Raw genomic sequence first — 230,686 nt, 5'->3', positions numbered from 1 at the left:
CAGCATGAGAAAATGGCACATCTTTAGAGATGTTTAAGCGGATCAAAATAGGTGTAATTGCCTCGATACAACGAGCGCTGTCAGCTAAACCTGCGTTATAGGTACGCACTCCAAGTACATCAATCAATGCCATCACTTTCTTCTTGGCAGCTAGTTGATTACCACATACCAAAACATCGCAATTAATGGCATGCTCTAAATCATTTAGAGTGACAGCAGAAACATTATGTAAAGCCCCAACAACAGGAATTTCTTCCCCTAAAAGTGCTTGGGCGGCTTCGGTGGCCGAACCTTCGCTTGGCATATCAACAGCCTTTGGATTACCTTGTGCAAGAGGCACTACAATATCGATTAGAATCTTGCCATCTAGATGCGGCTTCAAACTTAATAAGGTCGCCTCATGCGCACTAAAAGGCACGGCAAAAATCACCATTTCCTCAGCAGTTTGAGTGGCTTCGACATTACCCATACCTGAAATACTGGCACTTCCACTTGGCAGTAGTTCACTCATTTGAGAAGCATCTTTAGCCGCTTTATCTCCATCACGGGAACCTAAAACAACATCAATTCCAGCCCTAGCAAATCGTAATGCTAAACCTTTACCTTGAGGCCCTGTGCCTCCAATAATTGCAATACTCATCCTTTACCCTCACATTAGTTAGTTTCAAGATTAATTTGCTTCAATATTTGTTATTCAAAATTACCGCTATTTAAATAGATTCTCATTTGCTGCCCTGATCAAATCAGAAGCATGACTATCCTCGGCTTGCCACTCAAGACCACGAAAAATAATGACTGGACACTTACCACTCTTACTCATTAAAAGACCCGATGCGCCTGCCAATTCATCAGCAAACGCTGGGGCTGTCACCTTTAATTCATGACCAAAGGCATCTTGATCTCCCAGCATGTGGGTAATAGCAGGTACATTAGCGAGGCCAATTGCCACATTAGTCTGCCCCAAACGCCATGGCCTACCGAAGGTGTCACTGATCACCACACCGATACGACAAGCAAAAGCTTCTTCAAGGCGATGACAGATTTCTCTTGCACTTTTATCTGGATTTTCAGGCAAGGTAATCAACTGATTTACCTCGTCCGCATTGGATTCATCAACCGCCGCATTGGCGCAAATAAAGCCCAGTTTATGTTCGGCAATGAGAACGCCTTCTTCCTGATCAGGGCGTTTTATAGCTCTAACAATGCGCTTAGATTGAGATAGGATAACTTCAACTTTTCGGGGGTCTTTATTTACTTCTTTTGCTAGCTGAATCGCATCTTGGCTAGCTTCAACCTCATGCAGATTAACAACAGCCCCTTCACATTTAGAAATCATCTTGTGTGCAATCACCAAAATATCACCTTCTTGCAATGGCGATTTGAGCTGATTTACAGCTTCGATAATGGCTAGCGCAGCATCGTCACCAGGCTTAAAATCTGCAAGGTTTGGCAATCTAAAAACACTCAGTTCTTCATCCATTGAGATTGGCATATTGCCCTCCTATTGCCGTATTGGTAGAGATAAAATTGATTCGATTTAATGTATTCAAAGGTGCTTTCAAATAAGCAAGATCGACTGGTAAATCAACATCTTGCCCAAGAAATGGCAGATCTAACAAATGACAATCAAGAGATTTATTTAAGGCTTCTATCTGATGTGCTTTTGATGATTCAAACCCAAAGCAAAAGGGAATCGCATCAGGTGGAGAACATAACAAGGCGTTGGTTCCTTTATCCTTAGCAACAGCGATTGCTACCCCCTGATAACCCATTTCACAATTAAGAAGAGTCTCAATCTCTTCTACTTTTAAGCAGGCAATATCCGCTGGGAGAATTAATTGGCGAGTAAAGCCTTGCTCTAGGCTCCATTGAGTGGCTTTTTCTAAAGCGAGGTTAAGGCCGTCAGATCTCTCTTCAAGTAAAACACTCGCTCCATATTGTCTGGCAAGATTTGAAATTAGATCTGAACTAGTTACCACTAAAATAGGAAGATGGCTAAAATGTTGATGAAAAAAAGCAAGAGTTTGTTCAAATAAGCTAATTGCTAACTTAGAACGCTGATCTTGTCCTAAAGCCGTTTTTAGCCTTTGCTTAGATTCTTGCGGCGCCTTCATAGGGATAACAAGATTAATAGACTTCATCCTGCCACCTGTAAACGAGTATCTAATTTTGAAGAGGCAAAGTTCACCACGTCAGCCATTAATGTTTGTTTTTGCGCAAGAGATTGCATCAAAATGTTACGACTAAGAACGCCGTATTTCATCTGTGTTAGCGAGTCAATTAGAGCTGAATCCTGGGTATCAATAACAAGGTCATCAACTAGGCCTTGATACAATTGAGCAACCCCTAAAAGTCCATCATCAACACCTGCACTTGCCATCATTTTATCGGCAGGCCCTTTCACTGTTTTACCTGCAATAAAGGGAGAAACAGCCACTTTTCTAGCAGAGCTTTGTTGAATGGCTTCCCTAATTCCAGCAACACTAAGAATCGGAGAGATACTGACAATCGGATTACTCGGTGCAAACACAATCACATCAGCCTCAGCAATTGCAATTAACGCCTCAGGAGTGGGTTTTGCTTGCTCAATGCCTTGAAAGCGAATGGCTTTTACGTCAGGTTGGCAACGCTTTTTGACAAAGTATTCTTGAAATGAAAGCCAGCCTTCACTAGTTTCTACTTGCGTTTGGACCACATCATTAGTCGGCAAAAGTATGGGCGTTTTCACACCAAAACTTTGAGCAATAGATGCGGCTATATCTGAAGCTGATACCCCTTCTTTTCGAGCTTGGGTACGATAAATATGAGTAGCAAAATCTAAATCACCAAGAGACATCCAGGTATCAGCCCCAAGCTTTTTAAGTCTCTCTAATACTCTGTGTGATTCTCCGCTAAGTCCCCATCCTTGGTTTCTATCGATCGCATTTGCTAAGCTATACACTAGCGTATCAATATCTGGTGACACCCATAAACCATGAAATTCTTGATCATCAGCGATATTGCCTAGCACACGGACATTATGGCTCGTTTTAGCTAAACCTTCTGCAGCTTTAGCACCACCCACACCGCCAGCTAATAGCAAAACATTTAGCGCTTTATTTGATGTTTGCTCTAGCATGATTAAAGCACTCCTAGCAGGTCAATCTGCTCTGACGCTCTAGGAATATCTGTTTTAACAGCACGCTCAGGAGAGGGGTATCTTTCTAGCGTTTGATATAAAGTGCTTCGTCTTGTGGCATTGAGACCGGCTTTATGAATATTATCGACCATCATTTCTGGCACAACTTCTTGGCCATGTTTAGCCCCTGCAGCACGAGAAATGCTTTCGTTCATCAAGGTGCCACCTAGGTCATTCGCCCCAGCTTGTAGCATTTGAGTCGCTGTTTCTGGCCCCATTTTCACCCAAGAAGCTTGGATATTATCTATATGGCCCTGCAGCATGAGTCTCGCCACCGCATGCATTTTAAAGTGCTCTAATCGAGTAGGCCCGGGGCGAACTAAGTCAGGGTTATCATTATAAAGTTTGGTCTCATAGTGAATAAAACCCAGTGGTACAAACTCAGTAATACCACCAGTTTCTTTTTGAATGTCTCTTAATAAACCTAAATGCGCTGCCCAATGATGAGGTTGATCCACATGGCCATACATTATGGTAGAGGTTGTTTTCACACCCACTTCATGTGCGGCTTTAATAATGGTGACCCAATCTTCCGTGGTCAGTTTGTTTTTGGTTAATTGCTTACGTACTTCAACATCTAATATTTCTGCAGCTGTGCCTGGCATAGAACCTAAACCAGCGGCTTTTAATTCGGTCAAAAAGGCTTGTGGTGTCATACGCGCTTTTTTAGCGCCATACCAGATTTCAAAGGGCGAAAAAGCATGAATATGTATATCAGGCACACGGGTCTTAACCGCGACGATGAGGTTTTTATAATAATCTTTATCAATATCAGGATGTAATCCACCTTGAATACAGACTTCTGTTGCACCTCGGTTCCAAGCTTCTTCCGCTCGATTAGCAACTTCCTCAAAACTTAAAAACTCAGCACCTTCTTGCTCTTTTGTTTTGGCAAAATTACAAAAGCGGCATCCCATGTAACAAACATTAGTAAAGTTAATGTTGCGGGTTATGACAAAACTCGCATCATCCCCACACCTTTGCTGCCTCACCAAATCTGCCGTTTCCAATAAGGCTTGATATTCACCCTGCTCCGCCTCAAATAAATATGTGCCTTGCTCCACACTGATTTCTTGCCCTTTTAACGCTTGGTACAAAATTTCGGCCGTGCGTAAATCTATCTTTTTAAGCTTGGCAACTAACTGTTTGGACTGTTTGGCATAACTTGCATTTGATGCTAATAAAAATTGATGTCTTGCATCATTACTAATTGGGATAATATTTTCTTTTACGTCTTGAGCCTGACTATCCACCTGCTCATAACGGAATAATGCGGAATGTGTTTGAGTCTCTTGAGCATTGATTAAATTATTATTCTTCATGTCAAATCTCACTATCCTAATCAGTTAAAGGTTTTTCCATTGCTCTGCAGCTAGACCATTTTGGGCAGCTAGATAAGGCATTTTTGAGGCTAAAGCAGGATCGAGATACCCTTGCTTTTCATCTAGGTATTGAGGGTAGACGGTTAGTCTTTCTTTGAGCTCATAACCAAGACCACGGCACGCATCGGCCAAACTATCAATTTGTGGCCATGCCCTTTCTGGGTTAATAAAATCTTGTGTCACAGGAGAAATACCGCCCCAGTCATTAATGCCGGCCGACACATAGCTACCGTACCTTTCTTCTAAGTTAGGCGGTGCTTGTAAACTAATGGATGGATCTAGAATCAGGCGAGCCAAAGCAAGCGTTCGACGCATATCATCCAAATTAGGCTCTGGGTGATTAGCCATTTCTGTGTCCGCTTTTGCTCTAAAGTTTTGCACTATGACTTCTTGAATGTGGCCATATTCTTGATGTATCTGATTAATAGCGAGCAGGCTATCAATTCTGTCTTGCCAGGTTTCTCCTATCCCTATCAAAATGCCTGTCGTGAAAGGAATGTCGAGTTGACCCGCATATTTAAGCGTATTCAGACGTATTTCTGGTTCTTTATCTGGGCAAGCAAAATGAGCCTGACCCTTTTTCATCAAATGCTTACCGGTACTCTCAATCATCATTCCCATGCTGGCTGCCACAGGTTTTAGGGCCCGCATTTCTTCTAAATTCATTGCTCCAGCATTGATATGAGGTAATAGGTTTGTTTTCTCTAACACGGCTTGGGCTTGCTCACGTACATAATCCAACATGGCATCATGACCCAACATCGCAAGTTTATCTTTAGCATAGCGATACCTAGCTTCTGGTTTTTCTCCTAGGCTAAAAAGCGCTTCTTTACAGCCTTGTTTTTGACCTTTTAGTACCGTTTCTAGCACCTCGCTTGGCAACATAATATTACCTTCACCTGATTTAGGCGTTTTAACAAAGGTGCAATAACCACAGGTATCACGGCACATATTAGTGAGAGGAATGAACACCTTTCTAGAATAAGTCAGCACTTTCCCAAAGTGCTTATCCCTGATTAACCCGGCGCTTTGACACAAGGAAAATAAATCAGGTCCAGTAATTCCTTCTAGCTGTAAAGCCTCGTTTCTTTTAAGCATTTACTCACCCTCAATCTATATGATCTCAAGGTATTTCAACCCTGTCTCAATAACGAATATCAACGTCAAAAACATAAACACTATCGTTAAATAAAAAGTTTTACCATTTGGTATAATTTTATAAATACCATAATTATTTTTTGAAGGTAAAGCATTTTCTTAAAACAAAGAGAAGAAAGTTTTTATTTAAATGTCAAAAAACCGTAAATTTAATTTTTAAATTAAATAGTATATAAAACAAAAAACTGACATTTGGATTTTATAAGAAGAATTTGATTTTGAAGACTTTTTTGCTTTTTTTAGCCTTTAGATTTAAATACTAAAAAAAGCAATTTGATAAGGTAAATGTGTGAGCTATCCGAGCGAATCCGTAAAAATAAAAATTATTCGTTTTGAGCACCTAGTGCCTTGAGCACAAAGTTTGATAAAAACTTAGCGGCAACATCAAAATCATCAGCTTCTAGCTTGGTTTTTCCCATCAGTAGCTGAATCTGAATCGAGAAGTCAGCATAAGTCTGAGTCGACGCCCAAATAGTAAAAAACAGATGTTCAGGCTCAACGGGGTCAATTAACCCTTTAGCAATCCAACGCTTAACTAATTGGACATCCCGTTCAAACTGAGGCTTAAGGTGACTGACCATATAATCTTTTAAAACCGGAGCACCATTGATTATTTCATGGGCGAACACTTTCGATGCATCGGGATAATCTCTAGAAAGTGCAAGTTTTTCAACAATATAGGATTCAATAACCTGCTTTGGTGACGCATTTTCATCATCACTAAAAACCATTTTCTCAACCCACAAATCCAGTATCACCTGTAAAACCTTGTGGTAAAGCGCTTCTTTTGATGAAAAGTAATAGATAAGGTTTTGTTTCGATATTCCAGCTGAGTCTGCTACGGATTCCATAGAGGTGCCACTAAACCCCTTAGTTGCAAATGCCTTCTCTGCAGCACGTAAAATTCGATTCTCAAGCAAAACTCGGTTACTTGATGGCTTTCGTGGTGTTTTCATTATCATCAGACAACGTGTCCTAAATATGTATCAATGATGCGAAATTGCCGCAAACATAGCATACTTCAGGCCTTCTAAATAGTCAGACAGCTCAACACCGAAGGGAATCATTAACCTTCATTTTCTACATTTTATTTTCTTTTAATTAAGTAATTCGTTAACTAAAGATTAATATTTTTTAATTTATTAATTATATCTAATCCATAGAGTTGATTAACGCTTAAATAAATTTTAAAGTTTATTAACTCGCATTGAGTAAAAAGCTCATCACTTTAATCAAACTTATTTTTGGCATAGATTTAGCTTTGTGAAATCAGACTCCAATTAAATATAGAAATCGAGTTATATTTTTTTGAATGTTTTTTTGACCATTTGGTAAATTAAAATATTAAAGATAAGTTGCCTTAAAGCCCCTGTTTACCTTGCATTGCATGAAAACAGGAAGACTTTAATTTATTTTGAAAACTAAAATAAAAATATATAAATTGAGACTGAGTTGAGGAAAGAAGATGAATGATTTAAGAGTTAACGGTGATCGTTTATGGAGCACTTTAATGGAAATGGCACAATTTGGTGCCACAGATAAAGGAGGTTGTAACCGCCTAGCTGGAACAGACCTAGATCGCCAAGCAAGGGATTTGTTTGTTAGCTGGTGCAAAAAAGCGGGTTGCGAAATCAGTGTCGACAAAATGGGCAATGTGTTTGCTCGTCGTGAAGGCGTCGACCCTTCTCTACCAGCTGTCGGAACAGGCAGCCATTTGGACACTCAACCCACTGGCGGAAAGTTTGATGGTGTGTTTGGCGTACTCGCCGGTGTCGAAGTACTTAGAACCTTGCATGAAAACAATATCCAAACGCCAACTGCTATGGAATTCTCAGTTTGGACTAACGAAGAAGGCTCCCGCTTTCAACCTGCTATGCAGGGATCAGGTGTTTACGTTGGTCGTTTTGATTTAGAAACTGAACTAAACAAAACAGATGTCAACGGTATTAGGCTTGGCGATGAACTTGAGCGCATAGGTTATAAAGGTCAAGAAGAACCCGGTAGCCGCCATCTAGGCGCATTCTTTGAAACTCACATAGAACAAGGCCCGATTTTAGAAGATGAGAAAAAAAGTATCGGTGTTGTTCGTTTGGGCCAAGGCATACGCTGGTACAACATCAAAATCCAAGGCCGTGAATCTCATTCCGGCACCACCCCTATGCACCTTAGACAAGATGCTCTTATTCCCAGTGCCATGATAGTGAGTGAGATGGAAAAAATAGCCCATCGTCATGAAAATGGACTCGGTACTGTTGGCTATATGGATGTCTATCCTAACTCACGTAATACCATCCCAGGACGCGTCAGCTTTAGCGCTGATTTAAGAAACCCTGATCCAACTGTGCTTGAAAAAATGCATCAGGAACTGCTCTCATTTTGTAAACAAGTATCCCTTGAGCGTAATATTGAAATAGAGGTGGATCCATTTTGGTACTTCGCTCCTGTCGAATTTAATGCTTCTGATGATGTTAAAGCTGCCACTGAAATGTTGGGGTATTCTCATATGGATATTTATGCAGGTGCGGGCCATGACGCCTGTTATATGGCTGACCTAGTACCTACTGGCATGATATTTACCCCTTGTCTTAATGGCATCAGCCATAACGAAGCCGAATCAACAACGCTAGAAGAATGTGAAGCGGGTGCAAATGTACTGCTACATACCATGTTAGAAGCAAGTAAGCGTATTGCAGAGCAATAAAAGTGTCTGCTCAATTACCCCATGGGGCAATAGCATGGGGTATCCCTTTAAAGCAAACAAACCTAGGGTGAACCCTAACTAAAAAGATTTGCTAATAAGGTAGTTTTGTCACATCCAATTAACGATTATGAGGTAAGTGTCATGTCCAGTAAGTCAGTTAAAGTAGATGATTTTTATGAGCTCCAGGTAGACTCGGATCTTGAGAACAGTGATTTTTATAATGCCGACCTTGCACCCACCAAAATTAAAGAAAGAACGTGGAGTAAAGTAAACATTGCAGCCCTTTGGGTAGGCATGGCCATTTGTGTACCAACCTATACTCTTGGCGGTGTATTAACCGCTTATTTTGGTTTATCCGTCACTGAAGCCTTATTAGCTATTTTGCTTGCCAATATCGTTCTGCTCTTACCACTCACATTAAATGCCTTTGCAGGCACCAAGTACGGCATTCCTTTTCCTGTTTTATTACGCTCTTCTTTCGGCATAGTCGGTTCTAATATTCCCTGTTTAATTCGTGGGCTTGTGGCCTGCGGTTGGTTTGGCATTCAAACCATGTTTGGGGGGTTGGCGATACATTTATTACTCTCTTCTTTTTCTGATAGCTGGGCCAGTTTAGGGTCAGTGGGCGAAGTAATCGGGTTCTTTATATTCTGGGCGTTGAATATTTTTATTGTCATAAAAGGCTCTGAATCCATTAAATGGTTAGAAACCTTATCAGCTCCTCTTTTATTAGTCGTGGGTCTTGGATTGATGTTTTGGGCCAGCGATAAAGTATCGATTACAGAAGTATTGGCCATTCCTGCTAACCGTCCTGCTGACGCTGGCTTTTGGGGATACTTCTTTGCAGGCTTAACTGCCATGGTGGGTTTTTGGGCAACACTTTCCCTTAATATTCCTGACTTTAGCCGTTATGCAAAATCTCAAAAAGATCAAATTATCGGCCAAATCATTGGCCTACCGATTACCATGTTCTTTTTTGCGGCCTTGGGTGTCGTGTTAACCGCGGCATCGGTTAACCTAGTTGGCGAAACCGTATCTGATCCGATCACACTAATTGGCAAAATAGATAGCCCTTTTTGGGTCGCTATTGCCATGGTCCTTATTATTATTGCCACTCTCTCAACCAATACTGCAGCTAATGTAGTGTCGCCAACGAATGACTTTCAAAACATTGCACCTAAATACATTAACCATACTCGTGGCGTTTTAATGACAGGGGTTGTCGGTATTTTGCTGATGGGCTGGGAGTTGATGAAAAAAATGGGCTGGATAGTCTCTGATGTCAGTGTTGAAAGCATGTACTCGAATTGGCTATTAGGCTACTCAAGTTTATTAGGCCCGATTGCCGGCATCATGATGGTTGATTACTTCTTGATTAAACGCCAACAATTGGATCTTGTTTCTCTCTATAGCAAAGACAATCAATACCCTTTATTTAATAGTGCTGGTTTTATCGCTTTTTGTTTGCCTGTTGCTGTCACTGTTATCTCATTAAGCTTTGATGTCATTACTTGGTTCTATAGCTATGGCTGGTTCACTGGCGCTATTTCAGGTGCTGTCATTTATTACTTTGTCGCTGAACAGCAGCAAAGCCAAACCATATCTGATGGTGCAACCTCAGCTCAATAATTCACACGTTATCTAATTAGGCATCTATTCATTACTTTCAATAGGTGCCCTATTTTTCAATTGCTCTTAGGGAGAAAAGCCATGTCATTATTAATACAAGGCGGAACCATAGTCACACACGAAATAAGCTACCAAGCAGATATTTATTGTAAAGATGGGAAGATTGCCGCAATTGGTCAGCAGTTAGACATAGATAAAGACACTCAAGTTATCGATGCCAGCGGCAAACTAATCATGCCAGGAGGAATAGACCCCCATACTCATATGCAATTACCTTTTATGGGAACAGTCGCGAAGGATGATTTTGCAGCAGGAACGGCTGCGGCCCTTGCTGGCGGCACCACCTCTATTATAGATTTTGTTATCCCAAGCCCACAGCAATCCTTAATTGAGGCTTATCACCAATGGCAAGACTGGGCCCAATCCTCCCATGCGAACTACAGCTTTCATGTTGCCATCACTTGGTGGGACGAAAGTGTTAAAGAAGAGATGGCTGAACTTACCCAAAATCATGGTGTAAATAGCTTTAAACACTTTATGGCCTATAAAAATGCCATTATGGCAACGGATGATATTCTGGTAGCCAGCTTTAGTCGTTGTCTGGAATTAGGTGCCATGCCCACTGTACATGCTGAAAACGGCGAGCTGGTTTATCACCTTCAACAGCAATTGTTAGAACAAGGTATTACTGGTCCAGAAGCTCACCCACTTTCTCGCCCTTCTTCAGTTGAAGGTGAAGCAGCTAACCGTTCGATTAGTATTGCCAACACACTAGGTGCGCCACTTTACTTAGTCCATGTTTCGACAAAAGAAGCGGTCGACGCCATTCAATATGCTCAAAACTCAGGCCACACTGTGTATGGCGAATGCCTTGCGGGTCATCTTGTCATTGATGACAGCGTGTACCAAGACTCAGACTGGGGCAGAGCTGCGGCTCATGTTATGAGCCCTCCTTTTAGGCCGAAATTCCATCAAGATGCGCTATGGAAAGGAATTCAATCTGGCACCTTACACACCACAGCCACAGACCATTGCGCTTTTTGTGCAGAGCAAAAAGCGATGGGTAAAGATAACTTCACCCAAATTCCAAATGGTACCGCTGGGGTTGAAGAACGTTTAGCCGTACTTTGGGAAACGGGAGTTAATGCAGGAAAGTTAACTCCAAATGAATTTGTTGCCATTACCTCAACCAATACCGCTAAGATATTCAACATATACCCTCAAAAGGGTGCTATTGCTGTCGGTTCTGATGCTGATCTGGTTATTTGGGATACAAATGAAAGCAAAACATTAAGCGTAGATACGCAGATGTCTAAAATTGACTTCAATATCTTTGAAGGTATGACAGTAAATGGCTGTGCAACCTCAACGATATGTAATGGTAAATTGGCCTGGCATGAAGGTGAGTTATTAGCCCAACCAGGTGACGGCAAGCACTTTGAGCGCCCAACCTTCGCGGGTTACTATGATTCTATCATTAAGAAAAACCAACTTAATGAAGCGAAATCCGTAGAACGCTAAGTCATTGCGACTTAGCTTTAAAGTTACGCCACTCAAGTTTAACCGGATTAATTTGAGTGGCTTTTTTATGCTTCATTTTAGCTAATAACGTTTAGAGCAAGAGAGTCGCAATAATGGCTTCGGGTGCATCTTCTTGCATCAGGTGTCCTGAATTAGGCACAACAATCAATTGATTATCGGTCACCATTTGGGCAAAGCGCTTGCCTTGAGAAAGCGGTATCCATTCATCCTTTTCCCCCCAAAGTAGCTGAATATTGTCCATCTGATGATAAAGACTCTCAATTTCATCCGTGTAAACTTGATCCATTTGAGCAATTTGTCGATAGAATGCAGCTTGCCCTTCTTTTCCTTGCCAAGGCTTCATATAAATCTCAAGCGCTTCTTGAGTTAAAACTGAAAAGGCCGATGTTTGTAGATAATCAGCTAATAAAGCGTTGTGAGCAAACTCAGGTAAACCACTAAATGCAGCTTCATATTGACGAACATGCTGCACAAAAGGAGATCCCCAAGGTGCAATCGCAACAGGGTCAATAATGGTTAACTTAGAGAATCGAATACCATTTAAATAATAAGCACGTAAAGCTGTCGCACCACCAAAGTCATGACAAAGCACGTCAGGTTCCGTCAGTTTCCACTCGTTTAACAGAGCCACCAGCAATCTATTTTGCACCTCGAGGGAAACATTCTGATGATCAGACTTTTCAGATAAACCGTAGCCCAGTAGATCAAAAAAATACACTTTAAATTTACTTGCAATTAAAGGTGCTATCTTTCGCCATACCTGTGAAGAAAACGGTGTTCCATGGATTAAAACTAAAGGCTTTCCTTCTCCTATCACTCCCCAAGCCACACTTTGCCCTTCAAAATTAAAGCGATTAGGTAAATTAAGCATCAAACCTCCTAAAACAACCATTAAAATATATTTAGAGGTTATAATGATAAAAACCCAATAACAACCGTTATTTTAATTTAATAGGTTACAAGCAATGTTAGAAGCACAAGATAGTTTTATTGGCGGGCACCCCATCTTAGATTTCATTAATACAGTCGAAGACCAAGATAAAAGCCGATTAGTCAGTCACATTCATGATTGGCAGCGTTTTTTAAATTGGATTGAACACTCAACTCTTTTTAATGTTCATCATAAAGCAGCTCTAACCCAATATGACGAAGCAGAATCAAACCGAGCTCTGGCTGAGCTTCATACGACTAGAGAAGCGCTCTATGCCATGTTTAATCGCTTATTATCTAACTCAGATAACAGCGCGATAATTTCACAAGAAATACATAAGCAGAAAATACCTCAGAAGATTGAAGTGAGTATCCAAACGGCACTTTCTCATGCATCTCTTATCAAGCAAGGTGATCAGTATCAGTGGCAATCAAATACCTTAGCTTCAAACTGGTTTATAGATGTGCTTTACCTCTCCTTAGACGATTTTTTAAGAACACAAGATATTAACAAACTAAGAGAGTGTGGCCGCTGCACTTGGTTATTTTTAAATTCAGGCAGAGGTCGAGGAAGGCGCTGGTGTCGTATGAGCACCTGTGGCAATCGAGAAAAATCAAAATACTTTCGTAAACGTCAAAGCAAAGTCACTTAATCGCGAAAATAAATCCATGCTATATCTCATAAATTATGATCAAAATGTCAGAGATTTTGCATGAAATAGCAGGAAATAAGGGCTTTTGCCCTTTATTTATGACAAAAATGTCACTTTTCCTATTCTATTTAAAACAAGGCCTTAACTTTTTGTATAATGGAATTTGATGCTTTTTTGAAATATAACCATTGCAAACCGACCGATCGGTTTGTAAACTTCACTTTATTCAAGGTATAGGTTTTTTTATGTCAAACTCTCGTGATTCAGAAGCAACCCGTCGTCACCTTTTAGAGGTGTCCGCTGAAGAAATGCGCTTGTATGGTTTTAAAGCAGCCAGCCTATCTAAAATTCTTGAGAAAGCCGAAGTATCAAAAGGTGCTTTATATCACCACTTTGCTAATAAGCAAGCACTCGGCTATGCAGTATTTGAAGAGATTTATGCAGAACAATACTTAGGCCATTGGCGTACTGCCCTAGCCTATGATGACTTGGTTGAAGGTATTCGCCTTATGTTAGCAGGGTTCCAAGCCCACTGCTCAATCGATGACATTATGCAAGGTTGCCCAGTAAACAGTGTTTCACAAGAAATGTGTGCGACTGATGAAGGCTTTCAGCAATGTACCTCAAATATGTACAAAACTCACTGTGACTTATTAATGACAGCCATTGAAAAAGGCATAGAGAAGAATATTTTGAAGCCTGATTTGAAAGTTGAGCAAACCGCTTGGTTCATCATTTCAAGCTTTCAAGGCATCGGTAGCATAGTGAAAAGTTGTCGTTCTAACGAATGCATGCTGAAGCTGCATGAGTCTTTTATCGAATACCTTAAGACATTAAAGCTCTAGTAATAACTAAATAAGATTCCCTTTATAAAAACACCTTTTTGGTGTTTTTATTTAACACAAAACATACCGAACGGTCGGAATGATTATTTATCAACATACCGAGCGGTTGGTATAGATTACTTTAATCCCCTTGTAGGAGCAATAAAAATGCAACCTTCACAGAAAACATCAGACTGGGCTAGTCGCTACGCGGATTGGCTTATTCGTAATCGCTGGCTGGTGCTCATCACTTCCGTGTTGATCACTCTCTTTATCGCCAGTGGTGCCAGGCTTTTAGCCTTTAATAATGATTACCGTGTTTTCTTTAGTGAAGACAACCCTCAACTACAAGAGTTTGAACAGCTACAACGTACCTACACTAAAATAGATAACGTTTTATTCGCAATCGAAACGAAAGATGACAATGCTTTCTCTAATAATGCTTTGGCAGCAGTCGAAGAGTTAACAGAGAAGTCATGGTTATTACCTTTTGCTTTACGCGTTGATTCCATTAGTAACTTTCAGCACACCTATGCCGAAGATGACGACTTGATTGTTGAAGACTTGGTGAGTGGTGCACAAGATATTGATGCCCTTAATTTGCAATTGTTAAAGCAGGTTGCGTTAAGTGAGCCACTGCTTGCTGATCGTATAGTAAACAAAGCAGGAACGGTTTCTGGGGTTAACATTACCTTCCAGATGCCTCAAAAATCTCTTGATGAAGCGCCACAAGCGGTGAATGCTGCCCGTGCTTTAGCTGCTGAAATCGAAGCAAAATACGATGTAAAAGTACGCTTAACTGGCATGGTAATGCTGTCAAACGCTTTCTTTGAAGCGACGATGAAGGACATGTCTACTCTCGTACCTGTGATGTATTTAGTCATCATCGCCATTATGTACCTTTTAGTTCGCTCTATTAGTGCAACTATTAGTGCTGTTGTTGTCATCATGCTATCTATGATGGCGGGAATGGGCTTCGCAGGTCACTTTGGTATTCAGTTAACACCGCCATCGGCTTCTGCCACCACTATTATCATGACACTGGCAGTCGCCGATTCGATTCATATTCTGGTCAGTATGTTTGCGGGTATGCGTAATGGCATGAGCAAACATGACGCCCTAAGAGAGAGTATCAAGGTTAACCTTGGTCCTGTTTTCTTAACCTCGGTAACGACTGCGATTGGTTTCTTATCCATGAACTTCAGTGATGCGCCGCCATTCCATGACCTAGGTAACATTACTGCTGTTGGCGTTATGATGGCCTTCTTCTTATCGGTAACACTACTACCTGCATTGATGGCTATCTTGCCTGCTAAAGCAACGAAAAGCAGCACATCAATTGGTACTAGCATGGATAAGCTTGCGGACTATGTTATCAATAACCAAAGAAAGATCCTGTTGGGTTCTGGCCTGATTACCCTAGTGCTTGTTAGCTCAATTCAAATGAATAAACTTGAAGATAACTTCATTGGCTACTTTGATAAGACCCAAGACTTTCGTGTTGATTCTGACTTCGTAACAGATGAACTGACTGGCATTTATCAACTGCAATACTCTTTGGATAGCGGTGAGAATAACGGTATCAGTAATCCTGCTTTCTTAGCTAAGTTAGATAGTTTTACTAACTGGTTACGTACACAGCCTGAAGTAATCCATGTAAACAGTATCAGTGATACCTTTAAGCGCCTTAACATGAACCTTCATGGGGATGATGAAAGCTACTATCGTTTACCACAAGATCCAGAGTTAGCAGCTCAATATTTACTTCTTTACGAGCTATCTTTGCCATACGGCTTAGACCTTAATAACCAAGTTAACGTGAGCAAGTCTTCAACTCAAATCGTTGTTTCCTTACAAGACCTTGGCTCCACCCAACTTAAAGCAATTGCTGAACGTGGTACTCAATGGTTACAAGACAACGCAGGTATTACTGCTTACGGTGTTGGACCAGCCATTATGTTTTCATACATATCTGACCGAAATATTGAAGGTATGTTAGTAGGTACTGGAGTCGCTATGATCCTAATCTCGCTATTGATTGGTATTGCTTTACGTAGTGTCAAACTAGGTTTCTTAAGCCTTATTCCAAACCTACTTCCTGCCGCACTTGCTTTTGGCCTTTGGGGATTACTCGTTGGTGAAGTGAATGTTGCTGTCTCCATGGTAACCGGTATGGCATTGGGTATTGTGGTGGATGATACGGTTCATTTCTTGAGTAAATACTTACGAGTTCGACGTCTGGGGATGTCAGCAGAAAGCGCTGTACGTTACGCCTTCTCCTCAGTCGGTGTTGCCATTATTGTCACCTCAATCATTTTGGTAGCAGGCTTTGGCGTACTGGCTCAGTCTTCATTTGGTATGAACTCTAATATGGCGGTATTAACAGCAATAGCCATTGTCATGGCTTTGATCGCTGACTTCCTATTATTACCAGTGCTTTTATTGAAACTAGATAAGAAAGCTTACAAGGTTGAAGATGGAACCGCTTCAGCAGACTCAAACACACCATTAACAGCGACAAACTAAGGTGAATAATATGAAAACTTTATTAAATTACAAACTGACTTTAAGCACCTTGGTTAGTGCTGGTGCACTTATTTTAGGTAGTCAAACCGTGTTAGCTGCAGATTTATCTGAAGCAGAACAAAAAGGGTTGGATATCGCGATTGAAGCTGATAAACGTGACCTAGGTTTTGCCGATAACTCAACCAAGATGACCATGGTTCTTAGAAATAAATACGGTGAAGAAAGTGTGCGCCGTATGCGTAGTAAAACGCTAGAGCAAGATAATGATGGCGACAAAGCCCTAATCATCTTTGATAATCCTAGGGATGTAAAAGGCACCGCATTTTTGTCTTTCACTCATAAAGCAAGTTCAGATGATCAGTGGCTTTATTTACCTGCATTAAAGCGTGTGAAGCGTATTTCATCTAGCAACAAATCAGGTCCATTTATGGGCAGTGAGTTTGCATTTGAAGATATCTCTTCACAAGAAGTAGAGAAATACACTTATAAATATTTGCGTAATGAAACACTAGACGGTCGTGATCACTTTGTCATAGAAAGAGACCCTGTTGATCCTAAATCTGGTTACTCAGTGCAAAATGTTTGGATAGACACACAAGAATATCGTGCCTTTAAAATTGATTTCTATGATCGTAAATCAGACCTTTTAAAGACATTAACCTTGTCTAACTACAACCAATACGAGAACAAGTTTTGGCGTGCAGATAACTGGATGATGATCAATCATCAAACAGGCAAATCAACAGAGCTTAATTACCAAGGTTGGAAGTTTTCCAATGGTTTTCGTGAAAAAGACTTCACTAAGAACAGCCTAGCTCGTGCTAAGTAACTTAACCTAGAGATAAAGATGATGAGTTTAAAGCCCTTATTTAAAGCAAACAAATTGCCAGCTGCGGCCTTTACTCTTGCCAGTTTACTGTCTCTAAACTACTCATCAGCTCTTATGGCTGATGAGTATGAGGATACCTATAGTGAATTGACAGGTTATGGTGCATTGGAAGCTCGTTATTTTCCCCAGGATGCCCTTTATTCTGGACAAGATGACAGCAGCCTTTCCTCTGCCTTTAATCTTGAGTATTACCGTGACTGGGATGATGGAAACAAAAGATTTGTTGCAACAACCTTTGGCCGCTATGACAGTCAAGATAGCGAGAGAAGCCATCTGGATATCCGTGAGCTTTACGTTTGGCGTGGTTATGAAGACTATGAAGTTTATGCTGGTGTCAGAAAAGTTTTTTGGGGAGTGACAGAAACTCTTCACCTAGTCGATATTGTGAACCAGGATGATGCAGTAGAAGACATAGATGGTGAAGATAAACTTGGCCAACCTATGCTCAGTGTTTTGATGGAAAGAGACTGGGGGACATTTGAAGCCTTCGCCCTTTTTGGCTTTCGTGAACGCACCTTTACCGGTAGTGAAGGCCGATTAAGAGGCGCACTTACGGTAGATGCGGATGCAGCAAGGTACCAATCTTCCAAAGAAAATGAGCATGTAGACTTTGCTGCTAGATGGTCACAAGTCTATGGCGATTGGGATGTGGGCTTAAGTCAATTTATTGGTACTTCAAGAGACCCGCAATATCAAACCATTACTAACTCTTCGAATCAGGTTACTGGGCTTGCACCTTATTACGCACAAATTCAGCAAACTGGTTTGGATGTACAAGCTATCTATGAAGACTGGCTATTTAAACTAGAGGGTATTTCTATTAAATATAAAGGCGATGATAGAAATACCGCTGCCGTTGGTGGTTTTGAATATACCTATGTTGGTATTAATGACTCCGTCGCGGATCTCGGTGTCTTTGTTGAATATCAATTCGACGACAGACATGGAGACAAAGCGACAGCGAATCAAAACGATCTAGCCCTAGGGACTCGATGGGTACTGAATGACATAGAAGGAACCGAAGTCATTTCTAGTATCAGCTTTGATCTCGATAACCAAAGCCAATTTGTCAGTTTAGAAGGTAGTCGCCGACTTAATGATGATTGGTTCATAGAAGCTCAAGCGAGATTGTTTACCAATACAGATACACAAGATAACGCCTATCAATTACGCAACGACGATTATATCCAGGTTGAAGTTAGACGTTACTTTTAATGTTAAAACTCACTCACTTAATAATTAAGTGAGTGAGTTTTCTATATATCTAACACTCTCTTATTTCTATTTCGGATATCTCTTTTTCAGATCTCTCCGTTATACCTTTTCGCTAGAACAGTTCTTCATCTCACTTTTTCCTCTGTTTTATCATTCGCCCTTTCAAGGGACGTTCTGCTTTTCGGTGAATGCCATATCAATTTAAATAATTTCGTTTAAACTTGAGCGATAAAACCTTGTATAGCACGCTAAAGTTGCATGGTTTTCTCAAAGATCGAATTGAAGCTTAGGCTAAGTTTTTAGTCGTTCGCTCTCTCATAATCACTACCTAATTAAGCGCTTATTTAAAAGACATGATCAACTATCGAAAAAGTAACAAGCTCATATTTCTTTTGAGTTTTATCATTGCCCTACTCATTGTTGTAAATGGCCTCTTTTCATTTTTTAAAATGCAGCAAATAAAACATGAGTTTTATGATGTTGCTAATCGTGACCTGCCTCTCATATCACAGCTTTTGCCACTTATTGATCGTCAATTTGAACAGACCTTATTGATAGAAAAGCTACATCAATTAAGCCAAGATCATAGGCTGATCGTACTTGATACGCTTGAAGGCAGTTTTATCAGAAGTGGTGAAAAGTTCGAAACGACCATTGATGAGCTCATCGAATTTATTCAACCCATGCTAATTGATAGCCGTGATGTGATGCGCAATCAGATGTCTAGAGTTATCACCATTCTCAACAAAATCAGTTTGGAACATACACAATATCATTATCAAGTAATTGATATGATTGAGTCACTTAAAACGAGCCAAGGGGAATACCACCCAGCTTTAATTACCTTACTTAATAGTGAAGAAGTTGAACTAAGACGCGAGCTTATCGACTTAAGGGATGAGCTACAAAGGTTTACCCAAGAAGCTGCAGATGATGTTGAAGCTCATGAAGAGCAAGTCATTAGAAGCACTGTCACCCTTAATATTTCGTCTTTTTTATTAGGCGCATTACTGCTCTATATGATAGTCAAAATAATGGCGAGCCGAGATGCAGCCACTCAGAAGATCAATTACTTTGCTCATTATGACCCTCTAACAAAGCTAATCAACCGTCGCTATTTCTTTGACCTATTTGACCAATCCTTATTGCAGCATAAACAAGATAAAGAAGCGTTTAACCTATGTATTTGTGACCTTGACCACTTTAAAGGAATCAATGACTCACTAGGTCATCAGGCTGGCGATAAAGCCTTAACTGGTTTCGCTCAAATTTTAACAGGCACGTTAGGTGAAAAGGATATTATAGGTCGCTTTGGTGGCGATGAGTTTGTCATTTGTTTTAACAATAAAAACCAGCAGGAATGTGAGTTTTTATTAGAGCAAGTAAGAACTAAATTGGCACAGAGCCGTTTCACTCTAAATGATAAAGCCCATTTTTCGGTCACAGCCACCTTTGGCGTGGCTCACATTGATGGTGACAAGATATCTCAATCTGATTGCAAACAGTTATTCGAAGCTGCCGATAAAGCCTTGTATATGGCCAAACAAGACGGTCGAAATCAAATTTGTGTATTAGATGCGCTCTCTCAATAAAAAGGCAAACGCTAGCATTAGCAAAAGTTAGTACTAGCATGACATAGCGTGACTTTATTAAAGGTCACGCCAAAGCACTTTACCTGCCTTTTTTTCGATTAAATCAAGCCTTTCATTATGCAGCTCTAACTCTGCATCATTTGCTTTAAGCACTTTTAGCATAGGTCTATCTGGACTTAAACGTCTAATTGTTAAGGCTGCGCCGCCGATCGAGCCATCGTCGTCATCACCTAACCCTAAACTGGTTTGCCCACCTGTCATTAACAGATAAACATCGGCCAAAATCTCCGAGTCTAATAAGGCCCCGTGGAGTTCACGGTGAGAGTTATCTATGCCATAACGTCGACATAATGCATCTAGATTATTCTTTTGTCCTGGGTGCTTACTACGGGCAAACGCCAAAGTGTCAAAGACAGAACAGACATCAGCAACTTTTGGAAAGTTACCCAACTTTGCAAATTCATGATCAATAAAGCCAACGTCAAAGGGTGCATTATGAATAACAAGCTCAGCCCCTTGAATATAGTTTAGGAAGTCTTGTGCCACCTGATGGAACCTTGGCTTATCAGCCAAAAATTCATCACTAATTCCGTGAACTTGAAACGCTTCTTCTTCCACCTGACGGTCTGGATTGATATACACATGGAAGTGGTTTTTGGTGAGTTTTCTATCCACCATTTCCACACAACCAATTTCAATAATTCTATGGCCCTGTTTTGGGTCAATACCCGTTGTTTCCGTATCTAGAATTATCTGTCTCATAATTAATCTCTTATTTTCTCTATACCTAGGTTAGCGAGTTCATCAGCAATTTCGTTACCCTTGATACCCGCATGGCCCTTAACCCACTTCCACTCTATATCATGTCTTTGACACTCTTCATCCAGAGCTTGCCATAAATCTTTATTCTTAACCGGTTGCTTGGAAGCGGTTTTCCACCCCTTTTTCTTCCAGCCTGCCAACCATTGTGTAATCCCTTTTTGCACATAAGATGAGTCAGTATATAAAGTTACCTTACAGGCTTCAGTCAGCGCCTTAAGACCTTCTATTGCACCACTTAACTCCATACGGTTATTGGTTGTATCATTTTCACCACCACATAAACGCTTTTCATGCTCACCAAAGGTAATCCAAGCCCCCCAACCACCAGGTCCTGGATTTCCTTTACAAGCGCCATCGGTATAAATTACTACGTGTTTCACTGTTTAATCTCTTTCGCCGTTGGCTTTCTAAGAGGCGTAACTCGAACAGAAGCCCGCCGCCAACGTGGTTTATGTGGAATAAGTCTATGGGTCTGTTTTGTCGCTGTAATAACATAAACACCACCCAATGCCAGTTTTGACATAGACATTAAAGAATCTAAAGGCTGCCAACGAGCCTGCCATGCCGCCGATTTAAAAGGAGGCGAATAACACAAGTAATCTGTGCTTTCCAACGTAAGGCCAGCCACTTTTAACCAATCCTCTAAACGCTTCATGGCAATAAATTTTGCACACCAAGGTGCATAACCTCTGCTTGAAAACAGTTGTTTTGCTCGCCAAAAGCTCCAAGGATTAAAACCAACAATAATGAGTTTTCCACTTGGCAATAAACTCCTTGCTGCTTCACGTAAATCACCATGCGGATCTTCAGAAAGCTCTAACGTATGATGTAATACATGCACATCAATACCATCAGACTCGACCGGTAATTCATGAGAGTTAGCCACAATCAAATTGTCTGGCGCACCTAATTCGAGGCTGGGAGCTATCATAAGTTTGGTGCGTAAAAGTGAATGCGATATATCCAACTGTTTAAGCGGACTTTGCATTAAAAGATAGTAACCTACCGTTTCTTTTAATAGGCGATCTAACAATTCGGTTTCTTGCTTTAATACATTTTGGCCGAGTTCAGACTGGTACCATTGCTGGAAAAATTGCCTAACTTGCTTGTCCGCCATACAATTTACTCTGCTGACTTGTATCATTACTCAGTTTGATAGGATAACGTAAACGAGTAACTTACTCCCCATTTGACACCTGAAAAGTGAGATTTATTTTGATTCATCCCATTCCAGCCTTTAACGACAATTATATCTGGATTTTGACCGACAATGATAGCTCACAAGCTTGGGTAGTCGACCCAGGTGACGCTAAACCTGTCCTTAACTATCTTGAAGAACATAATTTATCCTTAGCTGGCATTTTAATCACTCACCATCACCCAGACCATACTGGCGGCGTCGCAAAATTAAAAAAACACTTTAACTGTCATGTCGCAGGCCCGACTCACCTAGTTAAAATTGTGGATCAAGGTTTGGTCGATGGCGACAGCATCTCTGTAATGGGACGTGACTTTGATGTTATCGCGACGCCTGGACACACGCTGGATCATTTATGCTACTTCAGTCAGAGCCAAGAAAAAGACAATATACTCTTTAGTGGAGACACGTTATTCCGAGGCGGATGTGGTCGTTTGTTTGAAGGTAGCCCAAAGCAAATGCAAGATTCTTTGCAAAAACTCGCGCGTTTACCACAAGATACTCTAATTTATTGCACTCATGAATATACTTTAGCAAATTATTCTTTCGCATTATCGTTAGATACTAATAATGCAAATTTGATTAAATACGAGCAAGAGTGTCAAGACTTAAGAGCTCAAAATTTACCTACTTTACCTTCAAAAATTTCTATAGAACAAGAGGTTAATCCCTTCCTTCGCGCCCACATCGATCAAGTTTCGAACAACGCAGCCAAGCAATTAGATCAAGAATTAGGCAAGACAGCAGAAGCTAGATTTGCACAAATACGTAAAGCAAAAGACAGCTTTTAGTTGACCTGAGTGGTTTGCACTATAAAATGTGTCGAAATTTGCCAACATAAAATGACTAGATGACTAAACAAACTTTTATTGCAGCGACATTTTGCCTCGCGTTAACCGGTTGCCAATCGTTAACTAATGAGCAAGATCAAGCAGGAACTCAAGCGATCGATGCGGAAAATACTGCCACGTCTAATGTAGACGTGAATGTTATTGATTCTGATTTAAGTAATCAAACAGACGACGCATTGGTTTTCCCATTAGATACTCGTGATGTGGCGTTATCGCCAGCAGCAATCGATGATATTCCACTTCCTGAAGAAGTCGTTAATCTTGATGCTGAAAAAGCAGAAGTACAAGCTGAGCCAGTTATTGAAGAAGTCATCCCTGAACCTCTTCCTCCGATTGATCTATGGCAACGTATGCAATCTGGCTTTTCACTTGACCTAGAGCTGAACAAGCCAAGAATCTCTAGCCAGCTAAAATGGTTTGTTTCACACCCAAGTTATCTTGACCGTGTTTCGCGCCGAGGCTCACGCTATCTTTACTTTATTGTTGAAGAGCTAGAAAAAGCTAACCTACCTTTAGAGATTGCATTACTCCCTATTGTTGAAAGTGGCTTTGACCCGTTTGGCTATAGTCATGGCCGTGCGTCTGGCCCTTGGCAGTTTATCCCATCAACAGGTCGTAGTTATGGTTTAGACCAAGACTGGTGGTATGACGGTCGTCGTGACATTGTTGGCTCTACTCGTGCAGCAATTGCCTACCTTACTCGCTTAAACAAGATGTTTAAGGGTGACTGGTTACATGCTCTTGCAGCTTATAACTCAGGTGAAGGCACGGTATCTCGTGCTATTCGTCGTAATAAAAAAGCAGGTAAACCAACTGACTTTTGGTCACTTAAGCTACCAAAAGAAACCCGTGCTTACGTACCTAAATTACTTGCTCTTGGTAAACTTTTCGAAAACCCAGAAAAGTATAATTATAAGCTAAGAGACATGCCAAACGAGCCTTATTTTGAAATCGTCAATATTGGCGGTCAAATAGACTTAGCTCAAGCGGCAAACATGGCAGGTATCAGTATTGATGAAGTTTACCTTCTAAACCCAGGTTTTAATCAGTGGGCAACTTCTCCAACAGGGCCTCATAGATTATTGATCCCGGTTGATAAAGCAAGCACCTTCCGTAGCAAGCTGGTTTCTATCCCTGCTGACGAACGTGTTACTTGGGTTCGTTATACCGTTGAGTCTGGTGATAACTTGGCTTTGATTGCTAAACAGCACAACACCACGGTAAACGTGCTACAAGACGTGAATAAGATGTCTTCTACTCTTATTCGTGTTGGACAGCAGTTAATGATTCCAGTTGCTGGTAGCAAGATTGAAAGCTACACCTTAAGCTCACACCAGAGATTGTTGGCTAAACAAAATCGCTCTCCAAGCCAAAACCGCATAAAGATTAATTATGTTGTTAAATCTGGAGACAGCTTTTGGAAGATCTCGCAAAAATACAAAACGACGTCTAAGCAACTTGCTCGTTGGAATAACATGGGCTTAAAAGATCCGTTATTCGCAGGTCAAAAATTAGTTGTTTGGCTAAAAGGCGAGAAACGCGTTAACAGCACTGGTCGTAGTGTCACCAAGAAAATCGTTTACACCATTAGACCAGGTGACTCACTCGCTAAAGTAGCAGGTAAGTTCAGAGTGAAACTGGCTGATATTAAGAAATGGAATCCAAAAGTTACTGGACAGAAATATGTTCAACCAGGAGATAGATTAACCTTGTTAATCAATGTGGTTGCAGGCTAGTTTTTCGTCTCAATAACGTCATAAAAAAATGCGCCTTAAGGCGCATTTTTTTATTTCTAACCTAAACCAGTTACTCTTTATTCATAACGGCAATGGTAGGCAGTCTGTTCATTCACTTTAACGCCAAAGCTTTGGTTTGCTTCAACAATAAAAGTTTCATTCTGTTTAAACTCAACCCAGCCTTCAGAACCTGGTAACTTCACGGTTAGCATGCCAGATACCACTGTCATGTATTCTCTTTGTGACGTTCCAAACTCATACTCGCCAACCGCCATGACACCTACGGTAGATACACCTTCATTGTTTTCAAGTGCAATGGATTTTACTTGATTGTCAAAATAGCTATTTACTGAAAGTTCAGCCACGTTTTTCTCCCATGAATTAATAATTTTTCTGCCATCAAGAATACGACCTTTAGACTTCAAGGTCATGGTTTTTTAAACCAAATTAATTATCAAAATCAATAAGATATTCTATAGCTTAGGCAATATTCTAGTCTAAAACTCGCTGTCACTTTCATCCGTCATTTGTTCAATTACCCAAGACTTAAAAGCGTCCATAGGTTGAGTCATTTTACGATCTTTCTGATTCACAATATAAAAGGCACTTTGTGTTTTTAGATGCTGATCAAAAAGGACCCTTAAAGTCCCCTCATGAATCTCTGGCGCAACGAGACTTGGATCTGCTAATGCTATCCCTAACCCCTGTGCGGCAGCTGCAGCCGTTAATGAACCATTTGAGAACATAACGCCACGACGGAACAACTTAGGCTGTAAACCGTTCTGCTTAAGCCAGCTATGCCATTCTTCTTTACGCTTAGCCACATGAAGCAATGGATAGAAGCGCATATCATCTGGCGTACGTATGGGTTGATGAGGCTTGATTAAATTAGGGTTACAAACAGGTGCTAAAGCTGAGTTCCTTAAAAATTGTTTTTCAACATCTGGCCAATCACCGTCGCCAAAGTAAATGGCCATATCAATATCACCTGCTGAAAAATCAACTAAGCCAGAAGAGGCATTTAACTCAAGCTGTACATCTGGATATTGATCTTGAAAGCTCTCCATTCTTGGCATGAGCCAACGAGAGAGAAAAGCAGGTGCAACACTTAAACGTAAAACGCCACCTAAAGACTGCTTATTAATCAGGTCTGTCGTGGCTTCATCAAGCTGTTTAAAAATAGATGAAATCGGCTCTAAATAATCTGCCCCAGCTTCGGTCAACAGAACTTTCCGTTTGGTTCTTAAAAATAGCTCTATCCCTAAAAACTCTTCAAGGGCCTTAATTTGATGGCTGACAGCAGAAGGGGTAACAGATAACTCATGGGAGGCTTTGATGAAACTCCCGTGACGAGCAGCAGCTTCAAAGCAACGCAGCGTATTTAAAGGGGGTAAACGATTAATATCTCAAACTCCATAGTTATGAGGAATCTAGGGAACCTGCGAGTAAGTCATCTCTTCTCAGTCTTTACAGAAAAAGTATCACACAAGGCGTTACTTTGACGTAATGTCGATACCTTTCGAGAAGTAACAACACAGAGTGTTACTTTTTCTAAAATACCGATTAGGTATTATTTAAAGACCCGAAGGGCGTGGTCTAAAAGACCTATCTTTATGTTGAGAACCTTATCAATAGCATCACTATTAAGTTGCGCTCTTCGCCATAAATCTAGCGGTTTTTATCCACACACTGAGGCGGGAGGACTTTTTCGCAGGCTCCCTAGTTTAAATGCCGTTTTATACTTTAGTCACAGGTCATTTTTAACACACTTTTTACTAAAAAAAACACCCTATCTGCAAATAGGTGAAATTAACTCATCAATTAAGTGAAAAAGGATACTTTGTTAATTTTGACTAAAATTTTTACTATATGCATGTCAACAAAACATACCACTTGGAGCACACAATGGACAAAGCAACATACGATAGTTTAGCCCCTTTCAGCCTAAACCAAACAACTGAAACTTATGCTAAATTGGATAACAACATAGATTTCATCTACTACGAAAATCGCGCTAGACAAATGCGTGCAATGGCTATTAAAGCAACATTTAAAGCCGCAGCAACAGCAATTAAGAGCCTTTTCAGCAAAGCACTACCAGCACTCTCCCTAAGCAAAACCCAAACTGCTTAGGGGCAGTCGCGACCTAAGCAAGTTTTAACGTCTTACCTTAATACTGTATTTTCCGACCTTAATAACAGACGCTCTGTCTTTACTACTTCTTTTTAATAGACATCCTGTCTGTACTCATCCTTTTTAGCTATCTTTTCTATTATTCCTTATCGTCTAAGGCAATACCTTTACTTTTCTTAGGCACTTTGAAAGGTTCAAAACCATCTTGGCTATTAGTATGAAGTTTCGTCTTACTCGGGCCACGACGTTTTACCGGTGCTTTCGCTTCTGTATTCACTTTCTTCTCTTGAGGCTTTTTAGACTTCTTAAAGACCTTTTTCGGTGCTAAGCCTTTAAAGCTTGCTTCTAGACCTTCTATGGTATCGAAGCTAAAAGTACGAGATAAGAAAGCTTCTAATGCTTTAAAGTTATGCCAATCTTTTGGCCCTACCAATGAATAGGCATCGCCTTGGAAGCCAGCACGACCTGTTCGACCTGTTCTATGAACATACTCTTCGCTGTGTTTTGGTATATCAAAGTTAATCACATGTGACACATTGGCAATATCCAAACCACGCGATGCTAAGTCAGTACTGACCAATATCTGAAAATGGTCTCTAGCAAAGCTGTCCATCACCTTGTTACGTGCCGACTGTGTCAGATCACCATTCAAGGCTTGAGTGGTAAAGCCTTTTTCTTCTAACAACTCAGCTAAACGCACTGTATCAAGTTTTGTTGCTGTAAAGATAATCGCTTGTTTAATGGTTTCTTGCTCTAGGGTATGAGTCAGAATCGCTTCTTTATGATCTAGATGATCACAAAGATAAAATTTCTGTTTGATATCACTATGAACATCGGTTCCTGCACCTATTGCAATACGAGAAGGCTCATTCAGCAACCTTTGTGCAATATCATTTACTTCTGCATTATCAAGCGTGGCAGAAAAGAATAAGGTTTGGCGCAGGCGATGACTCGCTGCATCATCAATTTGTTTTAATTGATCGGCAAAACCTAAATCCAACATGCGATCAGCTTCATCAAGAATAAGTAGCTCAAGTCCATCTAAGAACATGTTTCTTTGATTCAAGTGATCCACTAAACGTCCAGGTGTTGCAACGATAAATTGAGGATCTTTTTGCAAGTCTTTGATCTGATCGTTGAAGTTTTCTCCCCCTAAGATAAGGGCTGTTTTCAACTTACTGCTGGCCACCAACAATCTTAATTGCGAGTAAACTTGTTTAGCCAACTCTCGAGTAGGCACAAGTATCAGTACACGAGCATCTTTGTTAGACAAAGCTCTAACACGATAAACACGGTGTAAAGCGGGTATAAGATAAGCTAAAGTTTTTCCTGACCCTGTTTTTGAGGATGCGAGTAAATCACGCCCAGCCATGGCTTCGGGAATCGCTTGCGCTTGGATTTGTGTGGCTGAGTCAAAGCCCCAATGACCAAGTGATTGAAGAATACGGGCATCAAAACCAAAATCAGAAAATTGCAAAGATAAAACCTCAATAAAAACCTAAATATGAATCTCGGCATTATATCCTAAGCCATGCTCAAAAGCCCTAACCCTCTAGCTTTCCTAAACTAAAATATTGCGCTTTGCTTTTTACACAAAGATGTAACTCACTATCAATTTCCACTTCTTCGCCTAGCTCGACTAGGTCATAAAATATATTTCGATGGATTAGCGCCTTCATACCGTAACGCACTGAAATATAGGGGTGAGCTTCTCCCTGATAATCATCCATCCACAAACTTGTGTCATCTTCTCCCAATACAAGTTGATCCCCTACTGACGTAATAAACTCTAGAGACTCACCTTCATCACGCTTTACCACTTTCATATGTGTAATGAGAAAAGGCGCATCTTCCACCTGAATTCTCACTTTCTCTACTGGTGTCACAAGAAAGTGTTCACCATCTTCTTGCCACAGGATACGACTAAACATTTTCACCATGGCAGGTCGCTTAATCGGACTACCTTCATGCCACCATTGCCCATTTGCTTTGATCAACATATCCATATCACCACATGCTTCAGGCTTCCAAAGGTGCACAGGTGGCAAATTATCATTGCCGTATTCGGCTAATTGCGAAACATCTAACATGCTCTACTCTTTTATAATTGATTAAATTAATCAGGCTAAATCAGAAAGGATTAGTCTCATTCACCTCAACTTCAATATTATTCAAACAGAATGGGATGATCTTGAATTCAATTCACTGATAAAATGGCCTTATTAAATAGTTTATCACCCTGTTTAGAAAAATTAACAACTAGATTGGGCCAAAAGGTGAGTTGAATGAATTCCAAATTACGCAGTAAATTTCAAGACCCTAACCGTGGGGTGTATTTAATAGGTACAACACCGCCAAGGTCCTCTATCGAAGAAGACAAGTTAGCTGAAATTTCTGCCAAGTTATTACAACGTATTAGCGAAGTCGAAGTTGATGGTTTAATTGTTTACGACATTCAAGATGAAAGTAGCAGAACAGACAAGCCACGCCCTTTCCCTTTTATGTCAACACAAGACCCAAGAGCGTGGTCGAAGCGACTACGTGATGGTTCAGACTTACCTGTTATCACTTATAAAAGCGTTTCAGCCCGTTCTGAACAAGAATTTAATCAATGGCTAGATGATTCCTGGAACCAGTATGGCATTAAAGACATAGTACTTGTTGGTTCTCCATCATCTGAAGGCGATATTAAGCTGCCATTAAATCAAGCATACAAGACATTAGAAAAACACAATCACCCTTACCACCTTGGTGGGGTAACCATTGCCGAACGCCATGCAGTTAAAGGCGATGAACACTTACGTATTTTTAATAAGTCTGCTTCTGGTTGTGACTTCTTTATTTCTCAGGCTGTTTATAACGCTCAAGCGACCATAGACTTGATCAGTCGTTATGCCCGCACTTGTAAAGATAGAGGTGTTCAGCCTAAACGCTTAATTTTGACCTTCACACCTTGCGGTAGCGCTAAAACGTTAGACTTTATGGAGTGGCTTGGCATTTCAGTACCAGAAGCAACTAAACATCGTATTTTAGATGCTAAAGACCCGCTAGCTGAATCCGTTAAAGTATGTCGCAATGCATTGGAACAAATTATTGAGACAGCTTTACCTTTAGGTATTCCGCTTGGTTTAAACATTGAAAGTTTAACTAACCGTAAAGATGAAATTGACGCATCTATTCGCCTTTATAAATTACTCAAAGCAACACTAGATTTAAAACTGGCAGAAAGATCATTAGAGGTTTAATCCTTTAAAACATAATAAGGATTAATGACTTAATCACTCTACCTATCTAAGGGCGACTGCAAATTATGCAGTCGCCCTTTTTCTTACTTACTCACCTCTCATCATCTCCTTTTAAACATTAGCAATTTAGGCACTTTTTCTAAGCCAATAAGAGGGGTTATTTCTATATTCTTTAAACTTGCATTTGAAATACATGTTATATATTCTTGCATTATTCAATTCTGCTCAAACTTTACTCAAGCAGATAAGCAAAGACTTAAAGTAGGATATTTTTATGCAATCACTCTTTTTTAGAATGCGTTTTATTCACTGGCTAGGCGCCATTGGCTTATTCATCAATGCTTTCTTTTTTACTCAAGAAACATACTCTCAAGCACTGCAGTACATAGTTGTTATTCTCTTGGTAATACACGATATCGATGAGAAGTATTGGGGCGTAGATGCGCTAAATGGCATAACTCAATACATGAAAGCATTCGAGAAAAAAGATTTGTCCCAAGCCTGTACCGTTAATAGTCAATATAATAGTGAGATGGGAAAGATATTAACGGTGATTGATTCATTTCGACTTAATGTTAGAGACACATTAACTGACATCCAAAAACAAGCTCATACCTGTGATGATGTAGCGGATGAACTAGCAAACCGGAATCAAGACTTAGTTAATCGCATTCAAAGCCAAGATAAGAGTGTTCAAACGCTAGCGGATAAGTGTGAATTACTAGACCAACAATCTCTTTTGCTACAACACAGAGCAGAGCAAACAGAACTTGAAGTACAACACACACAGAAAGGTCTAGAAGATTCAACCAGTTCCATGTCTGAAATGGCCAACATAATTGAAAACTACATAGAAAGCAGTAATCAATTAAGTGACAAGTTCGAGTCTCTGTCTGAACAAGCAAAATCTATTGGTGGCGTTGTTTCTGTGATTGATACCCTTGCGGATCAAACGAACCTACTCGCTTTAAACGCAGCAATCGAAGCGGCTAGAGCAGGTGAACATGGTCGTGGGTTTGCTGTCGTTGCCGATGAAGTTAGGCAGCTTGCACTGTCAACTCAAGACAGCCTTAATCAAATCAATCTGATTGTCCAGGCGATTAGCACAGCAGTAAAAGATGCGGGTGAACAAATACAGAGACAATCAACAAACTTAACTGATTTATCTCAAACCTCTATCAGCAGCCGAGAACAAATCGCTATTGCAAGCAAGCACTTAAATGGTATTTTAGCTATCATTGGCCAGCAAAATCAGCATAACGACGTCGACCTAATGCAAGTTCATAAGATGGTAACTGAGGTTTCTCAACATATTAACTTGCTTCAGAACCTATCTCATTCAAACAGCAAAGACTGTGAGCAGCTCCAATACCAAGGACATAGGCTTAATGAGATCAGTGCAGGGTTAGTCAGTAAGTTGAGTTCATTCACACTTTAACTAAGAGCTAATTCAATTAAATGAGACTAACTGCCTTCACAGATTTTGGTTTGAGAACTCTTATGTATCTCACCAGCATTCCAGCTGAGCAATTAAGTAGTGTGCCTGAGGTAGCCAAAGTTTATGATGCCTCTCAAAACCATTTTGTAAAGGTGATAGGCCAGCTAACCAAGCTAGGTTATGTACAATCCATCAGAGGTAAAAATGGTGGCATTCGATTAGCTAAAAAGGCAGAAGACATTAATATTGGCAAAGTAATTAGAGAGCTAGAGAATCACCTTGATGCGGTTAATTGCTCTAAACCAGCCTGCCAAATAGTCAGCTGTTGTGAGCTAAAGCAAGCTCTCGCTCTGGCTATGGAAGCATTTCTCACCAAGATGGAAGAATATTCTCTAGCGGATATTGTTCAGAATAAGCCTGAACTCATTCCCCTATGGCAGGCTGAACAAGATGAAGGCCTTAATTAGCCTTCTATCCTAGTTAATTAGCGAGTTAGTCTTTAATTTAAACCTTCTAGTTCATTGTTTACTTTTTCAAGTACAGCCTCATAAGAGATATAAGACATGGCTTCTGGATCATGTACCGTAGATGCCCAAGGAATGTCTGATATAGGTTTACCATACTCTTTCTCAGCTAGCATTTGATACACACTCACCACAGATGCTTGCCCATAATAAGGCCCTGTTCTTTCAGGGTTAGACAAAGCATACAAGCCCACCATAGGTGTGTTTACCACAGTCGCTATATGCGCTGGGCCGGTATCTGGACTAATAATAAGTTTGGCATCTCGAATAACAGCCGTGAGCTCTTTAATACTTGTCTTACCAACAATATTATCCAACTCGTAACCCTGAGCAATAGCATTAACAAATTCAATTTCTACTGGCGTAGGACCACCGGTTAAAACAATCTTCTCTCCTTTAGAAATAAGATGTTCAATCAGTTTGCGATACCCTTCTAACGTCCAATTTTTAGTCACTTTAGAACCACATGGGTTAATAATGATGTAATCATCAGGTAACTCAGCTTGGCGCTTTGGCACCTCTAATTGCCAGCTGGGTTTCGCATGAGGTACATCAATTGCTTCAGCCATACTCATCAAGGTATCTAGTACGTGTCGGCCTCTTGGCTCAGGTGCTAAAGTATTAACGAACCAATGCTGCTTTTCACGGGAGTGACTTTTAGCAAAGCCAATTCGGGTTTTAGCTTTTAACATTCGCGTTAATAAGCTGGCGCGAGATGACCATTGCATATGCAGCAAAACATCAAATGACTCATTAATAAACTGCTTCCGAATAGCCAACATACCCTTTAAACCAGACGATTTCTGATAGGTCACTATTTTAATATCGGGCATCATGCTAACTAAATCAGCTTCTAGCTTACCTGTAATCCAAGTAATCTCTGCATTTGGGTAGCGTTTTCTAATTGCAGTAACCACAGACATCGCATGACAAACATCACCTAATGCGGATAAACGCACTACGACTATCTTGGCATTTTCAGATAACTTCATTTTATTTCCGCTTCCCCATCCAAATATTATCTAGCATTTAACTAAAAAACTTATTGTTTAACAAAGTCTTGCTGCGTTAAAAAGTGGCTTATTATAGAATAGCTGTCGACAAAAGTGTCACTTCATCGAAACAGAGTAGAAAAGATGCCAATTGAGCAAACAAAACAGGGGTCTGATCGTTTATTTATCAGTAACCCTGATTTAGCCGTCAATGATGACTGGTTTTCAGTGGATTATTGGCAATCCCAAGATGCGGTTAAAGGCACAGCGGCAGGCAGAGGCACGGTTTGGTTTCTAAATACGGCTGAGGGTAATTTTGTCTTAAGACGCTATCGTCGTGGTGGCTTAATTGCCAAGTTAACCCAATTTAAATTTTTCTTTGAAGGTTTTAAAAAATCTCGACCTTATAGAGAATTAGCACTTTTAGAGTTTATGCTTACCTCAGGTTTGCCCGTTCCAGAACCCATTGCAGGCCGTTGCCTTCGCTCTGGACTACACTATCAGGCAGAAATCATTACTAGATTGATACCGAACGCAGACGAGATTTTCTCTTGTCTGATGAATAAAAAGCAAGCAGAAGCCATCAACTGGCAGCTTATCGGTAAAACGATTAAACGCTTTCATGATAAAGGCGTAGATCATACCGATCTAAATTGTCACAATATTATGTTAGATACTAACGGCAAAGTATGGCTTATCGATTTTGATAAATGCCAACAACGAAGTATCAACTCACAATGGCAAGAAGCAAATTTGCAAAGGCTAAAACGCTCGTTTGAAAAGGAAGCAGGAAAACATGCTAAGTTTCTTTTCGAACCAACACACTGGCAATTATTATTAGAAGGCTATCATGGCTAAAAAGAACACAAAAAAGTCAGTTCCATTTACTCAATTACTCGCACCTAAACACTGGCCCACATGGATTTTCATGGGCTTTGCTTGGTTACTTGGTCACCTACCTTTTGGCGCTCAGAAAAAACTAGGCTACCTACTAGGTAGTTTTTTATTTTTAGTGGCGCAGCGACGCCGACACATCTGCATGACAAATTTAACTATCTGCTACCCTGAAATGTCCAATGAAGAAAAACGGGTCTTAAGCAAAAGACACTTTCAAAGCATGGGTTTTGGCTTTCTAGAAACCTTCAGTAGTTGGTTTCATAAAACAGACCAGTTAAAAGTTGAAGCTGAGTTTGAGGGGCAAGAAGAATTAAATGCAGCCTTAGCTGAAGGTAAAGGTTGTGTTTTTATTAGCGGTCATTTCTCTTCGCTGGATATTTGCGGAAATTTGATGTCTCGCTATGCCGTCGTACACCCTATCTACAAGCAACAAAACAATGCTGTTTTTAATTTTATTATGGAAAGGCAAAGATCGCGTATTTTTGAAAAAACGATAGAACGTAGCAATATGCGTGAAGTGCTTAGATCCCTAAAAGCCAATAAAATCATTTGGTATGCAGTCGATCAGGATTACGGCCGTAAACACTCGGTGTTTGCCCCGTTCTTTAATAGAGAAAGTGCCACCATCGCTCATATTGGCCGCATTTGTAGCATGACAAAAGCGCCGGTTCTTTTATACGATTATGGGAGAACACAAACTGGCTATAAAATGAAAGTAACCAGAGTAGACAGCTTGCCAACAGGCGATGATGTTGACAATGCTCGCATCATGAACCAACAAATGGAAGCCGTTATTGCGCCTAAAAAAGAGCAGTATTATTGGACTCATAGGCGCTTTAAAACCCAAAAAGATCCAGATGCTAAATCACCATACTAAAGTGTTCTAGAAAACCATTTAGTAAACATACTAAAAAAGATAATCTCGAAGAAAAACCTAGACACAAAAAAAGCCCGTAAGGGCTTTTTTTGTGTCTAGGTAAAAGATAGAACTAATTTATAATTCGCTTTCTTCTAGGCTTGTATTCAATTCATATGAATCTTCACCAAGATCATCATTCACCAAAAGCAGTGCTTCTTCGTAAGCACCACCAAATTCGATACGGGTGATATCATATAGATCGTATTCATATGTTTCATCGAACCAGCGCGCATCTGAGCCAATTTCTTCTAACTCAAAACTCACTTCATCTGCTTTAATAACTCGACCAATTTCACAGCTATCACTTTCAAGCTCTTCACGGTGTAAAGTCACTAGACCAAAGTCTTCGCTGATATCAAGTAATACCTGGCTAAGGTCTCCTAGCTCAATTTCAGGGTTTTGTGTTTCTTCTTCACGAAGCTCTAGCACCTTTTTCTGAAAATCATTAAAAGGAGCCGGATGCACAAAATCGCTTATATCTTCTAAAAATAAAATTTGATAGCCATTTAAACGAATACTATCGTCTACTAATTGCAGTAGCACCATATCTTCGTTGGCATCAATTATGAATCCATCACTCCAGTTATCCGGACCATCAAGTTCTTCTCGAAAAATCCGTACTAGGTTATTTCGAGTTTGTGCCTTTTCTAGTTCGATAAGCATGTTGAATCCCTAAAACGTAAAATAGAAAGATGTGGTTAAGATTTTAAGCTTAACCACTTAGCCTAAGTGTAAACTTAGCTAGGATTATGAACAATATTAATTACATACAATTTGTATGACAAAAATGTTTAATAGAGCAAGTTATGCCAGTCTTCTAACAAACCGACCATATCCTCTAACCCACATTCTGATTTAATGCCGTCATCTGAAGCTTGATAAAAATCACTCTGAGTATCAAACATTGCGCTAATTTCTTCGCCAACATCACTCATGTCTACTTGACGATTTACACTCACACCTTCTGCGCCGATGCTGACAATATAAACACCTTGTTGAGTAACCTGTGTTTCAGTATCCGCATCAATCAAATGGATACTTTGCAATATCTTCTGGATATCTTCTCTTTCTTTTAGTTCTTCACTTACCCAATCTGCTATCGCTGAAAACTCATATTCAGTCGCTATACGGTAGGTTTGCTCTGTATCATCGAATGCTATTTCATAGTCCATAACCTAACCTCTTACACCTTGCTTTACGCTTACTCTATTCAATTTTATTACAGTTTTGCCATTCGCTTAGCAGGATTATTTTTTCAAACTATCCTGAGGAATATCTTGCGTTCTTTCTGTGCGGTTCTGGCTTTGTTGCCTCTGAGGAACTGCAGCAGCTAACCTAGCTTGGCGCTTTGCTTCTTTTTCCGCTTTTACTATCTCAACCTGACGCTCTTCTTCAATGATCATCTCAGGTGTTTCCATCACATAAGTGCCAATTGCACCACTTCGAACATCATTCAGGAAAACTTCAGCGGCTTTGTGCATATCAATTACGCCACCCGCTCTTAATGCTCCGCGTTTAGATCCTATGGTACTGAGCACTTCATCTGCTGTGCCCAGTTCAGTTTTAAACTTGTAACGGCTAGTGACATAGTCTGGATAATGTTCAACAAAGAATTCAACACCTACTAATGCGACATCATGATAATCAATAGCCGTATCACGAACAGCCCCTGTGACAGCTAAACGATAGCTTGCCTTTGGGTTTTCAATTTTCGGCCATAAAATACCTGGGGTATCTAATAGAACAAAACCTGGGGTAACTTTTAATTTTTGCTGAGATTTAGTGACTGCAGGCTCGTCACCTACTTTAGCAACACGACGGCCCAATAAGGCATTCATCAAACTGGATTTACCTACATTAGGAATACCAGCAATCATGGCACGAATCGGTTTTTCAGCGGTTCCTCTATGAGGTACAAGCTTAGCTACCCAGTGCTTTACATTTGCAAGATCTTGTTTATCTAAGGTTGAAAAAGGCTTAGCTGTGATGGAATCTTGCTCTTGCCAATGATTTAACCAGCTAGTGATACGATCTTGATCCGCTAGGTCTTTTTTATTCAAAAGACGCAATACAGGCACATCACCTCTGAGTTGGCTTAACATAGGATTCTGGCTTGAATCTGGAATTCTCGCATCGAGCACTTCGATAACAATATCCACCTGCGTCATGACATCTTCAATCTCACGACGGGCTTTATTCATGTGCCCTGGGAACCACTGGACGCTCACTAAACTCACCTTTTATCTACTAAACATATAAGGCGCAGGATTCTAACACACTCACAGTACGAAGTAAGCGGCTAACACTTGCCAATAGGCCCTTTGCCTCATTTCATTTAGTATGTAGCAAGGGAGCATTTTAATTACCCTCCCATCTGAGCGGGTAATTAAAATGTCTGAGCTTTATAGCGAGATTAGCAACTTAACCATTACTCTCTTGATTAAAGTCATAACCTATAGATTAAGTGTTTTGACCACGACCCACGGTGTCTTACAGAAACAGAGCCATTCTTTACTGTCTCTTCTCAAAAGGTACATAAATTACTTTAAAGTGGCGCCTTGCTTGACGTTTCACCCACGAAACTGAAAAAAGCAGATTGAGTAGAAAGAACTTAACCACAGTCTTCCTAGATGATACTCACCAAGAAATACGACCACTAATCAGTCTAAAGCGACATAAAACCAACAGCGCCTATCTCAAAGCCATTAGCCATGATGTAAATCAAAGCAGTAATTTAACCTAAGCTTATACTCGCTTTACTCAGATCAGCAGATGCATCCCTGAACAAGAGGCTTTGTTGGTCTGAGCGTTCTCTCGATCAGACATAATGTCAAAGGTATGTCTTTCTAGCTAATCAGTCAGCGTTACTGATTAGCTTTTTTTATACCTTCAGAATTTAACGCTTCCTTTTCTACTGCAGCTAGCACCGCTGGATAAACCGCATCAAATAAGATCTCACTACTTTCAAGTAAATAAGGCAAAGCCTGATAAAAAGGTAATAAATGTTCACCATAACGCCAAGACCGAATAATTGACATTAAAGCCTTTTCAATGCCTTTCAATGTTCCCAGGTTTTGCAGCCACCGATTTTCATTCAGTGATAAAACTAATCTTTGGTAAGCGGGTTTGACTTGGTGTTGATGCTGCAGAAGATCAGGCAAAAACTCAGCGTAAAATTCAGCCAAAGAAATATCGTTATATTCATCCCATTTTTTGACTAACCAATAATCCATTAATAAGTCTTGAACTATGCCTGCAAAGCGTCTTCTTCCTATCGTTTGCTCAGCTCTAAACTCAACACTTAAAGGGTGGCTATCTAAGGTTTTATCAACAAACTGATGAAGTTTAATGCCTCTCTGAATATCATTAGGAAGTAAATATATTTGGCTCGCATGACAAAAGTCCGCCATTAAACTGCCGGAATAGGAGGTCTTGGATAGCTTTGCTAAATGTAGATGCGCTAGATAATTCATAAATAACCTAATTGTCGCTAACAAATGCAGAATAGTGGGAGATTAATGCGACATATAATAAAGAATAACTACCTGAGTTATTCTCAAAAAAAAGCAATATATAAGAGTTTATGCGCTCTTCTTAGCTTAAAGTCACGGTTTATTACCTTGTTTTACATAGGAAACTGCTCAAAGCTTGGCAAGTCTTTCGAAAAACGATATTGTTATTCATCTAACATATAAGGTGTCGGGGCAGGCAAAACCTTATAATTAGCGACTTGGTTTAAATGGATTTTTACAACCAAATATAAAATTAGAATAATAACCTTGATATAACATTCAGTTACATTATGTATTTCGTGATTTATTCCACACTTTAAAATAATAAAAGCCTTAGCGACTTCTGCTTAGATAGGCTAATCCCCTGCCTTTGGTCATTTAAAATTTAAGGATAAGAAATGAAGGTTGTGGCACGCTTCATCACTCTATTGAGTTTACTAATTTGTTCAGCCAGTTTTGCGGCAACGCTTCACATGGCAACGGACGCTGATCCGTCTTCATTGGACCCTCATGAACAACTTTCACAAGGCACATTGCAATTATCTCACTTAGCTTTTGACCCATTATTACGCTGGCGCCAAGATCATACTTTTGAACCACGCCTTGCCACCAGCTGGAAAAGTATTGATAAACTAACAACTCGTTTCGAACTTAGAAAAGACGTTTACTTCCACTCTGGAAATGAGTTTGATGCAGACGATGTTATCTATACCGTAAAGCGCCTTAAATCTTCGGTAGAATTCCGCGCTTTATTTGACAATATCAAACACATTGAAAAACGTAATGACTATAGCATTGATATCATTACCCATAAGCCAACGCCATTATTGCTTAACTTGATGGCTTACCTTTTCCCTATGGATAAAGACTTTTACCAAGGCCGAGACGATATCGTTAAGTTTGGTAATAGTTTCGCTTCTCGTAACTTATCAGGAACAGGCCCTTTTATAATTACCAGTCGAGAGCCTGGTACACGTATCGAATTTGTTCGTAATGCCAATTACTGGGACACAAACAGTAAAGGTAATGTTGATCGTATTGAGTTTTCTACCATTAAATCTGATGCGACAAGGCTTGCAGCTCTTCTTTCTGGCGATGTCGATTTTATTTTCCCTATCTCGCCTTTGGATATGCCAAGGGTAAAACGTAGTCGTAATATCCAACTTGTGACGCTGCCAAGTACCCGCATTTTATTTTTACAGCTTAATCAGAACCGTCGAGCAGAGCTTAAAAATACCAAAGTTCGCCAAGCAATTAACCTTGCCGTTAACCAAGAAATCATAGTCGATAAAATATTAAAAGGCTTTGGAACAGCAGCGGCTCAACTCAGTGCGGATGATTTTTTAGGCCATCTAGACTCTATCAAACCACGTTTTGAGCTAGATAAAGCCCGTCAATTAATGCGAGAAGCAGGTTACGAAGAAGGTTTTAGAGTCAGTATGATGGCGCCTAATAACCGCTACATTCATGATGAAAAGATAGCTCAAGCGATAACCGCTATGTTGTCAAAAATCAAAATAAAAGTGGATCTAAAAACCTTACCCAAAGCCCAATACTTCCAAGAGTTTGATAAGAGATCTGCTGATATTATGATGTTAGGCTGGCAGTCTGATACGCTTGACTCGAATAACATTTTTGAATTTATCATTGCTTGTCCAAATGCTAAAACAGGCTATGGCGTTTACAATGCTAATGGTTATTGTAACCCTAACTTAGATAATCGTATTAAGTCAGCCAATCGAGAACTTAATCCTGAAAAGCGTATTCGTCTGTTACAGCAAATCGAATCAACCATAGCGCAAGATGCTGTTATTGTTCCGATTGCATGGGAACACCTTGCCTGGGGTGCTAAGCAAAACGTAAATATCAAAGATGTGATTAATTCTCAAGATTGGCCTTATTTAGGTGACCTTGTCATAGACTAAGTCGTTAGCCTCTTCTATTAATAAACCAAAGATTCCAAAAAGAACGATTATTAGATGTTAATATTTTTATTACGAAGATTGTTACAAGCTTGTGTGGTGATGACAGTTATCAGCATCATCAGCTTTGTCATTCAAGACAGTCTTGGCGACCCAGTTCGACAGATGGTAGGACAAAGTGTTTCGCCGGCTGAAATTGAAAAAATACGTCAAGAACAAGGCTTTAATGACACCAAGTTTGAGCAGTATACCCGCTATGCTAAAAATGTTTTAAAAGGCGACTTTGGGACTTCCTACTTTTACAAAGAGCCCGCATTAGATGTCATATTGAAGAAGCTACCGGCGACCTTTGAACTAGCGTTCTCTGCAATTCTCATCATTATTATGGTTTCGATTCCTTGTGGTATTTTTGCTGCAATACGGCCGAAAAACATACTCGCTAGATTTTTAATGTTTTCTAGCACCATCGGCTTATCAGTTCCCATTTTTATTGTCGGAATCTTTTTACTCTATACATTCTCTATTGAACTGCAGTGGACTCCTAGCTTTGGCCGTGGGGATACTGTCTTAGTTTTTGGCATTTGGGAAACAGGTTTCCTCACCTTAGATGGACTTAGTCATTTGATCTTACCTAGCCTATCTTTAGCCATTGCCTTACTTCCTATGTTTGTTCGTCTTATTCGCTCAGAGATGTTAGAAGTCTTGCATTCAGAATATGTAAAATATGCTTGGGCCAAAGGCCTATCACCAGCCAGAATTTACTTTGTTCACGCCTTTAAAAACACCATGCTGCCTATTATCACGATTGGCGGTATTCAAGTAGGTACCTTAGTCGCCTATACCATTTTAACGGAAACCATTTTTCAATGGCCTGGCATGGGAAGCCTATTCCTTGATGCCGTTAACAGGGTCGATAGCCCTCTCATATCAGCTTATCTCATTGTAGTGGGCGCCATTTTCGTTATTTCAAATACCTTAGTTGATTTAATCTACGGCTATATCAACCCTACTGTAAAACTGGCGAGTCATGGCCTATGAAATATTCAGTTAAAGAGCTTTCGCTACTCCCCATTAGTAAACAAAGATGGAAGCACATTTGGAATGGCTTTCTAAGTGATAAGCTTGCAGTTCTATCTTTAGTCATCTTTATTTTTTATTGTGTGGTTGCACTAGCTGCGCCACTCATTGCCCCTTTTGACCCTTATGATCCTCAATTTATGGATCTTGAAAATTCAGAAATTGCACCCTATTGGATAAGTGGTGATGAGCGTTTTTTATTAGGCACAGATGCCCAAGGTAGAGATCTGCTTTCCACCATTCTCTATGGCACTCGTCTCTCTTTAAGCATAGGTTTATTAGCGGTTATTATTCAGGCGAGCATTGGTATTTGTATTGGCCTCACCGCAGGTTATGCCGGTGGAAAATTAGATAACTTCTTTATGCGTTGTGCAGATATTCAATTGTCTTTCTCAACCATGATGATAGCGATTGTTTTTCTGGCCATCTTCCAAACCTTGTTTGGCAGTGACTATTACCAGCAACTTGCCATGATAATGCTCATACTTGTCATTGGTTTAGCTGAGTGGCCCCTGTTTGCAAGAACTATACGTGCCTCAGTACTAGCTGAAAAACAAAAAGAATATGTAGATGCCGCAAGAATTATGGGCATTGGCCCTATGCGCATCATGTTCAAGCATATTTTACCCAATACAATGTCACCTCTTTTAGTGATTTTTACCATTCAAATTGCCAACGCCATTGTTGCAGAAGCGGCCTTATCCTTTTTAGGATTAGGCATGCCTGTGTCTGAACCCTCTTTAGGCTCATTAATTTCGATTGGCTTTAGTTATGTATTTTCTGGCGCTTGGTGGATTTGCATTATTCCAAGCGCTACTTTAATTCTTCTCATTTTGGTCATGAACCTACTGGGTGATTGGCTAAGAGATCACTTAAATCCAAAGATTTATAAAGACTAACTATGACCTTATTAGACGTAAGAAATTTAAATGTCTGCTTTGGTTTAAAGTCAGGCGTTATGCAAGCTCTTTACGATGTAAGTTTTACCTTAGAAAGAGGTGAAAGGGTCGCTCTTGTGGGCGAGTCTGGCGCAGGGAAATCTATTCTAGGTTTTTCGATTGTAAACCTTATAAGTAAACCTGGTTTTATTGAATCTGGCTCAATCAAGCTAGATGGAAAAGAGTTAACGCATTTGTCTCATCGACAACTTCGACATGTGCGTGGCAAACGCATTGCCATGATTTTTCAAGATCCTATGATGACACTTAATCCTGTCATCAGCGTCGGCATTCAAATGATTGAAGCAATTCGCAGCCATACGACAATGAGTAAAAAGGATGCGAAGAAGATAGCCATAGATCGCCTAGCACAAGTTCAAATTCCGTCACCTGAACTTAGGTTCGATCAGTTCCCACACGAACTTTCAGGCGGCATGAGGCAAAGGGTTATTATCGCAATTGCTATGATACTCAACCCTGACATCATCATTGCCGATGAGCCAACTACTGCTTTAGATGTGACGATTCAAGCAGAGATTCTTGAGCTGCTAAAGCACATGTGTGAAGTGTGTAATGTGGCGCTGATATTGATAACCCATGACCTAGGCGTTGTCTCACGTGTGGCTGAACGTACCATGGTTATGTACGCTGGTCGTATCGTTGAGGAAGGCCCGACTTTAGAAATCATCAATGACCCACAACACCCTTATACCCAAGGCTTACTAAGTGCCCTACCGCAAATGGCATTACCAGGACAAAGGCTTAATCAGATCAAAGGTAGCATGCCTTCTCTTATGAACCGACCTAGCGGTTGTGCCTTTCACCCTAGATGTAAATATGCAACTGAGAAGTGCAGCATAGAGCAACCTGGGTATATCTATTCAGGCATTTCAACCGTTGCCTGCTATATGGTGGAAGATATGTTAAGTGAATTTTCGGAGTACGACGACGTATGAAACAATCTCCGTTAATACAGTTAAGTGGTGTTGAGAAACGCTTTGATATTGAGCAAAGTTGGCTCAATGAAATTCGTTTTAGCAAAGGTAAAATTAGCCGTAAGAAAGAACAGGTACATGCACTAAATGGTGTAAACCTAACTATTCAAAAGGGTGAATCCTTATGTGTGGTAGGCGAAACAGGTTGCGGCAAATCGACCTTAGCACGTGTTATTTTGGGGCTTAACTCTTTAAGTGCTGGCCAAATCCACTACCAAGATCAACGTATCGATAACCTTAATGAGCGCCAGCGTATGCTATTTAGACGTAGCATGCAGATGATCTTTCAAAACCCATATGCCTCATTAAACCCAAGAATGACTATCTATCAAACACTGTCTGAGCCAGTGTCTTTTCATAACCCTCAACTGTCTCAAGACGATGTGGATTATAAAGTGGCAAAGCTGATGGAGTCTGTCGATTTAAGTCCTGATTTAAGTGATTACTATCCGCACGAATTTTCTGGTGGCCAAAGACAGCGTATTAGCATTGCGCGTGCCTTATCTGTTGACCCTGATTTCATCGTGGCTGACGAACCGCTAGCGGCACTGGATGTGTCTGTTCAAGCACAGGTACTTAACCTGATGATGGATAAACAAGAAGAGAGAGGCCTTACCTACCTTTTCATTACCCATGACTTAACCGTAGTGGAGCACTTTTCAAATCGTGTCGCCGTGATGTACTTAGGTAAAGTGTGCGAGCTAGCAGATACAAAAACCTTATTTAAGAGCCCGAAACACCCTTATACTCAAGCGCTTTTATCTGCGATACCTCGTCTTGATGACAATTCTATCCAACCTATTCGTCTAGTAGGTGAAGTTCCAACACCTTTTAACAAACCGCAAGGTTGTGTGTTTCAAGCAAGGTGTGCCCATGCAAATGAGCGCTGCAAACACGAAGAGCCCAAAATGGTACTGCATGATGACTTAAGCTCTGTTGCTTGTCATGCCATGGAAGAGGGGCGAATTTAATGACTAAATTTTCTCTCTTTTGTTTAACACTTTTAAATGAAAATAATAATGATAAAGACACACTATCTTTGGAGGCCACATTATGGAAATAAGGTGGCTTGAAGATTTTATTGCATTAGCAAGAACGAGACATTTCTCCCGTGCTGCGGACGAACAACATGTGACTCAACCAACATTTAGCCGACGAATAAAGCTACTTGAAGATGAGATGAAAGTAACCCTCATCGATAGAAACACTCTGCCTCTGTCTTTAACGCCAGCTGGGGATGTATTTCTTCAAAGTGCCGAACTCATCACAAGACAATTGAGAGATGCAAAAGAACGTTGCCAAGAGATCCGTAAGCAAGAAGAATCACAGGTAAGCTTTGTTACGACTCAAACCCTATTTTTAAGCTTTTACAAAGATTGGTTAGAGCCTTTTTGTAAAAACATCAACCTAGATATGGACGTCAATATGAAGTCTAGCTCTTGGGCTGCTGCAGACTTCGTTAATGCATTAGTTGAGAAACAGTGTGATCTGATGCTTTGCTTCTGGCACCCAGCTATCAACTTTGTACGCGGCTTAGATGATGAGAACTATGAGTATCTTGTGATCGCTCAAGAAACGCTTGTACCATACAGCGCAACAGATGAAGATGGTCAGGCAAAATATTCTTTACCGGGATCAAGACGTAAACCACTGCCTGTAATCAGTTATACAGAAACGACCTTTTTACAACCGGTTATCCAGCATCATTTACAACGCCAAAGAGAAGTGGCTCAATTGCAAACATTGAGTGAAAACTTACACTCAGTCAGCGTAAAAGCTATGGTTAAGGAAGGTTTTGGTTTAGGTTGGTTACCAGAGCGTCTTATGTCAGATAACTTAGAGTATGGCAAAGTCGTTCAAGCGGGTGAAAAGCAGTGGCATATCCCACTAGAAATCAGATTATATAAATCACGTTTTAATCAGAACCCGAATCTCACCGCCTTCTGGCAGCAGCTTGTTACTGAGTTAAAAAGTTCTCCTATTCGCTAACAAAAAAGGTGCTAATCAGCACCTTTTTTCATTTCACACTCAATTAAAACTTAACCATCTTCAGCTAACAATGACTGTTTAATTTTCTCATCATTAATCGCTAAATGATCAGCGTGAAAAGCTTCACCAAATAAGAAACCTTGTCCGATATTACAACCAAGTTCACGCAATTTATCTAATTGTTTATGGCTGGTAATACCCTCTGCAACCACTTGTAGGTTCAAAGTTTGGCTCATTTTGATAATAGCGGCAGTGATGGCAGCATGATTCACATCTTCAATCATATCGCGGATAAAGACCTGATCAATCTTGATGCAGTTAAATGGCAAGTCTTTTAAGTAACTCAAGCTTGAGTAACCAGTGCCAAAGTCATCTATGGTAATTTTCACGCCTAAGCGACTAACCTGCTGCAATAGCTTAGAACAGCGCTCTGAATCCTCAATCAACATGGATTCTGTGACTTCAAGCTCAACTTGATCCGGAGAAATGTCATAGCTATTCAAGTTCTGCAATAAAATGGAGAAAAAGTCATCTCGTTTTAACTGAGCTGCAGAACAATTCATAGCAATTGGCGGTACTGTTAGTCCTTGCGCCTGCCAAGCTGCAATTTGTCGACAAGACTGCTCTATTACCCACTCTCCCAAAGGCAGAATAATACCTGATTGCTCAGCTATCGGAATAAACTCCATTGGCGAAACAGGGCCAAGCTCTTCATCATTCCAACGTAACAATGCTTCTAAACCGACACATTCAAGCGTGTCTAAATTCACTTTAGGTTGAAAGTACAATCTTAGCTGACTATTTTGCATCGCTTGACGAAGTCGGGTTTCAATCTTCACATTACGAGCTAAACGAGCACCAATATCACCATCGTAGAAATGATAAGTAGAACGCCCTAATGCTTTTGCCTTGTACATCGCCATATCAGCGTTCTTTACCAGAGTCATGGCATCGTCACCAAAGTTAGGATAAAGAGCAACACCGATACTACAACCAATAGTAAGGGTACGATTATCTATTAAGTAGCTGTGACTAACCTGAGTAATTACTTCATGACAAAGAATCTTCAGATCGTCATGACTCATATTGCCGTTTAGCTCTATGAAGGCTAAAAACTCATCGCCACCTAATCGGCCAAGTACAGCATCAGAAGGCCAAACAGATGTTAACCTTTGTGCGACTTTATTAAGTAACTTATCACCCACCTCATGACCAAAGGCTTCATTGACGGTTTTAAAATGATCTAAATCCATAAAGATCACAGCCAAGTCGCCTTGCTTTTGCTTACTTTTCAAGATGGCTTTATCCAGCTTTTCATGAATAAAATAACGTGAATATAAGTTTGTTAAATCATCGATTTCTAACTGATGATTTACCCGTTTCATCATATCCAGGAAGGACATATTCAAGCTGCGAATATAAATACTCAAAAAGACAGCCAGAATGAGTAAAGAGATAACAGGTAATAGAATCGACCCCCAATCATATAGCGCAAAACTATTGTCTAGGTAACTACTTTCAAGCAGCCAAACTCTCCCGCCGTATATAATTTGAGTTTGATCAAATTCACGTTTTGACCATTGAGGAATATCAGCAGAATGAGAAAGGTAAAAGTAGTCTTTAGACTCTTTTGAATCAGTGATGTCTGATAAACGAAACAACAAGTCATAATCAAATTTAAGGCTGATTGCCTGAAGCATTGATGTCATATCAAATGAGACAGCAACTACGCCCATCCAATTACTTTTGTTATTACTCCTATCAGCTTCATCCTTATAAACGTTTTTACTTAACACATAGAGGCCAGAAGACTGACTGGGTTTAACAATAAAATTAGGGTTACTTGCACTAGGTTTAACTAATTTTGCCTGACGCGTGTTCCAATCTTGAGTCGTGCTATAAAGAAAGAAAACATCTTGCGCTAAGGTATCAACTCCAATAAAACGTTTATCAGGAAAGGCGTAAGTAATGGGTAAAAAAAGTTTGCGCTCACCTTCAGGTAAAATACGAAATGCACCACTTGGCCTTTGGGTTTGGCTGGCGATAAAGTTTTGCTTTTGTCCAGCTGATACCGACTCAGCATAGAAGCTGTTATAGACCGGAATTCTTTTATGATTGATCAAGGTTTGGCTGAAAGTATCAAACTCAATGGCTGAGACAAATTGACTCGAATGAAATAAGGCAGCTAACCCAGCCACTTCTAACTCATAACCATTTAAGGCATTAACGATAGATTCATTGAGTTGCTGGCCTGCTTGCCCTTGGTTTGCTGCAATACGGTTATTGTCTTCACGCAGTAGGCTAAATAAAACGATAAGAGCGCAAAGGGATACAAATAAAAAAACGACAAGATGAGCTTGTTTTAGATATCGCCCTTTCAACAAAATTTAGCACCTTAATTAAAATTAAACTTCTCAAATAACACATTAAGCCAGCTTCAAGAATCAATCCACTATTAAATATTGAATCTTTAGTTAGATATTTAAAATATCACACCACTCATTTAGCAGTATCTGATATCATTTTGCCCAAATATCCCTTCATTTATTAAATTTCAGGTAATTTGTGGCTAACTTCTCCCATAACTTAGATATACAACTTCCAACAAAACTCACATCTCTATTGTCAGATTTAGGTTTTGAAAACTTCACGCCTATCCAAGCTGAGACTTTGCCAAGTATTCTATCAGATAATGACATTCTAGCGCAGGCTCAAACAGGTAGTGGTAAAACTTTAGCTTTCGCAATTGGCATGTTGTTAAAACTAAATCCTCGTTATTTTGGCGTACAAGGCTTAGTCATGTGCCCTACTAGAGAATTAGCAGACCAAGTTTGTAAAGAAATACGCAAAACAGCTCGCTTTTTAGAAAATATTAAAGTGTTGAGCTTGTGTGGTGGTATGCCGTTTGGCCCACAAATAGGTTCTCTAGAACATGGCGCTCACATTGTTGTGGGTACACCGGGCCGTCTATTAGAGCATGTTCGCAAAGGCACTTTAAGATTAGATAGTCTTAACACCTTAGTGCTAGACGAAGCTGACCGCATGTTAGACATGGGGTTTGTCGACAGTATTCGCACTTTAGTCGAAAGCACACCTAAGAAGCGTCAAACTCTCATGTTCTCTGCAACCTACCCAGAGACAATTAGTGAAATCAGTTCAGAATTCCAACGCAACCCAAAAACCATCAAGGTTGAAGCAACTCAAGAATCAAAACCTGATATTAAGCAGTTCTTTGTAAAGAGTAATAAGGATGATAAACCTTATGCGCTTATGAGTGCTGTACGTTACCAAAACCCTGAACAAGCGATCGTTTTTTGTAATACAAAAATTGAGTGTCAAACAATTGCAGACTTTCTAGTCGATCATAAGATCAGTGCTAAAGCGATTCACGGCGACTTAGAGCAAAGAGACAGAGACCAGGTCTTGGTGCAATTTAGTAATGCCAGTTGCCGTATTCTAGTGGCTACCGATGTGGCGGCACGTGGTATTGATGTGAAAGAAGTTGATACTGTCATTAACTATGACACCACTCGAGATATCGATGTTCATACCCACAGAATTGGTCGTACTGGTCGTGCCGGTAATAAAGGTGTCGCTATTAACCTAGTGACAGATAAAGACACTTATAAAGTTAAAGACATTGAAGACAGATTTGAAATTCAAGCTGACTACCTAGAACTTGATCCTAAGTATGATGATGAGTTCCGTTTGATTCCAAGTATGACAACGATTTGCTTTGATGCCGGCCGTAAAGACAAGCTAAGACCTGGCGATATTGTTGGTGCATTAACCGCAGGTGTAGGTCTGGCTAAAGACGAAGTGGGTAAGATCAATGTTTTCGATCGCCGTGCTTATGTCGCTATTGCCAATAAACAAGCAAAATATGTGGTAAGCGAACTACAAACGAAAAAAATCAAAGGACGTACTATTAAGGTACGTATCGTACGTTAGTAGTAAAAACAGGCTCGGTTAATTTCATTAACTGGGCCGCTGTTTTTTAAAGGACGCTTTAATGGCTGCTTATCATTTATTGTTTAACCTATATGCTCGCTGGCAAATCCCTCTTTTTTTGATTGGTTGGATTGGCATTAGTTTAGCGACCTTACTACCGGCAGAGCAGCTCCCTTCTGCACCAGGTTCAGATAAACTTCATCATGTGATCGGATTTGCAGCTTGGGCACTTATGCCTGCGGCAGGTGATTTTAGACGCTTCTCTTTCATTTGCCTCTTTATTGCTTTTTGGGGCGGTGCAATCGAAGTAATCCAACCCTATGTCAATCGTTTTGGGGAGTGGGCTGACTTTGCCGGAGACGTACTTGGTGTAGTGATTGTTTTCCTACTTGTTCTTCTTATCAGAAAATACCCTCTCATTAAGAGACCAAACCAAGCCTAACCCCCCATCTGAGAAAGTTAAATTAGACCTTCTCAGACTAAACCATCCTCTTTTACTGCTACTTTTTTAGGCAAAAACTGAATTGGTATTCTTTTTTAAAGAATATTTATAAAAATTCAATTTTGACTTATCGCAAGCAAAATCAAATAAATTCAAGATGATACCCCTCCCATGTCAGTCACCAAGTGAAAAAACAGTCGTTTTTTTCACATAAGGAAAAAAGAAAGTCTTAAAAATCTTTGACCGATCGGACAATGTTTAGCTAGAATGAAAATACATAATAACTAAAGTACGTCATAATTTATGAAAGATTCAACAGTCATGAATCCTCATAAAAAGGCACAGGAGGATACACCTTGATCCAGTTTTTACTTAATCAGGAATTGCGCAACGAGCAGAATCTTGATCCAAACTTAACCGTATTGAATTATCTGCGTGAGCAGGTTTCCAAAACAGGCACTAAGGAAGGATGCGCATCGGGCGATTGTGGGGCATGCACAGTTGTCGTTGCCGAACTGGATGGTGATGCATTACGTTACCGTACACTTAACGCTTGCTTAACTTTCGTTTCCGCTCTACACGGCAAGCAACTGATCACGGTTGAAGATCTAAAACAAGATGACAAACTTCATAGTACTCAACAAGCAATGGCCGACTGCCATGGTTCTCAGTGTGGTTTTTGTACACCGGGTTTTGTTATGTCTATGTTTGCGATGCAAAAAAACACTGACGGTTATGATAAAGAAACAGCAAGTGAAGCCCTTGCTGGTAACCTATGTCGCTGTACTGGCTATCGCCCTATTTATGAAGCAGCTGAACAAGCTTGTAATACAAAAGAAGTCGACTTCTTTGATGCAACTGAAGTGTCTACCGTTGATCGTCTAAAACAAATTCCTGCTGGCGGAGCTTCCCTTTCTGATGGTGAAAAAGTCAGCTTTGTTCCTACAACAACAGCAGAACTTGCTCAAATGTATCTCGAACATCCTGATGCAAAGCTATTAGCTGGCGGTACTGATCTTGCCCTTGAGGTTACCCAATTCCACCGTTCTATTGGTAAACTCATTTACGTCGGCAATGTGAAAGACATGCAAGAGGTAACCAACACAGAAGATGAAATCATCTTAGGTGCTGCTGCATCATTATCTGATTGCTACACAGCACTTTCTGCAGAATACCCAGATTTTGGCGAGCTACTTCACCGTTTTGCATCGCTACAAATTCGTAACCAAGGCACTTTAGGCGGCAACATAGGTAACGCGTCACCCATTGGTGACACACCTCCATTATTAATTGCTCTAAATGCAGATATTCAATTGCGTCAAGGAGACAAAACTCGTCGCCTCCCCATTGAAGAGTATTTCTTGGATTACAAGAAAACGGTTCAGCAATCTAGTGAGTTTATTGAAAAGGTATTTGTTCCCAAAACTAAGCTTAACCAGTTTAAAGCCTACAAATTATCTAAGCGTCTTGACGATGATATTTCTGCTGTATGTGCAGCGATCAATATTACAGTAGAGAACAAGGTTGTTACCGATGCACGTATTGCTTTTGGCGGTATGGCTGGTATTCCTAAGCGTGCTGACAATGCTGAAAAAGCCTTGATCGGCCAAGCTTATACAGAAGAGAATATTGAAATAGCGTGTAATGCACTAACGACTGACTTCACCCCTCTTACCGATTTCAGAGCAAGTAAAGAGTACCGTACTTTGAGTGCGCAAAACCTACTTCGCAAGTACTTCGTTGAAACCGAGTCAGCTCAATCTACTTACACGCAAACAAGGGTGACCGCTCATGTCTAGTCAATTCATTCAAACAAAAACACAAGCTGAACTAGAAACCATCTTTAAAAAAGATCTAAAAACAGGTGTTGGCCGTTCGATTAAACACGATAGTGCTGATAAGCAAGTCAGTGGTGAAGCACAATATATCGACGATAAGTTAGAGTTTCCAAATCAGTTGCATGTATATGCTCGTATGAGTGACCGTGCCCATGCAAAAATTCTTAGCATAGACACTAGCCCATGTTATGAATTTGATGGCGTAGCCATTGCCATTACGGCTAAAGACGTTCCTGGTAATCTAGATATTGGCCCAGTTGTTTCTGGTGACCCTCTACTGGCTGATGACCTGGTTGAGTATTATGGTCAAGCAGTACTAGCTGTTGCCGCTAATGACCATGAAACTGCTCGTAAAGCGGCTATGGCCGCGGTTATCGAATATGAAGACCTTGAGCCAGTTCTTTGTGTTGAAGAAGCACTTGAGAAAAAACACTTTGTACTTGATAGTCACCAGCACGTTTTAGGTGATTCAAAAACCGCTTTGGCTAATGCAACAAATCGCCTTCAAGGTAAGTTACACATTGGTGGTCAAGAGCACTTCTACCTAGAAACTCAAATTGCCTCTGTTATGCCAACTGAAGACGGCGGCATGATGGTATTCAGCTCGACTCAAAACCCAACTGAAGTACAAAAGCTAGTAGCGAGTGTACTAGGCGTAGATATGCATAAAGTCGTTATCGACATGCGCCGTATGGGTGGTGGCTTTGGTGGTAAAGAAACACAGGCTGCATTACCTGCTTGTATGTCTGCGGTTATTGCTCGTCTGACAAATCGTCCAACTAAAATGCGCGTTCCTCGCATGGAAGATATGATGATGACAGGTAAACGTCACCCATTCTTCGTTAAATATGACGTCGCATTTGACAATGACGGGATGATTGAAGGCATCGAAGTTGATTTAGCGGGTAACTGTGGTTATTCACCAGATCTTTCTGGCTCTATCGTTGACCGCGCTATGTTCCACATTGATAACGCCTACTTCCTGAAGAACGCAACAATCAATGGCCACCGCTGTAAAACGAATACAGCATCTAACACGGCTTACCGAGGATTTGGTGGACCTCAAGGCATGGTTCCGATTGAAGAGATCATGGATACCATTGCTCGTAATCTAAATAAGGATCCATTAGATGTTCGTCGTACCAACTACTATGGTAAAGATGAGCGCAATGAAACCACGTACCACCAAACTGTTGAGCACAACATACTGCCTGAAATCACTGAAGAGCTATTAGCGAGCAGTGATTACTATGAAAGACGTGAAGAGATTAAAGCTTTCAACGCTGAGAATCGCATCCTGAAAAAAGGTCTAGCGATGACTCCGGTTAAGTTCGGTATCTCATTCACAGCGACTTTCTTGAACCAAGCCGGTGCCCTAATTCATGTTTATACAGATGGCAGCATCCGTATCAACCATGGTGGTACAGAAATGGGTCAAGGCTTGAATACTAAAGTAAGACAGATTGTCTCTGAAGTTTTCCAAGTAGAAGCTGAGCGTATCGAAATTACAGCCACCAATACTGATAAGGTACCCAATACGTCACCGACCGCAGCATCATCTGGTACGGATTTGAATGGTAAAGCAGCACAAAATGCAGCCTTTATTATCAAGCAGCGTCTTGTTGAGTTTGCAGCTAAGCACTTTAATGTTGAAGAATCTCAAGTTGAGTTCAACAATAGCCATGTACGTGCTGGTGAAAACTATATGGCCTTTGAAGAAATCATTCAGTTGGCGTATTTCAACCAAGTATCGCTTTCAAGCACAGGTTACTACAAAACACCTAAGATCTACTATGATCGTGATAGCGCAAGTGGCCGTCCTTTCTACTACTATGCATATGGTCTAGCGTGTTGCGAAGTGTTAGTTGATACCTTTACCGGTGAATACAAGTTCCTACGTACTGACCTATTACAAGACGTGGGTGAGTCTTTGAACCCTGCGATCGATATTGGTCAAGTAGAAGGTGCATTTGTTCAAGGTATGGGTTGGTTAACCACTGAAGAGCTCGTTTGGAATGACAAAGGTCGCCTGATGACATCAGGACCTGCAAGCTACAAGGTACCTGCGATTGCCGATATGCCTATCGACTTCCGTACAAACCTAGTTGAAAGCCGCAAAAACCCAGAAGACACGGTTTATCATTCTAAAGCCGTTGGTGAGCCACCATTTATGTTAGGTATTGCTGCTTGGTGTGCCATTAAAGATGCGATTGCATCCGTTGCAGACTACAAGTATCAACCAGAAGTTGACGCACCAGCAACACCTGAGCGTGTGCTGATGGGCATTCAAAAGCTTCGTGAAAAAGCGAAAGGGCTATAAGATTATGACGACTCAATTAAAAGCATGGCGTTCGGCCATTTTACACTCCATAGCTGACCCAGCAGAAGTTGGAATTGAAGCGTCATATGAGTATTTTGAAGATGGTCTTTTGGTTACCGAGGGCGATAAAATTATCGCACTCGGTAATGCAGAAACACTGTTGCCAGACTTTCCAAATGCACAGCTTAGTGAACATAAAGATTCTTTAATTGTTCCTGGCTTCATTGATACTCATATTCATTACCCACAAACAGGTATGATTGCCTCTTATGGTGAACAGCTACTAGATTGGCTAAATAACTATACTTTCCCTGCGGAAAACGAGTTCAAAGAAAAGAGTCATGCCCTTGAAGTAGCGGATGTATTCTTAAAAGAATTACTTCGCAACGGCACAACGACAGCTCTTGTATTTGGCACGGTTCATAAAGAGTCTGTTGATGCTTTCTTTGAGACATCAGAGCAATACAACCTACGCATGATCTGCGGTAAGGTAATGATGGACAGAAATGCACCTGAATACCTAACTGATACACCAGAATCAAGCTATGAAGATTGCAAAGAGCTAATTGAAAAGTGGCATGAAAAAGGACGTAACCATTATGCAGTTACACCTAGATTTGCGCCAACAAGTACATCAGAACAGCTTCATAAAGCAGGTCAGCTGTTAGAGGAATATGACAACCTTTACATGCACACTCACTTGTCTGAAAACAAGAATGAATGTGAATGGGTTCAAGAATTGTTCCCTGACTCTAAGAACTACCTAGATGCCTATGATCAGCACAACCTATTAAGTGAGCGCTCTGTTTTCGCTCACGGTATTCACCTTTGTGATCAAGAATACACACGCTTAGCTGACACAGGTTCTGCCATTGCATTTTGCCCTACCTCTAACCTTTTCTTAGGTAGCGGCTTCTTCAACCTGAGTAAAGCTGAAGAGTTCAAAGTCAATGTTGGTCTAGGAACAGACGTAGGTGCAGGTACAAGTTTCTCTATGCTTGAAACCATGAACGAAGCTTACAAAGTGATTCAAATGCAAGGAGAGAAACTCAGTCCATTTAAGTCTCTTTACTTATCAACCTTAGGCGGCGCTAAAGCCCTAAGGTTAGAAGATAAAGTGGGAACACTTAAAGTCGGTACTGAAGCAGACTTCCTAGTATTAGATTACAAAGCAACACCTTTGCTAGATTACCGTTTGGCACAATCTAAAACGCTAGCAGAAACCTTATTCGTATTAATGACAATTGGTGATGACAGAGCAATCTCTCACACTATTGTTGCAGGCGAATGCGTTCATACTCGTTAAGTTAAAGTTTACGACTTTTACACCAATTTAACGAAAAGAACGAAACATAATAGTTGGCTGAGCTCTACAGCCAACTATTCAAAACGGTCAAACCTTCTCCAGTTTGATCGTTTTTTTATATTTTAAAAAGCAGACTAATTTACTTAGTTTGTGAGATAGCCTTAGTAAGCAAAACACAAAACTCACTGCCTTTCCCAAACTCTGATGTCACCTTAATGCTCGCATTTAAGCTATCTAACATAACTTTTACCATAGCAAGTCCAAGTCCATAGCCCGCCTGTGAGCGGCTATGATCAGCACGATATAAGCGTTCGAATATTGCGTCTTGTTTATCCGTTTCAATACCAATACCTGTGTCACTGACACTAATATAAGCCTCACCTCTTTTGACACCCCAATTCAGTTTAACCTCATCACCTCTTTCACTGTACTTAATACTATTGTCGACAAGGTTAACCAGTATTTGCGTTAATCGTTTTGGGTCTGTCATACAAACCACATCAGGCACTTGGCTAGCACTTAACCCTATGCCTTTTTCTTCAGCTATTTCCTCATACCAAGACATCACATTTGTACTTAACTCTTTTAGGGATACCTTCTCTTTCACTATCTCGTGCCGACCGATGGCTTCATCATTAATTCTCATGAGTGTCGTTAATAAACCCGTTGCTTGGGATGCAGATTCAGCACAATCAGATAAAGCAGCAACAAGCCATAAAGTCTCTTCATTATGCTTAACAGTCTCATCTGAAGACCTTGAATGAGAAACTGCCAAGGCTTTTTCTGTACTTAGTAATATCCTCGAAAGCGGCGTTCTTAAATCGTGTGCAATGGCATCTAAGGTATGGGACATACTTACGTTTGCCCCCTTTAGATTGTACATAACTTGATTCACCCCTTGGCTTAACGCCTCTAATCCTTTGCTCGTATGGTACCGTCGTTTACCCTGTGACTTAACATCATCAGAAAAGGCTGACATAGCTAAAAGCGCTTCTTGCTCTGATACACCTTGCCCTACTTTATGATTATCTAAGCCTTTAGCTAAAGCATGTAGAGGCTGTAAAGTATCGCCAATCAAACGCCACACAATAAAGCTAATAAGAATTGATAGTAACGCTAGTATCAAACCGACAAACACCCACTTTTCAATTAAGGCTGAAAGCTTAGCAGGTACATTTAAAACCAACCAATACTCAACATCGTTTACCTTTTGTTTGCCTTCCTCTAATGGAACTTTCTCGGGGCTTAATTTAATCGACAAGTAAGGTTGAGCGAGCAAAAAGTCTAACCAGCTAGAATCAGATAAAAGAAATGCGTCGAGAGAAATAGGTGTTTGATCAATAGCTACACCAGCAATAAAATCTTGATTAACTTTACCTGTCTGCTTAATAACACTCATGGAATTATCGAGCAGCTTTTCCGGATAACTTAACAGTACATGCTCAAGTTTATCGCTGGACTCAAAAATCAAAAGCCTTTGATACTCACTCTTAAGACTTGTCATCATTTGCTTAGCTTGGAAGTCTTGTTGATAGATTAATAGTGTCGTCACTATTAACTGAATAACAACAAAGCAAAGTATCAAGGTGAGAACAAAACGGGAAAATAACTGGCCTTGGGCAAGACGAGTCGTTGTTTCAATACCACCTTGGCTTACACTCTCACCTCTAGTCTGTTTTAAGGACATAACCCACTCCTCTGATGGTATGAATCAAAGAAGAGTCAAAATCGTTGTCTAACTGAGCTCTGAGCCTACAAACTAACACATCTACCACATTTGTTTGAGGGTCAAACTGATAACCCCATATGCTTTCTAAAATCACAGTTTTAGAAAATACTCGCTCAGGTTGCTGTAAAAATAACTGCATCAAAGCAAACTCTCTTTGCTTGAGTACAATTTCCTTCTCATCTCGATATAATTTACGACTCAAAAGATCTAGCTTAAGCCCTTGGTAAACAAGTTGATTAGTCACTTGTCCTTTTTTTTGTCGTGTAAATAAGATGTGGCAGCGTGCTGCTAATTCGGCAAAAGCAAAAGGTTTGATTAGATAGTCATCCGCACCAGACTCTAAACCTTTTACTCTCTCTTCAACTGTGTGTTTTGCGCTGAGAATGATAATAGGAATGTCATGACCTTCTCCTCTTAAGTGCAACAACACTTTCTCACCACTCCAAGTTGGCAACATTAAATCTAAAATGAGCAAATCATATTCTTCACTATTTGCTAACTGGTAACCTTCATAACCGTCAGCACAAACAGTGACTTGGTAGTTGAGCTCTTCAAAGCCGAGTTGTAGAAAATTACTGATATGTTGATCATCTTCAATTACTAAAATTCGCATAGATTCTCTCTTTCTTAGCAACCTTTAAGACTAGCACGCCTCAAGCCTATCACTGCATTACAAAGCTGTAATCTTAGCGCAAGGTGGTTGCAAGCTGAGCCAGATAGACTGGCTACCAACTTCAAAGCAATACTCACTTTAAGAGGAAATGTGTCATATGAAATCAATCATTAAGCAAATTACAGGCGTGTCTCTAGTTCTAATGTCAGGCTTAGCCACAGCACAAGAGTCAGAACAAACTCATACTTTCACTCAGCTATCGTCTTCGACAGCCATCTCTCTAGCTGTTGCTGGTGTAAGTGAATGCGCCAAAGATAACTACAACGTGACAACCACAGTGGTCGATCTAGCAGGCCGTGTACTGGTACAACTTAGAAACAATAATGCAACTACACATACACTTGAAAGCTCTCGTCAAAAAGCCTTTACCGCAGTTAGCATGAAGCAACCGACAGCGAACCTAATGAAGCTCATTCAAGATAAGCCAGTCCTTAGACCATTACAAAATATGGATGAAAACTTATTGTTCCTAGCTGGCGGTATTCCATTAAAAATTAATGACCAAATTGTAGGTGGTATTGGCATTGGTGGTGCACCAGGTGGTCACCTAGATGTAGCTTGCGCAGAAGCGGCAATAAAAAGAGTGATGAAATAAAAAGAAAGATAATAGAGGCCCCTAAGACGTGGCCTCCTATTTTTAATTAAAAAGCTTTAAGACTTTTAATTAAAAATAGGAGGCCTGCATTAAAAACTGCCTGATTGTATTAGATAAGCGATAAAACCAATCCAACTTAAACCTAATAAACCCCAAGCCAGCTTACTCTGTTGTATTATCACCTCAGTTTCGATGGTTTCTTCAGCAAGTTCAGCACTGACTTGAGCTTGAGATTCCGTTTTTTTCTGTAATTTATTCTTCTCTTTATCTAAAGCGCGGGCCTTTTGTTTGTGGCGCTTTTTATATTCTTCGATGCCCTTTTGAATTCCCTGAGCAATTAACTTGGTTTGCTCTTTTGTTTGACCTGGTTTCTGAGTCGCTTTTGCCATTTTCATAGCGTCTTCAACCACTTCATTTGATACTTTATGCTTCTTTGACACAGATTGACCTTATTACATCTTAAACTTAATTGATTATGCTTTCTTACCTGCCACAGGGGTAGCAATATTCTCAATATCTACCAAATTCCAAGGCAGCCCTTTTTGGCGATAAATACGCTTATTCAATTTTGTATAATCGGCCACATCATGATCAAGACGTTGCCCTACGACAATACACTTAAGCATTTTATCTGACGTATTAAGTAGTTTATGAGATAGCCCGCCAGCTCTATAGCCAATAAAATCATCAACACCAACTTCAAAACACTCTTCGCCGATAACCGCTGTACCTTCCCCTTCTAGAATATAAACACACTCATCTTCATGATAATGACAATGCTGCTCTGTCGATTCACAGCCCGGCTCAATTTCAATAATATGAAATCCAAAGCCTGTTAAGCCAGCCAAGTCGCCAAGGGATTTATTCTTACGTTTAGCTTTTTCATTTAGAAAATGGGTTTTATCCAAGCCTTCCATCGAATCAATCTCAGACTTTTTAACTAGATAGGTATCTTTTTTTGAAGCAAACATGAAAATTCCATTCCTTTAGTGAAAGAGAAGTATTTGCAAAGTAGATTAAGGCTTGAGTACGATGAGTTCAATAGACGCCATGTAACACGCCCCACAAGCTTCCCCAACGTTCTAACTTTTCTGACGAGCTCAATAGCTTAGGTTGAATTTGTATGGGTTTATCTAGTTGATCAGAGCAATGAAGCAGATCAGAATTAACGGCACCTCGTAGTTGGCCATTTAAATGACACCCTACAGCCAACAAGTCATGGCATTGATTACAATAATAAAAGTTAGCCAACTGGTCCCCATTTTGACTAACTGACAGCTCAACACCAACTAATTCAATTCTCATATTTGGATCACTGATAATTCTTGATGGATGGCTTAGACAATAATCGCAATCACAAACCCGCGGATTAAATTTACTAAGAGGTTTATCTACTTCTATTTCAAGCTGCCAGTGGTTGCAGCTGCAAGCACCTTTGTAGTGCATCTTCATAAGCATTCATAATCCCTTAAGAAATCAAGAAAAAGGGGCTAGTACTAGCCCCTCTCGTTACATTTCCAATACGTCTTAACTTTCACAAACCTTCACTTTTTCAAATCTTTGCTTTCACAAAAATGGTTAACTATTTCAGGGAGTGAAAACCGATATTATTGCCATCAGGGTCCTGAGCTATTGCGATAAAGCCATGCTCGCCAATAGACATTTTTGGAGCAATTAATTTACCGCCAGCGGTTTCAATTCTGTTTTGCTCTACCGAGCAATCTTCGCAATTGAAATACACAAGCGTACTATTACCTCCCGCTTCAACCCCTTCCATTTTACAGATTGCGCCACTGGCACCCGCCTCTTCCTCCATAGGAAAAGCCCACATCTCAGGTTGAGGGAAGTCTGATTTTACCTCTGGATTATCCAAACGAGTAAGCGCTTGTCCAAGCACAGTTTCGTAAAACGTCTTCGCTCTAGCCATATCATTAACATAAATCTCAAACCAACAAACCGCATTTGACTTCATTTTAAACGCCTCCATGTTAGATCGCTGAACCCATACTATAGCAGTATTTTTATTGCGTATAAGATTGTATTTAGCGCTAATAGCAACGCTTACTATTTTAAGAAGTCTAAAGTCTTGTTCCCATGCTCTGCGTGGGAATGCATAACTTTGAGCTCTAGCTAAAGCATGTTGGGTCGTATTGAGTTTAGCCTGCGGAGCTGGCGAGTATGCATTCCCACGGAGGACCATGGGAACGAGATATAGGCTGCTTATGATGTGTCTTTCGATAAATTTTAGGCAAAAAAAAGCCTGATCAGTGATCAGACTTTTTAGATTTTAATCTTGATAACGACCTACTCTCACATGGGAACTCCCACACTACCATCGGCGATGCGACTTTTCACTTCTGAGTTCGGGATGGGATCAGGTGGTTCAGACGCTCTGTGATTATCAAGAAATTCTGTTTGTCAGAACAAGCTCTGTTTGTGGCTTATTCATTGACGAATTTGCTTATGCTTTAACAATACTTTTTGAATAGTCTTCTCTTCATTAGAGAAGTTAACGATAACCAAGCCTCAAACCAGCTTGCGATGTTTTACCATCTTTTTAAATCGTAATATAACGCTAAACCATTTTGGCGTTATATGGTCAAGCCTCACGAGCAATTAGTACAGGTTAGCTCAATGCCTCACAGCACTTACACACCCTGCCTATCAACGTCGTAGTCTTCAACGGCTCTTTAGGGAACTTAAAGTTCCAGTGAGATCTCATCTTGAGGGAGGCTTCCCGCTTAGATGCTTTCAGCGGTTATCCCGTCCGAACGTAGCTACCCGGCAATGCCACTGGCGTGACAACCGGAACACCAGAGGTTCGTCCACTCCGGTCCTCTCGTACTAGGAGCAGCTCCTCTCAAATCTCAAACGTCCACGGCAGATAGGGACCGAACTGTCTCACGACGTTCTAAACCCAGCTCGCGTACCACTTTAAATGGCGAACAGCCATACCCTTGGGACCGGCTTCAGCCCCAGGATGTGATGAGCCGACATCGAGGTGCCAAACACCGCCGTCGATGTGAACTCTTGGGCGGTATCAGCCTGTTATCCCCGGAGTACCTTTTATCCGTTGAGCGATGGCCCTTCCATACAGAACCACCGGATCACTAAGACCTACTTTCGTACCTGCTCGACGTGTCTGTCTCGCAGTTAAGCGCGCTTTTGCCTTTACACTCTTCGCATGATTTCCGACCATGCTGAGCACACCTTCGTGCTCCTCCGTTACTCTTTGGGAGGAGACCGCCCCAGTCAAACTACCCACCACACAGTGTCCTCGATCCCGATTAGGGACCTGAGTTAGAACCTCAAACATACCAGGGTGGTATTTCAAGAATGGCTCCACCAAAACTAGCGTCTTGGTTTCAAAGCCTCCCACCTATCCTACACAAGTAGGTTCAAAGTTCACTGTGAAGCTATAGTAAAGGTTCACGGGGTCTTTCCGTCTAGCCGCGGATACACAGCATCTTCACTGCGATTTCAATTTCACTGAGTCTCTGGTGGAGACAGTGTGGCCATCGTTACGCCATTCGTGCAGGTCGGAACTTACCCGACAAGGAATTTCGCTACCTTAGGACCGTTATAGTTACGGCCGCCGTTTACTTGGGCTTCGATCAAGAGCTTCGCCGAAGCTAACCCCATCAATTAACCTTCAAGCACCGGGCAGGCGTCACACCCTATACGTCCACTTTCGTGTTTGCAGAGTGCTGTGTTTTTAATAAACAGTCGCAGCCACCTGGTATCTTCGACCAATCTCAGCTTAAGCAGCAAGTGCCATCACCAAAATCGGCGTACCTTCTCCCGAAGTTACGGTACCATTTTGCCTAGTTCCTTCACCAGAGTTCTCTCAAGCGCCTTGGTATTCTCTACCTGACCACCTGTGTCGGTTTGGGGTACGGTTCCCATATATCTGAAGCTTAGAAGTTTTTCCTGGAAGCATGGCATCAACCACTTCACCCAAAAGAGGGCTCGTCATCAGTTCTCGGCCTTAAGGCAACCCGGATTTACCTAAGTCACCAGCCTACCGCCTTAAACACAGACAACCATCGCTGTGCTGGCCTAGCCTTCTCCGTCTCTCCATCGCAATATATGCAAGTACAGGAATATTAACCTGTTTCCCATCGACTACGCATTTCTGCCTCGCCTTAGGGGCCGACTCACCCTGCCCTGATTAACATGGGACAGGAAACCTTGGTCTTCCGGCGGGGGAGTTTTTCACTCCCCTTATCGTTACTCATGTCAACATTCGCACTTCTGATACCTCCAGCCTGCCTTACAGCTTGACCTTCAACGGCTTACAGAACGCTCCTCTACCATGCCTAGTAAACTAAGCATCCGTAGCTTCGGTGTACAGTTTAGCCCCGTTATATCTTCCGCGCAGGCCGACTCGACTAGTGAGCTATTACGCTTTCTTTAAAGGATGGCTGCTTCTAAGCCAACCTCCTAGCTGTCTAAGCCTTCCCACATCGTTTCCCACTTAACTGTAACTTTGGGACCTTAGCTGACGGTCTGGGTTGTTTCCCTTTCCACGACGGACGTTAGCACCCGCCGTGTGTCTCCCGTAATTGCACTCATTGGTATTCGGAGTTTGCATGGGGTTGGTAAGTCGGGATGACCCCCTAGCCCAAACAGTGCTCTACCCCCAATGGTGAGATACGAGGCGCTACCTAAATAGCTTTCGAGGAGAACCAGCTATCTCCGAGCTTGATTAGCCTTTCACTCCTATCCACAAGTCATCCCCGCATTTTTCAACATACGTGGGTTCGGTCCTCCAGTTAGTGTTACCCAACCTTCAACCTGCCCATGGATAGATCGCCCGGTTTCGGGTCTATTCCCAGCAACTATACGCCCTATTAAGACTCGGTTTCCCTACGGCTCCTCTATATGATTAACCTTGCTACTGAAAATAAGTCGTTGACCCATTATACAAAAGGTACGCAGTCACGGAACAAGTCCGCTCCCACTGCTTGTACGTACACGGTTTCAGGATCTATTTCACTCCCCTCACAGGGGTTCTTTTCGCCTTTCCCTCACGGTACTGGTTCACTATCGGTCAGTCAGGAGTATTTAGCCTTGGAGGATGGTCCCCCCATATTCAGACAGGATACCACGTGTCCCGTCCTACTCGATTTCATTAAAAGGGCATTTTCGTATACGAGGCTTTCACTCTCTACGGCGGCACTTTCCAGAGCCTTCTACTAACACCAATTTAACTTAAGGGCTAATCCCCGTTCGCTCGCCGCTACTTAGGGAATCTCGGTTGATTTCTTTTCCTCCGGGTACTTAGATGTTTCAGTTCCCCGGGTTCGCCTCGTATGGCTATGTATTCACCATACGATACCCGCAAGCGGGTGGGTTTCCCCATTCGGACATCTCGGGATTAACGCTTGTTTATCAACTCCCCCGAGCTTTTCGCAGATTACCACGTCCTTCATCGCCTCTGACTGCCAAGGCATCCACCGTGCACGCTTGGTCACTTGACCATATAACCCAAAAGGGTCTATATACCAACGAGCTTTTGTCTCTCGCTGGATTTACGATTTGAAAATCACTCTAGGTTAAAGAGTGTTTCCACCGGTTTGACGCTTGATTATCGTCTTTGAAACACAACAATAAGATCATATAAATACAATCAGATTCTGTGTTTCGATCTATTCAAAAAGTTAAATTGTTAAAGAGCAATTAGCGCAAAGCGCTAAGTCAGTGATTGTTTGTTTCTTAAAGAAGTAACAACAACTTGCTTAGGGCTTTGAGTAATGAGTCACAGATGAAGTAAGTAATGGTGGAGCTATGCGGGATCGAACCGCAGACCTCCTGCGTGCAAAGCAGGCGCTCTCCCAGCTGAGCTATAGCCCCATATACTACCTAAGTGTTTGGCCAATCAATTTAGGATAATTAATTGGTGGGTCTGGGCCGATTTGAACGGCCGACCTCACCCTTATCAGGGGTGCGCTCTAACCAACTGAGCTACAGACCCAAACACTTCTGTGCGTCTCTATAAATTAGTTACCAGATAATTTGTGTGAACACTCACCAGAGCTTCATATCGTTTAAGGAGGTGATCCAGCCCCAGGTTCCCCTAGGGCTACCTTGTTACGACTTCACCCCAGTCATTGACCACTCCGTGGTAACCGCCCTCCCCGAAGGGTTAAGCTAGCTACTTCTGGAGCAATCAACTCCCATGGTGTGACGGGCGGTGTGTACAAGGCCCGGGAACGTATTCACCGTGACATTCTGATTCACGATTACTAGCGATTCCGACTTCATGGAGTCGAGTTGCAGACTCCAATCCGGACTACGACGCACTTTCTGGGATTCGCTTACTTTCGCAAGTTCGCAGCCCTCTGTATGCGCCATTGTAGCACGTGTGTAGCCCTACTCGTAAGGGCCATGATGACTTGACGTCGTCCCCACCTTCCTCCGGTTTGTCACCGGCAGTCTCCTTAAAGTTCCCGACATTACTCGCTGGCAAATAAGGACAAGGGTTGCGCTCGTTACGGGACTTAACCCAACATTTCACAACACGAGCTGACGACAGCCATGCAGCACCTGTCTCATAGTTCCCGAAGGCACTAAAGCATCTCTGCTAAATTCTATGGATGTCAAGAGTAGGTAAGGTTCTTCGCGTTGCTTCGAATTAAACCACATGCTCCACCGCTTGTGCGGGCCCCCGTCAATTCATTTGAGTTTTAACCTTGCGGCCGTACTCCCCAGGCGGTCTACTTATCGCGTTAGCTTCGCCACTAAGTCATTACAACCCAACGGCTAGTAGACATCGTTTACGGCGTGGACTACCAGGGTATCTAATCCTGTTTGCTCCCCACGCTTTCGCACCTCAGTGTCAGTATCAATCCAGAGTGTCGCCTTCGCCACTGATGTTCCTTCCTATATCTACGCATTTCACCGCTACACAGGAAATTCCACACTCCTCTATCGTACTCTAGCCTGCCAGTATCGGGTGCAATTCCAAGGTTGAGCCCTGGGCTTTCACATCCGACTTAACAAACCACCTACGCGCGCTTTACGCCCAGTAATTCCGATTAACGCTTGCACCCTCTGTATTACCGCGGCTGCTGGCACAGAGTTAGCCGGTGCTTCTTCTGAAGGTAACGTCACAGCTAATGCGTATTAAACATTAACCTTTCCTCCCTTCTGAAAGTGCTTTACAACCCTAAGGCCTTCTTCACACACGCGGTATGGCTGGATCAGGCTTGCGCCCATTGTCCAATATTCCCCACTGCTGCCTCCCGTAGGAGTCTGGGCCGTGTCTCAGTCCCAGTGTGGCTGATCATCCTCTCAGACCAGCTAGAGATCGTCGCCTTGGTGAGCCTTTACCTCACCAACTAGCTAATCTCACGCAGGCTCATCTAATAGCGAAAGGTCCGAAGATCCCCTCCTTTCCCCCTCAGGGATTATGCGGTATTAGCCTGCGTTTCCACAGGTTGTCCCCCACTACTAGGCAGATTCCTACGCGTTACTCACCCGTCCGCCGCTCGACGCCTGTAGCAAGCTACATCGTTTCCGCTCGACTTGCATGTGTTAAGCCTACCGCCAGCGTTCAATCTGAGCCATGATCAAACTCTTCAGTTTAAAATCATTGCTCACTCAAATCTTTACTGCTGACTTTAAAACTCGATCCGAACTAACGAATCAAACATAAAGCGTTTTAGTATCGACTCTCGTAAGACTTCAATTTTTTTGTAGTCATTCGAACATCAATCACCGTAGCAATTAACAACTCGAATAACTTGCTGAAGTCTCTAGCGAGTGCCCACACAAATTATCTGATTAACTATTTTAAAGAGCGGTCTGACTTATCAGTGTTTCGATAGTCACCTACTTAGTAGGTTGTCGTTGCAGTCTTGTTTGCTGCTCCGTGTCAGTGGAGGCGTATAATATACACCTCAATTTTTAAGGCAAGCATTTTTTTGAATATTTTCTAATTAATTTAAAATAAGTTCTAAAGTCCAAAAACACTTACCTTAGTACTTATATAGAGCAAGTAACACCTGTTCCTTTTAAGCCACAGTATCCATTTACATTTTTATGAAGATATTGCTGGTGATACTCTTCAGCAAAATAATAAGTATCTAATACACTGCACTCGGTTGTGATTGTGCCAAAGCCCGATTCTACTAGCCCTTTTTGATATGCTTCTAAAGATTTCTCAACAACTCCTTGCTGCGATTCATCCGTTATATAGATAGCAGAACGATATTGTGTTCCTACGTCATTCCCCTGCTTCATCCCCTGAGCTGGGTTATGGTTTTCCCAAAACACTTTTAAGACTGCATCTAAGCTAGTTTGTTCACGATCAAAAATCACACTAACAACTTCTGAGTGCCCTGTTGCACCAGAGCAAACCTCTTCGTAAGTTGGGTTTAATGTATATCCTCCAGCGTAACCAACAGAGGTAACTGTTACGCCAGGTGTATTCCATAACTTTCTTTCCGCACCCCAGAAGCACCCCATACCTAAAACGATATGCTCTTCATTAGTTTTTAGCGCTCTTTTCATGTCTTGTTTATTAACAGCATGGACTGCTGTAATTTGCATTTCTTCATTACGTCCGGGTAGCGCTTCATTTTGAGGAACTATGGCTGCTTTAATAGCTTGTAATTTACTCTGATTAAACATTAGGTTACCTTTATAATTTTGTTACATTGCCTACCGACAATCGTAATAGTGTCACTAAACTATCAAACTGAGAAAGCTTAATGCAAAGAGTCCTTTTTGTTTGGGACGCTCGTAACGCACCGAAACACCTTAATTTTTTTATTAATCGCTTTAAAGAGATATGTTCTGACTATGAAATTGAATCAAGGTTCCTATCTTTTTGTGATCAAGACTTCAACGGTATAGATAGATGCCAATACGGTATGCGGGCTTTATTAAATGCAGTTCATTATCATAATGTCGATATTATCATAAGCTTTGGTAGCCAATCTAACCTGCTAACTAAGCTAATCAAGCCTACACTCAAAGTTCCTCTTATTTGTAACAACCTTCCTGATGAGCTTGAACAGCCCGCCAGTGTCAAAAAGAAAATAGACAGAGTGACTAAGACATTTACCGCCCACTGCAATTGGTCTTTTAACTTTAATAGCAAAAGTAATTATTATTTACCTCCAAATATTATCAAGGAAACGCTCAACACTTGTATTGGCATTATTAAGTCGGACCCTATTGGGCCAGTTTTAGCAAACTTAGTGCTGCAACAAGGTTTAACCTTTAAATACATAAACAGTACCTCTTCAAGCAAAGCATTAAAGAATCAAATTGCTGATGTTGATTTCATGATTATCTCTACCGATGTAAATGACTATTATCGTCTATCTAACTATGCAGCTAGCTATGGCATACCTAGCTTGCATGTAGGGGAAAAGCAGTACGCAAAGATTTATAAAGACAAGCATGCTTCATATGAGAGAGTTACCTCAACAATCGATATTGAACTTATCAATAAAATTAAAGCGTGGAAGGGATACTCAAAATTTCAAAAACAAGAGAGTGTCGATGAGGCGAGAAATATACAGTCAATCAATAACGGTATTAACAAATTTTTAGATGATCTTGGTTTTCAAAAATCTGCTAAATCAATTTATATTGAGTCATTTTCAAATATCTCTTGACTCTCATTAAGCTCTCCCTATAATACGCACCTCGTTGACGCGGGATGGAGCAGTCTGGTAGCTCGTCGGGCTCATAACCCGAAGGCCGTAGGTTCGAATCCTGCTCCCGCAACCAATTATTTTATCTAATTGGATCAACGTCTTAAATTTGTCGCGGGATGGAGCAGTCTGGTAGCTCGTCGGGCTCATAACCCGAAGGCCGTAGGTTCGAATCCTGCTCCCGCAACCAAATTTAAACAATCTGTATTAGTCGCGGGATGGAGCAGTCTGGTAGCTCGTCGGGCTCATAACCCGAAGGCCGTAGGTTCGAATCCTGCTCCCGCAACCATACTAAAACAGAACACAATATATATTATTTGTCGCGGGATGGAGCAGTCTGGTAGCTCGTCGGGCTCATAACCCGAAGGCCGTAGGTTCGAATCCTGCTCCCGCAACCATTTAATAATTATATAGCCTCATTCGTCGCGGGATGGAGCAGTCTGGTAGCTCGTCGGGCTCATAACCCGAAGGCCGTAGGTTCGAATCCTGCTCCCGCAACCAATTCAAGATTCTTCAAATATCTACCTCTCAATTAAACACATTCGCAGCAATATCTTCTAACGCTAATACATTGTGTACTACTTCTAGCTTTATCGCTTCTCTTGGCATTCCAAACACAACACAAGTTTCTTCATTCTGAGCGATAGTAAAACCACCGTTTTGGTAGATTTTTTTCATACCTTGAGCACCGTCTTTACCCATGCCAGTTAATATAATGGCGATTACATTGTCCATTCCAAATTCAGCTAATGAATTAAACATCAAATCAACCGAAGGTTTATGACCACAAACTTTTTCTGAATCATCAAGCTGAGTCACATAATGGCCACCACTTTTGATTATGGTTAAATGCTTTCCACCTGGAGCCAAATAGGCTGTACCAGGCTGAATAACCTCACCGCCTTTGGCTTCAAAAACATTTAATTGAGTATGTCTGTTTAAACGGTTGGCATAAGATTGAGTAAACCCAGAAGGTAAATGTTGCGTAATCACTATTCCAGGGGAGTCTGCAGGAAACTGCTCTAAGAGCTCACGTATTGCTTCAGTCCCACCAGTAGATGCTCCAATAGCTATAATTTTAGTCGCCTTTTTATTATTAATAATTTTGGGCGCCGCTTTAACTTGCTTTGGCTTACGCCTCACATTTGCTTGATTGGCAGTACGTATTTTTTCAAGTATAAGCCCAGAATATTGATTGATCCCATTCACAACATCCAAACTTGGTTTAGCGATAAAATCAACTGCACCAAGCTCTATGGATTTAAAGGTGGCATCGGCACCCTCTTGAGTCAAAGTCGACATCATAACAACAGGCGTAGGCCTTGCTTTCATGAGTCGGCTCAAAAAGGTAAGACCATCCACTTTTGGCATTTCTATATCTAGCGTAATCACATCTGGAGCGAATTTATTAACTAAATCTCTCGCCACGAAAGCATCTTGTGCTGTTCCGACTAACTCCATATCACTAGCACTTTTAATAATTTCAGTCATCAAACTTCGTATTAATGCTGAATCATCTACTACTAGAACTTTAATCTTCATAAAAATCCTTTTAATAAGAGCGAGTTAAAATAAGTCGATATCTCCAGTTTTAGTATGACTAGAAATGTCCGTTTGATAAACAGACTCTCTATTTACAAGAGGTGCTATATGGGCAGTCTTAAGTTTCTTTATCAGTACTTTGCCAGTATCAGTAAAGAAAAAAACCTTTCTTGGCTGAGCTCCTTGTAAGTCGCTACTGTAAACTTCTATATGTTCTTTAGATAAATATAGTCGAACAAATTCAGAGTTTTTTTCACCTACTTTAGAATTAGGCATGCCGGGTAAAACATTCGCACCACCAAATATTTTTGCCTGTAAATACTCTTTCCTAGCACCTAGCTTCATTAAGTGATTTATCAATATTTCCATAGCATAAACTCCGTAGCGAGCTGACGCCGTTAACATGTCCGAATCTTCTCTTTCATCAGTTGGCAACAAGAAATGGTTCATTCCTCCTACTCCCGTCATTGGGTCTCTTAAACAAACAGACACACATGACCCAAGTACAGTCACAATCAGTTTTCTTTCCTTGGTGGCGTAATACTCACCAGGCAATACCTTGATCGCGTTTTCATTAAAGTTGTTGTCATAAAACTGATGAGTGGCAACATGAACATTATCAAAATCAAAAGTCATCCAGATGCACTCCTTTTATGCGGGCTTATAAGTCGTTTTGCCAACAGCAGAAACGATATGTGAAAAGTATGAAAAGTTTTCAGAGTGACCAGCGACATATAGGCCGTCTTTAGGAAGCAAACGAACCATTCGAGTTAATAAAGCTTCCTGCATTTCACGGTTAAAATAGATCATTACATTACGGCAAAAAATTACATTTACAGGCAAATCGATAGGCCACTTACTGTCTAACAGATTTATCTGCCTAAACTTCACCATACGCCTTAATTCAGGCACAACTCTTACAAAGCCTTTATTTGAGCCAGTCCCTCTATGAAAAAACTGTTTCTTCATAGACAGATTTAAGGATTGAATTCGAGACTCATGATAAACCCCTTGTTTGGCAGTTTCTAAAACATTGCTATCAATATCCGAAGCGATTATCTCAATATTAGTATCGAACCTGCCCAGAGCCTCAACAACACTAATTGCTATAGAATAAGGTTCCTCTCCTGTGCTTGAAGCGGCACACCAAATTCGCTTAACACCAGGGGTATCATTAAGGTAATCCTTTAATACTTTAAAGTGATGTTCTTCACGAAAGAATGAGGTCAAATTAGTAGTTAATGCATTGATAAAGTTCTGCTCTTCATGTGCATTAGCAGCCACATATTTAAGATACTCAGCAATACTGGATAATTTAAGCGCTCTCACTCTTCTCACTAACCGGCTATAGACCATAGCATCCTTGCTATCTGCTAAATTGATGCCAGTAAGTTTATTGAGAATCCCCCTAACTTTTTCAAAGTCCTCATTGGTATATAAGAACTCATGCTTGTCATCATCCTTGATTAAGTTTAGCAATTAGAATTCTTCCCATTCATCTTCTGATTGTTGAGCTTGAATAGCTTGAGGAGTAGGCCTTCTTACTATTTGCTCACTTGATTTAGAGGGTAACTTTTTAACCAGTTTTACCTCCTCATTCACAGACTCTTCAGAATCAATAAGCTGAAAGGTTGCCACTCTAGAAGTCAATTGATCGGCTTGATGCTGCATGCTTTCTGCAGATGCTGCCGCCTGCTCTACTAATGCCGCATTTTGCTGTGTCATTGAGTCCATCTGAGTAACAGCTTTACCGATTTCATCAATTCCTGCTGACTGCTCCGCAGAAGCTGCTGCAATTTCAGACATAATATCGTTCACACTCTTGATCGAGGTGACTATCTCTTTCATTGTGTCACCCGAACGGCCTACCAATGCATTACCATCGGTAATCTTATTAACAGAATCAGAGATCAATGCCTTAATGTCTTTCGCCGCATTGGCAGACCTTTGCGCCAGTGTTCTTACCTCTGATGCAACAACCGCAAACCCTCGACCCTGCTCACCCGCTCTTGCGGCCTCAACTGCTGCATTTAATGCCAAGATATTTGTTTGGAAAGCAATGCCATCAATTACACCTATAATGTCAGAGATTTTCTGTGACGATTCATTAATAGAAGCCATGGTATGAACAACTTGCTGAATAAGATCACCACCATCAACAGCGACTTCAGAAGCCTTAGAGGCTAAAGAATTTGCCTGCTTCGCATTATCCGCATTTAACCTAACCGTACCTGTCAGCTCTTCCATACTAGAAGCGGTTTCCTCAAGACTTGCAGCTTGTTGCTCGGTTCTATTGGAAAGATCGGCATTACCCTGAGCAATTTCAACAGAGGCAGTATTTATCGTATCTGCAGCAGTCCGGATTTCTCCTATGATACGAGCCAAGTTAGCGGTTGTCTGATTTGAATAGTTCTTAAGTTGATCGAATGTTCCTTGATAATCTGCATCAATTTTCTCAGTCAAATCACCTTCAGAAAGTGCTAACAAGACTCTAGAAACATCATTCAAGCCAACATCTGCAGTTTCAAGCAGGCGGTTAAGCCCTTCTGCCATGGATAACATGAAGTCAGATTTGTTTTCTGTACTCGCTCTTTCCGAGAAGTTGCCATCAACAGCAGCAGACACCAACATAGCAATCTCTTCTTCTGCCTCAACTTCTAATGTTCTATCAAGCCACTCGACAACAGAGCCTAAACGAACCCCCTCTTCTGAAAGAATCGGATTAGCAATTAAACGATAATGGCGTCTACCCACCTTAATTTGAGAGGTATAACTTGATTGCAGCTTCTCTAACAAATTCTGTTGATGCGCTGGATTAACATGGAAAATATCAATATTACTGCCAAGTACTGTCGCCGAATTAAAGTGTGGTAGAACAGCTCTCAAATCAGACTCGGAATTTTGAAGCATTGCCATAACACTTTCATTCATATAACAAATATTTCTATCCGCATCCGCAATCATGACATTCGTCGTAGTGCAATTTAACGAGGCCATAATCCGAGCAGTTTCTTCCTCGGTTATCAAAGCTTGAGAAATATCATCCCACTCGATACAAGAGCCGATATTTACTCCCGTTTCATTTAAAACTGGATTTGCATTCAAATTAAATGTACGAGTTCCGATACAAGTTCTTGATTTTATGCTCTCTGTCATCTTGTTAAAACCAGCAACGAATTCTACAGATTTTTCTGGACTAGAAAGTTTTGCTAGCGGCATCCCTATTAATGAGTCAACACTAAAATCGGGGTCCCACCTTCTAATATCATCTTGTGAATCCTTAAATAAATCGATTGTAGTTTGGTTCACATAAAACAACTTATTATCATCATCGGCCATCATAAATGCTGTTGCACTGTTATCAATGGCCTGTTTAATTGCGAAGTTATTTTTTGCCTCAATTTCGGCAACTTTTAACTTCTCCCCCATAGCTGACAAAGAGTTAAACAAAAGCCCAAATTCGTCCTTACGTTTTAGATCTAAAGAATAGCCAAAAATATTATTTGAGATGTTGTTTGCTGTTTCCACCCCCTCTCTAACACCGATAATCACTGAACGCACAATTGCAAACCCTAGAACTAAGCTCACTAATATTAAAACGGCAATAAATAAAACAGCCTCATACAAGAGCCAATAGGCTTCGGCAACCTTTTCTTCTAAACGTTTTTCTAAAACAGCATTAATATGCTCTGCGAAAAGATCAAAGTCGCTCATCATACGATTCGCATCTTCAAAGAATTGATTTGTAGAGTAAGTTAAAACCTGTTTTTGAAAAATCTCTCTTTCAATGAGATCTGCAAACTCTTGAAATTCTCTGTTAAGTTTTTCAACTTCACTTTTTAAAGCAAACACTTCAGGGTCACTAGAAGAGGCAATTGACACTTCAACATTGTGATTCAATAAATAAAACGAACTTGAAACACTGTCGATTGCGACATGAAGTAGACCTGCTTGTTCAGCACTAATAAAACCTTCGGCTAAAGAACCAGCTCCTATCCCTCTTAACCAAGCAATACCTTCTAGCACTTTGGGTAAGTCATCATTCGAAGCAATCACTAAATGATAAGTTTCTGGCGCTGGGTCATACCTCAAATAAAAGTGCTCTGAGACATTTGGAATCATTTTGGAACTAATTTCAGTAACCATTTTAGTATGCTGACTAAATGATTCTTTTTTTGTAATATTATTATTTCTAACCTCAGACTTTAAGGTCGCAAAACTAGAAGCCAAAGAACTTAATCGTTCATTAATTTCAGTGTTTGGCATAACCTCACGAAAATAAGGTTGAATTTCGGATAAGTACTTGACGACACTTTCCGCTCTTTCATCAATGTTTCTTTTACTTGAGCCTTCCACAGTCAAATAAATAGCACTTATTCCTCTATGTTCCTGAAAAAGCGTTTCAAGTTTTGTTAGCTTTCTAATAGGTTCTATCCCAGCAAGTTCTTTTTCCAATGTATCAATAAGTACAACTTCCGTTTTGATGAAAAAGCCCGTTGGTAATGCAATTGCCACAAGAGCAAGTAAGCCAAGTGACAACATTTTCGTTGATAACTTAAAATTGTTAAGCCAGCTCATTATTATTCTCCCTAACATCTAAATCACGATTACTTTCGTATAACCCGAGCTCATCACTTGAAATCAAAGCTTCAATATTTACTAGAATCACCATTTGATCTTCCAATCGAGCCAATCCATGTAAATACTGGCTATCAAAGGCAACACCAAACTCTGGTGCAGGTTTGATGTCATTCATAGACAGGTTGATCACATCAGATACGCCATCAACGACTATCCCCACGACACGATTAGCAATATTGAGCATGATGACTATGGTAAAATCATCATAAGTAACCTTACCTACCTCAAACTTAATCCTGAGATCGATAATTGGCACGATATCGCCACGTAAATTTAGAACACCTTTAATAAATGGAGGCGCATTCGCAATTTTAGTAACCGCCTCATATCCTCTAATTTCTTTCACTGTCATTATGTCTAAGGCGTATTGCTCCTCTCCTAAGATGAAGGTTAAGAACTCTTGCCCATCCATGATTAAGTTTTCTTTTTCATTTGAAGCTTGATTCATATTGCTTCCGCCTGTTGCACATATTCTTGTGAAGTGACTGAATGAGAGAGAGACTCGACATCTAAGATCATCGCGACACTGCCATCACCCATAATAGTTGCTCCAGCAACCCCAGGTACTCTTTTGTAATGTCTTTCTAAACTTTTAATCACAACTTGCTGTTGTCCAACAAGATCATCCACTAATAAACCGAAACGCTTTTTGGCACTTTCAACTAAAACAACAATGCCTTTAGATGGATCTTCAATTGCATTACTCACAGACAAACAACTACCTAAAGGAATAATTGGCCAGTATTCCCCTCGCACCCACAACAAGGGCTCATTTTTAATTAATCTAATTTGAGTTTGATCCGGCTGAATTGATTCAATGATGTTAACAAGAGGCACTACAAAGATTTCTCCTGCAACATCAACCGTCATACCATCAACAATTGCTAAGGTGAGTGGCAAATGAATATGAAAAGCAGTGCCTTCACCTGCGGTAGATTCGATTTCAATACGCCCACCTAAAGATTCAATATTTCGTCTAACGACATCCATACCAACACCGCGTCCTGATACATCTGTAACCTCAGCAGCTGTAGAAAAGCCAGGCGCAAAGATCAAGTTCCAAACATCGCTGTCTTGGAAGTTTTTTTGTAAAGGAATATTGTTTTCTGCCGCTTTGTTTAAAATTCTTTCACGGTTGAGTCCAGCACCATCATCAATAATGCTGATTAAAATAGATCCGCCTTTTTGTTGTGCTTTAAGAGTAATAGTTCCTTTTTCTGCTTTACCTGCTTTAGCTCTCTCTTCTGGCACTTCTATACCATGGTCAATGCTGTTCCTGACTAAGTGAGTTAATGGGTCAGCCAGTTTCTCGATCAAACTTTTATCAATTTCAGTCGTTGCACCTTCAAGGTTTAAGTCAACTGTCTTACTAAGCTTGCTAGATAAATCACGAACTAGACGAGGAAAACGGTTGAACACAAATGAAATTGGAAGCATACGAATAGACATAACCGCTTCTTGAATTTCACGCGTATTTCTTTCAAGTTCAACTAAAGCGATCAGCATCTTTTCACTGACACCTTCATCAACTTCTTCTTCAATCATGGTGAGCATTGATTGAGTAATGACAAGCTCTCCGACAAGATTAACTAAGGTATCAACCTTTGACGTTTCAACTCGAATAGTAGAGGATTCAGTTGAGCTCTCAACTGGCTTAAGAGGTTTTCGAACTGCTTTTGTCGGCGTTTTAGCCGCTTTAATAGGAACTAACTTTTCATTTAGTTTTGGATCTTCAGCGGTTGGTTTAGGTGCTTCATTAGCAACACTAGGAGACTTAGCTGCTTCATTTTCTTGAGGAGCATTACTTATTTTAGGTGTGTCGATACTTTGAGCAGTTTTTTCTGTATCTGCTTTATCTTCTGCTGACGATTCAACTTGATCAAAGAATCCAAAACCCTCCTCATCATCACTTGAATTCGCTTTAGCCTCTTTATTGTCTACATCTACAAAGAACCCAAAGTCATCGTCATCAGAAACGGATGTTTTTAAGGCTTGAGGGTCTTCAAAAAAACCAAACTCTTCAACCTCTTCTTTAATAATAGGGCTTTCAAAAAAACCAAAATCACCCTCTTTGTCAGAAGGATCATTTGTTTCGTCTTCTTCTGTTACTTTAACTGCGTCTTCTAAGCGGCGAGTACTGGTTCCAACAAGTTCCCAATCGATTTCACTATCATTACGATAGCAAGCCAAAATCGATTTCAAGACATCGATCATCTCAAGCAGAAGATCAACAATAGCGACAGAGAGGTTGATGGTTTGTTTACGGGCTCTATCTAGTAAATTCTCCATTACATGAGTCAAGCCAGTCAGCGCTTTAAAGCCAAAGATATCACTCCCACCTTTTATTGAGTGGGCCGCTCTAAAAACGCTATTTAATGCTTCCGGATCTGGATCATTGAGATCTAGATCCATTAGCAAGTGCTCCATTTCATCAAGATGTTCCTGACTTTCTTCAAAGAAAACATCATTGAATTGACTCATATCGATAGTCATAAAACATCCCTGTTTAATTTAGAACTTTTGCAACAACCTGTAGAAGTTTTTTGGGATCAAAAGGTTTAACCATCCAGCCCGTTGCACCTACCGCCTTACCTTGCGCTTTCATTGCATCGCCAGCTTCGGTTGTTAGCATAATCAGTGGAGTGCGTTTATAGGCGTCCAGAGCACGCAATGATTTAATCAAAGTTAAACCATCCATTCTTGGCATATTTTGATCAGTCAGAACAAAATCAAAGCGTTTCGTTTTACAAAGATCTAATGCTTCTTTTCCATCTTTCGCAGAAGTCACCGTATAACTTGCAGATTTTAATGTCGCTTCAATCATTTGCCTGACTGAGGCCGAATCATCAACAATTAATAAATTATTGCTCATATATATCTCACTCCATCGAAATAAAAAACACATATAATCTACAATGAAATTATATAAATAAGGTTAGATTCACATTTTAATTTTCGCCATTAATCATTGATGTTTTTATTAAATTTTCTCAAAATCGATTACACAAATCGAAATATCATCATTTACAGGCATATTTCCTCTAAATGAATTACTTTCTTCCATCACACCATCAACTAATAACTCTACAGCGGTATTATTGATCACATCGAAAACTCTTTGTTCACCAAACTCTTCACCCACCTTATTGCACTGTTCAGTCAAACCATCGCTATACATGAATAAAAAGCCTTTTTTAGGTAATGGCATAGTTAAAAAATTAGTATCAAACTCTTTATCGCCTAAAATACCAAGTGCCATATTTTCCGATTCAGCTTCTTTCTCCTTCATATTATTTTCTGCATAGATAAGTGCCGTTGGCATTCCCCCATTCCATACTTTTAATTGTCGGCTATAGAGATCAACCTCAACTAATACCGCAGAAATAAACCTATCAGGTGGGATATAATCACCTAACTTCGAATTTAACTCTTCAAGTACCATTTCAGCAGAATGTCCTTTACTTATCATGGACTTAAAGATGGAAGCCAAGGGAAAAACACTGATTGCTGCCGCTAGGCCATGACCAGTAGCATCCGCTAATAAAATATAATGGGAGCCAGAAGGTGACTGAGAGTGCAGCTGGATATCACCACTAAAGTTATCAGCTGAAAGGGTATATGAATGTAAGAAGTTAGGCTTATTTTCTTCGCCTATCATATGGTTATATACATAATATGCGATACTTTCTTCTACTTTATGTTGGTGCATAAGCTCACCTAAGAGCTTGGATTCTTCTTTTGATTTTTTCTTTTGAACATCATCATCAAGTATTTTTTTAATCTTGTACCAAAAAAGCTTAAGATTTAAAGGTTTTATAAAGTAATCAGATACTCCTACTTTAAAATATTTATCAATATTTTTCTCTTCATCCTTGTCGGTAATAATAATAATGGGATATTTAGATGAAAATTCCATTACAAAAGAAAATAACGACTCATCACTTAACATGTCATCGTTGATGATGATCATAGAATATTCTTTTGTTTTTTCTTTTAGTTTTGCTTCAAAGAATGTATTAAAGACGTTTAATTCAAAGTTATTACTCGAAAAAACATCATTCATAATAGAATCGACAGCATAATCATTACTAACAAGTAATAATTTAACGATTAAGTCATTCATACTAAAATCTCACTCAAAAGCGTATAGTTTTTGAAAGTTAGCCATTTTTAATATTTCGGCTGTTTTCCCAGATACGTTTTTTACAGTTACTTTTTTATTGCATGCCTGAGCTTTTCTATATAGCAAAACCATCATTCCTAAAGCCGAACTATCAAGGTAACTAACTCGGCTAAAATCGAGAACAATTTCAGATACACTGGCATTTATAATCGAATCATCATATTTTTTCGTAAACTCCTTATGAAAACTAAAGTCGAACTTATCGGGTAATGAGATTACATTTGTATCACTCATAAAATTATCACCTTTTGATTTAGAATAGATCAATTTCCCCACTTTCAATGTCAGTAGAAGAAACAGGATTTCTTGCAGTATCTTGCCTTTGTTTGATTTTTTCAGCATAAGAATGGACATCATTTTTTACAGATTCAAAGTCATTGAAGTTTAACGAACTAAGTTCTTGGGAAAGGAAAGCCAATGTTTCATTAGTAAACGTAATATTTTGGCTATTAATATCATCAAACTGCAACGCTCTGATCGCGTTATGGATTGAGTCTTCTAGCTGGCTCGAAATACCATCTAGGCGCTCTGTCACCTCTTCATCCGACTCAGCTTTTTCGATGATTTTTTTCAGCGCATCTTGCATATAGCGCTTTGAGTCCATGATATAGGTAACATCTTGAGAGGCTAATATCTTGACCCCTTCTGACAGATCTTCAATACGATTACAGATGCTGCTGATTTTTGACTGTATCGACTCACTAAATCCAGATGAGCGATTAGATAAGGCTCTTACTTCATCGGCAACGACAGCAAAACCTCTTCCTGCTTCCCCGGCTCTGGCTGCCTCAATAGCAGCGTTTAATGCCAACAAATTAGTTTGAGAAGAAATCTGATCGATGTCTTTCAAGGCGGATACAACTAATGGAAGCTCCTCGGCAATTGTATTTACTTTTTGCAGAAGCTCCATGGAAGATGCTGACATTTCAACAGTCGTATTAATGAATTTAGAAAGGGTCTTACCTGTATTATCTGCAAAGAGCTTCATTGCAGCACTGTATTGTTCATCCTGATTATCTTCGCTTTTTCCAACCTTAATCAGAGTTTGAATACACTCATTTTCTTCATCCATCAAACGATTAAAATCTGCAAAGGATTCAGTTAGAAGTTCAACAGCTCCTCTTTGAGTTTCAAAAATACCATCTAGATTAGTTTGACACTCTTGCAATACGGGTTGAATTTCTTTTGCCAAGCCAAGCATGCCTGTTTCACTTATTTGCTCATTATTCACATCAGCAACTGTTTTTTCGTCAGGCTCGAGGTCATTTTCATCTGATTCATCAGAAGACACATTTTGGGTGAGAAAGAATTTCATTGAAATAACGGAAATCAAAGTACTGGCAACAACCGCTACATAGGTATAGCCAGTTGAAACCAAAGCAATGCCAGAAAGAAGTGCAATAACGACACCAAAAAGCATCTTCGCCCTATCCATGGAACCTCCTTAAAATTTTAAAACTCAATCCTTAAAATTAAACAAACGATTGATTTAATTGAGTTTTAAAACCAGTCCATAACAAATTAAACAGCCCAATTTTTCTTGAAAATTTACATTACATACAATGAGGCAGTATAGATTGCATTTAAGATATATCCATTATCTCATCCTTAATTTTATTGAATAGATTAACCTCTGTTAGCACACCTCGAAGGGTATTAGATAAACCTTTCACCTAATGAAAGTTCAAAAACAGTCTTAAATTAAGCGTAGCAGCAAAGGCAAAAAGTAAAAGTGGGGAGGCTTAAAAAGTGTTAATTTTTGTCATAAATGACAACGGATTAACATAATAAATATTTGATGACACTTTAAAGGTTGTATTTATCTCGAATGAACAAAATATTTACCAATAAAGAGAGAGCAGACTTTTTGAGATAATAATAAAGGCAGAAAAAATAGACAGGGAAATAATATTTTTTTTACTCGGTGAAATAATAGCAAAAAGCTTATACCTTGATAATAGAAAACCTATCAACACCCCTGGTAGCATTTTTATACTGAGCACAAAAGCTTGCTGACTCAGCTCTCCGGCTAGAGCTAACAACACAATTGAAATAGGTGTTCCTATCAAGAAAAAGCTTATCAGTGCTTTACGGGTATTGCTGGGTGATTCGTTTTGATAAATAAGCGCCATTATCGGCCCACCAATTGAGGTGATGGTCCCCGAAAAGCCAGAGAAGAATCCGGCAAAAAATAAGTTCCTAGCATTTAAAGGAATAGAAACCTTCACAAAAGACAATAAAGACGCCAATAAAAGACTTGCACCAATGGCTAAACCAAGTAGCCATTGAGGTATATAAGTGAGAATAATCACCCCACACCATGAACCAGGAAAACGCGCAGCAATGGCGGGTAAAACCAGTTTAAGGGAAAGGCTTTGTTTTTCACTTAAAAACAATAAGAGGGAGAGTGTAAAGCCCAGAATCAGAATAGGTCCCGGCATGTAGCTTTCATTAATAATAAACAGCAAAGGCGCACTCAAAAGCGCAAAACCTATGCCGACTCTAGCCTGTACCAATATCCCCAACACCACAATGGCAAGGGATAAAAGGTCAATTAAACTATAGGCGTAAACAGAAAAAGGGAGCATCTAACTCCCTTTTTCATCTTGTTCAGGCAGGTTATGTTTAGCTTGCACCAGCACCCTGTCTTGATTGCTCAGAGTTTTCTACCAAAACAGCTGCGCCGATTTGATTAATCTCTTGCCAAAGTTTCTCATCGATTTCGATACCATAATCAATGGTCTTCTCTTTTTCTTTTGCGATTTCTTTAGCACTCATGTGAAATCGAGTTTGATGATCATTAGAGTTTTGCAAAGAAGAGGTTAAATCTACTCGAGAACTGCAGATAATGGTTAATGCTTGTTTGTCCTGTTCGTTGCTCTCAAGATTAGTCACAGCTTGGCTAAAAGAAGGATAACGTGCACCAGCATTAATAGCAGCCGTATATTCAGTTACCACATCAGATCCATTGCGCCAATAAGCAACCACACTGATACCTCGACGACCACAGTCAGTTAAGGCTTTCAGTATAAACTTACGGTTATGGCAATTATGTACACTAATTGTCGCAATACCACACTCAAGCGCTTTTGCATGGGCTAAATCAACCGCAGAAGCAATACAGTTCAGAGCGCTACGACCATGGCTATCAATAGTGGCTGACGTGCTGTCCTCATAAATAACCGTACTCATGTCCTTATATCTATCTTCTTTAATATAAGGCAAAGTTCTTTGTAATTCTTGCAGCCCGTTTAGTCCATGCTTTTCAAGCCATAAGATCATGTTGGCAGCATCTTCATAGTTACCAACAAAATAGTTAGCCGCTTCAAAACAGCGGCGTAAAGCCGCTTTTAACTCATTCATAGAAACATGCATTAGACATTCTCCTCTGCTTTCGGCGCCAACGGCATAAACCAATCATCATTAAAACTTGTACCAATATCTTCCAATAAAGGCGCCCCTTGAAACATGGTATTTCGCACCCAAAGTTTGGATCTAGGGTCAAATTTACTCACCCCAAAGAAGGCAAGTTTGGCTCTTAGCAGATGCATAGGAAGTACATTTTTATCAAGCAAGTTGGCTTGAATATCACCGTAAACACAGCGATTCATACTTTGAATACGTCTAACAATACCTCTCAGTTTTGGCTTAGTTACCATGAAACGAGCAGTAGAATGTTCCGGAAATTCATTAATGTATTCACATAATTGGTCATAACATTTACGTACGGCATAACCCACACCTAATGCCATTTGCTTATCTTTACCTTTTTCAGAGGCAGCTTGACCTAACCGTGGTTCCATCTTTTCTTCTGATCTGTACCAGAAGATATCTCTTGAACCGCTTTCGCTAAAGTCTATTTTCAAAGCCCAAGCATAACGAGTTTCGATTACCTGTTTTAAAGTTTGCACAGGCATAACTGGGTCTAAATCTAGAAACTCCTCCGAACCATGGTAACCTTCAAGGTCATCTACTAGTTCAGGGTGTAACTCTAACAATAAAGAAACTAGCAGTTCTTGTCCTTGTAAAGAGCAAGACTCTTCACTCCAGATAATCAAGCTATTCCAGCTATCTAAACCCGCATCAAGGCGCGATTTTAATAGCTCAAGATCAGCCATGACTGCCACATTGTTTTTACTTTGCCATTCGTCTTCCGTTTCAGTTTCTGCCATATGGCTTTGAACACGGCTAATCAAACGCTCTAGCTTATCTTTTGCATTATCATCATAAAGCCCAAGCAGCCTCACTCTTGCTAAAGCAAGCTCGCGCATTTCAACCCACTGATTAATCAAAAGAGGATGATTCATGAGGTAAGGAGCCATACCCAGACCCGTTGAGTTACCAATACCAAAGTAACGCTTAATTTCTGGTTTCATTGGGTTATAGGTAGATGGCGTACGTTTTTCAGCAATATGTTCAGCTTGGAACAAACTAAAGTTTCTCAACATAAAACAAACGAACATTTCTGCAGAGAAAGGTCGTGCAAAATCAGGCCAGCGAGTCGACACTTTTTCCCAATCAGCCATACCTAATTTACCACTACCATATACAGCCGTTGTTCGGTATAGATAACCCACTTTCGCTATCTTATTAATGTCTGGCTGTCCACCATTTGCTAGTTGATCAACAACATATTCAAAGTTACGCGCACTTCGATTAGCACGTGATAATACGAATACACGTGAATCAACTCGACCGGCTTCTTGTTTAGGGACATTTTGACGTAAGGCTTCAACGTAAACCTCATCAACTTTACCGGCAACCAGTGCCATTGTGAGATCCCACTTTGAGGCAATTACTCTATCATTTCGCTCATCTGGAGAAAGATAGTCAGAAAAGATAACAAAACTAAACAAATCATGAGGTGTTTGAATTTCATAAATAGCCGTACCATAACCTTCATTATTTAAGGCCATAGTCGTCATATTTATCTGCCAACGCTCACGCATCACATGGCGTACCAAGATGCGCATAAAGCTTAAGCGGCTTTGATGCATAGCACCTAATCGTTCCAAATCCATTACCTGGTCGATAGGCCGAAGTGGCAACGCATTATTCCCTCTTAACGAGGAGTCAATCGCGGCGGGCGTGGTCATGGCAAACACTCTCTTATTTTAGTAATTGAAAATTGTCTTCCTAGTGAATAGATATTCATGTTTCACTTGATGGTCTCATCATTGATCATGCGCCCTCTACCATCAAATCAAAAAGCTATATCATTAGATAAGCTTTTCTAATCAAAACACCTCAAACCATTACTTTTACTAGCTTTTAGCCTTTTTCAAAAAAATGAGCTCTTTTCAATTCTTTGACCAGTATCAAACAAACCCAGCCAATTAGCGCTTTGCCTTGCTCAAAATAAAGTCAACAAGGGCACTCGCAGCCGGCGATAAAGACTTGTTATTGAGCTGAACTAAACCAATTTTACGCACTACAAAAGGTGTATCTAGCGGAATAAAGCACAAGGTAGAACTCTCTTTAGGAAAAGCATATCGAGGTAATGTTGTAATCCCTACTCCTGCTTCAAGCATAGCAATTAATGAGATCATATTAGAAATATAGAACTGTGAGCGACCAAGTAAAGGGCTCGCCTCACTATCCTCTAATAGGCGCGAAGTACCATTACTAATAAACCTGTGCTCTAACAGTGTTTTCCAATGAATCCCTTTAAGCTCAGCTAAAGGATGGTCCTTAGGGCAAACAACCCCTATCTGATCTTCCCAAATCGCTTCGAAGGTTTTATCTGGATGCTCTTCTTCGTGAAATAAGCTGGCTATACCAAAATCTACCTGCTGATTTTCAACCATTTTAAGGACAGCATCAGAGTTATCATCAAAAAAGCTAACATTCAATTCTGTCGCATCTGCAACAAATTCAAGTAACAACTCGGGGAGCACCTGGCTCGCAATAGAAGGCACCGAAGCTAATCGAATATGCCCTGCTTTATGATCAGCCATTAGCATCATGTCTTGTGCAATACGATCATGATGAGCAATGAGCTCTTTTGCCTTAGGTAAAAATAATTCTCCAAAAGGTGTCAACTCAGCTTTAGCCGATTTTGTTTTACGCTTTTCAAAGACAGACTCACCTAACTTACTTTCCAAATCTTTTATCGATAAAGAAATCGCAGGCTGAGTTCTATGGGCACGCTCAGCAGCGACATGAAAGCCTTTAAGCTCAGCAACCCAAACAAAATGGCGCAACTGGGTAATTTTAAGTTCTGGCATCATAATAAAAAAACCTTATCACTTAATATTAATTATTAATTTTTATTATTAAACCATGGGTACTAGTATGATGCCAATACCACATAGGAGTAGATCATGTCCGATTCAGTTTTTCGTAATTACATCGCCGGCGAATGGGTTGATGGAAACAAAGATAATATAGATAACATTAGTCCAGCTGACACCAAAGATAACATTGGTACTTATGCTCAAGCAGATAAAGCGCAAACACTTGCAGCGATTGAAGCGGCTAAGCAAGGTCAAGCTGAATGGGAAAAAAGCGGTTTAGAGCAAAGATACTCTGTCTTGATGGCTATTGGTGATGAGCTAATTGCACGTAAAGACGAGCTAGGTGAATTGCTTGCCCGTGAAGAAGGTAAAACACTGGCAGAAGGCGCTGGCGAAACTTACCGTTCAGGTCAATTCTTCCACTACTATGCTGCTGAAGTACTTCGTCAAATGGGCGAAACAGCTGATTCAGTTCGTCCTGGTGTTGAAATCGAAACTCGCCGCGAGCCAGTTGGTGTTGTGGGTATCATCACACCTTGGAACTTCCCGACTGCAACAGGCGCTTGGAAAATTGCACCAGCACTTGCATACGGTAACTCAGTTGTTTGGAAACCCGCTAACCAAGTACCAGCAAGCGCTTGGGCGTTGACAGAAATTATTTCTCGTCAAGGTCTACCAGCAGGCACTGTAAACCTAGTAATGGGTCCTGGTGCTGAAGTAGGCGATACGCTTATCCACTCTAAAGACATCAACGCACTAACTTTCACAGGTTCACTTGAAACAGGACGTAAAGTTGCAGTAGCAACAGCGGTTAACCTGATCAAATGCCAACTAGAAATGGGCAGTAAAAATGCACTGATCGTTCTAGACGATGCTGACATTGATAATGCTGTTGAATGTGCTGTTGGTGGTGCTTACGGTGGTACAGGTCAAAAATGTACAGCCTCTTCACGTCTAATCGTAACTGAAGGCATCCACGACGAGTTTGTTGCCAAAATGATTGAGCGCATGAAGAAACTGGTTGTTGGCCACCCTCTTAAAGAAGGTGTTCACATTGGTGCGGTTGCGGATGCACGTCAAATGGAACAAAACCTATCTTACCTTGAACTTGCTAAGAAAGAAGGCGGCAAATTGGCATACGGTGGTGAAGTATTAACTGAAGAAGCAGATGGTTACTACATGCAACCAGCGCTTTTCACTAACACTACAAACCAAATGACAATCAACCGTGAAGAAGCTTTCGCACCGATCGCTTGCATCATCAAGGTTGCTGACTATGCAGAAGCACTAGACACACTGAATGATACAAACTTTGGTCTAACGGGTGGTATTTGCACAACGTCTCTTAAATACGCTAACGACTTCAAACGCAATGCTAAAACAGGTTGCGCAATGATCAACTTGCCAACAGCAGGTACGGATTACCATGTGCCATTTGGCGGACGTAAAGATTCAAGCTTTGGTCCACGTGAGCAAGGAACTTACGCAAAAGAGTTCTACACCGTGGTTAAAACCACTTATATGCGCGCATAACAAAGGGCTGAATCATGCATCAGGATCTTATCGTCATAGATGGTTTGCAATACTCAAATTGGGACAGAAACATCTTCTTACAGCTTAAAGAAGGTGGTGTCACCATGGTACATGCGACCATTGTTTACCATGAACAAATTCGCGAAACCTTATTGCGTATTGGTGAATGGAATACTCATTTTGAGCGTAACGCTGACCTAATTATGCCGGTTCGCTGTGCTGATGATATTCGGATCGCCAAGCAAACAGGCCGTGTTGGCATTATGTTTGGCGCTCAGAATTGCTCACCGATTGAAGATGACATTGCCATGATCGAGATAATGCGCGAGCTAAATCTCATGATCATGCAACTCACTTATAACAACCAAAGTCTTCTGGCTTGCGGTTGTTATGAGGCTGTTGATAGCGGTGTTACCCGTTTTGGTAAACAAGCAATCAAGGAAATGAATCGTGTTGGCATGATAGTCGACATGAGTCATAGCGGCGAACGCAGCACCCTTGATGCGATAGAAATATCAGAGCGACCTATTGTAATTTCTCATGCTAATCCGTTGAGTTTCCATGAAGCAAAACGCAACAAGTCAGACCTAGTTCTTAAAAACCTTGCTGAGTCAGGTGGTTTACTAGGTTTCAGTTTATATCCATTCCACCTTAAGAATGGATCAAACTGCCGCCTTGATGAGTTCTGCGACATGATAGCTAACACAGCAGATTTAATGGGCATAGACAATATTGGTATAGGTACAGATTTATGCCAGCAGCAGCCACTTTCTATTCTTGAATGGATGCGAAATGGTCGTTGGTCAAAAACAAAGGATTACGGAGAAGGGTCTAAATCCAATGCGGATTGGCCTGAACCACTCACTTGGTTTAGGGATAGCCGAGATTTCCCAAATCTCACCAAAGGCCTAATTGATAGAGGCTTTAATCAAACTGAGGTAGCAAAAATAATGGGTCAAAACTGGTTACGATTCTTCGACGAAGGATTAACACCACAAGACTCATAAAGGTAACCAAAGTTAACGGGCATACAGGCATGCTCGTTAACGCCGGATAATTCCAATAAATATAAAAAATAAATATCCTTCAGGAGACTACCATGAGTAGAGTTTCTCAAGACGGCGTACAGCCAAATCAAACTAGCAACGGCACTGGTTTATTAGCAGGGGTAGATTTACCCGTGTTTTTTATCAGCGGTGGTGGTTTAGCACTTTTCGTAATTGCAGCACTATATGACATAACTATGGTATCGGCGTGGGTAAATTCAGCTTTCGCTGTTTCCACCAAACTGTTTGGTGCTTACTGGCAAGTACTGTTGTTATTGACCTTCATTATCGGCTTGTTCCTAGCCATTGGTCGTTCTGGTGCAGTCGTACTTGGCGGCATCAAAACCCCTGAGATTTCCACCTTTAAGTGGATTTCAATCATCATGTGTACCCTACTTGCTGGTGGCGGTGTATTTTGGGCAGCAGCAGAGCCTATGGCTCACTTCACTTCTGCACCACCATTATTTGGTGAAGCTGAAGGTGCGCAAGCGGCTTACAACGCATTAGCACAAAGCTTTATGCACTGGGGTTTCCTAGCATGGGCAATCTTGGGTAGCTTAACCGGTATCGTTTTCATGTACCTACACTATGAAAAAGGTCTACCACTTAAGCCAAGAACTTTGCTTTACCCTGTGTTTGGTGACAAGGTAATGAAAGGCCCATTCGGCGCAATCGTTGATGCAAGTTGTGTACTTGCTGTTGTAGCCGGTACAGTTGGTCCAATCGGCTTCCTAGGCCTACAGGTTAGCTTTGGTTTAGAAAAACTTTTTGGTATTCCTGATACCTACACCACTCAGCTTGTTATCCTACTTTCCTTGATCGGCATCTATACGCTTTCAGCGGTAAGTGGTGTGACGAAAGGCATTCAGATTCTAAGTCGTGCCAACGTTATTCTTGCTGTAGTTCTAATTGCTTTCATTCTATTGTTTGGCCCAACGGCTTTCATCATTGATAGCTACCTTCACTCTTTTGGTATCTACCTTGATAAGTTCATTCCAATGGCAACTTTCCGTGCTAGCCCAGGTTGGTTAGACTGGTGGACAGTATTCTTCTGGGGCTGGTTCCTAGGTTACGGTCCTCTTATGGCCATGTTTGTTGCACGTATTTCACGTGGTCGTACTATCCGTCAAATGGTGCTATTGATCTCAGTTGTTGCGCCAATCATCACAACATTCTGGTTCACAATCGTTGGTGGTAGTGGTTTAGCGTTTGAAATTGCAAACCCAGGCGTTATCTCTGAACCTTTCACAGGTTTCAACCTACCAGCAGCATTATTGGCTATCACAGAACAATTGCCTATGGGCTTCTTGATCTCTGTATTGTTCCTGATTTTGACTACTATCTTTGTAGCAACAACAGGTGACTCTATGACCTATGCCGTATCTATGGTTATGACAGGTACAGACCAACCACAGAGCTCTATCCGTGTATTCTGGGGCATAATGATGGGTGTTGTCGCAGCACTGCTTATATCAATTGGTTCTGGTGGTATTTCTGCCTTGCAATCTTTCATCGTGATTACAGCCGTACCGGTTTCTTTGGTACTACTACCCTCACTTTGGACTGCACCACAAATTGCGAAGAAGATGGCAAAAGAGCAAGGTTTATAACCTAGCGTCTAGCCATTAACTCTTAGCTTTATCTTCTGGATAAAGCAGTAACAAGAGTAGCAATAAATAGAAGGGAGCCTCGGCTCCCTTTCTAGGTGCAAACTCTGCATTCTTCAGAGTTAACTATTTATAGAAAACACATAGGACACACCAAGACCATGGCTCAGCCAATCAAAACCCCCGTTAAAACAGACCTTTTCGCATCCAAAGCACCACTTGAATGGGCAGTCATTGCTAACGGGCAACTATCGACAGCTCAAATTCCAATTGACCAAGAAGGTAAAGTTGTTGAAGGCGGCATAGAAGCCCAAGCACGTCAAACAATGGATAACTTGAAGCACACGATAGAAGCAGCTGAATTGACGATGGACCATGTCACTCAAGTACTTATCTATGTCACAGACAGATCTCAACTACCTGTATTTAACAAAGTTTATGCAGAGTACTTTGCAGCACCTTACCCTAACCGTGCTGCTATGATTGTTGCAGGTTTAGCGAGAGAAGAGATGTTATGTGAAGTGGTTGCTTATGCTGTCGTTCCAGCATAGAGCCAAACTTTCAGAATTAAGTTCTCAGAATTAAATAGCCGAATACAGTGTTGATCGTGTCGTTAATCCACTATCAACACTCTTAAACGCGTTCTTTTAATGGGCAAGTTCTCCCCCCGCTTTTCTAGCTCGTTACTTTATGTGACTTAGAACTAGGTTGAACTTGCTTTTTTTTTGCCTCAAATGCCAATATAGTTCTCATCGCATTTTTCTCTATTAATGCACATTAACTAAAAATGTTATCTGATCACTTCATCTAAAGTGATACACATAAGCATTTCAAAACGACGACAAAGCAAACTTCCCCGACAAAAACCTTGTCTTCAATAAAAGACATTGGCATGCTGCACTATTTTATACTCGAACCTTTTTACATCATTTTATTTCGTCATTCATAGGGACTAAACTTGCAGGCAGCTCACTCAAACTCTCAGTTTAAATCTCACTCCTTACTTATTATTAGTCTGATACTAACTGCTTGTAGTGCTGTAACCCATGGTTTCAGCATGTTTTTGTATTCTGCCCTTTTACCCGAAGTAAGAGACTTATTTCAACTTAGCTATAGCACGGCGTCTTTCATCTCAGCCCTACTTTTTATTGCCTATATGCTGACGTCATTAATCAGTGGCGTACTCCTAACGAAACTAGGTGGCTATAAACTATTTTTATTCACCATAGGCATTAGCCCTGTCTTACTGGCATTAGCCGTACTGTCTCCTTGGGCATTAGGCTTTGCCATTTGCCTTGCCTTTGTATCTGGTTGTGCTGTTGCTAACTGGAACGCCATTGTTGCCCTATCAAGCGATATTATCCCGCTTAAGTTTCGAAATCGTATCCTTGGTTTAGCCTCTGCAGGTGCCGCCTTTGCTATCACCTTAAACGGCATTCTGATTGCCTTATTTTTACCAGACTTGAGCCTGCAAGCTTTTTGGTTTGTATGTGCAGCTATCACAGCCGCCATTGCCCTATTATCTTTTTTCTATCTCCCGAAACCAAAAGAAGATGCTCAAGAGCAAAGCTATCAAAAGCCAAGTATCAACCCTAAAACCATTCTTAAATCTCACCCTGTCGCTTTACAAGCCGTGCTTTTAAGCGCTTTTATTGGCTTTATTTCAGGGCCCTTTTTAACCTTTTTATCACCTTTTATTGTTGATGTACTCGAAGGTGATTCAAATCAGACTGGGTCGATTTGGACCATGATAGGCGTGGCAGGCATAGTCGGTGGAATTATCATAGGTGCACTTGCGGATAAGTTCGGCATCATTCAAGTCATTAAATTAACCCTATTAAGCTTTGCTGCCTGCATACTTCTATTATTGTGGGATGCCAAACTCTGGATACTCTGGGCTTGCGCCAGTATTTTTGCTTTCTTGTACTTCCCTGTCTGGGGGCTAATCGCCAGCCACATTAGCGACTTTGTGGACAGTAAACAGAGCGCCCTTATCGTCAGCTTAGGCATGGTTGGATATGGCTGCGGCAATGCTTTCGCCAGCAGCCTTTGTGGCATATTGCTCGATGTAAGTGCTCAATATAGCCAAGTCGATGGCTTCACACTCGTTTACTCTTGGGTACTCGCATCGGCCTGTCTTGCAGCACTTTGGTGCCAGAAAATGCAGAAGAGCAAAATTCAGCCCCTCAATTAACCTGCAGCGACTTCACTCAATTTTACTGAGCTCCTTGCTCCAATTCATTTAGTTCTAAGGCACTCTCCCAACTGCGGATAAAACGGCTTTGTTTGGCATGGTCTCGACCAACCAATAGTTGCTGGTCTAGCTCTATGATGCGAGTGGGATGTGATCGCTTTTTACTGAGGTTTATCGCTTGGCTTGCATCGCCGATGGGGAAGAGTAGGTTTTCCGACAACATCAAGCTTTGTACTTTTTCAGATAATAAAAAGTCGATGAACTTACCGGCATCCTCTGCATTTGGGGCAAGTTTAGGGATCAGAACAGAGCGCATCATGAGCAAGGTGTAATCTGTTGGCATTATCATGGTTAACCTAGGATCACCCAAAGCACGTTTATGCGCATAAGAACCTACTAGGTTATAACCAAGCAATAAGTCCCCTGCGGCAACATCATCTATCATAGCGCTAGTACAACAATATGTTTTCACTTGATGGCTACCAAAAGCCTCAATCATTCGCCCCCAAGTGGCATCCGCTTGGCGGGCATCTTGGCTCGCTAATAAATAACCAACGCCACTTTTACGAATATCATAAGTACCAATTTCCCCCTGAAAAGCTTGACTGTGATGACGCATAATTTGCAATAAATCCAACCTATTTTTTGGCAATTCACCACCAGGAAATAGATTCTGATTTACCAGCATAACAACTGGCTCTAAGGAGAAGGCAAATATTTGGTTTCGCCATTTCGCCATTTCAGGTAAGGCTTGAGTCATGCTAGATTGATAGGTTTTAGCATAAGCATCATTAACCAACTTTAATTGTAAATCCATGGCACTGCTGACAATCAAGCTGGCTTTAGGCCTGTCTTTTTCAGCCATCACTTTATGATAAAGTTCGAGAGAGTTCACATCGTAATAAGCCACCTTGGTAGCAGGGTATGTTTCTACGAAGGCTTTTAATATGGGCTCAAATGCATCTAAATCGACGGTAGAATAAATATTTAAAGTGCGCTGCTCTTGAAAGAAGTTACCACCTTGGTCCAGCGCTGAGTCATATTCGTAAACAACAGGATTTGCGATGAGACCCGCAGCATAACCAAAGATGAGTACGATTAAGCCTTTTTTAAAAATCATCATAGTTCACCTTCTCGTTCAATATACAAAGGGAAATCTACACTGATAGTCGCCCCTTTAGGATGAGTATCTGTGACTTTAATTTTTCCCTGATGCCTATCGCTAATTTCTTTCACCATAGCCAGTCCAACACCTGTGCCTGAAATTTCATAGTTTGCCCGATAGAAGCGTTCAAACACCCGCTTCTTCTCATCATCTGCTATTCCATCACCATAATCGATAACACTAAGCCTTACGGACTGAGCATCTTGTTTAATATGGATTTCAACCAGTTGCTCTTCTTGATCGTTAAGGCCATTGCCAGCGCTGTATCTCACTGCATTATCAAGAAGGTTATTTAGCATTTGTTGTAGAGAAAACGCCTCACCAAGTATCATGATTTTTGCAGCATCTGATTCAAAAGATAAATGAATCCCCTGCCTTAAAGCGGTGACGGCTTGCTGCATACAAGACTGTTTTATAAGCGCGACTAGATCTAATGGAATCAACCGCTGGGTTTGAAGCCGATGGGAAACAACCGCCTGATTAAGCAAAATAGTCACAGTTTCACTTAAGGTTTCACTTTGTTGCACTATCTGTTCCAGTGCTTCTTCTTGCCTCTCAGGAGTAGTCTGGTCTCTGGCATTTTCAGCGAGCGCTTTAAGGCTAGCTAATGGTGTACGTAATTGATGAGCAGATTCAGCTGTATAATTTTCCAGTTGCTCTAAGTTTTTATTAAGCCGTGCCATAAAATGATTAAGGGCTATTTTAAGCTGGTAAGTTTCTTTTGGCGTATCCAGTTTAATGGGCGTTAAATCACCAGGTTGCCTTTCTTCTAGTAATTCTTCAATGCGATGTAACGGATTTAACACCAGATGACTACCCAGCATAATAAGCACAATGGCAACAATTGCGATCAAAAGAATCACTTGTACCGCACGGGTAGTAATAGAGGACGCCATGGTTTCACGAGATAAACGGGTTTGCCCTAATAAAATTCTCACACTGCCTTGGATATTGGCTTCTGTGACATCCCTTTCTAACCAAACTAATCTAATCATTTCGCCCGAAAAGGTCTGATTATAAAACTGAGGTTTACCCAATTCAGATGGCGATGGCGGCGAGCTTTCGAGGTTTTGATTACCTGTGATATAGCCATCAACCGAGCTTTCAACGCGATAAAATATTCTATCTTCATTGGCTTGAGCTAAGGTAGAAAAGGCAGACCAAGGAATATCAATAGATAAACGACCATCTTCTGCCAATATGTTTTCATCCATTTGCAAAAGCGCACTCAGCAATAACCTATCGTAGGACAAGTCCGCTAACCTTTGGCTGTAGTTAAACACCAAATTAATCGCAATTAAGGCGATAAAACCTATCACCCCAGCACCAGACAAAATAAAGCGCTTTCTTAAGGAAGGCGCTTTTTCTAGTTCTAATGCTTCATTTTCAGCCAAACTAGCTGATTTCTGCCACATAACCCAGCCCTCTTAAGGTGCTTATGCTAAGTGAACTTTTTACCAGTTTTTTTCGCAATCGCCCAACATAAAGCTCAATTGCATTTGGCCCAGGTGTTTCATCGTAATTAAATAAGTGCTCTGTAATTTCGTCCTTGCTCAATACTCTGCCAAGGTGGCCGACAAACACTTCCAACAGGCAAAACTCACGATTGGTCACTGCCTGTATTTCGCCATTAACCGTTACTTGACGAGCGTCTCTGTCGATAGTCAGATTTCCATGCTCTGTAATATTGGCCGCATAACCATGGTGTCGTCTTAACAAAGCACGACATCGCGCTTCTAACTCACGAAAATTAAAGGGCTTAGTTAAATAATCATCCGCTCCAGCATCCAATAAAATCACCCTATCATCCATTTGATCTCGTGCTGTAAGAATCAAGACAGGGGTCTCATTCGCTCTTGCCCTTAACTGTTTTAGGATTTGTAAACCTGACATACCTGGTAAATTTAAATCCAAAATAATCAGATCCAAAGTTTGATACTTTAGAATTTCATTTGCTTGTTCGCCATTCGTTACCAGATCTGCCCCATGGCCCAAGCTTGTCAGGCGATCACAAATCGCTTGTCCCAAGACTTCTGTGTCCTCTACAACCAATACACGCATAAACATCTCTCTTGCTGATCTTATTTTTATAATTAGCTTTTTAATTTAGTCTCTAACGCTTTTTATTGAACCCTTGATATCAATAAATTATAGCCTTTCAAACGTAAAAAATTCGGAGCAGTTTTACTGCTCCGAATTCCATTTCCTAGACACGCTCGTCTGGTTAGAAAAATCTAACTCGATGTGGCTGTTTTAGACTTTGACATTTTTGCTCTCACAATTGGCCCTACAATAATAGGCAGAACCAAACCAAGAATAGCAACAGTCCAAAGACCAATACTCAAACCACTGTTTAAAAGTACACTCCAATCGCCATCAGATAATACTAAGGCATGACGTAAACTTTTTTCCATTTCAGGCCCAAGCAACATACCTAAAATAACAGGTACTAAAGGCACATCAACTTTACGTAATATGTAACCAATCACACCAAAGCCAACCATAAAGTAAAGATCTAAAGCACTGTGACTGACAGAGTAGATACCAACAGACGCAACCAGAGTTACGATCGGCATCAAGAACTTAGGCGGTATGCTAAGCAACTTAACAAAGATTCCTATCATAGGAATATTCAATAAAAGTAGCACTAGGTTACCAACAAACAAGGCAGCAATAACCCCCCAAACTAGGTCTGCATTTTGGGTAAACAGCATAGGGCCTGGCGTCACATTTAACGAGATTAGCATGGCAAGCAATACTGCGGTTGTACCACTACCTGGTACACCTAGTGTCAGCATAGGAACAAGTGCACCCGATGCCGCTCCGTTATTACCCGCTTCAGGCGCCGCGACACCACGAGTATCACCTTTACCAAACTCCCCTTTGTCGCCAATTATTTTCTTTTCTAAGGTATAACTAATAAAGCTACCTAGAGAAGCACCAGCACCAGGCAAAACACCTGACACAAAACCTAGCAAGGCACCACGAAGTGAGGTCGGTAAAACCTTGATAATATCGCCCATTGTCAGCTTAAGCTTATTAATAGCGACTTTCTTAAGGCCATCACCCGCATGTTTTTCAATGAAAAAGAGTAATTCACTGATGGCAAATAAGCCCACAATCGCGATGATGAAATCTACACCTTCAAACAACTCTAAAGTGTTATAAGTATATCGTTGTACGCCACTTGAAATGTCGATACCGACAGACGCTATCATCAAACCTAAAGCGGCTGCCATTAAGGTTTTAAACTGGTTTTTACCTGTAATACCACCCAAGGTCGCAAAAGCTAATGCAAATAACGCAAAGTACTCAGAAGGGCCAAACTTGAGTGCGAATTTCGCTAAGATAGGCGCAAGGATTACAAGTCCAATCGTCGCTATGAAGCTACCAATAAAAGAGGCAATTGCTGAGATAGCCAAGGCCTCGGCAGCCTTACCTTTTAGCGCCATAGGATAACCATCAATACAGGTCATCATGGCAGGTTCATCACCCGGAATATTAAGCAATATGGAGGAGATACGACCACCATACATGGCACCAGCATATACAGAAGTAAGCAGTATCAATGAAGACGTTGGCGATAGTCCTAAGCTAAAGGCGAGAGGTATTAGAATCGCAACACCATTAGCAGGGCCAAGACCAGGTAAAGCACCGATTAATGTACCTAAAATGGCACCAATAACCGCAAACATTATACTTTCTGGGGCTAAGGCGACAGCAAAACCCTGCATTAAAAAATCAAAGGTTTCCATAGTTATAACTCCAATAGACCAAGAGGCAGTGCTAGCTCCAGCACATTATTAAAGATGAAGAAAATCGAGACTGAGCTAGTCACACCTATGATGAGGCTCATCTTAAGATCTGCCCCCATACGCCAAGCAAGGTAAGTCACAATAGCAACAGCTGCAGGGATGAAACCAAGTGGCTCGATTGCCCAAGCAAAGACTAAAATGGCAAGGACTACGCAAATTAGTTCAATTAACATAGGTAAAACAGGCCAAGCTTCATCTGGATCTGGTTTTAGCATCATGTAAATAGCGCTGACACCAAGAAAGAAGGAAAGAATGATAGGAAACGTTTCAGGGCCAACACTTTCACTGCCGCCAAAGGGTTCTGGGAATTGTGTTGCTTCCCACCCATAGACTACAGCTAGAATTAGCATCAACATGCCAAATACACGATCGTTTAAGCGCATGATTGTGCTCCAAAAATAAATTGATCAAGGGTAACGAGTTGAACAAGGTAAACCTTATTCAAACTTTAAAGCGGATAGTTCCAATCTAATAAAAAGGGTTGGGCAGTGAGACTAAAAACTGCCCAACCAAACACCTCGAGGAGGTTACTTAATTAGACCGATATCCTGAGATAGAATGCGGATATCCAATGTTTGGTTCTTCACGAATTGAGTGAATTCAGCACCGGTTTTATGGAATGGCATCAAGCCATTTTTAGCCATAATATCTTTCCATTCTTGGGTTTTATAAAGCTCATCAATAGTATTTACCCACCATTCGTAAGAGTCGTTACCTGCATTTCCGGGTACATAGAATCCACGCCAGTTAGGTGCTACAGAGCTAACTCCTTGCTCTAGTGCTGTAGGGATATTATTGAGAGGAGCAGGAAGACGTTCTTCAGATAAAACAGCTACTACACGAATGTCACCAGAATCTAAAAAGCCTTTAACTTCTGAAATATCACCCGTAAAGGCATCAATATGACCACCAACAACCTGAACTAATGCTTCACTACCACCATTGAATGATAGGTACTTAATTTTTGGCAGTTTAGTCACATTTGCTTCTTTCGCTGTGATTAACACCTTAAGGTGATCCCAACCACCTGTCGCACTACCACCAGCAAATTTAACTGAGTTTGGATCTTTACGAAGGGCATCCATTAATTGAGAAAGGTTCTGATATTGAGAGTCTTTTGCAACAGCAATAATGCCGTAATCAGCACCTAAAGTACCAACCCATTTAACCTGATCAGAGTTCATTCCTGGGAACTGACCTTGAGCAAGACGGGTTGTCGTTGCTGTACTTGCTGCAACAATTAGTCCATCATCTTTTGAACGTTTACTAACAGTATGAGCAAAAGCAACACCACCACCAGCACCACTCATATTCACTGTTTGCACGTTACCCTTGATGTAGCTTAAATCTACTAAAGCTTTACCAACACTACGGCAAGTAAAATCCCAGCCACCGCCTGGGTTAGCAGGAGCAATACACTCAGCAGAGCGCGCAGGTTCATAAGCTTGAACACTAGTTGATGCAAGAGCAATTACACCAGATGCCATGATAGATTTGAGTGCGAGGGTTTTGAATGTACTTTTGGTTTTCATAATCTAATTCCAATTGTTATTTTTGTATTAATGAATCTTTTTGTGCCTTTCCTTTTGCGCCAAGAAACTCGACTCATTCAATCTAGCACACCAAACTGTCGTCAACCTGTCATCTAACTCGAAAGTCAAAATCGCCTATTTTTAAAAAATTCTGAGGCCTTCCTGCGAACAAAGCACCTGGCTTGTATTAAGTTAAGATTGACAAAATCAGTATTTAATTTATCATTTGATTTAATTAATCAAATGATAAATTAAATATGACAACTAGCACTCGTGGTCGCCCTAAAGACCCTAAACTCCAACAACAAAGAAAAGACGCATTGCTTGATGCAACCCTCGAACTCTTAGCCAGCAAAAGTTATCGCAGTATTACCATTCGAGAAATAGCCGAAAAAGCAAAGATGAAATCGGCCATGGTGAGTTATTACTTTGATGGCAAAGAAGGCCTTGTTATTGGCTTAATGGATCGTATTAGCATCAATAATTTCAAGCATGTTGAAAAAGCACTAACCTTGGAAAACCCATTACTTGAAGTAATCAAAACAGTGCTCAAATTTATGGTCAAAAACGCCCCTATGACACGTTTAATTTCTGATGAAATTATTAGTAAAGAAGGTCCATTAAAAGACTACTTCATGTCTAAAATCCCACACCGTATTGCCAGCCTATTTCAAAACATCTTGATCAAGTTACAAGCTGCTGGATTAGCCAAAAAAGACCTTAATTTACAGTGGACTGCCTTTAATTTATGGAGCTTACTCGCTACCCCTATTTTGATTGCTCCCATCTTCGAATCTGCTTGGAAAATAGGTTTTGATGAAGTTCAAAGTGATGCTTGGGCAGAAAATATTTACCACTTATTTATGAAAGGAATCGCCTGTGAAAATAGCGCAATTAGCTAAGTCCCCTTGGGTCTTTTTACCTGTTATTGCCCTTGGTATTTTTATCGCTACCAGTATCAATAAAAGCCAACCTGAAATAGCGCATAACCAAGACATAATCCCTGTTACCAAAGCAAACTATATTGAACTAAAAAGCCAGTTAATAAGACCTAAAGTGAAAGCTTATGGTGAGATAAAACCAGATACCTTACTAACATTATCAAGTGAAATAAGTGGTCGTGTGTTGTACCTTGATCCAGAATTAAAAGAAGGTGCCTTGCTTCCTAAAGGGCATCTAATTGCAAAATTAGATGCTGTTGATTACGAGCTTGCCATCAAGCAAGCTCAGGCCCAAGTGAGTCAAAGCCAATCTCAATTAAATGAAATTAAGCTTGATCAAAAAGCCAGTAAAATTGATCTAGAATTAGCACTTCAAAGCCACCAACTCGCAAAAAAAGAACTGCAAAGAAATACACGACTCATCGAAAAAAAGAGTATTTCTCAAACCTCGTACGAAACGTCTCGCTCTAACGAAATTCAAAAACGTCAGGATGTTGAAAGGCTAAAAGCAGAACTTGCAAATTACCCAAATCAGATAGCGCTCCAACAAGCCCAAATTGAAATAACCCAAGCTGATTTGGAGACTCAGCAACGTAACCTTGAGCGAACTGAAATTTATCTTCCTTTTGCTGCCCGCATTAGCCGAGTTGATATAGAAACAGGGAGCTATATGAGCCTTGGTGCTAACCTTGTACAAATTCAAGGCATAGAAAAAGTTGAAATAACTGCCGCTCTAGCAATGAGACAATTTATTAGCTTAATAAATCCGAAAGATATGCAGCCTTTCTCCCCTCAAGGCGAATTTAACCAAGAACAGGATGCTTTCAAAAGGTTAATCGAAATCAGCCAAATACACGCAGAAGCAAGCATTGCTGATAGACCTAATTTCATCTGGCCTGCCAACCTTGTGAGAATGGATAATAACCTTGACCCTAAATCTCGTACATTAGGTGTGATTCTAAATATTGATGATCCCTACAAAGATCTTATTCCTGGTATTAAGCCTCCTCTAATCGAAGGCATGTATATGTCAGTTGATTTAATTGGTGCAATACAGTCTTTGATTCCTGTTCCCAGAAAACTCTTCCACGAAGACCAGTTATACTTTATCAACCTAAGTAACAAGCTGGAAAGGATAAAAGTTAAAGGCATTTCTCAAGGTGATTACATTCTCATTAGTCCAATTTACGCTAACTATAAAGTTGTCAGTTCAGACCTTTTTCCAGCCATTGAAGGTATGCGTCTAGCGCCAAATCTTGATATAGAGACAGGGATGAAAATCAAAACTTGGATAGCGGAGCAATAATATGCTGAAGTATATGACAGGCCATCCAACTGCGGCTAACTTATTAATGCTAGTGCTCTTTTTTATTGGCTTACTTGCTCTACCAAATTTAGAAAGAGAAACTTTTCCTGAAATTAAAAGTCATGAGGTAACTGTCACTATTGCCTACCCAGGTGCATCACCAGATGATGTAGAGAGATCAGTTTGTCAGGTAATTGAAGAGGCAACGGACGGTATCAATTTCACCCAGGAAAAACGCTGCCAAGCGAAATCTAACCAGGCTATTTTAACCCTTAAAATGCAAGAGAATGGTAACTTCAGTCAGTTCATTGAAGACATAAATAGCGCCATAGACAGTGTTGATAATTTACCGCAACAAAGTGAATCACCTATCATCGAAGAAGTCGGCAGAACCGAACAAGTTGTCAGTATTGCTCTTTTGGCAGACATGCCTTCGATAGAGTTAAAAAGTCTAGCTGAGCACCTCAAAAGCGACATAATGTCATCGACCCCAATTAGCTTAATAGAAATAGAAGGATTCTCTCAAACACAGTTTCAGGTTGATGTCCCACTATCTAATCTCTATCAATATGGCCTAAGCATTGATCAAATATCAAACAAACTAGGTGAGCAAAGTATCGATCTACCTGGTGGTGATATTAGTGGGAAAGAGGTCGAATATCTGGTGCGCTTTAATGATGAAAGACGCTCTATCGAAGCCTTAGAAGATATACTCATTTTACAAGGAGAAGATAATACCGAGATCAGATTAAAAGATATTGCGAACATCTCCCGCGGCTTTGAAGAAGCAGAAAACAAAGTTGAATTTAATGGCAAACCAGCAGCACTTCTTGTCATCAGTAAAAATAGTTCAGATGATAGTTTAGTCATTTTTGATCATGTTAAAAACTATCTAGAAAATGCTAAAAAGACATTACCTGCAGAAGTTAGCTTAGAAATTACCAATAACAATACCAGCTTAATTTCAGACAGATTAAACCTCCTATTAAAAAATGCTTGGCAAGGTTTGATTCTGGTATTTGTCGTTATGTGGCTTTTCTTTGGTACTCGCTATGCTTTCTGGGTGGTTGCAGGCCTACCTGTGTCTTTCCTTGCTAGTGCATTGGTATTTAGCTTGTTAGGCATCAGTATCAATATGATCTCTATGGTGGCCTTATTGCTTGCCTTAGGCTTACTTATGGATGACGCCATAGTCATTAGTGAGAGTATTGGTAGCAAACTAAAACAAGGGAAGTCTCCCTTAAACGCAGCTGTAGAAGGTGTCCAACAAGTTTCTAAAGGGGTTTTCTCTTCTTTCCTTACCACTATTTGTGTCTTCTCTGGTTTGTTGGTAATGGAAGGAGATATAGGACAAGTACTGGTGGTTATCCCTATTGTGCTTATCTCTGTGGTAAGTATTTCTTTAATAGAGGCATTCTTTATTTTGCCCCATCACCTTTATCACTCACTAGAACATCAAAACACCAAAAAGCCACATCCTTTTAGAGACAGATTTGATGCGGGCTTCGAGGTTTGTCGAGGCATGATTGATAAATTAGTTTATCGATTTATCCAAGTGAGGTATCTCTTTGTTTCTTGCGTCATAGCCCTCTTTATCGTTTCAGTGAGTCTGCTATCGAGCGGCGTCATTAAATTCTCAGCCTTTCCATCGGTTGAAGGAGATGTGCTTGAAGCTAGGCTTATCATGCCAACAGGTACACCTATTGAGATAACCGAGAGTATGGTGAAAAAGCTAAAGATGAGTCTTAATCAGGTTGCCGCTCACTATAACGACAAGCAAGAAAAATATGCGATTCAAAAAACTACGATACAATTTTCTAAAAACGCAGATGCATTTGAATCTGGCCCACACTTAGCCACTATCACAGTCGATTTACTGACTGCAGAAGAGCGTAATTTTAGCTTAATAGACCTACAGGCAGATTGGATTGCTGCGACTAAAACACTATCTGGTTATTGGCAACTCGTCATTGCTGAACCGGGTCTTGGAGTTGCAGGACGCGCTATAGAAATACGCTTAACAGGCAGCAACCTAAAAACCTTATCTAACGCTTCTCAAGATCTGCAAAGTTGGCTCACTGGATACGAAGGTGTTCAAAACTTAATGGACGACCTAAGACCTGGCAAGCCTGAGTTTCACTTACGTTTAAAAGAAGGCGCATTGAGTTTAGGTCTGAACGCACAAACCATAGCGTCTCAACTAAGAGCAGCTTATCAAGGCTCGAAAACCAGCGAACTTAATATTGACCAAGAAACATACGAGGTAATTGTTCAATTAAATGCTAACAGCAAAGAAGATATAGACGCTTTCTTTGAGTTCCCTATTATCTTACCTGACTCAGGTACAATTATTCCTCTCTCCTCATTAGCAATATTAGAAAATAAGAGAGGCTTTTCGAGAATTCACCGTATCGACAACCAACGCACTGTGACGGTTATTGGAGACGTAAATACTCAGCTAAATAATGTCAGTGCGCTATTAAAAAACGTCAAAGCAGAGTTCATTCCTGACTTTAACGAAAAATACCCTGATGTGAGTGTTAGCTTTAAAGGTGAAGATGATGAAGGCAGTAAAACACAAAGCTCAATGGGAACAGCCATGCTCTTGGCCATTTTTGGTGTTTTTGTACTACTAAGCTTCCAGTTTAAATCTTACCTTGAACCCATCATTGTTATGATAAACATCCCTTTAGCCTTTATTGGCGTGGTATGGGGTCATTGGTTAATGGGATTAGATCTGACGATGCCTTCAATGTTGGGGTTTGTTTCTCTCATGGGTGTAGTGGTTAATGACTCAATCTTGTTAGTTGAGTTCGTGAAACTAAGAAGCGCACAAGGTTTTAGTATTCATGAAGCCGCAGCCAAAGCAAGCCATGATAGATTTAGAGCCGTGTTACTTACTTCACTCACCACGATTGCGGGGATGACACCCTTGTTATTTGAAACTAGTCTGCAAGCTCAATTCTTAATCCCTCTCGCTGCCAGCATTATATTTGGTATTGCAAGCTCAACCTTGCTGATCTTATTTGTTGTGCCATGTGTTTACAGCATTTTTGAAGACTTCGGTTTTATTAAGAATACAGCCCCTCTTCAAAAAGTAGAACAGGTGCAAAACACCTAACTCAATAGGCTTAAAAGAGAGCATTTTTACGCTCCCTTTTAAGCCTATTTATACGCTAAAGTTGGGGCATATTGCCTTTTAGTTCCATAAACAAAAAAGGCGATCTAATTAGCTTAGATCGCCTTTTCTAAATTTTGTGTAATAGTAAATTTTACTTAGACTGCGTATGACAAACTATCCATCATGCGCATTTCATCTTGAGTTTGTTTAACCAAGCGTTTCGCACATTGACCACAAGATCCACATTCAGACGCAACTCCCATAGATTTACGAATATCACGCAAGCTAGCTCCCGCTTCAACCGCGCTTTGAATCTCTTTTTGGGTAATCCCTTTGCAAATACAAACGTACATAAGAAACAATCTCATTACTATTCAACCTGAAATAGAGTTTAGTAGTAATGAGAACGATTTTCAACAATAATTGATAAATATTCTCATTTATATTTGCAAACTATTTGTCATCATTGAACTAGTAGAAAAAACTATTAATAAGAGATTTTTAATTTAGGTAAAATGTTTAGGCGTTTTCTGCAGGTAAGTTTCTAATTGTGCCATACCTGTTGGCAAATCCACTTTCACACCCAAGTCTCGCATGCTACTTCCAAAAGCATGAAGCGCTCTGAAAAGGTTATGCTCTCGACACTGCTCTCCCATTTGTCCGATACGCACAACAGGTTGACCAAAAGAACCGGCTATTTCAACACGGTATTTATGAGAAATGTGATGGCAAATATCCATGGCGGTTAAGCCCTCAGGAATACAAATACCTATTACCGAGTTTAAACGTGAATGCTCAGGCACAAATAGTTCTAAGCCCATGGACTCTATACCTTGCTGCAACGCTTTAGAGCATTTGAGGTGTCGATTGAATCTGGCTTCTAAGGTTTCTTCGCACACTAATTTAAGTGCTTCATGCAAAGCCATAATGCCAGAAACAGGTGCGGTATAGTGATATCCGTCTTTGTGCCAAAAGTTAGTGGCTAACTTAGCATCAAGACACCATTGCACAACTTGCGTTTCTCTTTCTTGAATACGCAGCCAAGCCGCCTCAGAAAACGCTAACAAGGAAACGCCAGGAATTGAAGATAACCCCTTTTGACCTCCTGTGATTATCGCATCAATTTGCCACTCATCCATTTTTAACGGCATGGTACTTAAAGTACAAACCGCATCGACAACCACTAAACACCCATGTTCTTTCGCAATGCTAGCAATGTCTTTTAAATGAATATTACACACTGTATTAGAGGTTTCACCCTGCACCATAGTCAATACTTTCGGGTTATGTTCTTGCATTGCCTCTCTAATTAAACTCGGGTCAGCTGCAGATTTAACATCTATCTCAAGCTCAATCACTTTAGCGCCAACACGTGCTGCCATTTGCGCCATACGATTACTGAAAAAGCCATTACGAATACTTAAAACGGTATCACCAGGTTCAATCAGATTTGCTGCCGCCATTTCCATTGCAGCAGACCCTGGGCCTGCTACCCCCATTACCCAAGGTGAACGTGTTTGAAACACATATTGCGCCATGACTTTTACTTGCTCTATTACCTTGGCCATAGCACCACCAAGATGGTTTACCACTAAAGAATTCGCTCTGGCGACACGGGCGGGAATTGGCACAGGTCCTGCTCCCATCATTAACAGAGGTTCTTGGGGTAAAATATCATCAAGGGACATTAAGCTAGGAGGAACAATGTTGAGCGAGTCAAGACTCATAATAAAACCTAAATACAAACGAAAATGTGAAAATTGAAAAGGAAGTAGTTTAAAATTTTGTTTTTTTTAATTAAACGAAATTTTATTCGGCAATAATAGCGTATTTGACTTTTAAAAAAGAGATATCAACAGCAATACAGTGCTTTATTCTTCACTTAGCATTTTCACAGCACTTTCCCACCCTATTTTAACTAGATTGCCAGTATGACTTACTCCAATATCCAGCATTTAAAACACCTTATAAAACAGTATTTTAATAGTGTTAGGGCGTGGCTTGGATTTTATGGGATAATGCCGGCACTAAAACCCGATTAGGATCATAAAATGTTAACCTGTGGCATTGAAATTAAAGGTAGTGATGCCATCTTGTGCTTACTTTCAAAGCAAGATGGATTATTTCAAATAGCGGACTGTCGTCAAACTCGCGTCTCCTTGGTGAAATCAGAATTAAGCGAGAACTTAAAAAGCTTTCAATTCACATTAAAAAAGCTTTTTGAAGATTATAAAGTTGATGAAGTCGTTATCCGAGAGCGCCCTACCAAAGGTAAGTTTGCCGGTGGTTCTGTAGGTTTTAAAATGGAATCTGCAATTCAGTTAATTGATACGGTTAATGTTAAGCTGCTGAATAATGCTGAAATCAAATCTCGCATCAAATACACACCTATGCCTGTTCCTTTTGCAGCAACAGGTCTTAAAGCTTTTCAAGAAGGTGCCTTTAATACAGCTTATGCTTCTCTTTGCCCAGAAGCACCAAAAGAGTAAGTATTAGGTTAGTTAAACCTGGCATCTACGTCAGGTTTAACTAGAAAGCTCCCCATTCAAACTAAACCTCTCATAATCTTTCAACTTACCTAAGCTTTTTTCAGCAATACAATCATCACACCACCCAGCACCATGAAGCTTGAGACGATAAAATGTAGCTCTATCCCTTCACCTAAAAAGCTTATACCCATGGCGGTTGCAATAACGGGGACAAGTAACTGACTTACAGACGCTAAAGTACCACTAAGAAGTTTTACCACCTGATACCAAATGGCATAACCTATTCCAGATGTGATCGCTCCAGAAATAATAGCTAGATAAACACCTTTCGCTTCAATAAATAAATTGTCACTTCCTAACATCATGAGATTTGCAATGAGTAAAAAGATTACGAAGGGCATAGACCAAATAAAGTTTCGGCTTGTTTTCATTAACGCAGACTCATTTGCCCCAGCGTTTTGCTTAGCCTGTAGGCTATAAACACCCCAAGCAACGCCTGCAATCGTCATAAGAACAAAGCCTTTTAAGCTTGGAGATGATAAAGTTGGCAACAAAAGATAAATAAATCCGCTAAAGCTCAGCAAGATACCTAACCATTGAACGGGGTTTGGCCTCTCTCCTTTTACAACATTAATACCTATCATGCTAATTTGCACAGCAGCAAAGAGAATGAGGGCACCTATACCTGTTTCTAAAGATAGATAAGCATAAGAAAAGCCAGCAGCATAAGTAAAAAGCAAAAAGGGACCAAATATCGGTGTCACCTTGTGCATGAGACTTTTAGATTTTTCATTCGTTAAGCTAGGTTTTAACGCTAACACCTGTGTGACAGATTTTCTTTCTACTAATACAAATAGAAAAACTAACGTAATCGCGCCAGATAAAAGCCGAATTAAGGTAAAGCTAAGGGCATCTATTTGTTGCCCAGCAAGTGCCCAGCGACATAAAAATGAGTTTCCAGCGAAGGCAACTAAAGCCACACTGGTGAGTAAAAATAACTTAGGATCAAATCTCATGCTATCGCCTTAAAAGCACACCAACAAAATTGAAATTATCTGACAAGATTATTAGAAACCAGTTCAAACTGAATCCGATGTTTATGCTTTTTCTATGTATTTTCAAATGGGTCAATCACAATAAGTTTTAAATTTTCTAACAATATCATTCGCCAACCAGCCCGAATTAGGCCTAAAAAAGCATACTCTAAGCCATTATTTAATTTATTAACAATTTAGTAACTTTATAACACAAATAAGTTAAATCATTGATATTTATAAATTTTAAAGCATCAATCACTATACGAAATTATGACTATATCCTTAGTTGATATGTCAAATACCCCCTTAACTTTCATTTTTATGTACTATATGTCGGCGAATTTTTCGAACAGATTATTTTAGCGATGTGACACTCTTACTCGCTAATCAAGGGGGCCAAAAGCCCTCTTACATTCATTTTACAATACTGCTTGTAAACGTTAGGGGAAAACAACATGTCAGATAACCAAACTATTTATTACACTTTGACGGATGAAGCACCAGCTCTTGCGACAGCGTCATTACTTCCAATTCTTCGTTCTTTTACTAAAGAAGCGGGTATTGAAATCGAGCTTACCGATATCTCTTTAGCTGGCCGCATTATTTCTAGCTTTCCAGAGAAACTAGAAGATGGACAAAAAATTGTAGATGGCCTTAAATTCTTGGGCGGACTCACTCTTCAAGAAGACGCTAACATTGTTAAGCTACCTAATATCAGCGCCTCTCTTCCTCAGCTAACAACTTGTATTGCTGAACTTCAAAGTCAGGGATTCGATGTTCCTAACTATCCTGAAGTTGCTAACTCTGATGAAGATAAAGACGTTCAAGCACGTTATGCAAAAATTCTAGGTAGTGCGGTAAACCCTGTACTACGTCAAGGTAACTCTGACCGTCGTGCACCATCAGCGGTTAAAGCATCTGCTCGTAAAAACCCACACTCTATGGGTGTTTGGAACAAATCGTCTCAAACTCACGCTGACTATATGCGTGATGGCGATTTCTTCTCAAGCGAGCAATCTACAACTAGTAAAGAAGCACAAGATGTTCGTCTTGAATTTGTTTCTGAAGCAGGTGACGTTAGCGTTAAGAAAGTATTGCCTCTTCAAGCTGGTGAAGTGCTAGATAGCATGAACATGAGCAGCAAAAAGCTACGCGCTTTCTTCGAAGAGTCTCTAAACGACGCTAAAGAAAACAACATCATGTGGTCATTGCACGTTAAAGCAACCATGATGAAAGTCTCTCACCCTATCGTATTCGGTCACGCTGTAACTGTTTTCTACAAAGAGTTGTTTGATAAATACGGTGAGCTTTTTGAAGAGCTAGGTGTTAACCCTAACAACGGTCTAGGCAGTGTCACTGACAAGATCAAATCGCTTCCTCACTCTCAGCAGGAAGAGATTCTAGAAACAATTCACTCTTGCTATGAGCACAGACCAGAACTGGCTATGGTTGATTCTGTACGTGGCATTACTAACCTTCACGTACCTAGTGATGTCATCGTTGATGCGTCTATGCCTGCAATGATTCGTAGCTCAGGTATGATGTGGGGTCGTGACGGTAAGTTGAAAGATACTAAAGCCGTTATGCCTGAGTCTACTTACGCTCGTATTTACCAAGAAGCGATTAACTTCTGTAAAACAAATGGTGCATTCGATCCAACTACCATGGGTACTGTACCTAACGTTGGTCTTATGGCTCAAAAAGCAGAAGAATACGGTTCTCACGACAAGACATTTGAAATTGCTGAAAGCGGCGTAATGCGCGTTGTTGATGCAAATGGCACTGTGTTGATGCAACACAATGTTGAGAAAGGTGATATCTGGCGTGCATGTCAAACTAAAGATGCACCAATCCGTGACTGGGTGAAACTGGGTGTTACTCGTGCTCGTCAATCTAATACTCCAGCCGTTTTCTGGTTAGATGAAGAACGTCCACATGATAACGAACTTCGTAAGAAGGTTGAGCTATACCTACAAGACCACGATCTTGAGGGTCTAGATATCCGTGTTATGTCCTATAACGAAGCGATTCGTTTCTCTATGGAGCGTATCAAGCGTGGCCAAGATACTATTTCAGTGACAGGTAACGTTCTACGTGATTACCTTACTGATTTATTCCCAATCCTTGAGCTAGGTACTTCTGCGAAAATGCTATCTGTTGTTCCTATGCTTGCTGGCGGCGGCATGTATGAAACAGGTGCAGGTGGTTCTGCTCCTAAGCACGTACAACAGCTAGTTCAAGAAAACCACTTACGTTGGGACTCTCTAGGTGAATTCTTGGCTGTGGCAGTTTCTCTAGAAGAGCTTGGCATTAAGAATGACAACGCTAAATCTAAAGTACTTGCAGCAACACTAGACCAAGCGACAGAGCGTCTACTGGACACTAACAAGTCTCCATCTCGTAAAGCTGGCGAACTTGATAACCGTGGCAGCCACTTCTACCTAGCTATGTACTGGGCTGAAGCGCTTGCAGCACAATCTGAAGATGCAGAACTTGCTGCTAAGTTTGCTACACTAGCAAATACACTAACTTCAAACGAAGCAAAAATTGTTGCTGAATTAAATGAAGTTCAAGGTAAGTCTGCAGGTCTTGAAGGTTACTACCACATGGACCTAGCTGAAGTTGCTAAAGTAATGCGCCCAAGCGCAACACTTAACGAAGCACTAGCAGCACTTTAATCGCAACTCGCAATTAAAGCGTTAGTCCTTGTTATTTGAAAAGACTTTAAATAAGGTTTTCAAATAACTCAAAAAGCCTAGGTTCTTTATGTGCCTAGGCTTTTTTTGTACTTTAAAACAGCATCATCCATGGCTTACACTCACATGGTTTTCACTCTCATGATTTAATGCAGGTAGCAGTATGAGTAATCTTCTTTTTCCGGCACCAGAACCAACTACAATCGCCATTCAAAACAGCGATCAAGTATTCCCTGTTCGTAGGGTATATTGCATTGGTAGAAACTATGCTGATCACGCTATCGAAATGGGCCATGATCCAGATAAAGAACATCCTTTTTTCTTTCAGAAAAACACAGATAACATTAATACTTCAGGTCAATTCCCCTACCCAAGTATGAGTCAAGACGTTCACTTTGAAATGGAACTGGTGATTGCACTAGAAAAAGGTGGCAAGAATATCCAACTGGATGATGCACTGAATCATGTTTATGGTTATGCGCTAGGTCTAGATATGACCCGTCGTGATTTACAAGCTCAGATGAAAAAAATGGGAAGACCATGGGAAATAGGCAAAGCGTTTGAGCAATCAGCGCCTATCAGCCCTATTTATCCAGCAAGCCAAATAGGCCACCCACACCAAGGTAGCATTAGCCTTAAAGTTAATGGCGAAGTTCGTCAACAAGGTGATCTTAACCAAATGATTTGGAAGACGGCTGAAATGATCAGCTATCTCTCTAAGTATTATGAACTCGCCCCTGGTGACCTTATTATGACAGGCACACCAGCAGGAGTCGGAGCCATACAAATAGGCGATAAGCTGACGGGTGAAATTGAGCAGCTTGGCCAGTTCGAAGTGGTAGTTGTTTAAACTCAATGATCAAAAGAACTACTTATATAGATAAAGGTGCTTAAAGCACTTTTATCTATATAAGACCATCTAGACCAGATTCCATATTCAATACGCCTTCTACTTCATCAAGTATTTCCACCTTAAGCCCCGCAAGTTGGATTACCTTTTTAGGCATAAAGACGATGACTTCATCAATCTCTCTTTTATCAGTAATAGCACCATTAATGTAATTGGCGAGGTTTAAAATCGCACTTAAAGGAGAAGGCACTTCATAGGTATAAGGGCGCTTATATTGCTTAATCGCAATACCAAGCTCTTCTGGCAGATTCCACATATCTAATAGTGCTTTACCCGCATCTTGAGAGGTAAAACCTAAACGCTCTGTTTCAGCTGCTATACGACTCGCTTTCGTCTCTTTTACCAAGGTTTGTATTGCCTTAGCACGATTTGGAGCAGCCAAATGGAGTAGAAGTCGGCCTATGTTGTAAATAACACCGGCTGTAAAGGCAACATCTGCCTGCACTGTATCAGACCTTAGCGCCAACCATTGAGCAATAGAGGCGACCATAAAGCTATCACTCCAGAACTCTCTCATGTCTAGTCCATCAACGTCTGACGCTGAGTTTGCCATACCAGAAGCGATCACTAAGGTGTTAAGTTTATCCATGCCTAAAATAACCACAGCTTCATCTATGGTGGATACTTTTCTTGTCAGACCAAAATGAGCTGAGTTGACTAATCGTAAAATTTTAAGAGAAAGTGTTTGGTCTTTTGCTACCTTTTCCGCAATCAAATTATAATCCGCATCAGGGTCATTTAGAGCCTGCATTAGCTCTCTGACAACTTCGGGGACGTTAGGTAGCTTGTCTGTCTGTTCTAATAAATCACTGATTTCCATAAAAACACCTTAAATCAAACAAGATCTATGAAATAAATAGATTTCTGGATAAACACGTGTGTTAAGTAAGAGAATCAATGAGTAATCACTGGTTACTACTTATTGTTTTAACTTACCATTTAGTATTTTTTGCATAACCATTCTTTCAGCCTAGCTATGCTTTTGGAAAAATTAAAGGTGAAAACAAAGTTTATATATCGGCTATAACCTAATTTAATTTTTAGCTGACCCCTAGCAATCTAAGCAGTGCTGTCGCTGATGCCGCCAATAGGATAATGATAAGCAAAGGTACTCTTTTATATGCAAGAAAAGCGGCAATGACAAAACCTATCAAGCGGGCGAAACCAGCAAATTCACCAACCTCAAACACGGCCGTTGCAATTGCCAAACTAAATAAAAGAATTTGGCCTAGTTCATTCGATAAGACTTCTATATCAGGGAATCTTGTCAGGTGCTGTCGTAAGTAAGGTCCCGCTAGTCTTAAGCTGTAACTGCCAAGCGCTAATATAAGAATGCCTAACAAAACATTTTGATTATCCATTTTTAGTCACCCTCTTCATGAAAATGCCCATTAAAGAAAGCAAAGCAGGAATACCTGCAGGCAAAAAAGGGGTACTCGCCACACAAAGCACAGCGCCAGTCGAGGCTGTCACTCGCATTGTCGAGCTAGTTAGTTTAGGTAAGACAAGCGCAATCAAAATAGCTGGAAACATTACATCTAGCCCAAGGGCATGAGTACTCTCAATGATTTCTCCCAATACAGCACCAAAGTAAACGCCCAATGGCCAAGCAATTAATATCCCTAGCCCAGAGAGCCAATAGGCTCTTTTATTTAACTTAGAGTTTTGCTGGCTAATACCAAATACAACAGATTCATCATTCATCAAATGACAGCCAAAAAACCTGCGCCAACCTTTTCCTAATTGGGTATTCAAACTAAGACCAAATGCCAATAAACGAGAGTTAACCAATAAACCTGCAATGGCTGCGGTAACCGCCCCTCCACCTGAAGCAATAATGCCGATAAATAAAAACTCTGATGCACCTGCTAACACTAGAATCGATAAAGAAAGAGGTACCCATAAATCAAATCCAAGACTGATTGCCAAAGCGCCATAGGACACGCCAACAAGCGCATCAGCAAGGCAAACGAAAAGGATTTGAAAACTTAATTGAGAAGAGTTTAAAGCAGTCATTTTTTTCATAACATCAATTCCATCATGAACGTTTGATCGATATAATGAACAAAACAATTTAAACGGTCAAGACGAACGTTTGTATTTTATATCGAACAGGCAGGCTTTTATGACTCACAAAAACCCACTTCCTATTGAAATGGTCGCTAAAGCATTGGTCAGAGAGAGGCGAAAAACAGGATTATCGATGGCGGAAATTGCTCGACAGGCCGGCATAGCGAAATCCACTCTATCCCAGCTAGAATCAGGCATTGGTAACCCAAGTTTAGAAACGCTGTGGGCCTTAAGTATCACGCTGAAAGTACCTTTTTCTAAACTGATTGAACCTGTGAAAAACGAAATTCAATTAATTCGCAAAGGAGACGGCATAAAAATAGAGTCTGAACATGCAAACTACACAAGCTTGCTTTTATCAGCCTGCCCGTCAGCAGCGAGACGAGATATTTATCAAATAATGGTAGAACCTGGTCAAGCAAGACAATCCGAGCCTCATATGGCAGGTGTGGTCGAGCATATTATTGTCACTCAAGGCAGCGCACTAGTCGGCCCTAATGAGCAAACCCATACTTTATACCCAGGTGATTACATCAGTTATCCTGCAGATCAGGCCCATATTTTCGACGCCCTTGAGGAACACACTCAAGCTATCGTTATTATGGAACAAGGCTAAGTTTACCAGCAAAACCCTACTGACATATCTTGTCAGTAGGGTTTTGTTATACTTCTTCTTTATCGCTAAAAAAGACTATTTTCCTTACTCAAACTGAAAAGTTAACTGGTTATCTTGGCGTGATAAAATGAATAGGCTAAATGCCGAAAAGTCCCTACCTCAATTTTAAGGATCTCCCCCTTATTGAGCATGAGTAAAAGGAGTTAAGGTGTTACCCACAAACCGACTATTTAGCATTATCCAGATTCTTAGAAATGCCAGACGTCCCGTAAAGGCACAACAGCTTGCTGATAAGTTTGAAGTATCAGTACGTACTATTTATCGTGATATTGCAGAACTTCAAAACCAATTGGTTCCTATTCAGGGTGAAGCGGGTGTGGGTTATATTTTAAAACCTGGTTATGAAATGCCACCCCTAATGCTCACCGCAAACGAATTAGAAGCGGTCGCACTGGGGGCCCATTGGGTTAGCCAAAGGGGAGATAAATACCTAAGCCAGTCGGCTAACTCTTTATTAGAAAAAATTAAAGAAGTCGTACCTGAACATTTACAAAGTGTTATTCTCGATACCAACCTAGTATCTGCAAACTTCGCACAAGCCGTTGAAGACAGCATTAATATGGATGATGTTAGAGAAGCCATTAGGCAACAAAATAAGCTCTTCATTGCTTATAAAGATGTCAAAGAAAATACCAGTCATAGAATCATTTGGCCCATTATGGTCGCCTATTTCCACAGCGTTCGCTTAGTCGTTGCCTGGTGTGAAAACCGCCAAGACTTTCGTCACTTTCGTACGGATAGAATTAATAAAATTGAAGTACTAGCAGAGAATTACCCTAGATCAAGACAGACACTCAAGCTTGAATGGCAGAAAAAAGAGAAAATCACACTACCTCAAACTAACTCTCAATAAAGGTATTTCTCTAGAGGGCAATCTCGGTACTAAACTTATTACGAGTCATGGATATTAAGGTTCTAAATTTACGCATATTAGATTCCCCATAAAGCACCCTGTTTGAAAAATCTTTAAACATCTTCATATTTGCCACATTTACAATCAACACAAAGTCGACCTCCCCTGTGACTTGATAGCATTGAGTTACCTCGGGGCTAGATTGAATACGCTTGATAAAGAGTTCATACATATCTCGCCTGTCTCTTTCCATTTCTACCTCAACGATAATAACAATACCTTCACCAATAAGATGAGGGTTAAGGATAGCAACACTCTTTTCGATCACGCCTTTATCATAAAGCGCCTTGACCCGCTTTAGACAAGCGGGAGGTGATAGGCTGATCATGTCAGCCAATGCCGCATTGGTGATTTTATTATCTTTCTGAAGAACTCTCAAAATACGCTTATCTATTTCATCTAACTCTATCATTGGTTAATCCAAATTCATTTTATTATCATAATGAGAAATAATATTAATTTAAAAACTACATTTAAGAAATATTATGTTTTCCCACTTGTTTAAAATTATGCCCTGAAGACTAATCAATCGTTAACCTTGAGCGACGTAAAAATGAAAAAATTCTTTAAAGAACTAGCGATAGAAATTTGGGATGTTTCCTACACCCTTTTTAAACTTATGATTCCAACTATCATAGTAGTGAAAATTTTAGAGAGCCTTGGCTTCTTAGATTACTTCGCTTTAGTGCTTGGCCCTATCATGCAATGGGTTGGCCTGCCTGAATCTATGGGAATTGTCTGGGCAACCACCATACTTACCAATATTTATGCTGGTATGTTGATCTTTTTCTACGCTCAGCAGGCAGAAACAATGACTGTTGCTCAAGTTACTGTGCTTTGTATTCTCATGTTATTTGCTCATGGGTTACCTGTTGAGGCACGGATTGCACAGCAAGCAGGTATTCGACTGAGATTCACACTGCTACTTAGAGTAGGTGGAGGCTTAATACTGGCTTGGATACTCAATAAGCTTTACCTTGAATTCGATTATCTGCAAGAGGTCAATCAATTATCATGGCAGCCAGAGCCCGTTGATACCAGCCTCACAGCTTGGATTAAGGGCCAAGTTGAAAGCTTAATTATGATCCAAATAATTATTGCAGGGTTATTGTTTGCACTAAAAATTCTAAAGATGCTGGGCATTGAAAAACTAATGGGCTACATGCTTTCACCTCTGTTGAAAATGCTAGGTATTAGCCGCCAAGCAACAACTATTACTATCGTTGGCTTTACCTTAGGGATTAGTTTTGGTGGTGGTTTGTTGATCAACGAAGCTAGACAAGGGCATGTCTCAAGAAGAGATATTTTTGCCTCGATGAGCTTGCTTGCTCTTTGTCATAGCATGATAGAAGACACCATCCTCATGCTCTTACTAGGCGCTGATTTTGCGGGTGTTTTTTGGGCAAGAATCATTTTCTCATTCATTGTCATTGCCATTCTTACAAGGGTGATGGATTTACTCCCTGCTAAAGTATGGGATAAACACCTAACCAATAAACATATTCAGCCAGGATAATCATGGTAGACACAAAGGGGCTAAAGTCTGGCCCCTTTTCATTCTTTAACCTTTTTATCTAGCTTCTGCCAATAATGAATCTAAAGCTTCAAACAACCAAGTCATCACAGGGCCAATGGCTTTATCTCGACGGTTCACCACACCTATCTCCACCATCAAAGGAGAAGGAATACACTCACTCGAAAGCACCACTAACTCCTCTAATACCCAATCAGATTTAGCCACATGCTCGGGAATTAGAGCCCAGCCGACACCTCTCATCACCATCATAGAAATATAATAATAACTGTCTATCTGCCAATGATTTGCTGACAATGGGGGCTCTTGGGTTTGACCCTTTCTATCACAAATTATTAATTGTCTATGTTGAGCTAACTGATGGATAGTTGGCGCTTCAAATTTGGCCAGAGGATGTTGCGCACTAACAACCAAGCTATGCCTAAAGTGTCCAATCGACATAAACTCAAGTGAGTCAGCTAAGGTGCTGATGTAAAACATAATACCGATATCGGCAATACCTTGCTCCACCCATTGGGCGATATCTTCTTGAGAACCATTAATGATAGTGAGTTTTAACGAAGGAAATTCATCCGCTAATCGCTGAAACATGACTTCAAAAGCCGTATTAGGAACCGCTTCATCCAAGGCGACTTTGAGAGTCAACTCTTCACCTATGGTGACTGCTTTTGCTCTCGCCTCAAGACGCTGACACTGAGCAAGCACAGCTTGTGCTTCGATAAACATTTGCTCACCATCTTTTGTTAAAATTGGCAGCTTGGCACTTCGATCAAACAGCTCAAAACCTAAGTCTGCTTCCAGATTTGCTATCGCCGTACTAATGCGTGACTGCACTTTTCCCATTTTTCGTGCCGCCGCCGAAAAAGAGCCAAACTTAACTGAATAAACAAACGCAGTTAATTCATCTAATGTCCAATTCATGAGCATTCCTCAGTTTAACACTCTCTTTTTGTATCTCTAAAAGAGATACCAACTAACTAACATCAATCTTATTATAAGGATATCCTGATGTGATATATATTCTCCGACACAGACAGCTATTGCCCATGAACACATCTATGACAAAACAAACGCAAGCTAAATACATTCGCGGTACATTTTGGCGCTATAGCTTACCTGCGATTACCGCCATGTTGGTGAATGGGCTTTATCAGGTTGTCGATGGTATTTTCATTGGTAAGGTAATTGGTTACAGCGGTTTGGCTGCAATCAATATGGCTTGGCCCATTATCTTCTTTCTTGTTGGTTTTGGCATTATGGTTGGCATAGGTGCCGGTAGCCTGTTATCTATCCACCAAGGTGAGTCTGAAATATCTCAGGGCTCTAACGCTAAATCCAACTATAGCGCTAAGCTTTTAATGACAAGTTTGTATGTCATGCTGGCGCTTGGCCTTGTTTCATCATTTTCATTGAGTTTATTGGGTGAGCTTTTATTAGAGCTCCAATCAGGAACACCAGAAGGAATTATTCTAGCCAAAGCCTATCTAGATTGGTTTAGCATAGGCGGTGTTCTTAGCATTTTTGCCGCAGCCCTTCCCTTACTGATTAGAAATGATAATAGCCCTATGATCGCCACAGGGTTAATGGGCTTTGGCGCCTTACTCAATATTGTATTAGATTACCTATTTATTGATTATTTCAATCTAGGCTTAGCAGGCGCAGCGATTGCAACTCTAATTGCTCAACTTATTGTTTGTATCTTGGGTCTTAGCTACTTCTTCAGCCACTATTCAACAAAGCCTTTTCAATTAGAAAGTGGCACTGAGGATAGAACTCAAAATAAAGCAGAAGATTCCTACCTTACTTTTGACCCTAGTCTAGCTAAAAAGGTGATCGCCTTAGGGTCTTCAAGTCTCATCATTTATGTATATACCAGTGTCATGGTAGGGCTACACAATGCTTTATTTATGGAATATGGTAACGCTCTTACTGTGGGTGCTTATGCCATAGTCGGTTATCTAATGGTCATATATTACTTTGTTGCAGAAGGTATAGCTGATGGGTCTCAACCTCCTATCAGCTACTTTTTTGGAGCCAAAAGACAAAGTGATATTCAGGCTTTAGTCATGCTATCCATTAAAGTCACCTTATTCGCAGGACTTAGTTGGACATTACTGCTAAACCTCTTCCCTAATGAGCTAATTCAACTCTTTAATCATGAAGACGAGGTCTTAGCGCAAGCAACGATTCATGGTATTCAGTTACACCTATTCGCACTGGCTCTTGATGGCTTTATCATGCTGGCATCTATTTATTTTACCAGTGTCAATCAACCAGGAAAGGCACTAAGTATCGCATTAGGAAATATGTTTATTCAGCTACCTTTCTTATACCTTTTACCCAAGTTTTTTGGGCTAGATGGGGTTTGGTTGGCTATGCCTGTATCCAACATTGTGCTCTTCTTAATTGTCGCGCCTATGTTAATTTTAGATTTAAAACAGACACAAAATCTATTTCAAAAAAGTGCGGCTGTCAGGTGATATGTTAATTCGAGTGAAACTAATACCTTAATGAGTTAATAGAAATGTTTTGAATTGAGTTAATTTCGTCTGATTACTTTCAAGTGTAACGCTAATCAGTTTAGCCTTTAGATTTGATGCTATAACTATCTACTGAAGCTTTCAAAACAAGCTAAGTAACGGCTGTATTTGAAGTTAATGTGACCTTTATTTCTCTCGTTAACACGATGCTTTCCAGCTCAATTAACCGGTTTAGATGCTTTTCATTTAGCTCGATACCAGCACATATCAAACAGGAACCATTTTTGGTAAAGATGCCCTCTACCAATACCATACCTTCTTTGAGTTGCTTGATATTCGGAATGCTTTGAATACCTTCTAGACTAGGTAGTGAGACATTCTCACAAAAGTCATCCACCTCAGCCAGACTTAAAGTATCGTCGCTTAAACTATCAAACACAGTTTCTACGTCTTGATACCTTGCTTCGTGATACAGGTTTGATGACTCTAAAACAGCACTGTTTATCTTCTCAGTTAAGGGCTTAACGGCAAGAGGCTTAACTAAGAAACCATCAATATCTAACTCCATACAGGTGGTAATCACCTTTATATTTGAATAAGAGGTCACCGCGATAATTTTAAGCTCTTTGTTGTTTTTCGTTTTTCCAAGCCTAATCTGCTTTATCAATGTCATACCATTCATACTTGGCATATTGATATCAGTGATCACTAGGTCAATTTTATGCTGATTAAGACGCTCAATTGCAAGATCACCATTTTTAGCCGATAAAACATTTTCAAAGCCAACACGTAGCAGCATTGCTAAGGTTTGTTTTCTAGAGAAGTCATGGTCTTCCACCACTAGAATGGTCATTGAAGCGCTTTTCATAATTAATCCCACCCTGAGTTAAATAATACTTTCCTGTTGCAGATACTGTTTGATTTTTTCCAGCTCGTTCACACTTTTAGCATAAAGTTCGCTTAGTTCATCCCACTCTTGTTGTGTTGCCGTATTCTGAATTTTGAGTAGTTGTTCAGCTAATGCATCTGCACCGGCTGAATTCGCAGCCCCTTTCGCAGCATGGGCAAGCTCTTGAAGTTCCTGACTATTATGTAAATCTAATGCCTGTTTTAACTTATCAAAGTCATCGCAAACGGATTCCCAATACCCTTCTAAAAGAGGAATTATCACCTCATCATCTAAAGTACCTAAAATATCATTTAGCTTAGAAAGATTGATCGGACTGTTATCTATGGCTTCAGCAATATCGATAGACTTATGATTTAGCTGAGTCTCTTCTTTTCCTTCAACGGCTCTGGTTAAAGAAGCTTGTCTAATCCATTTCTGTAAAGCTTTACCTAGCTCTGATAACTCCACAGGTTTCGATAAGTAATCATCCATACCAGAGGCAATACATTGCTCTGCTGAACCAACTAATGCGTTGGCCGTAATTGCAATAACCGGCGTGTGCCCTAAACTTTTATCTTGGCTTTCCATTAACCTCACTTCTTTGGTTAATTCAAAGCCATCCATAATAGGCATGTGACAATCCGTTAAAATTAAATCAAACTCGCCTTTTTTCCATTTGTTCAACGCCGCTTTACCATCATTTGCCATTTCACAGCGATAGCCTAAGCGCGTTAACTGACGCTGCAGTACATCTCTATTGGTTGGCTGATCTTCAGCGACTAAAATAAAAGCGTCGGTACCAACAGAACTATCATTTGAACTGTCTAACAAAGCCTCTTTTAACGTACTATCACTCTGAATATTTGGACTACAAATGCCAAACAAAGAGGCTATAGCATTAATGAAATTGCTAGGCTTTAGTGGATGAGCGGCCAATATGTAGGAGTTAGGTTTTACTATACCTTTACTTTTAGAAGGGTTATTTGTCATTGAGACAACTTTCAGATCATCGTAGGCATCATAACCAACATGACTTTCTTTTCGCTCTTGAATATCATCAAGACTGTATTCAGGACAAAGTAGCAGCATGTCAAAGGCTTCACCTTCATTTTTAGCATGACACAGCACCACTTCTGCTTTGTCTATCGTAGTCACAAAGCTTAACTCACATTCATAATATTCCAGGTTTTCTTGTACTGCGGACTTTAAGTTCGCATCACTATAAATACATAATATTTTTTTTGAGCTTAGATCTATTTCATTGCTTTCTTGCTGATTTAAAGAGGCAGTCTCAATAGGAACATTAATTTTAAAAGTACTCCCCATTCCTATTTCACTTTTAACACTAATAGTGCCTCCCATCATTTCTAGTAAGGTTTTGGTAATTGATAGGCCTAGCCCTGTGCCGCCATACATACGAGTGGTCGAAGTGTCAGCTTGAGTGAATGCAGTAAACAATTTAGATAATTGTTTTTTTGTCATGCCAATACCATTATCTGCAATAATAATATCAACTGAGTCTTTATCACCCTGGCTATTTAAATAGGTTTTAAGCCAAATTTCTCCGAATGAATGCTCATCACCACCACAAAACTTCACAGCATTACCCAATACATTGATCAGGATTTGGCTCAGCCTCACACCATCACTCATTATTGTTTGCGGTATTTTGGGGTCGTGGGTTATATAAATAGAAATATTCTTATTATTGGCCTGTAGCCAAAGTACATCTGCGGTTCGCTCTACCACTAATTGAAAATCGACTGGAATAATTTCTAATGACATTTGCCCTGCTTCAATTTTTGAGAAGTCCAAAATATCATTAATAATATTAAGCAAGGTTAGCGCTGAGTCCCGAATGGTTGAGACCATAATTTGCTGATCTTGGTTCATATCCGTTTCATGTAACAAGCTCACCATACCAACAACACCATTCATTGGTGTACGTATTTCGTGACTCATATTTGCGAGAAACATAGATTTAGCTTCATTGGCTGCTTGAGCTATTTCACTCTCTTGTCTTAAGAATTCTTGAGCATTTTTTTCCTTGGTGATGTCTATGTTCACCCCACCCATACCGACTGCTTCACCTGTATCCTCATCAAAAATGACATCGGCAGCCGCCTTAATCCAATGCACTTCACCAGACTTCAATCGAATTCTAAATTCACTATTAAACTGAGATAAAGTTTCTCTGGCTAATGCGAGTTCATTTTCGGCAGTGTCAACATCTTCAGGTAAGACCCTGCCACGCCACATTTCATAATTATTAAGCGAATCTTCCTTATCAATGTCGTAGAGAGAGTACATTCTATCGTCCCACTCTAATTCATTAGTAATGAAGCTCCAGTTCCAGATTCCTATTCCTCCTGCTTCTGTTGCTAGGTTTAACCTATGAAGAATTTTCTGCAAATGCTTTTTACTAAGATTCAGTTCATATTCGGTCACTTTAGCAACACTGATATCCCGTAAAGTACCGAAGTAAAATCTTTCATTATTAAAAACGAAACTATTAGCATGAATAGAAAGTGGGAAGATTTCGTTATCACAAGATTTACCCGTTGTTTCTATTGTTTCTCCAGATAATTGAGTTTGGGTAATATAGTTAATACTGACTAAATTCATATCAGAGTCATCAGAAAACTCTAATAAAGTACTAAAACGTTTTCCTATAATATTTTCTTTTTCATATCCAAACATTTTCAGCGCTGATTCATTAATATCTAATAGCTCTTCATTATCATTAGCAATAAACATACCGTCGATAGCTGATTTAAACACGGCCTTCATTCTATTCTGGGAGCTTTCTAATTTATTATTTGTTGTATGTAATATTTCTTCTAAGGCAAGATTGGCAGACTCTGAGAAATTTTCTGCGTTACAGATTTCAGTAATATCTATATGTACTGCAAGAAATCGATCTACGCAGTTTTCTTTATTGAAAATGGGCAAAATATGAATATTATTCCAATAGCTTGTACCATTGTTCTTAACATCTTGAATCGTCGTTTCATAAGTATCATAGTTAGAAAGAGATTGAGAAAACTTTTCATATTCAGATGCACTCTCTTTTATTTTTTTAATGAAAAGAGATGACTCCCCTAAAACACTTTCTTTACCTTTTCCCGTAATATTTAAATATTCATCATTCACATAACAAACTGTGCAGCTAAAATCATTATTATAAAATTCAGTTATACCCACATTAGCAATTTCAATTGCTTTAGACTGAATAAAAACGCGTTCTTTCAAAAAAATATTTTCATTTAAAATATTCTCAAAAACAGAATGATCTTCATCATTTTTCATTTCCAACTTATGAGTAAGCTCATCAAGCTCTTTATCTTTAAAAAAGATAATTTTCTCAACAATGTTAAATATATAAAAACCTAAAACGAACAGAAGAAATGATGTTAGAGCAAACATAATGCTCAACATTGGCTCTATATGGCCTTGAAAAAAAGCGCTGATTACATCAACAAGTAAAAACGTGGTTAAGAACGAAAAGAACATAATTTTTGTCTTTTTGATGTTCATACAATCTCCCTGTTTAACCTTTCATATCCTATTGTTATCTGTAAAGAATTATAGGTGAAATTAATTTATGCACAGGGATTTATACGTTTAATTTTATGATTTTTAATGAACAAGACTCACAAATATCAAAGTTTTCTAAAGAAAAAACGAACCTCTGAACGAGATTTAGTGATAGGCAAAAAAAAACCAACTAACTATTACTAGCTAGTTGGCTAAAAATACCAATCAAGCTGACAGACTTAACCGGTATATAAGAAGAAGTTAACTATTTCATTTACTTACCTTTAACAAGATTAAAGAAGTGAGTATCACTAGCGACAAAATCTGAGATCGCCTTCAGAACTGGCTGAGCTTTTAGAATTTTTCTATGTCCAAAACCTTGAGTTGTCATCAAGTGAGCATTTTGTAGCACACTTTCCAGTCGTTTAGATTCACTGTGCAGTACCTCTTTATCACTCTCATCATGAATCAACAAAGTGGGGATTTGGCATTCTTGTAATAAGTTAGTGGCATCAAGTTGATGAAATGGAACACCCACATATTGAGCAATACGAGCAATGAAATGATCAGAAGTCCGCTTATTAAAACCGATTAAACTAACAAAATGTCTAATTGAATTTTCAATTGAAGAAGGGCCAGATATTAAAACCATTTTCTCTGGCGATACACCCTGACCGACAGCGATAGACGTAGCAGAAGCCCCCATAGAGTGGCCAATAATTACACTAAATTCACCTAAAGACTGCTCAGCTAATAATATCGTTTGCGCAAAAAGGTTAGCATTAGATGATTTCCCCGGTGATTGGCCATGACCTGGCATATCTAAGCCTACTACGTTATAACCTTGTTCGAGCAAACCATCGACCAAACCGTACATATGAGTTGCCCTACTTTCCCAGCCATGTACTAGCAAAATCTGTTTATTATTTAACTTAGCGGCTTCGGCTCGCCATTTAATTGCGCTTATTTCATCACCTAAATTAATTCGCTCGCCTTTTAGCTCAGCTCTTAACTCCCAATCTTTCACTTCAGAACGCTTTGGCTTTAAGAAGACTTCAGCAAATTTATGGGCAGTATTCGCCGAAGCAAATAAACTCGTTAGTTGGTTCTTTAAACGGAAAAGTGTAAATGCGATATTCATCATTTAGTCTCGACTGTTAATCTTAAATAATTTTTGCGTTAATTCCTTCAACCTGACGTAAGGTAGGTTTTTAAGGCAAATTTTTTTACTCTGCTTTATGATCAGGCATTAGATAGCAATTAATGACCTTAACAGCACTCTCAAACGCTTGTTTAGAGTCATAAATACGGCACACCAATAAACAACCTTGAATACACGACACTATCCATTGGGTAAGTTCATCAATAGTTTGCCCCTGATCCTTAAAGTCACCATTTTCTATGCCTGCTGTTAATACACTTTTCAGCCCTTCAGACTGAGTGATTAATAGCTTTTTAACCGTCTCTTGTACAGGTGGTGATAATTTATCCCACTCACCAGCAAAAGCGCCAGCAGGGCAAAGTTTTTCACTTGGAATCACGTATAAACGATAGATGTTAAAATAATAATCGAGTCGTTGTTTTGGTGTTTTTCCGACACCTCGCTCAAAACTTTCACGCAGATCTATGTTTGCCCTTTCTAATAAGGCTAAGGTCAAATCATCTTTAGATTCAAAGTGATAGTACATGCTGCCTTTTTTGATGCCTGTACGTTTAGCTAGCTCTTGAAAGCTAACTCCACTAATTGACTGGCGTTGAACCAAATCTTGGGCGGCATCTAAAATAGCTGTACGTGTGTCTTTATTAATACTCATTCACCTACCTTACGTCAGGTATGTGATTTGTGTCAACATCGCATTATGAAATATCTGTTTCTTAATCGGAACAATAAATCCAAAACAACTTAATTTTTTCTAAATTAGTATTTATAGCCAATCACTTAACTAGTCTTGGCTCAACTAAAATGCTTGTAGAATTAAACTGAATCCTGATGTAAATAAAATGAGGTAAACAAACTGTTTCATTCGCTTTGAGGAAATAGGTAAAGGGAAATAGCGTACTGCGAGCGTAGCTAAGATAACAACCGGAATACCTAATACACTTAAAAAGTACGCGTGCTCACTCACCTCTTGAGTCGTTAGGACAAACCCTAAGCGAATTACTGAGGTAAAAGTAAATGCCATTAAAAGTGTTGCTCTTATAGTCTCTAGATTAATGTTTTGACGATACATGATATAAGTCATTGGCGGTCCAAAAGCCGCAAACATGCCACCCATCACGCCAGAGATAAGACCACTTAATACATAGGTGAAATTACTGGTTTTGAACGTTTTTTCATTCACCTTAATCAACATGGCCAAACTACTAATAAGAATACAAAAACCTAGTATGAACTTGAGTAAAGCAAGCTGGCTCTCGCCAAAATAAGCTAATAAATAAACACCTAAAAAGGTCGCAGGCACGCATGGAACTAAAAGATAGCATAATGCCGTTTTATCAACTTTACGCCATAAGCGACCTTGTAAACCAATAGAAGAGTTTACCAAGCTTAAGAAGCTGACAACAAAGGCGGTTATTTCAATAGGCGCTAAATCAAAAGCCGTTACACCACTCATGACAACGAGCGCAAAAGCAAAGCCTGTACTGGCTTGTATATAGCTGGCTAAAATTAAAAAAACCAATAATAAAATATGTGACACTTCTAACATTACTTAGCCCTGTTCAATTTAAAGCGCTTTCATTCAGCATTTAAACGCAAAAAAAAGAGCTGCTAAAAAGCAGCCCAAAAATGGATATACATTTCAGGAGACTGGTGAGTCTATATATCCAATTCACGAACCTGTTTAAAACAAACTAATTTACTGCATCAATAAATCAGTCATTCAACAGATTAAATTGTGTCAATAAGATGGCATTGAGCCTCATGCCCACCGGTTGAATACTTCATTTCAGGCACTTGAGTGCGGCAAATATCTTTTGCATAAGGGCATCGAGTATGGAATTCACATCCCATAGGCCTCTGTAAAAGGCTAGGAACCTCACCTTGTAACTCGACACGTTCTGAATGAGCATCTGGATCAGGGTCATGATTAGCAGATAAAAGAGCTTGTGTATAAGGGTGCATAGCTTGCTCAAAGATATCATCGGTATTGCCTTGCTCAATGAACCGACCTAAATACATGATGCCCATTCGATCACTAATATGACGCACAACACTCAAATTATGGGTAATAATAAGTAGGCTTAAACCTAGCTCGCTCTGCAGTTTTGCTAACAAATTAAGTATTTCACCTTGAACAGACACATCCAGCCCAGCGGTTGGTTCATCCGCTACGATAAGCTTAGGCGAAAGAGCCAAAGCTCTTGCTACCCCTACCCTTCGTGCCTGACCACCACTTAGTTGAAAAGGATAACGACTAGCAAAATGAGCAGGTAATCCAACCATGGCTAATAGTCTTCTTGCTTCTTCTGCATAATCATCCACTTTAACCCCATGTATCTTAAATGGTTCTGTAATGAGTGCCTCAATGGTTAAACGCTGACTTAATGACCCTATTGGATCTTGAAACATCATGGCAATATCACGGCGTAAGGGTCTAAATTGTGCATTACTCAAGCCAATTAACTCTTTATCTAGGTACCTAATGCTGCCTTCCTGTGCTTTCACTAACCCAGTGATTGCACGTGCTAAGGTAGTTTTTCCGGAACCACTTTCCCCAACTATGGCAAAGGTCTCACCAGGTTTAACATTTAATGAAACGCCACAAACTGCATCTAAAAACGGATCATCATCTCGCTCCAACAAAGATTTAATGACAGATTTGCTGCGAAAACGAACACGTACATCTCGAGCTTCTAATAAATTAAGCATAAAGAGCTCCTGCTTCATTCAATAAGTGACAACTCGCCACATGATTATCGTTTAACTGGCTGGCTTTAGGCTTTTGCTCATAGCAGTTTTTGCTTGCAGCATCACAACGCTCGGCAAAGATGCACCCTTTAGGTACTTCGATAAGATCAGGCAAACTGCCTAAAATAGTTGGAAGGTCTCTCGTTTTTTGTTTGATAGCAGCAGGATCACATTGCAGCAATTTTTGGGTGTAAGGGTGACTAGGATTATGAAAGATATCCCGAACACTTCCTTTTTCTACTACCTCACCTGAATACATAACCACCACCTCATCACACAGCTCAGCAATTACGCCAAGGTGGTGTGAGATAAACAAAATGGAGCATCCTTGGCTCGCTTGTAATTCTTTCAAGCGATAGATAATTTGCACTTCTAAGGTAGCGTCTAATGCCGTTGTGGGCTCATCGGCAATTAATAGTTCTGGTTCTACCAATAAAGCCATAGCAATGGCAATACGCTGTAACATACCACCAGAAAACTCATGTGGATATTGAGATAAGCGACTTTCTGGATCAGGAATACCGACCTTATCTAACATCATCGCGGCCTTAGCTGCTTTCTCTTTTTTGCTTATTTTGTCTCGGTATTGAATATCTATCATTTGATTACCGATAGAGACAACAGGATTTAGGCTAGTCATAGGATCCTGAAACACCATAGAAAAGCGATCACCTCTTAATGCTTGCATCTGTTTTTTCGACAAGTTAAATAACTCATCTTCAGCAAGTTTTACACCGCCTTTAGTCACTTCTGCATTCGAAGCCAATAAGTTAATAATGGCGCCAATCAAGGTAGATTTACCGCATCCACTTTCACCCACTATGCCAACAATTTTTCCTTTCGGAATTTGCATATTAATATTGCGCAGGGCTTTCAACTTCCCTCTTGGCGTACGGTAATCAATCGATAAGTCATGCACATCTAAAATTAAATCAGTCATGGTATTAGATATCCTTACGCAATTTAGGATCGAAAATATCCCTCAATGATTCGCCTAAAAAGGTAAATCCCAAGGTACATAAAATAAGAGGAATTCCACCCGCTACAATCATCCAAGGAGTATTACGAATAAAAAGGTAACCATCATTTAAGATAGTGCCCCAACTGGGTGTTGGAGGCTGTATACCTAAACCTAAAAAGCTCAAGCCTGCTTCAATAGTAATCACAATAGGGACATCCATACTGGCAAGAATTAAAAGCTGGCCAATAACATTAGGGAGCATATGCACACCTAATATTCTTGGCATACTGGCACCTAAAGCACGCTCAGCCAGGATAAACTCTTGTGCACTAAGCGCTTGGGTTTGCGTTCTTACTACACGACCATAAATGGGTATCGAGGTGACCACTATCACTAAAATAATGGTGGTCAAACTTGGCCCTGTTAATGTCACCACTGCTAAGGCAAAAATAATGGTTGGAAAAGATCGGACAGTATCAAAGAAGGTCACTATGATATGGTCTAACCAAGCTGGGCCAAAACCTGCAATCAGCCCTAACAACAAGCCAAAGCCAAGTGCTAATGAGATAGCTGAAAAAGCGACTTTTAAAGCAACTTGGCTCCCCATTAGTACCCTAGAAAAAATATCCCTACCTAATTGATCCGTGCCAAGCCAATGCTCAGCCGAAGGTGCTTTTAAGCGATTCATCACATCAATAGCAATTGGGTCATGAGGCACTATCCAAGGTGCTAAAATTGCACTCCCTACAATTAAGGTAACAAGAATTAGCCCCAATAAACCCAAAGGCTCCTTACAAAGGCGCTTAATCGATAGCTTGAAACCGGCTAAAAATTCAAAATTAGGCATAACAAACATCTGCTTGAGGGTTGAAATAGTCATACATACTCCTAAGCATGGGCACGAATACGTGGATCTAAAAGAGCATTAACAAAATCTGCCAAGGTCGTCACTATGACAAACAATATGGTGGTAATAAGGACAGATCCCATCACTATTGGATAGTTTCTGGTAGATACAGCATCAAAGATCAATTTACCTATCCCAGGCCTGGCGAACACAATTTCAGCAAACAGTGCACCAGACAAAAGATAACCGACACCAACACCTAATAATGTGATGGTAGGTAGTATGGCGATACGCAAGCTATAACGATAAATGATCACCCTTTCAGGTAAGCCAAACGCTCTTGCAGTTCGAATATGGTTTGCACTTAAGGTTTCCAACATTGACGAGCGAACGAGTCTTGAGATGTAACCTACCCAACCTAATCCTACTGCCAATGATGGCAAGATAAGGTGTATCAGTTGGTCACCAATATCACCTGAATCGCCTGCCCCTATGGCTGGTAACCAACGCAAGGTGACAGAGAAAATTAGCAAACCATAGATGGCAACAACAAATGAAGGAATTGCGATTGTGCCGACCGATAAAATGGCACTGATTTTATCGAACAAGGAATTCTGATAAATAGCAGAATAACAACCCAGAGGAATACCAATGGCTGCGGCCCACATAATACTGACAAGAATCAGAATGAGAGTATGTGGTAATTGCTCCATAATAATGTCAATCACAGGTCTTTGACTAAAAACATCAAAACCCAAATCCCCTTGAGAGACATCCTTAAAGAAATTAAATAGCTGAATCAAAATGGGCTGATCTAACCCCATTTTAACCGCTAACGCTGCTTTCATTTCTTCCGTTGCCCTTGGCCCTAAAATAATACTGGCTGGGTCTCCTGGAATAGAATGAATCATTAGATATAAAGCTGTTACCGCTAAACATACAATGAGTACACCTAAGCCACAGCGTTTAACTAGAAAGAACCACATAATCATCTCACTTAATAACGGGTGAGCACTTAAACCTGACCCACTTAGATCAGACTTAACACTTGAATAAAAGTAATAACAGAGGAGAAAAGGCTTAAAAGATTAAGCCTCTCTGCCTAGTTATTACTGAAAGCTTCTGTATAAAGGTGTGCCGTCAGGGCGTAATGCAGGAACAATAGCGTTGCGATAAATGATTGGTGTTGATTCATGTGTGATAAAACGATACGAGCCAGACTCTTCCATAATATCTTGCATCTTTTGATACATGATCGAACGTTTTGGTTCAGATGACTCACTCAATGCTTTTTCATGAAGCTCATCAAACTCTTGATTACGAAAACGTTCCCAGTTCCAGACACCCACTTGTTTTTCGACAAACCACTGGCTTGCATAATAAGGATCTGGGGTCATAGAAAATCGATTCATAACAAGTTCAATATTCTTCCATCGGTCACCTGAACTTTCTGATCCCAATGCCCAGAAAGAGCCAGATTCATGCAGATTAACCGTTAAACGAATACCCACAGTTGCCATTGTAGCCTGCATAATTTGTGCAGCAGTCACAAAGGTACTCTTGTTTAAAATATCAATGGATAAATCCAGTCCAGACCCGTAGCCAGCTTCATTTAGAAGTTGTTTAGCTTTTGCATAATCTGCAGCAGGTGCAAGTATGCTTTTCTCTCTATGGCCAGTTAGTCCAGGTGCGATAATCCCTGTAGCGGCATCAGCAGCATCAAAATAGGCTGCAGCGAGAATAGAAGGTACATCAATTGAAAGTTGGATCGCTTGACGAACTTTAGGGTCTAACAGTTTGCTGTTTTCTTGGTTGATACCCACCCAAACGTAAAATAGAGAAGGATTCTCACTTAATAGTGAGTCTTTAGGCGGTGCTTCACGGTAGTTTTGCAATGAGCTCAAACTGATGCGAGTAAAATCTATATCACCTGCTTCAAAAGCAATTTCAGCTGTTTTCTCATCATCTATCTGATGAATGTGAATTTCATCATAAACTGGCATTTTGCCTGTCCATAATGGATTTCGTTCTAGAATAACAACTTGTTTAGGTTTCCACTCTTTAATTTGAAAGGGACCAGAAATCGCAGGCGGCTTACTACCGAATTTACCTCCAACAGATTCAACGGCTTTCTTCGACAAAATATTACCAGCAGCATAAGGCAGCGTAATATTCCAAAGCGGTTGGAAAGCCTCTTTCAATACGATAACACCTGTATATTTACCAGTGACCTCAACGTGATCTAAGGTTCCCCAATCTGAAGCTACGGGAGAAGCAAGCTCTGGATCAATAATTCGTTCGTAAGAAAACTTCACATCTTCAGCAGTCATCTCACCAAAGCCATTAGAAAACATGATGCCAGGCTTTAATTCAAATGCGATATGAGTATCGTCAATTTGTTTTATGCTCTTTGCCGCTTGGAGTTCCCACTCCCAGTCCTTACCGGCTTTGTAATAAATAAGTTTGTTATAAATCGCCCCCATAACATCTTCATCAGTTGCGGCGGTATAAAATGCGGGGTCAAGGGATTGAATATCAGTAAAGCTTCGCGAATGAAGTATTTTAAGCTCGCTATCCGCGGCCTCAACAACTGGCAAGCTAACCACACTCATAACGCCGAGTAACGCCGAGCTCATCAAAAGCTTTCTGCGACCTGCACTAAAGGTCTTTTTTAGAAATGATAGGTTGAACATTGGTTTACCTCTTATTTTTATTCTAGTTTGAATTTAAAAACTGCTTATATTTAAAAACCGTTTGTATTTAAAAACTAAGTGAGTTCAAATTTCGCTATCTATCAAAATTTGTCTAAAGGGAAAATGGGTCTCCTCAAATTTTTGAATGGGAATAAGCTGTAGTCAGACTGGCAAACACCTGGGCCTGCGACACTGATAATATGTTTTGCAATAGGTTCAAAGGCGGCCCGAAAGTGCAGCCTTGAATGAATAAGAATGTATTTCTTTTGAGAAAGATCGATACCAGTGTGAGACAGGTAAGCTTGGTCGTAAGGTTCACAACGCTTACTACTAATGATTAATTCTAAAGAGCCAGTATCCAGTACTGCACTCATACCTATATCAGCCTGAAAGCCAGGCATCATTGGTCCTTTTAACTTAAATCGGCCATCATGAATCGACCTTACTTTCCCTTTAAGTGACAAAGGTTGGCCCTTGAGCTGTAAACTTGGTACATCACTCTTACCACCGATAGTCAGGCTAACTTCAGCACCCACTCCTACTTCCGCCATTTTAGCTACTGCTGCGGCATCCCAAATAGGTCCAGCGACAACCTGTTCCAAGCCTTGCGTGATAACCTCTTTAATCACGGTCATACTATCGGCATTGCCACCAGCGCCACAGTTATCACCATGATCAGCCAAGACAATAGGAAACTGTTTTAAGTTTTTAGCAAAAGAAATGGTGTCAGAAATTGGTTCTAGGTCATAAACAAAGGCTTCTTTTTGCTGCCAAGCAGCATCCAAAACATTCTCTATGACAGTATTACCCACGATTTTTTGAGCGGGGATTAACGCATCATAAACCACTAAACAACTAACGCTCACGTGGGAGATATCCGCTAAAGGGAAGCCTGTAAATAGCGTCGCATTTAGCACCTCTTCATTTGCTTCTACCTCAGACGCTAAGGCAAGCAAGTCTTTCATAGGTTGCTCAGATGAGGCTTGCTTTAGCAAATGAGGCATCATAGGCCGCTTCTGCCAAAGCATTTTTGGCTGAACTTTACCTTCTAATGTCTTAAGTAAAGTATGCGCAGTGCGCATACCAGCTTGGTACATATCAATATGAGGATTAGTTCGATAGCCTGTAATAATAGTGGCATTATCAACCATGTCTTGCGTGAGATTAGTGTGCATATCTAAGGTCACTGCAATCGGTAAATCTGCATTAATCGCTCGAATTCGTTTAAGTAGTTCTCCCTCACCATCCTCGAATGCCTGTGTCACCATGGCACCATGAAGATCTAATAAAACAGCATCGCACCCTTGCGATACGGCCTCACAGATTTGTGATGCAATTGTTTCAAAGGCAAGATGGTCTACAGCGCCACTTGGGTCAGCATTTGCGGCAATAGGTAGCACCACTTCTACACCTAAACCATCGGCAAAATCCAAAAAAGCATCGATAGGAAAGCCTGAGTCTTGGTACGCTGCTCTCGCATCATCACCCTGAGGAGGCATGTCATAGCCAGTACCACCAGCAAACGCTTTATAAGGTGTCGGCTGAGCCGAGAAAGTATTGGTTTCATGTTGCATCATAGCTATAACAAATCGCATTACTTACCTCTGGATAAACTGAACCAAATCGCTGTCTAATCGCTAACTTGTTTACATTTCATTGAAAGCAGGTTTCTTGATTAGCAGTTAACTAACAGCGTCTTTTCAATATAAAAGCCTGCTAATTAATATCAATTTCGCTAATAACAATTTTTTTTATGCTCCCCCTTCGCTAGTCAGCGTCACTTGTTTCTTAAATGCAGGGCCACAAGGACCAAGACGAACATTGTTTCTTAAGTTTTGGTAAGCAAGGTTAGAGAGGCGACATGGATGAGCACCAGGAGAGACAACTTGAAACATTTTACTGGCGATAGGAGCGAAGTCTGCTTGGAAATGCACTGTACTCTTGAGCACTAAAATACGGCATTCATCTAACTTAATATCAAGATGATGAAAAACAGAGCGGTCAACACATTGGAATCGGTCACGACTTATTACCACACGAATATCAACATCATCAGATAACAGTCGCAAACAGGCTAGTCCACCCACATTTGCTTTAGCACCTAAATACATATCCCCCGTACAGGTAAAGCAACCATCGGTAACTTTTTCAATCAACCAACGCCCTGCTACGCGTTCTGCATTAAAGCTAAAGTGGTTTCCTACTTGAGTCTCTATATACTGACCTTCACCAACAGCGAGTACTTCACCAATTAGTTTTGCATCGCAGATAGCAGCAACCACACCACCTTTAACACCCGCTTTTATCATCTGATCGAGAATACCTGTGGTATCGCTCGTGGCACCTGCTCCTGAGTTATCTTGCACATCCGCTAGGATGACAGTTCCTTGGTGATGTTTAGCGAGATGCTTTAAAGACAGTTCAATTGCTTCATCAGCTTCTAACAACTTATCTTGATAGATCTGTTCAGCTTCTAGCACTGTGCCGTATAGCTTATTAACACTCTGCTTTAAGGCAGTTTTATCGCTGCCATAAGCCACAATAGCGGGACCAGCATCATAGATATCAGCAGGTGGAAAGCCTAATGCCAGTTCTAACCCTTGTTCTGTATCTTGATCCCACTGCTCTAAATATTGGTATAGCTGTTTATTTGGTTTGTCATTAGTACACTGGGCGGATAAAGGGATAAGGTATGGTATTTGGCATAATTGTTTATAACGCAATCCACCTTCTAACCAAGATACTAAATATTCAAAGGCTCTTTCGCCTGTCTCAATCATATCGATATGCGGATAAGTACGATAAATACTAATAAGGTCGCTTTGCTCTACCATTAAAGGCGACACATTTGCATGAAAATCAAGACTCACAACAATAGGAATATCATCAGGAACAATACTTTTTATCCGTCTTAGCAGCTCTCCCTCTGCATCATCGTATTTGGCTGTGGCCATAGCGCCATGTAAATCTAAATAAACGGCATCAAAGTCAGATTCGGCCAATATCATTTGGCAAATCTGTGACATGATGTCTTCAAAAGCTTGATCATCAACCAAGCCACTTGGCTCGGCTGAACACCAGAGTAAAGGCGAAAGCTCGTGACCCGCTTGTTTTGCTCTTCTCATAAAGCCAGTACTTGGCAAGCTCATACCATCAAACACAGATAACATTTCATCGGCAAAAATCATTTTCGGCCAAATATCTGCTTTTACAAAATCATTATAAAGTGCAGGTATCGGAGAAAACGTATTGGTTTCATGCTGAAATCCAGCCATCAATATCTTCATATAAATCTCACCAAATTAGTCCTAAAAATCTTAAGGCAGGCTTTACACTCTTTTGATATCAATAACTAAATCGGCTTAACAGATTGTTATCTAAGGAGCTACGTGCTTAAGTTATAAGGAAAGTTTACTCTCCATATTTAGAGAGCTTCAATTTCGCGAGTAAGGTAAAAATAGAGCAATGTTAGATGCCAATAGCTTAAAAAAGCATAAACTAGCGACAGCAGAAAAGGTCGAAAGTGAACTAGCTAGCAATTTACGCTATCTATGTGATCAGAAGTCATCTATTTCTAAGGTATGTCGTGATTTAGATATCAATCGACAACAGTTTAATAAGTATCTAAGCGGTATATCACGACCATCAAATTCAAATTTAATTAAGATATGTGATTACTTTCAGTGTGATTCAAGTGTCATCAATTTACCCCACCAGCAATTTGTCGCACTGAGCAAGCAGTCACCTAAGCAATCTATTAGTTCAGACTCACAGCACCTTTTAAACCTCTTAGAAATCACTTACCCAAAAGCCGATAAAGACTTAACGCGTTACCTTGGCTTCTATAATGTCTATTGCCATTCAATGGGCTTTCCAGGCTATATCGCGAAATCTGTGGCGCACTTTTATGTCAAAGAAGATCGCATTTTTTGTAAGACTATAGAGAAAATGGATAAGGTAGATGAAGAAAAAGGCCCATGTTTTACCTTTAAGTACTTTGGTGTTGTCTCTCTAATTTCAGATCGTATTTACATCATTGAAATGGAGTCTCTATTAAAGAAGAACCTATCTATGGCGATTCTTTATCCAACCTATCAACCAAAGTTTCAATTTTTAAATGGCATTAATGCAGGTGTCTCTAGTACTCACGGTCGAGACCCTGCTTGCCGCTATATTACCTATGAGTTTTTAGGCACAAATATCAATATTAGAGAAGCTTTAAAAGGCAGCGGACTGTATCGGCTAGATAGCCCTAAAATCAGCGAGGATGTAAAAAGTCGTTTGAAGGTGAAGAAGTCGACCATAGACCCTGATGTCTTTTTTGGTTACGACTATATATAAGTAGAGCTCATTAAAAGTAAAAGGGCTAGCTGAATAAAGACAGTCAGCCCAGTGCTAATTTACTCTCTTATTAGAGACGCGAAGTAAGGCTTTCCTTGCCTTGCTCGCAATTGCTTAATTTACAAAACTGAAAGCTTAAAAAGTGAAAGCTCGAGGAATAAATTAAGACTTAAAAAGTGTAACCCATGCCTATCATGACCACATAAGGGTCGATCTCAGCATCAAAGGTACCCACTGATGTTTTAACTTCTGTGTCTATATCCATATACCAAAGTGATGCATTGAAAAACCAGTCTTCATTTACTTCAACATCAATACCAGCTTGTACAGCTAAACCAAATGAATCATCTAGCTCTACTTCGGTATTATTTAGCTGACCAAACCCTTTTTCTTCAAAGAAAGTCGTATAGTTTAAGCCTGCACCTAGGTAGGGGCGGTATTTGCTGTCTGCTTCACCAAAGTAGTACTGACCCATCAAAGTCGGTGGTAAATGAGACACTTCTGCAATCTTACCTAAACCATTTGTAGAAACATCATGGGTAAAAGGGGTTGCCGCTAATAACTCGATACCCACATTATCAGTCATCATATAGGTAAAAGTTAAACCCACTTGCATATCATTTGTAAGCTCTAGTTCACCAGTGTTTAAAACATTATCACTGGATTCATTTGGCATTACTGAGGCTAATCCCCCTCTCATGAAAAAATCCCCTTCTTCATGAGCTATAACCATAGGTGAAGCTAACGCCAACATGACACTCAGAGGTACTATCTTTTTCATATTTCTGTCCTTATTGATTAGTTGATCTAGTGAGCAAGCAAAATATCAGTTTTTTAAAAACCTCCCTTAACCTAGATCAATAGAATCCAAGCCATAGTTCTACTAATTCAAATACCCAAAGCTAGATCAAACTTTTAGTAAGTATCTCGCTCTTTTCTTATTCGCTAATCATTCACATAAAAAAACAGACAAAAAACCTCAAAACAAGCCTAAAAATAACCGCTTATTTAATAACCATATTGTTCAATTCGTTTTTATATAAATGCAAAGTCAAGTTGTAAAGGTAGATATACACAAATCATGCATGCATTTCACAATTGGTGCCAATTGATGACACTCACAAGGTCAAAAACATGAACTTATTAGTAAAAGTTGACATTAGATTGACTATAAAACGCACGAATGGAAGCATAAGTGAGCAACACAAAGTGCTTAAAAAGCAAAAAAAACTTATGGCAAAACGATTAATCACAATCGCAAATACCATAAATAATAAGAGCAAATGGAGATTGTAATGAAATTGAAAAAGTTAGCTTATTTAGTACCTGCTTTGATGTATATGACAACTGCGCAAGCCGCTGACATAGTACAACTTAAAGCAGACCAGAATCAGTCAATTATTGGTCAATCTATTATCGGCCAATCATTAACTAATTTGCCGCAAGCCCTTAATTTAGATAACAAAAACTCTTTTAAGAGCCATGACGTTAAAGCGATTAAAAAAGCGCGTCTACGTCAACAGTTCAATGGAATTGAGGTGTACGGACATTCATTGTCTGCTAAACGCGACGCATCTGGCAAAGTAAGCGAAGTTGTAGGTAATTATATTGCTAACATTGGCAATGATGTGACCTCTGTAAGCGCTGATTTAAGCAAAAAAGAAGCCATTGCAATCGCGCTACAAAAGGATGGCCTATCTGATCCTGAAAGAAGCAGTGCTGAATTGATTATTTGGCTTGATGAAGGTCAAACTGCTCACCTAGTTTATAAAGTAGACATCTTTACAGGCGGTGATACACCAGCTCGCCCTATTAGCTTCATTGACGCTAACTCAGGTAAGGTTTATGAATCATGGAATGCACTAAACCATGGCATAATCGGTCAATCTTCACCATCAAACAATGACAAAATCATTGGCCAATCAGTAGAAGCAATTGCCAGCCAGAACGCAACAGGTATTGGTGGCAACGAAAAAACAGGTGTTTATTACTACGGCACTGACTACGGCTATCTGCAAGTTGACTCTGATTGCCGCATGGAAACAGACAATGTTGCAACTTATGACCTAAACAACAGAACATCTGGCGGTAGCATTTATGAATTCACCTGCCCAGATAACAATGAAAAAGCGGCTAACGGCGCTTACTCTCCATTAAACGATGCTCACTACTTTGGTAATGTTGTTTATGACATGTACCAAGACTACATGAGCACAGCCCCTCTTTCATTCCAATTAAAAATGAAAGTGCATTATGGTAACAATTACGAAAATGCATTTTGGGATGGCTCAGCAATGACTTTTGGTGATGGTTATTCCACCTTTTACCCTCTAGTAAGTCTTGATGTTTCTGCCCACGAAGTATCACACGGTTTTACAGAGCAGAACTCTGGCCTTAAATATGAAAATCAAAGTGGTGGTATTAACGAAGCTTTCTCTGATATCGCAGGTGAAGCAGCAGAGTACTACATGAAAGGTACAAACGACTGGCAAGTTGGTGCTGACATATTTAAGTCAAACGGCGCTTTGCGTTACATGGAAACACCTAGCCGTGACGGGTCATCTATTGACCATGCAGACGACTACTATGATGGCCTAAACGTGCATTATAGCTCTGGTGTTTATAACCGTGCTTTCTATCTGTTGGCTAACACCAATGGCTGGAACACAAAAACCGCTTTCCAAGCGTTCGCATTAGCTAACCAACTTTACTGGGGAGTTAACACCACTTATGACGAAGGTGCTTGTGGTGTAATGAAAGCGGCTGAAGACTATGGTTTTAACACAACAGACGTAAGTGCTGCTTTCACCACTGTTGGTGTTGATTCAAGCTGTGGAACTGGTCCAGAGCCTGGTGATGACGTACTTGAAGATGGCGTAGCTATCTCTGGTCTAAGTGCGAACACTGGTGGTCAACTAAGCTATGTTTACACTGTGCCATCTAATACTAGCTCAGTGAAAATCAAAATTGCAGGTTCTTCAGGCGATGCGGATCTTTATGTAAGCAACGGAAGCGAAGCAACGACTAGCAACTGGGATTGTCGTCCATACAGATCAGGTAGCAACGAAACTTGCACCATGTCTGTAAGCTCTGGCGACAAACTATATGTCATGATAAATGCTTACTCTAGCTTCTCTGGCGTAACCTTAACAGGTGACAAAAACTAAGAGAGTTTAGCTTAAGTAAAAGTTATATCCCCGAGAAAGCCCTCGTCATTTGGCGAGGGCTTTCTTGGTTTATAGACTAAACTCATCATTTACAACAGCTTATTAAGTTTCCCTATTCTGCTACACATCAGCGTAAAAACACCAATTCACAAGTTTTAGTATTCAGCCTCATCAACAAGCTTTAAAATTAACAGATTAAAAGTTTGAACGAGATCACCATGACAAGCCATAACACCCTAGACCTAGATGACGCATTTCAACTAGCAGAACCAGCGGCAATAGAAGCCATAAAAACATGGACTACACCCTTATTTATCGCTCAACAGCCTGATCATGAGTTTTTAAAAGACGATCTCCTAAGTTATATCTACCAATGTAAGAGCCAACAGAAAGAACAGATAGACAGCCTTGTTGCCCCTATTGCTAAACATAAACTTTTTGAAAGCCCTCTCGATTTTTTAGAAGCACAAACACCTGAAGTCATGGAGCTCAAGCGTATCTTTGAAGAGCTTTTAGCTGAAGTTGCATTTGAGGTTAATAAAGAAGCTTGGCCTGAAGAAGTCGAAGTCGAAGCAAATATCATCGAATCTTGGTACCACGTAACACAAAATGGTGGTTATCATGATGCTCACTCTCACCCAAATTGCTCTTGGTGTGGCATTTATTATCTTGATCCAGGTGAAAGTACATTAGGTGATCGCAATGGTGTAAACCGTTTTTATGACCCAAGAGTCAATGCAGAGCACTACTCAGATGCAGGAACAGCCTATTTGAGTGGTCAAGGCGTATGGGATTTTGAGCCGAAAGAAGGCCAAATTATCTTTTTTCCTTCTTACCTTAAACATGCCGCCCTTACTTACTTTGGCCAAAAAGACCGTATTGTCATTGCCTTTAATGCTGTGATTGATATTTACTAATCCTTAGTTAAAGCCCTTTATTCAAGTAAGTAAAAGCGAATCCTCTCTCCTTTTTTACAATATGTGGATGAACTATCATCCACTTTTTCTAACTGCCTTAATAAATTTCATCTAATATTCAACCTAACCTCATACCCGCACTGAAATATAAACAGCGCAAAAATGCCTTAAAACTGCCATTTAATTGCAACAAAGACTCACTAACCTGTGAGCAGGCTTAAAACTAAACACGCGTTTAATAATCTTCTCATAGCAATAAAATAGGTAGGGCAGTACTGATGTATACCATGAGCAAAGAATTACAGAACAAAGAGTTATCCTTGTCAGAAGCTCAAGAACATACAATACAAGAAAATGAGCTAACAGCATTAGAACCGACTTTTAACAAGCTTGTTGATACTGCAATCAGTCGTCGTCGTTTTTTTGGGGCAAGCGCTACAGCAGGCCTAGGTGGCTTCTTTGCTTTTTCAAGTGTTGGTAATGCAGTGGCATCTGGCATGGGTAAACACGCAATGGCAAAATCACCATTAATTGGCTTTGATGCCATTGGTACATCAACGGCAGATACTGTTGTTTTACCTGATGGCTACCAGTGGCAGAGCTTGGTTTCTTGGGGAGATCCATTATTTGCTAACGCACCAAAATTTGACCCTAGCGGTAACGCGAATGCGGCCAGCCAAGCGCTACAATTTGGTGATAATACAGACGGCATGAGCTTATTTCCATTAAGCGAAGACCGTGCAATCCTAGCAATCAACAACGAATACACTAACTACAAATACCTTTTTGCAAACGGTGGCGACAGTCTATCTAAAGATGACGTACTAAAAGCGCAACACGCTCATGGTGTTTCTATCATGGAAGTTGAACGTGACCAACACAACTACTGGCGCGTACTAGACAACTCTAACTTCAACCGTCGTATTCACGTTCAAACAGAAATGAAATTGACGGGCCCAGCGGCTGGCCATGATCTATTGAAAACGAAAAAAGACCCGAGCGGTACTCAAGTTTTCGGTACTATGAACAACTGCTCAAATGGCTCGACACCTTGGGGCACTTACCTAACGTGTGAAGAAAACTTCAACGGTTACTTTGGCGCTGACGAAAGTATTGCTCGTACAGAAGAACAGAAAATGTACGGCATCAAAAACAATGAAAAGCGCTACCAATGGTACAAACAAGATGAGCGTTTTGATTTTGGTAAAAACCCAAATGAGCCTCATAAGTTTGGTTGGATTGTTGAGATCGACCCTAAAGATCCTAAATCAACACCGCTTAAGCGCACAGCAATGGGCCGCTTCAAACACGAAAACGTTGCAATCCACGTAAACTACGATGGTACTGTTGTCGCTTACATGGGTGATGATGAGCGTGGCGCACATATCTACAAATTTATTTCTAAACACAAGTACAATGCCAACAACCCAGATGCTAACCGCAATCTATTAGTAGAAGGCACACTTTACGTTGCTAAGTTCTCTATGACTCAGGATAAAGGTGCAGGCGAATGGGTTGAACTAACTTTCGGTAAGAATGGCCTAACACCAGAAAATGGTTTTGCTGATCAAGCTGAAGTACTTATTTACACACGTAAAGCCGCTAAACACGTTGGTGCGACAACCATGGACCGTCCTGAGTGGATTGCAGTGCATCCTGAAGGACACCAAGTTTATTGCACACTAACCAACAACAAAAACCGTGGTAAAGAAGGCCAACCAGTAGGCGGCCCTAATCCAAGAGCGGCAAACCACTATGGTCAAATCGTGCGTTGGACACCACCAAATGGTGACCACAGAGCAGACAAGTTCAACTGGGACCTATATCTAGTGGCTGGCAACCCAAATCAGCATCAAGATGCTTATGCAGGTAGCCACAACATTGGTTCTCACAACATGTTTAACAGCCCTGATGGTATTGGTTTTGACCAAGGCGGTCGTTTATGGATTCAAACAGACGGCAACTATAAAAACAAAGGTGACTTCCTAGGCCAAGGTAACAACCAAATGTTATGTGCTGATCCTGATACAGGTGAAATCCATCGTTTCATGACGGGCCCAGTAGGTTGTGAAATCACAGGTCTAGAATTCAGTACAGACAGTAAGTCTATGTTTGTTGGTATTCAGCACCCTGATGCCCACTTCCCAGAAGGCGGCAACAGCAAACCTCGCTCTACTGTGATCGTTATTACACGTAAAGACGGCGGTGTAATTGGCGCTTAATTAAAGTCAAATATTGTGTAGCAAAGCAAAAGAACGCCCTTCAACCTAAGGGCGTTTTTTTTATTTATAGATATGAAATAGCCATAACAAATGAACAAAGCACAATGCTTTTTTTTGATGCCGTATCACCTCTCAGGCTAAGCCCTCCTTTTGGACTTTATCTTTAAAAGATACAACTCTGACTCTTCTTCAATGAGGCAGCAAAGACATAGATATAACACTTTTATAAGTTAGCAACTAACCTATTTATGGAATACCCTATTAACTCCAGGAGCTTAGAATATGCCTTGCTCAAACACACTCTCTCACAGACCATGAACATGGCCCAAACTGTGGACACACAGCCATTAAGAATGGAAACCATATAGACTATCTAGTTGACTGCATTCTACATCACCCTCAAGGTGATCACTGTGATGACCACTGACCTGTCGATCTTGCTTAATTGCTTCTTTCATTTAAAGCTAAACAGAACTAAAAAAGTAAAAAAGAGAAATGAAAAACAATAGGAACAGGGTATGGAGTGGAGCAGAAAAGAGTTTTGAAAATTACCCCAATACAGAAAGTATCGGGGGTTTTGCTTTGGCTTTACTAGCTGTTCACTAACTTGCTAATAAAATCACGGCGTTCATTAACCGTTGAAAACTGAGCGCTCTTTTCACCTTGAGCATCAGTAAATACCACTCGGTTTTTATGAACCGAAATCGAGTGAACCGGTTGTTTAACTTGGATCTGTGTACCATTAAATATAATAGTCATAATAAAACTCACTATAAAGGCGCAGCTTAAGCGACGCATCATTTCTAATAAGCCTCATTATCGTATAACGATTTAATTCTGAAGTTCTTCTATTTTATCACCATCTCAAATAGCGAACTTAATTGGAATTGAGTACAGGACGCAACATTTTCTGTATTTCGTTGTTCAATAATTTAGCTTTAACATTTGGATTTTTTAATCTTGCTTACGCATTCTTAGGTAAGACTGAAATCGAGGAATTTAGTTCGAGGATTTGCTTAAATAAATCACCATTGAGGCTAACAGCTAATTATTTTAGTGGCAAGTATAATTTTCAACCAAAATTGACGTGCGTCATTAGTTGATACTTGCTAGAGATTTAATCATTAACTATAAATGAGCCCCTCTTTCATTGAAGGGCTCTATTTGTAATCGCTATACGAGAGTATTAATTAAGAGCGCCATAGTATTTTCTTAATCTAGCGGCAACCAATAGAAGAAGCAGAATGATAAGAGGTGTCACCCCTAAAGACCCTGCTCCATCTCGATTACTTATTTTCACTTTCTCAGGGTTTTCTTTAATACGTTCTTGGAAAGTCGATAGCTGATTTTTTAAGTTGATAACCATGTCATCAGCTGCATCTTCAAAACCTTTAATACTATCAGCCCTAAGCTCCTCACTTAAATTAACCAAGGTTGATTTACCAAGCACTCTGCTGGTACCTGGTGCCCTAAAAAGCATTGATTTACTTTCAATATCGTATACAACCGTATCCATTAGAGTACTTGTATCATTTTTTTCACCTGACACTAGATAAGCACCAACAATCGTCCAGTAACTTAGTGACAGCGCGCCCTCATCGGTAAACTGAACTTGGTCATAGGAGACTAAAGCAATTACATCTATGCCATACATGGTCTTAATTTGAGAAATATTAGAGAAGCTGCCTCCTGGAGTAAGATAAGCTGAAGGAATCACTTCTATACTACTCACAAATTTTAACTCTCTGAAGTTATCAGAGACTCTCTCTAAAATTTGATTCTTTTTAAATTCAGTAATTTGTCCTGAATAAGATTTACCTGTCCAAATATTATTGGAAGAGTTGTTGTCTGAACTTTCTGGTACAAAGGCGACTCCAACACGTAAGGGCAGCTTTAAGTGGGGAGTAGAAGTTGCCACTAAAAAGTTTTCTGATGTCGGGTAGAGATACTCCATAACACTACTTTTTGTGTTTATTCTTTGACTTGAACAGCCTGATAAACCTAAAGCAACTAACGCAATAAGAACAACCAAAGACTTCATTGAATTAAAAATCGCCATATATCCCTCGCAAAATAATACTCCAGCTGCTCACACTCATTAACGGACTAAAATCACAGCCAATTTGTTTACTTACTTTAAATTGACATAAAACTCATTGTTTTGAAAATGCTTTTCAAGTTATCTGGTATCTACAGAACGATCAAATGGATTAGAAAACACAAGAATTTTAAAAGTAGAAATATTAACAATGGTAAATAAGTAGTTAAGTTTTAGAAAAAACATCAATAACGTCTTATGTCCTCATTCTCAAAATAAGAAGGGCTATAGTAAAATTCAGATACTTTTTTACCGTATTTCAGATAATAAAAGCCCTTCATGAGAAGGGCCTTTTTTCACTATTGAGGCGCGTATTTACTTTAAACGCACTGCTCTTCTTCAGGCTCAATGTCTTCTGCTAGGAAACCACCTGTTTGGTGAGCCCAAAGTTGCGCATAGATACCACCAGATTGGCTAAGTTCATCATGAGTGCCTTGTTCGACTACCTTGCCATCATCCATCACGATAAGTCTGTCCATGGCTGCGATAGTTGAAAGTCTGTGGGCAATAGCAATAACAGTTTTGCCTTTCATTAAGCGATTTAAACTCACTTGGATAGATGCTTCAACTTCTGAATCCAATGCTGAAGTGGCTTCATCTAATACCAGAAGTGGTGCATCTTTTAATAGCACTCGGGCAATAGCAACACGCTGGCGCTGCCCGCCCGATAGCTTGACTCCACGCTCTCCGACCATGGCATCATAACCAACATTGCCATGAGGATCAGACAAGGTCAAAATAAAGTCATGGGCTTCTGCACGTTTTGCTGCGGCAATCATTTCTTCTTCAGTGGCATCCGGTCTGCCATACAAAAGATTCTCTCTCACAGTACGATGTAACAAGGACGTATCCTGAGTTACCATGCCGATTTGAGCACGTAAACTGTCTTGCTGTACGTCACTGATATCTTGGCCGTCTATCTTGATTTTACCGCCTTCCACGTCATAAAAGCGCATCAATAGATTTACCAAGGTAGATTTACCTGCACCAGATCGCCCGACTAACCCAACCTTTTCTCCTGCTTTAATTTGCAGGTTCAGTCCGTCTATACCGCCTTCGTCTTTGCCATATTGAAAACGCGTATTCTGGTAATGAATTTCACCTTTCTCAACATTTAATTTTGGCGCACCTTCTTTGTCTAATACTGTTTGAGCTTTAGACAAGGTTTTCATGCCATCTGCCACAGTACCAATATGTTCAAACAAGCCACCGATTTCCCACATAATCCACTGGGACATACCGTTTAATCTAAGTGCCATAGCAATGGCAATGGCGATAGCACCGACCGATACCGCATTTTGCATCCATAACCAAATCGACAGACAAGCAACACTAAATGACAAGATGTAGTTAAGCCCTTGAACACTGACATTCAAGAAAGTCACTAAACGCATTTGCTTGTAAGTCGTCACCAAAAAGCCATCCATACTTTCTTGGGCATAATTAGCCTCACGCTTATCATGAGAGAATAACTTAACGGTATTGATATTGGTGTAACTGTCTACGATACGTCCAGTCATGGTCGATCTTGCATCTGCCTGTAAAGACGATATTTGCTTCAATTTAGGCACAAAATAGAGCTGCACACAGGTATAACATACTAACCAAACCAGCATAGGCAACATAAGACGCCAATCCGATTGAGCCACTATGACCAACATGGAGATGAAATACACCAGAATAAAGACCAAGACATCTAACAACTTCATCACAGCTTCACGTACAGCTAATGACGTTTGAAGCACCTTAGTTGCAACACGTCCAGCAAAGTCATCTTGATAGAAGGAGACGCTTTGTTTTAGTAAATATCGGTGGGCCATCCATCGTATCATCATGGGGAAATTCCCCATTAGCGTTTGATGCACCACGCAAGAGTGGATAAAGACCACAATAGGAAGAGCAATCAATAACATGAGTGACATGTAAATTAGGCTCATACCTTCTTGCTGTAGAAAGGTTTCAGGGGTCTTAGTTGACAACCAATCAACCAGTTTACCCATAAAGTCAAAAAGGATAACTTCTAAAATGGCAAGTAAGGCTGTCAGTAATGACATTATGATTAAAGGCCGTCCAAAGCCTTTAGTATAATGACGACAAAACGCAATCAAGCCCGTCGGAGGCTGAGTGGGTTCATCATCAGGAAAAGGTTGAGTCCATTTTTCAAAAAAACCTAACATAAGTATCCTTTATATTATCCAGAGTAGGATAACAGAAAATAGAGAGTACTCTCCTTTTAAAACGCGTATTCAAAACAAGGAGGGAAAGACTTTAGATTAACACAAGAGAAGCCTTATTTAGCACAACAGAAAGTTAAAATTCGTGTGTAACACTGGGGAAAAATGCAAAAAATGAGTAAAGATCTCAAAACGAGTCACCTATGCGCTTTCATCCCAAAATCCCGTATACTCTCGCCCTTAACTGCCATCACTATATAAGGTCCGCATTCACTAATGACGCTCAATTTAGGTACGATTTTAATTCTTGGCTTGCTAAGTGCGTTAACGCCACTAGCGATAGATACTTATCTACCAAGTATCCCTGCCATTGCCGAATCTATTAATACGGATATTAATTTAGTTCAGCTTACAATTAGTATCTATCTTGGTGTTTATGCTTTTTCTCAACTTTTATATGGGCCAATTTCAGATGCTTATGGTCGTCGTAAAGTTCTCTTGTTCGGCATGGCTGTCTTTTTTATCGGTACCTTAATTTGTATTTTTAGCACCGACTTTAATAGCCTAATGTTAGGTCGTGCGATCCAAGCCTTTGGTGGCGCAGGTGTTGCCGTAGCCAACCAATCTTTGGTGAAGGATGGCTTGAGCCCAGATCAATTTGCCAAAGCAATGTCTTACATTATGTTAGTTATGTCTGTTGCCCCTCTTATCGCCCCCCTTGTCGGCGGTGCAATCTTACTCATCCTAGATTGGCATTACATTTTTGTCTTTTTAGCCTTAATTACCTTAATCAGTGCCAGCTTGTTTTATTACAAAATCCCAGAGACTTTGGCCCCTGAAAAGCGTCACCCTCTAGCTCTTAAAAGCGCCCTTTTAAACTACTACAGGCTCCTAAGAAACCCACTTGTAATGGGACATATACTCACTGGTGCCTTTCACTTTACCGGCATGATCACTTTTATCACTGGCTCAGCCTATGTCTATATCGAGTTTTATGGTGTGAGTGAACAAATGTTTGGTATCTTGTTCGCTCTTAATATGATTGCCATGATGCTTGCAACGACCATCAATGCTCGTCTAATTGACAAAATTGGAGCGAGAAAAGTGACCGAATATGCACTAAAAGCCGTGCTTACTTGCTCACTTATCATGTTTAGCTTGATGTTTTTTTCCAAACCTAGCTTATCTATTTTAATTTTACCGATTATTATTTTTGTTGGCTGCCTTGGCATATTAGGTGGTGGCCTTATGGCTGGTGCGATGCAACATGCTGGTAATTTAAATGGCAGCGTGACTGCCTTAGCAGGGACAACACGTTTCTCTATGGGCGCAGTAGGCGGTATTTTGGTGAGTATTCTTCATAACGATAGCTTCACCCCCATGCTAGGCATTATGGCAGCCTGTGGTCTTGCTTCTTTTACTTGTTATCATTTATTTTGTAAACAAAGTGCGACTACGAACAAATAGAATTTCAATATCAAGAGGATAACAAGACCTTTGTCATCCTCTTTTAAATCCCCACAAGATAGGACATAAAATGTTACATAGCAGTGAATTAATTGAAAAAGTAAAAAGCACACCAGAAGAAATTGCCTTCACTGACACTATGGCGACCATAGACAATGAGTACCAGTTTCAAGCAGCAAGTTTTCAAAATGGCGAACAAAAAAATGAAGCAGGCCAAAACAATGGCTCTTGCAAGATTTTCACCTTTGCTAAGCTACATAGCCTAGATGCAGCAGCGACACTGCAGCTGTTCGGTGATTTTTATCGCCTTGATGTACTGCAAAACCCTGAAGGCAAAGATCATCAAAACATTCGTCAGTTCATGATCCACGGCTGGGATGGCGTTAATTTCGAATCTATTTCGCTGACACCTAAAACTTAATTGCTAAAAAACTTAACCTCTAAGATTTAGCTACTAGGACTTAGTAGAAAAAGTATCTAATCCTTTCTTTCCAAATTATGCTTCGGGGAAAGGTTAAGCTTTATATAACGCAAAAAACCTAGTGTTGATCTAATCAACACTAGGTTTTTTTATGTCTGCAAATAGATGTATGACGAAAAGTCTGTGGCTAGCTTGCGCTTGTCACTACTTTGTTCGCATCTTCATCTTCTTCACGACGTCCCTTTTGAATCTTCATGACAGCAAAGGCAATCAAGAATGCAGGGATAAAGAACCACTCTTTAGCGGGTCTTTCAGTTTCTAACTGGAAGCGAGTCACTTGCCAATCAAAGTCCAATTTCTGAGCTTCTGCATAACCACCAAATACTAGGTTATCGATATAGATAGCACCGTTCTCTTCGCGTACTTCCATACCTGCGCCGTCATACAAACGGTCCCCAGCACTATCACCTTTGGCAATTGGAATGTTAACGGTTTTACTTACCCAACGACCGTCAATGTTTTCACCTTCAACAGAAATACGTAATTGCTGTAGATCTGGTGATTCATCAATGTATGCCATCATGCTAGTTGCTCCACGCTCCTCGAAAGGTTCGAGGATTTGATCCAACCAGAAACCTGGGCGGAACAAGGTAAATGCAACCAACAACAACAATGCAGATTCGTACCAACGACTCTTACTAAAGAAGTAGCCTTGAGTCGCTGCAGCAAAGATCAACATAGCGGCGAGGGAAACAATAAAGACCATTACCCCTTGAGCGAATGTCACATCAATTAACAGCAAATCTGTATTAAAGATGAATAAGAAAGGCAATAGTGCCGTTCTCATCGAATAGAAAAAGGCGGTAAAACCTGTTTTGATGGGATCACCACCAGAAACAGCCGCCGCGGCAAATGAGGCGAGCCCAACCGGGGGGGTCACATCCGCCATTATGCCAAAGTAAAACACGAACATATGAATCGCGATTAGCGGTACGATTAGGCCGTTTTGAGCACCTAGCTCTACCACTACGCTCGCCATCAAAGAAGAAACTACAATATAGTTAGCTGTTGTTGGTAAACCCATACCCAGTACAAGACTGATTAGCGCAACCATCAATAGCATGATGATAAGTACACCACCTGAAACTATCTCAACAAACTCAGCCATTACTTGGCCAATACCTGTCAAAGTCACAGTACCGACAATGATACCCGCTGTTGCTGTCGCTACACCGATACCTATCATGTTACGGGCACCTGTGTTTAGGCCATCCGCGAGATCAACTAAGCCATCAAAGCAGGCTTTCTTGATTTCACCTTGTTTACGCATCCAAGCCTTAAGTGGCTTTTGAGTAAACAGGATAAATGCCATTAACATACATGCCCAGAATGCAGATAAACCTGGAGACTTACGTTCTACCATTAAGAACCAGATTAGCAATACAAGTGGCACTAGGTAGTACAAACCAGACTGGTAAATATCAGCAAATTTAGGCAAGCGTACGATTTCTGCTTTCGCATCATCCATTGCTAGATCAGGCTTTTTAGCAGAAAGGTATAATAAACCAAAGTAGCCAAATACAACGAAAGACAACAAAGCAATATTTGCCAGATCTCCAAACAGCCACTTAATTGCTACGACAAAGTAGTAAAGTACGCCAGCCAGTATCAACATACTCGCCGTAATTAAGCCAGAGCGTAGTAATTGAATCTTCCAAGGGCGAGCAGGTGTGCTACGTGGCAAGCCTTGCATATTACTCTTCATCGCTTCTAGGTGAACAATGTAAAGCAAAGCAATGTAAGAAATGGTTGCCGGTAAGAAGGCATGCTTAACCACTTCAATGTAGGAAATACCTACGTACTCAACCATCAAGAAAGCAACTGCCCCCATTACAGGTGGCATGATCACACCGTTTACAGAAGAAGATACTTCAACTGCGCCTGCTTTCTCAGCACTAAAGCCCACTTTTTTCATAAGTGGAATAGTGAAAGTACCCGTTGTCACTACGTTAGCAATGGAAGATCCTGAGATTAGGCCTGTCATAGCAGAAGACAAAACAGCCGCTTTCGCAGGACCACCACGCATGTGACCAAGTAAGGCGAAGGCAACTTGAATAAAGTAGTTACCAGCACCCGCTTGGTTCAACAAAGCACCAAAGAGTACAAATAAGAATACAAAACCAGAAGAGACACCTAAGGCAATACCGAATACACCTTCTGTGGTTAACCACATGTGGGTCATGGCTTTTTCAATTGACGCACCTTTCCAACGTAGAATATCCGGTACATATTGGCTATCACCGAAGAATACATAAGCAAGGAAAAAGAGTGCCACTATCATCAACGGCGGCCCTAATGAGCGGCGCGCAGCTTCAAGCGTTAGCATGATACCAATGCCTGCAACAACTAAGTCTTGGGTTGTTGGCAGCCCTGGACGAAGAGATAAATCTTCGTAAAACAAATAAAGGTAGCTAGCACAAAAAGCAGCAACCAAAGCTAGCGCATAATCTAGATAAGGAATACGATTTTTCGGGCTTTTGCTAAAAGCGGGGAAAGCAAGGAAGGCAAGCATGACAGCAAATGCCAAATGGAGGGCTCTTGATTCAGTATCGTTTAAAAAACCTATTCCTATTTGAGAAGGAAGCGGTGAACCAATCCATAATTGATAAAGGGACCAAGTTAAGGGTAATAAAAACAGTAAAGCAACGGCAAAACGACTTTTAGGCTGTCGATTTCCCGTATCTGCCTCAGCGATGAGGTCGTCCAGTTGCTCCGAAGTGGGAGATACTTTCGCATCACTAGTCATACTAGGCTCCAGCAGGATTACCTAAAGGGCAATCTATATAGAATTAACAAACGCAAATAAAAAAGAGTGGCTAGACGTATGTCAGGTCAGACTTAAATCTAGCCACCCAAAACTTAAAAAACGGTAGAAACTTTCTTAACGCGGGGCGCGAACATTTAGTTCACTTCGTCAAAAAATTAAAACAGCCTGCTAAAAAAATTTAGCAGGCTGAGATTAACTTTTTTGATTAGAGTTACTTGATGTAACCCATTTCACGGTAGTACTTAGCAGCACCTGGGTGAAGTGGCGCTACTAGTGCAGTGTTTGCCATTTCTTCAGGAGTTAAGCGTTTGAATGCAGGGTGTAGACGTTTGAAAGAGTTGAAGTTTTCAAATACAGATTTAGTCAACTGATAAACAACTTGCTCAGGTACATCAGTAGAAGTTACCAAAGTTGCTTTAGGACCAAATGTTTCGATGTCTTCTTCGTTACCAGAATACATGCCACCAGGGATGATTGCAGAAGAGTATTCACCACGTTCTTTCAAGATAGCTTTAGAAACAAGGTCGTTCATCGGAACCATGTTTACGTCACATGTTGTTGTCGCTTCTTGAGCAGAACCATTAGGAAGGCCAGACAACCAGATAGTTACGTCGAACTTATCATCACATAACGCTTGTGCTTGCTCAGAAGACTTAAGCTCAGCTGCGATACGGAAAGTTTCTTTAGTCCAACCACGTTCAGCCATAAGAAGTTCCATCATGGCACGGTTACCAGAACCTGGGTTACCGATGTTAACGCGCTTACCTTTAAGGTCTTCGAATGTAGTGATGCCAGAATCAGCACGAGCCATCATATGGATAGGCTCTGGATGTAGAGAGAATACAGAACGTAGCTCTGGATATGCATTATCAGCAAATTGACCAACACCAGCTAGTGCAGACGCTTGTACGTCAGACTGAGCAACACCGAACTCTAACTCACCTGAACGAATGCTGTTTACGTTATAAGCAGAACCACCTGTTGATTCAACTGAACAACGAATGCCATGAACTTTACGCTCTTTATTTAACATACGGCAAATAGAACCACCAGCTGGGTAATAAACCCCTGTTACACCACCAGTACCGATAGAGATGAAGTTATCACCAGCAGCCATAGCTAGTACAGACGCACCAGCAAGTGCTGGAGCTAGCATAGTTTTCAAAATTGCTTTTTTGATAGTCATAGTATCCTCGTTATTTTTATGTCATTCAGTTTAACTAGCCGTTACATAGCAACCAAGATGCCAACTTTAAAAAAAACAGGATAAAACATTGATTAATAAGGGTTTGTTTTTTATTTCCTCATGTAAATTTAAGTTAATGACATTATAATAAAAGTTATACCCCTTTCTTTTAAATCTCTAAAGATAATAAAGTTATTCGAGCTGAAGCCCTAAAATCATTGATTAACAAGAGATTTATAATAAAAGCTATAGCTATAACTTTTGTTATAGCTTTTAAAAAACGCATTTATTGGATTAATCAATGTTCGCTTTTCATCTGATTTGCAACTGGTTAACATACTCACACCCTAACCTGTGAATTTATCAAGCAATGATGCCGTTAAAGAATTTAAACCTAATAAGCTTAATTGTTTATATCCAAGTTTTGCTATTAGCGACTTTGGCATCATCTCTTCATGCAGAAGAAGCAAACGCTGTAATCAAAATGAAGAAGCCAGTATTTATTATTGGCGCAGATCACAGCTACCCACCTTATGAGTTTGTGAATCAGTATGGCGAGCCCGATGGTTATAATGTCGAGCTAACACTGGCGATTGCTGACTTAATGGGTTTTGAAGTTGAGTTTCGCATGAGCGATTGGAAAACGGCTCTGAAAGGCCTGTATCAAGGCGATGTAGATGTTCTGCAAGGTATTGCCTATTCTGTCATTCGGGCTCAAACCATTCTCTTTTCTCCACCCCACTCGATTGTTAATCAGTCCATCTTTGCGAGAGACGATTCACCCAGCATTGCCGATATCAGCATGCTTAGCGGTAAAGAGGTCATAGTACAGAATGCCAGCATCATGCATGAGTACTTAGTTAATGAAGACCTAGGGGCCATCATAGTCCCTGCACCAACACATTTAGAGGCTCTTAGACAACTAGCTGCGGGGAAAAGTGACTTTGCTTTAATCGCCAATTTACCTAGCTTATATCTAACCAAGGAGATGGGACTTAATAATATTTATCCTATTGGAAGCCCAGTTCAAGGTCAGCGTTTAGGCTATGGCGTACTTCCTAAAAATGAAGAACTCATTTCTCGCTTCACTGAAGGCCTTGCCATTTTAAAGAACACAGGCCGCCAACAAGAAATTTACGGAAAGTGGCTAGGGTCATTAGAAAAGAAGGGCTTACCTTGGGACATCATTGCCCAGATTGCAGGTATTGCCGTTAGTCTACTTTTACTAAGTTTGGTCGGCATTGTGGTGTGGAACTCAATGTTACGTAAAGAAGTAGAAAAGCGCTCTTCTCAAATCCATCAACAACAGCAACAATTAATTCAAGCCGATAAAATGGCCTCTTTAGGCGTGCTAGTATCGGGCGTTGCACACGAAATTAATAATCCAACAGGTTTGTTAATGCTTAACTTGCCACTGCTAAAGGAAGCTTGGGTCGATGCACTTCCTAAGTTAGAGGCACACGCAGAAGAGCATGGTGAGTTTAAACTTGCCGGCTTAAGCTTTAACCGCATTAAACAGGAGCTACCATATCTGTTGGATGAAATGGATCAAGGTACGATACGTATCAGAAACATAGTAAATGACTTAAAAGATTTTGCTCGCTCAGAACCCGATGAGATCAAGCAAGAGGTGGATGTAAACAAGGTTATTCAGACAGCGGTGAGATTGGTTGATAAATCCATACGTAGCGCCACAGATGAGTTTGATCTTAAACTACAAAACAACCATCTCTTTATTATGGGCAGCGCTCAGCGTATAGAGCAGGTTATGATAAATCTGATTATTAACGCCTGTGATGCACTAGAAAGTAGAACTCAAAGAATTAGGGTGTCGAGCAAACTGAGTGTCGATCAAACACGCATCATCATAAAAGTTGAAGACCAAGGCTGCGGTATTGATGATGCCTTACTTTCTCGATTAACTGACCCATTTTTTACCACAAAACGAGAACAAGGTGGCACAGGCTTAGGCTTATCTGTGTCAGCCAGCATAGTACAAGCCCATGAAGGTAATATGAAGTTCGATTCAGTTAAACAAGTAGGAACAACGGTAACAATTAGTTTGCCCTGCTATATGCCTTAAAAAGATAAATAACCTAAGTTAATAAACAAAGAGACGCAAAATAATGTGATTGCTACCAAGTTAGGGAATAATGGGCACATTAAATATTTCGCTCTTTGATACCTATTAATTACATCCATTTTGACTTTAAAAGAAGTATTAATGACATGTTAGTTTCAGATTCAGAATCAAGTTTATACCCGCAGTTCCCTATCTTATTAGTTGATGACGAGACATCTTTTTTACGCAGTATGTCTCTCACATTAGAACGCAACGATATCACCAACATTCATACCTGTTCTGAACCTAGAAAGGTGCCAGAGCTAATGAAAAAACTAAATGCTGGTTTGGTATTGCTCGATCTAACGATGCCTGAACTATCCGGTAGAGACTTACTAACTTGGTTTCAAGAAGAGTACCCAGATGTATGCATTATCGTCATTAGTGGCCTTAATCAGGTGGAAGCCGCAGTTGATTGTGTAAAACAAGGCGCCTTTGATTACTTTGTTAAAACCACAGAGCAAAGCCAAATCATTGAAGGGATCAGACGAGCAATTCGTACTCAGGAACTCAGCATCGAGAACCAAGTATTAAAACGCCAAATTCTGACAACAGAGCTACAAAAGCCAGAATTATTTGATGCTATTATTACAGCCTCTTCATCTATGTGGTCAGTTTTCAAATACCTAGAGTCAATTGCTAAAACCAATCAACCTATTCTAATTTGTGGTGAAAGTGGCGTAGGTAAAGAGCTGTTTGCCAATGTTGCACACTCTCTTAGCTCCCGCAAAGGTGAGTTGGTGACAGTCAATGTAGCGGGGCTTGATGATGATATTTTTGCTGACACCTTATTTGGCCACAGCCGTGGGGCATTTACCGGCGCTGACAAAGAAAGACCAGGCCTAGTCGAAAAAGCAGCTGGCGGCACTCTCTTCTTAGATGAAATTGGTGATTTAAGCCTAGCCTCCCAGGTTAAATTATTACGCTTGCTACAAGAGGGTGAGTATTACCCATTAGGCAGCGATAAACCTAAGCGAATTCAGGCTAGAGTCATAGTTGCGACTCACCAAAACTTAGCGCAAAGACAAGATGAAGGTAAGTTTAGAAAGGATTTATTCTTCCGCCTTAAGACCCATCAGGTTAAGATTCCGCCTCTACGTGAAAGACTCTCTGACTTGCCTCTGCTCATTGAGCATTTCGTCAAACTCGCTTGTGATGACATAGATAAAAAACTTCTAAAAGTCCCTAAAAGCCTGACCTTGCTATTAAGCGGTTATACCTTCCCTGGAAACGCTCGTGAACTTAAAGCCTTGGTATACGATGCAGTAAGCCGGAGTCACGGGGAAACTTTAGATACTTCAAGCTTTACTCACTTATTTGATAACGACAAACTCAAGCTAGATGACGGTGAAGGCGTCAGCTTTCATCCAAACATGCCTATACCAACCCTAACCCAGATGGCTGAACAATTGGTTTTAGAAGCCATGAGCCGCGCTCAAGGTAATCAATCTTTAGCTGCTCGTATGTTAGGCGTATCACAACCAGCTTTAAGTAAACGCCTTAAAAACATGAAAGATTAAGCCATTAAACAGGGCTATTTGACACTTTATCGAAATAGCCCGTAATGGACTCCCCCTTGAATAAACGCATACTGACCTTATATAAATTAACTTAACCCATAGAAAAATTACTTAAAACATAATTTTCTTACTTTACCTATTGAACCTTTTCATCCATGATTCAGTCATAGTAAAAATAAGTTTAAGAATCTGGAGTACGCCAATATGATCGAATTTATGATGTTTTCAGCAGTTTGCTTGGCTATATTCGTGTTGGCAAAAAACATTAGTAAGCAAGCTAAAGTACAATCTTTAAAACCAATTCGCATAGAAACTGAAGAAGAGATGCGCCGTAAACTACAGGCAAAAAAGCAGCAAGAACAAGAGTCTAAACGTTATAGAAATTAATTTTTCCTGTCATTTCTACTTTTTTGTGCTTTAATGAATTTAGTGTAATAAAGAAAAGTAAGTAAATCGTGAAAAGTAAAATTGAAGAAACAAGCAAAAACCGATCGAATTCCCCGTTGATCGGTTTTTTTTGTGCCTATGCTTAGCAAGTTTCAATTCAGAGTTCGAGTGACTCACTCTAGTCACGCCTAGCACTCAAACCTATAGCAAACTCACGCCATTCAAAAACTCAAACTTCAGTTCAAAAGCTTAAGAAAATACCACTTTATGTGTGTTCCGCTTTTTAGCTTGATACATGGCAACATCCGCAGCACGAATAAGCGCATCAACATCCTTCTCATCACCATCAATCAATCTAATGCCAACACTTGCTCCAACATTTAGGGTCTGTTCCTTATAGCGTATAGGCTGATTAATAAGCCCCACCAGCTCTATACCAATTTGTTGAACAATTTCACGGTTTACTAGACTATTGCCATACATACGTTGCAGCAGTATCACAAACTCATCACCACCCAGTCTAGCCACAACATCCTCTTGCCGAATGAGGCTCTGCAACTTTGACGAAACTTCGACTAGAAGAGCATCGCCAGCTTCATGACCAAATTCGTCATTAATCTTCTTAAAACCATCAAGGTCAATTAATACGATCGCTGCCTGCTCTTTATAGCGGCTATTACTAGAAATAACCTTTTCCATACAACTGAGAAAATAGCGTCGATTACCTAGTTGAGTGAGAGGATCTGTTAATGCCAACTTATTGATGCGCAGGATTGTCTCTTGGTTCGCATCCACAAAAGGCTTTATGACCCAGAAATAGATAGGGGCGAGTGATACCAAAGTTAAAATGGAGGCATCGAGGGCGGCTTCAACTATGGAGCTTAATTTGTGAGGAATCAGCTGTAGGATAAACATGATCACCAACTCAACAATAAAAATGATTGCCAGTATTCGTATCACTACCTGCTTTGTCGTTAACAAGTTCATTCATTCTCTTCCGCATTTAGACAAGTGTCGTAAATTAATGGGGGAAAAACACAATCCTTGTTATTTCTATTTAATATTCTTCAGAATAGGCTAGAGATTATCTATGCTTGAAAAGTGTTAGAGCAACAAATATGCATCTAGTTTGAAGTTCCTACTCAATAAAAACCTAATAAAAATTCGAACTAATTCAGCTTTTATTTATCATAGAGCTTAGTCTTGAATTTCATTTTAGTCACATGAAGGAGACGACTTAATTACACTAACTTTAGGCCTAATGCATATACTCTTATTAGCTTTTAACCTCTATTTAAAAGGAATCAAAAATGACCCTAATGCAAATTTGTTATTGGATCATAGCGATTTTAGGCAACCTGGTAACACTCACTTGGTTTAGTATTACAGGCTCTGGCCTCTCCTTAATTAGCTTAGCTTTAACGCTTAGCTATGGGGTAATCGGCGCTTATGACATTTTCTTCAGCCCTCACAGTTTAAACCGTTTATACCCAGTAACTGCCTATATCCGTTACTTCTTAGAAAATTTTCGTAAAGAAATTCATCAGTATTTTGTTGCCAGCGAAACAGAAGAATTACCCTTTAACCGAGAGCAACGTAGCTTGGTATATCAAAGAGCTAAAAACGTTCGCGACACCATAGCATTTGGTACTCAAAGAGAACTATTAGAAGAAAACTATCTCAGCTTATGGCATTCACTCGCACCTAAAGAAGTGAAAGAAACACAGAAAAGAGTCCTCATTGGCGGGCCTGCATGCTTACAACCCTACAATGCTGCCTATTTAAATATTTCTGCCATGAGTTTTGGCGCTTTAAGTAGCCAAGCAATTGAAGCACTTAATATGGGAGCCTCTAAAGGAAGCTTTAGCCACAATACAGGTGAAGGCAGCGTTAGCCCTTATCACTTAAAACATGGCGGTGATTTAGTTTGGCAAATAGGATCGGGGTTATTTGGCTGCCGTACTCATGATGGCGATTTTTGCCCAACAAGTTTTGCTAAAACAGCCACACTCAAGTCCATAAAAATGATTGAAATAAAGCTATCTCAAGGCGCAAAACCAGGCCATGGCGGAGTGTTGCCTAAAGCCAAAATTACCGATGAAATAGCGCAAGTTCGCGGTATTCCAAAAGATAAAGATTGTGTTTCACCTTCAACCCACCCTGAATGCAAAAATCCTAAAGCATTGTTAAGCTTTATTCAAAAACTTAGAGAGCTAAGCGAGGGCAAACCCATTGGCTTTAAACTTTGCTTAGGCAACCCAGCTGAGTTTTTAAGCATATGTAAAGCCATGCTTGAAATGGACATCTATCCTGATTTTATCACGGTAGATGGCGCTGAAGGTGGCACTGGAGCAGCCCCTGTTGAGTTTTCAAATCGCTTAGGCATGACCTGCTTAGATGCCGTTTATCTCACTAATAGCATGCTGATTGGCTGTGGTATTAGACAAAAGATAAAAATCATAGCATCAGGCAAAACAGCTTCAAGCTTTGATCTTTTAAGTAAGATTGCAGCAGGTGCAGATACCGTCAATGCTGCTCGTACCATGATGATGGCTTTGGGCTGCATCCAAAGTAAATCTTGTAATACTAACGAGTGCCCAACAGGTATTGCCACACAGGACCCAGTTCGAGGAAAAGCGATAGACATCGATGCGAAAGCGTCAAGAGTTGCTAATTTTCAAAGAAACACATTACATAGCTTCTTTGAATTAGTCGGTAGTTTAGGTTTAGAAGACCCCAAGCAACTCACCGCCAACATGATAAAAAGGCGCACAAGTTATAACTTAAGTATTTCGCTAGGTGTTACAATACCAACATTAGTAGAAGGTGACTTAACCTCTAACCCAAGCCTCCCCTATCCTTGGTTACAATGGTGGCAAGGTGCACATAGCGATAGTTTCTATGTTGAAGATTCGCATGAATTACCACCACCTGAATTAAAAATTAAAACAATTTAGTTTTTAGACCATTATTGAAACACTCAGTTTCAATAATCGATATTTATTAGACCCTTTTTATAAATTAGGATATTCGAATACTGATTTATAAAAAGGGTGAATAATATGAAATTCGCTAACACTAAAACATCATGGTTAACCTGCGCTATTCTTAAAAACAGTATTCTAAATACTGTTTTAATTTTCTTACTCTCTTTACTCCCCTCTTTAATCGCGACATATTCACTTTTATACACGTATAGATTTCAACTGTTTTATTAAAAAACACAAGGATAAACATGTTATTTTCTAAAAAAACATGCTTAGATTTATTTGGTTATGACTTACCGGAATTAAAAAACGAAAAGCGCCTTAATAGCGCAGCTAACTTAACCAAAGAGATATAGTCCGTAGGAGCTAGTGTCGTTTCCTTAAATTGCCAAAAGAATCCCCCCCTTCTTTAATAAGACCTTAGCATTCCGCTAGTAGCACTAGCTGAAAGAAATAGATGAATTTTTCTAACCTAAATAGTGAAAAAGCATCGTTTGTTCTTACCTAGAATGAGTCTTATCATGAATTTGTTGTAATTAAACAACATATCTCACAATTAAAGAGGAATACATGATGGATTCACAACAAGAATACGAAGCACTTTTAAAGCAATGGGGATTTGAATCAAGCAGCCAAGATACTGCAAATAGCTTTTATGAGCTTGCTAAAAAAACTAATGCATTAGTTGCTAAATTAATTAACAAGAGCCAATCAGTTTTTCAGGTAAAAGCCCAAAACCCGCAGTTAAGCTTAAACTCTTAAGCTTAACTGTCACACTACGGCCTGTTTCAAATAAAAAACTTATTCTCCCTGAATAAATAGTTTTTAAAACACTGCAACCACAAACAGAATTATCTATAGCCAGCCAAACCAAACTATTTCAGTCAAGCCTATCAACAAGTTCGCATTCATTCGTACTCGCTAGTTTTGCCACTTAATGCTCAAATATATAGATTTACTTTAAACTCGCTAAGCTTCAACTGATTCCACCGATTATTTACCCTACCTACCTTTTACACTATTCCTTGTTTTCAGATAGCACCATCATCTGATGATACGACGACACCTTGCAATGAGTTCACACTGCTCAGTTTAGGTTTGTTTGATGAAATGCTTTTTGGTCATGAAGCTTTGCATTTAATTAAAGCCAGAGGCTAGCTTTCTAGCCTCTTTTTTTATCATGAATAAACCAAGCTTAGACAAGGTAATAAACAACCAAAAGCAGGCTATTTTTGCTTAATGCTATATTCCCTAAGCTTATTAGCCACAGCACTGTGGCTCATCCCCACCTTTTCAGCCAATAAACGGCTACTTGGGTATTCTGGATACAGCTTAGCTAAAAGCTTAGCTTCAAACTGTTTCATGGTTTTATCTAGTGAACCGTCTAAAAGTTCAACGTCGTATTCTGTGTCTTGCATTTTTGTATGGCTTACCAAGCTTATATCATCTATATCAATGATATTTTTACTGGTAAGTAAACAAGCTTGATAGCAGACATGCCTTAGCTCCGTTAAATTTCCAGGCCAAGAATGCATTGAGAGCTTACTAAAGGCGGCTCTGCTTATCTTTAACATAGGTTTATTTAAATCAACGCAAGCAAGCTGACAGTAATAATGGGTTAATTCAGATAAGTCTTGTTTTCGCAACCTTAAAGGTGGCATGTTCAAGGTTAATTGGGCAAGTCTATATAAGAATGCCTGCTGTGCTGGGTATTGTTCAGCTAATTCAGCTAATGAAAGCTCTGACACAAAAATAAGACGGCTATAGTCAAAACCAGTAACATCAAGGCAATCAAGGTAATCCAACACTTGTTGCTGCATTTCAGGACCTATCCATTGAGGTTCATTGATTATCCACCATTGGCCTTTATGATTTGGCTCTAAATGCTTTGCAGTGAGCTTATTACCACTAATACTTTTTAATTTACTTTGCCCAAAACCATTTAGTTTTTGCCAACTTTGCATCATGGCTTTTACCAAATCTTGCTTACCAACACCGGCTTCTCCCGATAAAAATATAGGCGCTGCCATGGGTAGGAAAGCCGTCAATTTTCGAGATAAGGAACGCATTAATGCACTTTTGGTTACCAGTTGGTCGAGCACAATATCTTGTGCAGCAGCACGCCTTAGTTTTTGTGCTTGTAAGCCTAATCGAGCTTCGGATTTTATTTGCAGCACAGCCCCCGCTCTGACTGATTCACCTTCGATTTCACCCGGCACATAGATAGGCAGCATTTCAAGTAATAGTGTTTTACCTGCTAACCTTACCCTCTTACTTTGAAAGCGTTTTAACTTAGTAAGATTAGCACTGGAAAAGTACTCTTTAGTAAAGTGAACACCTTTAAGATACTGGCTGAGAGGCTGGCCTAAAAAGTGCTTATCCAACTGTAAATCTTCAATCGCCGCTTGGTTTGCCATCATGATATAACCAGACAAATCCAAAGACACAACACCGTCAGAGAGCGTCTTTAACAAGGTAAACAAAGCATTATGAGCTCGATCGGATGGTGTGAATAAAGCGGTTTTAACATCAATCACACCATCAATTCGTCGAATTTCAGCCAGCAAAGTTTGCAATTGTTCAAATGCAATATCAGCAAAAGCGCAATACATTCGCTCATGCTTTCTATCAATTTCAATTCCTTTTAAATCAATATCATAAGGAATGAATAGATCCAAAACCTGAGTAGCCATGCCGATTCGGTCGTGACAATGTATCTCTAAAATCATCCGACTACAGGCTCATTAACAGAATTGAGTGCTTGTTGTATCACATTACCATCTGACACCAGAAGCAGTGATTGATAAGGCGAAAAGGTTTGATAAAGAGGAAGAATCGCAGCCCCAACAATACTTGATGTCATGGCTGTTTCAGCGACCTCTATCTTAGGTAAACTTAGCACCTTAGGCGCTTGATCCTTAAGAGAATGAGTCAGAGCTTGAATTAAAGGCTGTAACACCACGGAATTTAAACGGCCACCTAGAAGAATACGTTTAGGATCTTGAATAGCGATGACACTAATTAAAGCTGGTGTAACTTCTGCAGCCACCTTTTGGCTCCACAGCTTTATTCCACTAAGCAACTCCTCATCCAAGTGATCAGTTTCAAGTCGAGAGTAATCTAAATGCTTTTTAGTCAAAAAGCGCCTTAAGGAGACACTGGATAAGGCCTCTAGAATCCACTCCCCCAATTCACCTTTAGCTGTAGGTATCAAACCAAAGTTACCGGCACCACCTGCTGCTCCTCTTACACACTCCCCTCGGGACACTATTCCTCCTCCACAGGCAGCGCCAATGAAGATATAGAAAAAGTCTTGAGCGGAGATTTCACCGCCACTTAAGAGAAGCTCATTAATTGCCGAGGCGTTTGCATCATTTTCACAAACAACAGCTTTCTCAGTATGACGGGCCAACCACAGCTGAAAGTCGTCTGAAGCCCAATACGCCATCGCATTTTTCAAATGCATTAGATCTAACGCTTCATCAGCCTTATGCACCAAGCTTTCTAGCCACTCTGCCATATAGTCAGGCATGGTGAGGCCAACACCTTGTACTTTTTGCCAAGTATCACCCAGGGTTTCACGCACCTCTTCAATTAATCCAAGTGCAATTTGTTTTGCCTCAGTTTCAGTTGGAAAATGCACATCACAATGACGTAACAATAAGCACTTACCATTAAAATCAACTAGCGCAGCACTGATATGGTCTCGATCTATATTGATCCCCAAACCATAGGCACCCTGAGCATTAATCTCTAGTTTGATTGAAGGCTGGCCACGCTTTCCCTTAACTTTACCCGTGATACAAAGTAGCTCTTGCTCGATCAAATAAGAAGTAATAACCGAAATAGTTTGCGCACTGAGCCCTGTAAGTTCGGCAATGTGAGCACGAGAGATGCCAGGCGCCTCTCGTACCGCTTGTAGAATAATGCGTTCATTGTAAAGACGACTTTGTTCAGATGTGCTACCTGAATGCTTCATTAAAGAAATGACCTTGATTTAAAAGCAAAAATGCTTGGCAAAATGAAAATTATAAACAATCTATTGAAACTACTGAAAATTATTAATTAAATCTAATTGATTTAATTAATAATTAGATTACTCTGTGTTTAACCCTATTAATTGCTTAGTGAGTTTTTTTGATATGACAGCCAATCCTGACTTTAAAAGCCCTGATTTTCTTAAGGCACACATCGCTAAAACCATGAATTTCTATCATCCAAGGTGCATAGACCCTGATGGTGGTTTTTATCACTTTTTCAAAGATAATGGCGACATTTACGATACAAAGACACGTCACTTGGTAAGTAGTACTCGCTTTATTTTCAATTATGCTAAAGCCTTCCAGGCAAGCGGCAACCCTGATTATCTTGAAGCCATGCTACATGGTGTAAGCTATTTAAGAGAGCGTCATAAAAAGACTGATGGCGGTTATACTTGGCTACTAGAAGGCGACAAAAATCTCGATAACACAAACCATTGTTACGGCTTAGCTTTTGTCATTTTAGCCTATGCTCAAGCATTAGAGTCTGGTGTAGAGGAAGCAAGAAGCTGGCTTGATGAAACCTTCAATCTGATGGAAACACACTTTTGGGATGAGGCTTTTGGTCTTTACAAAGATGAAATTTCTGATAACTGGGAAACAGTTTCAGACTACAGAGGCCAGAATGCCAACATGCATAGCTGTGAAGCCATGCTAGCGGCTTTTGATGCAACAGGTGAAGAGCGCTACCTAGAACGCGCTAAATTACTTGCAAAGAATATTTGTCAACGTCAAGCAAACCTAGCTCAAGGACAAATTTGGGAACACTATGATGTTAATTGGCAGATTGACTGGCAATACAATCTAGATGACCCTAAACACCTTTTCCGTCCTTGGGGCTTTCAACCAGGGCACCAAACAGAGTGGAGCAAACTCTTGCTAATGCTTAACCATAGAGCCCCTGATGCTTGGTTAGTCACCACAGCCAAAAGTTTATTTGACCAAGCTTGGGATAAAGCCTGGGATCACACAGACAAAGGCCTTATTTACGGTTACGGACCTGATGGCTCCATGTGTGATGGCGATAAATACTTTTGGGTACAAGCAGAAAGTTTTGCCGCCGCAGCTTGGCTTGCAAAGGCCACTCAAGACAACAGGTACTGGGAAATCTACTCGCAACTTTGGCAGTACGCTTGGGATCACATGATAGATCATGACTATGGGGCTTGGTTTAGAATTTTGACCAAAGATAATCAAGCCATGGATGATTGCAAAAGCCCTGCGGGTAAAACGGATTATCACACTATGGGTGCGTGCTACGAGGTTCTCCCCTTAGTTTAGCCTCTCTTCATAGCTTAACCTTTGCCCACTACTTCAAGGCTTCGCTTTCAGTGAAGCCTTGTTAGACTAGTCAAAATAGTCTTTTACAAACCCCAGTGTGCAAACTCAATCCCAATTAAATATCAAGCTTGATTAGCTTTATAGCAGTCTTAAATCTAGACCAATGTCTAACCCATTTAATATCACAAATACACTAGAAATTGACACTAGGGATTTTTCATTAGGCCCTAAATACAGTATGATTCGGGTCAAATTTGTGATGAGAGTTTGATATGCAGTTAGATAAAGTGGATTTAAATTTACTTCGTTACTTAGACTCTCTACTTCGAGAACAAAATGTCACTCACGCCGCGAACCAACTAGGCATTACTCAGCCAGCTATGAGTAATGGTCTACGCCGCTTAAGAGACTTGTTTCACGACCCTCTCTTAGTCAGAACCAGTGATGGCATGATGCCCACAGCACTGGCAATTCAACTACAACCTAGAGTAAGTTTAATTCTACAATCTGTAGATGAAGTCCTTCATCTAGGTCAAAGTTTCGACGCTGGCTCTAGCTCTCGTGTTTTTCGTATCATGGCAAGTGATTATGCAGAAGCGACCCTTATTCCACCTCTTATGGCAAGACTGCAAAAAGAAGCACCTAATGTCATTTTAGATGTCATGAATCCAAGTGATGTGAGTTTTCATGATGTTGAAAAAGGTAAGGTTGATCTCATTATTAACCGCTTCGAAACTTTACCTCAATCTTTCCACCAAAAATCAGTTTGGGTAGATAGGTTTGCCTGTATCGCTCACAAAGACAGTGAACTTGCTAAGAACCCGAGTTTAGATTCCTATATGAGCGCTCAACATGTTTGGGTAAGTAAAACAGGTTTTGGGGTAGGTGTCGGTGTACAACCTGATGAAGTACAAAAGCTTGGCTGGGTTGATTCGACGCTAGCAGACATGGGATTAAAACGCAGCATTCGCTTGTTTACTCGTAACTACAATGTGGCAATGAGAGCAACCGAGCAATTAGGTTTAGTCGCAACACTACCATTACTTGCCACCCGTTTATTAGGTGAAAGCACTGAAATTGTAGTACTACCAACGCCTTTTGAAATTCCACCGGTCGAGTTGAAAATGTTGTGGAGCCCTTTGTTACAACATGATCCAGGCCATATGTGGATTCGTCAAACGATCTCAGCTTGCGCTCAAGTTATCGCCGATAGCAATTAGTCAGCTCAAGGCAACAGCCAAACATCAAACAATGAATTAGATGTTTGGCAACTATCTTAATACTTTTCTTAGCCTAACTTTTCGTTTAAGCTAACGGTTACATCAAGATCTTTGATCAGTCCGTTATTAATACCGTAAACCCAACCATGCACATGCAACTCTTGTTCATTATTCCAAGCCTTTTGCACTATGCTAGTTTGGCAAACATTATTGACCTGCTCGATAACATTAAGCTCACATAGAAGATCAAACTTTCGTTTTTCATCTGTTTCAGCATCCATCTTATCCTGATGGAAACGATGAACATCTTTAATGTGCCTTAACCAGTTATCAATCAAACCATGCTCTTCACTGTCTAATGCCGCTTTGATACCACCACAGCCGTAATGGCCAACCACCATAATGTGCTTAACCTTTAGCACCTCAACTGCAAACTGAATAACAGACAGGCAGTTTAGATCTGTGTGCACAACTACATTTGCAATATTTCTATGTACAAAGACTTCGCCTGGCATGAGGTTAATTATCTCATTTGCTGGCACTCGGCTATCAGCACAACCAATCCACAAATACTCTGGCTTTTGCTGTTTTGATAGCGTTTCGAAAAAATCAGGCTGCTCTCGAGTGATTGATTCAGCCCATTCTCTGTTATTTGAAAATAAGTTATCTAGCTTAGACATTCAATTAAGTCTCCAATGACGCTTCTACTTTGCATTTTTGCAAAACCGTAAAAGTGACATCTGCAGTTAAAGATAGGTGGGAAAGTGCTTCGATTGCTTTACGACCTGCATAAGGTGACTTATGCATATGAGGCGTCATAGCAAGTAAATTCATTAGTTCTTGATTTGAGTTAACCTCAAAAGAAAAACGTAAAGATTGAGTTGAGATAACATCAAGGCCATCTATTCCCTCATAATTAGGTGCTTTATAAGGCCTAATTTCAGGGTAAAGTATTTCTCTTAGTTCAATCAGGTGCTCTTCACCTGAATCAGCAACTATGACAAAGCCCTCCTCAGACAGAACTCGCTCGAACTCAGACCAAACAGGAAAACCAAACAAACATAGAATGCCATCAAATCTGTTTTCTGGCATAGGTAAATGACCATTTGAAGCGACCAGCCAAGATAAAGATTTATTGCGTTTACTCGCTGCGGTAACTGCCCATTTCGAGATATCTAAGCCTATACTAGATACCAAGCCATAATCTGCTTGTTCTTGCAGATGAGACAAGTAATAACCTTCACCGCACCCTGCGTCTAATAGACGAATCTGATTATCTGTTCGTGTTGCGACGAAGCTAGTGACGATGTCATTGATTTTTTGAGCTATCTCTAAATAAGACTGATTGTTTAAAAATGCCTGTCTTGCAGACACCATGGCTTTATTATCACCTGGGTCTTTAGATCGTTTATTTTGTACAGGAAGAAGATTGGCATATCCCGTCTTAGCGAGATCAAATGTGTGGCCATTCCGGCAAACGAGTGATCGGGACTCCAAGGTTAATGGCTCGCCATCTAGGGGACATATTAGGTTGTTTAACACAGTATCATGAGATCCTAAAAAATATTGGGCTAGTCTAGGCAGATGCAACTAAGGAAACAAGAAAAATAACCTTGATGCATAGATACCAATACTATTCGTCTTTAAACTTATGTCTAATACCGCTTACTTAATGCAATGCCCTAAAACTTTTGCTTTGGTTTCCCGATTCCTTTTGCATATACACTGAGAAATCATTACTAGACATAGGCTTAGCAAAAAAGAAACCTTGTACTTCTTGGCACTCATAGCTCTTAAGCACATTAAGCTGAGAATAGTTTTCTACCCCTTCTGCTATCACTTTCAGGTTCAAGCTTGAAGCCATGGCAATCGTGGCTTTCACTATCGCATTATCATCAGAGTTACTACCTAGATCTCGTACAAAAGATCTGTCTATCTTCAATGTCTGTATAGGAAACTTTTTCAGATAAGCCAAAGAAGAGTAACCAGTACCAAAATCATCAATTGAAAGACTTAAGCCTAACTCTCTAAAGCCATGCAACTTCTCAATCGTTTGGTCGGCATCTGCCATCAACATACTTTCGGTTAATTCAAGCTCAAGATTTTTCGGATTCACTCCCGTTTCTGCTAACACCTCTTTTACCATGTAGACGAGATCGGCCTGCATAAACTGACGACCAGATAAATTTACAGACAAGCTAATTTCAGGGTATCCCTGCTCACGCCATTTTTGTAGTTGTTTACAGGCAGTACGAATAACCCACTCCCCTAATGGCAAGATAAGGCCTGTTTCTTCAGCAATAGGAATAAACCTATCAGGAGAGATCATACCAAACTCAGGGTGCTGCCAACGAATTAGTGCTTCTGCTCCCACGGTAAACTGATCTGACAAACGCACTTTTGGCTGGTAATAAAGCTCGAATTCTTGATTCTCAATTGCACGCCTTAAGCCGCCACCGAGAGTCATATAGGCATTCAAAGATTGCGACATTTTACTGTTATAGACTTTATAAGAGTTATGCCCAATAGATTTAGCACGGTACATGGCCACATCTGCACGTTGCAGAAGCGTATCAACATCCTCGCCATGACTTGGGTAATGAGCAATACCTATGCTCGCAGTAATCAACATTTCCATTTCTGCAATCGGATAAGCAGCACAAGCCGCTTGCATCAGGCTCTGCGCTAATTCTTCTAGCTTATCAATTGAACTGATATCTTCTTGTATCAATGCGAATTCATCACCCCCTAAGCGAAACAGTCTCGCCCCTTTAGGTAACGTTGCCAAAAGACGCTTTGCAACTTGGACAATCAGCTCATCTCCCACTCTATGTCCAAAGCTATCATTCACGACCTTAAATCCATCTAAGTCTAAATAAAGCACACCAAACTCTTCTGATCTTAAATATGAGTTTTTTAAGGTTAAATCCAGTTCTTGATAAAGTAAGTGTCGATTAGGAAGGTCTGTTAGAGGGTCATAGTTTTTTAGCTTGAATAATGAGTTTTCTTGTTCTCTTAAATTATGGACATCTAACAATGAGAGAAAACTTCGAGCTTGCTGTACATCATAGTGCATCTCTATTTGATGCCAACGAATCCCTTGATCTGTAGTCAACCTTACCTCCCACGTTAGCGGGAAACCATGTTGGTTTAAGGCTTCTTTAGAAGATAAGAATTTAATCGCTTTATTCAACTCTGAATTGAGGGCAAATATATCTTTTAAGCTGTCGACATCAGAAAAAGTATCATTAAATAACGGACTAGCTTCTATCAAGCGATACTTATCATCAAATACGGCCAAAGAGAGTTGCGAAAACTCAGTAATTGGCATCATCAGTGGTAAGTTACTACCTTTGCCGTCAGAGCTTTCTTTAATTACAGAGCTATCTATATTGTCAGAGCGAGTGTTATCAACAGGAGTGCTTTTATCCATTTCCAGATCTAACAAGGTAGTTTCTGGTTTTAGCAACTTAGTTCCGTGAGGCGTTTGATCTTTGGGTTGATGAATCAGATCATCTTTTGCATTTAGCTTTACCTCATTTCTAAACAAGGTCTGTCTTTTAACTGCTCGGGCTTTGATGCCATAAGTATTCGCACCTAAAGAGATTAGGTCACCTTGGCAGTCATAATAATGACCTTTAATACATTGAAAAACCCAAGTTATAGGTGACGTTGGCCCTTTATCATAAGACGAGATAAATCGAGCAAATCGACGCTTCAAATTTGCTGAAATAGCGGGCAATGCCTGCTTACTGTTTGGATTAGACTCGACAAAGAGCTCAGTGGCTGCCTGGTTACACCAAGCAATACTGGCATGATCAACGTCTACCACCCATTCGGGAATTTTGGCTATCTCCTTTAGCCTTGTACTTTTAATAGACATCAACGTAACAACTTAAAAATCAGTCGCTATTTATGCCCTAAAGCGTCATCTTTTACAAGCGTTACCAATGCTTAGGCACGACAAATAAACGAAGATTTTGACTAGAAGCATCCGCTTTTTTCCACTTAAGCATAAACATTCTTGGCCTTTCATCTTGCTGAAATCTAGCCTCAAGATCCGCCTCCCAAGCATGAAAATCTAACCCTTTATTCGTAGCAAGTTGTTGATCTACTGGTTCAGAAATCCAAAATGGCTTTATCAATTCCTGACACGAGACATAGCCTGATTGCAACCAAGACAAATTGTTAATACGAATCCAAAAGCCTGTTTTTGATAAAGGGCTAACGTCCTCAAACTTATCGTTTTCATTTTGATATTTATCAGCATCAAGTAAGCAATCAACATTCTGATCAGTAACTTGATTAAACAAAACTCCAAACATTAACAAGTGCTTTTCAATAGGTAATGAAATTGAATGTTGTGCTAATAGTGGCCTAGCTTCTGGCAGATCAAGAATTGTTAACTGATGAGACTTCGCTCTTTGATATTTTTTTATAAAACTGTCATTTTTGTTCGGTCCGATCCAATGCCCTAGCTCTGCATTCGATTCTAAATAAAACTTAATCGCCACTTCAAATTGATGTGCTTGTTTATTTTCATCTTTAATCAATGCATCTATCTCTCCTAGCGTACGCTCAGGAGAGATAAGCTGAGTATGTTCAAAGACCACCTGCAAAGAAGAGAAATGATTAAGAGCAAAGGAAAATAAAGTTTCGAAGTAACTCCCTAAAAAATGAGACTTACAGGCACTTATCACCTGCTCAAGGGGCTTAGGGTTTTTATCTAACTTAGCTAGCTTATCTTGGCTATCAGGTAACCAATACTGTGAAATATCAAAATCCTGATAAATGAGAGGCGCTTGTAGAACAAAGGCAAGATCACTAACAACTTGATGTTTAAATATCATATTAGACGTTTTATTCTTCATTTAAGCACAGATCTAATGCTTTTAAAGCGTTAACCACAGCAACTTTTGTTTGCGCATCTTGAGCCTTATAAAACTCTTCCGCCATAGGTGCAATATTAGAATGAGTAGGCAATGTCTGGCCTTGGGCTATCATAGATTTGAATCTTGCTAACATAACAAATCTAAGCCATTGGTCAAATCCCATAGTATCAATACAAAACGGTTGTTGGCTGGCTAAAGCCTGGGCGCTGGGGGTTGGCATTTGCCAAACATTGACTTCACGCATGACCTTTTCAAGATTCAGCAAGGAATCTGCTAATTTATGATGTTTATCCAACCTGATTTCTCTCCCAAAAAAAGGTAATATTGCGCTCATACTATAACGCATTGTCATCTGGGCCCAATACCCACTAGACACTACTTAAGAGCATTCGCGTAAATGAATAATATTGAATCCCTTACAGACCTTTTTGAACTCGTTGGCTGTAAAGCAAGTTTTTATGATATTGGCCGTCATGTTAGCAAAATCACTCCCGCTCAAGTTATTCAATTTGATAAAAAGCAACAGCCTTACCCATATGCATTTAAACAGCAGGCTTGGTTAGCTATTTTATTACATCCACTAAAAGCAGAGCAGGACGCAGAACCTGTTATTTGGTTTATTCGTTTACCAATAGATGAGAAAGGCAGCATTAATTTAGGCACACGTGACCATTTAATAAAATCGATTGTAGACAGAATATTGAATAAAGATGGCAGCACTGACATTAGCGATGCTCTTAAGGACAATCCATACGCTTTCCAGCCTGATCACGAAAGAATGGCCAGTTTTCATGCTGCACTATCCGTTCAGTTCAAAAAAGATGCTTCCAGTTTTTTTGATCAGTTAGTTACTTATTTAGAGTCTGATTTAAATGAAGAAGACACTTCATGGCAGGCACTAGGCCTACAAGGTATTGCAGATCTAGCGGTAAGAGCCAATCAAGCAAAGTATTTACCTTTAATTAAAAAAGCCATCGAGTTTGCTCCTCATCCAGTGGCTGTCGCTCTAGCTAAGGCTCTCGAACACGAACGTCCCGAAGATGACTACTTGAGCTTTATTGAGACAATTTACCCAACTCGTGGAAACACAGAATGGCGTGCAGCCTTAATTCGTTCTGTTTCCAAAGCAGCACCTTCTGAAAGACTACTACAGTCAATCAAACTTTCATTAGTGACAGGTGAGAACCAAGCAACAGATGATGAACTACAGCTGATTGTTGCTATAGTCGCTAAGTGCCCTTCTTGGTTTAACACTGACCCAGAACTATTATCCTTAACCATGGAAAATCTGGCTAACCGTAATGATGGTTATGTTGCTTTTTCTCAAATAGCCTCGGAGTTAAGTCATACTCCTGTTGTACGTGGCTCACTTTGGTCATTGTTCAGGGGAGAAAATCGCAGCCCTAAACTAACTCAAGCTATCGGCAGCTTATTTACAAAGGCGCCAGAGCAAGTTCAATAGTTTTATTCTTGCCATAAAAAAGCCATTATTTAACAATAATGGCTTTTTTTGTATCTACAATAGAGTCAGTACTTGAGTTAGTGTCGCGTGTGGTTCATATGAACCGGCGAACGCATTTGCTTTCTATGCTCGATAAAAGCGTCACTTAGCTCATAATCTCCATTCTCGTCATATTGAACCGCACCACGATTCACTAAGGCCTCTAATGTTTTAGGCAATACTTTTTGTCGACGATCTCCTTTCACAAAGAAGTACTGGTCATCTACCTGCATTACTTTGAATCCAGACTCTAAAAATCCAACACATAAATTCTGAGTAGGTGTAAGTTTCAGTTTCATGGTGCAACCCCTACGCTGTTACTTTATTTGAATGTCCGTATAAATATAGTCAATATTTATAGAAACAAAACAAAGACAGAATTTTTTCCGGTTAGTTCCTCTTAGTCAGCAAATACAACCGTCTTATTTCCATGCACTAAAACACGATTTTCTAGGTGGTATCTTACACCACGAGACAGCACTAACTTCTCAATATCTTTACCTAAACGCACCATATCTTGTGCACTGTGGCTATGGCGAACTCGGATGACATCTTGCTCAATGATAGGCCCAGCATCAAGATCTGCAGTTACATAGTGACAAGTCGCACCAATCAGTTTAACTCCACGAACCGCAGCTTGATGATAAGGTTTCGCCCCAATAAATGAAGGCAAGAAGCTGTGATGAATATTAATCACTTGGTGTTTATACTTCTCACATAGGTATTCAGGGAAGATCTGCATGTAACGCGCTAGCACTATAGTGTCTGCATTTGCATCATCAATACATTGCTCAATCTTTTGGAAGGCTTCCATTTTGTCTTCTTTTGGAACAGGAATACAATGGAACGGAATTTTGTACCACTCAACCATAGATCTTAGTTCTTCATGGTTAGCAATAACTCCGACTAGGTCACAAGCAAGTTCACCTGTATGCCAGCGATGCAAAATATCATTTAGGCAATGAGATTCACGTGTTGCCATCAATACCACTTTAGGACGATTAGCAGAATCATTCACATACCATTCCATTTGGAAGGCATCTGCAATCGGCTGGAACCCCTGTTTAAATTCTTCTAGGTTTAGCGGCATGCTTTCAGCGTCAAATTCGTGACGCATAAAGAACCACTTTTGCTCTGGGTCTGTGTGGTGGCTTGCTTCCATAATAGAAGCATTGTTTTTTTGTAAAAATTGGCTTACAGCTGCCACAATACCCACTTTGTCTGGGCAACTAATTACCAATCGGTACGTCTTGTTCATTTTAAACTCTTTAATAGGGTGTCATATAAGATATGCCAGACGTTTAATGGTCTGGTATATCAATTACTTTTAGATCAATGATGTGAAGGCTATCGCCTTAAACAGAAGTTTGACCGAATAGTCGAAATTATATCGAGTTATTCAATTTTCTTACAGCTCTATACTTGATTAAGCTAAGCTAGCTAGAAGCTTTCAGAAAATAGATCCAAATTATCTAACCCAGCTTGCTCTTCGGCGCTCTTATGTTTGATGATCCAGCATTGGTGAATTTTACTATTACGCTCAAAGTCTAAATCTAACGACTGCTTAGTAATATTTTCAACATCATAAGTATCAAGAATACTCTGATCCAAAGTAAATCGACGGTAGTTGTTAGAGAAAATTAACTCCCCATCAGTCTCTAATCGCGCCATTGCCAAGGTTAATAAGTCTACATGGTCACGTTGAATGTCGAGTACATTCTCCATTTTCTTAGAGTTTGAAAATGTTGGGGGATCCATGAAGATTAAATCAAACATATCGTCATTATTCTTAAGCCACTCAAAACAGTCCGCTCTTACCACTTTATGGTCTCTTTCACTAAACTCATTAAGTTCGATATTTCGTCTTGACCAGTCAACATAGGTATTAGACATATCAACACTTAATGTCGATTTAGCACCACCTTGTCCAGCATGTACTGAGGCTGTCGATGTGTAACTAAAGAGGTTCAAGAAGCGCTTACCGTCTGCTTTAGATTGGATAAGTTTACGAACAGGTCTGTGATCTAAGAAAAGCCCTGTATCAAGGTAGTCTTTTAAATTTACAATAAAGTCACAATCATACTCAGTAACTTGCATTTCATGTTTGGACTGATCCAGTTTCTCGTATTGTTCTCGTCCAGTTTGACGCTGACGATACTTCACAATAACCTGAGATTCAGAAATATTTAGGGCATTAGGAATAGCCGCAACCACGTCAAACAATCTTTGTCTGGCTTTTAGAGGATCAATACTCTTTGGTGCCTGATATTCTTGAACATGAGCCCAGTCTTGATAAAGGTCGATTGCAACTGAGTATTCAGGCATATCTGCATCATAAACGCGGTAGCACTCAATCTTGTTTTTCTTGGCCCACTTAGAATATTTCTTTAAGTTTTTCTTCAGACGATTGGTAAACATTTCTGCACCAGCACCATTTACCGCAGGCGCTGCAATTGCATCTTGTTTAATAAAGCGTTCCACCACAGGGAAACGGTAAGCACGACATTCTAAGCCACCGTTTAATACTCGAGTTTGCTTCTCTGGACGTAATGGAATCTGTTTTGCCAATCCTTGATTACTCGTCAGCATAAACAAGCGCCAGTTCATGCAATTTTCAACCACCCACTCGCCCAGTTGACGATAGAGCGCAACCAAAGCAAGCTCATCACCAATACGCTCACCATAAGGCGGGTTAGTCATCACTAGGCCAGGGGCTGCATCTTCTACAATTCCAAAATCATATTCTTGGAAGGGAGCCAAATCGACTTCTACGACACCAGTCAAACCAGCACGTTTTATATTCTCACGTGAATGGGCAATGGCCTTTTGATTATTATCCGTACCAATGAAACGGACACTTAAATCAGCTGGCGCAACACGCTCATTCTTTGCAAAGTCATTCAGTTGTTGCCACATTCTATGATCATGTTGCAACCAACCTTTAAAGCCCCAGAAGCTACGACGCGAACCAGGTGCAATATTGAGAGAGATAAGTGCCGCTTCGACTAGGAAGGTACCTGAACCACACATAGGATCGATCAGTTGAGAAAAATCATCTTGCCCCCAACCTGCTCTTAATAACAAACCTGCTGCAAGATTTTCTTTTAATGGCGCCATAGCTCCGTGTTGACGATAACCTCGGCGGTGCATACTGCCACCGGATAAGTCTAAGCTAACAGTAACCTTCTCGCGTTTCACTCGAACCGATATTCTAATATCCGGCTCTTGTTTTTCAACTGTCGGTCTTTCGCCATCTCTTTCAACAAAGTAATCCGCTATGGCATCTTTGGTTTTCACCGCGCCAAATTGCGTATTTCGAATACTATGGTTAGTACCATGACAATCTATTGCTAAGGTAGAAGTGGCTGTCATATGCGCAGCCCAATCAATCGCTTTTACCCCGGCGTACAAGTCATCAGCACTATCAATTTCAAACTGAGCTAATGGCAACATGACACGAGTTGCAACGCGAGACCAAAGGCATGCTGTGTACATACCTTCTAAATCTGTCGATAGCTTAACTTGCCCTTCACCTAAACGTGTTTGGGTTAAACCACGGCCGGCCAGTTCTTGGGCTAGGACATTCTCCAAACCTAGCGGACAGGTGATTTCAAGTTGATAGCTCACGTCTGATTTTGAGCCTGATTCAAGTTGCGAATTTTGTCTAGTTGTCATTTTTAATTACTTTTTTATGAAAATTTATACTCTTTTAGAGCAAAGTGTTTTTAGACAATCACTCACTTCTCTACTAGAACTTAAAGTTCGACAAAAGAAAGTTTAGAGGATTAGTCAAATGAAGAAACAGAAACGAGACCTTCAACATCGCGCCTACATACGAGGCTATCGCGCTGGTATGGCAGGACGCTCTAAAGGGCTATCAAATCAATACCATGAGAACTCTCGTTCTGAATGGTTAGCCGGCTGGAGAGAAGGCAGAGTCGATATGTGGGATGGTCTAACACCAGTGGAAGGAACCTTCAAAGCAATAAGCTCTCCCCACTAATTAGACACCGTTTCTAGTATGAAGCAAAAGCATTATAGCTTTTGCTTCATCTTTCCATCATACAAATTGACTTCTTAACAAGCTTTAGTGATTTATCGTTTTACTCTCTTCAAAGTTATTCGTTTTTCAGCTTAACTAATTATTTAGTTTTGCCCATTTCATTTAAATAGCCTGTCGTACTGGTAACTGCTGCACGTACTAACTCTGGACCTTTATAAATAAAACCACTGTAAATTTGTACTAAGCTTGCTCCAGCTTGCAGTTTTTCAATGGCATCATTACCAGTCAAAATTCCGCCCACACCAATAATGGGCAGCTCACCTTGTAGATGGTCTGCTAAGGTTTTTACGACAAGTGTTGAAGCATCTTTAACCGGCGCGCCACTTAAACCACCTGCTTCATCAGCATGTTTATGGCCTGCAACGGCATCGCGAGACAAGGTTGTATTGGTAGCTATGATGGCATCAATTTTTTGACTGTGTAGCGTGTCTGCGACCATTTTGATCTCATCACTACTCATGTCAGGTGCAATTTTCACGGCTAAAGGCACATGTTTACCAGTATTATCGAAATATCTTTGCTTGGCATCAACTAGAGGCGAGATAAGCTCAGCAAGACTTTCACCAAACTGAAGGCTTCTCAAACCGGGTGTGTTAGGCGAACTAATATTAGCCGTAATATAATCGGCATATGGCATGACACCGTTTAGGCAAGCTAGATAATCTTGTACTGCATCTTCAACAGAGGTAGTCAAATTCTTACCAATGTTAACCCCTAATATGCCTTTGTAATCATGGCTTTTAATACGGCTAATCATATGATCCAAGCCTTTATTATTAAATCCCATGCGGTTAATAATTGCTTCGTGTTCAGGCAATCTAAATAAACGAGGCTTGTCATTACCTGCTTGCCCTTTTGGTGTTACGGTGCCTACTTCAACAAAACCAAAGCCCATCTGCCCAAATGCTTCAAATGCATCTGCGTTTTTATCAAGCCCAGCAGCCAGACCCACAGCGTTAGGAAAAGTAAGCCCCATCACTTCTACAGGGGAATCAGGTACGCTATCAAGCAAAAGTCGATTAACACCCAGCCTTTGACCTGCTGCCAATAATTCTAAAGACAACTCATGTGTCACCTCTGCATCCATTTTAAACAGTACAGAGCGAGCAAGGTTATACATAATCAAAAACTCCTAATTGATATCAATATTGTTAGTGGACATTATGACCGCTAAATAAATCTTTGTTAGTTTACTTCTTTTTTATATCGACTAACCGATAATTTTGATCAAATTCCACTTCAAAAGTGCCATATATGCCACTATGGGTTAGAAAAGGCCGAAATATGGTTAAAGGTAGTTGGATATTTCTACCATCACGACTTTGCACGACTAAATATTTTGCTCTTCCTTGATACAAGTCCTGAAATTTATGAGCTGCTAAGGCAACATCAACCACTACTAACGCCATCTTATTCCCTATAAATATTTGAACTAAGCCCATCTAGGCTTGTCTTCTTGGAATTCAATCATTTAAGATTGTCGTATTATATTGTGTCTCCACTTTTATTGACAGAAGTATGAGGATCATTCACTCGATGGATGCTGTGATAACTCGTTTAAAAAATTACTTAAATCAGGCCATTATTGGCCAGAATACACTTACCGATAGATTGTTAATTGCATTAATTGCAGATGGACATGTATTACTTGAAGGACCACCAGGTATTGCAAAAACAACGGCAGCTAAAGCATTAGCACAAAGCATAGACAGTAAGTTCCATAGGATTCAATTTACCCCAGACCTATTACCAGGTGACGTAACAGGTTCTGAAGTCTATCAACAAGAAACAAGTCAGTTTCAATTTGTACCTGGCCCAGTTATTAATAATATCGTTCTAGCAGATGAGATAAACAGAGCACCCGCTAAGGTACAATCTGCGTTATTAGAAGCCATGGGGGAAAGACAAGTTACCGTTGGTAATAAAAGCTACCAACTGCCTAAACTGTTTTTTGTTATTGCGACACAAAACCCTATCGAGCAAGAAGGTACTTACCCTCTTCCAGAAGCGCAGCTAGATCGCTTTATTATGAAGCTAAAAGTAGGTTATCCAAATGCTGAGGATGAGCTAAAAGTCTTAAGACTGGTCAGAAATCAAAGTGCTAATAAGGTGGCTATCGAATCACCTGATTGCACCGAAGCAGATATTCGCTCTCTTAGAGAACAAGCATTAGGCTTGTACATGGCAGAACCTATTGAAGAATATATAGTTCAAATCGTCATGGCTACGCGACACCCAGAACATTACCTTGGCGATCAAACCAAGCTTATTGATTTTGGTGCTAGCCCAAGGGCTACCATAGCATTAGATAGATGTGCCCGCGCTCACGCTCTATTAAAAGGTGAACAGTTTGTCACGCCCGATGACGTAAGAGCGGTAGCGCATGACGTTCTAAGGCACAGAATCATTCCTTCTTTTGAAGCAGAGGCTAAAGGCCTGACTTCGGATACTTTACTTGATCAATTACTTGAAAGAGTACCTGTTGCTTAGGTAGAGATTATGGATGCACTAATATCACCAGACTCGCCAGAATTGGATGTTCAAAACCTGTCTGACCTTGCTGTTTTTGCAAAAAAATTAGGCAAAGCACCTTTGCAACCTCATCGTCGCCCAATGCTTGGCTCCCATCTAACCAGAATGAAGGGCCATGGTATGGAGATGCTTGAAGTCAGGGAGTATCAAGCAAGTGATGATATGCGGCATATTGACTGGCGTGTCAGTGCTAAAACAGGGCAAACTCACACTCGCGTCTATGCCGAAGAAAGAGAGCACAGTCGCATTCTCGCTTTAGATTTATCCAGTCAAGCCTACTTTGGCACTAAACATACGTTTGTTTCTACTCGTATGGTTCAATTACTTTGCCTTGTAGGTTGGCGTACTAAAATACAAAATGACAAAATAGGCGCTTGCTTAAGCTTTGCGAATAAAGATGTGTTTTTACCCGCTAAAAACCAAGCAAGTCATTTTAGCGCGCTATTAACTTCACTTTCTGATGCAACTCAAGTCACACATAGGTTGACTCAAGTTAAAACGAGCAGCCCCTGGAGGTCCCTTTTAGCTCGCAACATTCGACATCAGCAAATCATTATATGCAGTGATAAAAGTGAGCTTAGTGAAAAAGACCTTGAAGAGTTACAAAGACTTTCTAAATACAACCTTATTCACTGGATAAGCATTGAAGACGAACATCTTGATCAACTCCCTGAAGGTCAATATAGACTGCAGGATATGCAAGGTATACAAACTATACAAATCACTAACTCCAGCATGCAGTCCTACAAAGAACACAGATTAATGGCTAAACAGAAAATGAATAACCAACTGAGTCGAGTAGGAATTCCATTTCATTATTTTGCCTTGCATGAATCTCCTGTTCAGATTGCTAGACACTTGATGGCTTTTGGCGCTTTAAGCTAATCAACAGGGATACGAGAAACGATTAAGTTATGAACGCAACCAACATCCCAGCTTCTGGGCCTAAAATTGAACTACCTAATACGGCTTATATTTTGCCAGACAATATAGCTATGTGGCCTCCTGTTTGGTGGACTTGGTTGGTTGTCGCTGCTTTAGTAGTTCTTTTTATTAGTATCGTCACCATTAAATTGATTAGCTACAAACGTAACCTCTACCGTAGAGATGCAATCAAGCTTATTGACACCCTAGAGACTTTGGACGATGTCGCATTTCTAACCCAATGCCATCAGGTTATTCGACGTTGCCTACTCACCCTTGGTCGTAATGATTTAGCCTCTTTACCTAGCCAAGATCTTTTTGATCAACTTGATCAAGGCCTTGCACCAAAGCATCAATTTAAACAGCTTGGTTCTGTTTTCGTTACTGGTGCTTACCAACCTGATTTATCATTAAAAGCAGAGCAGAAGGAAGCAATACTTCGACTGACAAGACATTGGTGTCGGAGGCACAGGAAATATGCTTGAACTTATATGGCCTTGGTTTTTAATCGTTGCGATAGCTCCCTTATTTTTAAAGTTAGGTCGTCCTGCTGAATCTGATCAAAAAGCGCTTTGGTGGCCAAACATCTCTCAGTTCAACCATGCAGAACTCAACATTAAATTAAAGCGTCAAAGCTTTTCAAAACATCTGATTAAGCTATTTTTATGGATCTCTTGGTTGTTACTTGTCATCGCCATAGCAAGACCAGTCTGGCTTGGTGAACCAAAGGTTGTCACCCCTTCTGGCCGAGACTTGCTCATTGCCTTAGATTTATCTGGCAGTATGCAAACCGCTGACATGAAAATAAATCAACAAGCCGTTGATAGATTACAGGCAGCAAAACAAGTGCTAGATAGGTTTATTAAAGAACGAAAAGGCGACCGTATAGGTATTATTGTGTTTGGTAGTAAAGCCTATCTTCAAGCACCATTAAGTTATGATCTCGACACCATTGCCCAGCTTGTAAATGAAACGCAAATCGGTTTTGCAGGTGAGAATACAGCAATAGGAGATGCTATTGGCTTAGGAATAAAACGCCTAGCAAACATTGATGCAGATAAGCGCGTTATGATTCTTATGACGGATGGTGCCAATACCGCAGGCCGTGTAAAACCTGATCAAGCAGCACAGTTTGCAGCCAAACAAGGGGTTAAAATTCACACCATTGGCATTGGTGCCGAGCAAATGATTAGCCAAGGCTTTTTTGGACCTAGAGTCATCAACCCTTCAACAGACCTAGATGAAGAGTTATTACTTAAAATAGCAGATATGACCAAAGGGCAATATTTTCGTGCAAAAAGCACTCAAGAGCTGGCATCAATTTATGCGACTTTAGATGAGCTTGAGCCAACACCAGGTGAAGACCAATGGCAAAGACCCAAGACAACGCTTTTTAATATGATAGCCCTTGGAAGTTTATTCTTTCTATTTTTAGCGCTTTACACTCGCTGGAATGCAATTAGAAGGGGAAGTTTCTGATGACACTTTTTGATCTAATTTATTTTTCAAACCCTAACTATTTAATTCTTATCGCTTTTGTACTTTTTCTCTACATAGTAAAAAAAGAGAACAAAGTTGAACAGAATCAACTAACTAATTTTATCGATGCAAAACTACTCCAGCACCTAGTCAGTGATAAGTCTGGAAAGCGCCTACCTAGCTGGGTAGGTATTCTCTTAGTCAGTCTATTAATAGTTGGGATATCCGGCATCAGCTGGGAAAAAAAGGAAGAAAAGAAATACATTACCCCCATGCAAACTATTCTTATCCTTGACCAATCTTTGTCCATGTATGCAACAGATATTAAACCTAACCGTTTAACTAGGGTAAAACAGAAGGTACAAGATCTTTTAGTCAGTATAAAAGAAGGCAATATAGCACTAACCGCTTATGCTGGTGATGCCTTTGTCATTAGCCCTTTTAGCCAAGATAAGTCGACTCTTAAGCATTTTTTATTAGCACTTGATCCGTTAATAATGCCTCTCTATGGCAGCGACATTCAACAAGCTTTTAGCACCTCACTTGCTCTTATCAGCGACCCGACACAATATACAAATATCATTCTTTTTACAGATGACGTTAACGAAAGCGACAATACCAACATTAAACAACAGCTTTCAGGCTATAACGTGAAATTGAATATAATCGGAGTTGGCAGCAAAGAAGGCGCCAACATTCTACTACCAGATGGCAATATTTTACGCACTTCAGCAGGTCAAGTAATTGCTAAGCTTCCCGTTAAAGAACTCAATCAGTTAGCTAGAGAGTTAGGCGCTGATTACTATTCTAGCGACCTTCTACCTAGTGATATTGAAGCTATCCTATCTACTCCTATCAGCAACCAAGACAAGGCAGTCGAAGCAAAAAGTCAATCTATTGACTGGGTCGATAAGGGCCACTGGTTTGCTCTACCATTTCTAATTTGGCTACTTTATCAATTTAGAGCAGGTGTCATGTTAGCCTTATTTATTGCTATTTTACCTTATTCACCCAAAGCAGATGCTATCGGGCTAGATTGGTTTTACACTCAAGATCAAAAAGCCCAGAAACTTGTTGATCAAGGGGACTGGAAATCAGCACAACCATTATTTGAAAACCCTAAATGGCAAGCTGCAAGCCAATATGCCCTAGGCAATTATGATGCTGCGGCCGAACAACTTAGCCTTTTAAACGAGCAACAAAACTCAGCCAGCCTTGAATACAATAAAGGCAATAGTCTAGCCCTTGCTGGTAAATTAGATGACGCTATTGCATCCTATAAAACCGCGCTCAAAATAAAACCTGAATTTACGGAAGCCCAACAAAACTTAAACTATTTAGAAAAGCTAAAACAAGAGCAAGAAAAACAGCAAAATCAAGACTCTCAACAATCAAAAGATGAAGAGCAAGAAAGCCAAGATCAAGACTCCCAGTCCGATCAAAAATCGGACCCAAATAAAAATAACGATGAACAAAATAAACAAGAGCAAGAAGAGCAGCCTAAGAATTCATCAGATCAAGATAAAAAAAGTGAAAATACAAGTGAACAACAAGAACAAAAACCACCAAAACAAGAAGATGACCCCCTCACTTCGGAAGAACAAGTTGCTTTAAATCAATGGATGAGACAAATCCAAGATGACCCAGGCGGATTACTGAAAAGAAAGTTATGGTATTTACATCAGGAAAAGCGTGCAGAAAATCGCTATAGACAACAGGATGGACTCCCAATATGGTAGTAAATACATTTTTGATTTCACAGATTTTTTATAGCAAGAGTATTATGCTGCCAAAAACCGCCCTAATAAGGCTATTAGCTTTATCGTTATCTTTCTTATTTTTGATTACTAGCACCAACATTCATGCTGCCAGTGTTACTGCGACATTAGATAAACAATCGATTTATGAGAATGATATCGTTCAATTAACAATCAGAACAGACTTTCCTGAAACCGGGCAAGGGCCAGACTTAAGCGTTTTAAAACGTGACTTTGAAGTTTTAAGTCAAAGCCAAAACAGCCAATTCCGCTTCAATTTAGGCACGAGCCAATCCCTTAGCTTCTGGGTCGTTTCTCTTATGCCTAAATCGACAGGCGATTTTGTGATTCCGGCAATAACAGTAGGAGAGCTTGCCTCTCAGCCAATTAAGCTAAAAGTTAAAACTGCCCAACAGCTTTTAGATGAAAACGGCAACCCGCCAGTCATTATTGATTTAGAGGTGTCACAAGAACAGCCCTATTTACAGCAAGAGCTTATTATTAGCCTTAAGCTGTATTCCGCATTTGCTTTACAAAATGCCAATATCTCAACACCCAACCACCCAAACCTATTAATTGAAAGATTAGCCGATGACCAGATTCATTATGAAGAAGTTAATGGCTCTCAATATCAGGTAATTACTCGAGATTACTTAGCTTTCCCTCAGCAAAGTGGTCAATTAGAGATTCCTCCACAAAAAATCTCTGCCATGATCAATACAAATTTAGGTCGACGCTTAATTAAGGCACAAAGCAAAGCAATTAAACTGGATGTTCTTCCGATTCCCGCAAGCTACCCGAGTGATGATTGGTTACCAGCGACTCAAGTAAGCTTAACAAACTCTTTGTCGCCAACAACGGACGTAAAAGTGGGCGATACTCTTATTTGGCAAATTGAAGCCTTTGCCAAAGGCGCTTTACCTGAACAAATGCCCGCTTTTGCTTATGCCAGCACTCGAGATTATAAGCTATACCCTCAACCAGCTAAATTTAACAGTCATAAATCTGACTCTGGTATAACGGGTGAGCAATCAATTCGCATTGAAGTTGTACCAACCATTCCAGGTAAATTAATTCTGCCAGAAATTGAAATTGTTTACTGGAATACGGAAACAAGGCAACTTGAACGCACCTATGCCGTTCCACCGAGCGTTGAAGTCACAGGCATGTCATTGGTTGATCCAACAGGCCAAGGTAAAGCACAAAAACTATTAGCCCCTCAAACAGGCTCAGTTGCGCCTATTTCTCTCGCTAAACCAAAAGAAAAAACAGAACCTGAAGACGATAAAATTCTGGAGGGCAATGTTCAACTAACTACTCAAGATACCAAGTCATCTTGGAGCATAAAAAATATCATTATTGCTACCCTTCTATTGATAGCTGGAACAACGTTAATAAGTGCCATTATTTTAATGCTTAGAAAGCGTAAAGTCGGCAGCAAAAATGAACAAGAAGAAGTACCAACGCTACAAGTTTTTGCCCCGCTTAACACACAAGATGAAAAAAGCGCTTATCAAGAGCTTATTTATGCTTGTAAGAATCACGACCTAAAATCTCTTAGAGGCAAATGCCTAGAATGGGCGAGACACAGATGGGGCGAAGACAGAATAAATGGTCTTGATGATATTAAGCGTTTAAGTGAATCAAGCAGCCTAAGCCAACTAATCATGGAAGCGGAATTAATCATGTATTCCAATACAGCTGCAACAGACTGGGACGGTAGTGACCTTGCAGATGCTCTAGAAGAATTTTATAGCGGAGAAGCCAAGCCAAGCCAATCAAGCAAGCTAAAAACCTTGTATCCAAATTTTTAACCTAATCAGCAGCACAACTGCTTTCGTGCTGCCTAGGAGCTTATTTTGTCAAACATTTATCAATCAGGCATTACAGCAACAGCGAACACAGATGCCCTATTTATCACTCTCAACGTACTTCAACATAAGAAAAACAGCATTAAGGCACAGCTCAATAAAGCCCAATCATTAGTATCTGTTTTTCAACAATCTCATGCAGCCAGTAACCCTCATGGCGTTATTGCTATTGGCAGCGAATTTTGGCAAGAAATTTCACCAAACGTTCAACCAAAAGAGCTAACCTCCTTTCCAGATATTCAGTCAACACCAGCAACACCAGTCACCCCCGTAGATTTGCTTTTACACATTCGATCGAATCGTCGAGATCTCACCTATCTCCTAGCAAAAGAGATCATGACACTCTTATCTGGCTACGTTGAGATAGTTGAGGAAGTTTCTTGCTTTAGATACTTAGATAGCAGAGACCTAACAGGCTTTGTTGATGGCACTGAAAACCCTGAAGGCAGCCAAAGAGCAAATGTTGCCTTGGTTAAAAAAGAAGATGATGCTGAGTACGCAAATGGTTCTTATATTCACCTACAACGCTTTGTACACAATCTTGATAACTGGCAAACCTTGGCAACAAAAGAGCAAGAAGACATCATAGGTAGAACAAAGCAAGATAACATTGAATATAAAAGCGAAGACAAGCCTCTCACAGCTCATGTGAAACGAGCTTCTGCTAAAAACGACCAAGGAGAAGGCTTAGAGATTCTTCGTCACAGTATGCCTTACGCGAGCCTTTCTGAAGCAGGACTATTATTCGCAAGCTATTGCAATAGCCCTGTTAACTTTAGCAAGATGCTGGAGAATATGATGCAGGGGGACGGATCTGGTCACACGGATAAACTCATGCAATATACCAAAGCCGTCACAGGACAGGCATTCTTTGCCCCGAGTATTAGCTGGTTTGAACAAGCCTAAGCTAAATATCAGATATAAAAAAACCCATCTTATGATGGGTTTTTTTATATCTCTTAATCGCTTTTTAAAAAGCGATTAGAGAGTTAAGGTAGTTACCTTTAACAAATTACCTTTCAACTACAGCGGCACTTTCTAATGCTGCCTGATGAGCTGCAATTGTCTGAGATACACCACTTTGATTCAGATAACGCTCAATATAGTCACGCTGAGCTTCATCTTCACCTGCATCACCATCTTGAACTTGAAGCAAACTGATCAATACGAGATCGCCATCATTTAAAGCCTCAACTTTCGTTGTTGCTTCTTGTCCTTGTGGGCGAGCCATTTTGAAAACAATTTCACTAACATCATCACGGCCACGATTAGCAAGCTCAACATGTGTCCAACTGGACTTATCTTCAGCTAACATCACTGCATCAGCTTTAAGTCTTAGATTGGCTGTTGCCTTCTCTTTTAAAATAATTGACTCAACACCTGGTTTAGCTTCGTCTAGACTCATATCTGACTGCGCTTTATGTTCATTAATACGAACAATAGCAACCTGCTCTTCGTTCAGCTCAATCAAACCACTATTAAGCTCATCTTCAAGAAGCTCTGGACTAAAAGCTGCTGCAATCGCTTGGGCATTAGATGAGATTAACTCAGCACCACCTTGTCTGCCGAACCAATCAGAATGCATAATATTCACAGTATATTCTGACGCTAATGTATTTAGATCATCACTTGCATAAGCAAGGTCTGTGATATCTTCTTGAGCACTCAACAAAGCATCTTGCGCTTTACGGTCAATAATCTCTTGTCTTAGCTCAGGCTCTAGTTCAGCCAATGTAGGTGTATCTACATTGCTAATTTCTCTTAGTTCAATCAAGTGATAACCAAATTCTGTTTCAACAACCGCTGAAACCTGATCTACCACCATGCTAAATAGCACGTTCTCAAACTCAGGTACCATCATACCAGGACTTACATAGCCTAGATCACCACCGGAATTTTTAGAACCCAAATCATCAGAGTATTGTTTAGCCAACACTTCAAACTTAGTGCCTGAGTCGATCTTAGCTTTGATTTCTTGCGCTAAAGCTCGTGCTTCTTCATCAGTACGATCAGCAGTACTCTCTATCAAAATATGAGACGCTAGACGCTCTTCTTGAGGCGCACCAGATGTTGCCACTTGATAAGCTTGATCTAACTCAGACGCAGAAACACTCACTTTATCGTGAAAATCAACAGATGAGATAATTACATAATCTAACTTAACCTGCTCTGGGTTCTGGAAAGATTGTGTGTTTTCATCAAAATAACGCTTTATTTCAGCTTCAGAGACTTTGGTAGCTTCAACTTCGTTTGCCAATGAGAAACGAACATAGTCATAACTACGCTGCTGGTTTTGCAGTTTTAGAACTTGATCAACCTGATTCGACAACACAAAATCAGAACTTGATAAAGCAATACGACCTTGCTGAAGCAAGATGTCTTGTTTAATTCTTTGTTTAAATGCCAAAGGTGTATAACCTAAGGTTTGAATAAAATTTAGGTACTTATTTTGATCAAACTGACCATCAGTTTGGAACTGCTCGGCCTGAATTAGATACTGATCAACTTGTGCGTCTGACACAGATAAGTTCATTTCATTAGCATTATTGGTCAAAACAGCTCTTTGAATAAGCTCTTCCAATGCACGACGTTGTAGCAATGTGTCTTCCAGTAATGCAGGATCTATTTGTCCACCCATCATTGAAATCAATTGACGTCTTTGTATTTCTGCAGATTGTAACAACTCAGTTCTTGTTATCTCTACGCCGTCTACTTCAGCGACTGTATCTGATGTAGTAAAACCTGTTACAAGCGCATCCACTCCAAACAGAGCGAAAGTCACCACGATAAAACCTATGATTATCTTTACGACAATACCTTGTGACTTATCTCTTATATCTTGGAGCATGTTGCCTCCGTCTTAAGTTATGAATATATATAAAAAAGGGTGCACCCCTGGTAAGGAGCACACCCTTTCGTTTAATGGCGGAACAGACGAGACTCGAACTCGCGACCCCCTGCGTGACAGGCAGGTATTCTAACCAACTGAACTACTGCTCCTAAAACTCACTTAGTTAACTGAGTCTTTAAGGCCTTTACCCGCTTTAAAACCAGGAACTTTAGCCGCTTTAATAGCAATTTCTTCGCCAGTTTGTGGATTACGACCAGTACGAGCAGCACGATCTTTAACTGCAAATGTACCAAAGCCAACTAGTGTTACTTGGTCGCCTTTAGCAAGTGCGCCAGTGATTGCTTCAAGTGTTGCGTCTAGAGCATTACCTGCAGCCGCTTTTGAAAGATCAGCAGATGCTGCAATTGCATCAATAAGTTCAGATTTATTCACGTTGTACCCCTTCAGTATTCTCGTGGTTCCTTAGTATTATTATCAGCATACTAATGCTGTAAGGTTGAGCATTTATACAAGCCCAACCCACTCCATGTCAATACAGAGTTTGACCTAATGATGACTCACAGCTTCTTGTTCATCAACAGTTTTTTCAGCCTTTGAAGGACTTTCTGCTGTTTTTGGTGAAGGAATATACTCTAAAGCCACATCTAGGACCTCATCGATCCACTTAACGGGCACTATTTCGATATCAGATTTAATATTATCTGGGATCTCTTTTAGATCTCGAGTATTTTCATGAGGAATAATAACCGTTTTAATACCACCTCTATGAGCCGCCAAGAGCTTCTCTTTAAGCCCTCCAATTGGCAAAACCTCACCACGAAGCGTTATCTCACCAGTCATGGCCACAGACGCCTTCACAGGGACCTTAGCAAGCACAGACACAATCGCTGTACACATTGCTATACCTGCGCTTGGGCCATCTTTAGGCGTCGCACCTTCAGGCACATGCACGTGTAAATCAACTTTCTCATGAAAGTCCTCTGCGATACCTAAACCTAACGCTCGACTACGTACAACGGTAAGCGCTGCTTGAATGGATTCCTGCATGACATCGCCCAAAGAACCTGTCTTAACATGGCGACCTTTACCAGCCATTCCTGCCGCCTCAATTGTCAGTAATTCACCACCAACAGAGGTCCAAGCTAAACCTGTTACTTGCCCAATTTGATTTTTATCTTCTGCTTTGCCATAGCTAAAGCGCTTCACGCCAGAAAAGTCTTCTAGGTTGTCTTTAGTCACAGAAATTGCATTTTTATTTTTATTTAAAGCCTGTTGTTTCACAACACGACGACAAACTTTGCTCAATTCTCGCTCTAATCCACGTACGCCTGCTTCTTTGGTGTAGTAACGAATTAGGTCCATTAAAGCCTCATCTGAGACCTCAATTTCATGATTTTTTAAGCCTGCTAATTTAATTTGTTTAGGCAGCAAATACCTTAATGCAATGTTTAATTTTTCATCTTCCGTATAGCCAGGTATGCGAATCACTTCCATACGATCCAACAATGGACCAGGAATATTCATACTATTAGAAGTACAAATAAACATCACATCAGACAGATCATAATCGACTTCTAAATAGTGATCGTTAAAAGTGTGATTTTGCTCTGGATCGAGCACCTCCAACAAAGCAGATGCCGGATCACCACGTTGATCCATACCCATTTTGTCGATTTCATCTAACAAAAACAGTGGGTTTTTCACTTTTACTTTAGCTAATTTCTGCAAAAGCTTACCTGGCATAGAACCAATATAAGTACGTCTATGGCCACGTATTTCAGCTTCATCACGCACTCCACCTAAGGACATACGCACATATTTACGGTTAACCGCTTTCGCAATTGACTGCCCCAGAGAGGTTTTACCAACACCTGGAGGCCCTACTAGACACAACACAGGGCCTTTTACCTTCTTAACCCTTTGCTGAACTGCTAAAAACTCTAAAATACGCTCCTTAACATCCTCAAGGCCATAATGATCTTGGTTTAGTACCTTCTCAGCATAGGTCAGGTCATTTCTTACCTTACTTCTCTGTTTCCAAGGTAAAGATAGTAGCCAATCGATATAACCACGGACAACAGTAGCCTCAGCAGACATCGGCGACATCATACGTAACTTTTTAAGTTCGGCATCCGCTTTTTCTGACGCTTCTTTACTCATGCCAGACTCTTGGATTTTATCTTGTAGTATATCTAGTTCGTTACTACCTTCATCCATATCACCAAGCTCTTTTTGAATAGCTTTCATTTGCTCATTCAAATAATACTCGCGCTGACTTTTTTCCATCTGTTTCTTAACACGACTACGAATACTTTTTTCCAGATGCGCGATATCTAACTCACCATCCATCAAAGCAATAAGGTATTCACCACGCTCAATTAATGAAGAAGCTTCAAGCAACTGCTGCTTATCTTCAAGCTTCAGACTCATATGACCAGCGATACTATCAATCAAAGAGCCAAGTTCTTCGATTGCTTTAACAGAGGTTACAACTTCACTTGGTATTTTTTTACTACCAGATACATATTCATCAAGTTGCTTCAATAAGGCTGCGCGCATAGGGCCATAATCTGTACCCTCTTCTTCTACCGCTTCTTCCATTGGAGTGACTTTAGCATTAACAAGCTCACCCTCATCTTCAAGACTTGATAGCTTGGCTCTTACTCCACCTTCTACTAAGACTTTTACTGTGCCATCAGGAAGACGTAAAAGCTGCATCACTTTCGCAGTGGTGCCTATTTCATACAAATCTTCTTTCTCAGGGTTATCTTTAGAAGCATCTTGTTGAGCAACAAGAAAGACATGCTTGTCATTTTCCATTGCTTTTTCTAAAGCTGCGATAGATTTAGCCCGCCCAACAAACAAAGGCAACACCATGTGTGGGTAAACAACCACATCACGCAAAGGCAACATTGGTAAAGTTAACATTTCAGACATAATAAATTCCAATTAGTGCGCATAAATATAAAGGCGCTTATATCAAGTTATCCAGAAGACATAAGGGCAGGATGTGAAAAAACAAGCTCTTAAGGATGACAAATGTAAAATGCATTAATTTAATATAGTAAAGAATACTAGATTGACTGACATAGAGCTTATTGTAAAGCGTATAAATCTGTCACATAAACAAAAAAAGGCCATGCAATAAAGCATGACCTTTTCTTAAAACTCGATCTAAAACAATACAATGAAGCCTAAATTAGCTCATTAGTTATTAACTGCTTCATCACCTTTTTCTAACACCATAAGCGGCGCTGTTTCACCCTTCATAGAGTTTGCATCCATAACCACTTTCACCACATCAGCGCGCGATGGCAAGTCATACATACAATCCAATAGGGAAGACTCTAGAATACTTCTTAATCCACGCGCACCCGTTTTACGCTCTAGCGCCAATTCAGCGGCTGCTTGCAAAGACTCTTCAGTAAACTCTAGTTCAACACCTTCTAATTCGAACAAATGCTGATATTGCTTGGTTAAAGCATTTTTTGGCTCACTCAAAATAGTAATAAGCGCAGCTTCATCAAGCTCAGCCAAGGTCGCCACTACAGGCAAACGCCCAACAAACTCAGGAATCAAACCAAACTTAACTAAGTCTTCTGTTTCAACATTGTGAACGGTATCAGAGAAGACTTTATCTTCTTCCTTACTCTTCACAACAGCAGAGAAACCAATACTGCCTTTTTCGGTTCTATCACTGATGACACGATCTAAACCTGCAAAAGCACCACCACAAATAAATAAAATATTTGAGGTATCAACTTGTAAGAATTCTTGCTGAGGATGCTTGCGACCACCTTGAGGCGGAACAGAAGCAACCGTACCTTCGATTAACTTAAGTAATGCTTGCTGCACACCTTCACCAGAAACATCACGTGTTATTGAAGGATTATCTGATTTACGTGAAATTTTGTCGATCTCATCGATATAAACAATACCACGCTGAGCTTTCTCAACATCGTAATCACATTTTTGCAGCAGCTTTTGAATGATGTTTTCAACATCTTCACCAACATAACCCGCTTCTGTCAAAGTAGTTGCATCAGCAATGGTGAATGGCACATCCAATACACGCGCCAAAGTTTGAGCCAATAGTGTCTTACCACTACCAGTTGGTCCTATCAGTAAGATATTACTCTTACCTAACTCCACACCATCCGTTTTACCCTGATGCTTTAAGCGTTTATAGTGATTATAAACAGCTACCGCTAAGACTCGCTTAGCTTTTTCTTGACCAATAACATACTCATCAAGGGCAAATTTAAGCTTAGCCGGCGCTGGCAACTCATCACTTTCTTCACTCGTCTCTTCACCTTGCAACAATTCTTGCGTGATAATGTTATTGCACAAATCAACACACTCATTGCAAATATACACTGAAGGACCAGCGATTAACTTTTTAACTTCATCCTGGCTTTTGCCACAGAAAGAGCAATATAAAAGTCGATCGGAATGCTCTCCTCGACTGAACTTATCGTCTGACATTAAAATTCACCAATTAAACTTCGCGTTTTAACAATATATCGTCAATCAAACCATATTCTTTTGCTGCAGCTGGATCCATAAAGTTATCACGATCCGTATCTTCAGCAACTTCTTCAATAGGTTTACCTGTATGGAATGAAATTATTTCATTCAACCTATGTTTAATACTTAGGATTTCACGAGTATGAATTTCAATATCAGAAGCTTGCCCCTGATAACCACCCAAAGGTTGGTGAATCATAACGCGTGAATTAGGCAAGCAATAACGCTTACCCGCTGCACCTGCCGTCAAAAGCAAAGCACCCATACTTGCAGCCTGACCAATACACATAGTACTAACATCTGGCTTTATAAACTGCATGGTATCGTAAATAGACATTCCGGCTGTCACAGAACCACCAGGGGAGTTTATATATAAATGAATATCTTTATCTGGATTCTCAGACTCTAAAAATAATAGCTGAGCTACGACCAAGTTAGCCATATGGTCTTCTACTTGGCCAACCAGAAATATAACGCGTTCTTTGAGCAAGCGCGAATAAATATCAAAAGAGCGCTCACCACGAGCAGTTTGCTCTATCACCATAGGCACTAAGCCTGAACTTGTAATTGCAACAGGACCAGTAGTTGGGTTCGTCAAATTCATATTCCATTCCTTAAAACAAAAAAGCCGACATAGCATTAGCTATGTCGGCCTTAATTAGAAAGATAAGAGTTATCTTATGCTTCTTCGCCTTCCTCTACTTCAGCAGTAGCAGGAGCGTTTGGCTTAATAGCGTCTTCATAACCCAAAGTAACTTCAGTAACTTGAGCAGATTCTAGCAGTTTATCAACAACTTGCTCTTCAAGTACAGCAGATTGAACTTGAGATAGTTGCTCTTTGTTCTTCAAGTAAAAGTCGATAACTTGTTGTGGCTCTTGGTAAGCTTGCGCCATATCTTCCAAGAAAGCACGAACACGATCATCTTCAACTTTAATATCGTTAACTTTAACAACTTCTGAAATTAGTAAACCAAGTTTAGCGCGTTTGCTAGCTTCTTCTTGGAATAATTCACCTGGAAGCTGAGAAGCATCAAAGCCTTCACCACCAAATTGTTGAGCAGCTTGCTTACGCAAAACATCAATTTCTTGATCAACAACAGTTTGAGGCACTTCGATTGGATTAAGTTCAACCAATGAATCAAACAAACCAGTTTTAAGCTTACCTTTAACAGCTTGGTTCAATTCACGTTCCATATTCTTACGTACTTCAGCGCGCAACGCATCAAGTGTACCTTCAGCTAGACCAAATTTCTCAACGAAAGCATCATCTAACTCAGGTAGAACCTGTTCAGCAACTTCAGTTACTGTAATTTTGAAGCTAGCTTCTTGACCTTTTAGGTTTTCAGCTTGGTAATCTTCTGGGAAAGTAACAGAGATTGTCTTCTCTTCGCCAGCTTTAGCACCTAGGATGCCATCTTCAAAACCAGGAATCATAGTACCAGAACCCAGTACTAGTTTATGGCCTTCAGCAGCACCGCCTTCAAAGGCTTCATCACCTAGGTAACCAACAAAATCGATTACAACTTGGTCACCGTCGGCAGCTTCACGCTCAACAGGATTCCATTCAGAATTCTGCTTACGCAATGTCTCTAGCATAGTATCAAGGTCAGCATCAGTCACTTCAGAAAGAACGCGCTCTGCAGATACTTTTGTTAGATCGCTTAATTCGATTGTAGGATAAACTTCTACTTTCGCAACGAATTCAAGATCAGCACCTTCTTCCATCTTCTTAGGTTCGATAGATGGCATGCCAGCTGGTTGTAAGTCTTCTTTTTGAACTGCTTCTACATAAGCATCACGCATGATTTGTTCAACAGCTTCTAGACGAATTCCTTGACCGTAACGTTTTTTAACAACGCTTACAGGTACCTTGCCTTTACGGAAGCCATCGATACGAACAGTTTTCGCAGTTTTAGCAACTTCTGCGCTTACTTTTTCTTCGATACGAGCAGCAGGAACACTAATAGTAAGAACGCGTTCAATTGTCGATGTTGTCTCTACGGAAACTTGCATATAACTCCCCTTGGGAACCTTGCTATCCTTGTCGAATACCAATTAAAAGATATCGATATACAAGCAACTTTTGACAGCAAAGCTTAAAAAATTAAGTTGATTATTAACAATGAGATGAATGGCGCGCCTGAAGGGATTCGAACCCCTGGCCCTCCGCTTAGAAGGCGGATGCTCTATCCAACTGAGCTACAGGCGCATTACTCATTGCTTTTTCGTGGTGGGCTATTATAGGGAAGCTAACGCCTGCGTCAACAGGGTCTCTATAAAAAGCTAGACATTTTCAACCAAAAACATGGATATGTCCGTTTGGCGTGGTTGTTTTTTGTTCAAAATAAGATTTCTGATCAAAAACAGCCGTAAAAATACCGCTAAAAAGAATGCGAAGGATAATACAAGAAGCTTATACTTGGCGCAACGCTTGCTCCCTTAAATACAAATAAAAAAACAAATAAAATCATAAATATGCAGTTTATTTTTCTATTTTTAATAAGATCAAAGAAAGACTGCTTAAAAGTTAATCACTAGGACTATTTAGATTCATGCAGCAATTTTTACAAAGCTCATTTTTCCGCCAACTTAAACTTAGCCTGCAGCTTTATAAACAAGCCAATGCCTCATTACGAGTCTATCAGTTGACACTAGCAAGCCTATTAGCTGCCGTCCCTATTATTACAATTATTTTAGGTATTCTTGGCTTCACGCCGACACTCAAAACAATGCAGTCTAATATCATAAATTTTCTACAGTCTCATTTAGCACCGGGTAGCAGCGATATTCTACTCCCTTATTTAATTAGCTTTTCAGAACAAGCAAAAAACCTTCCTATTCTAGGACTAATTATTCTTATTCTCACTGCATTATTTCTATTAAACAGCTGCGAGCAAGCCATTCAATCCATCTGGCAAATCAAATCCAATCGGAATATCAAGGACAGGCTCCTGACCTATTGGGCTATGCTGACCTTAGGCCCCATTTTATTAGGGTTAGGACTCAGCATTTATGCAGCCCTTCTTACACTAAAGTGGCAAGGCATTCAAATTGCTGAATTCCTAACCCATTTGGCGAGCTTGAGTACTTTCATTTTGTATTTTTTACTTCTCTTTACTTTTAATTATTTAACACCAAACATAAACACCCAAACAAAGCCCACTCTAATAGCAACTTTAGTTGGTACGATACTCCTTTCGCTAAACAATTATATATTCAGCTCCTTTGCCCAGCTTTTCGCCAACTATCAAATTATATATGGCGCTTTTGCTGCATTACCCACTCTTATTATTTGGCTGCAGGTTAGTTGGACTATCATTCTTGTCTCGGCAAGTTTAAATGCAGCCCTTCACCAACAAAGCCTTAGCAAAAACACTCGCTTACTGTAAACTTTGCCAAAACCAATAGAGCCAGTTTTAAATGAAGACAAAAATCGAACAATTAAATAAAGTTTTAGATGAAGCAGACTGCCTTGTTTCAGAAGATCAATTAAATGACATTTTAGATAAAATGGCAGCAAACATTAGCAAAGACTTGAGCGACAAACTTCCACTAGTGGTATGTGTGATGAATGGCGCCCTAGTACCTGGATCAGCTCTTTTACAGAGACTGCGCTTTCCTTTGGAGATAGATTTCATCCACGCCACACGTTATGGCATGGAAACTCAAGGAGATGCCCTTAAATGGCTTTGTTACCCTCAATCGGAATTAGAGGAAAGAGAAATTTTAGTGATTGATGATATCTTTGATCAAGGCCACACTTTAAAATCAATTATTGATTGGTTTAAAAACCATGGTGCAGCCAAAGTATATAGCGCGACCATCATCAATAAACTACACGACAGAAAAGTTGAAATGCGCCCAGATTATGTCGGTATCGACGTTGATGATAGGTTCCTATTTGGCTACGGCATGGACTACAAAGGGTTCTTCCGTAACCTTCCCGGCATTTATGCAGTAAAAGGCAGCTAAGCTTGAATTATCGTTATAAAAAAAGCGCCTATTGGCGCTTTTTTTTATAACACTCTTCAACTCAACCAAAAGTCACTTAAAAGACTCTATTGAAACCGTTCAATGCAGCAACACGATATGCTTCTGCCATAGTCGGGTAGTTAAAGGTGGTATTCAAGAAGTACTTAAGGGAGTTTGCATCACCTTTCTGCTTCATAATTGCTTGACCGATATGCACGATCTCAGAAGCTTGGTCACCAAAACAATGAATCCCTAACAACTCAAGCGTTTCACGATGGAAAAGAATTTTCAACATACCAACACCTTCGTTGGTAATTTGTGCTCGAGCAGTATGCTTAAAGAAAGCTCTACCTACTTCATAAGGTACTTTTTCAGCCGTTAATTCGGCTTCGTTTTTACCAATAGAACTAATCTCAGGAATGGTATAAATACCAGTTGGCACTTCACTAATAAAGTGACCACCTTCTAGTCCATACATATTAGCAGCAACTGAGCGCCCCTGATCGTATGCAGCACTAGCAAGACTTGGCCAACCAATCACATCACCAGCAGCATAAATATGTTCAACAGAAGTCTGGTAACTATCTTTAACCGCTAATTGCCCACGACTATTAGCCTCAATACCAACACTTTCAATACCCATACCGTCAGTATTACCAGAGCGACCATTACAGAATAAGAAAGCATCAGCACGCATTTTCTTACCTGAATTCAAGTGCATAACAACACCGCGTTCAGTGCTCTCAATCCTTTCATACGATTCGTTATGACGGATCAAAACACCATTATCACGCAAATGATAACTAAGCGCGTCTGTAATCTCATCATCAAGGAAACTAAGAAGTTTAGGACCAGGGTTAATTAGCTCAACCCTAACACCCAAACCACAGAAGATAGAGGCATATTCACAACCGATAACACCCGCACCATAGATAATAATGGTTCTTGGTGTATGACTTAGACTTAAGATGGTATCAGAGCAATAAATTCTTGGGTGATCAAAATCGATGTCAGCAGGACGATAAGGTCTTGAGCCTGTTGCAATAACGATCTTCTCTGCACCTAGCAACTCAGGACCCTGCTCAGTTGCAACTTCTATCGTATTTGCATCTTTGAATTTGCCACGACCAAAGTAAATATCAATTCTATTACGGGCATAATATTCTGTACGGCTTTTAACTTGCTTACCGATAACATTGTTAGCTCGCTTAAGCACTTTCGGAAATGAGAACCAACGCGGCTCGCCAATATCACGGAACATGGGGTTAGTGTTAAACACTATAATTTCTTTAACCGCATGCCTAAGTGCTTTTGAAGGAATCGTACCCAGATGTGTACAGCTGCCTCCAACCTGATCACTCGCTTCAACAACGGCAACGCGCTTTCCTGCCTTTGCTGCATTCATCGCAGCAGCTTCACCCGCAGGACCCGTACCTAAAACCACGACATCATAATGCCTAGTTGTCATAGTATCCCCTTATATTTATTTACTTGGACGCATCGTAAAACTGATCATCAGACTGAACAGTTGCAGCTACACTCTTGTTTTCTTCGTCACACTTTCCTTTGTCGCCACCGCAAATATCACAGGCAACTTCCATACCCAATGAACTCATACCTCCGCAAGAACCTGAAATAGGCTTACGCCCCATCAGTACACCAACAGCCATTGCAGCAACAAGTAGCAACATCACGACAAATGCCAACACAATAGTAAGCATAGAATCACCTCACATTTCTTAAATTAATAAACCTATTGAGCGCTTAAATATGGTTCAAACGCTTTTGAATACTGTTCTACAAATCCTAAATCTTCTTTCACCAACATATAAACAGCAAGCCCGTTATTTTCTGCAAAGGCTAAACCCTTTTCAGGCCCCAATACTGTTATCGCGGTTGCAAACCCATCTGCCAAGGTGGCACTTTTTTCTATTACTGTAACAGAAACCAATCTATGAGTTATTGGTTTACCTGTTTTCGGGTTAATAGTGTGCGAATAACGCACGCCATTTCTTTCAAAGTAATTGCGATAATCACCTGAAGTCGCAATAGCGACATCCGCTAATTCAACCACTTTCTGAACAACACTATGGCCACCATTAGGGCTTTCTACAGCCACACGCCACGGTTCACCGTCAGGTTTTACACCTTTAGAAACAATCTCACCGCCCACCTCAACTAGGTAGGACTCAATTCCAAGTTGCTCGAGTTTTTGTGCAACTGCATCTACACCATATCCTTTGGCAATAGAAGATAAATCTATATAGATATCTTTTGTTTTCGCTAGTGTTTGACCCGTTAACTTAATTGCTGAAAAGCCCACATTTTGTTGTGCAATCGCAATCTCTCTTACACTAGGAACTGTATCTGTCTTCTTACCAGGGCCAAAACCCCACAAATTAACCAATGGTCCGACAGTAACATCATATTCACCATTAGACATTTTACTAATCATCAAGGCCTGATCGACAACATATGCCAAGTCAGTTGAAACCATTACGTCTGTATTAATAGCCGCTTTATTAAATCGTGAAAGCTCAGACTGAGGGTCATAGGTAGACATAAGCTCATTAATACGAACCAAAACTGCATCTACATCATCTTTATACTGCCATGCTGAATCCATATTCTCATTGGTATAAAACTTTACCGTATACGTAGTCCCCATAGTAGGACCAGAGAAACTTACCAATTCAGGTGTGAAGGAAAACAGTCTAACCAAGATCGCTAAAACAAATACGACACCGGCAATTAAGATAATTTTTTTAGGCATAAACTTCATTTTGATATTCGATTGCATTAAAAATAAAGACCCACCTATTGGTGGGTCTTTATCAACTAGGTAGATTAACCACCAAAGTCATCTAGCAAGATATTTTCATTCTCAACACCTAGGTCAAGTAACATCTGCACTACCGCCGAGTTCATCATTGGCGGCCCACACATGTAAAACTCACAATCTTCTGGTGCTGGATGGTCTTTCAAGTAGTTTTCATAAAGCACGTTATGAATAAACCCTTGATAACCTTCCCAGTTATCTTCTGGTTGAGGATCTGAAAGAGCAAGGTGCCACTTAAAGTTCTCATTTTCGTCTTGTAGCATGTCATACTCTTCGCTGTAGAAGGCTTCACGCAAACTACGAGCACCATACCAGAATGACATTTTACGTGTAGAATTCAGTCGCTTAAGTTGGTCGAAGATATGAGAGCGCATTGGCGCCATACCTGCACCACCACCAATGAATACCATTTCAGCATCAGTATCTTTAGCGAAGAACTCACCAAATGGACCGTATACTTTAATTGTATCACCAGGCTTAAGGCTAAATACGTAAGAAGACATTTGACCAGGTGGCAATTCATCTTTACCTGGAGGCGGTGAAGCAATACGAATATTAAACTTAACCAAACCTTTCTCTTCAGGATAGTTTGCCATTGAGTAAGCACGAATTACAGGCTCAGTTACTGTAGAAGTAAACTTCCACAAGTTAAACTTATCCCAATCTCCACGATATTCTTCTTCAATATCAAAGTCTTTATAGTGCACAGTATGGGCAGGTGCTTCTAATTGCACATAACCACCGGCACGGAAATCAACATTCTCACCTTCAGGTAATTTCAATGTTAATTCTTTGATAAAGGTTGCTAAGTTAGGGTTCGACTCAACAGTACAATCCCAAGCCTTAACACCAAAAACTTCTTCTGGCACTTCAACTTCCATGTCTTGCTTAACAGCAACCTGACATGATAAACGAAGACCTTCTTTCTCTTCACGTCGTGTAAAGTGAGAGGCTTCAGTCGCTAGCATAGAGCCACCGCCATCAAGAACCTTACATTTACACTGAGCACAAGTACCACCGCCACCACAAGCTGATGACAAGAATACGCCACTCTCTGCTAGTGTTTGCAGCAACTTACCGCCTGCCGCTACTTTAATTTCTTTTTCGCCATTTAGTCGTATCGTGATGTCACCAGAACTCACTAATCGTGCGCGAGCTACCAATATGATAGCCACCAACGCTAATACGATTGCTGTGAACATCACCACACCTAGAATGATTTCTAAGTTCAGCATCTATTTAAACCTTATTCTTGGTTATTCTTGGCCAGCCGATTAAAGCTGAACACCCGAGAATGACATGAAGCCCAAACTCATTAGCCCAACTGTGATAAAGGTAATACCTAAACCACGAAGACCAACAGGTACGTCAGAGTATTTAAGCTTCTCACGAATCCCAGCTAACGCTGCAATTGCAAGAGCCCAACCAACACCAGCACCTACGCCGTAGACAACACTTTCACCAAAGTTGTAGTCACGCTCTACCATGAACAATGATGCACCCATGATGGCACAGTTCACTGTAATCAAAGGTAGAAATACACCCAGAGCGTTATATAACGCAGGCATGTATTTATCGAGCAACATTTCGAGTATTTGTACCGCCGCAGCGATAACCCCGATATAACTCAATAGACCAAGGAAACTTAGATCAACACCAGGAAGACCTGCCCACTCAAGCGCCCCATCAGCTAACAAGTTAGTATAGATAAGGTTATTAAGAGGAACAGTGATTGCCAATACAACAACAACTGCGATACCAAGGCCAATGGCAGTTTCAACTTTTTTGGACAAAGCCAAGAAAGTACACATACCTAAGAAAAAGGCTAATGCCATATTCTCTACGAAAACAGCCTTAATAAATAAGCTAATATAATGTTCCATTATAGAGCCTCCTGCGCTTTAGAATTGGCAACAATTTTGAAATCAGCCTCTTCAACTTGATCCGATTTCCAAGCACGAAGTGCCCAAATAACCAAACCAATCACAAAGAAAGCACTAGGTGGTAGTAACATCAAACCGTTTGGCTGGTACCAACCACCGTTTTGCACTGTGGTAAAGATTTCTACACCAAATAGCTTACCTGCACCAAGTAGCTCACGGAAGAAAGCAACAATAATAAGCATGATGCTGTAACCAAGACCATTACCAATACCGTCTATGAAACTCATCACCGGACCATTTTTCATAGCGTAGGCTTCAGCACGACCCATAACGATACAGTTTGTAATAATCAAACCAACGAATACAGATAGTTGCTTAGAGATTTCAAAAGCAAAAGCTTTAAGAACCTGATCAACCACAATTACCAAGGATGCGATAATAATCATTTGTACAATGATACGAATGCTGCTTGGAATATTGCTACGTATAACCGAGATAAACAAGTTAGAAAAAGCAGTTACCATAGTCAAGGCGATTGCCATGACAAAACTTACACTCAAACTACTTGTTACAGCCAAAGCAGAACAAATACCCAGAATCTGCAAAGCGATTGGGTTATTGTTAAAAATTGGCGCAAATAAGACCTTTTTAACTTCAGACATAATTAAGCTCCTTCACCGCGCAAGTTTGCTAAGAAAGGACCAAAGCCTTCATTACCCAACCAGTAGTGAACCAGATTAGTTACACCACGACTTGTTAAGGTCGCACCAGACAATCCATCAACCTTGTATTTAGCTGCTGGGTCAGCTGCATCAACAGCGCCTTTCGCCAAACTCAAGATAGCTTCACCTTGGTCGTTATAAACTTCTTTACCTTTCCAAAGCGCTTTCCAAGCTGGATTATCAACTTCACCACCTAACCCAGGTGTTTCACCTTGGTCATAGAAGCCAAAACCAACAACGGTTGTAAAGTCGTTTTCAAGCGCCATAAAGCCATACATAGTTGACCATAGGCCATAACCATGAACAGGTAAGATGATTTTTTCAATAGCATCACCTTGCTTCACAAGGTATACAGTCGCAAAGTTAGCGCGACGCTTAATGCTCGCAATATCTTGCTCACCCGTTAAAGTGATTGATAAAGCTGGATCTTTAGCTGCTGCCTTCTGATCATAAGATGCGGCATTAATACCTGCAGCATCTAAATCAGCTTGAGAAGCAAACTCGCCTGTTTCAACATTGATAATACGCGTTTCAATCTTTTCAAAAGCTGAATCAATTGAAACCGCAGGATCAAGCAGCTCTGCTGCAGCAAGAATATTTTTCTTACGATCCAAATCTTTGTTATTCATCTGAATAGGCTTAAGGCCAACGGCTGCAGCAGCTACAAATACTGAGCAGACTAGGCACAAAGATAGCGCAACCAGAACCGTTTTTTTAGTACTGTCGTTACCACTAGACATTGCGTGCTTTCCTCCTGCTGATATTAGCTTGGATGATGAAATGGTCGATAAATGGCGCAAACAAGTTTGCAAACAAAATCGCCAGCATCATACCTTCTGGATAGGCAGGGTTAACCACACGAATCAGTACAACCATCAGACCAATAAGCGCGCCGTAGAACCATTTGCCTTTTTGAGTCATAGACGCAGACACAGGGTCAGTCGCCATAAACATCATACCAAAGGCAAAACCACCTACAACTAAGTGCCAATACCAAGGTGTAGCAAACATTGGGTTTGAGTCAGAACCAATCAGGTTGAGCAAGCTTGATGTTGCTATCATACCGACTAAAACACCAGCAACAATTTGCCAAGATGCTATCCGCATTATCAACAGAGCACTACCACCAATTAGAATGGCAAGTGTTGATGTTTCACCCATAGATCCTTGTACAAAACCAAAGAATGCATCAGACCATGCAATACCGTGAGCAGCTAGATTTTGGAAACCATCAGCAGCAACAACACTTAATGCAGTTGCACCAGAGAAACCATCAACAGCAGTCCAAACAGCATCACCAGACATAGAAGCAGGGTATGCGAAGAACAAGAATGCACGACCAGCAAGCGCAGGGTTCAGGAAGTTTTTACCTGTTCCACCAAATACTTCTTTCGCCAACACAACACCAAAGGTGATACCTAAAGCGACTTGCCATAGTGGCACAGTGGCAGGTAGTGAAAGCGCAAAAAGAATAGACGTTACGAAGAAACCTTCGTTTACTTCATGCTTACGAACAGCTGCAAACAAAACTTCCCAGAATCCACCAACCGCAAAAGCAACTAGGTAAATAGGTAAGAAATGCATCGCACCATAAATCATATTGTCCCAAAGGCTACTGGCATCATAGCCAGTCAGGGAACCGATAATAGCATGCTGCCAACCATCGCCACCTGTTACACCCATAGCATCCATTGCAGTATTTGCTTGGAAACCTATGTTGTACATACCAAAGAACATAGCAGGGAAGGTACACATCCACACTAAGATCATAATACGCTTCATATCAACCGCATCACGAACGTGCGAACCGCCTTTCGTTACCGAGCTTGGACGATAGAAGATAGTATCCACTGCTTCATACAATGCATACCATTTTTCGTATTTTCCACCTGAATGAAATTCAGGTTCCATTTTATCAAGTACTTTTCTAAGCCCCATGAATTAACCCTCTTTTTCGATCAAAGTCAGGCAATCCCTAAGGATCGGGCCATATTCAAATTTACCAGAACAGCTATAGGTACAAAGCGACAAATCTTCTTCGTCTAGCTCTAAAGCACCAAGCAATTGCGCTTGTTCTGTATCTTTTACCACAATAGATCTAAGCAACTGAGTCGGTAGAATATCCATAGGAATCAATCGTTCAAAATGACCAAGAGGCAACATTGTACGATCACTACCATTAGTCGTACTGCTCATTGCAAAATCACCTTTACCAGTCAATTTCGACCAGAAGACATTCAGCACTGAGTGCTTCTCTACGCCTGCGCGTAAATAATGCATCATTTGACGCTCACGACCTTCAGCAATAACAACTACCTGATTATGGTAGCGACCAAGGAAAGCATAAGGACCAAACGCTTTACGACCAGATAGAACTGAACCAGAAATAATTCGGTTATCACCTTCAAGTAATTCACCAGATGTCAAACCTTCAAGGTTTGCACCTAACTGAGTACGAAGCAAACGTGGCTTAGAAACTTGAGGGCCTGCTAAAGAAATAATTCGTTCAGCATCTAGTTCGCCTGTTACAAACAATTTACCGATTGCAACAACATCCTGATAGTTAACTGACCAAACCGTTTTCTTGTCACTTACTGGATCAAGAAAATGAATGTGAGTACCAGCAAGACCAGCAGGGTGAACACCAGCAAACTCTTGAACACTAACATCAGTAGTAGAAGGAATTTTAGTATCCGGTGCTTTACACACAAATACTTTACCCTGAGTAAGACGAGATAAAACCGTTAATCCATCTGCAAACGCTTCTGCTTTTTCAGCTAGTACAACCTCTGCTGATGCTGACAATGGGTTGGTATCCATTGCAGTAACAAAAATTGAACTTGGATTAGCATTAATTTCAGGCACTTTAGAGAATGGACGCGTTCTAAATGCTGTCCAAAGACCTGAATTAACTAAGTTATCAACGACTACTTGACGATCAAGAGATTTAAGCTCTGAACCAGAAAAAGAGCTAAACACTTCTTTTTCATCGCCTTCAACATTAATTACAACGGATTGAAGTACTCGCTTATCGCCACGATTAATCGCCGCAACGGTACCTGCTGCAGGTGATGTATATTTCACACCTTCAGTCTTTTTATCTGTAAAGAGCAATTGCCCTTTCTTCACCTTATCTCCGACCGCAACTTCCATAGTAGGTTTCATACCATGGTAGTCAGGACCGATCACAGCAACGGAACTCGCAGCTGCAGCATTCTCAATCACTTGATTGGGAGCGCCACTAATCGGGAGATCTAGGCCCTTAGTAATTTTAAACATATGTTCTGCCCAACAAAAATTGAACACAAAAGCGCATTACGTGATATCTGTGACCCCCTCCGGGAAAACATTCACAATCCATCGACTGTTACTAAACCAGCCTTTTAACGTAAACTCACTTCACCAAAAAACCGACGCATTATAAAGATCATTATGCTAATTGACTACTGCTAGCTAGCTAGATCGGCCAATTGTTTAACGATTAAAGACATTCTTATAGTGAAAAACGACTCAAAATAGGCGCTTTCATCCTATCTCTAACTAAAATGACTATTTTCGTAACTCAACATATATTTTTTTGTCATAGGTCATATTCACCTGACAAAATCACAAACTTTACACATAATCTTAGTTAGATGGCGTTATCAAACTCTAGAATATATTTCAGTAAACTAAAGATTTTTGTAATAATTTTTAATTTAACCTCACCTCCTCCCTTCAGTAGTAAAAAATCATAGGCGCACATCCCCATTACCCACGCAAAAAATAACGTTCACGAACCGATTATTAAACGCCTATCTCATTGCCCCCTCTTAATTAACTACGTACACTTGTTCATCCTAGATCACTCTCTATTGACTCAAGCATTTCATAAGTAACAAGGAAATTTGTTTTAAAGATGTCGCTACTACCTTCGCTCGAGCTTACGTTACGTCCAGGCTATGAAAACTCAATTCATGCCGAGAATGGATCCACCTTGGCGTTACAGCTATTAGAAATTTGCCAACAAATGTCTGGACCTCTCGTTTTACTACTTGATTCAGTCGCCAAGGTAAACCAATTAGAAAGTGAACTAGCTTTCTTAAATAGCAAAAGAGTACCGGTATTACGATTTGCAGATTGGGAAACTTTACCCTACGACGCCTTTTCGCCTCATCAGGATATTATTTCTTCACGTCTAGAAACCTTGTCTCAATTGGCAGATCTACGCCAAGCGATCGTACTAACAACATTAGCTTCCGCCAATTCACGCTTATGCCCTAAATCCCATATAGATGCACAACGCTTTGTTGTGAGTGAAGGGCAACACCTATCATTAGAAAAGCTTGCATCACAGTTAACAAGCGGTGGTTATTTAAATGTTGAGAGCGTAAGGGAGCATGGTGAATTTGCAATTCGTGGGGCATTAATGGATGTCTACCCCATGGGGTCAAACAACCCTATACGCATTGACTGGTTTGATGATGAAATTGACTCGTTACGATGGTTTGATGCTGAAACTCAAAGAAGTACAGAAAAACTTTCGGCTCTTAAAATGCTACCGGCACGAGAAATACCAGCAAGTCAGGAAGGCTGCCAAACCTTTAGGCAGAAGTGGCGTGAGCGCTTTAGTTCAAGCCCTTTACAAACACCCATTTACCAAGACATCTCAAATGGCATCATCCCAGCAGGAATAGAATACTACTTACCTTTATTCTTTAGTCAAACGAATAGCTTTTTCGACTATTTACCTGCTAACAGTGCCATCATCCTTGATGACAAGATCTCAATACAGCTGGACTTTTTAGATAGTGAGTTTAAGGCAAGACATGAGTCATTAGGCTACAACATAGAACGTCCAATTCTTGAACCTCATGAGATAAATCTTAGAAAAGAAGAGTTCTTCCATCACCTCAAGCAGTTTGCTCAAATCAAGGTTAGCCAAGGCAAACAAAAAGAGTTTGATCTACTACCAGACTTAATTCTTGAATCAAAAGCTAAGAACCCTATCCAGAAACTAGCTAGTTTTCTCAGCATTCAAGGTCAACGCACCCTCATCGTCGCTGAAACAGCAGGACGAAGAGAAGCCCTACTCGAACTACTTAATGAATATAAAATAAAGCCTGTCCCTTGTGATAATTGGCAATCGTTTTTAGTCGCCAAAGATAACTTAAATATCACGACTGGCTCATTAGAGAACGGCTTTATTATAAATCAAAATATTGCCGTCATTGCAGAACAACAAATTCTAGGTGAAAGGGTCTCTCAACATAGGCGGCAGAACAGCAGTGATGTTAATCAAGACGCCATTATTCGCAATCTGACTGAACTTAGACTCAATGCACCTGTTGTTCATATCGACCATGGTGTCGGCCGTTACCTTGGACTGACCAATTTAGAAATAGATGGACAAGAAACGGAGCTATTAACCTTAGGCTACGCTAACGAAGCCAAACTCTATGTACCTGTTTCATCGCTGCAACTGATATCACGTTATACAGGAGCGGACGAAGACCATGCCCCACTCCATAAACTTGGAACAGAAAAGTGGAGCATAGCCAAACAAAAAGCCGCTGAAAAAGCACGAGATACAGCCGCAGAGCTACTTGAAATTTATGCAAAGCGTGAATCCCGCGAAGGTCATGCCTTTAATAAACCCGATCAAGATTACGCCCTTTTCTCCCAAGGCTTTCCATTTGAAGAAACACCTGATCAACAACTTGCAATTAGTGCTGTTGTTCAAGACATGGTTAGCAAAAAACCTATGGATAGACTGGTATGTGGCGATGTGGGCTTTGGTAAAACAGAAGTCGCTATGCGTGCAGCCTTTATGGCGGTTCAGGGAGGTAAACAAGTGGCCGTACTGGTTCCAACCACCCTGTTAGCTCAACAACATTATGAAAACTTTTGCGACAGGTTCGCAGACTGGCCAATAGAAATTGAGCTTCTGTCTCGTTTTAGAAGCGGCAAACAATCCAGTGCCGCCATTAATAGATTAGAGCAAGGGAAAGCCGATATTGTTGTCGGTACCCACAAGCTAATTCAAGGTGATATTAAATACGCTAATTTAGGCCTAGTAATCATAGATGAAGAACATAGGTTTGGTGTTAAGCAAAAGGATCAATTCAAAGCATTACGCTCTGAAGTTGATATTCTTACTTTAACGGCGACGCCTATCCCAAGAACATTAAACATGTCTCTGTCTGGGATTCGCGACTTATCCATAATCGCCACACCGCCAGCCAAACGTCTGTCGGTAAATACTTTTGTGAAACAAAAAGACAATCATACCGTGAAGGAAGCAATTTTACGTGAACTTCACCGTGGCGGTCAGGTCTATTTCCTACACAATGATGTACAAACTATTGCTAAGGCAGCTGAAGAGCTAGCTGAGCTTATCCCTGAAGGACGCATACTTATTGGCCATGGCCAGATGCGAGAAAGAGAACTTGAGCAGGTCATGTCTGATTTCTACCATAAAAGAGCAAACATTCTCGTCTGCTCAACCATCATAGAAACCGGCATAGACATTCCAAATGCAAACACAATAATCATTAATCGAGCAGACAAATTTGGCTTAGCACAATTACACCAGTTAAGGGGGCGTGTAGGCCGCTCACATCATCAGGCTTATGCTTATTTATTAACACCTGAAGATAGAAACATTACCAAGGATGCAGAAAAACGACTTGAAGCAATACAGCTTGCAGACACCCTTGGAGCAGGCTTCACACTTGCCACCCACGACTTAGAAATACGTGGAACCGGCGAGTTACTCGGCGAAGGACAAAGTGGCCACATAGAACATGTTGGATTTTCACTCTTTATGGAAATGCTCGATCGCGCAGTGAAATCACTACAACAAGGCGAAGCACCAGATGTCGACATCAGCACACCATCACAAACCGACATTAATTTAAGGGTCCCTGCTCTCATCCCAGATGATTATTTAGGCGATGTACACAGCCGCCTCATTTTATACAAACGTATTGCAAGTGCATCGAGTGAAAAGGAGCTCAAAGACCTTCAGGTTGAAATGATAGATCGCTTTGGATTACTCCCGAATCCTACCAAAAACTTATTCCAGCAGACTCAAATTAAGTTGAAAGCCGAAAAGCTAGGTATCAATAAAATCGAAGCAGGACCGCAAGAGGCCAAAATTTCGTTTAAAGAGAAAACACCGATTGATCCAATGAGGTTAATTACCTTGATTCAAACTAAGCCAGATACCTATAAATTGGCTGGGCCTACTGCCCTTAAAGTGCAAGCAAAAATGCTCACTGCTGAGCAAAGATTTGAAAACATCCACAAACTATTGGAATTATTGCATTAATGTTAATTAAGTCATTTTCACTAACAATACTGGGTTTATGCTTGGCTCAAACAATTTATGCAGCAGACGTATTGCCGACTAATGAGCCAGAAAAATCAAACGCTAGAGCTTATCGAGCTCATCTATTGAGTTTTGTATGGCCTGATAAAATGAGCAGCGAACAGGTTAATTATCAAAACATTTATCAATTAGATAACATCAAGCGTTTCGCTAATGAAGAAGATGCAATCCAAAGTACAAGTATCATGGATTCAACTACTCAGGAATTAGATGTAACAACTGAGCCCAATCCATTTTTACAATATCAAGCACTAATGGATAGAAGAGTTACCATTTTATCCAATCAGACCTGGCCTATGATTTTTGAAGAACAAGGCAACGTGGTTCTCGAGGATTTTCATAGCAAGCAACTTTTTGACGGCTACCCTGAGCTGACAGGGAAAATGAAGGTTAAGCTTGGCCGCTACCTAGAAACAGAAATCCAATACCAACACTTTATATTCGATAGCTTTACAGCCCCTGTGGAGCAAATCAATCAAACTAAAGGCATCATTTTTGATGAACTTGATCCTTTTGAAGAATCTGGCCTATTTAATGAGATAACTCCTGAAGAGAAAGTCATTCAATTATATGAACCTGCATTAGTACTGTCCTTCACCGCAGAGAGAAAGACTGCCAGCAAGAAACTTAATTATCTTGACCACCCAATTATTGGTAGCCTACTTTATTTTGAACCTATTTCTGTTGACGATGCTGAGCACGAGCTAATGCTACAAGCACTGACAGAAGAAGAAATGGTTAGAGATGCAGAAGCAAGCATTAGTATTGAACCAGAAGAAAGTTTAGACATTTTACTTAACCAATCTGAACTCAATAAGCCACCAGAAAGCACGCAATAGATATTTCATTGGCTAGGATTTGAAACTCATCTAAACTCTAAAAAGACATTAATCATATTTAAAACAAACAAATAGACTCACATAAAGACAGGACGAAATTATGGCGAACATTTTTAAGTTGTTAACTAGCTTCTTGTTGATAAGCGTTTTTAGTACCGTTCAAGCTCAGACTTTGACTATAGGCATAGTGCCACAACAATCAGCTAAAAAATTAGCTAGATTATGGACACCTATCTGTACCTATTTAAGCGAAAAAATAGGTCATGAGATTCGTTTTAGTACAGCCAATGATATCCCAACTTTTGAGAAGCGCGTTCTAGAGGGCCAATACGATATCGCTTACATGAACCCTTACCACTACACGGTGTTTCATGAAAGGCCAGGCTATAATGCAATAGCGAAGCAAAAAGACAAAAAGATTAAAGGAATTCTTGTTGTCCCTAAAGACAGCCCTTTAACCAAGCTCGAAGAACTTGATGGCAGTACGCTTGCTTTCCCCGCACCTGCAGCCTTCGCCGCAAGTGTTTTACCAAGAGCAAAAATGGCTAAAGATGGCATCAAGATCACCCCTAAATATGTTTCATCTCACGACTCCGTATATCTAACGGTTTCCCGCAATATATTCCCAGCAGGTGGCGGCGTTCAAAGAACCTTAAATAACACAGCATCAGATGTAAGTGATAAATTAAAAGTATTGTGGACAACACCTGGTTACACACCGCACGCAATCGCTACTCACCCAGACTTAGATAACAGCATAAAAAACAAACTTCAAAAAGCCTTAGTTGAAATGAACTCTGACCCTGAAGGCCAAGCGCTACTTAAAAGCATTAATTTTAAAGGCATGGAGCTTGCGAAAGATAAAGACTGGGATGATGTTAGAGACCTCAACATCACTCTTTTAGAGCATTTATTAAAATAATATCAGGTCTTAATAGGAGATAAGTGTGTCATTAAGAATTAAAACTATTCTTGGCGTTGCTCTCATTGAGGCCTTATTACTCATTCTGCTCGTCAGCATGACACTTAACTATCTAAAAACCACCAACTATTCTAGCTTGGCTAAACGAGCAACTACGACTGCTGAGCTCTTTTCAACCACAACAAAAGATGCAATTTTATCTTATGATCTTGCTTCTCTAGAGTCTTTTGTAAGTGAAGTATTAAAAAATCCAGATCTGAGTTATGCCAGAGTACTAGGGCCAGATGGTGAAGTATTCGCCAGTGGTGGAGACCCTGAAGGTCTTGATAAAGATTTTATCGATGATAAAAACGTTGAAATGGTTGATGACGGTATTTTTGATACCCACTCTATCATTGAAGAAGGTGGTGTCATTTATGGCCAAGTAGAGATTGGCATTGATATCACAGGCATTTTAAACACCATTGAAGAAGCAGAACAAAGAAGTATTTTCATTGCAGGTATTGAGATGCTCCTTGTAGCTCTTTTCTCATTCGCTCTTGGAACTTACCTTACCAAGCAACTTAAAGTACTCATGAAGGCCACTAAAAGCATTGCTGATGGCACGTTAGATATCAACATTCCCGTCTCTGGCAAAGATGAGTTAGCAGCAGTATCTAGCGCCTTCAACTTAATGGCCAAGAATCTACATGAGGCGAGTGAGCGACGTGACTTAATAGAAGCAGAACTAAAAGAGTTTAATCAAAAACTAGAAGAGATTGTCCAGAAACGAACCCAAGTCATCATAGATAAAAACCAACAACTCGAAACAGCGAATAAAAACATAAAAGAGACACAAACCAAATTAATGCAATCTGAAAAAATGGCCTCAGTTGGTTTATTAGCTGCAGGCGTTGCTCATGAAATTAATAACCCTATGAGCTTCATTATTAGCAATATTGATATTCTTGAAGAGTACTCCGAACAGTTTTTAACCCTAATCACACTGTACAAAAAAATATCACTTGAAGCTGACGATAAAGAGAAATTGTTAAAACAAATAGAAGCATTTGAAAATGAAATTGATTTAGATTTTATCCAGCAGGACCTACCTAGCCTCATTAAAGACACTAAAGAAGGCACTGGACGGGTGAAGGAAATCGTTCAGGGATTAAAAGATTTTTCTCATGCAGATCAAGAAACTAGCCATAGCTACTCTGACCTCAATGATTGTATTAATAGCACCCTAAAAGTGGTGAACAACGAACTTAAATATCATTGTGATATAAAAACAAACTTAGAGAAATTGCCTAATACCTACTGCGCACCAGGCCAAATAAAACAAGTTATCTTGAATTTGCTTATTAACGCAGGCCATGCGATTAAAGAAAAAGGCGTAATTGAGATAAACAGCCAACATCTCGATGGTTACATTAAAATCAGCGTGAAAGATAATGGCTGCGGCATTTCGGAAGAGCAAATAGACAAACTTTTTGACCCCTTCTATACGACAAAACCTTTAGGAAAAGGAACAGGTTTAGGTTTAGCTATTTCTTATGGCATTATCGAAGAGCATAAAGGCATGATAGATATTGAGAGTAAACAAGGTATAGGTAGCACCTTCACTATCACGCTACCTGTAATCAAGGAAGAAAGTCAGATGCCTGCCAGCTCCAAGGCTTAACAGACATCTTAAAAGCGAAACCTAATAGCCTTTATATTGACTTAGTTTGCTAAACCATTTTATTGCCTTACCCTCAGCAGCACTCAAGACCGATAGTCCTAACTTCTCAGCTAGCTTTTTTGGCTCCTGATAATGAATCGAAACCACATCACTTGAATCAAACTGAGAAACCAAATAAGCATCGCTGGTGCTTACCTGATCAATTAAGTTATTTTTCAGCGCCTGCGATCCATACCAAACATCACCCGTTGCAATCGCATCTATATCGATAACCGGTCGCGCACTAGAAACAAACTCTTTAAATAGAACATGAGTATCTTCAAGGTCTTGCTTGAATTTAGCACGGCCTTCATCTGTATTTTCACCGAGCATTGTTAAAGTGCGCTTGTATTTACCCGCCGTATGAAGCTCGACATCGACTAAACTTTTATCTAATAAACGATGGATGTTAGGTACTTGGGCAACGACACCAATAGAACCCAATATAGCGAATGGTGCTGCGATAATTTTATCAGCGACACACGCCATCATATAACCACCACTTGCCGCCACTTTATCAACACAAATGGTTAGAGAAAGGTTCGCATCTTTAATACGTTGTAATTGAGACGCGGCTAAACCGTATCCATGTACAACACCACCACCACTTTCTAAACGAACAACAACTTCGTCTTTAGGTGTAGCTATTGATAAGATAGCAGTAATTTCACGACGTAAAGCTTGAGTCGCACTTGCTTGAATATCGCCATCAAAGTCAATTACAAATACACGTTTTTTTGCATCTGCTAAACTGACATCTTGTTTTTTAGATTTCTTCTCTGCTTTCGCAGCTAACTTATCTTGTTTCTTCTTTTCCTTTTGCTGCTGTTTTAGCTGTTTTTTATCAAGTAATTCATTTTCCAGTTGCGTCTTAGCCGCATCATAACTGTCGTTCAACTTAGTGACTTTCAAGCCACCTGGTTTTTCTTTACTTTTACTCGCAAAGATACCAGCAAAAGTAAGCACTATGATCAATGCAACTGTCACCAGTTTTAGCAGGAAGCCTGCATATTCAATTAAAAATTCCAATTTTTCCGCCTTTTTCGACAATTATCAAATAGATTTTTCTTAAAACTCTGTACCTAGGTATATATGGTAAATTTTGTTAAAAACAATGTCTTATATTAAAAAGTCTAGACTTCCTCTGCTTCACAATATCTCTTATCATTCACGTAATTAATCTTTATCATTCCAAACTAGGAGCAAATCCATGACTGCGACCCTATTTCAGGCTCTCAGCAAGAACTTTTTAGGAAGTTCTCCTCTATGGTTTAAACAAACCATCATTGCATTTCTAATATTAAATCCAATTATTTTAATGACAGCAGGGCCCTTTGTTGCAGGCTGGTTATTAATTGTTGAGTTTATTTTTACCCTTGCGATGGCATTAAAGTGTTACCCGCTTCAACCCGGTGGCCTATTAGCTATTGAAGCCGTTGCCATTGGTTTAACAGATTCTCATGGCGTCTATAAAGAAGTGGTCAATAACTTTCCCGTTATTTTACTTCTAATGTTCATGGTAGCTGGCATTTACTTTATGAAGGACATGCTGCTTTTCATATTCAATAAACTATTGATTCGCGTACGCTCTAAAGTCGCTATATCTTTACTTTTCAGCCTTTCAGCTGCCATTTTATCTGCTTTTTTAGATGCACTAACGGTAACCGCTGTACTTATCAGTGTTGGTGTTGGTTTCTTCTCTGTATACCATAAGGTTGCTTCAGGTAAAAAGCCTGATCACGATCATGACCACGGTTCAGATGAACAAGTATTAGAAACCAACCGTGACGATCTTGAGAAATTCCGTGCTTTCTTACGTAGTTTGTTAATGCATGGTGCAGTTGGTACCGCACTTGGCGGTGTTGCAACACTTGTTGGCGAACCCCAAAACCTACTAATTGCTGAAGTTGCTGGCTGGGATTTTGTTGAGTTCTTCCTTTATGTTGCGCCAATATCTATGCCTGTTTTAGCTGCCGGTTTAATCACTGTGGTACTTTTGGAAAAAACAAAAAGCTTTGGTTATGGTGCTCTACTACCTGACAACATCCGTCAGATTCTGCAAAACTACGACGAAGAAGCTGACAAGCGCAGTACACCTGCCCATAAGGCTAAACTCCTAGTGCAAGCTGTTGTTGCTGTTATATTGGTTCTATCTCTAGCTTTTCATGTCGCAGAAGTTGGCCTTGTTGGCCTAATGATTATCGTGCTTTTGACGGCGTTTAACGGCATAACAGAAGAACACAGAATTGGACACGCATTCGAAGAAGCACTGCCTTTCACGGCACTTTTAGTTGTTTTCTTTACTATCGTATCTGTTATTCACCACCAGCACTTGTTCCAGCCAGTAATCACTTATGTGCTTTCTTTACCACTAAATCAGCAACCTATTATGTTTTTTGCTGCTAACGGTATTTTGTCTGCCATTAGTGACAACGTTTTTGTCGCAACGGTTTACATCAATGAAGTAAAAGCTGCATTAGATGCTGGCACAATTTCACGCGAACATTTTGACAAGCTAGCTATTGCCGTTAACACAGGTACTAACCTACCAAGTGTTGCAACCCCCAATGGACAAGCTGCCTTTTTATTCCTATTAACTTCTGCGATTGCGCCACTACTGCGTTTATCTTATGGTCGCATGGTTTGGATGGCACTACCTTATACAATCGTTTTAAGCGTTGTAGGCGGTACCTGTGTAAGCATATTTTTATAAATAGCCTACAGAGATAACACAATAAAAAACCCAGCATTTGCTGGGTTTTTTTTATCTACCAAAAGAAAGCTAATTCATCAAATAACAAATTTGCCCAAAAAAAAGCCCTCCTTACAGAGAGCCTCTTTTGGTACCAAAAGATAAATTATTTTAACACAAACAAATGATGTTTCTTTTTACCCAGCTTAACTAGGAAATACTTGTTGTAGTAACCTTTATCAGCAGCAAAAATCTCGGTTGCCAACATATTATCTTGCATGCCTTTCGCTTCCCCGTTTACAAAGACTGAGTTACGTTGCAGAGCGTCTTTAACTTGCTTACCATTTGCCGCCAAGCCAGATTCAGTAAAGAAACTTGTTAAAGGCATATCCGTCAAACTTGATAGTTCAAACTCAGTTGAAGGCAAGCCATCCAATTGAATTTGTGCTAAATCTTGTTCACTAAGATCTGCCGCTTCACCACTAAACAAAGCTTGAGTAATACGTTCAGCAGCAGCCAAACCGTCATCACCATGAACAAGGCGCGTAACCTCTTTCGCCAAAATACCTTGTGCTTGTGGTCTGCCTTCTGCTTCTTGATCAGCCTTTTCAATAGCATCAATTTCTTCGACAGATAAGAAAGTAAAATATTTTAAAAACTTGTATACATCAGCATCAGCTGTGTTCAGCCAAAATTGGAAAAAGGCATACTGGCTCGTCTTTTTCGAATCTAGCCAAATTGTGCCAGACTCTGTTTTACCAAATTTTGTGCCATCAGACTTAGTAACAAGCGGCATTGTTAAACCAAATACCTGATTACCATTTTGACGACGAGTTAACTCTGTACCACCGGTAATGTTACCCCATTGGTCACTGCCACCAATTTGTAAACTACAACCATTTAGTCTGTTTAGTTCTGCAAAATCAAATGATTGTAAAATCATATAAGTAAACTCAGTAAATGAGATACCTTCACCTTCACGATTAATACGCTGCTTTACTGACTCTTTTTGAATCATGGCGTTGATCGAGAAATGCTTACCCACATCACGCAAGAAATCTAAGATATTAAGATCTTTCGTCCAATCATAATTGTTAACAACTTCAGCACTGTTAGCATTATCATTAAATTCAATAAACTGACTTACCTGTGTCTTAAGTTTACCAACCCATTCGTTAACGACTTCTGGGCCATTTAACTTTCGCTCTGCCGCTTTAAAACTAGGATCTCCAATCAACCCTGTCGCACCACCAACAAGGGCTAAAGGTTTATGACCAGCTTGCTGAAAACGCTTAAGCATTAGTAGAGGTACCAAACTACCTATGTGCAAACTATCTGCTGTTGGGTCAAAGCCACAATAAAGAGTACGACTTGTCTCATTCAAGTGATTAGCCAGCTCTTCTTCAGCTGTTGTTTGAGCAATTAGCCCACGATTTTGTAGGTCTTTTAAAAGGTCGTTACTACCTATTGTCATAGCGAAATCATTTCCTAATTTTAAAATTCGTATAAGTTAGTTAATTAAAAATCTTGTTTCAGTAAAAGCATTCAATTATAAAGGCATTATTGGTAACATTATAAGGCTTTATTTCAGATTTTAGGTATTCTCTTGGCTAGAACAAATCTTTCAAAACATCTTTTATTACTTGCGGCAACCACATCTATCGTGGCTTTACTTGTTGGCTTTGCGCCTTCTGAAGTTGAAGAAACAACAATCAAGCTCGAAGTGCCTCTACAAATAATTTCTATTGACGAAGAAATCGTTAAAACTCAGGTGACAGACACCGAAGCACCTGCGGTTATCGGCACTCAGATAGGGCTTCCAACACCATCAGGCTTGGTCAAACATGACCCCAGCTACATTACTCAACAAGCATCGGTTAAATCAGGTGACTCATTATCAAAAATACTCTCTTCCCATGGTATTTCTAATCAGGATATTTATCGTGTCTCAAGCGCTGATAAAAAGCCGAAAGAACTAACCAGAATGAGACCAGGGCAACAGCTAGAATTTGTTAAAGACAAGAATACAGATGAGCTTATCAGCCTTAAGCTAATTAAAAACCAGCTTGAAACCATTGCCTTTGAAAAAACAGACGGTAAGTTTGTTAGCAGTAAAGTTGTAAGAGAACCAGAGACAGTTAATGTTTACAAAGAAGCGACAATCAGTAACTCTCTATTTCTGGATGGTTTAAAGGCTGGCATCAGCCAATCCATGCTCATTGAAATGGCAAATATTTTTGGCTGGGATATCGATTTTGCACTAGACCTGAGAAACGGAGATACTTTTAGTCTTTTATTTGAAGAAAAGTATTTAGATGGTCAATCCATAGGGTTTGGAAACATACTTGCCGCACAATTTGTTAACAACGGCCGTGTTTATCAAGCCATTCGTTATGAAACAAATAAAGGCGCTCATTATTACACACCAGACGGCCTTTCAATGCGTAAAACCTTTTTACGTACTCCTGTTGATTTCACTCGTATTTCATCAAAATTTAACCCGAATCGTTTACACCCAATTTTCAAAACTACACGACCACATCGTGGCGTAGATTATGCAGCATCTAAAGGCACACCCGTTAAAGCGTCAGGTGATGGCAAGGTAATCTTTAAGGGCAAGCAAAATGGTTATGGAAATGTTGTCATTCTTGATCACGGTCGTGGCTATACGACTCTCTATGCCCATTTAAATGGCTTCTCACGCAAAATTAAACGTGGCGGTAGAGTAAAACAAGGCCAAACAATAGCGTTTGTTGGCCAAACAGGTTACGCAACAGGGCCTCACTTGCATTATGAATTCCGAATCAATGGGACTCACAAGAATCCTGTAACGGTTAAATTGCCTAACGATGAACCTATGGCTAAAAAAGATCTAAAAGACTACCTGCCTTATGCTCAAACCATGGCAAGTGCATTAGAAAGCTACCACTCACCAGACTATATGCAAAAGCTAGCGAGTATTAAAAGGTAGCTCTCTTTAGCCACAAATTTTAAGCAAAAAAAAAGCAGCCAATTGGCTGCTTTTTTACTATCTAAATCTAAAAAAGAATTAGATAGAAGTATCGATAAAGTCAACAAGCTGACTTTTAGAAACAGCACCAACTTTAGTTGCTACTACTTCACCACCTTTAACAACCAATAAGGTTGGGATACCGCGTACATTGTACTTAGGTGCTGTATCAGGATTTTCGTCAACGTTGATTTTAACAACTTTGATTTTTCCTTCCATTTCACCAGCAACATCTTCAAGTACTGGACCAATCATTTTACAAGGACCACACCAAGGAGCCCAAAAATCAACTACTACAGGTAGTTCAGAGTTCAGCACTTCGTCTTGAAACTGTGCATCGGTAATTTGGATAGTATTATCACCCATTTGAAATTCCTTAAATCATATTATCTTTGAATATGTGCTAGTTTAGCACTTTTTTATAGGTGTAAAAATGAGTTCCTACTACTAACTCAATAGTAAAAAACTATTTTCTTATTCCTTAAACTTTCGCTGACTTAATTTTTCGCAATCATATCAGCAATAACTTCAGGTAATTCTTCTAGAGAATGCACTTCTGCATCTGGTCGACTTGGCCACTTATCCTGCCAACGTCTTGCGCCATGACGATTAAACCAAATACTACGACCACCTACTTGATTGATACCATTAACATCATCGTGCACATTATCACCAACATGAATCAGATTATTAACATCAACACCTGCCAATTTGGCGGTCTTGAGAAAGATATCTGCATTCGGCTTTGCGATACCTTCTTTATCAGCCCTTACAGCGAATTCAAAAGAGTCTGACAAACCAACATCGGGATGAAAGACATCAGCATTACCGTTTGTAATAACCGCTAAGCGGTAGTGATTGGCCAGTTGCCACAGAACCTTTTTAGTTCCTGGGTATAAATCAACTTTTTGGCGCCATTCATGAAAATAATCAAATGCTGTTTGGGCAACAACAGAAGCTTCTTCTTTAGGTAAACCAAAATCCTGTAAAGCTATTCGGTAAACTTCAACTCGTAAACGTGAAATATCAGCTCTAAGTTCAGATGAGTCTTCCAGAAGTTGCTGCTTCAGTTTAAATAAAGCCGCTTGATCAAACGCTTGATTGAAGCCTGGAAACCTATCTTCAAACCAATGAAACATCGCCTGATCTGCTCTTACAATAACAGGCTCTACATCCCACAGGGTATTATCAAGATCAAAGGTAATTAATCGTGTCACGGTAGCAACCTTATTAAAATAGCACTTAGAATTTCAGACAAATACTCAAGAAACAACACGCCTTTTTCACGTTTAAATTTCTCCAGTTCCTCACTCCCTAAAGCTAAAACACCAATGTACCTATCCGCACCTTGATAATGAGACACCAAAGGTAACACCGCAGAAGACATAATTTGATCAGCTTTATCTTGAAACAGATACTGGGCTTCATCAACAGACAAAGCACCGCAATAACAACCTGTTTTTAACAACACTTCTTTGAGCACAGGACCTGCTTGATGCATAGGAGTAACTCGAATATTAGTATCCAGCTCTTTCTCTGAGAAAAGCACCAGAGAATGCAATTTAATATTAAAGTCATCACGAATCACATCATCTAGCATGATAGAAAATTCGTCTAAATTAGTGCAAACCATGCCAGCCAGCACAAGGCGGCGGCTTTTGTGCATAATAGACTCATTTTCACGGGCAACATCGACTAAGCGTTCAAACTGGCTCTTATAGTCTTCAGCCGATTTGCGTAATAAAAACACCTGACGCTCAATTAAAGAAACCGTATTATTTGGCTCCAATGCATGGGGCACATCTAAGGTTTCTAACAAATCCAAATGATCATGAAAAAACTTCGGATTAGCTTTTAAGAATTCAATTACGCTAGCTTCGGTCATATTACCTCTTTATAGATATATCTGGCCTTCAAATACTTTGGCGGTTGGTCCTGTCATTAAAATTGGATGACCTTCACCTTGCCATTCAATCGTTAATTCACCACCGAGTAAGTTTGCTTTAACTTTAGCTGCAAGCCAGCCTTGCTTAATACCAGCAACCACAGCAGCACAAGTTCCTGTCCCACAAGCTTGAGTTTCCCCAACGCCTCGCTCATAAACTCTTAAATTTATTTCAGAATCAGAAACGATCTGCATAAAACCAACATTGACATTATTTGGAAATAATTCATGGCTCTCTATCGCTTCACCAACTTGCTCAACATAAGCATCTTCCAAACTATCAACTTTATGCACTGCATGTGGATTTCCAACAGATACAGGCGTAATTTGATATTCCGAACCGGCAACAGGGATATCATAAAATGCCCCATTTGCCTTACCAGTAAACGGCAGATCAGCAGGTTCAAAGCTTGGAACCCCCATATCAACTGTGACTAAACCACCCGCTAATACACGTAACTGGATAGGTCCATTTTTGGTTTCAACATTAATGATATCTTTATCGATCAACTCTTTATCTTGCACAAAAGTCGCGAAACAACGAGCGCCATTACCACAGTGCTCAACTTCACTACCGTCACAATTAAAAATTCGGTATCTAAAATCCATATCAGGGTTCGTTGGCGGTTCAACTAAAAGCAGTTGGTCAAAGCCAATCCCCGTATGACGATCGCCGAGACGAGCTATCATATCTTTATTAAAATAGACTTTACGACTCACGGCATCAACCACAACAAAGTCATTCCCTAGACCATGCATTTTGGTAAATTTAAGCAACAAAATTAGGCTCCTTTTCTTATTCAGGTAAAATTTGCTCACCAGCTAACTGATGATCAATAGTTTCACGAGAACGAATAAGGTGAGCTTTATCACCATCAACCATTACTTCCGCAGCACGGTTACGGCTATTGTAGTTAGATGACATAGTGAAGCCATAAGCACCAGCTGATCTAACAGCCAATAAATCGCCTGCTTCTAAATCAAGCTCTCTATCTTTGCCCAAAAAGTCTCCTGTTTCACAAACAGGTCCAACAAGGTCATACACCTTCTTGTTTTCAGTCTCTTTTGCTTTTAGTTTAACGGGCACAATGTCCATCCAAGCGCTATACAAAGAAGGACGAATAAGGTCATTCATAGCGCCATCGATAATGGCAAAGTTTTTATGCTCAGAGCACTTTAAGAACTCAACTTGAGTCACAAGTAACCCTGCATTAGCAGCGATAGAACGGCCTGGTTCGAATGCAAGAGAGAAATTTCTGTTAGCGACCTTAGGCAATACTAATGCGGCATAGTCAGCAGGTACTGGCGGCACTTCATCACGATAGCGAACACCTAAACCACCACCCAAATCAACATGCTTAATTTCAATACCAGATAATGCCAGTTCATCAATCAACATCAACAAACGATCAAACGCATCAATAAAAGGTGTTAGCTCGGTTAACTGAGAACCGATATGACAATCCACACCCATTACATCAAGGTGAGGCAGCTCATGGGCGATTTTATAAATGCGAACAGCATCATTAATATCGATACCAAATTTATTTTCTTTTAACCCAGTTGAAATATAAGGATGGGTTTTAGCATCTACGTCTGGGTTCACTCTTAGTGATACCGGTGCTTTTTTACCTAACTTTGCAGCCACGTCATTTAAACGATATAACTCATACTCAGACTCAATGTTGAAGCAATGAATACCTACTTCAAGTGCACGCTCCATTTCATGAGCCTGCTTTCCTAAACCAGAAAACATCACTTTATTAGCATCACCACCAGCGCGAAGAACACGCTCTAGCTCACCAACAGAAACGATATCAAAACCCGCCCCCATTTTGGCTAATACATTTAAAATAGCGATATTTGAACAGGCTTTTACTGCATAACAAATTAAGGATGGATGTGAAGCAAACGCATCAGCATACGCCTTATAATGACGTTCTAATGTTTCTCTCGAATAAACATAACACGGCGTACCATGCTGCTCAGCAATACTTGCTATTGAGACATTCTCGGCCATTAAGGCCTGATCTTTGTAATTAAAAAAGTCCACTAAACTTTACCCTTATTGATTGGTCTGGCTAGGCTGTGCTGGCCCATTATCGGCTGTTGGCAAATACAATGCCCCCTTATTACCGCATGCAACTAAGAGGGATGTAACAAATACAACAGCAAGCAACCTAGACATATTATTTTCTCATAATTTATACTGCCGACAGTATACGTGTGGAGCGTTCAAAGCCCAACCCCGAAGCGAAAAAACCAGCCCCTTTATCCCCACTTTTTTGCTATAGCCTTATGCTGCTTTTAAAATTCTTAAACCTACTTTCTATGAACAAGCATGAAGAATCGAAAAACATCGATTCTCACTCTGAATAGGGTTAAAATTTGCTTAATTAAGCTCACACAAGAAACCATGAATACACCTTCACCCATCTCATCTAACAATAAGTTTACTTTTGTTATTATTCTCATCATTGCACTTGGCCTGCATCTTATGATTCTTTCGCCTTGGATAGCCCCGTACCTAGGTTTTAGCTTGCCAGAAGAAACAAAGCAGCAAACAAAACCAGCACTCAGTTTACGCTTAATAAAAGGGACAGAGTTAATACCGAATAGCGCCACAGGTGCTAAGACTCAGCTAACCTCTCCAGAAACAGACATACAAGCTGATACTTTTATTGACCTAAACCCAGCCAGCACGAAAAACAGCAGTTTATTGAGCACAACAGATGACGCGGCTCTTTTTTCAACAACAGAAATAACCCAAGAGAACGGTAAGAAATTAATCGACAGTGCGCCATTTCAAATTGAAAAAAAGCAGCAGGAAGCGACAAAACAAAGCTTGTCTCAAAGCTTAGAAAGCACTCAAGCAGAGAGTTTTGATAATAGTTTCGAAACAACATCATCAGATGAAGAACTAGAAAATGTTTTTTCTGAACAAACCAGAGCGCAAATAATACTTGCCAAAGAAGAACAAGCAGAATATGAAAATGCTCAGGTAGAAGAGGAGGTTTACGCCATTACTGAGGACTCGGATGGCACACGTTATGTCAACATTAAAGGGGTTTGCTGGCGCATACCTCCCCAAGGAAGTGAAGAAGCATGGACCATAGTTTATGCGGGGTGTTCAGGGCAGACAAAAACCTTCAACTTAGAAATCAATATTGGTATGGATATTTTAGGCCCTGATTCACCATTAGCAATTGATTAAATCAAATTAGAATAAGCGAACCCATTAGGGTTCAAACTTCTCAAGTCGTATGGTTACCCTACGGTTTCTCTCACGATTCGAACGTGTTTTATTATCTATCGTTGGATAACGTTCACCATGGTATCGCGAAATAATTTTCTCAACCGCAACACCTTGCTCTAACAAATAAGCCGTAACTGCTTCGGCTCGTTGTTTCGATAGTTCTCGGTTGTCTCTTCTTGAACCCAATGAATCTGTATGACCATCAATATAGATATATTCAACACTTGGATCATTCGCGACATAAAGAGCAACAAGATCCAACCTATCCTGCATTCTGGTTGAAAGTAACACGCCATTTTCAGGAAAGAGCACTGCAGATCGAGCAATTTGATCGTAATTAACGGGTAATAAACTCGCCATACAACGTCTAAATTCGTTGTAAGCAGGAGCGAAATTAATATTCGTTAAAGCAACTTCAATGGTTTCGCGACCACTTTCCCAAGCACTACCAGCCAATACGGGGTGTAACCCTTTATTTAAGCTCGTCAGCATGCGTTCAGCCACCTTTCCACCCACTTCGACAGTCATACCATAACCTGGATAAGCCAATACTTCTAATGTTTCAGGTTTTAATCCTGGAGACCAGTTAGGTGCCTGAGAGATTATATATACATTGCCCGGCCCCAATTTTTCATTGCCTGGGTTAAGGATGAATTTCATGGGTTCACCTGCATTTTTAATAAAATGCCCTTCCCCATAATACATAATGGGATGACTTAAACTACAGGAAAAAATATCACCCGAAAGAAGCCACTGGGCTTCGTTCAAGTCAGATTGATAACGAGTTATGGCCTGTGACGAAGCACTAAATCCAACACCAAGCGTACAAACAGCTGGTATTAGTATTTTTTTCAATTTTTTTAGTACCGCATTTCCCATTAGATATCTCGTTCAAGCTAACAAATGTGTTATGCTGCAATCCTATCCAGCAATAACATTACGAGCAAGTGGCACATTAAGGATTAGTCTTGTCAAACCACCAAAATTCCACCATGCACGAAATTAAAGACCGCTTCCGTGGTTTCTTACCAGTTGTTATCGACGTTGAGACCGCAGGCTTTAATAATAAAACTGACGCATTATTAGAAATCGCTGCCAGCATCCTTAGAATGGATGAAAATGGCGAGCTCTATATCCATGAAACCATTGAGTTCAATGTAAGACCATTTGAAGGTGCAAACCTTGAAAAATCGGCCTTAGAATTTACTGGCATTGACCCTTTTGATCCCGAACGTAAAGATGTGGTTGAAGCAGAAGTGCTAGGCCAAATTTTTAGCAAGGTGAGAAAAGAGCTCAAGTCAGTGGGTTGTAAACGTGCCATTCTAGTTGGCCACAACGCAGCATTTGACCATGGTTTTTTAAATGCAGCAATCGAGCGTTGCGATATCAAACGCAACCCTTTCCACCCATTTTCAAGCTTTGATACGGCGAGCCTTGCTGGTCTTGCTTTTGGTCAAACAGTCCTCGCAAAAGCCTGTGAAGCTGCCGCTATCCCATTTAGTAACGCTGAAGCACATTCTGCAAAATATGATACAGAGAAAACAGCTGAGCTTTTCTGTGAAATCGTAAATAGATGGAAAAGATTAGGTGGCTGGAGTTTAGCAGCACCTGAGTCAATGGATGACATGTCATCTTTTGTCTAGCTAAGCTTTTTTAAGAGGTTATGAGCAAGTTGCCGATAACCTCTTAAAATCTCTCTATACAATTAGTTTGTACTCTCGTAATTGATACGATAGGGTTTATTGTAAAAGCACCTGCTTTGCCAATAGGACACTCAATACACATGGCTAAACCCGCTAAGCATAAACACAGCCCTTTTAAACGCTTGCTTTATTTAGCAACAGGGTGGATATCCTTAATTCTTGGCATAATAGGTGTAGTCCTTCCTCTCCTTCCAACAACCCCTTTTATATTATTGAGTGCTTGGTGTTTCTCTCAATCATCAACACGCTTTCATAGCTGGCTGACATCACATAAATATTTCGGCCCTATCATCCAAGACTGGCAGTCTGATAAAGGCATCCCTAAGAAAAGCCGCAATCGAGCCATCATTTTTATGTGGTGTGGTATGGGACTTTCTATATTTTTGGTCGGCAAATTTTGGGCAACCTTATCTCTCATTTGTATTGGAATTTGCGTCAGCATATATCTACTTCGACTCCCCTTACGTGCAGAGACAAACTAATCACTGATTTATCTAACGCCTTTCTTAAATAACACCTTCAGCTTTTTCAAAATACGCTTTTCAGTCTCGATAAAGTGTCATAAACAAGGATTAACTTGATACATATCAGGACGAAGTGCAGCATTTAAATTAGTCTATTTTTTGATCAGGAAAGTAACCTAAACTCACACCTATAAAATATTACCTGAGTAAGGAGATTCAGATGGCCAATAACCTTTCATATCTCATGCTTGAACATCCCCACTATCGGGATGAAATCAGATTGCTAAATTTGTATAACGCTGAGTTTCAAACCATGGCGGTTGAATATCAGCACCTCACAACACAAATTCAAGCACTAGACGAGTCACAGCCTTGTGATAAATTACGTCGATATCAAAGTCGCCACCAAGCGCTTAATCAAACCATTCAGTCAATGTTAGTCAAACACGCCCTAGCAGCAAAACTTTAAAGGAGTATTTTATGCCTTACCTCCCTATTAGTCAGAGTCTTACCCGCAACATTAGAATAGCTTCCTTTGATCATTGCATTAGCAAGGCTGAAGCAGGCCTGTTAGATAGCTATAAAGAAAGACTTGATAGGCTACAACAGATCAAGCAGAAAAAAGATGCTTCACTGATACTTAACGAAGTATTTGATGAATGCCAAAAATCTGAACACTTAGCGCTAGAAAAACTACAAATCTCAATACAGAAAGCACAAGAAACTGACTACGGGCTTTGTCAGTCATGTCGCAAACCGATTGATGAAAGACGATTAACCATTCTGCCAGATATCAAACATTGCTTTGATTGCAGTCATTGATGATTTGACACAAGTATTTCACTCACAAAGCTACTAAGGTTTTGCGCTTTCCTTAATCTAGATCAAGATATTTTTCTGATACAACCTTATGCTCTAAGCAGGATCAAATAATTATCAACATAAAATTAAGGAAGACACTATGCCTGTAGAGCACCACACTCTAGCCAATGATTTACCTGAGTTTAAGCATGAAATTCACCAACTAAAAATGGAGAATGCTCACTTTAAAAAGTTGTTTGATGAGTACCATGAGCTAACACGTAGTATTGAGAACATGGAGAATGAAGTGACACTCGCGACCACTTCAGAAGAAGAAAAAGCCAAGCATCGCCGTGTTTATTTAAAAGACGAACTGGTTAGCATGCTGAGAAAAGCGCAAGCGACTACCGCTTAAACCGTATTCAGATAAAGCCCTTTTCAACTATTTGATTAGGGCTTTTACATCAAAGTTCAAACGCTAAAATTGCAGAAGCTGTTTCCACCCCCATTTTTGCAAGATCGCCACTTTCAAACTTATAACTAGCCATACTCCCTTCAAGCCACAACCCATCAATCACCGCATTAATTTTCACAGCAGATCTCGATGACTCTTGCTCTGTAACCAACTGCCCATTACTTTCCAAGGTGGCTTTTATAAGCGGCTGTAAAATATTAGTTGTTTCCACATAACCATCACTTCTGATCGCAGCCATTTGCTCATCAATATAGGTAAGAGGTAGAAAATTAGCCCATAACAAAACAGTTCTAGGAGATACGATGGGGAAGGACAAGGTCGCCTCTATAAAACGACGCAAGCGCTCTTTCGCAGGTAGTTGAGAATCCTCAATATTTACCCTAGCGCTTGCATAAATTTGCTCCAAAAGGGCAGCATAAGCGGCCCTTATCAACTCATCTTTACTGGAGAAGTAAAATCGAATGAGTCCATTGGTTACTCCAGCATAGTCAGCGACTTTTCGCACTGTCGCGCCTTGTAACCCTTCATTTTCAATACAGTCTAAAGCCGCTTCTATCAGCTCCTGACGTCGATTATTACCTTCTCTTCTCTTAATAGACATACTAGGTATGCTTTAACCTCGCAATATTGGATTAGTCAAACAGGTAGGCCCTCCTTCACATGCAATGCAAAGGGCATCTCCTTCAAACACATGAACCTTACACCCAGCACTTTGCATCATAACCTTGGTTAAAGGAAAACCATCTATCATAACGCACTCTTTTGGTTTAACAGGTAAAACATTTAAGTTTAAACCGCCACTTGCAAGATACTCTTCAGCTGGGGCATCTAGCAATGTATAGCCTTCTTCCAACAATAGATTATAAAAAGCGGTTGGCATAAGTGGCGAATATATTAACGCTAACTTTTCATCAAGAGGAGAAATCATTGACATTAAATGTAAACAAGCTTCAGCACCATGCCAAACCGGTAAATCAAAACCTATCACATTAATACTAAACGGATTTAAGATTTTATTAAGCTGATCAATACCCTCTCGATTAGAGCGGAAGCCACAGCCAACCACGATAGTATTTTTATTTAACCAAATAAAGTCACCACCTTCTATCATTGCACTTCCAGTCAACTCACCCAAAATAGGCACACCAGCAGCCTGATAAGCCTGTCTATGAAGGTTAGGTTCAGGCACCCTCAATGCCTTCCCCATATTGAGTAAAACAGCCCCATGATCTGTCACTAAAGACGCATCCTGAGTAAACATAGCATCACACAAGCCATCATTATCATCTTCGATCCAGCTAATTTCTGCACCAGACTGTGCAACAATCTTAGCAAAAGCATCATATTGCTCAATGGCCTTAGGAGCATCAAACATAGTGCCGTAATGCCACTCTTTTGCATCTGCAGCAAGCAAGCTAGCCCCAGGACGTCGCATAAGAACACGTTGAATCGGTGCAACCATTGACTGACTACCAAATAGTTTCATCTTTTGAATCTCCTAATTTTTACTTTTTATTTGATCACTTATCACTCAAAGCAATCTTGTTGACATCATTATTATGCAAGTGTATAAATTTATGCAAGCGCATAATTTGATTATTTTAAAAAATCATTTAGAGACTTCAACATGGCCATAAATGAAAAAAACACAAAAAGCAGCATTCTTGAAATCACCAATCTTAGGAAGAGTTTTGGTCAATTAGAAGTTCTCAAAGGAATAGACTTGAGTGCAGAAAAAGGTGACGTCATTGCTCTTATTGGAGGCAGTGGTTCAGGTAAGTCCACCACACTTCGCTGCATCAATATGCTTGAAACACCCAGTGCTGGTGAAATTCGTATTTTTGGTAAAAAAATTGAGCTCATTAGCAATAAACAAGGTGACATGATAGCTAAAGACCAAAAACAGCTTCGTCTCATCCGCCAGAAGCTAGGTATGGTTTTTCAAGGCTTTCACCTTTGGCAACACATGAATATAGAACAAAACATAATCGAAGTACCAACTCAGGTATTTGGCATTCCTAAAGAAGACGCCTTAACCAATGCCCACCAGCTACTAAAACGCGTCGGCCTTTACGATAAGAAGCACCAGTATCCTTGCAACCTTTCTGGTGGCCAACAACAGAGAGCAGCCATAGCCAGAGCGCTTGCAATCAACCCCGAACTAATGCTTTTTGATGAGCCAACATCAGCTTTGGACCCAGAGCTAGTCAGCGAAGTTTTAGCTGTTATGCATGATTTAGCAACTGAAGGTAGAAGCATGATCATAGTCACGCATGAAATGAAGTTCGCTGCGGATGTCGCCAATAAAGTCATGTTTTTGAACGAAGGTAAAGTTGAAGAATTTGGCTCAGCAGCAGAAATTTTCAGCGCGCCAAAATCAGAAAGACTTAAACAATTCATCCATTCAGTTTGTTAATAACAAGAAAAACAGAAGTACCAAATAAAAAACAATCTAATTAGAGGAAGTAAATCATGAAACTTAAAACATCGATTGCGTTAGTAAGCGCTTCAATTATTGGCTTTTTCTCATCCACACTAGCGGCCCAAACCATCAAAGTCGGTATTGCAACTGAACCATATCCACCTTTTTCTGTACCAGATGCATCTGGTAACTATTCGGGTTGGGAAATAGACATAGCCAAAGCAATTTGCGCTCAAGCCAAGCTAGATTGTGAAATAGTTGCAACGGCTTGGGATGGTATTATTCCAGCGCTATTATCTAACAAGATTGATGTCGTGGCAGCATCACTGTCAATAACATCTGATCGTAAACGCGTTATTGATTTTTCTGATAAATATTACCAATCAGGTGCCTCGGTAATAGGTTCAAAAAAGGCTAATTTCAGTAGCACTCCAGATGAACTAGATAACAAAATAATTGGCTTACAAGCCGCCAGTATTCATGTGAAGTTTGCGAAGAAATACTATCCTAATGCCACTATAAAAGAATATCAAAGCCAAGATGAAGCCAACCAAGACCTTTACTCTGGCCGCATAGATGCCACCCAAGCAGATGCGCTTACACTTGAAAGTTTCCTTAATTCAGAACAAGGTAAGAATTGCTGCGACCTAAAAGGCATGGCGGTTAACGATGAAGCCTTATTGGGAGAAGGCATTGGTTTTGGATTACGCAAAGGCAACCCGAAACTAAAAGAGCAACTAAACAATGCCATTAGCGCTATTCGTAAAAATGGCACCTACGATCAAATATCTCAATCTTATTTCTCATTCAATATTTACGGTGAATAAAGCTATTTGGCTAAGTTTGCTGATTAGCTCATATGGGAACCTGCGGATATATCCTCCTGCCTCGGTATGTGGATAAAAGCAGCTAGATTTATGGCGAGGGACGATAACTTAATAGTTGTTCTATTGATGAGGCCCTCAACGTAAAGATAGGCATTTTAGAGCACGTCCTTCGGGTCTTGCAGAAGAGGCAACTTAATCGCTGGCTCCATAACCACACTTCCTAAATTATAGGATGACCTATGTTTATTGATTATCAATCTATGTCTGTTTGGCAGTTATTAGCTTTGGAAGCGCCAGGATGGGGCGGCACCTTATTATCCGGGCTTCTTCTCTCATTAGAAATCGCTATTCTTGGCTTTTTATGTGGGCTTATCATTGGCTTCTTTGGGGCTCTTGGCAAACTGAGCAACAGTGTTATTAGCCGAGACTTATGGGCGTGTTACACAACGTCCGTACGAGCCATTCCTGAACTTGTCCTAATATTACTCATCTATTTTGCTTTGCCAAACCTATTAAATAGTCTCTTAAGCATAATAGGAATCAGTAATATTGAAATTAACGGCTTTGTCGCAGGTGTACTCGTAATATCCTTTGTCCAAGGCGCTTATGCCACTGAAGTGATACGTTCGGCAATGCTTGCTATACCAACAGGACAAATAGAAGCGGCTCACTCATTTGCTATACCCAAATACAAAATTCTGTACCGCATCAGCTTACCTGCCATGCTTCCACATGCTTTACCTGGCCTCTCGAATCTCTGGTTAATTGCGACAAAAGATACCGCATTACTTGCTGTCGTTGGCTTTACTGAGCTAACACTTGCCGCAAGACAAGCGGCAGGCGCCACAAAAGAGCAGCTATTATTTTTAACCGTAGCGGGACTACTTTACTTAAGCATTTCATTACTTTCTGATGCTTTATTTAAGTACCTCATTCGTCGCTCAAACAAAGGACAAATGCATGGATAACCCTTCTTCAATTCAGCCTAATTTAAATCAAAATAAAAAAGCGGCATCCATACTCGAACTAGCTGCATTTAAAGCTTGGTTCATGCCGCATAGGATAATACTTATTGTTATTGCATTAGGTTCAATAGGCGGGCTAATTAACAATCTTAGCTGGTATTGGATTCCTGAATATCAAGAGGCTATTCTGGCTGGCCTTTGGCGTACTCTCATTTTATTAGTCACGAGTTTTATAACAGGTTTTTTACTCGCGATTCCCATTGGCCTAGTTCAAGTCACTGGCCCTGCTTTTTTAGCTAAATTAGCCCAGAGCTTTTGCACTCTTATTAGAGGGACTCCGTTGCTACTGCAAATATGGCTCATTTATTATGGTATTGGTTCTATTTTCCCTGAAATAGAATGGCTGAGAGAGTCATTTTTATGGCCTTATTTAACTGATGCTTGGCCTTATGCATTCATTGCTTTAACCCTATCGGTTGCAGCTTATGAAGGTGAGGTAATGCGTGGGGCTTTTGCAGGTGTACCAAAAGGAGAATTAGAAGCAGCCAAGGCATTTGGCATGCCACCATTTAAAATTTTAACCCGTATTTGGTTACCTAGAGCTGTCCAACGCTCATTACCTGTTATTGGAGGCGAAGTTATTTTACAGCTAAAGGCCACGCCTT

The 230,686-nt window shown here is 40.3% G+C and carries 198 protein-coding genes, 9 tRNA genes and 3 rRNA genes (2 of these 210 only partly in view); 90 read left to right on the top strand and 120 right to left on the bottom strand.

The window, feature by feature from the left end; genetic code table 11:
- The 7 genes from npdG to Q0A08_RS23315 form a co-directional block, all read right to left on the bottom strand.
- Window positions 1–640, bottom strand: the 5' portion of a protein-coding gene (gene npdG / locus Q0A08_RS23345) for an NADPH-dependent F420 reductase (RefSeq protein WP_438463919.1). Its footprint begins 32 nt before the window's first position; the window shows 640 of its 672 coding nt (coding positions 1–640); it begins with the start codon at window positions 638–640; the stop codon falls past the left edge of the window.
- Between the two features lie 66 nt (window positions 641–706).
- On the bottom strand, window positions 707–1,492 hold the full coding sequence (gene cofE, locus Q0A08_RS23340; RefSeq protein ID WP_438463918.1) for a coenzyme F420-0:L-glutamate ligase: 786 nt from the start codon (window positions 1,490–1,492) through the stop codon (window positions 707–709).
- Entirely contained in the window at window positions 1,473–2,141 is a 669-nt protein-coding gene (gene cofC, locus Q0A08_RS23335) for a 2-phospho-L-lactate guanylyltransferase (protein WP_438463917.1), read from the bottom strand. Before cofC ends, cofE begins: the two co-directional genes overlap by 20 nt.
- Window positions 2,138–3,118: a 2-phospho-L-lactate transferase gene (gene cofD, locus Q0A08_RS23330; RefSeq protein WP_438463916.1), complete on the bottom strand. Its 981-nt coding sequence runs from the start codon at window positions 3,116–3,118 to the stop codon at window positions 2,138–2,140. Before cofD ends, cofC begins: the two co-directional genes overlap by 4 nt.
- 2 nt (window positions 3,119–3,120) lie before the next feature.
- On the bottom strand, window positions 3,121–4,500 hold the full coding sequence (gene cofH, locus Q0A08_RS23325; protein WP_438463914.1) for a 5-amino-6-(D-ribitylamino)uracil--L-tyrosine 4-hydroxyphenyl transferase CofH: 1,380 nt from the start codon (window positions 4,498–4,500) through the stop codon (window positions 3,121–3,123).
- A 24-nt stretch (window positions 4,501–4,524) separates the two neighbouring features.
- Window positions 4,525–5,658 (bottom strand): 7,8-didemethyl-8-hydroxy-5-deazariboflavin synthase CofG, encoded by a 1,134-nt coding sequence (gene cofG / locus Q0A08_RS23320; protein WP_438463913.1) that lies wholly within the window; start codon window positions 5,656–5,658, stop codon window positions 4,525–4,527.
- Window positions 5,659–6,041: 383 nt separating this feature from the next.
- Window positions 6,042–6,680, bottom strand: a complete 639-nt coding sequence (locus Q0A08_RS23315) for a TetR/AcrR family transcriptional regulator (protein ID WP_438463912.1) — start codon at window positions 6,678–6,680, stop codon at window positions 6,042–6,044.
- Window positions 6,681–7,183: 503 nt separating this feature from the next.
- On the opposite strand from Q0A08_RS23315, the gene Q0A08_RS23310 reads away from it, so the two are divergent.
- The 3 genes from Q0A08_RS23310 (at window position 7,184) to hydA (ending at window position 11,569) form a co-directional block, all read left to right on the top strand.
- The gene (locus Q0A08_RS23310) at window positions 7,184–8,419 is read left to right on the top strand and encodes a Zn-dependent hydrolase (RefSeq protein WP_438463911.1); all 1,236 of its coding nucleotides are present in this window, start codon (window positions 7,184–7,186) and stop codon (window positions 8,417–8,419) included.
- A gap of 141 nt (window positions 8,420–8,560) precedes the next feature.
- Window positions 8,561–10,048, top strand: coding sequence for an NCS1 family nucleobase:cation symporter-1 (locus Q0A08_RS23305; RefSeq protein WP_438463910.1), 1,488 nt, complete (start codon window positions 8,561–8,563; stop codon window positions 10,046–10,048).
- Between the two features lie 81 nt (window positions 10,049–10,129).
- The gene (hydA, locus tag Q0A08_RS23300) at window positions 10,130–11,569 is read left to right on the top strand and encodes a dihydropyrimidinase (RefSeq protein WP_438463909.1); all 1,440 of its coding nucleotides are present in this window, start codon (window positions 10,130–10,132) and stop codon (window positions 11,567–11,569) included.
- 91 nt (window positions 11,570–11,660) lie between these two features.
- On the opposite strand, the gene Q0A08_RS23295 is transcribed toward hydA, so the two are convergent.
- A complete protein-coding gene (locus Q0A08_RS23295; RefSeq protein WP_438463908.1) occupies window positions 11,661–12,461 on the bottom strand; it encodes an alpha/beta fold hydrolase in 801 nt (266 codons plus the stop codon).
- A gap of 94 nt (window positions 12,462–12,555) precedes the next feature.
- Between Q0A08_RS23295 and Q0A08_RS23290 the strand changes: the two genes are divergently transcribed.
- From Q0A08_RS23290 to Q0A08_RS23265, 6 genes are all read left to right on the top strand, one after another.
- Window positions 12,556–13,173 carry a CGNR zinc finger domain-containing protein gene (locus Q0A08_RS23290; protein WP_438463907.1) on the top strand — a complete coding sequence of 206 codons (618 nt, stop codon included), beginning with the start codon at window positions 12,556–12,558 and terminating at the stop codon, window positions 13,171–13,173.
- 245 nt (window positions 13,174–13,418) lie between these two features.
- Window positions 13,419–14,018: a TetR/AcrR family transcriptional regulator gene (locus Q0A08_RS23285; protein ID WP_438463906.1), complete on the top strand. Its 600-nt coding sequence runs from the start codon at window positions 13,419–13,421 to the stop codon at window positions 14,016–14,018.
- A 147-nt stretch (window positions 14,019–14,165) separates the two neighbouring features.
- Window positions 14,166–16,523, top strand: coding sequence for an efflux RND transporter permease subunit (locus Q0A08_RS23280; protein WP_438463905.1), 2,358 nt, complete (start codon window positions 14,166–14,168; stop codon window positions 16,521–16,523).
- 10 nt (window positions 16,524–16,533) lie between these two features.
- Window positions 16,534–17,352, top strand: a complete 819-nt coding sequence (locus tag Q0A08_RS23275) for an outer membrane lipoprotein-sorting protein (RefSeq protein ID WP_438463904.1) — start codon at window positions 16,534–16,536, stop codon at window positions 17,350–17,352.
- Window positions 17,353–17,370: 18 nt separating this feature from the next.
- Complete coding sequence (locus Q0A08_RS23270) at window positions 17,371–18,627, top strand: hypothetical protein (protein WP_438463903.1); 1,257 nt, start codon at window positions 17,371–17,373, stop codon at window positions 18,625–18,627.
- Window positions 18,628–19,019: 392 nt separating this feature from the next.
- Window positions 19,020–20,219: a GGDEF domain-containing protein gene (locus Q0A08_RS23265; RefSeq protein WP_438463902.1), complete on the top strand. Its 1,200-nt coding sequence runs from the start codon at window positions 19,020–19,022 to the stop codon at window positions 20,217–20,219.
- Between the two features lie 57 nt (window positions 20,220–20,276).
- On the opposite strand, the gene dnaQ is transcribed toward Q0A08_RS23265, so the two are convergent.
- Genes dnaQ through Q0A08_RS23250 form a run of 3 tightly spaced genes read right to left on the bottom strand, consistent with a single transcriptional unit; the run spans window position 20,277 to window position 22,158 of the window.
- Window positions 20,277–20,981 (bottom strand): DNA polymerase III subunit epsilon, encoded by a 705-nt coding sequence (dnaQ, locus tag Q0A08_RS23260; protein WP_438463901.1) that lies wholly within the window; start codon window positions 20,979–20,981, stop codon window positions 20,277–20,279.
- A 2-nt stretch (window positions 20,982–20,983) separates the two neighbouring features.
- On the bottom strand, window positions 20,984–21,421 hold the full coding sequence (gene rnhA, locus Q0A08_RS23255; protein WP_438463900.1) for a ribonuclease HI: 438 nt from the start codon (window positions 21,419–21,421) through the stop codon (window positions 20,984–20,986).
- Window positions 21,418–22,158, bottom strand: a complete 741-nt coding sequence (locus Q0A08_RS23250; RefSeq protein WP_438463899.1) for a class I SAM-dependent methyltransferase — start codon at window positions 22,156–22,158, stop codon at window positions 21,418–21,420. The genes rnhA and Q0A08_RS23250 overlap by 4 nt, the downstream gene beginning before the upstream one ends.
- A 98-nt stretch (window positions 22,159–22,256) precedes the next feature.
- Here Q0A08_RS23250 and gloB point away from each other — a divergent pair, with 98 nt between their 5' ends.
- Complete coding sequence (gene gloB / locus Q0A08_RS23245) at window positions 22,257–23,030, top strand: hydroxyacylglutathione hydrolase (RefSeq protein WP_438463898.1); 774 nt, start codon at window positions 22,257–22,259, stop codon at window positions 23,028–23,030.
- Window positions 23,031–23,089: 59 nt separating this feature from the next.
- Window positions 23,090–24,826: a LysM peptidoglycan-binding domain-containing protein gene (locus Q0A08_RS23240; protein ID WP_438463897.1), complete on the top strand. Its 1,737-nt coding sequence runs from the start codon at window positions 23,090–23,092 to the stop codon at window positions 24,824–24,826.
- Window positions 24,827–24,903: 77 nt separating this feature from the next.
- Here Q0A08_RS23240 and Q0A08_RS23235 read toward each other — a convergent pair whose 3' ends face one another.
- Both Q0A08_RS23235 and gcvA read right to left on the bottom strand, forming a co-directional pair.
- The gene (locus tag Q0A08_RS23235) at window positions 24,904–25,191 is read right to left on the bottom strand and encodes a pyrimidine/purine nucleoside phosphorylase (RefSeq protein ID WP_438467691.1); all 288 of its coding nucleotides are present in this window, start codon (window positions 25,189–25,191) and stop codon (window positions 24,904–24,906) included.
- Window positions 25,192–25,323: 132 nt separating this feature from the next.
- Complete coding sequence (gcvA, locus tag Q0A08_RS23230; RefSeq protein WP_438467689.1) at window positions 25,324–26,229, bottom strand: transcriptional regulator GcvA; 906 nt, start codon at window positions 26,227–26,229, stop codon at window positions 25,324–25,326.
- Window positions 26,230–26,731: 502 nt separating this feature from the next.
- On the opposite strand from gcvA, the gene Q0A08_RS23225 reads away from it, so the two are divergent.
- On the top strand, window positions 26,732–26,959 hold the full coding sequence (locus Q0A08_RS23225; protein ID WP_438463896.1) for an RSP_7527 family protein: 228 nt from the start codon (window positions 26,732–26,734) through the stop codon (window positions 26,957–26,959).
- A 139-nt stretch (window positions 26,960–27,098) separates the two neighbouring features.
- Here Q0A08_RS23225 and Q0A08_RS23220 read toward each other — a convergent pair whose 3' ends face one another.
- Window positions 27,099–28,436, bottom strand: a complete 1,338-nt coding sequence (locus Q0A08_RS23220; RefSeq protein ID WP_438463895.1) for a DEAD/DEAH box helicase — start codon at window positions 28,434–28,436, stop codon at window positions 27,099–27,101.
- 67 nt (window positions 28,437–28,503) lie between these two features.
- The gene (locus Q0A08_RS23215; RefSeq protein ID WP_438463894.1) at window positions 28,504–29,049 is read right to left on the bottom strand and encodes a DUF1285 domain-containing protein; all 546 of its coding nucleotides are present in this window, start codon (window positions 29,047–29,049) and stop codon (window positions 28,504–28,506) included.
- Window positions 29,050–29,244: 195 nt separating this feature from the next.
- Here Q0A08_RS23215 and Q0A08_RS23210 point away from each other — a divergent pair, with 195 nt between their 5' ends.
- The 3 genes from Q0A08_RS23210 (at window position 29,245) to Q0A08_RS23200 (ending at window position 32,109) form a co-directional block, all read left to right on the top strand.
- Window positions 29,245–30,204 carry a methylenetetrahydrofolate reductase gene (locus Q0A08_RS23210; protein ID WP_438463893.1) on the top strand — a complete coding sequence of 320 codons (960 nt, stop codon included), beginning with the start codon at window positions 29,245–29,247 and terminating at the stop codon, window positions 30,202–30,204.
- A gap of 274 nt (window positions 30,205–30,478) precedes the next feature.
- Complete coding sequence (locus tag Q0A08_RS23205; protein ID WP_438463892.1) at window positions 30,479–31,642, top strand: methyl-accepting chemotaxis protein; 1,164 nt, start codon at window positions 30,479–30,481, stop codon at window positions 31,640–31,642.
- A gap of 20 nt (window positions 31,643–31,662) precedes the next feature.
- Complete coding sequence (locus tag Q0A08_RS23200) at window positions 31,663–32,109, top strand: Rrf2 family transcriptional regulator (RefSeq protein ID WP_438463891.1); 447 nt, start codon at window positions 31,663–31,665, stop codon at window positions 32,107–32,109.
- Window positions 32,110–32,141: 32 nt separating this feature from the next.
- On the opposite strand, the gene Q0A08_RS23195 is transcribed toward Q0A08_RS23200, so the two are convergent.
- A complete protein-coding gene (locus Q0A08_RS23195) occupies window positions 32,142–33,158 on the bottom strand; it encodes a glycosyltransferase family 9 protein (protein ID WP_438463890.1) in 1,017 nt (338 codons plus the stop codon).
- A gap of 144 nt (window positions 33,159–33,302) precedes the next feature.
- Between Q0A08_RS23195 and Q0A08_RS23190 the strand changes: the two genes are divergently transcribed.
- A complete protein-coding gene (locus Q0A08_RS23190) occupies window positions 33,303–34,016 on the top strand; it encodes a 3-deoxy-D-manno-octulosonic acid kinase (protein WP_438463889.1) in 714 nt (237 codons plus the stop codon).
- Complete coding sequence (locus Q0A08_RS23185) at window positions 34,009–34,932, top strand: lysophospholipid acyltransferase family protein (protein ID WP_438463888.1); 924 nt, start codon at window positions 34,009–34,011, stop codon at window positions 34,930–34,932. The genes Q0A08_RS23190 and Q0A08_RS23185 overlap by 8 nt, the downstream gene beginning before the upstream one ends.
- A 117-nt stretch (window positions 34,933–35,049) precedes the next feature.
- On the opposite strand, the gene Q0A08_RS23180 is transcribed toward Q0A08_RS23185, so the two are convergent.
- The 4 genes from Q0A08_RS23180 to Q0A08_RS23165 form a co-directional block, all read right to left on the bottom strand.
- Window positions 35,050–35,637, bottom strand: coding sequence for a hypothetical protein (locus Q0A08_RS23180; protein WP_438463887.1), 588 nt, complete (start codon window positions 35,635–35,637; stop codon window positions 35,050–35,052).
- Between the two features lie 128 nt (window positions 35,638–35,765).
- Window positions 35,766–36,146 carry a YacL family protein gene (locus Q0A08_RS23175; protein WP_438463886.1) on the bottom strand — a complete coding sequence of 127 codons (381 nt, stop codon included), beginning with the start codon at window positions 36,144–36,146 and terminating at the stop codon, window positions 35,766–35,768.
- Between the two features lie 75 nt (window positions 36,147–36,221).
- The gene (gene ylqF / locus Q0A08_RS23170; protein ID WP_438463885.1) at window positions 36,222–37,202 is read right to left on the bottom strand and encodes a ribosome biogenesis GTPase YlqF; all 981 of its coding nucleotides are present in this window, start codon (window positions 37,200–37,202) and stop codon (window positions 36,222–36,224) included.
- Window positions 37,203–37,838: 636 nt separating this feature from the next.
- On the bottom strand, window positions 37,839–38,447 hold the full coding sequence (locus Q0A08_RS23165; protein WP_438463884.1) for an ACP phosphodiesterase: 609 nt from the start codon (window positions 38,445–38,447) through the stop codon (window positions 37,839–37,841).
- Window positions 38,448–38,884: 437 nt separating this feature from the next.
- Between Q0A08_RS23165 and Q0A08_RS23160 the strand changes: the two genes are divergently transcribed.
- From Q0A08_RS23160 to Q0A08_RS23135, 6 genes are all read left to right on the top strand, one after another.
- The gene (locus tag Q0A08_RS23160) at window positions 38,885–40,411 is read left to right on the top strand and encodes an ABC transporter substrate-binding protein (protein WP_438463883.1); all 1,527 of its coding nucleotides are present in this window, start codon (window positions 38,885–38,887) and stop codon (window positions 40,409–40,411) included.
- A gap of 54 nt (window positions 40,412–40,465) precedes the next feature.
- A complete protein-coding gene (locus tag Q0A08_RS23155) occupies window positions 40,466–41,446 on the top strand; it encodes an ABC transporter permease (RefSeq protein WP_438463882.1) in 981 nt (326 codons plus the stop codon).
- Window positions 41,443–42,384: an ABC transporter permease gene (locus Q0A08_RS23150; protein ID WP_438463881.1), complete on the top strand. Its 942-nt coding sequence runs from the start codon at window positions 41,443–41,445 to the stop codon at window positions 42,382–42,384. Before Q0A08_RS23155 ends, Q0A08_RS23150 begins: the two co-directional genes overlap by 4 nt.
- Before the next feature lie 2 nt (window positions 42,385–42,386).
- Window positions 42,387–43,379: an ABC transporter ATP-binding protein gene (locus tag Q0A08_RS23145; RefSeq protein WP_438463879.1), complete on the top strand. Its 993-nt coding sequence runs from the start codon at window positions 42,387–42,389 to the stop codon at window positions 43,377–43,379.
- On the top strand, window positions 43,376–44,389 hold the full coding sequence (locus Q0A08_RS23140) for an ABC transporter ATP-binding protein (RefSeq protein WP_438463878.1): 1,014 nt from the start codon (window positions 43,376–43,378) through the stop codon (window positions 44,387–44,389). The genes Q0A08_RS23145 and Q0A08_RS23140 overlap by 4 nt, the downstream gene beginning before the upstream one ends.
- Window positions 44,390–44,471: 82 nt before the next feature.
- Window positions 44,472–45,407, top strand: a complete 936-nt coding sequence (locus Q0A08_RS23135) for a LysR family transcriptional regulator (RefSeq protein ID WP_438463876.1) — start codon at window positions 44,472–44,474, stop codon at window positions 45,405–45,407.
- 50 nt (window positions 45,408–45,457) lie between these two features.
- Here Q0A08_RS23135 and Q0A08_RS23130 read toward each other — a convergent pair whose 3' ends face one another.
- Window positions 45,458–47,791: an EAL domain-containing protein gene (locus Q0A08_RS23130; protein ID WP_438463874.1), complete on the bottom strand. Its 2,334-nt coding sequence runs from the start codon at window positions 47,789–47,791 to the stop codon at window positions 45,458–45,460.
- Between the two features lie 181 nt (window positions 47,792–47,972).
- Between Q0A08_RS23130 and dbpA the strand changes: the two genes are divergently transcribed.
- The 5 genes from dbpA (at window position 47,973) to guaD (ending at window position 55,264) form a co-directional block, all read left to right on the top strand.
- Window positions 47,973–49,358 carry an ATP-dependent RNA helicase DbpA gene (gene dbpA / locus Q0A08_RS23125; RefSeq protein WP_438463873.1) on the top strand — a complete coding sequence of 462 codons (1,386 nt, stop codon included), beginning with the start codon at window positions 47,973–47,975 and terminating at the stop codon, window positions 49,356–49,358.
- A gap of 61 nt (window positions 49,359–49,419) precedes the next feature.
- Window positions 49,420–49,800 (top strand): hypothetical protein, encoded by a 381-nt coding sequence (locus tag Q0A08_RS23120; protein ID WP_438463872.1) that lies wholly within the window; start codon window positions 49,420–49,422, stop codon window positions 49,798–49,800.
- 356 nt (window positions 49,801–50,156) lie between these two features.
- Complete coding sequence (xdhA, locus tag Q0A08_RS23115; RefSeq protein ID WP_438463871.1) at window positions 50,157–51,599, top strand: xanthine dehydrogenase small subunit; 1,443 nt, start codon at window positions 50,157–50,159, stop codon at window positions 51,597–51,599.
- The gene (xdhB, locus tag Q0A08_RS23110) at window positions 51,592–53,958 is read left to right on the top strand and encodes a xanthine dehydrogenase molybdopterin binding subunit (protein ID WP_438463869.1); all 2,367 of its coding nucleotides are present in this window, start codon (window positions 51,592–51,594) and stop codon (window positions 53,956–53,958) included. Before xdhA ends, xdhB begins: the two co-directional genes overlap by 8 nt.
- A 4-nt stretch (window positions 53,959–53,962) precedes the next feature.
- Complete coding sequence (gene guaD / locus Q0A08_RS23105) at window positions 53,963–55,264, top strand: guanine deaminase (protein WP_438463868.1); 1,302 nt, start codon at window positions 53,963–53,965, stop codon at window positions 55,262–55,264.
- Between the two features lie 139 nt (window positions 55,265–55,403).
- Here guaD and Q0A08_RS23100 read toward each other — a convergent pair whose 3' ends face one another.
- Both Q0A08_RS23100 and Q0A08_RS23095 read right to left on the bottom strand, forming a co-directional pair.
- Window positions 55,404–56,951, bottom strand: coding sequence for a sensor histidine kinase (locus tag Q0A08_RS23100; protein ID WP_438463867.1), 1,548 nt, complete (start codon window positions 56,949–56,951; stop codon window positions 55,404–55,406).
- The gene (locus Q0A08_RS23095) at window positions 56,932–57,606 is read right to left on the bottom strand and encodes a response regulator (RefSeq protein WP_438463866.1); all 675 of its coding nucleotides are present in this window, start codon (window positions 57,604–57,606) and stop codon (window positions 56,932–56,934) included. The genes Q0A08_RS23100 and Q0A08_RS23095 overlap by 20 nt, the downstream gene beginning before the upstream one ends.
- 157 nt (window positions 57,607–57,763) lie before the next feature.
- Here Q0A08_RS23095 and Q0A08_RS23090 point away from each other — a divergent pair, with 157 nt between their 5' ends.
- Window positions 57,764–58,261 carry a GlcG/HbpS family heme-binding protein gene (locus Q0A08_RS23090; RefSeq protein ID WP_438463865.1) on the top strand — a complete coding sequence of 166 codons (498 nt, stop codon included), beginning with the start codon at window positions 57,764–57,766 and terminating at the stop codon, window positions 58,259–58,261.
- 89 nt (window positions 58,262–58,350) lie between these two features.
- Here Q0A08_RS23090 and Q0A08_RS23085 read toward each other — a convergent pair whose 3' ends face one another.
- The 10 genes from Q0A08_RS23085 to msrA form a co-directional block, all read right to left on the bottom strand.
- The gene (locus Q0A08_RS23085) at window positions 58,351–58,701 is read right to left on the bottom strand and encodes a DUF2956 domain-containing protein (RefSeq protein ID WP_438463863.1); all 351 of its coding nucleotides are present in this window, start codon (window positions 58,699–58,701) and stop codon (window positions 58,351–58,353) included.
- Between the two features lie 33 nt (window positions 58,702–58,734).
- On the bottom strand, window positions 58,735–59,232 hold the full coding sequence (locus Q0A08_RS23080; RefSeq protein WP_438463862.1) for a cupin domain-containing protein: 498 nt from the start codon (window positions 59,230–59,232) through the stop codon (window positions 58,735–58,737).
- A gap of 67 nt (window positions 59,233–59,299) precedes the next feature.
- Window positions 59,300–59,719, bottom strand: a complete 420-nt coding sequence (locus tag Q0A08_RS23075) for a hypothetical protein (RefSeq protein WP_438463861.1) — start codon at window positions 59,717–59,719, stop codon at window positions 59,300–59,302.
- A 124-nt stretch (window positions 59,720–59,843) separates the two neighbouring features.
- Window positions 59,844–60,233, bottom strand: a complete 390-nt coding sequence (locus tag Q0A08_RS23070) for a VOC family protein (RefSeq protein ID WP_438463860.1) — start codon at window positions 60,231–60,233, stop codon at window positions 59,844–59,846.
- Window positions 60,234–60,552: 319 nt separating this feature from the next.
- Window positions 60,553–60,667 (bottom strand): 5S ribosomal RNA (gene rrf, locus Q0A08_RS23065).
- 189 nt (window positions 60,668–60,856) lie between these two features.
- Window positions 60,857–63,744 (bottom strand): 23S ribosomal RNA (locus Q0A08_RS23060).
- Window positions 63,745–64,041: 297 nt separating this feature from the next.
- Window positions 64,042–64,117 (bottom strand) — tRNA-Ala (locus tag Q0A08_RS23055).
- A gap of 44 nt (window positions 64,118–64,161) precedes the next feature.
- Window positions 64,162–64,238, bottom strand: a tRNA-Ile gene (locus tag Q0A08_RS23050).
- A 74-nt stretch (window positions 64,239–64,312) separates the two neighbouring features.
- Window positions 64,313–65,851, bottom strand: a 16S ribosomal RNA gene (locus tag Q0A08_RS23045).
- The 16S, 23S and 5S rRNA genes sit together here with 2 tRNA genes alongside, the layout of an rRNA operon.
- A gap of 399 nt (window positions 65,852–66,250) precedes the next feature.
- Window positions 66,251–66,898 carry a peptide-methionine (S)-S-oxide reductase MsrA gene (gene msrA, locus Q0A08_RS23040; protein ID WP_438463859.1) on the bottom strand — a complete coding sequence of 216 codons (648 nt, stop codon included), beginning with the start codon at window positions 66,896–66,898 and terminating at the stop codon, window positions 66,251–66,253.
- Window positions 66,899–66,978: 80 nt separating this feature from the next.
- On the opposite strand from msrA, the gene Q0A08_RS23035 reads away from it, so the two are divergent.
- The 6 genes from Q0A08_RS23035 (at window position 66,979) to Q0A08_RS23010 (ending at window position 68,433) form a co-directional block, all read left to right on the top strand.
- Window positions 66,979–67,893, top strand: a complete 915-nt coding sequence (locus tag Q0A08_RS23035; protein ID WP_438463858.1) for a hypothetical protein — start codon at window positions 66,979–66,981, stop codon at window positions 67,891–67,893.
- 38 nt (window positions 67,894–67,931) lie between these two features.
- Window positions 67,932–68,008, top strand: a tRNA-Met gene (locus Q0A08_RS23030).
- 37 nt (window positions 68,009–68,045) lie between these two features.
- Window positions 68,046–68,122 (top strand) — tRNA-Met (locus Q0A08_RS23025).
- A 22-nt stretch (window positions 68,123–68,144) separates the two neighbouring features.
- A tRNA-Met gene (locus Q0A08_RS23020) sits at window positions 68,145–68,221 on the top strand.
- A 32-nt stretch (window positions 68,222–68,253) separates the two neighbouring features.
- Window positions 68,254–68,330, top strand: a tRNA-Met gene (locus Q0A08_RS23015).
- A 26-nt stretch (window positions 68,331–68,356) separates the two neighbouring features.
- A tRNA-Met gene (locus tag Q0A08_RS23010) sits at window positions 68,357–68,433 on the top strand.
- A 27-nt stretch (window positions 68,434–68,460) separates the two neighbouring features.
- On the opposite strand, the gene Q0A08_RS23005 is transcribed toward Q0A08_RS23010, so the two are convergent.
- From Q0A08_RS23005 to Q0A08_RS22940, 14 genes are all read right to left on the bottom strand, one after another.
- A complete protein-coding gene (locus Q0A08_RS23005) occupies window positions 68,461–69,474 on the bottom strand; it encodes a protein-glutamate methylesterase/protein-glutamine glutaminase (protein WP_438463857.1) in 1,014 nt (337 codons plus the stop codon).
- Window positions 69,475–69,498: 24 nt separating this feature from the next.
- On the bottom strand, window positions 69,499–70,110 hold the full coding sequence (gene cheD, locus Q0A08_RS23000) for a chemoreceptor glutamine deamidase CheD (protein WP_438463856.1): 612 nt from the start codon (window positions 70,108–70,110) through the stop codon (window positions 69,499–69,501).
- A 15-nt stretch (window positions 70,111–70,125) separates the two neighbouring features.
- Window positions 70,126–70,953 carry a CheR family methyltransferase gene (locus Q0A08_RS22995; protein ID WP_438463855.1) on the bottom strand — a complete coding sequence of 276 codons (828 nt, stop codon included), beginning with the start codon at window positions 70,951–70,953 and terminating at the stop codon, window positions 70,126–70,128.
- Complete coding sequence (locus Q0A08_RS22990; protein WP_438463854.1) at window positions 70,954–74,052, bottom strand: methyl-accepting chemotaxis protein; 3,099 nt, start codon at window positions 74,050–74,052, stop codon at window positions 70,954–70,956. It lies immediately after the preceding gene.
- Entirely contained in the window at window positions 74,039–74,563 is a 525-nt protein-coding gene (locus Q0A08_RS22985) for a chemotaxis protein CheW (protein ID WP_438463853.1), read from the bottom strand. Before Q0A08_RS22985 ends, Q0A08_RS22990 begins: the two co-directional genes overlap by 14 nt.
- Window positions 74,560–76,608, bottom strand: a complete 2,049-nt coding sequence (locus Q0A08_RS22980) for a chemotaxis protein CheA (RefSeq protein ID WP_438463852.1) — start codon at window positions 76,606–76,608, stop codon at window positions 74,560–74,562. Before Q0A08_RS22980 ends, Q0A08_RS22985 begins: the two co-directional genes overlap by 4 nt.
- Before the next feature lie 13 nt (window positions 76,609–76,621).
- The gene (locus Q0A08_RS22975) at window positions 76,622–76,987 is read right to left on the bottom strand and encodes a response regulator (protein ID WP_046017067.1); all 366 of its coding nucleotides are present in this window, start codon (window positions 76,985–76,987) and stop codon (window positions 76,622–76,624) included.
- 108 nt (window positions 76,988–77,095) lie between these two features.
- Window positions 77,096–78,238: a SpoIIE family protein phosphatase gene (locus tag Q0A08_RS22970; protein WP_438463851.1), complete on the bottom strand. Its 1,143-nt coding sequence runs from the start codon at window positions 78,236–78,238 to the stop codon at window positions 77,096–77,098.
- A 9-nt stretch (window positions 78,239–78,247) separates the two neighbouring features.
- Window positions 78,248–78,532: an STAS domain-containing protein gene (locus Q0A08_RS22965; protein WP_046017065.1), complete on the bottom strand. Its 285-nt coding sequence runs from the start codon at window positions 78,530–78,532 to the stop codon at window positions 78,248–78,250.
- A gap of 19 nt (window positions 78,533–78,551) precedes the next feature.
- Window positions 78,552–79,733 (bottom strand): methyl-accepting chemotaxis protein, encoded by a 1,182-nt coding sequence (locus tag Q0A08_RS22960; RefSeq protein ID WP_438463850.1) that lies wholly within the window; start codon window positions 79,731–79,733, stop codon window positions 78,552–78,554.
- A gap of 406 nt (window positions 79,734–80,139) precedes the next feature.
- Window positions 80,140–80,886: a TSUP family transporter gene (locus Q0A08_RS22955; RefSeq protein ID WP_438463849.1), complete on the bottom strand. Its 747-nt coding sequence runs from the start codon at window positions 80,884–80,886 to the stop codon at window positions 80,140–80,142.
- 37 nt (window positions 80,887–80,923) lie between these two features.
- Window positions 80,924–81,673 carry a DUF3726 domain-containing protein gene (locus Q0A08_RS22950; protein ID WP_438463848.1) on the bottom strand — a complete coding sequence of 250 codons (750 nt, stop codon included), beginning with the start codon at window positions 81,671–81,673 and terminating at the stop codon, window positions 80,924–80,926.
- Window positions 81,673–83,394 (bottom strand): hypothetical protein, encoded by a 1,722-nt coding sequence (locus Q0A08_RS22945; protein WP_438463847.1) that lies wholly within the window; start codon window positions 83,392–83,394, stop codon window positions 81,673–81,675. The genes Q0A08_RS22950 and Q0A08_RS22945 overlap by 1 nt, the downstream gene beginning before the upstream one ends.
- 240 nt (window positions 83,395–83,634) lie before the next feature.
- On the bottom strand, window positions 83,635–84,528 hold the full coding sequence (locus tag Q0A08_RS22940) for a LysR family transcriptional regulator (RefSeq protein WP_046017061.1): 894 nt from the start codon (window positions 84,526–84,528) through the stop codon (window positions 83,635–83,637).
- A gap of 93 nt (window positions 84,529–84,621) precedes the next feature.
- Between Q0A08_RS22940 and Q0A08_RS22935 the strand changes: the two genes are divergently transcribed.
- The 5 genes from Q0A08_RS22935 (at window position 84,622) to Q0A08_RS22915 (ending at window position 90,914) form a co-directional block, all read left to right on the top strand.
- The gene (locus Q0A08_RS22935) at window positions 84,622–86,067 is read left to right on the top strand and encodes an aldehyde dehydrogenase family protein (protein ID WP_438463846.1); all 1,446 of its coding nucleotides are present in this window, start codon (window positions 84,622–84,624) and stop codon (window positions 86,065–86,067) included.
- Between the two features lie 14 nt (window positions 86,068–86,081).
- Window positions 86,082–87,074 carry a dipeptidase gene (locus tag Q0A08_RS22930; protein WP_046017059.1) on the top strand — a complete coding sequence of 331 codons (993 nt, stop codon included), beginning with the start codon at window positions 86,082–86,084 and terminating at the stop codon, window positions 87,072–87,074.
- 92 nt (window positions 87,075–87,166) lie between these two features.
- The gene (locus Q0A08_RS22925) at window positions 87,167–88,723 is read left to right on the top strand and encodes a BCCT family transporter (protein ID WP_438463845.1); all 1,557 of its coding nucleotides are present in this window, start codon (window positions 87,167–87,169) and stop codon (window positions 88,721–88,723) included.
- 170 nt (window positions 88,724–88,893) lie between these two features.
- Window positions 88,894–89,271: a RidA family protein gene (locus tag Q0A08_RS22920; RefSeq protein WP_438467687.1), complete on the top strand. Its 378-nt coding sequence runs from the start codon at window positions 88,894–88,896 to the stop codon at window positions 89,269–89,271.
- 407 nt (window positions 89,272–89,678) lie between these two features.
- Window positions 89,679–90,914, top strand: coding sequence for an MFS transporter (locus Q0A08_RS22915; protein ID WP_438463844.1), 1,236 nt, complete (start codon window positions 89,679–89,681; stop codon window positions 90,912–90,914).
- A 22-nt stretch (window positions 90,915–90,936) separates the two neighbouring features.
- Here Q0A08_RS22915 and Q0A08_RS22910 read toward each other — a convergent pair whose 3' ends face one another.
- The 6 genes from Q0A08_RS22910 to Q0A08_RS22885 all read right to left on the bottom strand — a co-directional run bounded on the left by Q0A08_RS22910 (window position 90,937) and on the right by Q0A08_RS22885 (window position 97,426).
- Window positions 90,937–92,037, bottom strand: coding sequence for an ABC transporter substrate-binding protein (locus tag Q0A08_RS22910; protein ID WP_438463842.1), 1,101 nt, complete (start codon window positions 92,035–92,037; stop codon window positions 90,937–90,939).
- Window positions 92,034–93,494, bottom strand: coding sequence for a sensor histidine kinase N-terminal domain-containing protein (locus Q0A08_RS22905; protein WP_438463841.1), 1,461 nt, complete (start codon window positions 93,492–93,494; stop codon window positions 92,034–92,036). Before Q0A08_RS22905 ends, Q0A08_RS22910 begins: the two co-directional genes overlap by 4 nt.
- The gene (locus tag Q0A08_RS22900) at window positions 93,475–94,140 is read right to left on the bottom strand and encodes a response regulator transcription factor (protein ID WP_438463840.1); all 666 of its coding nucleotides are present in this window, start codon (window positions 94,138–94,140) and stop codon (window positions 93,475–93,477) included. The genes Q0A08_RS22905 and Q0A08_RS22900 overlap by 20 nt, the downstream gene beginning before the upstream one ends.
- 173 nt (window positions 94,141–94,313) lie before the next feature.
- Window positions 94,314–95,834: a tripartite tricarboxylate transporter permease gene (locus Q0A08_RS22895; RefSeq protein ID WP_438463838.1), complete on the bottom strand. Its 1,521-nt coding sequence runs from the start codon at window positions 95,832–95,834 to the stop codon at window positions 94,314–94,316.
- A 2-nt stretch (window positions 95,835–95,836) separates the two neighbouring features.
- Entirely contained in the window at window positions 95,837–96,277 is a 441-nt protein-coding gene (locus tag Q0A08_RS22890; RefSeq protein ID WP_438463837.1) for a tripartite tricarboxylate transporter TctB family protein, read from the bottom strand.
- Between the two features lie 144 nt (window positions 96,278–96,421).
- Window positions 96,422–97,426, bottom strand: coding sequence for a Bug family tripartite tricarboxylate transporter substrate binding protein (locus Q0A08_RS22885; RefSeq protein WP_438463836.1), 1,005 nt, complete (start codon window positions 97,424–97,426; stop codon window positions 96,422–96,424).
- 257 nt (window positions 97,427–97,683) lie between these two features.
- Between Q0A08_RS22885 and Q0A08_RS22880 the strand changes: the two genes are divergently transcribed.
- The 3 genes from Q0A08_RS22880 to Q0A08_RS22870 are packed head-to-tail and all read left to right on the top strand — an operon-like array spanning window position 97,684 to window position 102,794.
- Window positions 97,684–98,328 carry a TetR/AcrR family transcriptional regulator gene (locus Q0A08_RS22880; protein WP_438463835.1) on the top strand — a complete coding sequence of 215 codons (645 nt, stop codon included), beginning with the start codon at window positions 97,684–97,686 and terminating at the stop codon, window positions 98,326–98,328.
- The gene (locus Q0A08_RS22875) at window positions 98,306–99,673 is read left to right on the top strand and encodes an efflux RND transporter periplasmic adaptor subunit (protein WP_438463833.1); all 1,368 of its coding nucleotides are present in this window, start codon (window positions 98,306–98,308) and stop codon (window positions 99,671–99,673) included. Before Q0A08_RS22880 ends, Q0A08_RS22875 begins: the two co-directional genes overlap by 23 nt.
- A 1-nt stretch (window position 99,674) precedes the next feature.
- Entirely contained in the window at window positions 99,675–102,794 is a 3,120-nt protein-coding gene (locus tag Q0A08_RS22870; protein ID WP_438463831.1) for an efflux RND transporter permease subunit, read from the top strand.
- Between the two features lie 155 nt (window positions 102,795–102,949).
- Here Q0A08_RS22870 and Q0A08_RS22865 read toward each other — a convergent pair whose 3' ends face one another.
- Both Q0A08_RS22865 and Q0A08_RS22860 read right to left on the bottom strand, forming a co-directional pair.
- Window positions 102,950–103,162: a (2Fe-2S)-binding protein gene (locus Q0A08_RS22865; protein WP_438463829.1), complete on the bottom strand. Its 213-nt coding sequence runs from the start codon at window positions 103,160–103,162 to the stop codon at window positions 102,950–102,952.
- A gap of 138 nt (window positions 103,163–103,300) precedes the next feature.
- The gene (locus Q0A08_RS22860) at window positions 103,301–104,521 is read right to left on the bottom strand and encodes a pyridoxal-phosphate-dependent aminotransferase family protein (protein ID WP_438463827.1); all 1,221 of its coding nucleotides are present in this window, start codon (window positions 104,519–104,521) and stop codon (window positions 103,301–103,303) included.
- Between the two features lie 324 nt (window positions 104,522–104,845).
- Here Q0A08_RS22860 and Q0A08_RS22855 point away from each other — a divergent pair, with 324 nt between their 5' ends.
- Complete coding sequence (locus Q0A08_RS22855) at window positions 104,846–105,283, top strand: DUF3010 family protein (RefSeq protein ID WP_438463826.1); 438 nt, start codon at window positions 104,846–104,848, stop codon at window positions 105,281–105,283.
- 89 nt (window positions 105,284–105,372) lie between these two features.
- Here Q0A08_RS22855 and Q0A08_RS22850 read toward each other — a convergent pair whose 3' ends face one another.
- A complete protein-coding gene (locus tag Q0A08_RS22850) occupies window positions 105,373–106,299 on the bottom strand; it encodes a DMT family transporter (RefSeq protein WP_438463825.1) in 927 nt (308 codons plus the stop codon).
- A gap of 476 nt (window positions 106,300–106,775) precedes the next feature.
- On the opposite strand from Q0A08_RS22850, the gene Q0A08_RS22845 reads away from it, so the two are divergent.
- Window positions 106,776–108,998, top strand: a complete 2,223-nt coding sequence (locus Q0A08_RS22845) for an NADP-dependent isocitrate dehydrogenase (RefSeq protein WP_438463824.1) — start codon at window positions 106,776–106,778, stop codon at window positions 108,996–108,998.
- A 181-nt stretch (window positions 108,999–109,179) separates the two neighbouring features.
- Window positions 109,180–109,866 carry a fumarylacetoacetate hydrolase family protein gene (locus Q0A08_RS22840; RefSeq protein WP_438463823.1) on the top strand — a complete coding sequence of 229 codons (687 nt, stop codon included), beginning with the start codon at window positions 109,180–109,182 and terminating at the stop codon, window positions 109,864–109,866.
- A gap of 55 nt (window positions 109,867–109,921) precedes the next feature.
- On the opposite strand, the gene Q0A08_RS22835 is transcribed toward Q0A08_RS22840, so the two are convergent.
- The 3 genes from Q0A08_RS22835 to Q0A08_RS22825 form a co-directional block, all read right to left on the bottom strand.
- On the bottom strand, window positions 109,922–110,746 hold the full coding sequence (locus tag Q0A08_RS22835) for an HDOD domain-containing protein (protein WP_438463822.1): 825 nt from the start codon (window positions 110,744–110,746) through the stop codon (window positions 109,922–109,924).
- 220 nt (window positions 110,747–110,966) lie between these two features.
- Window positions 110,967–111,287: an AzlD domain-containing protein gene (locus tag Q0A08_RS22830; protein WP_438463821.1), complete on the bottom strand. Its 321-nt coding sequence runs from the start codon at window positions 111,285–111,287 to the stop codon at window positions 110,967–110,969.
- Window positions 111,280–111,951 (bottom strand): AzlC family ABC transporter permease, encoded by a 672-nt coding sequence (locus Q0A08_RS22825; protein WP_438463820.1) that lies wholly within the window; start codon window positions 111,949–111,951, stop codon window positions 111,280–111,282. The genes Q0A08_RS22830 and Q0A08_RS22825 overlap by 8 nt, the downstream gene beginning before the upstream one ends.
- Window positions 111,952–112,051: 100 nt before the next feature.
- On the opposite strand from Q0A08_RS22825, the gene Q0A08_RS22820 reads away from it, so the two are divergent.
- Window positions 112,052–112,612 (top strand): helix-turn-helix domain-containing protein, encoded by a 561-nt coding sequence (locus Q0A08_RS22820; protein ID WP_438463819.1) that lies wholly within the window; start codon window positions 112,052–112,054, stop codon window positions 112,610–112,612.
- A gap of 208 nt (window positions 112,613–112,820) precedes the next feature.
- Entirely contained in the window at window positions 112,821–113,525 is a 705-nt protein-coding gene (locus Q0A08_RS22815; RefSeq protein WP_438463818.1) for a helix-turn-helix transcriptional regulator, read from the top strand.
- Window positions 113,526–113,535: 10 nt separating this feature from the next.
- On the opposite strand, the gene Q0A08_RS22810 is transcribed toward Q0A08_RS22815, so the two are convergent.
- Complete coding sequence (locus tag Q0A08_RS22810) at window positions 113,536–113,997, bottom strand: Lrp/AsnC family transcriptional regulator (RefSeq protein WP_438463817.1); 462 nt, start codon at window positions 113,995–113,997, stop codon at window positions 113,536–113,538.
- A 141-nt stretch (window positions 113,998–114,138) separates the two neighbouring features.
- Here Q0A08_RS22810 and Q0A08_RS22805 point away from each other — a divergent pair, with 141 nt between their 5' ends.
- The gene (locus tag Q0A08_RS22805; RefSeq protein ID WP_438463816.1) at window positions 114,139–115,101 is read left to right on the top strand and encodes a nucleoside recognition domain-containing protein; all 963 of its coding nucleotides are present in this window, start codon (window positions 114,139–114,141) and stop codon (window positions 115,099–115,101) included.
- Between the two features lie 54 nt (window positions 115,102–115,155).
- Here the strand turns inward: Q0A08_RS22805 and Q0A08_RS22800 are convergent, their stop codons facing one another.
- On the bottom strand, window positions 115,156–116,040 hold the full coding sequence (locus tag Q0A08_RS22800; RefSeq protein WP_438463815.1) for a LysR family transcriptional regulator: 885 nt from the start codon (window positions 116,038–116,040) through the stop codon (window positions 115,156–115,158).
- Window positions 116,041–116,177: 137 nt separating this feature from the next.
- Between Q0A08_RS22800 and Q0A08_RS22795 the strand changes: the two genes are divergently transcribed.
- Window positions 116,178–117,599 carry an MATE family efflux transporter gene (locus Q0A08_RS22795; RefSeq protein ID WP_438463814.1) on the top strand — a complete coding sequence of 474 codons (1,422 nt, stop codon included), beginning with the start codon at window positions 116,178–116,180 and terminating at the stop codon, window positions 117,597–117,599.
- A gap of 151 nt (window positions 117,600–117,750) precedes the next feature.
- Here Q0A08_RS22795 and Q0A08_RS22790 read toward each other — a convergent pair whose 3' ends face one another.
- The 12 genes from Q0A08_RS22790 to Q0A08_RS22735 form a co-directional block, all read right to left on the bottom strand.
- Window positions 117,751–118,467 carry a response regulator gene (locus tag Q0A08_RS22790; RefSeq protein ID WP_438463813.1) on the bottom strand — a complete coding sequence of 239 codons (717 nt, stop codon included), beginning with the start codon at window positions 118,465–118,467 and terminating at the stop codon, window positions 117,751–117,753.
- An 18-nt stretch (window positions 118,468–118,485) separates the two neighbouring features.
- On the bottom strand, window positions 118,486–122,025 hold the full coding sequence (locus Q0A08_RS22785) for a PAS domain S-box protein (RefSeq protein ID WP_438463812.1): 3,540 nt from the start codon (window positions 122,023–122,025) through the stop codon (window positions 118,486–118,488).
- A 274-nt stretch (window positions 122,026–122,299) separates the two neighbouring features.
- Window positions 122,300–123,166 carry an alpha/beta hydrolase gene (locus tag Q0A08_RS22780; protein WP_438463811.1) on the bottom strand — a complete coding sequence of 289 codons (867 nt, stop codon included), beginning with the start codon at window positions 123,164–123,166 and terminating at the stop codon, window positions 122,300–122,302.
- A gap of 85 nt (window positions 123,167–123,251) precedes the next feature.
- Window positions 123,252–123,839: a TetR/AcrR family transcriptional regulator gene (locus Q0A08_RS22775; RefSeq protein WP_438463810.1), complete on the bottom strand. Its 588-nt coding sequence runs from the start codon at window positions 123,837–123,839 to the stop codon at window positions 123,252–123,254.
- A 144-nt stretch (window positions 123,840–123,983) separates the two neighbouring features.
- The gene (locus Q0A08_RS22770) at window positions 123,984–124,733 is read right to left on the bottom strand and encodes a TSUP family transporter (protein WP_438463809.1); all 750 of its coding nucleotides are present in this window, start codon (window positions 124,731–124,733) and stop codon (window positions 123,984–123,986) included.
- Window positions 124,734–124,915: 182 nt separating this feature from the next.
- Window positions 124,916–125,896, bottom strand: a complete 981-nt coding sequence (locus Q0A08_RS22765; RefSeq protein ID WP_438463807.1) for an ABC transporter ATP-binding protein — start codon at window positions 125,894–125,896, stop codon at window positions 124,916–124,918.
- Window positions 125,889–126,875: an ABC transporter ATP-binding protein gene (locus Q0A08_RS22760; RefSeq protein ID WP_438463806.1), complete on the bottom strand. Its 987-nt coding sequence runs from the start codon at window positions 126,873–126,875 to the stop codon at window positions 125,889–125,891. The genes Q0A08_RS22765 and Q0A08_RS22760 overlap by 8 nt, the downstream gene beginning before the upstream one ends.
- A 4-nt stretch (window positions 126,876–126,879) precedes the next feature.
- Window positions 126,880–127,776: an ABC transporter permease gene (locus Q0A08_RS22755; protein WP_438463804.1), complete on the bottom strand. Its 897-nt coding sequence runs from the start codon at window positions 127,774–127,776 to the stop codon at window positions 126,880–126,882.
- A gap of 8 nt (window positions 127,777–127,784) precedes the next feature.
- Entirely contained in the window at window positions 127,785–128,729 is a 945-nt protein-coding gene (locus Q0A08_RS22750) for an ABC transporter permease (protein ID WP_438463803.1), read from the bottom strand.
- Window positions 128,730–128,852: 123 nt separating this feature from the next.
- A complete protein-coding gene (locus Q0A08_RS22745) occupies window positions 128,853–130,436 on the bottom strand; it encodes an ABC transporter substrate-binding protein (RefSeq protein ID WP_438463802.1) in 1,584 nt (527 codons plus the stop codon).
- Between the two features lie 101 nt (window positions 130,437–130,537).
- A complete protein-coding gene (locus tag Q0A08_RS22740) occupies window positions 130,538–132,031 on the bottom strand; it encodes a M81 family metallopeptidase (protein WP_438463801.1) in 1,494 nt (497 codons plus the stop codon).
- Between the two features lie 156 nt (window positions 132,032–132,187).
- Complete coding sequence (locus Q0A08_RS22735) at window positions 132,188–133,723, bottom strand: M81 family metallopeptidase (RefSeq protein WP_438463800.1); 1,536 nt, start codon at window positions 133,721–133,723, stop codon at window positions 132,188–132,190.
- 178 nt (window positions 133,724–133,901) lie between these two features.
- Between Q0A08_RS22735 and Q0A08_RS22730 the strand changes: the two genes are divergently transcribed.
- A complete protein-coding gene (locus Q0A08_RS22730) occupies window positions 133,902–134,777 on the top strand; it encodes a helix-turn-helix domain-containing protein (protein ID WP_438463799.1) in 876 nt (291 codons plus the stop codon).
- Window positions 134,778–134,946: 169 nt separating this feature from the next.
- On the opposite strand, the gene Q0A08_RS22725 is transcribed toward Q0A08_RS22730, so the two are convergent.
- Complete coding sequence (locus Q0A08_RS22725) at window positions 134,947–135,558, bottom strand: OmpW family outer membrane protein (RefSeq protein WP_438463797.1); 612 nt, start codon at window positions 135,556–135,558, stop codon at window positions 134,947–134,949.
- Window positions 135,559–136,072: 514 nt separating this feature from the next.
- Between Q0A08_RS22725 and Q0A08_RS22720 the strand changes: the two genes are divergently transcribed.
- The 3 genes from Q0A08_RS22720 to Q0A08_RS22710 all read left to right on the top strand — a co-directional run bounded on the left by Q0A08_RS22720 (window position 136,073) and on the right by Q0A08_RS22710 (window position 141,083).
- Complete coding sequence (locus tag Q0A08_RS22720; RefSeq protein ID WP_438463796.1) at window positions 136,073–137,944, top strand: M4 family metallopeptidase; 1,872 nt, start codon at window positions 136,073–136,075, stop codon at window positions 137,942–137,944.
- Window positions 137,945–138,162: 218 nt separating this feature from the next.
- Window positions 138,163–138,861 (top strand): putative 2OG-Fe(II) oxygenase, encoded by a 699-nt coding sequence (locus Q0A08_RS22715; protein ID WP_438463795.1) that lies wholly within the window; start codon window positions 138,163–138,165, stop codon window positions 138,859–138,861.
- A gap of 287 nt (window positions 138,862–139,148) precedes the next feature.
- Window positions 139,149–141,083: a PhoX family protein gene (locus tag Q0A08_RS22710; protein ID WP_438463794.1), complete on the top strand. Its 1,935-nt coding sequence runs from the start codon at window positions 139,149–139,151 to the stop codon at window positions 141,081–141,083.
- 591 nt (window positions 141,084–141,674) lie between these two features.
- Here Q0A08_RS22710 and Q0A08_RS22705 read toward each other — a convergent pair.
- The 3 genes from Q0A08_RS22705 to Q0A08_RS22695 all read right to left on the bottom strand — a co-directional run bounded on the left by Q0A08_RS22705 (window position 141,675) and on the right by Q0A08_RS22695 (window position 145,358).
- Entirely contained in the window at window positions 141,675–141,842 is a 168-nt protein-coding gene (locus Q0A08_RS22705; protein ID WP_231870328.1) for a hypothetical protein, read from the bottom strand.
- 427 nt (window positions 141,843–142,269) lie between these two features.
- A complete protein-coding gene (gene rhlP, locus Q0A08_RS22700) occupies window positions 142,270–143,142 on the bottom strand; it encodes a rhombotarget lipoprotein (protein ID WP_438463793.1) in 873 nt (290 codons plus the stop codon).
- A gap of 359 nt (window positions 143,143–143,501) precedes the next feature.
- On the bottom strand, window positions 143,502–145,358 hold the full coding sequence (locus Q0A08_RS22695; RefSeq protein WP_438463792.1) for an ABC transporter ATP-binding protein: 1,857 nt from the start codon (window positions 145,356–145,358) through the stop codon (window positions 143,502–143,504).
- A 273-nt stretch (window positions 145,359–145,631) separates the two neighbouring features.
- Between Q0A08_RS22695 and Q0A08_RS22690 the strand changes: the two genes are divergently transcribed.
- A complete protein-coding gene (locus tag Q0A08_RS22690) occupies window positions 145,632–146,822 on the top strand; it encodes a Bcr/CflA family multidrug efflux MFS transporter (RefSeq protein WP_438463791.1) in 1,191 nt (396 codons plus the stop codon).
- A 70-nt stretch (window positions 146,823–146,892) separates the two neighbouring features.
- Window positions 146,893–147,243 (top strand): HopJ type III effector protein, encoded by a 351-nt coding sequence (locus Q0A08_RS22685; RefSeq protein WP_438463790.1) that lies wholly within the window; start codon window positions 146,893–146,895, stop codon window positions 147,241–147,243.
- Between the two features lie 187 nt (window positions 147,244–147,430).
- Here Q0A08_RS22685 and Q0A08_RS22680 read toward each other — a convergent pair whose 3' ends face one another.
- Together Q0A08_RS22680 and Q0A08_RS22675 are read right to left on the bottom strand one after the other, a co-directional pair.
- Window positions 147,431–150,049, bottom strand: a complete 2,619-nt coding sequence (locus Q0A08_RS22680; protein WP_438463789.1) for a TRAP transporter permease — start codon at window positions 150,047–150,049, stop codon at window positions 147,431–147,433.
- A 232-nt stretch (window positions 150,050–150,281) separates the two neighbouring features.
- Entirely contained in the window at window positions 150,282–151,256 is a 975-nt protein-coding gene (locus Q0A08_RS22675; RefSeq protein WP_438463788.1) for a TAXI family TRAP transporter solute-binding subunit, read from the bottom strand.
- Window positions 151,257–151,626: 370 nt separating this feature from the next.
- Between Q0A08_RS22675 and Q0A08_RS22670 the strand changes: the two genes are divergently transcribed.
- From Q0A08_RS22670 to Q0A08_RS22660, 3 genes are all read left to right on the top strand, one after another.
- A complete protein-coding gene (locus tag Q0A08_RS22670) occupies window positions 151,627–153,339 on the top strand; it encodes a transporter substrate-binding domain-containing protein (protein WP_438463787.1) in 1,713 nt (570 codons plus the stop codon).
- A gap of 146 nt (window positions 153,340–153,485) precedes the next feature.
- Complete coding sequence (locus Q0A08_RS22665; protein ID WP_438463786.1) at window positions 153,486–154,898, top strand: sigma-54-dependent transcriptional regulator; 1,413 nt, start codon at window positions 153,486–153,488, stop codon at window positions 154,896–154,898.
- 204 nt (window positions 154,899–155,102) lie between these two features.
- The gene (locus Q0A08_RS22660; RefSeq protein WP_438463785.1) at window positions 155,103–155,285 is read left to right on the top strand and encodes a hypothetical protein; all 183 of its coding nucleotides are present in this window, start codon (window positions 155,103–155,105) and stop codon (window positions 155,283–155,285) included.
- Between the two features lie 249 nt (window positions 155,286–155,534).
- Here the strand turns inward: Q0A08_RS22660 and Q0A08_RS22655 are convergent, their stop codons facing one another.
- Window positions 155,535–156,272: a diguanylate cyclase gene (locus tag Q0A08_RS22655; RefSeq protein ID WP_438463784.1), complete on the bottom strand. Its 738-nt coding sequence runs from the start codon at window positions 156,270–156,272 to the stop codon at window positions 155,535–155,537.
- 323 nt (window positions 156,273–156,595) lie between these two features.
- Between Q0A08_RS22655 and Q0A08_RS22650 the strand changes: the two genes are divergently transcribed.
- Together Q0A08_RS22650 and Q0A08_RS22645 are read left to right on the top strand one after the other, a co-directional pair.
- Window positions 156,596–158,242, top strand: a complete 1,647-nt coding sequence (locus Q0A08_RS22650; RefSeq protein WP_438463783.1) for an FMN-binding glutamate synthase family protein — start codon at window positions 156,596–156,598, stop codon at window positions 158,240–158,242.
- A 600-nt stretch (window positions 158,243–158,842) separates the two neighbouring features.
- Window positions 158,843–159,034 carry a hypothetical protein gene (locus tag Q0A08_RS22645; protein ID WP_438463782.1) on the top strand — a complete coding sequence of 64 codons (192 nt, stop codon included), beginning with the start codon at window positions 158,843–158,845 and terminating at the stop codon, window positions 159,032–159,034.
- A 464-nt stretch (window positions 159,035–159,498) separates the two neighbouring features.
- Here Q0A08_RS22645 and Q0A08_RS22640 read toward each other — a convergent pair whose 3' ends face one another.
- Together Q0A08_RS22640 and Q0A08_RS22635 are read right to left on the bottom strand one after the other, a co-directional pair.
- A complete protein-coding gene (locus Q0A08_RS22640; protein ID WP_438463781.1) occupies window positions 159,499–161,001 on the bottom strand; it encodes a TyrR/PhhR family helix-turn-helix DNA-binding protein in 1,503 nt (500 codons plus the stop codon).
- Window positions 160,998–162,251 (bottom strand): ROK family transcriptional regulator, encoded by a 1,254-nt coding sequence (locus Q0A08_RS22635; protein ID WP_438463780.1) that lies wholly within the window; start codon window positions 162,249–162,251, stop codon window positions 160,998–161,000. Before Q0A08_RS22635 ends, Q0A08_RS22640 begins: the two co-directional genes overlap by 4 nt.
- A 163-nt stretch (window positions 162,252–162,414) precedes the next feature.
- Here Q0A08_RS22635 and Q0A08_RS22630 point away from each other — a divergent pair, with 163 nt between their 5' ends.
- Window positions 162,415–163,593 (top strand): AGE family epimerase/isomerase, encoded by a 1,179-nt coding sequence (locus Q0A08_RS22630; protein ID WP_438463779.1) that lies wholly within the window; start codon window positions 162,415–162,417, stop codon window positions 163,591–163,593.
- A gap of 272 nt (window positions 163,594–163,865) precedes the next feature.
- On the top strand, window positions 163,866–164,813 hold the full coding sequence (locus Q0A08_RS22625; RefSeq protein WP_438463778.1) for a LysR family transcriptional regulator: 948 nt from the start codon (window positions 163,866–163,868) through the stop codon (window positions 164,811–164,813).
- A gap of 68 nt (window positions 164,814–164,881) precedes the next feature.
- On the opposite strand, the gene can is transcribed toward Q0A08_RS22625, so the two are convergent.
- From can to Q0A08_RS22600, 5 genes are all read right to left on the bottom strand, one after another.
- The gene (gene can, locus Q0A08_RS22620; protein WP_438463777.1) at window positions 164,882–165,493 is read right to left on the bottom strand and encodes a carbonate dehydratase; all 612 of its coding nucleotides are present in this window, start codon (window positions 165,491–165,493) and stop codon (window positions 164,882–164,884) included.
- Window positions 165,494–165,497: 4 nt separating this feature from the next.
- On the bottom strand, window positions 165,498–166,355 hold the full coding sequence (locus tag Q0A08_RS22615) for a putative RNA methyltransferase (RefSeq protein WP_438463776.1): 858 nt from the start codon (window positions 166,353–166,355) through the stop codon (window positions 165,498–165,500).
- Between the two features lie 127 nt (window positions 166,356–166,482).
- Window positions 166,483–168,696, bottom strand: coding sequence for a putative bifunctional diguanylate cyclase/phosphodiesterase (locus Q0A08_RS22610; protein WP_438463775.1), 2,214 nt, complete (start codon window positions 168,694–168,696; stop codon window positions 166,483–166,485).
- A 61-nt stretch (window positions 168,697–168,757) separates the two neighbouring features.
- Window positions 168,758–169,684 carry a DUF1853 family protein gene (locus tag Q0A08_RS22605; RefSeq protein ID WP_438463774.1) on the bottom strand — a complete coding sequence of 309 codons (927 nt, stop codon included), beginning with the start codon at window positions 169,682–169,684 and terminating at the stop codon, window positions 168,758–168,760.
- Complete coding sequence (locus Q0A08_RS22600) at window positions 169,674–170,039, bottom strand: YqcC family protein (RefSeq protein WP_438463773.1); 366 nt, start codon at window positions 170,037–170,039, stop codon at window positions 169,674–169,676. The genes Q0A08_RS22605 and Q0A08_RS22600 overlap by 11 nt, the downstream gene beginning before the upstream one ends.
- Before the next feature lie 63 nt (window positions 170,040–170,102).
- On the opposite strand from Q0A08_RS22600, the gene Q0A08_RS22595 reads away from it, so the two are divergent.
- Entirely contained in the window at window positions 170,103–171,167 is a 1,065-nt protein-coding gene (locus Q0A08_RS22595) for a DUF3549 family protein (RefSeq protein ID WP_438463772.1), read from the top strand.
- Between the two features lie 77 nt (window positions 171,168–171,244).
- On the opposite strand, the gene Q0A08_RS22590 is transcribed toward Q0A08_RS22595, so the two are convergent.
- The 3 genes from Q0A08_RS22590 to rlmKL form a co-directional block, all read right to left on the bottom strand.
- Entirely contained in the window at window positions 171,245–171,505 is a 261-nt protein-coding gene (locus Q0A08_RS22590) for a formyltetrahydrofolate deformylase (RefSeq protein WP_438463771.1), read from the bottom strand.
- Window positions 171,506–171,606: 101 nt separating this feature from the next.
- Window positions 171,607–172,464: a formyltetrahydrofolate deformylase gene (purU, locus tag Q0A08_RS22585; RefSeq protein WP_438463770.1), complete on the bottom strand. Its 858-nt coding sequence runs from the start codon at window positions 172,462–172,464 to the stop codon at window positions 171,607–171,609.
- Window positions 172,465–172,646: 182 nt separating this feature from the next.
- Window positions 172,647–174,881: a bifunctional 23S rRNA (guanine(2069)-N(7))-methyltransferase RlmK/23S rRNA (guanine(2445)-N(2))-methyltransferase RlmL gene (gene rlmKL / locus Q0A08_RS22580; RefSeq protein ID WP_438463769.1), complete on the bottom strand. Its 2,235-nt coding sequence runs from the start codon at window positions 174,879–174,881 to the stop codon at window positions 172,647–172,649.
- Window positions 174,882–174,999: 118 nt separating this feature from the next.
- Between rlmKL and rmf the strand changes: the two genes are divergently transcribed.
- On the top strand, window positions 175,000–175,209 hold the full coding sequence (gene rmf, locus Q0A08_RS22575) for a ribosome modulation factor (RefSeq protein WP_046017002.1): 210 nt from the start codon (window positions 175,000–175,002) through the stop codon (window positions 175,207–175,209).
- 139 nt (window positions 175,210–175,348) lie between these two features.
- Here the strand turns inward: rmf and Q0A08_RS22570 are convergent, their stop codons facing one another.
- Together Q0A08_RS22570 and Q0A08_RS22565 are read right to left on the bottom strand one after the other, a co-directional pair.
- Window positions 175,349–176,389 (bottom strand): quinone-dependent dihydroorotate dehydrogenase, encoded by a 1,041-nt coding sequence (locus Q0A08_RS22570; RefSeq protein WP_438463768.1) that lies wholly within the window; start codon window positions 176,387–176,389, stop codon window positions 175,349–175,351.
- A 70-nt stretch (window positions 176,390–176,459) separates the two neighbouring features.
- Window positions 176,460–176,678: a DUF2835 domain-containing protein gene (locus Q0A08_RS22565; protein WP_046017000.1), complete on the bottom strand. Its 219-nt coding sequence runs from the start codon at window positions 176,676–176,678 to the stop codon at window positions 176,460–176,462.
- Window positions 176,679–176,805: 127 nt separating this feature from the next.
- Here Q0A08_RS22565 and Q0A08_RS22560 point away from each other — a divergent pair, with 127 nt between their 5' ends.
- The 7 genes from Q0A08_RS22560 to Q0A08_RS22530 are packed head-to-tail and all read left to right on the top strand — an operon-like array spanning window position 176,806 to window position 184,738.
- Window positions 176,806–177,759, top strand: a complete 954-nt coding sequence (locus Q0A08_RS22560) for an AAA family ATPase (protein ID WP_438463767.1) — start codon at window positions 176,806–176,808, stop codon at window positions 177,757–177,759.
- A 9-nt stretch (window positions 177,760–177,768) separates the two neighbouring features.
- Entirely contained in the window at window positions 177,769–178,686 is a 918-nt protein-coding gene (locus Q0A08_RS22555; RefSeq protein WP_438463766.1) for a DUF58 domain-containing protein, read from the top strand.
- 29 nt (window positions 178,687–178,715) lie between these two features.
- Window positions 178,716–179,210, top strand: coding sequence for a DUF4381 domain-containing protein (locus Q0A08_RS22550; protein ID WP_438463765.1), 495 nt, complete (start codon window positions 178,716–178,718; stop codon window positions 179,208–179,210).
- Window positions 179,203–180,204, top strand: coding sequence for a vWA domain-containing protein (locus Q0A08_RS22545; protein WP_438463764.1), 1,002 nt, complete (start codon window positions 179,203–179,205; stop codon window positions 180,202–180,204). The genes Q0A08_RS22550 and Q0A08_RS22545 overlap by 8 nt, the downstream gene beginning before the upstream one ends.
- Window positions 180,204–181,943, top strand: coding sequence for a VWA domain-containing protein (locus Q0A08_RS22540; RefSeq protein WP_438463763.1), 1,740 nt, complete (start codon window positions 180,204–180,206; stop codon window positions 181,941–181,943). The genes Q0A08_RS22545 and Q0A08_RS22540 overlap by 1 nt, the downstream gene beginning before the upstream one ends.
- 44 nt (window positions 181,944–181,987) lie before the next feature.
- Window positions 181,988–183,775 carry a BatD family protein gene (locus tag Q0A08_RS22535; RefSeq protein WP_438463762.1) on the top strand — a complete coding sequence of 596 codons (1,788 nt, stop codon included), beginning with the start codon at window positions 181,988–181,990 and terminating at the stop codon, window positions 183,773–183,775.
- Window positions 183,776–183,820: 45 nt separating this feature from the next.
- On the top strand, window positions 183,821–184,738 hold the full coding sequence (locus Q0A08_RS22530; RefSeq protein WP_438463761.1) for a Dyp-type peroxidase: 918 nt from the start codon (window positions 183,821–183,823) through the stop codon (window positions 184,736–184,738).
- A 106-nt stretch (window positions 184,739–184,844) separates the two neighbouring features.
- Here the strand turns inward: Q0A08_RS22530 and Q0A08_RS22525 are convergent, their stop codons facing one another.
- The 8 genes from Q0A08_RS22525 to Q0A08_RS22490 form a co-directional block, all read right to left on the bottom strand.
- Window positions 184,845–186,680 (bottom strand): SurA N-terminal domain-containing protein, encoded by a 1,836-nt coding sequence (locus tag Q0A08_RS22525; protein ID WP_438463759.1) that lies wholly within the window; start codon window positions 186,678–186,680, stop codon window positions 184,845–184,847.
- A gap of 75 nt (window positions 186,681–186,755) precedes the next feature.
- A tRNA-Asp gene (locus Q0A08_RS22520) sits at window positions 186,756–186,832 on the bottom strand.
- 10 nt (window positions 186,833–186,842) lie between these two features.
- A complete protein-coding gene (locus tag Q0A08_RS22515; protein ID WP_269447904.1) occupies window positions 186,843–187,130 on the bottom strand; it encodes an HU family DNA-binding protein in 288 nt (95 codons plus the stop codon).
- 99 nt (window positions 187,131–187,229) lie between these two features.
- A complete protein-coding gene (gene lon / locus Q0A08_RS22510; RefSeq protein ID WP_438463758.1) occupies window positions 187,230–189,620 on the bottom strand; it encodes an endopeptidase La in 2,391 nt (796 codons plus the stop codon).
- Window positions 189,621–189,890: 270 nt separating this feature from the next.
- The gene (gene clpX, locus Q0A08_RS22505) at window positions 189,891–191,168 is read right to left on the bottom strand and encodes an ATP-dependent protease ATP-binding subunit ClpX (RefSeq protein ID WP_438463757.1); all 1,278 of its coding nucleotides are present in this window, start codon (window positions 191,166–191,168) and stop codon (window positions 189,891–189,893) included.
- A 13-nt stretch (window positions 191,169–191,181) separates the two neighbouring features.
- Entirely contained in the window at window positions 191,182–191,814 is a 633-nt protein-coding gene (gene clpP / locus Q0A08_RS22500; protein WP_046016989.1) for an ATP-dependent Clp endopeptidase proteolytic subunit ClpP, read from the bottom strand.
- Window positions 191,815–191,888: 74 nt separating this feature from the next.
- The gene (tig, locus tag Q0A08_RS22495; protein ID WP_438463756.1) at window positions 191,889–193,223 is read right to left on the bottom strand and encodes a trigger factor; all 1,335 of its coding nucleotides are present in this window, start codon (window positions 193,221–193,223) and stop codon (window positions 191,889–191,891) included.
- A 119-nt stretch (window positions 193,224–193,342) separates the two neighbouring features.
- Window positions 193,343–193,419: transfer RNA gene (locus tag Q0A08_RS22490), tRNA-Arg, on the bottom strand.
- 343 nt (window positions 193,420–193,762) lie between these two features.
- Between Q0A08_RS22490 and Q0A08_RS22485 the strand changes: the two genes are divergently transcribed.
- Entirely contained in the window at window positions 193,763–194,599 is an 837-nt protein-coding gene (locus Q0A08_RS22485; RefSeq protein WP_438463755.1) for a YihY family inner membrane protein, read from the top strand.
- A gap of 31 nt (window positions 194,600–194,630) precedes the next feature.
- A complete protein-coding gene (locus Q0A08_RS22480; RefSeq protein ID WP_438463754.1) occupies window positions 194,631–195,182 on the top strand; it encodes a hypoxanthine-guanine phosphoribosyltransferase in 552 nt (183 codons plus the stop codon).
- A gap of 76 nt (window positions 195,183–195,258) precedes the next feature.
- Here Q0A08_RS22480 and sthA read toward each other — a convergent pair whose 3' ends face one another.
- The 9 genes from sthA to Q0A08_RS22435 are packed head-to-tail and all read right to left on the bottom strand — an operon-like array spanning window position 195,259 to window position 203,905.
- Window positions 195,259–196,650 carry a Si-specific NAD(P)(+) transhydrogenase gene (gene sthA / locus Q0A08_RS22475; RefSeq protein ID WP_438463753.1) on the bottom strand — a complete coding sequence of 464 codons (1,392 nt, stop codon included), beginning with the start codon at window positions 196,648–196,650 and terminating at the stop codon, window positions 195,259–195,261.
- Window positions 196,651–196,669: 19 nt separating this feature from the next.
- Window positions 196,670–196,903, bottom strand: coding sequence for a (Na+)-NQR maturation NqrM (nqrM, locus tag Q0A08_RS22470; protein ID WP_438463752.1), 234 nt, complete (start codon window positions 196,901–196,903; stop codon window positions 196,670–196,672).
- Between the two features lie 32 nt (window positions 196,904–196,935).
- On the bottom strand, window positions 196,936–197,982 hold the full coding sequence (locus tag Q0A08_RS22465) for an FAD:protein FMN transferase (RefSeq protein WP_438463751.1): 1,047 nt from the start codon (window positions 197,980–197,982) through the stop codon (window positions 196,936–196,938).
- 47 nt (window positions 197,983–198,029) lie between these two features.
- Window positions 198,030–199,256, bottom strand: coding sequence for an NADH:ubiquinone reductase (Na(+)-transporting) subunit F (gene nqrF / locus Q0A08_RS22460; RefSeq protein ID WP_438463750.1), 1,227 nt, complete (start codon window positions 199,254–199,256; stop codon window positions 198,030–198,032).
- 39 nt (window positions 199,257–199,295) lie between these two features.
- Entirely contained in the window at window positions 199,296–199,904 is a 609-nt protein-coding gene (nqrE, locus tag Q0A08_RS22455) for an NADH:ubiquinone reductase (Na(+)-transporting) subunit E (RefSeq protein ID WP_009833701.1), read from the bottom strand.
- Window positions 199,904–200,566 carry an NADH:ubiquinone reductase (Na(+)-transporting) subunit D gene (locus Q0A08_RS22450; RefSeq protein ID WP_438463749.1) on the bottom strand — a complete coding sequence of 221 codons (663 nt, stop codon included), beginning with the start codon at window positions 200,564–200,566 and terminating at the stop codon, window positions 199,904–199,906. Before Q0A08_RS22450 ends, nqrE begins: the two co-directional genes overlap by 1 nt.
- Before the next feature lie 2 nt (window positions 200,567–200,568).
- Window positions 200,569–201,366: a Na(+)-translocating NADH-quinone reductase subunit C gene (locus tag Q0A08_RS22445; protein ID WP_438463748.1), complete on the bottom strand. Its 798-nt coding sequence runs from the start codon at window positions 201,364–201,366 to the stop codon at window positions 200,569–200,571.
- The gene (locus Q0A08_RS22440; protein ID WP_438463747.1) at window positions 201,359–202,564 is read right to left on the bottom strand and encodes an NADH:ubiquinone reductase (Na(+)-transporting) subunit B; all 1,206 of its coding nucleotides are present in this window, start codon (window positions 202,562–202,564) and stop codon (window positions 201,359–201,361) included. The genes Q0A08_RS22445 and Q0A08_RS22440 overlap by 8 nt, the downstream gene beginning before the upstream one ends.
- A gap of 3 nt (window positions 202,565–202,567) precedes the next feature.
- On the bottom strand, window positions 202,568–203,905 hold the full coding sequence (locus tag Q0A08_RS22435) for a Na(+)-translocating NADH-quinone reductase subunit A (RefSeq protein WP_438463746.1): 1,338 nt from the start codon (window positions 203,903–203,905) through the stop codon (window positions 202,568–202,570).
- Window positions 203,906–204,524: 619 nt separating this feature from the next.
- Between Q0A08_RS22435 and mfd the strand changes: the two genes are divergently transcribed.
- The 4 genes from mfd to Q0A08_RS22415 all read left to right on the top strand — a co-directional run bounded on the left by mfd (window position 204,525) and on the right by Q0A08_RS22415 (window position 211,422).
- Entirely contained in the window at window positions 204,525–207,938 is a 3,414-nt protein-coding gene (gene mfd / locus Q0A08_RS22430; RefSeq protein WP_438463745.1) for a transcription-repair coupling factor, read from the top strand.
- Window positions 207,939–207,979: 41 nt separating this feature from the next.
- A complete protein-coding gene (locus Q0A08_RS22425) occupies window positions 207,980–208,837 on the top strand; it encodes a hypothetical protein (protein ID WP_438463744.1) in 858 nt (285 codons plus the stop codon).
- Between the two features lie 100 nt (window positions 208,838–208,937).
- Entirely contained in the window at window positions 208,938–209,759 is an 822-nt protein-coding gene (locus tag Q0A08_RS22420; protein WP_438463743.1) for a phosphate/phosphite/phosphonate ABC transporter substrate-binding protein, read from the top strand.
- Between the two features lie 25 nt (window positions 209,760–209,784).
- Window positions 209,785–211,422 carry an ATP-binding protein gene (locus tag Q0A08_RS22415; RefSeq protein WP_438463742.1) on the top strand — a complete coding sequence of 546 codons (1,638 nt, stop codon included), beginning with the start codon at window positions 209,785–209,787 and terminating at the stop codon, window positions 211,420–211,422.
- Window positions 211,423–211,443: 21 nt separating this feature from the next.
- On the opposite strand, the gene sohB is transcribed toward Q0A08_RS22415, so the two are convergent.
- Window positions 211,444–212,490 (bottom strand): protease SohB, encoded by a 1,047-nt coding sequence (sohB, locus tag Q0A08_RS22410; protein ID WP_438463741.1) that lies wholly within the window; start codon window positions 212,488–212,490, stop codon window positions 211,444–211,446.
- Window positions 212,491–212,671: 181 nt separating this feature from the next.
- On the opposite strand from sohB, the gene nhaB reads away from it, so the two are divergent.
- Window positions 212,672–214,174, top strand: a complete 1,503-nt coding sequence (gene nhaB / locus Q0A08_RS22405; protein ID WP_438463740.1) for a sodium/proton antiporter NhaB — start codon at window positions 212,672–212,674, stop codon at window positions 214,172–214,174.
- A 145-nt stretch (window positions 214,175–214,319) separates the two neighbouring features.
- On the opposite strand, the gene tyrS is transcribed toward nhaB, so the two are convergent.
- Complete coding sequence (gene tyrS, locus Q0A08_RS22400) at window positions 214,320–215,627, bottom strand: tyrosine--tRNA ligase (protein WP_438463739.1); 1,308 nt, start codon at window positions 215,625–215,627, stop codon at window positions 214,320–214,322.
- 132 nt (window positions 215,628–215,759) lie between these two features.
- On the opposite strand from tyrS, the gene Q0A08_RS22395 reads away from it, so the two are divergent.
- On the top strand, window positions 215,760–217,124 hold the full coding sequence (locus Q0A08_RS22395; RefSeq protein ID WP_438463738.1) for a peptidoglycan DD-metalloendopeptidase family protein: 1,365 nt from the start codon (window positions 215,760–215,762) through the stop codon (window positions 217,122–217,124).
- A 78-nt stretch (window positions 217,125–217,202) separates the two neighbouring features.
- Here the strand turns inward: Q0A08_RS22395 and trxA are convergent, their stop codons facing one another.
- The 6 genes from trxA to lptM form a co-directional block, all read right to left on the bottom strand.
- The gene (gene trxA, locus Q0A08_RS22390) at window positions 217,203–217,529 is read right to left on the bottom strand and encodes a thioredoxin TrxA (protein WP_046016973.1); all 327 of its coding nucleotides are present in this window, start codon (window positions 217,527–217,529) and stop codon (window positions 217,203–217,205) included.
- A gap of 131 nt (window positions 217,530–217,660) precedes the next feature.
- Entirely contained in the window at window positions 217,661–218,380 is a 720-nt protein-coding gene (locus Q0A08_RS22385; protein WP_438463737.1) for an HAD-IA family hydrolase, read from the bottom strand.
- Window positions 218,377–219,048, bottom strand: coding sequence for a DUF484 family protein (locus Q0A08_RS22380; protein WP_438463736.1), 672 nt, complete (start codon window positions 219,046–219,048; stop codon window positions 218,377–218,379). The genes Q0A08_RS22385 and Q0A08_RS22380 overlap by 4 nt, the downstream gene beginning before the upstream one ends.
- Before the next feature lie 9 nt (window positions 219,049–219,057).
- Window positions 219,058–219,888, bottom strand: coding sequence for a diaminopimelate epimerase (gene dapF / locus Q0A08_RS22375; RefSeq protein ID WP_438463735.1), 831 nt, complete (start codon window positions 219,886–219,888; stop codon window positions 219,058–219,060).
- 16 nt (window positions 219,889–219,904) lie between these two features.
- Window positions 219,905–221,161 (bottom strand): diaminopimelate decarboxylase, encoded by a 1,257-nt coding sequence (lysA, locus tag Q0A08_RS22370; protein WP_438463734.1) that lies wholly within the window; start codon window positions 221,159–221,161, stop codon window positions 219,905–219,907.
- A gap of 12 nt (window positions 221,162–221,173) precedes the next feature.
- A complete protein-coding gene (gene lptM, locus Q0A08_RS22365; protein ID WP_438463732.1) occupies window positions 221,174–221,296 on the bottom strand; it encodes an LPS translocon maturation chaperone LptM in 123 nt (40 codons plus the stop codon).
- A 153-nt stretch (window positions 221,297–221,449) separates the two neighbouring features.
- Here lptM and Q0A08_RS22360 point away from each other — a divergent pair, with 153 nt between their 5' ends.
- Complete coding sequence (locus tag Q0A08_RS22360; RefSeq protein ID WP_438463731.1) at window positions 221,450–222,322, top strand: hypothetical protein; 873 nt, start codon at window positions 221,450–221,452, stop codon at window positions 222,320–222,322.
- A 24-nt stretch (window positions 222,323–222,346) separates the two neighbouring features.
- On the opposite strand, the gene Q0A08_RS22355 is transcribed toward Q0A08_RS22360, so the two are convergent.
- On the bottom strand, window positions 222,347–223,243 hold the full coding sequence (locus Q0A08_RS22355) for a flagellar protein MotY (protein ID WP_438463730.1): 897 nt from the start codon (window positions 223,241–223,243) through the stop codon (window positions 222,347–222,349).
- A 113-nt stretch (window positions 223,244–223,356) separates the two neighbouring features.
- On the opposite strand from Q0A08_RS22355, the gene rnt reads away from it, so the two are divergent.
- From rnt to Q0A08_RS22330, 5 genes are all read left to right on the top strand, one after another.
- Entirely contained in the window at window positions 223,357–224,007 is a 651-nt protein-coding gene (rnt, locus tag Q0A08_RS22350; RefSeq protein WP_046016967.1) for a ribonuclease T, read from the top strand.
- 140 nt (window positions 224,008–224,147) lie between these two features.
- Window positions 224,148–224,549, top strand: a complete 402-nt coding sequence (locus Q0A08_RS22345; protein ID WP_438463729.1) for a YbaN family protein — start codon at window positions 224,148–224,150, stop codon at window positions 224,547–224,549.
- Window positions 224,550–224,751: 202 nt separating this feature from the next.
- Entirely contained in the window at window positions 224,752–225,000 is a 249-nt protein-coding gene (locus Q0A08_RS22340; RefSeq protein WP_438463728.1) for a hypothetical protein, read from the top strand.
- A gap of 11 nt (window positions 225,001–225,011) precedes the next feature.
- Window positions 225,012–225,353, top strand: a complete 342-nt coding sequence (locus tag Q0A08_RS22335; RefSeq protein WP_438463727.1) for a TraR/DksA C4-type zinc finger protein — start codon at window positions 225,012–225,014, stop codon at window positions 225,351–225,353.
- Window positions 225,354–225,492: 139 nt separating this feature from the next.
- Entirely contained in the window at window positions 225,493–225,747 is a 255-nt protein-coding gene (locus Q0A08_RS22330; protein WP_438463726.1) for a YdcH family protein, read from the top strand.
- 49 nt (window positions 225,748–225,796) lie between these two features.
- On the opposite strand, the gene Q0A08_RS22325 is transcribed toward Q0A08_RS22330, so the two are convergent.
- Complete coding sequence (locus tag Q0A08_RS22325; RefSeq protein WP_438463725.1) at window positions 225,797–226,408, bottom strand: TetR family transcriptional regulator C-terminal domain-containing protein; 612 nt, start codon at window positions 226,406–226,408, stop codon at window positions 225,797–225,799.
- Between the two features lie 12 nt (window positions 226,409–226,420).
- Window positions 226,421–227,293 (bottom strand): dimethylarginine dimethylaminohydrolase family protein, encoded by an 873-nt coding sequence (locus Q0A08_RS22320; protein ID WP_438463723.1) that lies wholly within the window; start codon window positions 227,291–227,293, stop codon window positions 226,421–226,423.
- Between the two features lie 141 nt (window positions 227,294–227,434).
- Here Q0A08_RS22320 and Q0A08_RS22315 point away from each other — a divergent pair, with 141 nt between their 5' ends.
- The 4 genes from Q0A08_RS22315 to Q0A08_RS22300 form a co-directional block, all read left to right on the top strand.
- Window positions 227,435–228,223 carry an ATP-binding cassette domain-containing protein gene (locus Q0A08_RS22315; RefSeq protein WP_438463722.1) on the top strand — a complete coding sequence of 263 codons (789 nt, stop codon included), beginning with the start codon at window positions 227,435–227,437 and terminating at the stop codon, window positions 228,221–228,223.
- A gap of 56 nt (window positions 228,224–228,279) precedes the next feature.
- The gene (locus Q0A08_RS22310; protein WP_438463721.1) at window positions 228,280–229,056 is read left to right on the top strand and encodes a transporter substrate-binding domain-containing protein; all 777 of its coding nucleotides are present in this window, start codon (window positions 228,280–228,282) and stop codon (window positions 229,054–229,056) included.
- Between the two features lie 239 nt (window positions 229,057–229,295).
- On the top strand, window positions 229,296–230,024 hold the full coding sequence (locus Q0A08_RS22305) for an ABC transporter permease (protein WP_438463720.1): 729 nt from the start codon (window positions 229,296–229,298) through the stop codon (window positions 230,022–230,024).
- Window positions 230,017–230,686, top strand: the 5' portion of a protein-coding gene (locus Q0A08_RS22300; protein ID WP_438463719.1) for an ABC transporter permease. 170 nt of this gene lie beyond the right edge of the window; 670 of the gene's 840 nt are visible here — the first part of the coding sequence; its start codon is at window positions 230,017–230,019; its stop codon lies off the right edge, out of view. The genes Q0A08_RS22305 and Q0A08_RS22300 overlap by 8 nt, the downstream gene beginning before the upstream one ends.

The sequence above is a fragment of the Marinomonas sp. PE14-40 genome (assembly GCF_051623805.1).
Lineage (GTDB): Bacteria > Pseudomonadota > Gammaproteobacteria > Pseudomonadales > Marinomonadaceae > Marinomonas.
This window is presented reverse-complemented; position numbering and strand designations above follow the sequence as displayed.

What these genes read in the sequence shown, in the direction of transcription:
- cofE (WP_438463918.1), bottom strand. Translation starts at nt 1,492, where the DNA reads ATGCCAATCTCAATGGATGAAGAACTGAGTGTTTTTAGATTGCCAAAC.
- cofC (WP_438463917.1), bottom strand. Translation starts at nt 2,141, where the DNA reads ATGAAGTCTATTAATCTTGTTATCCCTATGAAGGCGCCGCAAGAATCT.
- cofD (WP_438463916.1), bottom strand. Translation starts at nt 3,118, where the DNA reads ATGCTAGAGCAAACATCAAATAAAGCGCTAAATGTTTTGCTATTAGCT.
- cofH (WP_438463914.1), bottom strand. Translation starts at nt 4,500, where the DNA reads ATGAAGAATAATAATTTAATCAATGCTCAAGAGACTCAAACACATTCC.
- cofG (WP_438463913.1), bottom strand. Translation starts at nt 5,658, where the DNA reads ATGCTTAAAAGAAACGAGGCTTTACAGCTAGAAGGAATTACTGGACCT.
- Q0A08_RS23315 (WP_438463912.1), bottom strand. Translation starts at nt 6,680, where the DNA reads ATGATAATGAAAACACCACGAAAGCCATCAAGTAACCGAGTTTTGCTT.
- Q0A08_RS23310 (WP_438463911.1), top strand. Translation starts at nt 7,184, where the DNA reads ATGAATGATTTAAGAGTTAACGGTGATCGTTTATGGAGCACTTTAATG.
- Q0A08_RS23305 (WP_438463910.1), top strand. Translation starts at nt 8,561, where the DNA reads ATGTCCAGTAAGTCAGTTAAAGTAGATGATTTTTATGAGCTCCAGGTA.
- hydA (WP_438463909.1), top strand. Translation starts at nt 10,130, where the DNA reads ATGTCATTATTAATACAAGGCGGAACCATAGTCACACACGAAATAAGC.
- Q0A08_RS23295 (WP_438463908.1), bottom strand. Translation starts at nt 12,461, where the DNA reads ATGCTTAATTTACCTAATCGCTTTAATTTTGAAGGGCAAAGTGTGGCT.
- Q0A08_RS23290 (WP_438463907.1), top strand. Translation starts at nt 12,556, where the DNA reads ATGTTAGAAGCACAAGATAGTTTTATTGGCGGGCACCCCATCTTAGAT.
- Q0A08_RS23285 (WP_438463906.1), top strand. Translation starts at nt 13,419, where the DNA reads ATGTCAAACTCTCGTGATTCAGAAGCAACCCGTCGTCACCTTTTAGAG.
- Q0A08_RS23280 (WP_438463905.1), top strand. Translation starts at nt 14,166, where the DNA reads ATGCAACCTTCACAGAAAACATCAGACTGGGCTAGTCGCTACGCGGAT.
- Q0A08_RS23275 (WP_438463904.1), top strand. Translation starts at nt 16,534, where the DNA reads ATGAAAACTTTATTAAATTACAAACTGACTTTAAGCACCTTGGTTAGT.
- Q0A08_RS23270 (WP_438463903.1), top strand. Translation starts at nt 17,371, where the DNA reads ATGATGAGTTTAAAGCCCTTATTTAAAGCAAACAAATTGCCAGCTGCG.
- dnaQ (WP_438463901.1), bottom strand. Translation starts at nt 20,981, where the DNA reads ATGAGACAGATAATTCTAGATACGGAAACAACGGGTATTGACCCAAAA.
- Q0A08_RS23250 (WP_438463899.1), bottom strand. Translation starts at nt 22,158, where the DNA reads ATGGCGGACAAGCAAGTTAGGCAATTTTTCCAGCAATGGTACCAGTCT.
- Q0A08_RS23240 (WP_438463897.1), top strand. Translation starts at nt 23,090, where the DNA reads ATGACTAAACAAACTTTTATTGCAGCGACATTTTGCCTCGCGTTAACC.
- Q0A08_RS23225 (WP_438463896.1), top strand. Translation starts at nt 26,732, where the DNA reads ATGGACAAAGCAACATACGATAGTTTAGCCCCTTTCAGCCTAAACCAA.
- Q0A08_RS23215 (WP_438463894.1), bottom strand. Translation starts at nt 29,049, where the DNA reads ATGTTAGATGTTTCGCAATTAGCCGAATACGGCAATGATAATTTGCCA.
- Q0A08_RS23210 (WP_438463893.1), top strand. Translation starts at nt 29,245, where the DNA reads ATGAATTCCAAATTACGCAGTAAATTTCAAGACCCTAACCGTGGGGTG.
- Q0A08_RS23205 (WP_438463892.1), top strand. Translation starts at nt 30,479, where the DNA reads ATGCAATCACTCTTTTTTAGAATGCGTTTTATTCACTGGCTAGGCGCC.
- Q0A08_RS23200 (WP_438463891.1), top strand. Translation starts at nt 31,663, where the DNA reads ATGAGACTAACTGCCTTCACAGATTTTGGTTTGAGAACTCTTATGTAT.
- Q0A08_RS23195 (WP_438463890.1), bottom strand. Translation starts at nt 33,158, where the DNA reads ATGAAGTTATCTGAAAATGCCAAGATAGTCGTAGTGCGTTTATCCGCA.
- Q0A08_RS23190 (WP_438463889.1), top strand. Translation starts at nt 33,303, where the DNA reads ATGCCAATTGAGCAAACAAAACAGGGGTCTGATCGTTTATTTATCAGT.
- Q0A08_RS23185 (WP_438463888.1), top strand. Translation starts at nt 34,009, where the DNA reads ATGGCTAAAAAGAACACAAAAAAGTCAGTTCCATTTACTCAATTACTC.
- Q0A08_RS23180 (WP_438463887.1), bottom strand. Translation starts at nt 35,637, where the DNA reads ATGCTTATCGAACTAGAAAAGGCACAAACTCGAAATAACCTAGTACGG.
- Q0A08_RS23175 (WP_438463886.1), bottom strand. Translation starts at nt 36,146, where the DNA reads ATGGACTATGAAATAGCATTCGATGATACAGAGCAAACCTACCGTATA.
- Q0A08_RS23165 (WP_438463884.1), bottom strand. Translation starts at nt 38,447, where the DNA reads ATGAATTATCTAGCGCATCTACATTTAGCAAAGCTATCCAAGACCTCC.
- Q0A08_RS23160 (WP_438463883.1), top strand. Translation starts at nt 38,885, where the DNA reads ATGAAGGTTGTGGCACGCTTCATCACTCTATTGAGTTTACTAATTTGT.
- Q0A08_RS23155 (WP_438463882.1), top strand. Translation starts at nt 40,466, where the DNA reads ATGTTAATATTTTTATTACGAAGATTGTTACAAGCTTGTGTGGTGATG.
- Q0A08_RS23150 (WP_438463881.1), top strand. Translation starts at nt 41,443, where the DNA reads ATGAAATATTCAGTTAAAGAGCTTTCGCTACTCCCCATTAGTAAACAA.
- Q0A08_RS23145 (WP_438463879.1), top strand. Translation starts at nt 42,387, where the DNA reads ATGACCTTATTAGACGTAAGAAATTTAAATGTCTGCTTTGGTTTAAAG.
- Q0A08_RS23140 (WP_438463878.1), top strand. Translation starts at nt 43,376, where the DNA reads ATGAAACAATCTCCGTTAATACAGTTAAGTGGTGTTGAGAAACGCTTT.
- Q0A08_RS23135 (WP_438463876.1), top strand. Translation starts at nt 44,472, where the DNA reads ATGGAAATAAGGTGGCTTGAAGATTTTATTGCATTAGCAAGAACGAGA.
- Q0A08_RS23120 (WP_438463872.1), top strand. Translation starts at nt 49,420, where the DNA reads ATGGCTGCTTATCATTTATTGTTTAACCTATATGCTCGCTGGCAAATC.
- xdhB (WP_438463869.1), top strand. Translation starts at nt 51,592, where the DNA reads ATGTCTAGTCAATTCATTCAAACAAAAACACAAGCTGAACTAGAAACC.
- guaD (WP_438463868.1), top strand. Translation starts at nt 53,963, where the DNA reads ATGACGACTCAATTAAAAGCATGGCGTTCGGCCATTTTACACTCCATA.
- Q0A08_RS23100 (WP_438463867.1), bottom strand. Translation starts at nt 56,951, where the DNA reads ATGTCCTTAAAACAGACTAGAGGTGAGAGTGTAAGCCAAGGTGGTATT.
- Q0A08_RS23095 (WP_438463866.1), bottom strand. Translation starts at nt 57,606, where the DNA reads ATGCGAATTTTAGTAATTGAAGATGATCAACATATCAGTAATTTTCTA.
- Q0A08_RS23090 (WP_438463865.1), top strand. Translation starts at nt 57,764, where the DNA reads ATGAAATCAATCATTAAGCAAATTACAGGCGTGTCTCTAGTTCTAATG.
- Q0A08_RS23080 (WP_438463862.1), bottom strand. Translation starts at nt 59,232, where the DNA reads ATGTTTGCTTCAAAAAAAGATACCTATCTAGTTAAAAAGTCTGAGATT.
- Q0A08_RS23075 (WP_438463861.1), bottom strand. Translation starts at nt 59,719, where the DNA reads ATGCTTATGAAGATGCACTACAAAGGTGCTTGCAGCTGCAACCACTGG.
- Q0A08_RS23070 (WP_438463860.1), bottom strand. Translation starts at nt 60,233, where the DNA reads ATGAAGTCAAATGCGGTTTGTTGGTTTGAGATTTATGTTAATGATATG.
- msrA (WP_438463859.1), bottom strand. Translation starts at nt 66,898, where the DNA reads ATGTTTAATCAGAGTAAATTACAAGCTATTAAAGCAGCCATAGTTCCT.
- Q0A08_RS23035 (WP_438463858.1), top strand. Translation starts at nt 66,979, where the DNA reads ATGCAAAGAGTCCTTTTTGTTTGGGACGCTCGTAACGCACCGAAACAC.
- Q0A08_RS23005 (WP_438463857.1), bottom strand. Translation starts at nt 69,474, where the DNA reads ATGAAGATTAAAGTTCTAGTAGTAGATGATTCAGCATTAATACGAAGT.
- cheD (WP_438463856.1), bottom strand. Translation starts at nt 70,110, where the DNA reads ATGACTTTTGATTTTGATAATGTTCATGTTGCCACTCATCAGTTTTAT.
- Q0A08_RS22990 (WP_438463854.1), bottom strand. Translation starts at nt 74,052, where the DNA reads ATGAGCTGGCTTAACAATTTTAAGTTATCAACGAAAATGTTGTCACTT.
- Q0A08_RS22985 (WP_438463853.1), bottom strand. Translation starts at nt 74,563, where the DNA reads ATGAATCAAGCTTCAAATGAAAAAGAAAACTTAATCATGGATGGGCAA.
- Q0A08_RS22980 (WP_438463852.1), bottom strand. Translation starts at nt 76,608, where the DNA reads ATGACTATCGATATGAGTCAATTCAATGATGTTTTCTTTGAAGAAAGT.
- Q0A08_RS22975 (WP_046017067.1), bottom strand. Translation starts at nt 76,987, where the DNA reads ATGAGCAATAATTTATTAATTGTTGATGATTCGGCCTCAGTCAGGCAA.
- Q0A08_RS22970 (WP_438463851.1), bottom strand. Translation starts at nt 78,238, where the DNA reads ATGAATGACTTAATCGTTAAATTATTACTTGTTAGTAATGATTATGCT.
- Q0A08_RS22965 (WP_046017065.1), bottom strand. Translation starts at nt 78,532, where the DNA reads ATGAGTGATACAAATGTAATCTCATTACCCGATAAGTTCGACTTTAGT.
- Q0A08_RS22960 (WP_438463850.1), bottom strand. Translation starts at nt 79,733, where the DNA reads ATGGATAGGGCGAAGATGCTTTTTGGTGTCGTTATTGCACTTCTTTCT.
- Q0A08_RS22955 (WP_438463849.1), bottom strand. Translation starts at nt 80,886, where the DNA reads ATGCTCCCTTTTTCTGTTTACGCCTATAGTTTAATTGACCTTTTATCC.
- Q0A08_RS22950 (WP_438463848.1), bottom strand. Translation starts at nt 81,673, where the DNA reads ATGCATGTTTCTATGAATGAGTTAAAAGCGGCTTTACGCCGCTGTTTT.
- Q0A08_RS22945 (WP_438463847.1), bottom strand. Translation starts at nt 83,394, where the DNA reads ATGACCACGCCCGCCGCGATTGACTCCTCGTTAAGAGGGAATAATGCG.
- Q0A08_RS22940 (WP_046017061.1), bottom strand. Translation starts at nt 84,528, where the DNA reads ATGATGCCAGAACTTAAAATTACCCAGTTGCGCCATTTTGTTTGGGTT.
- Q0A08_RS22935 (WP_438463846.1), top strand. Translation starts at nt 84,622, where the DNA reads ATGTCCGATTCAGTTTTTCGTAATTACATCGCCGGCGAATGGGTTGAT.
- Q0A08_RS22930 (WP_046017059.1), top strand. Translation starts at nt 86,082, where the DNA reads ATGCATCAGGATCTTATCGTCATAGATGGTTTGCAATACTCAAATTGG.
- Q0A08_RS22925 (WP_438463845.1), top strand. Translation starts at nt 87,167, where the DNA reads ATGAGTAGAGTTTCTCAAGACGGCGTACAGCCAAATCAAACTAGCAAC.
- Q0A08_RS22910 (WP_438463842.1), bottom strand. Translation starts at nt 92,037, where the DNA reads ATGATGATTTTTAAAAAAGGCTTAATCGTACTCATCTTTGGTTATGCT.
- Q0A08_RS22905 (WP_438463841.1), bottom strand. Translation starts at nt 93,494, where the DNA reads ATGTGGCAGAAATCAGCTAGTTTGGCTGAAAATGAAGCATTAGAACTA.
- Q0A08_RS22900 (WP_438463840.1), bottom strand. Translation starts at nt 94,140, where the DNA reads ATGCGTGTATTGGTTGTAGAGGACACAGAAGTCTTGGGACAAGCGATT.
- Q0A08_RS22895 (WP_438463838.1), bottom strand. Translation starts at nt 95,834, where the DNA reads ATGGAAACCTTTGATTTTTTAATGCAGGGTTTTGCTGTCGCCTTAGCC.
- Q0A08_RS22890 (WP_438463837.1), bottom strand. Translation starts at nt 96,277, where the DNA reads ATGCGCTTAAACGATCGTGTATTTGGCATGTTGATGCTAATTCTAGCT.
- Q0A08_RS22885 (WP_438463836.1), bottom strand. Translation starts at nt 97,426, where the DNA reads ATGAAAACCAAAAGTACATTCAAAACCCTCGCACTCAAATCTATCATG.
- Q0A08_RS22880 (WP_438463835.1), top strand. Translation starts at nt 97,684, where the DNA reads ATGACAACTAGCACTCGTGGTCGCCCTAAAGACCCTAAACTCCAACAA.
- Q0A08_RS22870 (WP_438463831.1), top strand. Translation starts at nt 99,675, where the DNA reads ATGCTGAAGTATATGACAGGCCATCCAACTGCGGCTAACTTATTAATG.
- Q0A08_RS22865 (WP_438463829.1), bottom strand. Translation starts at nt 103,162, where the DNA reads ATGAGATTGTTTCTTATGTACGTTTGTATTTGCAAAGGGATTACCCAA.
- Q0A08_RS22860 (WP_438463827.1), bottom strand. Translation starts at nt 104,521, where the DNA reads ATGAGTCTTGACTCGCTCAACATTGTTCCTCCTAGCTTAATGTCCCTT.
- Q0A08_RS22855 (WP_438463826.1), top strand. Translation starts at nt 104,846, where the DNA reads ATGTTAACCTGTGGCATTGAAATTAAAGGTAGTGATGCCATCTTGTGC.
- Q0A08_RS22850 (WP_438463825.1), bottom strand. Translation starts at nt 106,299, where the DNA reads ATGAGATTTGATCCTAAGTTATTTTTACTCACCAGTGTGGCTTTAGTT.
- Q0A08_RS22845 (WP_438463824.1), top strand. Translation starts at nt 106,776, where the DNA reads ATGTCAGATAACCAAACTATTTATTACACTTTGACGGATGAAGCACCA.
- Q0A08_RS22840 (WP_438463823.1), top strand. Translation starts at nt 109,180, where the DNA reads ATGAGTAATCTTCTTTTTCCGGCACCAGAACCAACTACAATCGCCATT.
- Q0A08_RS22835 (WP_438463822.1), bottom strand. Translation starts at nt 110,746, where the DNA reads ATGGAAATCAGTGATTTATTAGAACAGACAGACAAGCTACCTAACGTC.
- Q0A08_RS22830 (WP_438463821.1), bottom strand. Translation starts at nt 111,287, where the DNA reads ATGGATAATCAAAATGTTTTGTTAGGCATTCTTATATTAGCGCTTGGC.
- Q0A08_RS22825 (WP_438463820.1), bottom strand. Translation starts at nt 111,951, where the DNA reads ATGAAAAAAATGACTGCTTTAAACTCTTCTCAATTAAGTTTTCAAATC.
- Q0A08_RS22820 (WP_438463819.1), top strand. Translation starts at nt 112,052, where the DNA reads ATGACTCACAAAAACCCACTTCCTATTGAAATGGTCGCTAAAGCATTG.
- Q0A08_RS22810 (WP_438463817.1), bottom strand. Translation starts at nt 113,997, where the DNA reads ATGATAGAGTTAGATGAAATAGATAAGCGTATTTTGAGAGTTCTTCAG.
- Q0A08_RS22805 (WP_438463816.1), top strand. Translation starts at nt 114,139, where the DNA reads ATGAAAAAATTCTTTAAAGAACTAGCGATAGAAATTTGGGATGTTTCC.
- Q0A08_RS22800 (WP_438463815.1), bottom strand. Translation starts at nt 116,040, where the DNA reads ATGAATTGGACATTAGATGAATTAACTGCGTTTGTTTATTCAGTTAAG.
- Q0A08_RS22795 (WP_438463814.1), top strand. Translation starts at nt 116,178, where the DNA reads ATGACAAAACAAACGCAAGCTAAATACATTCGCGGTACATTTTGGCGC.
- Q0A08_RS22790 (WP_438463813.1), bottom strand. Translation starts at nt 118,467, where the DNA reads ATGAAAAGCGCTTCAATGACCATTCTAGTGGTGGAAGACCATGACTTC.
- Q0A08_RS22785 (WP_438463812.1), bottom strand. Translation starts at nt 122,025, where the DNA reads ATGAACATCAAAAAGACAAAAATTATGTTCTTTTCGTTCTTAACCACG.
- Q0A08_RS22780 (WP_438463811.1), bottom strand. Translation starts at nt 123,166, where the DNA reads ATGAATATCGCATTTACACTTTTCCGTTTAAAGAACCAACTAACGAGT.
- Q0A08_RS22775 (WP_438463810.1), bottom strand. Translation starts at nt 123,839, where the DNA reads ATGAGTATTAATAAAGACACACGTACAGCTATTTTAGATGCCGCCCAA.
- Q0A08_RS22770 (WP_438463809.1), bottom strand. Translation starts at nt 124,733, where the DNA reads ATGTTAGAAGTGTCACATATTTTATTATTGGTTTTTTTAATTTTAGCC.
- Q0A08_RS22765 (WP_438463807.1), bottom strand. Translation starts at nt 125,896, where the DNA reads ATGCTTAATTTATTAGAAGCTCGAGATGTACGTGTTCGTTTTCGCAGC.
- Q0A08_RS22760 (WP_438463806.1), bottom strand. Translation starts at nt 126,875, where the DNA reads ATGACTGATTTAATTTTAGATGTGCATGACTTATCGATTGATTACCGT.
- Q0A08_RS22755 (WP_438463804.1), bottom strand. Translation starts at nt 127,776, where the DNA reads ATGACTATTTCAACCCTCAAGCAGATGTTTGTTATGCCTAATTTTGAA.
- Q0A08_RS22750 (WP_438463803.1), bottom strand. Translation starts at nt 128,729, where the DNA reads ATGTGGTTCTTTCTAGTTAAACGCTGTGGCTTAGGTGTACTCATTGTA.
- Q0A08_RS22745 (WP_438463802.1), bottom strand. Translation starts at nt 130,436, where the DNA reads ATGTTCAACCTATCATTTCTAAAAAAGACCTTTAGTGCAGGTCGCAGA.
- Q0A08_RS22740 (WP_438463801.1), bottom strand. Translation starts at nt 132,031, where the DNA reads ATGCGATTTGTTATAGCTATGATGCAACATGAAACCAATACTTTCTCG.
- Q0A08_RS22735 (WP_438463800.1), bottom strand. Translation starts at nt 133,723, where the DNA reads ATGAAGATATTGATGGCTGGATTTCAGCATGAAACCAATACGTTTTCT.
- Q0A08_RS22730 (WP_438463799.1), top strand. Translation starts at nt 133,902, where the DNA reads ATGTTAGATGCCAATAGCTTAAAAAAGCATAAACTAGCGACAGCAGAA.
- Q0A08_RS22725 (WP_438463797.1), bottom strand. Translation starts at nt 135,558, where the DNA reads ATGAAAAAGATAGTACCTCTGAGTGTCATGTTGGCGTTAGCTTCACCT.
- Q0A08_RS22720 (WP_438463796.1), top strand. Translation starts at nt 136,073, where the DNA reads ATGAAATTGAAAAAGTTAGCTTATTTAGTACCTGCTTTGATGTATATG.
- Q0A08_RS22715 (WP_438463795.1), top strand. Translation starts at nt 138,163, where the DNA reads ATGACAAGCCATAACACCCTAGACCTAGATGACGCATTTCAACTAGCA.
- Q0A08_RS22710 (WP_438463794.1), top strand. Translation starts at nt 139,149, where the DNA reads ATGAGCAAAGAATTACAGAACAAAGAGTTATCCTTGTCAGAAGCTCAA.
- Q0A08_RS22705 (WP_231870328.1), bottom strand. Translation starts at nt 141,842, where the DNA reads ATGACTATTATATTTAATGGTACACAGATCCAAGTTAAACAACCGGTT.
- rhlP (WP_438463793.1), bottom strand. Translation starts at nt 143,142, where the DNA reads ATGGCGATTTTTAATTCAATGAAGTCTTTGGTTGTTCTTATTGCGTTA.
- Q0A08_RS22695 (WP_438463792.1), bottom strand. Translation starts at nt 145,358, where the DNA reads ATGTTAGGTTTTTTTGAAAAATGGACTCAACCTTTTCCTGATGATGAA.
- Q0A08_RS22690 (WP_438463791.1), top strand. Translation starts at nt 145,632, where the DNA reads ATGACGCTCAATTTAGGTACGATTTTAATTCTTGGCTTGCTAAGTGCG.
- Q0A08_RS22685 (WP_438463790.1), top strand. Translation starts at nt 146,893, where the DNA reads ATGTTACATAGCAGTGAATTAATTGAAAAAGTAAAAAGCACACCAGAA.
- Q0A08_RS22680 (WP_438463789.1), bottom strand. Translation starts at nt 150,049, where the DNA reads ATGACTAGTGATGCGAAAGTATCTCCCACTTCGGAGCAACTGGACGAC.
- Q0A08_RS22675 (WP_438463788.1), bottom strand. Translation starts at nt 151,256, where the DNA reads ATGACTATCAAAAAAGCAATTTTGAAAACTATGCTAGCTCCAGCACTT.
- Q0A08_RS22670 (WP_438463787.1), top strand. Translation starts at nt 151,627, where the DNA reads ATGATGCCGTTAAAGAATTTAAACCTAATAAGCTTAATTGTTTATATC.
- Q0A08_RS22665 (WP_438463786.1), top strand. Translation starts at nt 153,486, where the DNA reads ATGTTAGTTTCAGATTCAGAATCAAGTTTATACCCGCAGTTCCCTATC.
- Q0A08_RS22660 (WP_438463785.1), top strand. Translation starts at nt 155,103, where the DNA reads ATGATCGAATTTATGATGTTTTCAGCAGTTTGCTTGGCTATATTCGTG.
- Q0A08_RS22655 (WP_438463784.1), bottom strand. Translation starts at nt 156,272, where the DNA reads ATGAACTTGTTAACGACAAAGCAGGTAGTGATACGAATACTGGCAATC.
- Q0A08_RS22650 (WP_438463783.1), top strand. Translation starts at nt 156,596, where the DNA reads ATGACCCTAATGCAAATTTGTTATTGGATCATAGCGATTTTAGGCAAC.
- Q0A08_RS22645 (WP_438463782.1), top strand. Translation starts at nt 158,843, where the DNA reads ATGATGGATTCACAACAAGAATACGAAGCACTTTTAAAGCAATGGGGA.
- Q0A08_RS22640 (WP_438463781.1), bottom strand. Translation starts at nt 161,001, where the DNA reads ATGATTTTAGAGATACATTGTCACGACCGAATCGGCATGGCTACTCAG.
- Q0A08_RS22635 (WP_438463780.1), bottom strand. Translation starts at nt 162,251, where the DNA reads ATGAAGCATTCAGGTAGCACATCTGAACAAAGTCGTCTTTACAATGAA.
- Q0A08_RS22630 (WP_438463779.1), top strand. Translation starts at nt 162,415, where the DNA reads ATGACAGCCAATCCTGACTTTAAAAGCCCTGATTTTCTTAAGGCACAC.
- Q0A08_RS22625 (WP_438463778.1), top strand. Translation starts at nt 163,866, where the DNA reads ATGCAGTTAGATAAAGTGGATTTAAATTTACTTCGTTACTTAGACTCT.
- can (WP_438463777.1), bottom strand. Translation starts at nt 165,493, where the DNA reads ATGTCTAAGCTAGATAACTTATTTTCAAATAACAGAGAATGGGCTGAA.
- Q0A08_RS22610 (WP_438463775.1), bottom strand. Translation starts at nt 168,696, where the DNA reads ATGTCTATTAAAAGTACAAGGCTAAAGGAGATAGCCAAAATTCCCGAA.
- Q0A08_RS22605 (WP_438463774.1), bottom strand. Translation starts at nt 169,684, where the DNA reads ATGAAGAATAAAACGTCTAATATGATATTTAAACATCAAGTTGTTAGT.
- Q0A08_RS22600 (WP_438463773.1), bottom strand. Translation starts at nt 170,039, where the DNA reads ATGAGCGCAATATTACCTTTTTTTGGGAGAGAAATCAGGTTGGATAAA.
- Q0A08_RS22595 (WP_438463772.1), top strand. Translation starts at nt 170,103, where the DNA reads ATGAATAATATTGAATCCCTTACAGACCTTTTTGAACTCGTTGGCTGT.
- Q0A08_RS22590 (WP_438463771.1), bottom strand. Translation starts at nt 171,505, where the DNA reads ATGAAACTGAAACTTACACCTACTCAGAATTTATGTGTTGGATTTTTA.
- purU (WP_438463770.1), bottom strand. Translation starts at nt 172,464, where the DNA reads ATGAACAAGACGTACCGATTGGTAATTAGTTGCCCAGACAAAGTGGGT.
- rlmKL (WP_438463769.1), bottom strand. Translation starts at nt 174,881, where the DNA reads ATGACAACTAGACAAAATTCGCAACTTGAATCAGGCTCAAAATCAGAC.
- rmf (WP_046017002.1), top strand. Translation starts at nt 175,000, where the DNA reads ATGAAGAAACAGAAACGAGACCTTCAACATCGCGCCTACATACGAGGC.
- Q0A08_RS22570 (WP_438463768.1), bottom strand. Translation starts at nt 176,389, where the DNA reads ATGTATAACCTTGCTCGCTCTGTACTGTTTAAAATGGATGCAGAGGTG.
- Q0A08_RS22565 (WP_046017000.1), bottom strand. Translation starts at nt 176,678, where the DNA reads ATGGCGTTAGTAGTGGTTGATGTTGCCTTAGCAGCTCATAAATTTCAG.
- Q0A08_RS22560 (WP_438463767.1), top strand. Translation starts at nt 176,806, where the DNA reads ATGGATGCTGTGATAACTCGTTTAAAAAATTACTTAAATCAGGCCATT.
- Q0A08_RS22555 (WP_438463766.1), top strand. Translation starts at nt 177,769, where the DNA reads ATGGATGCACTAATATCACCAGACTCGCCAGAATTGGATGTTCAAAAC.
- Q0A08_RS22550 (WP_438463765.1), top strand. Translation starts at nt 178,716, where the DNA reads ATGAACGCAACCAACATCCCAGCTTCTGGGCCTAAAATTGAACTACCT.
- Q0A08_RS22545 (WP_438463764.1), top strand. Translation starts at nt 179,203, where the DNA reads ATGCTTGAACTTATATGGCCTTGGTTTTTAATCGTTGCGATAGCTCCC.
- Q0A08_RS22540 (WP_438463763.1), top strand. Translation starts at nt 180,204, where the DNA reads ATGACACTTTTTGATCTAATTTATTTTTCAAACCCTAACTATTTAATT.
- Q0A08_RS22535 (WP_438463762.1), top strand. Translation starts at nt 181,988, where the DNA reads ATGCTGCCAAAAACCGCCCTAATAAGGCTATTAGCTTTATCGTTATCT.
- Q0A08_RS22525 (WP_438463759.1), bottom strand. Translation starts at nt 186,680, where the DNA reads ATGCTCCAAGATATAAGAGATAAGTCACAAGGTATTGTCGTAAAGATA.
- lon (WP_438463758.1), bottom strand. Translation starts at nt 189,620, where the DNA reads ATGTCTGAAATGTTAACTTTACCAATGTTGCCTTTGCGTGATGTGGTT.
- clpX (WP_438463757.1), bottom strand. Translation starts at nt 191,168, where the DNA reads ATGTCAGACGATAAGTTCAGTCGAGGAGAGCATTCCGATCGACTTTTA.
- clpP (WP_046016989.1), bottom strand. Translation starts at nt 191,814, where the DNA reads ATGAATTTGACGAACCCAACTACTGGTCCTGTTGCAATTACAAGTTCA.
- tig (WP_438463756.1), bottom strand. Translation starts at nt 193,223, where the DNA reads ATGCAAGTTTCCGTAGAGACAACATCGACAATTGAACGCGTTCTTACT.
- Q0A08_RS22485 (WP_438463755.1), top strand. Translation starts at nt 193,763, where the DNA reads ATGCAGCAATTTTTACAAAGCTCATTTTTCCGCCAACTTAAACTTAGC.
- Q0A08_RS22480 (WP_438463754.1), top strand. Translation starts at nt 194,631, where the DNA reads ATGAAGACAAAAATCGAACAATTAAATAAAGTTTTAGATGAAGCAGAC.
- sthA (WP_438463753.1), bottom strand. Translation starts at nt 196,650, where the DNA reads ATGACAACTAGGCATTATGATGTCGTGGTTTTAGGTACGGGTCCTGCG.
- nqrM (WP_438463752.1), bottom strand. Translation starts at nt 196,903, where the DNA reads ATGCTTACTATTGTGTTGGCATTTGTCGTGATGTTGCTACTTGTTGCT.
- Q0A08_RS22465 (WP_438463751.1), bottom strand. Translation starts at nt 197,982, where the DNA reads ATGCAATCGAATATCAAAATGAAGTTTATGCCTAAAAAAATTATCTTA.
- nqrF (WP_438463750.1), bottom strand. Translation starts at nt 199,256, where the DNA reads ATGCTGAACTTAGAAATCATTCTAGGTGTGGTGATGTTCACAGCAATC.
- nqrE (WP_009833701.1), bottom strand. Translation starts at nt 199,904, where the DNA reads ATGGAACATTATATTAGCTTATTTATTAAGGCTGTTTTCGTAGAGAAT.
- Q0A08_RS22450 (WP_438463749.1), bottom strand. Translation starts at nt 200,566, where the DNA reads ATGTCTGAAGTTAAAAAGGTCTTATTTGCGCCAATTTTTAACAATAAC.
- Q0A08_RS22445 (WP_438463748.1), bottom strand. Translation starts at nt 201,366, where the DNA reads ATGTCTAGTGGTAACGACAGTACTAAAAAAACGGTTCTGGTTGCGCTA.
- Q0A08_RS22440 (WP_438463747.1), bottom strand. Translation starts at nt 202,564, where the DNA reads ATGGGGCTTAGAAAAGTACTTGATAAAATGGAACCTGAATTTCATTCA.
- Q0A08_RS22435 (WP_438463746.1), bottom strand. Translation starts at nt 203,905, where the DNA reads ATGTTTAAAATTACTAAGGGCCTAGATCTCCCGATTAGTGGCGCTCCC.
- mfd (WP_438463745.1), top strand. Translation starts at nt 204,525, where the DNA reads ATGTCGCTACTACCTTCGCTCGAGCTTACGTTACGTCCAGGCTATGAA.
- Q0A08_RS22420 (WP_438463743.1), top strand. Translation starts at nt 208,938, where the DNA reads ATGGCGAACATTTTTAAGTTGTTAACTAGCTTCTTGTTGATAAGCGTT.
- nhaB (WP_438463740.1), top strand. Translation starts at nt 212,672, where the DNA reads ATGACTGCGACCCTATTTCAGGCTCTCAGCAAGAACTTTTTAGGAAGT.
- tyrS (WP_438463739.1), bottom strand. Translation starts at nt 215,627, where the DNA reads ATGACAATAGGTAGTAACGACCTTTTAAAAGACCTACAAAATCGTGGG.
- trxA (WP_046016973.1), bottom strand. Translation starts at nt 217,529, where the DNA reads ATGGGTGATAATACTATCCAAATTACCGATGCACAGTTTCAAGACGAA.
- Q0A08_RS22380 (WP_438463736.1), bottom strand. Translation starts at nt 219,048, where the DNA reads ATGACCGAAGCTAGCGTAATTGAATTCTTAAAAGCTAATCCGAAGTTT.
- lptM (WP_438463732.1), bottom strand. Translation starts at nt 221,296, where the DNA reads ATGTCTAGGTTGCTTGCTGTTGTATTTGTTACATCCCTCTTAGTTGCA.
- Q0A08_RS22360 (WP_438463731.1), top strand. Translation starts at nt 221,450, where the DNA reads ATGAAGAATCGAAAAACATCGATTCTCACTCTGAATAGGGTTAAAATT.
- Q0A08_RS22355 (WP_438463730.1), bottom strand. Translation starts at nt 223,243, where the DNA reads ATGGGAAATGCGGTACTAAAAAAATTGAAAAAAATACTAATACCAGCT.
- rnt (WP_046016967.1), top strand. Translation starts at nt 223,357, where the DNA reads ATGCACGAAATTAAAGACCGCTTCCGTGGTTTCTTACCAGTTGTTATC.
- Q0A08_RS22345 (WP_438463729.1), top strand. Translation starts at nt 224,148, where the DNA reads ATGGCTAAACCCGCTAAGCATAAACACAGCCCTTTTAAACGCTTGCTT.
- Q0A08_RS22340 (WP_438463728.1), top strand. Translation starts at nt 224,752, where the DNA reads ATGGCCAATAACCTTTCATATCTCATGCTTGAACATCCCCACTATCGG.
- Q0A08_RS22335 (WP_438463727.1), top strand. Translation starts at nt 225,012, where the DNA reads ATGCCTTACCTCCCTATTAGTCAGAGTCTTACCCGCAACATTAGAATA.
- Q0A08_RS22330 (WP_438463726.1), top strand. Translation starts at nt 225,493, where the DNA reads ATGCCTGTAGAGCACCACACTCTAGCCAATGATTTACCTGAGTTTAAG.
- Q0A08_RS22325 (WP_438463725.1), bottom strand. Translation starts at nt 226,408, where the DNA reads ATGTCTATTAAGAGAAGAGAAGGTAATAATCGACGTCAGGAGCTGATA.
- Q0A08_RS22320 (WP_438463723.1), bottom strand. Translation starts at nt 227,293, where the DNA reads ATGAAACTATTTGGTAGTCAGTCAATGGTTGCACCGATTCAACGTGTT.
- Q0A08_RS22315 (WP_438463722.1), top strand. Translation starts at nt 227,435, where the DNA reads ATGGCCATAAATGAAAAAAACACAAAAAGCAGCATTCTTGAAATCACC.
- Q0A08_RS22310 (WP_438463721.1), top strand. Translation starts at nt 228,280, where the DNA reads ATGAAACTTAAAACATCGATTGCGTTAGTAAGCGCTTCAATTATTGGC.
- Q0A08_RS22305 (WP_438463720.1), top strand. Translation starts at nt 229,296, where the DNA reads ATGTTTATTGATTATCAATCTATGTCTGTTTGGCAGTTATTAGCTTTG.